The organism is Comamonas sp. NyZ500, assembly GCF_016772095.1.
Classification (GTDB): domain Bacteria; phylum Pseudomonadota; class Gammaproteobacteria; order Burkholderiales; family Burkholderiaceae_C; genus Comamonas; species Comamonas thiooxydans.
On sequence record NZ_JAEIJE010000005.1, the window covers coordinates 1 to 228161 of the forward strand.

Consider the following 228161-nt stretch of genomic DNA (forward strand, 5'->3'; position numbering starts at 1 on the left):
TGAGCCTTGCGGCTCAAGTCAAAGGGTGGGTCAGTTTGAGATGGAAATGGCGGGTCAGTTATGCGTGGAAATTAACAGCTGGCCTCGGACAGCTCGAAGCCGTCCTTCACAGCCTGCACAATGCCCGGCAGGTTGGGGCGCGGGTCGAGCAGCCAGATCTGCGACTTCATCGCGAAGGCGTGGCTGCGCTCCTGCATGATGGACGAGCCCTCGCCATAGTCCTCGCCGACGATCACCAGCGCGCCGCCCTTGACGCCGCCCGAGGCCAGGTTGGCCAGTGCATCGGACGCCACGTTGGTGCCCACCGTGGCCTTGAAGGTCACGGCGCCGCGCAACGGGTAGTTGACCGACGCGGCCAGCGTGGCGGCGGCCGTGGCCTCGCTGGCGCTGTTCTCGAAGCGGATGCCGTGCTCGGCCAGGATGTCCTGCGCATCGGCCAGCACGTCCATCAGGTGCGAGATGGGCGCGCCCTGGTAGCCCGCGACGTAGTTCACGCCCGACTCCAGCAGAGCCTTTGTCACTGCCAGGATGCCCTCGCCGTGGAATACCTCGCCCGCGCCCAGGCGCAGCTTCTTGACCTCTTCGACAAACGAGCGTTCTGCCATCGCAAGATCCTTCACAGGGCCCGCGTGGGAACGGGCATTTATGATTTTGGATGAATATGGCACGTATTACTTTAAAAATAAATATATCCAAAATCATTGTTTTCCCTAGCCTCAAAGGGGATGACAAATACCGTGTCACGGATCAAAAGCAGTGTGAAAACGCCTAGCGCACGCAATGGCCCATGCATGTGCGCCAAGGGGAGAGTGGTTCTGGAGACCCCGGGACGGTCCAGGATCAGGCACACGCCTGCCACTGTGGCCAAAGCCAAGAGCACCGAGGCCATGGATCTGATAGCGGCTAGCGGCTACCAGGAGATCGCGTCAGGCTGATTTGCGTTGAAATTCGAGCAATTTCAGCATCACGCCCGATGTTCACAAGATAGGATTTTCCAGCTCTGGGCCGTGCTACTGCAGCGGAACTACGCTGGTTCCGGGAATCCAAATCCGCCTTTGCCTTCAGCATTGCATAAAGTTGCCCAGATACACGGAAGCCACTCGGAACCCAATGTCTAGTTGCACCTTATTTGCCGATCACCCCAGGCCATTCATGATGGTGTTGCACAGCGAATTGCGCAGATCCGGTGAGCTGTTGAACTGCTCCTTGCAGACCGCTTGATCAGCATCTGCTCTTCCAACAACTGGTCCTTAAGCACACCACCGACATACAGAAGTTGGTCACCGTCGGTCAATTCGACCTCGAACACACCATTCACCTTTTCGATGATTTCTGCCGAATAGGCTTTTTTCCTTTTCCGGCACCGGTCCACTACCCATGGCCTGGACCCTGTAGGTGCCAGCCTGGCTCAGACCCATGATTTCCTCGCCCACTTTTTTGAGCGAGTGATCGCGCTATCGCGTACCGCGAAGAGAGCCTATGGCCCTCTCCCATTGGGACGCAATCAGGCCTGCCACAGCCCTCATCACAAGCGCTATGGCAATTCACCGATACGCTGGCAGGCGTATTTCTTATCCCTTCACGTCCGGCATTTGAGATGCCGTCAGCCCAGCCTCTGCACCGAAGCCCTGGCCTTCACGCGCTCGAAGTGGGCTGCCACGCGCGGGAATTCGGCGATGTCCACGCCGTCGCCCTTGAGCCAGCCGGCCACGGTGTAGAGATAGCCGTCGGCCACGGTGAACTGCTCGCCCATCACCCAGGTCTTGTCGCCCAGATAGTGCTCTTCGATCATGGCAAAGCAGTCGCGCATGTTCTGCGGCACCTTGGCGCGCATGGCGGCCTGGGCGGCCTCGTCGTCGGCCCAGCGCGAGGCGCGCGGACGGTGGGCGTGGGCGATGTGCGCGGTCGATGCCAGATAAGCATTGAACTCCTGCATCTGCGCCAGCGCGAAGGGGTCCTCCAGCGGCGCCAGCCTTGCCTGCGGATGGGTCTGCGCCACATACAGCAGCAGCGCCGGAGTTTCGGTCAGCACGCCGCGTTCCGTGGCCAGCGCGGGCACCCTGCCCTTGGGATTGATGCTCAGGTATTCGGGGCTGCGCTGCTCGTTGTCGGCAAAGCTCAGCGTCTTGAGCGTGAACTGGGCATCGGCCTCATAAAGCGCAATCAGTACGGCCTGCGCGCAGGTGCCAGCTGCGTAGTAAAGCGTGGTTTGGCTTGCCAAAATCGTTCTCCCGTGGATGGTGATATGCCTGTGCAGTGTAGGCTGCTGCGCAGCCGGCTCAATCCCATGAGCCGGGTCTGCTCATAGCAATGACGCAAGGCAGACATCGACATCTCATGGCAGCATCGCGCTTCTCCCAGAAGTGCCCCACCCGAAATGAAATCCTCCATCCGCATTGTTGACGTCGACCGCCTGGAAACCTGGAGCAAGTACAAGGCCGGCATGTGCGACAGCTGCGCAGCCAATTGCTGCACCATGCCGCTGGAGGTACGCCTGCCGGATCTGGTGCGCCTGGAGCTGGTGGACCCGTTCGAGGTCGAAAACATCGAGCCCAAGCTGATCGCCAAGCGACTGCTGAAGATGCGCCTGATCGACCACTTCAACCCCAAGCACGAGATCTTCACCATGGCCCGCCGAGCAGGCGGAGACTGCAACTTTCTGGACAAGAACACGCGCCGTTGCACGGTCTATGAAAAGCGCCCGGAGACCTGCAGATTGCATCCCAAGAAGGGGCCCAAACCGGGGTTCTGCGCCTACGGCAACAAGGCGCTTTCGCAGATCTGAAAGCTTCTGGGCAGCGCTTCAGACATCGGCCACGGCAGGTAGCCAGATGCGCGCCACCATGCCCGGATTGGCGTTGTGAAAACTGAGCTTGCCGCCATGCAGCTGGACAATGGCCAGCACGCTGGCCAGGCCCAGTCCGTAGCCTGGGCGATCCGATTCTGCGCGATAGAAACGGGTGGTCATTTTCTCCAGGGTCTGAGGATCTGCGCCCGGTCCCTGGTCCTGCACGGTGATCTCCACCCCCCATGCGCCATCGCTGCCCTGCTCCTGCGCCGGGGCCGCACGCAACAGCACGTCAGCGCCATGAACATCATCAGATGACGCTCCGTATTTGATAGCGTTATCAACAAGATTGGAGACGGCGCTGGCCAACAAGTCACCATCGCCCAGGGCCTGCACACCTTGCTGCACATCCAGCCTGAGAATGCCGCCGGCGTCTTCCACCAGCGGCTCGTAGAAGTCCACCACATCGACCAGCAAGGCCTGCAGGTCAACCGGTGCAAAGCTCTTGCGGCTGGCTCCGCTTTCCACTTCGGCAATCTGCAAAAGCTTCTCGAACACCACACCGAGTTCAGCGACTTCTTCGGCCACCAGCGCCAGCGTGGCGGACTGCATTTCGGGGCTGGCCTGCTGCGCGTTGCGCAGGCGCAGCAGGATGCGCGTCAGCGGCGTTCTGAGGTTGTGCGCAATGCTGTTGGAGACATGGCGTATGCCTTCCATCAACTGCTCGAGCCGATCGAGCATGGCGTTGATATCGCGGTTGAGCAGCGTGAATTCATCGCCGCGCTGATCGACCGGAATGCGCTGTCGCAAATCGCCCGCCGCAACGCGCGACATGGTGTTGCGAATGGCTGCCGCGCGCTCATCCACCACACGCCTGAAAACCATGGCACCGATCAGGGCCATGATGCAGGCTGCAACGGCCGCCAGCAAGCTGGCCTGACCGAACAGCTCCTCCATGTCACGCTGCAGTTGCATGTCGCTGCCTACGGCCAGCAGATTGCCATTGGGCATTTCGACCACGGCAACCCGGCCCACCATCAGCCGCCCGTTGCGCTTCACGGTCAGCTCGCGCACGCCCATGATGCTGAGCTTGCGCGGAGGATAGACCTCAGCATTGCTGACAATGGTCTCGCCCTGCGGGTTCATGAGAATGAGGATTTCCGTGTCGGTATTCACACCGTCACGAATGGTCTGCAGTATCTCGCTTTCCAGTGCTCCAGGGCCGTATTTGGCCGAGTGCTCGGTCAGTCTGCGCACATGGTTTTCGGCCTGCTTGTCGAGCCTCACCCGCACCACGCCCACGGTCTGCACATAGAAGACAGCCAGCACAATGGCCATGGTCAGAACCAGGAGGCCGCCATAGCTGAGTGCCAGCCTGAAGGCCAGCGAACTCCAGGGTCTGGAGCGCATCATCAGACCACCTCGGGCAGGTCTTGCGGCTGGTCCGAAAGGCTGTAGCCCACACCGCGCACGGTATGGATGAGAGGCGTGGCAAAGCCTTTGTCCACCTTGCTGCGCAGGCGGCTGATGTGCACGTCGATCACATTGGTCTGCGGATCGAAGCGGTAATCCCAGACCGACTCCAGCAGCATGGTGCGCGTGACGATCTGGTGCGCGTGCTGCATGAGAAACGCCAGCAGGCGGAACTCGCGCGGCTGCAGCGACAGCGGCTGGCCGGCGCGCTCTGCGCTGCGCGAAATCAGGTTGACGCGCAGATCGGCCACCTGCATCTCGCGCGTGGGAGCCGGGATCTGGGCGCGGCGCACCAGGGCTTCGAGCCTTGCCGAAAGCTCGGAAAATGCAAAGGGCTTGGTCAGATAGTCATCGCAGCCGGCCTTGAGCCCGCGCACTCTCTCATCCGTGGCAGACAAGGCACTGAGCACCAGCACCGGCGTCTGTTTTCCCATGGAGCGCAGTGTCTGCAGAATCTGCAGCCCGTCAAAGCCATTGGGCAACATGCGGTCGAGGATGATGACATCCCAGTTCTCGCCAACGGCCTGTGCAATGCCTTGCACGCCGTCACCGCAGACGCTGACATGCGCGCCTTGCTGGCGCAACCCTTCAGCGATGTAACGCGCGTTGAGCGCATCGTCTTCGATGATGAGGTAGCGGTACATGCTGAGTCTGTCTCTGGCCGTTGGTGGACAGACACTATAAGCCGTTGCCTCCACCTTCGCAGCCGGCGATGCAGCAGCATCAGGAGGTGGTACAGGGGTTTGTGCCATCTCCCTCGCCTCGCTCAAGGCTGCACCTGTGGCAGATCGCCGCTAGCCAGACGCACTTCCCACTCCGCATCCAGCATGTCCTTGACCAGCTCCAGATGCTCCAGCCTGTGCTCGGTGATCGAGCCCAGCGCATCGATCAGCTCCAGGATCGTGCCCTTGCCCAGCTTGTAGGCGTCTTGTGCCATCTGGTGCAGCGGCGCAATCTGCGCCAGCCCTTCCTTCTCGTAGTCGCGCACGGCCGTTCGGCGCAGCGACAGTTGCTGCAGGGCGCGCTGCAGCTCGGACTGGGCGGCAAGCACAGCCGCATCGCGGCGCAGCTCGGCCTGATCGGCCTCGACCTTGGCGCGCTCGATGGGGCCTTGACGGCGGTCGAACAGCGGGATCTCCACGCTCACGCCCACCTGGTTGAAACTGCCATCCACGCTGTTGCGAATGCGGGCCAGACCAAAGGATGGCGTGGGCAATGCTTCACGCTGCTCCAGCTTGATTTTCTGGCGCGACCTGTCGAGCTCGGCCTGCGCTGCACGCAGACTCGGCAACTGGGTCTGCGCCTGGTTCCACAGCTGCTCGTAGCTGGCTGCCTTGCGAATGTCAGTGGCCTGCAGGCTGCCTTCCACACGCACCTGCCATTGCGGCAAGGCCGCAATGCTGGCCACGCGTGATGCTGCATCCCGCAAGGCAGCCTGGGCCTTGCTGACCTGCATGCTCATCTGGGCCTGTTGCAGGTTAAGGCGCGCGCCGTCATAGCGGCTGCGCGTGCCTGCTTCGATCTGGCCCTTGACGATGTTGCCGGCCTTCTCCAGCTCATCACGGGCAGCCAACCACACCTGATAGCGCTGCTGGGCCACCAGCAGCTCATTGAAGGCATGGGCTGCATCGCTCATGGTGACGGCGACTGCCACATCGGCATTGGCCTCTGCGGCCTTCTCGCCCAGCCTGGCGTTCTCGATGCGCATGCCACGCTGGCCGAAGATGGGGATGGCCTGCTCCACACCCCATTCCTTTTCTCCGCGCTTGCTGGAGTAGTGCATGGCGGGATTGGGTATGGTGGCAGCCGTTTTGCTGTCTGCCTTTGCCAGATCCAGCTGCATGCGATCTGCCGCCAGATTGGGCTGGTTCTGCACGACGATGCGCAGATATTCCTGCAGGGTCACAGGCTGTGCAGGGGCCGCCAGACGGCCCGCTGCAGCATTGCTCTGTGCGGCTGCATCCATAGCCTCGGCAGCATGGCCTGTGCCGCTGAAAGCGCCGCAGCACAGTGCAGCGGCCATGGCCAGAGAGTGCCACTTATTCATCTTGAGCGCTTTCATCACGTTCTTCCTGCGTCAACATGTTCTTGGGGCCCAGCAAGGCATACAGCACGGGCAGCAGCACCAGCGCCACCAGTGGCAGCACCACCATGCCGCCAACGATGACCGAGGCAAAGGGGCGCTGGGTTTCGCTACCCACGCCGGTAGACAGAGCCATGGGCAGCAGGCCCAGCAGCGCCAGCAGCGCCACCAGAATGATGGAGCGCATGCGCTCGGCTGCACCTTCGATCAGCGCCTGCATCAAGGGCATGCCCTGGCGGCGCAAATCCTCGACCGCAGAGACCACCAGCAAGCCCGCCAAGGCCACCTGACCCAGCAAGGCGATAAAGCCGATGGCCGCGCTGATGGACAGCTCGATGTGTGCCAGATGCAAGGCTGCGATGCCACCCACCATGGCAAACGGCGCGCACAGCAGGATGATGCCGGCGCTGCGGGCCTGGCCCAGAGCGCCGAACAGCAGGGCATAGACGATGACCAGAGACAGCGGCACCACCACCTTCAGGCGTGCAGCCGCACGCTGCTGGTTCTCCCACTCGCCGCCCCAGACGGCCTGGTAGCCTTCGGGCAGCTTCACGTTCTGCTTGAAGGTGGCCAGCGTGTCCTTCACCACCGAGCCGATATCGCGGCCTTCCACGTTGAACTTGAGCGCCATGTAGCGCGCATTGCCTTCGCGGAAGATGGAGGAGTTGCCGATCTTCATGCTGACCGTACCTACCGATCCCAGGGGGACCGAACCACCATCGGGCAGCGGTATGGCGATGTTGCGAATGCGCTCCTCGTCCATACGGTCCACATAGGGCAGACGCACGCGCACCGGCACGGGGAATTCACCCTCCCACAAAGTGGTGGCCACATTGCCTGCCAGGGCCACTTCCAGCGTCTTTTGCGCGTCTTCCATGGCGATGCCCTGGCGCGCCAGCGCCTGGCGATCGAACTGCACATGCACCTGCGGTGCCGGAGCATCGCGATACAGATCCAGGTCAACCACTCCGTCGATGCCTTTCACCAGCGACTTGGTCTGCTGAAGAATGCCGCGCAGGGTGGGAATATCGGGGCCGAACAGCTTGAGTACCACCTGGCCGCGCGCGCCCGATGTGGACTCTTCCACGCTGTCGCGAATGGGCTGCGCAAAGTTGAAGGCCACGCCAGGAATTTCACCCAGCGTCGCACGCATTTCCTCGATCAGCGCGGGCTTGGTCAAGCCCTTGCGCCAATCGCCATGGGGCTTGAGGCGCACCAGCACCTTGGCCAGATTGAGCGTCTCGTTGTCAGTTCCCGATTCGGGGCGTCCCTGCTCCGTGGTGACGGTGATCACCTCGGGGAAGACCTTGAGACGCAGACGCACATCGCGCAGCACTTCCTGGCCTTTTTCCAGCGAGATGGAAGCAGGCATCTGCACCAGCACATAGGCATCGCCCTCATCGAGCTCGGGCAGGAACTCGGTGCCCAGCCATTTGGCTGAAACCCCGGCCACCACCAGCACGCTCACGAACACGGCAATCACGGCCGTGCGACGCTTGGCTGCGCCCAGCACCTTGGCGATCCAGTGCTGGTAGCCATGATGCGCGCGGTCGAAGATCTTGGGCTCTTCCACCATCACATGCTTGGGCTTGAGCATCAGGGCGCACAGCGCAGGCACCAGCCCCATGGCAAACACCAGCGCACCCAGCAGGGCAAAGCTGTAGGTCATGGCCAGCGGGCGGAAGATGCGGCCTTCGATGCTCTGCAGCGAGAACACGGGAATCAGCGCCGCAATCACGATGGCCATGGCGAACAGCGTGGGCTTGGCCACGGCAACGGCCGAATCCACAATGATGTGGCGCATGTCGTTCGCCGTCTGCGGCTTGCGCTGGCGTGCATTGCGGATGATGTTCTCGGCCAGCACCACGGCACCGTCCACCATGATGCCGAAGTCGATGGCTCCCATGGAGATCAGATTGGCAGGCATGCCCAGCCAGTGCAGGCCGATGAAGGCCACCAGCAGCGACAGCGGAATCACGGTGGCCACGATCAGCGAGCCACGCAGGCTGCGCAGGAACAGCCACAGCACGGCCACGATCAGCGTGGCCCCGAACAGCAGGTTGTGCTGCACGGTCTTGAGCGTATGGCCCACCAGATCGGAGCGGTCATAGTTGGTGACCATGTGCATGCCTTCAGGCAGGCCACCGCTGTTGAGCTCATCGACCTTGGCATGAATGTCATCGAGCACGATGGAAGGGTTGGCGCCGCGCTTGAGCAGCACAATGCCCTGCACCACATCGTTCTGGTCGTCCATGCCCACCGAGCCCTGACGCGGCGTATGCGACTGCGCGACACGCGCCACGTCACCGATGGTCACGGGAGCCTTGCCACGCATGGCAACGACCACATCCTGAATCTCCTGCGGATTGCGCAACAGGCCGATACCGCGAATGATGAAGGACTGTTCGCCGCGGCGCATCAGGCCACCACCGACGTTGCGGTTGGACTTGGACAGTGCATCGCTCACATCGTCCAGCGACAGGCCCAGGCTGTATAGCTTCTCGGGGTCCACTTCAACGTGGAATTCCTTGACGAAGCCGCCAATGCTCACCACGTCGGCCACGCCCTGCACCTGCTTGAGCACGCGCACCACATGCCATTCCTGCTCGGTGCGCAGCTGCGCCAGAGTGTGCCTGTCGCTTTGCAGGCGATAGTAGAAAATCTTGCCCAGCGGCGTGTAGTCAGGCGCCATTTCAGGCGTCACGCCGTTGGGCAGATCTGCCTGCGGCAGACGCTGCGACACCTCGGCGCGCGCGGTAAAACTTTTCGCGTCGTCGTTGAAGACCAGGTTGATCATGGAGAGGCCGAAATAGCTCTCCGAACGCAGCGATATCAGACCCGGCGTGCCGTTGAGCTCACGCTCCAGCGGCTGGGTGATCTGGCGCTCCACTTCTTCAGGAGCCAGGCCAGGTGCCTGGGTGATCACGCCGACCTGCACATTGGTCACGTCAGGATAGGCTTCGATGGCTGTCTGCAGATAGGCGTAGACGCCATAGATGGCAATCGCCAGCGTGGCGCACAGCGCCAGCAGCCGGCGATGGACGACAAATGCAATAAATGAACGCAGCATGGTTCAGACTCCTGCCGGGACTACAGCAGCTGACTGGCCGCGCCGTCGAGCAGCAGGCCACCACGCACCACGATCTTCTCACCGACCTTGAGGCCGCTGATCACCGGCACCATGCCGCGCGATGGACGCCCCAGCGTCACCACGCGTGCCTCGAACTGGTTGTTCTCATGCTGCACATAGACCACGCTGCGGCTCTCATCCTTGATGAGCACGGCAGTGACGGGAATCAGCATCTCCTGCAGATTCGACAACTGCACGCCCACCTTGGCCTGCATGCCGGGACGCAGCACCGGGTTCTGTTCGCTCAGCTCCACCACCACGGCAGCGCGGCGCGACTCCTTGTCCAGCGTAGCCCCCAGATGACGGACCGTGCCCTTGATCGGCTTGGGCAGCTGCGGTACCTCGACCTGTACGGAACTGCCCAGGCGAATGCCGGGCAGATCGGACTCGAACACCTCAGCGACCACATTCATGGCCTGGGGATCGCCAATCATGAACAGCGCCGCTCCCGGCTCGGCAGCGGTACCCACCACGGCCTTGCGCTCGGCCACGATGCCGGCACGCGGTGCGCGCAGCTCGATCCGATCGCCGCCGCCGGAGCCCAGCAGCGCTGCCGTGCCCTGTGCACGACCAAGCTCCTGCGAGGTTTCACGCAGCTTGGCCTGCGCGGCACGCAGATCGACTTCCACGCCCACGCCCTTGTCCACCATGGTCTGCTGGCGCTGGGCTTCCACCACAGCCACGTCGTGTGCGGTCTTGGCCGCAGCCACGTCATAGCGGGTGCGCAGTGCATCGGGGCTGACCAGCGTCGCCAGCAGATCACCGGCCTTGACCATATCGCCCACATGCGCGTTGACAGCCACGACACGCGCCGATAACGGCACTGCAACCGAAGCCACACGATCCTCGACAAACGCCACATGCGCAGGAGCCCAGGCCATCTGCACCCCTTGAGGATCGGCCACGGGCGCGATCTCCAGCATCTTCACGGATTCTGGCTTGACCTGAATAAAGCCTTTGGGCAGCTGCGCAACCGGCTTCTTCGCTTCCTCGGTGGCCTTGGAGGCATCACAGCCACCCAACAGACCCGCCACGGCAATGGCCGCAGCCACCACCGGCAGTCTTGCCCATGTCCAGTTTGGTAAATGTGCCGCTCCCGGCAGTCCCACAAGGCTTTTGTTCATCGTTCACCCTTTTCCATGACTGGCAAGTGACGAGCTGGTCCGCGGCTTCACTTGCAGTGATGCCACCATGCTAGGAACAGCCCCCAGCTGCGTGGATGACACACGCATTACGGTTTGGTAAGACCGGACACAGGCACAAGCACGACCAGAGAACAGCCGGGCCAGGGCTGAACAGGGAAATCAGCCTGCAGACTTGATGAATTGCCCGTTTTCCAGGCAATTCATTGACAGCATCTGTCAATTGCTCAAAAAACAGGCATTTTTCATGTATTTTTTCATACATGAGTATTAAAAGTAGCCAAAAATCGTGACCAAAGCCAAGGCCACGTCTCATATCTGAATTCTTCAGAAAACACGATCAATCCATTGATAAGCAATGGATATCTACTATCAAAAGTAGAGCTTTGAAGTTATCCACGCAGTGGATAGATTGCGCCCCTCCCTCCTCCGCATCCCGGATTTCAACAGAAATGACCGCTCTGGCATACAAACCAGCGGCATGACCATCATCAGTGGAAAATTCAGAGCCTGAATGCCTTCAGGAGCAGATCCGTCTAACCTGTGGATAAACCGAGAACTCCATACCCTGCAAGAGCGATGCAAGCCATGGATAAACTTACTCACAGCGCTTGAAAACTATGCAGATCCCGAAAAACCTCAGCAGTATCGAAATCTAGAAAAAGTTTTTTATTCATAAAAATTTAACAACCATATCCACAGACATGAATACATGGTTGTCTCCAGGATATGTACAGGCCAATTCTCTGATCTCCCTGTGGATAAGTTTCTTGGTAACTACCATGGACGGAATCCACAACTACAATGAACAAGTCACATACAAGTGGTGGAAAAGTTTCATTGAAACCGCCCACTGGATACAAGCGCAGAACATACAAACTCCCCTGTTTTGTATGCCGTATCACATAAGAAATTCAATCTTATTTGATACATATCTCTGTACGAATACTTATAAAACGCCAAAGCACAGCGTCTTTGCGTCTCAAAAAACGCTGAAATGCATGAAAAAAAGTGGGCTGAAGAGGCCCTGAATTCCTTTGATGCCGTGGTCGGGGCCATGCCGGGGTTTCGCAGTCGTGATGGACAGCGAAAAATGGCGGCCCAGATCGCGCAAACGCTGAGCCAGGCCCAGCTCGGAAAAGTCGATGAAGGCGAACCGGAACCGCGTCGTGCCATCGCTGTCGTGCAAGCCGGAACCGGGGTCGGAAAATCGCTGGCCTACAGCATTCCGGCCATTCGCATGGCGCTGTCGCGCGGCACGCGCGTGCTGATCTCCACAGCCACGGTGGCGCTGCAGGAACAGCTGGTGAACAAGGATTTGCCGGCTCTGGCGCAAAAGCTGGACCAGCCATTCAAATTCGCACTGGCCAAGGGGCGTGGCCGCTTTGTCTGCAAACTCAAGCTGGAACGTCTGGCGAGCACGGGGGAAGCACAGGACGAGATGGACGATCTGTTTGGCGATGAGCAGGGCCAGACCAAGTTCAGCCGTCCTCAGCATGAGCTGCAGGCCCGCATGCAGTTCTACAAATCCATGGCCGATGCGCTGGCCACGGAGGCCTGGAACGGCGACCGAGATTCGCTGGAGACCCCGCCTGAGGCCGAGGCCTGGAGCCCCGTGGCAGCCGAGTCCTCTTCATGCACCGGAAAGCACTGCCCGGCCTTCGGCAACTGCGTCTATTACGAACGCCGCAAAGACCTGGTGGCGGCGCAAGTCATTGTCGCCAATCATGATTTGCTGCTTTCCTCGCTGGGCTCCAAGCTGCTGCCCGAGCTGGACAATTGCCTGCTCGTGCTCGATGAGGCCCACCACCTGCCCTCTACGGCTCTGGACCAGTTTGCCGGCGAGATGGATCTGAGCCGCCTGGGCTGGATCGACAAGCTGGCCAGCCGTGCGCTGCGCGTGAACCAGGTCGCCGAAGTCGAGGAACTGGCCGACGTGCCCAAGCATGCGGGTCAGCTGCGCCAGCAGATGCAGGAGCTGGCGCGGCTGGTCATGGAGCACTACGGAGAGACTCTCAAATCGCAGAAAGACAGCTATGGGCCAGCCAGGGTACGGGCACCCCGCGGAATGCTGCCAGAGGCCCTTCTGGAGCCTCTGGGACAGATTGCGCACCATGCCGACGGCTTTCTGGATGCGCTGCGTGCCGTCTCCAAGGCTCTGCGTGCCGAAATCAAGGAACAACCCGAGGAAGCACAGCGCCTGTCCACCGTCTATGCGCAGGTAGGCGCCCTGGCGCCCAGGCTGGAAGCCATCTTCAACACCACGCAATTGCTGCTGCAGAACAACGAGAGCGATGGCGACGGCAAGATGGTGCCCCATGCCAAGTGGTTCACGCTGGAGATGGACGGCGAGTTCATCGTGGTCAAGGCCCATGCCAGCCCCATACAGCCCGGCTCCACCCTGCGCCAGCACCTGTGGTCGCAGGTACGCGGTGCGGTGCTGACATCCGCCACGCTGACCAGTTGCGGCCACTTCGACTTCTTTCTGCGCGAAGCGGGGCTGGCCAATGACGATTCCGTCACCACGCTGGAAGTGCCCAGCCCATTCGACTATGCGCGCCAGGGCACGCTGGTGGCCCGTGAAACGGCCTCAGACCCGCGCGAAGCCGCCCGCTTTACCGAGGAGATGGTCGAGGCCCTGCTGAACGATCTGAGCCGCATAGAGGCCGGCGCACTGGTCCTGTTCACATCCCGCGAGCAGATGCGCCAGGCCGTGGACGCGCTTTCCACCAGCATGCGCAACCAGGTGCTGGTGCAGACCGCCCTGCCCCGCCAGACTCTGCTGGCACGCCATCGTGAGGCCGTGGCGATGGGCGAGCCCTCCATCATCTTCGGCATGCAGTCCTTTGGCGAAGGACTGGACCTGCCCGGAGCGCTCTGCGAGTCCCTGTTCATCACCAAGCTGCCCTTTGCTCCGCCCGATGACCCTGTTGGCGAGGCAAGAGCCGAATGGCTGCGCAGCAGCGGCCGCAACCCCTTCAACGAGCTGGTGGTGCCGGCCACGGCCATTCGCCTGGCCCAGTGGGTAGGCCGTGCCATCCGGACCGAGGAAGACCAGGCCCATGTGTACTGCTATGACCGCCGCCTGACGGGCACCAGCTACGGCCAATTGCTCATCAAGGGCCTGCCGCCCTTCACGCTGCAACGGAGCCCTGTTTCAATGCCTTGAAGTCCTGAGCGAAGCGCGCCTTTCACACTGCTGATCCAAGGCCGTTTCGCTGCTCTTTTGCGCCATTCCTGAGGCAGGTTTTCAGCGCTCCAGGCCTTTGCAGCATGGCTCTTTTCTGCACTGCTGCAGCGCCCTTCCTGCGCACGTTCACTCAGTCCCGGCGCACTCCGCGCAGTTGTAATTTTTCTAACAGTTGCCGGGCAATGCGAGACGGCATCCGTCTTGCAGGACTGGCAACCCGCAAGGTCTTGCCCGAAGCGGCGCAGCCGGGCAGGTGCGCTGCAAACCCCATGGTTGTTGAGCAACTCCGGATTTCAGACCTGTCGGTGTTGGCGGGTGCCGCACTTTCCCAGCGCTTGTCACATCTGGTCCGGGTCTTGCTCCACCGACAAGCGAAAAGTTCTTTTAAAACAATGATCTATAGATCGTTGAATTTTTTTGAACGAGCAGGGCGCAATCATGGCTGATATCGATTGCACGCACGTTTGGCCAGTTTCCCCCAGCTGTTCATAACATTCTGTGGATAACAGTCGCTTCAAAGACTCTTCAATGGGAATTTATCCCCACCTCATGTCATTGAGGAGGCGCATCTTACGCCAATTTTTCGAGATCTGGCGCGTCAATTTTCCCAAAGCCCTTTTTTTCTGGACTTCCCTCTGAATCAAAGGGATTGGAGCACCTGATCAGCTGCAATTTTGCATGGCCCCGGCTCTTGCCTGCGACTTTGCCTTCAGTTGTTCTTTAGAAGTTTTATAAAAATATAGTCGTAGTAGTAAGACTTGGCATCTGCTGTTGATAACTTTAAAAACTCAAGGCAAATCAAGCATCTTGCGTAATGACAAACATGGAGACAAATGACGGTTGCTGCTGTCCTTGATCCATGAACAACTTGGCCTTCTTCCATATTTTTGTGGAAAACATGAAAGTTGATATCCGCTTATCCACAGAAATCCATTTTTCTGTTGATTGGCAATAAATGTTATTTATCCGTTGATATATATACGTTGTTAGCTATTATTTTTATAGTGAACAACTGATAAAGACATGCTTGAGCACATCGGATGTCAAGGGTGTGATGTAGCAAGAACTTCTTGAAGCAGATCTGATCAGCCTCTTTTTTTATTCAGACCATCTCAGATTGCTGTGTACACTTCGGCCAAAGTTGTTATTTCTAGTCCTATCTTTTTACTTAGTAGTAATAGTAAGTAGTCCACTTAATTGTTGATAAGTAATTAAGTTTATTTAAAATCAATAACTTAGACTTTTCCAAAGTCTGTGCCCTTGCATGGGCTGCCGTTGTCATTGATTTGGGAACAACTTTTCAGAAGCCAGCCTGGCTGTGGAAAACAGAAAATTTCCATGGCTTTTATCACCATGTTTATTCACAGGCCGTGCAACTGCTGCAAAGCATGAAAAAAGCCGCCCGTTGGGCGGCCAGGTCGACCCGGATAGCGCTGCCCCGGGGATTCAGAAGTGGCGTGCGTATCGCAGCTGAAGAAAGTTCTCTCCCGGATTGGGGCGCTTGATGCCTGCATTGGACTGGTGCTCGAAGCGCAGGCTGATCTCGTTTTTCAGTTGCTCGCCAAACAGGTAGCCGATGCCTATATGGCTGGCAAAGTTGTAGCGGGTCGAAAATTCCTTGTGATCGGTGATGAAGCGGTGGTTGATGGCATAGCTCACGCCCAGGCCGGCTTGCAGGAACCAGGGAGACTGGCCTTGAGAGGGGCGCCAGCGCAATGTGGGTTGTGCACCCAGAACCCAGGTTGAACGATTGCCGCCCTGATAGTCGGCCGACCAGCGGCTGACAGAGAGATCCCAGTAACCCGTCATCCGACCCGAGCCAAGGGCGTAGCTCCAGTTCCAGGGGAGGATGACGCCGCCTGTCCAGCTGTCGGTGCTGTGCTCCGCCGAGCCGTATTGCAGATAGAGGCCGGTCGTCGATGCTTGAACAGGCTGTGCATGAAGCATGGGGCTTGTCAGGCCGATCAGCATGGGGACTACAAGATTTGTTGCTAATTGCAGTTTTTTCATGTCAATTGCCATCTAAATGCTTGGAATCTGGTCGCGATATCGATACTACGACAATGCCTTGATTTCGCTCCCTCTGTGGATATGAATTTAGAAGCTTGTGAATAAATGTTCTGTCGGCAAGCGCTTGCGTTGGTAGTCAGCCAATTGATATCGAAATGAAAAAAGCCCCCGGTCATGACGACCGGGGGCTTTTATGGAGAAGGCGATTGAACTCGGCTTACTTGGCCGCAGGGGCAGGAGCTGCGGGACGTTCCTGGCCGGGTTTGCCGCCATGATGGCCGTGATGGTGCTCACCGCGCTGGTGATGCATGTGCAGGGTGGCCGCATCGAAGGTCTTTTTCTGCTCGGCATTGAGCTGGGCGTAGAAGGCCTTGGTGGCTTCGGCACGGCGGTCCATTTCCGCCATGCGCTTGCCGCGCATTTCACGCATCTTGTCGATGCGCTCGGGCGTGGTCAGCTTGGCAAAGGCTTCGCGGTCGCCGGGGGCAGGGCGTTCACCGGGCTTCATGGCCTGGGTGTAGGTGGTCCAGGCAGTTTGCTGCGCAGGCGTCAGCTTCAGATCGGCCTTGAGTTTTTCCATGCGCTGCTTCATATGCTCCATGCGGTCGCCGCGCTTGTCACCACGCTGGTGCTTGTGCGGCTCTGGCGCTTTCTGGGCTGCGGCAGGCTGCTCGGCGGCAGCGGTGGTCTGGGCAAAGCTGGGCAGGCTCAGCGAGGCGAGCAGGGCGGTTGCCACAGCGGCGCTGGTCAATGTCTGGCGAAAGCGGGTCATGTCTGTTTCCTTTTCGGTTGAAGTGGAAGAAGTGGCCGCCTGGTCTTGCTCCTGAATGGGCATTCGGTAGCGGATGACTGAAGTGTGGACCCCCCATGTTTCTGAGACGTGAGGTTTTGCAGCCGCTCTGTAAAGATTTGATAAGTTTGAGTGGCTGCGACTGCGCAACAATGCATGCATGGGCTGCATTGGCGGCCGATTTTTTTCCGCGAGATCCAGCTGCAGGAGCTGGCGACGATTGAAGGTTTAGCAAAGGTTTTTGATGTTCAAGAACATGATTGTTTATCGCATTGCCGAGAGCTGGCAGGGCGATCTGCAGCAGCTCGAAGATGCGCTGCAAAAGACGGTGTTTGAGGAGTGCGGCGCGACCCAGGAGCGTTCCGTGGGTTGGGTGCCGCCGCGCGGCGAGGCCCATGGCCCGCTGGCGGAAAGCGTGGCCGGCCAGTGGGTGATGCGCTTCATGAGTGAGTCCAAGATGCTGCCGGCCAGCGTGCTCAACCGCAAGGTCAACGAGAAGGCCGAGCACATCGAAAAGACCGAGGGCCGCAAGCCCGGCAAGAAGGAGAAGAAAGAGCTCAAGGACGAGGCCAAGCTGGACCTGCTGCCCATGGCCTTCACCAAGCAGGGAGCCATGTGGGTCTGGATCGATGCGCAGGCGCGCACGCTGGTGCTCGATACCAGTGCACAAGGCCGTGCCGACGAGATCGTGACGCTGCTGGTCGAAGGCCTGCCGGGTTTTGCGGTGGCGCTGCTGGATACGCAGACCAGTCCGCAGGCCGCCATGGCGCACTGGTTGATGACGCAGGAGCCGCCCGCAGGTTTTTCCATAGACCGCGAGTGCGAGCTCAAGGCCGCCGATGAGTCCAAGGCCGTGGTGCGCTATGCGCGCCACCCGCTCGATATCGACGAGGTGCGCCAGCATATCGAGCATGGCAAGTTGCCGACCAAGCTGGCCATGACCTGGGATGACCGCGTGAGCTTTGTGCTCAGCGAAGGTCTGCAGATCAAGAAGATCGCGTTGCTCGATGCGGTGATGGACGGCAACAGCCAGGACGATGGCGGTTTCGATACCGATGTGGCGATTGCCACGGGCGAGCTCTCGCGCCTGATTCCCGATCTGATCGAAGCGCTGGGCGGGGAAGGGCGTACGGGTCTGGGCGACGGCCTGCCTGCATCGCTGTCGTCGGCGCCTGCCGCAGAAACCCTGCCCGTGCGTCTGGCACAGGGACGCGGTCAGGGCACGTTCACCGGGCCGGCCACGGCGCCCGCCGATACGGCCCCGGAAGAGGCACCGTTTTGACGCTATGGATGATGTAGCTGTCTGCGCTTTCCAGGCAATGAATTCAGTATTTATTAATGCTGAAATCAAGCACTAGCAAGCGCAAGAAGCTATCAAAAAAGGCCTGCCAGATCACTCCGGCAGGCCTTTTTCATGGGCGTATCAGACGCCTGGAATATGTGCTTCAGACGCGTTCGAAAATCGCGGCAATACCCTGGCCGCCACCGATGCACATGGTCACCAGCGCATAGCGGCCGCCAGTGCGCTGCAGCTCGTAGAGAGCCTTGGTGGTGATGATGGCGCCGGTGGCACCCACGGGGTGGCCCAGGGAGATGCCGGAGCCGTTGGGGTTGACCTTGGCAGGGTCCAGAGCGAGCTCCTGAATCACGGCGCAGGCCTGGGCGGCGAAGGCTTCGTTGGCTTCGATCACGTCCATCTGTTCGATCTTCAGACCGGTGCGTGCCAGCACCTTCTGCGTGGCAGGGACCGGGCCGATGCCCATGTATGCGGGCTCGACGCCTGCGTGGGCGTAGCCGACCAGGCGGGCAATGGGCTTGGCGCCGGAAGACTTCAGCGCCTGCTCGCTCATCATCAGCACGGCAGCCGCGCCATCGTTGATGCCGGAGGCGTTGCCGGCGGTGACCGTGCCGCCTTCCTTCTTGAACGCGGGCTTCATGCCGGCCAGGGTGTCCAGTGTGGTGGCTGCGCGCACATGTTCGTCGGTGTCGAACAGCACCACGCCCTTGCGGCTGGCAATTTCCACGGGAACGATCTGCTCCTTGAAGCGGCCGGCCTCGATGGCGGCAGCGGCGCGCTGCTGGCTGATGACGGCCAGCTCGTCCTGCATCACGCGGCTGATCTTGTAGCGCTCGGCCACGTTTTCAGCAGTGATGCCCATATGCATTTTTTGCCAGGGGTCGTGCAGGATGCCCAGCATGTAGTCGATGCTCTTGGCATCGCCCATGCGTGCGCCCCAGCGCGCAGACATGTCGAAGTAGGGGCCGCGGCTCATGGATTCGGAGCCGGCGCCAATGGCCACTTCGCAGTCGCCCAACGCAATCGATTGAGCTGCCGAGACGATGGCCTGCAGGCCAGAGCCGCACAGGCGGTTGACGTTGAAGGCAGGGGTTTCGATGGGGCAGCCGGCGTCCACCGCCGCCACGCGGGACAGGTAGGCGTCGCGCGTGTCGGTGGGGATGACGTTGCCCATCACCACATGGCCCACGGTGTCGGCAGCGATGCCGGCACGCGCAATGGCGGCCTTGACCACGGTGGTGGCCAGCTGGGCGTTGGGAACGTCCTTGAGGCTGCCGCCAAAAGTGCCGATGGCCGTGCGCGCGGCGCTGACAACGAAGATGTCTCTGGTGCTCATGGTTTGTCTCCTGCATCGCGTCGGCAATGCTTGTGCTTGAGTGATTTGAAAAGATGAATGAGAGCAACCGCATTCATCGCACAGAGTATTCTGCAGTATTTGCTGCAGTGCAACATGTCTCATTGTTGACGCGGCCCTGCGTGGGCGGCGATGGTTTCACGTGAAACCCATGAGCAGCCTCAGGCCGCAGTCCTGCGCCGGCTTCTCGGAGTGGGAGCCATGGGTTCGTGATGGGCCGGCGTCAGGTCGGTGTCCGCGCTGGCCAGGTCGTCGAGGATGGGACAGTCCGGCCTGTCATCACCATGGCAGCAATGCACCAGAGTCTGCAGCGTGCGCTGCATGGACTGCATGGCGGCGATGCGCTCGGTCAGCGTGGCGATGTGCTTTTGCGCGATGGCCTTGACCTGGCTGCTGGCGCGGCCCTGGTCCTGCCACAGGCCGAGCAGGGTGGCGATCTCGTCCATGGAAAAGCCCAGATCGCGCCCGCGGCGGATGAAGCGCAGCGCATGCACATCGGCTTCGGTGTACTGGCGATAGCCGCTGTCGGTACGGTGCACGGGTGGCAGCAGGCCCAGTGACTCGTAGTGACGCACCATGCGCGCAGAAACCCCGGCGCGGCGCGCGGCCTCGCCGATGACGACAGGCCAGTTCTGAGCGATTTTTTGTGTCGATGGGTGGTTGGGCATGGACGATCCTGAGAAAACGCGCCAGCGGCCTTCTGATGGCTCGCGTGAGGTGCTGGCGCGGTAGGGGAGGCTGCGCTCAGGCTACCTTGTAGCCCTCTTCGGCAATGGCGGCTGCCACGGCCTCGCGGCTGGCGCCGGTTTCGACTTCCACTCGGTTGGCGGCGCGGTCGATCTTGATCTGCGCCTGGGCATCGACGCCCTGGATGGCATTGGTGACGGCGCGTTCGCAGTGGCCGCAGGTCATGCCTTGAACTTCAAAAACTTGTTGCATGGATGGCTCCTTCAGAAAGTGAGTCGACCGGACTGGCGGACTCCATGTCTTGAATGGTTAACCCTAACATCATGGCAAGGTCAAGCCTTTGACAAGACATGAAGCCGGCAGGGTTGATAAGCCGCAAAGACTGCCGATAAGAACTTGTCATATTGCTGATCGCCATGGCTTGGGCATCGCAGTCACGGGTTTTTCTTGGTGTCGGTGACAATCTGAAACAATTTGCAAGTTCTGGCCCGACAATGCCAGTCGTTCAAAGTGGAGAGGGATTCATGAGTCTGTTGGAAATGATGCGGGGCTTCACCATCCGCACGCGCATGCTGGGCGCCATTGGTGTGGTGATGGTGTTGCTGAGTCTGCTGGGGGGCGCCGGGATGTTGGGCATGTTCCGCATCCAGGACATGAGTCAGGAGTTTCTGAGCAACGCCTTTGTCAAATCGGGCCATATGGCGCAGTTGCGCACCGAGCTGGGTGGCATCCGTTCCAGCGAGAAGGACATGGTCATCCAGTACGAAAAGCCCGAAGAGGTGCGTAAGGCCTATCAGCAATGGGTCATGTTCATCGACAAATCCAAGGTGACATTGGGCAAGTTTGTGACCGACCAGAACGCGCAGGACGCACAGCTGACCAAGAGCATCATTGGGCACATCGACGCTTATCGAAAGCTCTTCGAACCTGTTGCGCGCCAGCTTGAAGCCGGTGGCTATGACTCGGCCACCACGGCCAACCGCATGAGCGGCAAGGCTCTGGCCGAAGTCATGGAGGCCGACAAGCTGCTGGCGCAGCTGGACAACTTGTTGCGTGAGCAGGCCAATGCACTGGCCGCAGCCGAGCGCGACGTGGCCGACCAGACACGCTGGATGTTTGTGGCGGCCGTGATCCTGGCGCTGGTGGTGGTGATTCCGCTGACTTTGCTGAACATGCTGTCCATCTGCCGTCCGCTTGAAGTGGCCCGCCAGATGGCACTGACGATTGCCGGCGGCGATCTGTCGCACAGGGCCGAGGTCAGCGGCAAGGATGAGCTGACGGATCTGCAGCGTGCGCTGGACCAGATGCAGCAATCGCTGAGCACCACGGTGGCCCAGGTGCGCGATGCCAGCGGCAATATCGCCACGGCCAGCCAGGAAATTGCCACGGGCAATCAGGATCTGTCGGCCCGCACCGAACAGACTGCCAGCAATCTGCAGGAAACCGTCGCGTCGCTGGCTCAGCTGACGGCCACGGTGCAGCAGACCGCATCGTCTTCGCAGCTGGCCAACCAACTGGCTGCCTCGGCCTCTTCGACGGCCGTGCAGGGCGGAGAGATTGTCGGCCAGGCCGTCAACAGCATGCAGGAGATTTCGGCCTCCAGCCGCAAGATCGGCGACATCATCGGCCTGATTGATTCCATTGCTTTCCAGACCAATATCCTGGCGCTGAATGCCGCTGTGGAAGCGGCCCGTGCCGGCGAGCAGGGCCGTGGTTTTGCCGTGGTGGCGGCCGAGGTACGCAGCCTTGCCCAGCGTTCGGCCCAGGCCGCCAACGAGATCAAATCGTTGATCAACACCAGCGTGCAGACCGTGGACGTGGGCGCGCGCCAGGTGGAGAGCGCAGGCAAGGCCATGCAGGAGACTGTGGACAGCGCACAGCGTGTGGGCGACATCATTGGCGAGATTACGGCGGCGTCCAGCGAACAGTCGCTGGGCATCAGCCAGGTCAACCAGGCCGTGGGCGATATCGACCGCATGACCCAGCAGAATGCGGCCCTGGTGGAAGAGTCTGCCGCCGCCGCAGAATCGCTGCGCGAGCAGGCGGCGCGACTGGCACAGCTGGTCAGCCAGTTCAAGCTGGCCGGCGGCGCGCTGCATGCAGTCATGCGCAGCCCCAGAGGCGCAGCCCATCCCGGCATGGCGCCTGCGGCGCTGGCCTCTGCCCAGGCGGCCTTGCCGGGCCAAAAGCAGCAGTTGCTCGAACAGGCCTGATCCTCAGGCGGAGCACGCCCACAAAAAAGCCCGGTTGCTGTGCTGCACCGGGCTTTTTTCTTTCGTTCAACAGCTGCTGGCGCAGGCGGCGACAGGGCCTGCAGCCCGATCGCGCTTACTGGCTGGCGAGCGCAGGGTAGTCGGTATAGCCGTCGGCCCCACCGCCGTAGAAGCGATCGCTGTTCCAGGCATTGAGCGGCAGGTCGTCGCGCAGACGGTGCACCAGATCGGGGTTGGAGATATAGGCCTTGCCGAAGGCCACGACATCGGCATAGCCGCTTTCCACAGCGCGCGTGGCCAACTGGCGGTCATAGCCGTTGTTGACCATCCAGGCTCCCTTGCCGCCTGCAGAGCGATAGGCCTGTTTGAGTGCCTGGTAGTCGAAGGGACGATCCGCCAGTTCGCGCGGACCGCCTGTTGCGCCTTCGATCACATGGATATAGGACAGGCCCAGCGGGGCGAGCTGGCGCACCAGATATTCGAACAGCACCTGCGGGTTTTCGTCCACGATGTCATTGGCTGGCGTGACCGGGGAGATGCGGATGCCGACCTTGCCGGCACCGATGGCATCGGCCACAGCGCGCACGCATTCCAGCACCAGGCGGGCCCGATTTTCGATGCTGCCGCCGTAGTCGTCGCTGCGCTGGTTGGTGCCGGTTTTGAGGAACTGATCGAGCAGATAGCCGTTGGCCGCATGCAGCTCCACGCCATCGAAGCCGGCCGACTGCACGGCTTCGCGCGCGGCGGTGGCGAAGCTGTGAACGATCTCCGGCAGCTCCTGCTGCTCGAGTGCACGCGGCGCCGAGGTGGCGACAAACTGGCCTTGTCCCGTCTCGCGGTCGATCACAAAAGTCTTGGAGCGGGCCGTCAGCGCCGACGGCGCGACCGGGGACTGGCTGTCTGGCTGTAGCACGTTGTGGGAGATGCGACCCACATGCCAGAGCTGGGTGACGATGCGGCCACCCTTGGCATGCACGGCATCGGTGACTTTTTTCCAGGCCCGCAGTTGCTCTTCGTCATAAAGACCGGGCACATCGGCATAGCCTTGTCCCTGGTGGCTGATGGCCGTGCCTTCGCTGATCAGCAGACCGGCAGAGGCGCGCTGGACGTAGTAGGTTTGCATCAGCGGCGTGGGTATCGCGTCGGGGGCGCGGTTGCGCGTCAGCGGTGCCATGGCAATGCGGTTGGGCAGACGCAGGCTGCCTGCTTCAATCGGTTCGAACAATGAGGTCATGCAGAACTCCAGATGAAAAAAGCTCGGTGGGTACCGAGCTTTTGAGTTTGCATGGATGTCGAAAAACTTACTTGAGCAAGCCCTCTGCCTTCATGGCAGCCTGCACTGCGGGGCGCGCCAGAATGCGCTCGCGATAAGCCTGAAGGTGCTGGAGTTCAGAGATGTCCAGGCCTACAAATTGGGCCCAGCCTGTGACCGTGAAAAAGTAGGCATCGGCCACGGTGAACTGATCGCCCATCAGATAGGACTTGTTGGCGAGCTGCTCGTTGACCCAGCTCAGGCGCTTGAACAGATTGCCGAGCAGCACAGGCTTGAAGTCTTCGGGCGTTGCGGGGCTGAACAAGGGGCTGAAGCCCTTGTGCACCTCGGTGCTGATGAAATTCAGCCATTCCTGAAGGTGGTAGCGTGCCACGGTGCCGTTGGCCGGCGCCAGGTTCTTTTCGGGGGCCAGGTCGGCGAGGTACTGAACAATGGCCGGACCTTCGTGCAAGGTGTCGCCGTTGTCCAGCACCAGAAAGGGCACATAACCCAGCGGATTGATGCCGTAGTAATCCGTTCCGTCCTGGAGCTTGTGGCTCTTGGTGCTGACCATCACGGTTTCATGCGGCAGGCCTGCTTCATGCAGCACGATGTGCGGAGACATGGAGCAAGCGCCGGGGCTGTAGTAAAGCTTCATGGTGAGTGGCTCTCTATGCAATGAAAAGACAAGCGCCCATGCTAAACCGGTTGCACTTCATATGCATGCGCAGCCGGCAGAAGTCCGGATCGGAGAGGAGATTGCTCAGCCCAGGCGCCCTGCAGCCCACAGCACCTGCTGCACAAGAGCCTCCATGCCTTGCTGGTTCTGTGTACGCAGCAGATGACCCTGGGCATCGAAAGCCTCTGCCGCATGGCTCACTGCATGGCTGCGCGGTGCTACCCAGCATTCCAGATTCAATAGCAGCGCTGCGAGGTGAGACTGGGCTCTCAGGCCGCCTAGACCTCCAGGCGAGGCACTGGCCATGCCGACGACCTTGTTGCGAAAGGGCAGGACGCCATCAGACCACTGTGCATCGCCCTTGACCGGGCTGGAAGCCCAATCAATCGCGTTCTTGAGCAGGGCAGGGTAGCTGCCGTTGTACTCGGGACTGCAGACAATCCAGGCCGCATGGCTGTGCATGGCCTGCTTGAGGCGAATGACATCGGCTGGAGTGCCCTGCGCTTCGAGGTCGGCGTTGTAGAGCGGAATGTCGTAGTCCGACAATTCCAGCAGGCTGGGTTGTGCGCCTTGTTGTTCCGCGATGGAGGCTGCCACCTTGGCCAGCTTGCGGTTGTACGAGTCCTGGCGGGTGCTGCCCGCAAAAATGAGAATTTGCATGCAGTGATTGCAGCACAGAGCGATTGCATTTTTCATGCATAGACGGGGCTATCAGGGCAAACATCTAGGCCGGGCTTCAGGCCGCCATGTTTCACGTGAAACCCCCCTGGCAAGGCATTGTTGCGCCAATGGTGGGAAAATTGCAGGTTCCCCGCAGGGCTGGACATGGCGCGAGAACATGTCCGCCTGCCGTGAGAGCCGAGGCATGGTTGCTTCGTGCAGGGGCAAGGGCCGGGCTTGGCCCGGAGCAGGAATATGTTGTACCCACAGGAATTTGATGTGATCGTGGTCGGTGGCGGCCACGCCGGCACCGAGGCTGCGTTGGCCGCTGCGCGCATGGGCAGCAAGACATTGCTGCTGACCCACAATATCGAAACCCTGGGGCAGATGAGCTGCAACCCCAGCATCGGCGGTATCGGCAAGGGCCATCTGGTCAAGGAGGTCGATGCCCTGGGCGGCGCCATGGCCCTGGCGACAGACAAGGGCGGCATCCAATTCCGCATCCTGAACAGCTCCAAGGGCCCGGCCGTACGCGCCACGCGCGCCCAGGCCGACCGCATTCTGTACAAGGCCGCGATTCGCGAGATGCTGGAAAACCAGCCCAATCTCTGGCTCTTCCAGCAGGCCGTGGATGATCTGATGGTGGAGGGCGACCGCGTGGTCGGTGCCGTCACCCAGGTGGGTCTCAAGTTCCGCAGCCGCACCGTGGTGCTGACGGCGGGCACCTTCCTCGATGGCAAGATTCACGTGGGCCTGAACAACTATGCCGCAGGCCGTGCCGGAGATCCTCCGGCCGTGAGCCTGTCGGCACGCCTGAAGGAACTCAAGCTGCCACAGGGGCGCCTGAAGACCGGCACGCCCCCCCGCATCGACGGCCGCAGCATCGATTTCAGCCAGTGCGAGGAACAACCCGGCGACGGCATGCCTGGCGGCGTGAACGAGGGTGAAGTGCCTGTATTCAGCTTCATGGGCAACCGTGCCATGCATCCCCGGCAGATGCCTTGCTGGATCACGCACACCAATGCGCGCACGCACGAGATCATCCGCAGCGGCTTTGACCGCAGTCCCATGTTCACCGGCAAGATCGAGGGTGTAGGTCCGCGTTACTGCCCCAGCGTGGAAGACAAGATCAACCGTTTTGCGGACAAGGAAAGCCATCAGATCTTTCTGGAACCCGAAGGCCTGACCACGCACGAGTTCTACCCCAACGGGATCTCCACCAGCTTGCCGTTCGACATCCAGTACGAACTGGTGCGAAGCATGAAGGGTCTGGAGAACGCGCATATCCTGCGTCCCGGCTATGCCATCGAGTACGACTATTTCGATCCCCGCTCGCTCAAGAGCAGTTTCGAGACCAAGCAAATTCAAGGTCTGTTCTTTGCGGGTCAGATCAATGGCACGACCGGCTATGAAGAGGCGGCCGCCCAGGGCCTGTTCGCCGGCTTGAACGCAGCGCTGCAGTGCCGTGGCGAAGGCCCCTGGATGCCGCGTCGTGACGAAGCCTATCTGGGCGTGCTGGTCGACGATCTGATCACCAAGGGCGTGACCGAGCCCTATCGCATGTTCACCAGCCGCGCCGAGTTCCGCCTGCAGTTGCGTGAAGACAATGCCGATATGCGCCTGACCGAAGCGGGCCGCCAGATGGGACTGGTCGACGATGCGCGCTGGGATTCCTTCAGCCGCAAGCGTGATGCTGTTTCACGTGAAACAGAGCGCCTCAAGTCCACCTGGGTGAACCCGCGCGTTGTGGCTGCGGAAGAGTCCGAGCGCGTGCTGGGCAAGGCCATGGAGCGCGAATACAACCTGTTCGACCTGCTGCGTCGCCCCGGAGTCGATTACGACAAGCTCATGGGCATGAACCAGGGCAAGTACGCCAGTGCCGATGTGCAGCCCGAGGCTCTGGGCGAGCTCAGCGCTCCAGTGATCGAGCAGGTGGAGATTGCCGCCAAGTACTCTGGTTATATCGACCGCCAGAAGGATGAAGTCGAACGTGCTGCACATTTCGAGCGCCTGCGTCTGCCGCTGGACTTCGACTACATGCAGGTGGCGGCACTTTCCTTCGAGGTGCGCCAGAAGCTGCAAAAGCACAGGCCCGAAACCCTGGGTCAGGCCTCGCGTATTTCGGGAGTGACGCCTGCCGCCATCTCGCTGCTCATGGTGCATCTGAAAAAAGGCGGCTTCAAGGGCTTTGCCAATCAGAACGAAGAGGCTTCCGCATGAGCCAGGTTTTGCGTACCCAACTGGAGCAGGGCGTTCAGGCACTGAAGCTGGAGCTGGCTCCGGCGCAGATCGATCTGCTGATGTCCTTCATGGATCTGCTGCAGAAATGGAACAAGGTCTACAACCTGACGTCGGTGCGTGATCCCCAGGAGATGCTGACGCATCACCTGCTCGACAGCCTGGCCGCCGTGCCCGCCTTGCTGCGGCATGTGAACCGCCTGCCGCTGGAAGAGGGCAAGCGCCTGCCGCTGCTGGACGTGGGCTCCGGCGGTGGTCTGCCCGGTGTGGTGTTTGCCATCTGCTGCCCGCAGATCGATGTGAACTGCGTGGATACCGTGGGCAAGAAGGCCGCTTTCATCCAGCAGGTGGCTGCAGCCTTGCGCCTGCCCAATCTGCGCGGCATTCATGACCGGGTGGAAAACCTCAAGACCCGGTATCCGGTCATCAGCTGCCGCGCCTTTGCGTCCTTGGTGGACTTCACCACCTGGTCGCGCAAGGCTCTGGCCGAGGACGGCATCTGGTTTGCCATGAAGGGCAAGCACCCAGATGAGGAAATTGCTGCGCTGCCTGCCGATGTGAAAGTGTTTCACGTGGAACCATTACAGGTTCCCGGCCTGGATGCCGAGCGCTGCGTGATCTGGTTGAAACTGGCTTCTTGAGCGGTAAAGCTTGGTCGGGCACTTTGTTTCCAAGGGGAGCAAAGTGCCTTTTTACATACTGTGTCAGGCAACATCTGTGCAATGCAGATGCGTCGGTCACGGCCCTCGCATAAACTTGCTGTTTTCCATCGCGCAGGGTTTGAATGTTTGGCATCTCTGATTACGGCGCTTTTGCAGCCGCCGTTACCGTCTTCTTGCTGATCCCTGGACCAGGCAATCTGGCCTTGATTACCTCCACGGGCAAGGGCGGATGGAGAGCCGGTGTCGCCTGCTGTCTGGGTGTGATGGCTGCCGACCAGGTGCTGATGTGGCTGGCTGTAGCCGGCGTGGCTGCGGTGCTGGCCGCCTATCCGGCGGCCTTCCATGCCGTGCAATGGGTGGGGGCGGCCTATCTGGCCTGGCTGGGCTACAAGCTGCTCACGGCCAAGCCTGGCGATGCGCCGGCCATTGAAATCCAGCCGCGCCAGTATTTCCGCCAGGGTGCTTTGATCACCCTGATGAACCCCAAGGCCATCGTGTTCTACATGGCCTTCTTTCCCATGTTCGTGGACCCGGCCCGGCATCAGGGCGCCATCACCTTTGGTGTGATGGCAGCCACGGTGGCAGCAATTACCTTTATCTACAGCGTCATCGTGGTGACGCTGACCACGGTGCTGGCCGAGCGCTTGCGTGCCAACCCGGCCGTGGTGAAGTGGCTGGAAAAAACAGCCGGTGTGTTTTTGATCGGTTTTGGCCTCAAGCTGGCCGCCAACTAAAAGAGAAGTTCAATGGCCAAAATTTTCTGCGTTGCCAATCAAAAGGGTGGAGTGGGCAAGACCACGACCACGGTCAATCTTGCAGCCGGTCTGGCCAAGGTCGGCCAGCGTGTGTTGCTGATCGACCTGGACCCGCAGGGCAATGCCACCATGGGCTCCGGCGTGGACAAGCGCGCGCTGGAGTTGACGGTCTACGATGTGCTGCTGGAAAACGCCAGCGTCAAGGAAGTGGCTCAGAAGTCCGAGCAGGTCGGCTATGACGTGCTGGGCGCCAACCGCGAGCTGTCGGGTGCCGAGATCGAGCTGGTCTCGCTGGAGCGCCGCAACGAGCGCCTCAAGACCGCTCTGCAGGCCGTGGCCGCCGACTACGACTTCGTGCTGATCGATTGCCCGCCTTCGCTGTCCATGCTGACTCTGAACGGTCTGTGCTCGGCGCATGGCGTGATCGTGCCCATGCAGTGCGAGTACTTTGCACTGGAAGGCCTGACCGATCTGGTCAACACCATCAAGCAGGTGCATGCCAATATGAATCCCGACCTGCAGATCATCGGTCTGCTGCGCGTGATGTTCGATCCGCGCACCACGCTGCAGCAGCAGGTTAGCGACCAGCTCAAGGAGCATTTCGGCGACAAGGTGTTCGATACCGTGATTCCGCGCAATGTGCGCCTGGCCGAAGCACCCAGCTACGGCCTGCCCGGCGTGGTGTTCGATGCCTCGGCCAAGGGCAGCAAGGCCTTTGTCGAGTTCGCCGAAGAGATGGTGCGCCGCATCAAGAAAATGTGAGTGTTTCACGTGAAACAGCTCCCAGTCTCCCATCCAGCCATCGCCAACCGTCATGACCTCTGAAGCACTGAACCCGCAGCATGTCTGGTTGCTGCCCGGCTGGCAGAACTCCGATCCCGGCCATTGGCAGAGTCTGTGGCAGGACCGGTATGGCTACCAGCGGCTGGAGCAGCATAGCTGGCAGCATCCGCTGCGCGGCGACTGGAGCATTCGCCTGCAGGAAACCGTGCTCGACGCTCCGGCTCCCGTCACCCTGGTGGCGCACAGCCTGGGCTGCGTGCTGGTGTCCTGGTGGGCGGCACATTCTCAGGTTGCCAGAAGCAAGGTGCGTGGTGCGTTGCTGGTGGCACCCGGCGACACCGAGCAGGAGAGTCTGCGCGGCGTCCTGCCGGGCTGGTCGCCCGTGCTGCTGCAAAAGTTGCCCTTCCCGTCGATACTGGTGGGCAGCGAGAACGACCCCAATTGCTCTGTAGCGCGCGCACAGGCCATGGCACAGGGCTGGGGTAGCCGTTTTGTGAATGCGGGCGCCGCAGGCCATATCAACACGGCCAGCGGACTGGGACTGTGGGAAGCCGGGCATGAGCTGCTGCTCTCCCTTTAAAGAAAGAATTCAGCAATGGTGACTAAGAAACCCAAGGGCCTGGGACGAGGTCTGGAAGCCCTGCTGGGCCCCAAGGTCAGTGAAGCAGAGCAGGCCGCTGCGAGCGGGCAGCAGGCCAATCTGCCGAGCAGCCTGGCGCTCAATGTGATGGTGGCCGGCCAGTACCAGCCGCGCACCCGTATGGACGAAGGTGCCTTGTATGAGCTGGCCGAGAGCATCAAGGCCCAGGGCATCATGCAGCCGATTCTGGTGCGCCAGCTCTCCAGGGGCGACAACGCTGGCAAGTACGAAATCATTGCCGGCGAGCGGCGCTTCCGTGCCGCGCATATCGCGGGTCTGTCCGAGGTACCGGTGCTGGTGCGCGAAGTGCCCGACGAGGCCGCTGCGGCCATGGCGCTGATCGAGAACATTCAGCGCGAAGACCTGAACCCGCTGGAAGAGGCGCAGGGGCTGGCCCGTCTGGTCAAGGAGTTCGGCCTGACCCACGAGCAGACCGCGCAGGCCGTGGGCCGCTCGCGCAGCGCCGCCACCAATCTGCTGCGTCTGCTGAATCTGGCCGAGCCCGTGCAGACCATGCTGATGGCCGGCGATATCGACATGGGCCATGCACGGGCGCTGCTGACGCTGGACCGTGCCACCCAGATCACGGCCGGCAACCAGATCGCGGCCAAGAAGATGTCGGTGCGCGAGGCCGAGTCGCTGGTCAAGAAAATCGGTGCAGAGTTCAATCTGACGCGCCAGAAAGCCAAGAAGGATGGCAAGTCGCGCGACGTGAAACGCATCGAGGAAGAGTTGTCCGACCTGCTCACGGCCGATGTCGAGGTGCGCATCAAGAAGACCGTGCGTCGCCACGGCAAGCAGCAGGAAATGGGCGAGATCGCCATCCAGTTCGGCTCGCTGGAGGAGCTCAACGGCATCATCGAAAAGCTGCGCGGCGAGGTCTGATTCTTCGAGCCAAGCAAAAAGAGCATCCTCTGGATGCTCTTTTTTTGCGCGCGCGCAGCGTTCAGCTGCGGTAGCCGGGGTCGATTCTGTCGAGCTTGCGCAGCAGAGCGGGCCAGGCAAACTGGCCGCCCATGCCGCCGGTCTGTACCTTCATGGCATGGGCGATGCCCTGCAGAATCTGCGGATCGACCTCGGTGAGTTCGGCGCCGCCGGACTGGGCAGAGATCTGGATCTGACAGGCGGACTCGAAGACGTACATGGACAGAAAGGCATCGGCAATCGTGGGGCCGCAGGTCAGCAGACCGTGGTTGCGCAGCATGAGGAAGTTGGCCTCGCCCATGTCGGCCAGCAGGCGCGGCTTCTCGTCCTCGCGAAAGGCCACGCCTTCGTAAACGTGATAGGCCAGGGACCCCAGGACAAAGGTGCTTTGCTGGCTGATGGGCAGCAGACCTTGCTTCTGGGCCGCAACGGCCACGCCGGCACGCGTGTGGGTATGGATCACGCATTGCGCATCGGCACGCGCCTCGTGCACGGCGCTGTGGATGACGAAGCCGGCCGGGTTCACGGGGAAGGGCGAGTCCATGAGCTTGTTGCAGCTCAGGTCCACCTTGATCAGCGAGGAGGCCGTGATTTCGTCGAACATCAGCCCGTAGGGGTTGATGAGAAAGTGATGTCCGAGGCCCGGCAGCCGCGCGCTGATGTGGGTGAAGACCAGATCGCTCCAGCCGTACAGCGCCACCAGCCGGTAGCAGGCGGCCAGATCCACGCGCAGCTGCCACTCTTCGGGGCTGACCAGATGCTGCACGCTGGGGATGTTCAAGGGCTCTTGGCTCACGGGCGACTCTCCTTCATCGTTGATTCGATGAATGTAGAGACTCGCGCGCCAGCGGTCTGTTGGCTAGGCGACAGAAGTTTGGAAATACGGATTACGCCAATTCAGATCAGGCATGGTGTGCTCTCGATGGAAATGACGGCTGTGTCTTCCTGTTCGCGTAAGTAGCTGGAAATAAAAAAGGAGCTTGCAGCGCAAGCTCCTTTTGATTTTCAGATCGCTTCTATATGGAAACAGCAGCAGATCAGGCGAAAGCCGCTATCAAAAGCGCTTACTTGATCTGGCCGCGCGACAGGTCCTGGATCATGCGGGCGGCCAGATACAGGCGCGGTGCGATGGTGTTGATCTGCACGTATTCGGCATCGTTGGAATGCGCGCCATAGCCCGACAGGCCGAAGCCCTCGATCACGCCGCCCTTGGCCTTGAGGGCCGCGAAAGCCGCATCCGTGCCGCCACCCGTGGCCTTGTCCATGACCTTCATGGGCAGCTTCAGCTCCTGCTCATAAATGCCCTGGGCATGGGCGGCCAGCTTGCGTGCCGTGGCATTGGCCTCCAGCGGCGGGCGGCGCACTTCGAATTTCAGCTCCACCTTGCTGGCGGGGAGCAGCTTGTTGCCGATCTTGTCCTGCATGGCTTTTTCCAGCGCCGTGAAGTCGGCCACGCGCAGCGCGCGGGCATCGGCCTGGGCCGTGGCTTCGGCGGGCACCACATTGCGGTTGGTGCCGGCCTTGGACACCGTCCAGTTGAGCTTGAGGCCGTCCTGGGGCTGGGACAGATCCTTCATCTGCAGCAACTGATGCGAGAGCTCGTACAGCGCATTCACGCCGTCTTCGGGCTTGGCGCCCGCATGAGATGCCTTGCCCGTGACCTTGAGGTAGGCGGCGCCGATGCCGCTGGTGGCCAGGCGCAGGCTGCCGTCGGTGCCGCCGCCTTCAAAGCTGAACACAGCGTCCTGCTCGGCCCCCAGTCGGGTGATGGTGCTGCGTGCTCCGGGCGAGCTGATTTCCTCGTCGCCGTTGATCAGCACCGTGAGCGTACCGTAGTCCTCGATGCCCAGCTTCTTGAGCAGGGGCACGATATGCATGATCAGGGCCACGCCCTGCTTGTCGTCGGCAATGCCCAGGCCATAGGCCTTGTCACCGTCGATGCGAAAGGGCTGGTCCTTGATCATGCCGGGCAGATAGACGGTGTCCATATGCGCGATCAGCATGATGCGGCTGCTGCCCTTGCCCTTGAATTCGGCATGCACCATGGGGCCGACTTTCTCGGGCGTGTCATCAAGGCGGTAGATGTCGCTGGGCTCGATCACCTCGACCTTGCCGCCCTGGGCGCGCAGCTTGCCGGCGATGTACTCGGCGATCTTCTTCACACCCGCCACATCCTTGCTGCCGGACTCGATATGCACCAGATCACGCAGCGTATCCAGATAGGGCTGCTGCTCCTTTTTCGCATGCTCCAGCCATTCGGCCTGAGGGGCAGCCTGGGCAGAGCCGAAGGCCAGCACCAGGGCCAGGGGCAGGGCGCGCAGCAAAGGGGCAGAGGGCGTGTTCCAACGCATAGAAATTCTCCTTGGGGGCGGGCCGCTCCCGGATAGGGCCGCGGCAGGAAAGCGGCGTGATGCGCCGCCGAGGGAATTCAGCTTAGCAGCCGTGTTTGCGGCCTCCGGGCTGCCGGCCTAGGGATAAATACCAGGGTAACTTGATCTCTCGCGCCGACAAAAAAGCCCTGCAGCTTGCGCGGGCAGGGCTTGGTGGGTTGCGCCGTTTGCTCAGGCCGCCGCCAGATGGGATTTGGTCTTTTTGCTCACTCCGTCGCCGACGATGACGGCCGAGACCACAGACAGTACAAGCGCAATCGCCGAGCCGTAGAACACGGCGTTGGTCATCTGGTGGTCCAGCATGTATCCGAAGACCGGCGCCGCCAGGCAAAAGCCCAGATCCAGGCCCGAATACACCGTGCCGTAGACGCGGCCCGTGGCGCCGGGGGGCGCTGCGCGCTTGATCAGCATGTCGCGCGAGGGGCCGGCCAGGCCCGTGCCCAGACCGGCGACTGAGGCCACGACCACCGCCGCCATGCCGGGCAGCCAGCCCGTTCCGACGACAAACAGCAACAGGCCCGAGCCCAGCATGCAGATGGAGATCACCTTCTCCAGCCGCTGCACGCGGCCAACCAGAAAGCCGCCCACGACCATGCCGGCAGCGCCGCACAGCATATAGCCGGTGACGATCAGCGCCGTCACGGAAAGCGGCAGGCCGTACATGGATTGCAGGGCCGGGCTGGCAAAGCTCTGAATGGCACTGAGCGCGCAGGTGCTCCAGAAGAAGAAGGAAAAGCACAGCCACACCGATGGCAGCTTCATGAAGGCCATGGGGTGTTCCTGAGGTGCGGCAATGGCTCCGGCGGCCGGCTTGGCGGCAGCTCCGGCGGATTCGGCGCGATCATCGAGCGCGTCGCGGTTGAAGACCATGATGGCCAGCACCACGGCTGCGCAGAGGGCTCCGCCCAGGCAGGCCAGGCGCCAGGAGCCCGTGGCCGTGGTGATGCCCGCCATGAACAGCGGCGCCAGCGCCCAGCCTAGATTGCCGGACAGGCCATGAACCGAGAACGCATGGCCTATGCGCTGCTGCGACACGCGCTTGTTGAGGATGGTGAAGTCCACGGGGTGGAAGGGCGCATTGCCCAGGCCCGCAAAAAAGGAGGCTGCCAGCAGCATGCTGTAGCCTTGGGCCGTGCTGGCAATCAGGCCTGCCACCACAAAGCTGCCGAGGGCGGCAAACAGAATCGGGCGTGCGCCAAAGCGGTCCACCGCAAAGCCGGCCAGTGCCTGGCCGGTGCCGGAAACAATGAAGAACAGCGAGACCATGACGCTGAGCTCGGCATAGCTGTAGCCGAAGTCCTTGATCAGCCAGGGAAACAACGGCGGCAGCAGCAGATGGAAGAAATGCGACGAGCCATGGGCCAGACCGATGAGGCTGATGGTGCGCGCGTCACTGCGCAGTGTCTCTGGCGCCTGGTTTTGAGGTGTTGTGGAGGCAGGGCGGTTCATATGTCGCATCTTAGGCAGACTGCTCGCGTCTTGTATGCGATAGTCTGCCAATTGCTATCGCAAGCCAGCCAACCATCATGTCCAGCCTCCACGACCCCGAGCCCCTGCGCGCAGGCAAGGCCAGCGCCTATGTGGAGACGCTGACACCCCATCTCTACATACCCACGGCACAGCGTCCGGTGCGGGCCAAATGCCGCTGGCTGGAGGCCGACACCCAGGTCAAGCCGCACCGTCATTCCTGGGGGCAACTGGCCATCTCCACCACGGGCACCATACGCCTGACGGTAGCGCAGGGCACCTATATCGTGCCGCCCTCGCGCGTGCTGTGGGTGCCGCCGGGCATGGAGCATGCCGTGACCATGGTGGAAAGCGCCGATCTGCGCACCTTGTACTTCTATCAGACCCAGGGGCGTTGTGGCCCCGATGTGGCCCCCGGCGAAGAGGCGGCCTGGCGCCAGTGCCGGGTGCTCAATGCCTCGGATCTGCTGCGCGCCGTGGTGCGCGAGCTGCCCACGCTGCCCGATGACAGCCAGCAACTGTGCGAGCAGGACAGGGCACGCGAGCACCATCTGAGCCAGCTCCTGCTCGACGAGCTGCGCCGTGCCAGTGCCGTGCAGCTGGGCGTGAACCTGCCCCAGGACAAGCGCTTGCGCCAGCTCTGCGAGGCCGTGCTGGCCGATCCCACGCGCTACGAGACGCTGGAGGACTGGGCGCGCGATACCGGGGCCAGTCCGCGCACGGTGGCGCGACTGTTTCGCCAGCAGCTGGAATGCAGTTTTACCCAGTGGCGCCAGCAGGTGGTGCTGGCCCATGCCGTCAGCCTGGCAGCGCGCAACTGGCCGATTCAGCGCATTGCGGCCGAGCTGGACTACAGTCCCAGCGCCTTCAGCGCCATGGTGCGCCGCACGGTGGGTATGCCTCCGGCACAATTTTTCGGCATGCATGCGCAAAATGTATAGCTGCTAGCGCTTTGTGCAAAAGGGTTTGAGGCTGTTCTTGTTATTTTGAGGGGCGGAGCCTCAAACAATATTTGCAGCGGCATGGAATGAAAGCTGCAAACCTGCGCTCATTAGCACCATGATCTTCTCCGCCGAGTCGCGCTACAACCAGTGGGTGCGCGAGCACTACCGCTTTTTGCTGCGCAGCGCCTGGGCGCTGACGGGCTCTCGCGCCACGGCCGAGGATGTGGTGCAGGATTGCTTCACCAGCGCCTGGCGCTTTCGCCACCAGCTGCGCGACCAGAGCATGGCCAGGGCCTGGCTGTTCCAGATCATGCGCCGCCATGCCTTCAGGCACTTCGATCCTGTGCAATCGCAGACCGAGTCTCTGGATGAAGCCTGCGAGCAGGGCGTGAATCATCACGATGCACTCGATGCGCAACTGGACGTGGTCAAGGCGCTGAGCCGCATTGCCCCCATCCATCGTGAAGTGCTGGTGCTTTACTACTTTGACGACATGCCCACGGCCCAGATGGCCGAGGCGCTGGATATTGCACCAGGCACCGTGCTCTCTCGCCTGGCGCGGGCACGTGAAGCGCTCAAGACGGCACTGCAGGAACCGGCGCGCCATCCCGCCGGGGCCGCCACTGAATCTTCCGCAGCTGCCAGCGTGATACCGCTGAGAAAGCGCGCACCATGAAACACCAAGACCGCCCCGAAGACACCGATTTCGACCTGCGTGCCCGTGCCGAGCTGGCGCTGGCTTTCGAGCCCGGCGAGCCGCCGGCCCATTTGCTGCGCCACACGCCATGGCATGCCCGTCGTGGCCTGCAGGCGCTGTGTGCCGCAGTGATCGTCGGCAGCGTCGCTGCGGGCAGCGTGCTGAGCCTGCGCCCGCCGCAGATGGTGCGCTCGGCCATCGAGCATGAGTATTACGAGCGCACGCTGCGTGGTCAGTTCATCCCGGAGGCCGAGATTGCCAGGCATATGGACTGGCCTGTCGACCAGAAGCTGCCTGGCTATACCCAGCTCATGCGGCCCTGCGACATCGACGGCAGTCGCGCCTATCACCTGACCACTTTCTTTGAAAAAGGCGGCATCGTTACCGTGCTGGCCTTCGAGCAGCCCCAGCGGATGGCCGACGGCCAGGGCTGGTGGGCCAACAGCTACTGGAAGGTGGTGCGTTCGAGAGAAGGCCGTCCGCTGGTGCTGATCGCACAGAAGAAACAGGCTCTGGCCGTGGCATCGCGCGCTCTGGGGGCCCCAGAGAAAGTCGATGGCTGAACCGGATTTTTCGCTCTGATCATTCACCAAAATTACCGAGGAGACCCCATGCAACAACCCACCTCTCTGCCACGTCGCCGCCTGCTCGCCGGTAGCGCCAGTGCGCTGGCTGCAGCCGGTCTGGCAAGCTTCCAGAGCCAGGCCATGGCACAGGCCGCTGCACCCGCAGCCAAGCCTCTACCTGGCTATGCCGGCTTCAAGAATGCCGATGCCGTGATCGTGCACAGCTCCACCACCATCGAGACCAAGCGCAGCGCGTTTGGCTCCAGCGTGGTCACGCCCACCAACCAGCTCTATGTGCGCAACAACCTGCCCACGCCTTCCGAGTCCATCGTGGCCGATCGCGATGCATGGGCGGTGCAGATTGATGGCGTGAAGAAGCCCGCCAAGCTGACCGTTGGCGAGCTCAAGAAGCTGGGCCTGGAAACGGTGACCATGGTGCTGCAATGCTCGGGCAATGGCCGCGCCTTCTTCCCCACCAAGCCCAGCGGTACGCAATGGACCGTAGGCGCTGCAGGCTGCGTGGTCTGGAGCGGCGTGCCAGTGCGCGAGGTGGTCAAGGCCCTGGGCGGCGTGGCCGACGGCATGGTCTACATGACGGGAACGGGCGGAGAGGTGCTGCCCGCAGGACTGGACCCCAAGAGCGTGCTGGTGGAGCGTTCCGTGCCTCTGTCGGCCATGGAGGACGCGCTGCTGGCCTGGGAGATGAACGGCGAGCCCGTGCCTCTGGCCCATGGCGGCCCGCTGCGCCTGATCGTGCCCGGCTACACCGGCGTGAACAACATCAAGTACATCAAGCAGCTGGCCTTTACCGTCAAGGAAAGCGAAGCGCACATCATGTCCCACGGCTACCGCATCTCGCCCCCCGGCAGCAAGGGCGACCCCAGCCAGCCTTCGGTGCAGGAAATGAGCGTCAAGTCCTGGATCAACAGCCCCATCCCCGAAGACGGCAACCAGGCCTCAGGCCTGGTGCAGATTCAGGGCGTGGCCTTCGGCGGCATGAACGCCGTCAAGGGGGTGGAAGTCTCCATCGACGGCGGCAAGACCTGGAAGCAGGCTCGCCTGATTGGCCCCGATATGGGCAAGTACGCCTGGCGCCAGTTCGTGCTGCAGGTACAGCTGCCCAAGGGTACTCACACCCTGGCCAGCCGCGCTACCGACGTCAAGGGCAATGTGCAGCCCGAAACGCGTGGTGAAAACCAGAGCGGCTACAACAACACCAGCTGGGCCGACCACGCCGTGACTGTCACTGTGGCCTGAGTGTCGCAATCACTGCCCATGCCCCGTGCCGGAAGAAGGGACGCAGGGCATGGGATCCAACCCCGATGCATCGCATTTCTCCAAGAACAATGATGAAGACAAACCACACCCTCGCCGCCCTGCTCTTGACCGCCTTTGCGGGCACTGCAGCCCATGCCGATCAGGCTGCCCAGATGGCGCGCGGCAAAGAGCTGTTCACCACTGCTGCAGTCCCTGCCTGCGCGGTGTGCCATACCCTCAAGGACGCTGGTGCGGAAGGTGCCATAGGCCCGGTGCTGGACGAGTTGCAGCCCGATGCGGCTCGCGTGGCGCGTGCTCTGAAGGACGGCATCGGCTCCATGCCCTCCTTCAAGGCCACAATGAGCGAAGCCGATATCGCTGCCGTTGCTCTCTACGTGAGCAAGGCCAGCGGCGGAGCCAAATAAAGCGTCTCAGCTGCGTTCTGCGCCATCCAGCGGAATGGCGTAGATCCATACCTTGTGGCGGCTATTGCCTTGCAGGCATACCGTCGCTTCCACGCCGGGCAGCTGGAAATCCAGGCTCACCAGCCAGCTGCCGGGCTGCATCTCGGTGGCAGCCTTGACAGCGGCGCGGCCCATGCTTTCGGGCCGCTGGAACAGATAGACCAGCTGATAGCCGCTCCAGTCGGCCAGCCAGATATCGCCACGCCGCACGCGTGCCCAGGGGCAGCGCAGGGCGCTGGCAATCGCCAGTGGCCAGCTCCATTCCAGACCATTGAGGCGGGCCTGCGGCAGCGCACTGCGCAGTGCGCGCAAGCCATCGCCCATGCCGCAGCCGGCATCCAGCACCAGCGCCTGCCCCGGCAACTGCACGACCTCTGCCAGTCCTTTGAGCGCATTTAACGGCGTTGGAAAGACGGGGGCATCACGCCAGGCATTGAGCGGGTAGATCAGCAGCAGCAAGGCCAGAGGCAGCAGCCAGCCCCAGGCGGGCAACTGGCTGGCGCTGAGCACCAGAAACGACAGCGGAAACCCGGCCGCAATGATGAGCCTGCGCCACCAGTTAGGCCCGTAGAGACTGGCCGCCGTGCTGAAGCCGCCGCCGACCAGCAGGGCCAGCCACCAGGGCAGCAGGCGCGCCAGACCCGCAAAAATCACCCAGGCCAGCAGCCAGACGAGCAGTGCAGGCAGAGGCCAGGTCGAGGCAAGCCATTTTTTTGTCATGAGTTTTGAAATGTATCCGTCATACACAGGCTCCACGACACCGAAGTGCAGGCAAGGCCTTGTCGGGATTTTGCATTTTGTGCGTGATCCCCCTCTTTGGTGGGGTATGCGTGTTGTCAACTCGTCGTAAAAATTACTGATTTTTGCTTATGTATACTTTTCGGCTTTCAGCGGCTGAGAATTCAGAGGAGACATCCATGCGCCTGCTCGCCCCCACCTTTTCATTGGCGGCTCTTGCATTGACAGCATGCGCGGTACAGACACCGCAGGAGCAGTTGGCACCTGCTTCGCCCACCGTGCGCCTGTGCGAAGGTAATAACTGTTCCGAGCTGCCGCGCAATGTCGCGACTTTCCGTGGCGAGCCCGTCAATCCCGAGGCAGAGCGCCGCCTGGCGGCACTGGTGCAAAAAGCCGAGGCCGATCCTCGCGCAGCCTATGACCTGGGACTGCGCTATCTGCGCGGCGATGGCGTGGAGCGCAACAGCTATCAGGCCATCGAATGGATGCGCAAGGCCGGCGATGCCGGTAACGGTCAGGCCCAGTTTGCATTGGGCCGTCTGTATCTGCTGGGCTTTGAAGAAATGGGCCCGGACCCCGCCGAAGCCGAGGCCTGGCTGTCGCGTGCTGCAGCCAAGGGCTTCAAGGAAGCCAAGCGCCTGCTGCCCCAGGCGCAAGCCGCCAAACAGAATGCTCATGCACGCTATCAGGCCATCGAGGATGAGCGCAAGTCCTGGAATGGCTGGTATGTGGGCGCGCCCTACTACATGGTGTGGGGCTCGTCGGGTTGGTATTACCGCTGAGGCGCTGTGAGCGCTGCAGCATTTTCTATTTTTTTGAAAGCATCACTATGTCCAAGAAGACAACGCTGCGTCTGGCAGCCATCGCATCGGCCCTGGCACTGGGCGGTTGCGTGACCCCCGGCGGCGGCACCATTTCCACGGGTACGGCTCCCACGGCTGCCACTGGCGCAGCGGGCGGCGCAACCAGCGTGAATGCGAACTCTACGCTCGAGCGTTGCGATGCTCCTCTGGGTACGCTGGCCGTGGACGACGGTCGCGGCAAGGAGTGGTATGCGAGCTTTGGCGCCGCCACCAAGATCACGACCATCGAGCCCCTGATCCGTCTGGCCGTGCAGCAGTCCAACTGCTTTGTGATCACCTCCATCGGCAACAACCGCACCGAAAGCAAGATGTCGGCGATCACCGACAAGCAGCGCAACTCCGGTGAATTCCGCGCCGGCTCCAAGCAGCAAAAGGGCCAGCGCGTGGCTGCCGACTACTACATGGAGCCTTCTATCATCATCGACAACGATGCAACCGGTCAGCTGGCAGCGGGCGTGGGCGGTCTGTTCGGCAATGTGGGTACGCTGATCGGCGGTGCCATGCAGAGCAAGGCTTCGGTGGTGACGCTGAGCATGTTCGACATCCGTTCTGGCGTGCAGATCTCCATCTCCGAAGGCAACTCCACAGCCACCAACTTCGGCGCAGCCATGGGCGCGTTCGGCGGTGGCGTGGGCGGAGGTCTGGGCGGCTTCTCGCGCTCACCCGAAGGCAAGGCCACGGTCGCCGCCTTCATGGATGCCTACAACAACATGGTGATCTCGCTGCGCAACTACAAGGCGCAGGAAGTCAAGGGCGGCCTGGGTCGCGGCGGTCAACTCAAGGTCGGCAAGTAAAGCGCCGATCCGAGAACAGAAAAGGGCCTGCAACTGCAGGCCCTTTTTCATGGTTTGCGCGTCTTCAGCAAGCGCGAGCGAGGCTCACTGCAGCTGAAAGATCTTGCCCGGGTTCAGGATGTTCTTGGGGTCCAGAGCCTGCTTGATGGCACGCATCATCTGCACCGCACCAACGCCAGCCTCCTCCAGCAAAAAGCCCTGCTTGTGGATGCCGATGCCGTGCTCGCCCGTGCAGGTGCCGCCCAGCGCAATCGCGCGAGCCACCAGCGTGTGGTTGAGTTGCTCGGCCTGCTGGCGCTGAGCGTCGTTGTCGGGGTCGATCAGATAGCCGAAGTGGAAGTTGCCGTCGCCCACGTGGCCGACCAGGAAGTAGGGGATGCCGCTGGCATCGGCTTCGGTCACGCACTCCAGCAGCGCATCGGCCAGGCGGCTGATGGGCACGCAGGCATCGGTGGTGATGCAGCGGCATCCGGGCACGCTGGAGACGGCCGCGAAATAGGCGTTGTGGCGCGCGGTGAACAGACGCGTACGGTCTTCGGGGCGTTCGGCCCATTCAAAGGCATTGCCGCCGAATTCATGGGCAATGTCCTGAACCATCTCGGCCTGCTCCTTCACGCCGGTGGGGGAGCCGTGGAACTCCATCAGCAGCATGGGCTCTTCACGCAGGGACAGCTTGCTGTAGGCATTGACCATGCGCACGGAGTTCACATCGACCAGTTCCACGCGGGCGATGGGAATGCCCATCTGGATGGTCTGGATCACCGTGTGCACGGCGTTCTCGATGCTGGAGAAAGAGCAGATGGCGGCGCTCACCGCTTCGGGCAGCGGGTAGATGCGCAGCGTGATCTCGGTGAAGATGCCCAGCGTGCCTTCGCTGCCCACCAGCAGGCGGGTCAGGTCGTAGCCGGCGGCGCTCTTCTTGGCGCGGTTGCCTGTGCGCACCACTTCGCCGCTGGCTGTCACTACCTCCAGGGCCAGCACGTTCTCGCGCATGGTGCCGTAGCGCACGGCATTGGTGCCGCTGGCGCGGGTCGAGGTCATGCCGCCAATCGAAGCGTCGGCACCGGGGTCGATGGGAAAGAAGAAGCCGGTGTCCTTGATGGCCTCGTTCAACGCCTTGCGCGTGATGCCGGGTTGCACGGTGATGGTCAGGTCTTCGGTGTTGACCGAGAGCACGCGACTCATGCGGCTGACGTCGATGGTGATGCCGCCTTGCACGGCCAGAAGATGACCTTCCAGCGACGATCCGGCGCCATAGGCAATCACGGGCACGCCGTACTGGTCGCAGAGCTTGACGGCATCCTGCACGTCCTGGGTGGATTCGGCAAACACCACGGCTGCCGGAGGGGGCGCGGAAATCGCGCCTTCGTCGCGGCCATGCTGCTCGCGCACGGCCAAGGCCGTGGAGCACTGGCCGCCGAAACGTGTTTGCAGAGCCTGCAGAAATTCTTCGGGGATGGGGCGCTGCACGAAATCGGGCTGCAGCGAGGTATGGGCAACAGGTGCGTTCATCGGGGTCTCCAGAGGAGAAAAAGAATACCACCTGGCCCGGTCCGGGCATGTACGTATTGGGTACTAGGCCATGCCGCTCAAGGTCGCAATCGCTACGCATGGCGTATGTCCATTGGAGCTGGCAGAGATCGCGGTTTCGTCGTGGCGCAGCCGTCTGGCGCGGGTACATAGATAAGTTCCGCCCTAGCTAATGAGAAATCAGTGTTTAGGGTTTGTGCCGGGTGTGCCTATATTGGCAAGCCTCATGGCGTGCGCTGCAGAGCTCGCTTCAAACCAAAAGCAGTTCGGAGGGCGAAGCTATGCGCGATACGGGTCGCAGATCATTCATTCAGGGGCTGGCCGGGGTGTCGGCCGCAGGCATGCTGGGCGCGGCATGGCATGTGCGTGCGGCGCAGACCCAGGCCTGGCCGGCGCGGCCCATCAAACTGGTCGTGACCTTTCCGCCCGGCGGCTCCAGCGATATCGTGGCGCGGGTGCTGGCTCCCGCGCTGGCCGAGAAGCTGGGCCAGAGCGTGGTCATAGACAACAAGCCCGGCGCGGGCTCGTCGATTGGCGCGCAGATCGTGGCGCACAGCGCCAACGACGGCTACACGCTGCTGGTATCGAATTCGGCGGCGCTGTCGATAGCGCCATCGCTGCTGCAAAGCCCTGGCTACGACCCCTTGCGCAGCTTCGAACATCTGGCCTATATCGGCGCCGTGCCCACGGTGTTTGCCGTGCATCCCTCGGTGCCCGCCAACAGCCTGAGCGAGCTGGTGAGCTGGATCAAGGAGCAGCCTGCCCCCGTGGCCTTTGGCAGCGGCGGCGCTGCCTCGGTGGGGCATCTGGTGGGCGAGCAGTTTGCGCAGACGCTCAAGCTGTCCATGGAGCATGTGCCTTACCGCGGCGCCGGCCCCATGCGTGCGGATCTGCTCAGCGGCCATATCAAGCTGGCGATCGACGCCCTGCCGCAGAACATCGCGCTGCACAAGCAGGGCCGGCTCAAGCTGCTGGCACTGACATCGCCACGCCGCGTAGCGCAGGCACCGGCGGTGCCCAGCGTGGCCGAACTGGGGCTGGCGCAGCTGGTCTCCGAAAACTTCGTCGGCATTTCGGCTCCCGCCGGCTTGCCCAGGGCGCTGGCCGAAAGAATCGCCAGCGCGGTGCGGCAGATCAGTGTGCGTCCCGAGTTTGCACAGACGCTCGAAGCCCAGGGATTCGTGACCCGGGATATGGAATCCAAGGCCTTCACCCAGCTGATTGCGGACCAGCATCTGGCCTGGGGAGATATCGCGAAAAAGACAGGTGCAAAACTTTAAGCAGAAGAGACAACGATGAGCAGCGAGAAACTGTATTCACCCCGTAAGCCGCGCTATGCCGTGGTGCTGTTTGGCCCCGAAGGACAGGGCAGTTTCAACGAGTCGGGACTGCGTGGAGCCCACAAGGCCAGAGATGCCGGCCACGAGGTCGATGTGCTCTGGGTGGCCGGCCAGTCGGCGCAGCAGCGCGCCGCCGAAATGTCCGCATTGTGCGGCGGCCGCTACGCGCTGATTCTTGCGCATGGCGGTCAGGGTGACGGTCCGGTGCAGATCCTGGCCGAGCGCTGGCCCGAGCAGGCTTTTGCGGTCACGCAAGGCAGCTGGGCGGCAGCCAATGTGGCGCGTTACGAGGTGCTGCAGGAGCAGTCGGCCTTCCTCGCCGGCGTGCTGGCCAGCCAGTGGAGCAAGACGGGCAAGGTGGGGCATTTCTCGGGCGAGAAGGTGCCGCCGGGTCTGCGTGGCCGCGCGGCCTATGCGGACGGTCTCAGGCGCGCCGGCTTCGAGGGGCAGCTGGTCACCCAGTTCTGTGGTCACCAGCATCGTCCGGGCTGGGCACGCACCTGTGTTTCGGCGATGGTCGAGCAGACGGATCTGGACATTGTGTTTGCCATGCTGGATGGCGGCCGCCCCGGTGTGACGCAGGCCTGCCGCGCACATGGCGTGGCGCAGATCGGCAATGTGCTGGACTGGGTGGCGCGCGACCCCGAGGTGTTTGTAGCCTCGGCGATCTGCGACTCCGGCGAGGCCTTGTTTCGCGCCGTCGAGGACCATGCACGGGGCCTGCTGCCGCTGGGTGGCTATCGTGCCTTCGGCCTCGAGGAGCCGAGTCTGGTTCGGCTGGAAATGGGGGCCGGGGTGAGTGCTGCGCAGCGCAGCCTGGTCGAAGACTGGGCGCAGCGCTTGCTGCGCCGCGAGTTCGAGATTCACCTGGACTATGCCGGGGCCGAGTTCGCCTTGCCGCAGGAGGAGCTCGGCGCTGCGGCGTGATCAGGAAAGCGCCGCGGCAGGGCCTCAGTACTGCTGAGCGCCCTTGTCGAATTCGGTGCGTGACAGCTGGCCGTTGCGGTCGCTGTCGATCTCTTCGAAGCGCTGGGAGATGACAGGCAGCTGGCGTGCTTCCTGCGCACTGAGCTGACCGTCGCGATTGGCGTCGGCACGCTCGAAGGCCGCTTGCACGCTGCTTTTTGCAGTCGGTGCCTGCTGCACGCCGGTGGCGGAACCCGACTGCACGATGCGCGCAGGCTCCTTGTTGTTGCCGGCGTTGCCGCCGCCGGTTTGCGCAAAAGCCATGCCCCCGCCCAGGGTGAGCGCAGAAAACAGCACCACGCTGACGACTTCGAATGACGAGACCTTGCAATTGAGCAGATTCTTCTTGTTCATGAATGGCATTCCTTCTCTATGCGATAACATGAGTGCATTGCACCCTGTGAGGCGGCAAAGGGCCAGCACTTTTGCCTGCTGTTGCCTCAGACTACATTTGCCTGCGGGCTGTAACGCACAATGGCGGCAGTATCTGAGGGCCGCTCCGGCCCTGAAAACTCGCAGCTTTGACAAGGGATGACCCATGGGCAACCGCCTCACGCAAATCGCCACCCGCACCGGAGATGACGGAACCACCGGCCTCGGAGACAACACCCGCGTTTCCAAGAACAGCGGCCGCCCGCATGCCATGGGCGATGTGGATGAACTGAACTCGCATATCGGCCTGCTGCTGTGCGAGCCAATGCCCCAGGAGGTGCGCGACCTGCTGATCGACATCCAGCACCAGTTGTTCAACCTGGGCGGCGAGCTGTCCATGCCGGGCTATGAGCTGCTCAAGGACGATGCACTGCTGCAGCTCGACAACGCGCTGGCCCACTACAACGCAGAGTTGCCGCGCCTGCAGGAGTTCATACTGCCGGCCGGCACACGTGCTGCCGCGCAGGCCCATGTATGCCGCACCGTGGCGCGCCGTGCCGAGCGCCAGGTGGTGGCGCTGGAGCAGGCCGAGGCCATGCGAGCTGCGCCGCGCCAGTATCTGAATCGTCTGTCCGATCTGCTGTTCGTGTTGGCCCGCGTGCTCAACCGCCTCGACGGCGGCGACGATGTGTACTGGAAGAGCGAACGCCTGGCGCGCGCGCAGTCCGAGTGAGGCGGTGGCGGGAGGCCGGGCATGCGTCTGCGACATATCGAAGTCTTCAATGCCGTGATGCAGACCGGCAGCGTCAGCGCGGCCGCGCGCCTCATCAACGTCACCCAGCCCGCAGTCAGCCGCACGCTGCAGCATGCCGAGTTGCAGATGGGCTTTGCGCTGTTCCAGCGCGCGCGGGGGAGGCTGACGCCGACCAATGAAGCGCTGGCCCTGTTTCCGCATATCGAGAAGCTGTTCGAGCAGCTCGACGAGGTGCAGCGCCTGGCCGCCAATCTGCGTCATGGCCAGTCGGCCGACCGGCTCAATGTGCTGACGGTATTCGCGCTCAGCCGCGAGGTGCTGCCGCGCGCCGTGGCGGGCTTCAGGCGTCGCCATCCGCAGGTCCAGGTGCACGTGCAGGCGCTGCACACGCCGCAGGTGGTGTCGGCCCTGCTGCTGCAGGAGGCCGATGTGGGCTTTGTGATCAGCTCCGTGGGTCAGCCCGCGCTGGAGCACGAGCTGCTGGCCGAAGTGGACATGTTCTGCGTCTTGCCCAAGGGACTGCTGCCGCCTTCGCGCGTGCGCGCCGAAGGCATGGAACTCAAAGACCTGGCCGATCTGCCTGTGGTCGCGCTCGATGCGCGCGACCCGCTGGGCATGCGTCTGGGCCAGGCCTGCCGCGAGCATGGCGTGGGGCTGTCGCCCGTGGTGACGGTGCAGACCTATCATGCGGCGCTGTCCATGGCCGAATACGGGCTGGGCGCGGCCATCATGGATGGCTGCACGGCCCTGGCGGCCGACCGGCGCCGAGTGCATGTGGTGCCGCTGCTGCCGCGCATCACCGTGGGAGTGAACGCGCTGAGCCTGCCTCAACGCCCGGGCTCGGTGCTGGCGCGCGCCATGACCCAGGAAATGCGCAAGGCCCTGCAGGAGCTTCTGAGAGAGTCCTGAGCAGGCCCGCGCTCAGGCAGCGTGCATCTGTGCGACCAGCCGCTGTGCCGAGCCGAAAGCCAGCGTCAGGCCCAGCGCGCCATGGCCGGTTTGCAGCCACAGATTGCGCGGGCCGCCGCGCTGGCGGCCGGTGATGGGCAGGCCTGTGGGCGTGGCCGGGCGCATGCCGCTCCAGGGATGCAGCGAGCCCTGCAGCGGCAGCTGGGCAAAGACCTGCTGCGTGGAGCGGCGCAGGCTGTCGATGCGGGCCGGATCGATGCGTGTGTCGCGGCCGATGATCTCCACCATGCCGGCCACGCGCAGGCGCTCGCCCAGGCGTGCGAACACCACCTTGCGCGCGGTGTCGGTCACGCTCACGCGCGGCGCGGCCTGGTTGTGGTCGGATGCTATGTCCACAGTGATGCTGTAGCCCTTGAGCGGATAGACGGGAAGGCGCAGGCCCAGCTGGCGCGCGTGGGCCGGGCTTTCCCAGCCGCTGGCCAGCACGTAGTGCTCGGCCGGAAGCAGGCCTGCGGCGGTGCGCAGGCCGGTGACGGCGTCGCCCTGGCGCTCGAAGCCCAGCACCTCGGTGTCGTAGCGCAGCTCGGCGCCGCGCGCGGCCAGCAGCGCCGCCAACTGCTCGCACAGCTGGCGGCAGTCGGCAGCGCTTTCACTGGGGGTGTGAACGGCGCCTGCCATGCGGCCCGCGTAGCCGGCCAGCGCGGGCTCCAGGCGCACGGCGGCGGTGGCATCCACCACCTGCTGGCTGGCGCCGCCAAGGCGCGATTGCAGGGCCACCTGCCGGGCCGCGGCATCCAGGCCCTGCTGCGTGTGGTACAGCACCAGCTTGCCCGGCGTGTGCAGTGCGCAGCTCAGGGACTCCTGCGCTTGCAGACGCTCGAAAGCCTGCCGGCTTTCGGCGGCCAGCCTCAGCAGCGCCTGCGTGCCGGCCATGGAGGCGCGTGCATTGCAGGCGCCCAGAAAGCGCAGTCCCCAGGCCCATTGGGCGGGGTCGGCGCGCAGGCGCAGGGCCAGCGGCGAGTCCTTTTCCAGCAGCAGCTGCGGCAGCATCTTCCAGATGCCGGGATCGGCCAGCGGCTGCACATAGGAATAGCTGAGCTGCGCGCCGTTGCCGCCGCTGGCGCCCGCTGCAGGGCCGGGCCCGCGCTCCAGGACCGTGACGCGGCAGCCCGCGCGCTGCAGCGCATAGGCAGTGGCCAGGCCGACGATGCCGGCGCCCACGATGCAGACATGCATTGATCGTTTCTCCATGCTGCCGCACTGTAGGCCCGTACGGGGCTGCGCAGCCATGGCATTTGGCATGCAGGGTATGCACCCAGGTTATGGTCTGCCCGCGCGATGTCGATGTATGCGTGCGGCCGGGCGGCCCTCGGTTGCGGTGTTTACCCGGAGCATGGCGGTGCCTGCGCAGCCACCCATAAACCAGGGGCATGGATCAGCCCGATATTGTCATCCTCCGGAGCCTGGCGCGCTTTCTACACTGGCGGCACATCCACCACCGAAGAGGAGACACCGCATGCAACTTCACTCCACCGTGCTTTGTGCGGCACTGGGCCTGGGTTTTCTGGGCGCTGTCCATGCCGATACCCTGGCCAAGGTGCGCGACAGCGGGCGCATCACGCTGGCCTACCGCGAGTCCTCCGTGCCCTTCAGCTACCTGGACAACGGCAAGCCCGTAGGCATGACCGTGGAGCTTTCGCAGACGGTGGCCGAAGCCGTGAAGAAGCAGTTGAACCTGCCCGCGCTGGAGGTGCGCTGGCAGGCCGTGACCTCGCAAAACCGCATGCCGCTGCTGGCCAACGGCACCATAGACCTGGAGTGCGGATCGACCACCAACAACACGGTGCGGGCCAAGGAGGTGGGTTTTGCCATCAACCACTTCTACACCGGCACGCGGCTGCTGGTGAAGAAGAGCTCGGGCATCCAGAGCTATGCCGATCTCAAGGGCAAGACGGCGGCCATTACCACCGGCACCACCAATCTGCAGGTGCTGCGCAAGGCCAATGCCGAGCAGGGCTGGGGCATGAACATCGTCATGGCCAAGGACCATGCCGACGGCTTTCTGCTGGTCGAGAACGACCGCGCCGCGGCCTTCGGCATGGACGACATCCTGCTCTACGGCCTGATCGCCAACGCCAAGAATCCCAGGGATTTCCACGTCGTGGCCGATGCGCTGCAGGTCGAGCCCTATGCCTGCATGCTGCGCAAGGACGACCCGCAGTTCAAGCAGCTGGTGGATGGCGTGATCGGCGACATGATGAAGTCTGGCGCCTTCGCCAGGCTCTACGACAAATGGTTCATGCAGCCCATTCCGCCCAAGAACGCGGCACTGGGTCTGCCCATGAGCGAGCAGCTGCAGCGCAACCTGCAGGAGCGCGGCGACAAGCCGGCGTTCTGAGATGCAGGCGGTCGGCATTCTCGGCGGCATGGGGCCTGCAGCGGGCGCGGATTTCGTGCGCCTGTTCGTGCAGGCCTGCACCCGGCACCTGCAGGACCAGGGCCTGCCCGTGCATGACCAGGCCTATCCCGAGCACTGGCTGGTGCAACTGCCCATGCCCGATCGCACACAGGCGCTGCGCCGCGATCCGCAGTCACCTGAGGGCCCGGCTGCGCATCTGCTGCAGGGCGCGGGCCGGCTCGCGGCCCTGGGCGTGCGCAGCGTGGCCCTGGCCTGCAACACGGCCCATGCCTGGCATGGGCAGATACAGGCGCTTTTCCCGCAGCTGCGCGTGCTGCACATCGCGCAGCAGACGGCGCTGTACCTGAAGGCAGGCGGCGCGCGCCAGGCCCTGGTGCTGGCCACGGACGGCACCTATGACAGCGGGCTCTACGACGCGGCTTTGGCCGATTGCGGCATTGCCGCGCTGCGCCCCGGACAGGCGGGACGAGCCCGGCTCATGCAAGGCATATACGAGGGCGTGAAACAAGGCGACATGCCGCTGGCCGTGCAATGCTTCGGCGAGGCGCTGGCACCGCTGCTGCAGCGCCACGGCGCCGTGCCCGTGATCATGGGCTGCACCGAGATTCCGCTGGCCCTGCCGCAGGCGCCGCAGGCCCGCGGCGCCGAGCTGGTGGACCCGGCCTGGATACTGGCCTGCGCGCTGGCGCAGGACGCCTACGCGCATTAGCGGCGAGGGAGGGCCAAAGCCCTGTAAAAAGATGAGCTGCAATCGCTTTATGCACAACGGATAGGTATCGAATCACGGCCATATCTGTTGATGGGTGTACGGTGTCAGCTCATCTTTTAATGGTGGTTTGCCGGCACGTGCTAGGACTTCCGGGCGTCCCGCATCTCCGAGTCCATGGCGGCCTTGTAGATGCTTTGCCGGGGTCGCTGCATCAGGCGGCGCAGCATGGGCTCGAATTCACTCAGAGGCAAGGTCTCGGCCCGGGGATCGAAGGCCGGGTTGTCATAGAGTTCGCAGAACTCGGCCGTGCGCTGGTAGTGCGGATGTTCCCGGAACTGCTCGCGCATGTCCCTGTCCAGGCCGATGTGATGGAAGAAGTAATGGCCCTGGAAGATGCCGTGATGCTGGACCATCCAGTGATTGGCCTCGCTCACAAAGGGCTGGAGGATCGCTGCGGCAATGTCGGGGTGGTTGAAGGACCCGAGGGTATCGCCAATGTCGTGCAGCAGCGCGCACACCACATACTCCTCGTCACGGCCGTCGCGCAGCGCGCGCGTAGCGGTTTGCAGGGAGTGGGTGTAGCGGTCCACCGGAAAGCCGCCATAGTCGCCTTCCAGCAGCTTCAGATGGGCCATCACCCGCTCGGGCAGGCCCTGGCTGAACTGTGCAAATTCGCCGCCGATCAACTGCCAGTCTTCACGCGTGCTGTCTTGCATGCGCAGAAAGTTCGCCCGTGCATTCATGCCATGTCTTTCGTGGGTTATGGTCGTTGCACTGTAGGGCGCTGGCAGGGGCTGCGCTGTCAAGGGCATGACATGCAGCCGCTGCGTTGATGGGCGAATCCTGTTTTCCGTCCACAGGATTCGCGGGGGCTCGAGGCCTCAATAGGTTTCCAGGTGCAGACGTCCTTCGCGCTTGAGTCTGGCGCCCAGTTCCTCCCAGCCCAGGCCTGCTTGCTGGGCCACGTCGCGCAGGGCCAGCACGACGCCGTCCTCCATGCTTTTGAGACCGCAGACATAGATGTGCGTGTTGTCGTCGCGCAGCAGCTCCATGAGATCGGCCGAGCGCTCGCGCATGGCGTCCTGCACATAGCGCCTGGGCTGGCCGGCCACGCGAGAGAAGGCGAAGTTGATGTCGATGAAATCCTTGGGCAGGTTTTGCAGAGGGCCGAAATAGGGCAGCTCCTGAGGCGTGCGCGCACCGAAGAACAGCAGCAGTTTCCCGCTGTCGAACTTGCCGCTCTTGCGCAGGCGGCGGCGCCATTCCGTCATGGCGCGCATGGGCGCGCTGCCCGTGCCGGTGCAGATCATCACGATGTGCGAGCGCGGGTGATTGGGCATGAGAAAACTGCTGCCGAACGGACCGATGACCTGTACCTTGTCACCCACCTGCAGATCGCAGAGATAGTTGCTGGCCACGCCGCGCACGGGCTGGCCCTGGTGATCCTCGACCACGCGTTTCACGGTCAATGCCAGATTGTTGTAGCCGGGGCGCTCGCCATTGCGGGCACTGGCAATCGAGTACTGGCGCGCCACATGGGGCTTGCCGCCGGCATCCACACCGGGCGGGACAATGCCCAGCGACTGGCCTTCGAGCACCGGGAAAGGCATGGCGCCGAAGTCCAGCACGATATGGTGGGTCTCGTTGTCGAAGCCGGCTTCCGTGCAGTTCAGATTGCCCACCACCGTGGCCGTCACCGCAGCCTTGGGACCATGCAGATTGGTGTAGGCATGGGCGGCAGACCAGGGCGGCGTGGTGGCGCCATAACTGGCTGCGCGAAAGACTTGCGCAGCGCCGCTTTCGGCCAGGCCGGCAGCGGCCGCGATCACGGCCTGGGCCTGGCTCAGGTCCTGCACATCGCCGGCATTCTCGGCCGTCTGCGCGGCGGCCAGCACATCGGCGGAAAGCTCTTCGGGCAGGCTCTCCCAGCCCAGTTGCTCGGTCACGCTGTAGGGCTTGCTTGCCGACACCAGGCGCCAGTTGTCGATGGAGCCGGTCGGGCAGGGCGAGATGCAGTCCATGCAGCCGTTGCACTTGTCCGCCATGACCACATAGTTGTTGTCGTCATGCGTGATGGCGTCCACGGGGCAGGTCGCCTCGCAGGTATTGCAGCGAATGCAGATTTCCGGGTCGATCAGGTGCTGCTTCAGGATGCCGTTTTCAATCAGCGTGATGGTGCTCATTTCTTTCTCCAAACCGTGGCAACCCAACTCAGTGACATCGAGCAAGGGCCGCCCCGCCGCGAGGATGTCGTCCCCCTTGGGGGAAGCGGCTCAGCCGCTCAGGGGGGATCAAAATTTCACATACTCGAAGTCCACGGGCTGGCGATTGATACCCATGACCGGCGGGGCAATCCAGCCGGCGAACTTGCCGGGCTCCAGGCATGGCTTCATCAGCGATGCGACAAAGCTGCGGTCGTCGTCGCTGGCCAGCCACTCGTTCTTCCTGGCCAACCATTCCTGCTCGCTCACGGGACGGCCGTCGGGGCTGATGCGCACGCCTGCCAGCGCGCCGATCTGCCGGTTGAAGGCCTTGTGCGGCACCGTCAGGCGGAAGTCGATTCCGGCCTTTTCCATCACCTTGTTCCAGCGGCCCACACCGGCATTGCTGTCCTTGATGTAGTCGTCGCGCAGCACCTCGTTCAAGGCGTTGAGCATGGGCACTTCCTTCTCCTGCAACTTGCCGTCCACGACCTCCAGCACCTTGTAGTTCTGGTCGTGCAGTCTGTGGTCGTCCTCGCGCTTTCCCTCTTCGTAACGGCCCTTGAGGCCCGAGCTGTAGAAGGTGGCGGCATTGCTCGACTGGTCGGCACCAAACAGGTCGATGGTCACGCTGTAGTGGAAGTTCAGATAACGCTGAATCGTGGGCAGATCGATGACGCCCGCGCTGCGCAGCTTGTTCACATCGTCGGTCTTGAGTTCGTTCATGACCTGGCAGGTTCGGGCCAGCACGCGAGAGACGCCGGACTCGCCGACAAACATGTGGTGGGCCTCTTCGGTCAGCATGAATTTGGTGGTGCGCGCCAGCGGGTCGAACGCGGATTCGGCCAGCGCTGCGAGCTGGAATTTTCCGTCTCTGTCGGTGAAGTAGGTGAACATGAAGAACGCCAGCCAGTCCGGCGTTTTTTCGTTGAAGGCGCCCAGAATGCGAGGGTTGTTTTCATCGCCGCTCTGGCGCTCCAGCAGTGCCTCGGCTTCCTCGCGTCCGTCACGTCCGAAATGCTTGTGCAGCAGGTAGACCATAGCCCAAAGGTGGCGACCTTCTTCCACATTGACCTGGAACAGATTGCGCAGGTCGTACATGGACGGTGCGGTCAGGCCCAGGTGGCGCTGCTGCTCCACCGATGCGGGCTCGGTATCGCCTTGCGTGACGATGATGCGACGCAGGTTGGCGCGGTGCTCGCCGGGCACGTCCTGCCAGGCTTTCTCGCCCTTGTGATCGCCAAAGTGAATGCTGCGTTCCTGATCGGCCGGGTTCAGGAAGATGCCCCAGCGATAGTCACGCATCTTGACGTAGCCGAACTGCGCCCAGCCCTGCGGATCCACGCTCACCGCGGTGCGCAGATAGACATCGTAGTTGGTCGATCCTTCGGGGCCCACGTCGTCCCACCAGCGGATGAAATTAGGCTGCCAGCTCTCCAGGGCACGCTGCAACGTGCGGTCGCCGCTGAGGTCCACGTTGTTGGGAATCTTCTGGCTGTAGTCGATGCTGCTCATGGGGTGTCTCCTGTGATGTTTTGCCGATTCAGGGCCGTTGGCTCATACCCTGTTGAAATCGAAGCCGGCTTTCTGTCCGGTGCCGTAGAGCTTCAGCGCCCCTTTTTCGCCCACCGCGTTGGGGCGGTTGAAGATCCAGTTTTGCCAGGCCGACAGACGCCCGAAGATGCGCGTGACCATGTTTTCCTGGCTGGAAAAACGCAGGTTCGCTTCCAGACCCGTGAGCGCATCGGGCGACATGGCGGCGCGCTCTTCCATGGCGATGCGGATCTCGTCTTCCCAGTCGATATCGTCAAGCGCGGCGGTGACCAGTCCAAGCTGTTGCGCGGCATCGCCGTTGAGCGGCTTGCCCACCGCTGCGCGAGCGGCTTCCAGAGGCCCGGACTCCTCATAGAAGCGACGCTGCAGACGGCTTTGATCGTTGACCAGCGGCAGCAGGCCGAAGTTGAAGGCATCGAGCTCGATGACGGGCTCGCGCTCGGGCTCGTCGGGCAGCACCAGCATGTAGGCGCGGTCGGCGCAGAAGACCAGCTCGGCCAGCATGCCGACAAAGCAGGAGCCGGGCTCGATCAAGGCGAACAGCGAGCGCGATGACACATCGAGGCGTGCAAAGGTACGGCGCAGCAGGCCTGTGGTTTGCTGCACCAGCCAGTGATCCTTGTGCGCAATCAAAGACTGGTCCGCCGCCAGCACGGCGCGCGCATCGCCCTCGGTCTTGAGAATCCAGGTGCCCACATCGAGCTCGTTGGTGCGCAGATGCAGTATGGCGTCGTCGAGCTCGCGGCCCATGGCCAGCGGCCACCAGGCAGCACCTGCGTTTTCAATGGCTTCAAGGCTGCCGGGCTGTTCACCCTTGGGGGCCTTGACCGTGATGGTGGCGCTGCGCTTGCTGCGATCGATCTGCACGCTGACGTGGCGATAGTGCAGGCCGTCCGGGCTTTGCTCGCGCTGCAGCCTGGCGAGCTGTATGCCTTTGGCGGAAGCCGGGCGCGGGCTGCTCTCGCCCAGGGCCGTGGCACGTTGTTGCACCACTTCGGCAAATTGTGCGGGCTTGGCAATCGCGTCCACCAGCCGCCAGTCCACGGCGCGCTGGCCGCGCACGCCTTCCACGCTGGTGCAGAAGATGTCGGCCAGGTCGTGACGCACATGGCGCTTGTCGGTCACGCGCGTCAGCCCGCCCGTGCCGGGCAGCACGCCCAGCAGCGGAACCTCGGGCAGTGACACGGAAGAAGAGCGGTCGTCGATCAGCACGATGTCATCGCAGGCCAGAGCCAGCTCGTAGCCGCCGCCTGCGCAGGCACCGTTGACAGCGGCGACGAACTTGAGCCCATCGTGTCTGGAGCTGTCCTCCATGCCGTTGCGTGTCTCGTTGGTGAACTTGCAGAAGTTCACCTTCCAGGCGTGGGACGAGACACCGAGCATGAAGATATTCGCACCTGAGCAGAAGATGCGTTCCTTGCCGCTGGTCACGATCACGGAGCGCACCTGCGGGTGCTCAAAACGGATGCGGTTGAGGGCGTCGTGCAGCTCCACATCCACGCCCAGGTCATAGCTGTTGAGCTTGAGCTTGTAGCCGGGGCGTATGCCTGCGTCCTCGGCGATGTCCAGCTTGAGCCGGGCGATATTGCCATTCACTTCAAACGACCAGTGCTGGTACTGGCTGGGCTCTGTGCGGTAATCGACGTTGGTTTGCTGCTGCATGCTCGGCTCCTGCTGAGATGAAAGATAGTGCAGTTACTGACTCGGTGTTGGCACAATTATGCAGATTCATCGAAAAAAAGCACGTTGATTTAGGCACTATGTTGCATGTTTCGCTGAAACCAAGGGAAATCCTTAGGTGCTCACAGTTCGCAGAACGGCGCCGGATTTGAAGTGTTTTGGCGGCTATTCCCTTGCTAGGAAAGGGCGAGTAGCTAGCAATTACTGAGCAAATGATCCGGATGGCTTTGATTCGCAAACCCAGCACTGGCGCGGGGTGATGAGCTGCTTGCAAAATGGATCCACCATGCTGACCTTTGCAGATATCCAAGCCGCCGCTGCGCGCCTGAATGGCGCCGTCCTTCAAACCCCTTTTGTGGAATCACGCACGCTCTCGCAGATCACGGGGGCGCAGGTCTATCTCAAGTTCGAGAACCTGCAGTTCACTGCATCCTTCAAGGAGCGTGGCGCGCTGAACAAGCTGCTCATGCTCAGCGATGCCGAGCGCGCACGCGGCGTGGTCGCCATGAGTGCGGGCAACCATGCCCAGGGCGTGGCCTATCACGCGCAACGTCTGGGTCTGCGTGCCGTCATCGTCATGCCGCGCTTCACTCCCGGTGTGAAGGTGGAGCGCACACGCGGCTTCGGCGCCGAGGTGGTGCTGCATGGCGACACATTGGCCGAGGCGCGAGCCCATGCCTACCAGCTGGCGCAGGAGCAGCAGCTGACCTTTGTCCATCCCTATGACGATGAAGCGATAGCTGCGGGCCAGGGCACGCTGGCGCTGGAAATCCTGCAGGCACAGCCAGATCTGGATGCGCTGGTCATTGCCATTGGCGGCGGCGGTCTGATTGCGGGCATTGCCACGGCAGCCAAGGCCATCAAGCCCGAGATGGAGATCGTGGGCGTGCAGACGCAGCGCTTTCCCTCCATGGTCAATGCGCTGCGGCACACAGATCTTCCCATGGGGACTTCGACGATCGCCGAGGGCATTGCGGTGACCCAGCCAGGCATCATCACCCAGGAGGTGGTGCAGCGCTGCGTGGACGATTTGTTGCTGGTGGACGAAGGAGATATAGAGCAGGCCGTGCTCATGCTGCTGGAGATCGAGAAAACCTTGGTCGAAGGCGCAGGGGCGGCGGGCCTGGCGGCCTTGCTGCGCTATCCCGCTCGCTTCAAGGGCCGGAAAATAGGTCTGGTGCTGTCGGGCGGCAATATCGACCCCATGCTGCTGGCTGCCATCATCGAGCGCGGCATGGTGCGCTCCGGTCGTCTGGCGCGTGTGCGTGTCAGCGCGCGCGACGTACCCGGCGTGCTGGCCCAGATCACAGCCACGGTGGCCGGAGCCGGCGCGAATATCGAGGAAGTCCATCACCAGCGTGCCTTCACCATGCTGGCCGCGCAGAATGTGGAGATCGAGTTCGTGCTGCAGACACGCGGCCACGCCCATGTGAGCGAGGTGCTGGAGCAACTGCGCCGCGCAGGCATGGAGGCGGCCCTGGTGTGAGGCTTGAGCCTGCAGGCCTTGCTCAGGCCTGCAGAGGCGTGATTTTCTTGATCAGCGGGGTCACCAGGTCCATGGGCAAGGGGAACACCACCGTGGTGTTTCTGTCCGCGCCGATCACGGTCAGCGTCTCCAGGTAGCGCAGCAAGATGGCCTGAGGCTCCTGCGCCAGAACTTTCGCTGCCTGAGACAGTTTTTCCGAAGCCTGCAATTCGCCTTCGGCGTGAATCACCTTGGCGCGGCGTTCGCGTTCGGCCTCGGCCTGACGTGCGATCGCCCGGATCATGGATTCGGTCAGATCGACCTGCTTGATCTCCACGTTCGAGACCTTGATGCCCCAGGTGTCGGTTTGCGCATCCAGCGCCTGCTGGATGTCCAGGTTCAGCGATTCGCGCTCTGCCAGCATTTCGTCGAGCTGATGCTTGCCCAATACGGAGCGCAGCATGGTTTGCGCGAGCTGACTGGTGGCCTCCAGATAATTGACCACCTGGATCACCGCCTTTTCCGCATCCACCACGCGCAGATAGATCACGGCATTGACCTTGACCGAGACGTTGTCGCGCGAGATCACATCCTGCGCGGGGACCTCCAGGACCACGGTGCGCAGATCGACCCGTACCACCTGCTGGATGGCGGGAATGATGAAGATCAGTCCCGGCCCCTTGACCTTCCAGAAGCGCCCCAGCGTGAAGACCACGCCGCGCTCATACTCGCGAAAAATCCGGATCGACGCCGTCCCCAGGCCAATCACCAGCATCAGCAGGATCAGCCAGAACAGGAAAGAAGCGCTAACCATAGAAGCCATCCTTTCAGCGAGGGACTTCGGCGCTGCGATCTGACGTTGGACGGTGCACATCGATTTCGCAATCGGCGCCGGGTCGTCCGCAAGCCCAGCATATGCTGTTGCACTCCGAGTGTGAACTTGCCTGCGCATGGTCGACATCGAAGAAGTGCTGTTCGCCATTGGCGGACATGGGATGCGGGTCTGAGCGCAAAAGGTGGCTATGGCTTTCCCTGAGCCATGTCGCCAGGGCTGTGCCTAGAATGGCCGCAGAGCTTGCTTGTTTCACCGCCTGCTTTCAGGAGGAGCATTGATCACATGTCAGATGATTCCGCAGTGAACCACGAGGCACAGGACGCGGCCGAAGCCGTTGTGCCCTATATTCCCATCATCATTCCCGCCGCTGGCGCCGTGATGATGTTCCTGCTGGCCTTTATTGCCGTGAACATGGCCTAGGCATTCCAACCTTCTCGAGCCCAACCCCGCGACGCGGGGTTTTTTTACGTCTGTGCAGGTTATGAATGAATGCGGCATGCATATATTGATGCGCAAAATGCATAGATATTGCCGGTGATTTGCTGACAAATTCAAGGCCCCTACCTAAAATCGATCTCCCGCTGCTATTCAAAACAAGGTTGTTTTGACTATTTCAGACGGATTTCAGGCGCCAACAAGCGCTAGGGAAAGCAAGCGAGACACCTTCAAAAGCCTTTTTTCAAAGACGCAGCCGAGGATGCTTCTTTGAAAAACTGGTTTTTTAATTGAAGGACTTCCCCCATGAACGCCGCTGTGCAAAGCCTGAACATCCAGGCTCCCGACTACGTCAAGAACCCCAAGCTCATTGCCTGGGTCGCCGAAATGGCCGCGCTGTGCAAGCCTGCCCAGATCCATTGGTGCGACGGCTCGCAAGCCGAATATGACGCGCTGTGCCAGCAACTGGTGGATGCCGGCACCTTCAAGCCCCTGGCCAAGCGCCCTGGCTCCTTCCTGGCCTGGACCGATCCTTCGGACGTGGCTCGCGTGGAAGACCGCACCTATATCTGCTCCGCCAAGAAGGAAGACGCAGGCCCCACCAACAACTGGATGGAACCTGCGGAAATGCGCGCCACGCTGAACCCGCTGTTCGACGGCTGCATGGCTGGCCGCACCATGTACGTGGTGCCTTTCTCCATGGGCCCGCTGGGTTCGCCCATCGCCCACGTGGGTATCGAGCTGTCCGACAGCCCCTATGTGGCCGTCAACATGAAGATCATGACCCGCATGGGCAAGGCCGTGTATGACGTGATCGGCACCAGCGGCGAGTTCGTGCCCTGCGTGCACACCATCGGCGCACCTCTGGCCGCAGGTCAGAAGGACGAGACCACCTGGCCTTGCAGCAAGACCAAGTACATCGTTCACTATCCCGAAACCCGCGAGATCTGGTCTTACGGCTCGGGCTACGGCGGCAATGCGCTGCTGGGCAAGAAGTGCTTTGCGCTGCGTATCGCCTCCACCATGGGCCGTGACCAGGGCTGGCTGGCTGAGCACATGCTGATCCTGGGCGTTACCAACCCCGAAGGCAAGAAGTACCACGTGGCTGCGGCCTTCCCCTCGGCCTGCGGCAAGACCAATTTCTCCATGCTGGTGCCGCCCAAGGCCTTCGACGGCTGGAAAGTCACGACCATCGGTGACGACATCGCCTGGATCAAGCCCCAGGCCGACGGCTCGCTGCGCGCCATCAACCCCGAAGCCGGTTACTTCGGTGTGGCTCCCGGCACCAATATGCTGACCAACCCGAACTGCATGTTGAGCCTGGACAAGAACGTGATCTTCACCAATGTGGCCCTGACCGATGACGGCGACGTGTGGTGGGAAGGCATGGAAAAGGACCAGGGCAAGCTGCCCGATCACCTGATCGACTGGCAAGGCAAGGACTGGACGCCCCAGATCGCCAAGGAAACCGGCGCCAAGGCCGCCCACCCCAATGCCCGCTTCACCGTGGCTGCAACCAACAACCCTGCGCTGGACGAAGCCTGGGACGATCCCGCCGGCGTGAAGATCGATGCCATGATCTTCGGCGGCCGCCGCTCGACCACCGTGCCTCTGGTGACCGAAGCCCGTGACTGGACCGAGGGCGTGTACATGGCTGCGACCATGGGCTCCGAGACCACGGCCGCCGCCTTTGGCGCGCAAGGCGTGGTGCGCCGCGACCCCTTCGCCATGCTGCCTTTTGCCGGCTACAACATGAGCGACTATTTCCAGCACTGGCTGGATCTGGGCGCCAAGATCGAAGGCCAGGGCGCAACCCTGCCCAAGATCTTCACCACCAACTGGTTCCGCAAGAATGCCGAAGGCAAGTTCGTCTGGCCCGGCTACGGTGAAAACATGCGCGTTCTGAAGTGGATGATCGACCGTCTGGAAGGCCAGGTCCAAGGCCAGGAAACCGCCTTCGGCATTGCTCCCCAGTACGCCGAAATCAACTGGACTGGTCTGGACTTCGACGCTGCCCAGTTCGACAGCGTGACCAATATCGACAAGGCGGCCTGGGCCGAGGAAATGAAGCTGCACGGCGAGCATTTCGACAAGCTGGCCTACAACCTGCCCAAGGCCATGCTGGATACCAAAGCCAAGCTCGAAGAGCGCCTGTCCGCCTAAGCCCTTGACGGAATAAAAAAGCCCTGCAGGCCGTTGGCCGCAGGGCTTTTTCTTTTTGAGCCGTTGTTTTGATAGCTGTTGGCGCTTGCCGGACAAAGGGTAGACGCTTATTTCATGATGCGCCGAGAGGGCATGAAAAAAGCCGCGGCCTTGTGGGCAGCGGCTTTTTTCGAGAAGCGGTCTGAGCGCTCAGCGGCTCTGGCGATCCATGGCACGGGCCAGATCGGCCATCAGGCGGGCATCTTGCAGCGCGGCGTTCCAGACGCGTTCATCGGCAGCAGCTTGCTGGCGGCTCTTGACCCAGGCGCGGTAGCCGGTGCGCACCAGATTGATGGCACGGCGTGCGGGAGTGGAGAAGAGGGCAATGCTGGCAAAAGCCATGGCCCACAGAACCATCCAGGCAGCCATCATATGACCGTCGCTCCAGGTTTCGGTGGCCTGGAAGACGCCGGCGGCCAGGGCGGCCAGCACTACAGCCAGCACCATCCAGTACGACCTGGACTGGGATTGTGCCTCGTGCTCGGCGGCAATGGCGGCCATGCGTTCATCGCTGGCTTGATAGATACGCACCACACCAGGGTGCTCGACACAGTAGGAGTTGTAAATAAAGTTGCTCATGGCAGTTAACCCTTTGACCCACGCTTTTGGCGAATTGCCCGGGGAATAGGTGTAACTATAGGGATTACCCTAGGTGTGTTCAAATTTATATTTTGAATCTGTAGCATTCACAGCAGTGATGTATTGGGCGATGCCATGTCTTTGAACTTTCGTTCTCTGGATCTCAATCTGCTGCGCGTCTTCGACGAGGTCATGTCCGAGCGCAGTCTCACGCGTGCGGCGCACAAGCTCAGCATCACCCAGCCGGCGGTCAGCAATGCCATGCGCCGGCTGCGTGAGGTCCTGGGCGACGAGCTGCTGGTGCGCCAGGGACAGGGTGTGGAGCCCACGCCGCGTGCCCAGGCCCTGTGGCCGGTGATACGCGAGGCCTTGCAGCATCTGGAGGGTGCACTCGCACCCGATGAGTTCGATCCCGAGACGGCCGCCACCACGTTCGTGATCGCCATGGCCGATGCCACGGCTGCCACGCTGATTCCGCCGCTGTACCCGATTCTGGCGCGCGAGGCACCGGGCCTGGGCATACGCCTGCTGCCGCTGACCACGCGCGATCCAAGGCCCTTGCTCGATGATGGCGAGGCCGATATGGCCGTGGGCTATTTCCCCGCCGTACTGGCCGATCTGACGGCGCGTGCCCAGGCTGGCGGTCTAGTGGCGTTTGACAGCCGCCGTCTGTATGAGGGCGAGTACCTGTGCGTGATGCGCAAAGGCCATCCGCTGGCGCATGTTCCGCTGACGCTGGACAACTATTGCGCGGCACGCCATATGCTGGTCAGCTTTTCGGGCCGCTCCTTCGGCTTCATCGACGAGGCCCTGGCCTCGCTGGGGCGTTCGCGTGAAGTGGTGCTCACCGTCAACCAGTTCTTCACTGCGGCGCGCGTGGTGCTCAACTCCGATCTGCTGACCATCTTGCCGCGCCATTTTGTGCCCGTGACCGGCATGAGCGACCAGCTGGAGCTGCGCGATCTGCCCTTCGATGTCACGCCCGTGCATGTGGATGCACTGTGGCGTCGGCGCGGCCCGCACCCGCAGGCCTATGACTGGCTGCTGAAAACGCTGACGCGCTCGGCCGAGATCACCTTTGCCAACGGTTCGGCCCAGGTCACTCACCATGGTTGACTAAACTAGCCACATGAAGATCCAGCTGCTGTCCGACCTGCACCTCGAAGTCCACCCCCAATTCGTGGCCCAGCCTGCCGCGGGCGCCGATGTGCTGGTGCTGGCCGGCGACATCGGCTCCTACCAGAGCAGCACCCAGGTCGACGGCGAAAACTTCGGGCTGGAGCGTTTCTCGCCGCTGCCGCAATACGCCAACTGGCCCACACCCGTGCTGTTCGTGCCCGGCAATCACGAATACGACATGCAGGACTTCGACGAGGCAAGGCTGCGCCTGCAGCGTGTGTGCGACAGGCTGGGCCTGATCTGGCTCGATCGTGAAACCGTGGTCATGGACGGGGTGCGCTTCATCGGCACCACGCTGTGGAGCGACTTCGACGCCATGGCCATGCATGAAGGCGTGAGCGATGCCACGCGCTTGCACAAGCTGCGCGAGAAGGCCTTTCGCGCCGCCAATTTCTATCTGCAAAAGACCGGCGGCAGGCGCCAGGGCGAGCCGTTTCTGGCCGCGCCCATGCGCGAGGAAAGCCTGCTCTGCCAGGACTGGCTGCGCGCCGCGCTGCAGCAGCCTTTTGACGGACCCACGGTGGCCGTGACCCACTTTGCGCCCAGCCTGCGCAGTGCCGATCCGCGCTACGGCCTGGTACCTGGTACGGCCGGTTTCTGCAATGTGATGGACGACTTTCTGCCCCATGCCCAGCTCTGGCTGCACGGCCATCTGCATTGCGCCAGCGACTACATCGCGTGCGGCCAGCGCGACGACGGCAGCGAATGGCAATGCCGTGTGGTGGCCAATCCCCTGGGCTATGCCCGCAAGGGAGAGCAGGATGACTTTCTGCCGGCATCGACAATTGACTTGAGCCAAGTCAAGATGCTGACTGTCCCCAGCCCTTAGGCTTGAGACATCAACAAGGAGAAATTGGTATGAAGATCTTGCTCGCCGTGGACGGCAGTGCCTATACCCAGAAAATGCTGGCCTATCTGACCTCGCATCAGGAGATGCTGGGCACGGGCCATGAGTACACCATCATCACCGTGCAGCCGCTGCTGCCGCCTCGTGCACGCGCTGCGCTGGGCAAGGAAGTGGTGGAGCAGTACTACGACGAAGAATCCGCCAAGATCCTGCAGCCCGTGCTGGAGTTCCTGAAGGGGCGTGGCGTCGAGGCGCAAAGCATCGCCAAGGTCGGCCCCATTGCCGACACCATCATCCATGCCGCCCAGGACGGCAAGTTCGACCTGATCGCCATGGGCACGCACGGCCATGGCGCGCTGGGCCGTCTGGTCATGGGCTCGGTCAGCTCTCAGGTGCTGGCGGGCTGCACCATCCCCGTGCTGCTGATTCGCTGATTTTCATAGCTGCTTGCGCTTGATCTGCATACACATCAGGCATAAAACAGCGTCAAATCAAGTATAGATGAGCGTCCACAGCTACAAAAACCAAAGTACCTCCGTTTGACATCAAGCTCTCAAGGCCGCGCTGCAAAGCACGGCCTTTTTTCTTGTCTGCATCAAACTGCTTGCAGCACTTGGCGGGCCTTGCCCAGCAAGGCCTGGCTGACACGGGCCAGCACGCGTGACTCCAGATTCCAGCAATGCCAGAACAGCGCGATGGACAGCGCATGGCCTGTTGCCACGTCGATCAGCTCACCGGCATCCAGCGCGGGCTGCACCAGCAGTTGCGGCAGCACGCCCACGCCCCATCCGGCACGCACGGCGCGCACCTGAGCTTCGCAGCTGGGCAGCAGAATCTGATGCTGCAGCGACACATTGCGCAGACCCAGGCAACGCGCCACAAATTCGGCCTGCATATCGTCCTTGCGGTTGAAGGACAGATAGGGCAGCTGGTTGAAGTTCTTGCGCGTCAGCCCCTGGGGCAGTCTTTGCTGCGCAAACTCGCGCGAGGCCACGGCCACGTAGCGCATGGCGCCCAGAGGCTGCACCGTGCAGCCGCGCAGGGCCTGACTCAGCGTGGTGACGCAGCCCATGACCTGGCCCGAGCGCAGCAGCTCCTGCGTGAAGTCCTGATCGTCGACCACCACCTCCAGCGGCAGGCCGCTCTTCACCAGCTCGTCCAGAGCCGTCATGGCCCAGGTGGCAATGCTGTCGGCATTGATGGCGATGGAGACGATTTCTCCGGCCAGACTCTGCCCGGTTTGCGGTGCCAGCTCCTGCAACTCATGAGCGAGATCGGCGCGCAGCAGGCGCAACTGCTTGGCATGCTTGAGCAGCAGCCGCCCGGCGCTGGTGGGCTTGACGGGACGCGTGCGCTCCACCAGTACCGAGCCCACCTGTGCCTCCAGTGCACGCAGGCGCTGGGACACGGCCGACTGGGTGATGTGCAGCTTTTGCGCCGCGCGCTCGAAGCCGCCTTCTTCCACGATGGCGGCCAGGCATTCCAGTGCAACAGGGTCCCAGGAGCTCATGGCAACTTCATTAGCATTTCTGATGAAACTGCTGAAAATTTAATGCTGCTTTTGTTTGGCCGCAAGAGTGCAGACACTGGCCGCATGAACATCATCGTCCTGGGCGCCGGCATCATCGGCATCAGCACCGCCTGGCATCTGCGCGAGCGCGGTCACCAAGTCACCGTGGTGGACCGCCAGAGCGGTCCGGCCCTGGAGACCAGCTATGCCAATGGCGGCCAGATATCGGTCAGTTACTGCGAGCCCTGGGCGAATCGCCAGGCGCCCTTGAAGGCGCTCAAATGGATGTTCGACAAAGAGGCTCCTCTGCTGCTGCGGCCCCAGGCCGACAGCGCGCAATGGCGCTGGTGCCTGCAGTTCCTGGCCCAGTGCAACGACCGTGCCTTTGCGCGCAATGTGCAGCAGATCGTGGCGCTGGGCGCCTACAGTCATGTGGCGCTCAAGGACATGGTCCAGAAGACCGGTATCGAGTTCGAGCGGCTGGAGCGCGGCATTGCCCATTTCTACAGCAGCCCGCAGGCGTTTGCCGAGGCCGCCGAAGGCGTGGAGCTGATGCGGCAATACGGCGTGCAGCGTCGTCTGGTCAGCCGCGACGAGCTGCTGGCCATCGAGCCAGCATTCACGCCCTATGCGGCGCAGATTGCGGGCGGCACCTTCACCGCCACCGATGAGTCCGGTGATGCGCGTCTGTTCACCGAAAAGCTGGCCGGTCTCTGTGCCCAGGCCGGTGTGCAATTCCTCTACGGCCACGACATCCTGAGTCTGCAGCCGGCGCGTCGGGGCAAGCCTGCCCAGGTGCAGATTCGCGACGGTAGCGATGGCGCCCCACGCATGCTGAGTGCGGATGCCGTGGTGGTCGCCTGCGGCTCCTACACGCCGCTGCTGCTCAGGCCTCTGGGCGTGCATGTGCCTATCTATCCGGGCAAGGGCTATAGCGCCACCTTGCCGCTGCTGCGGCCTGAAAAAGCCCCCATGGTCTCCACCATCGACGACAGCCGCAAGGTCGCCATGAGCCGTTTGGGCAACCGCCTGCGCGTGGCCGGCACCATAGAGCTGGGTGGCTTCGATCTGAGTCTGGACACGCCCACGGCCAGGGCACGCTGCGAGATGCTGGTCAGGCGCGTGGAGGAGCTGATGCCCGGCGTCTGCGACACGCGCCTGCCCGAGCAGGGCGGCGATCCGCAGTTCTGGTGCGGTCTGCGGCCCGCCACGCCCAGCAATATTCCCTGCATCGGTGCAACCCAGGCTGCAGGCATCTGGGTCAATGCCGGGCATGGCACCCTGGGCTGGACGCATGGAGCAGGCTCGGGCAAGGCCATGGCGGCGCTGATGAGCGGCGAGCGCCCGGCGCTGGATTTCCGGTTCTGGGATGAGCCGGCACCCGAGGTCGCACGCGGCGCGCGGATTGCGTCGGCCTGAGACAGGGCATAGGACTGCAGGACGAGTACGGGCTGGCTGACTCTTTTGCCCGGATTGACGGTATCGCTGCGTGGGGCTCTTACATACAATCACGCCAGCAACTCGTCCATGCCATGATCCAGCACGACATCACTCCTGCCCTTGAAACCTCACGTTCCTTCGCGCGCTCATTGCCCATGGCTTTGCTCAAGGCCCGCGAGGCGGTCATGGTGCGCTTTCGTCCCTCGCTGCGTGCACACGGCCTGACCGAGCAGCAATGGCGCGTGCTGCGCATCATGTGGGTGGCCGACAAGCGCCTGCGTCCCATGGAGCTGTCGCAGCTGACCTTCATCAGCATGCCCAGCCTCTCGCGCCTGCTCAAGACGCTGGAAGGACGTCTGCTCATCAAGCGCGGTCGCCATGTAGCCGATCTGCGGGGCTCCGAGTTCGCCCTCACGCCAGCAGGCCAGGAGATGGTGGCCCAGATCGTGCCGCATTTCGAAACCATCTACTCCGAGATCGAGGAGCAACTGGGCAGCGCCGAGAGCGAGCAACTGTTCCGCATCCTCGAGCATGTGGTGCAAAGCCTGGGTCTGCCCGGCGAAGACGAGCTGGGCCAGGACTGAGGCGTCGGCCACGGCACAATGCAGTGATGAGTGCTGCGATTGCCGTCATCGACTTTGAAACCACGGGCATGACGCCCGCCCAGGGTGCCAGGGCCACCGAGGTGGCCATCGTGCTGCTGGAGCAGGGCCGTGTGGTGGACCGTTTCCAGAGCCTGATGCAGACCGGGGCCTGGGTCTCGCCCTTCATCACCGAACTCACCGGCATCACCAATGCCATGCTGCGCACGGCGCCGCCCGCCGCCGAGGTGATGCGCGATGCGGCCCGCTTTGTGGGCGCTGCGCCCATGGTGGCCCACAACGCATCGTTCGACAGCAAGTTCTGGCAGGCCGAGCTGGCGCTGGCGGGCGAAGCCGCCCCCCAGCTGTTTGCCTGCACCGTGCTGCTGTCGCGCCGCATCTACCCGCAGGCGCCCAGTCACAGCCTGGGCAATCTGGCGCGCTACCTGCACCTGCCTTCCACGGGCCGCGCCCACCGGGCGCTGGCCGATGCCGAGATGGCGGCAGCCCTGCTGGCCCGCATGCAGCAGGATTTGTGCGAGCGCCATGCCTTGCCCTGGCCCGAGCACGAGCTGCTGATGCAGCTGCAACGCTGCAGCAAAGCCAAGGTCGGCGGCTGGCTGGCGCAGCAGGCCGGTCAAGGGCTGCTGGCAGCTCAGACCCAGGATTGATGAAGGTTTAGGCCTGCAGGCCTTTGCATTACTGCGCGATAAGCTATCAAAATTGATGATTCTGACCTTAAGCCCTTACGGATTGTGACCGGCAAGGTTCAAGTTGATAATTGATCAAGTCCTGCAGATGCTCTTTGGATCTGCTGATCTTGAACCGTGGCGCACCGTTGTGGTCGCTGACCTGAGCTCTGAATTTCGTGAACTCCGCCTTGCCTACCTCCGTCTTGCGTTCGGCCTTGCCTTTCTCGCAGCGCGAATTTCGCGATGCGCTGGGGCAATTTGCCACCGGCGTGACCATCATCACGGCGCGCAGTGCAGAGGGCCATGCGGTGGGCTCCACGGTCAGCTCCTTCAACGCACTGTCGCTGGCGCCCTCGCTGGTGCTCTGGAGCCTGGGTCTGAAGGCCAACTCACTGCCCGTGTTCCGCCACAGCACGCATTACGCGATTCATGTGCTGGCGGCTTCGCAAAAGCCGCTGGCCGAGCTGTTTGCACGCAAGGGCGCGGACCGTTTCAGCCATACGCAGCACCATGACTCCGAGCATGGCGTGCCGCTGCTCGAGGGCTGCTGCGCGGTCTTCGAGTGTCGCAATCTGCGCCAGCATGAGGAAGGCGACCATCTGCTCTTCATCGGCGAGGTGGAACGCTGCGAGCACCATGCCGACCGCGCGCCGCTGCTCTACCACTCGGGCCATATGCACGCCCACGGCTTCGTCAGGTAAGGCCGGCTGCCGACTGGGAACCCTACCTAGTCGGCTTGAACGATACCGATCTCCAAGGCCCGCCCTAGATTGCCCCCAGGCCTGCCGCGTCAGGCCCGAGGACAGTGGTTGCAACGCTTTGGAGACACATCATGATCGATTGCGAAGACAGGTCGGCCCATACCCAGCTCAAGGTGGCCGCGGCAAGCAGGACGGGTATCGAGCTCAGGCGCATCTCACCCGCCATCGGCGTGGAGGTTTCGGGCATAGACCTGCGCCAGCCCATGAGCGAGGAGCAGGCGCGCGAGCTGCGCCAGGCGCTGGTGGCGCACAAGGTGCTGGTGTTTCGCGAGCAGAACATCACGCCTGCCCAGCATGTGGCGTTTGCGCGCCGCTTCGGCGAGCTGGAGCTGCATCCGGTATTTCCCCATCACCCCGACCATGCCGAACTGGTGCTGCTGGGCGGCAACAGCAAGATCCCTGGCACCGAGAACGTCTATCACACCGATGTCTCCTGGCGCGAGACGCCTTCCATGGCTTCGGTGCTGCGCTGCGTGGAATGCCCCGAGGTCGGCGGCGACACGGTCTGGATCAATATGGAGCAGGCCTACGAGCAGCTGCCCGAGACGCGCAAGCAGCAGATCGCCGGCCTGTATGCCGTGCATGACATCCTGCCCTCGTTCGGTGCGCGCATGACGCCCGCAGAGCAGGCCCAGGCGCGTGGCAAATACCCGCCCGTGGTGCACCCGGTGGTGCGCACCCACCCCGAAAGCGGCCAAAAGATTCTCTACGTCAACGAGACCTTCGTCACGCATTTCGCCAACTTCAGCTCGAACTTCGACAGCTTCCGCTCGGCCAACGAAATTCATGCCCAGCAACAGGATCTGATGAACTATCTGCTGCGCCAGCCTGCGATTCTGGAATACCAGATGCGTCTGCACTGGGAGCCCAACACCATCGCCATGTGGGACAACCGCTCTACCCAGCATTACGCGATTCAGGACTACTTCCCGGCCGTGCGCCGCATGCATCGCGCCACGGTCGTGGGCGACAAACCGTTCTGAGCCGCCCGCCAATCAAACTGGGTCGTGCAGGTGGTTTAACGCTGCGTTAAACCACCTGCGGCAGTCTTGTCTTGTAGAGTTCAAAGCAGTAAGCATCTGCTTTGAACCTCCCAAACAGCGAGACAGGACATGCAGCAACAAGACTTTGATTACGATTTTCTGGTCATAGGCGGTGGCTCGGGCGGCGTGCGCGCCAGCCGTGTGGCTGCCGGCCTGGGGGCCCGTGTGGCTGTGGTGGAGGCTGCCCAATTGGGCGGTACCTGCGTCAACGTGGGCTGCATCCCCAAGAAGCTGCTCAGCCATGCCGCGCACTTCAGCCAGCTGGCCGAGGAGGCCCGGGGCTTTGGCTGGCAGCTGGAGCAGCCGCGCTTCGACTGGCCCACGCTGATTGCCAACAAGGACCGCGAAATCGAGCGCCTGAACGGTGTCTACGGCCGCATGCTGGCCGGCGCAGGCATTAGCCTTATCCATGGCCGTGCGGCGCTCTCGGGGCCGCATAGCGTGCTGGTGAACGGCCAGACCATCCATGCCCGCCATATCCTGATTGCAACGGGCGGAACACCCAGCCTGCCCGATATTCCTGGCGTGGAGCATGCCATCAGCTCTGACGAGGCCTTCCATCTGCCGCATCTGCCCAGGCGGGTGGTGGTCGTGGGCGGAGGCTATATCGCTGTGGAGTTCGCCTCCATCTTCAACGGTCTGGGCGCCGAGACGACTCTGCTGCACCGCCGCCAGCAGTTGCTGCGCGGCTTTGATGCAGACCTGGGTCTGCATCTGGGCCAGGAGATGGCTCAGCTGGGTGTGAACTTTCGCTGGGGCGAAGAAATACAGGCCATCGACAAGCAGGCGGACGGCCTGCACCTGCAGCTCAAGAGCGGCGAGCAGCTGGTCGTGGACTGCGTGATGTATGCCACGGGTCGTGTGCCCCTGATCGAAGGCCTGGGGCTGGAGGCAGCGGGTGTCAAGGTCAACGACAAGGGCGCCATCGAGGTGGATCAACATTTCTGCAGCAACGTGCCCTCCATCCATGCCGTGGGCGATGTGGTCGATCGCATGGCTCTGACACCCGTGGCGCTGGCTGAGGGGACGGTGCTCGCCCATCATCTGTTCGGCCAGGGCGGCAAGAGCGCTCCCGACTACGAGCTGGTGCCGACGGCGGTGTTTTCCCATCCGCAGGTGGGCACCGTAGGCCTGTCGGAGGAGGTGGCGCGCGAGCGCTTCGGCGCAGTGCAGGTTTTCCAGTCCGGCTTCAGGCCGCTGACCAATCGCATGGGGGCCGAGCCCGAGAACGTCTTCCTCAAGCTCATCGTCTCCAAGGCCGACCAGCGCGTGCGCGGCGTGCATATGGTGGGAGAGGGCGCGGGCGAACTGATGCAGGGCTTTGCCGTGGCGCTGCAATGCGGCGCGACCAAGCAGCAGTTCGATGCGACCATAGGCATACACCCGACCGTGGCCGAGGAGCTGGTGACAATGCGCGAGCCGGTGCGCGAATGAGGAATGACACCCCGCGCTTTCGCAGGGTGCAGGGCCGCGCGGCGGCATCGCAATGAAAAATGGGCCTTTTCAGGCCCATTTCCTTGTCCATCAAGCGCTAGCGCTATGGATAGATGAGTTGGTATCAGCCGCGCGCGGCGTCCGGCAGCTCGATCTTGACTTCCAGAACCTCAAGGTTTTCCTGGCGCTCCAGCTGTACCTTGATGTCATTGGGGTTGATGTCCACATACTTGGAAATCACGGCCATCAGCTCTTTTTGCAGGGCAGGCAGATAGTCGGGCTTGCCACTTTCGCCGCCCACGCGCTCGCGCGCGAGAATGATCTGCAGTCGCTCCTTGGCGACCGAGGCGGACTTCTTCTTCTCTCCGAGCAGAAACGACAACATGGACATCAGGCTTACCTCCCGCCAAACATGCGCTTGAAGAAACCGGGTTTGACGGCTTCGGTAAAGCGCATGGGTTTTTCTTCGCCCAGGAATCGGGCCACCACGTCCTGATAGGCCTCTGCCACATCCGTGCCTTGCATGTGCACGGCAGGAATGCCCTGGTTGGAGGCCTGGAGCACGGTTTCGGATTCGGGGATCACGCCGATCAGCTCGATGCGCAGAATGTCCTGGATATCCTCCAGCGACAGCATCTGGCCGTCTTCCACACGATTGGGGTTGTAGCGCGTGATCAGCAGATGCTCCTTGATGCGCTCGCCCTTGACCGCACGCTCCGTCTTGGAGCTGAGCATGCCCAAGATACGGTCCGAGTCACGCACCGACGAGACTTCGGGGTTGGTCACCACCAGGGCCTCTTCGGCATAGTGCATGGCCATCAGTGCGCCGCTTTCAATGCCGGCGGGCGAGTCGCAGATGATGAACTCGAAGTCCATGGCGGACAGATCGTCCAGCACCTTCTTCACGCCTTCCTGCGTGAGGGCTTCCTTGTCTCGGGTCTGCGAAGCGGCCAGCACGAACAGGTTTTCGCACTGCTTGTCCTTGATCAGGGCCTGGTTCAGATTGGCTTCGCCCTGGATGACATTGATGAGGTCATAGACCACGCGGCGTTCGCAGCCCATGATCAGATCGAGATTGCGCAGACCCACATCGAAGTCAATCACTGCGGTCTTGTGGCCGCGCAGTGCGAGGCCGGATGCGAAGCTGGCGCTGGTGGTGGTCTTGCCGACACCGCCTTTGCCAGAGGTCACGACGACGATTTTGGCCATGTTTGCACGATTCCTTTAAGACAAATGGGGCAGGTTGATAGGGTGTCCGGTGTGTCTCTCATACCGGCTCGATAACGATTCTTTCTCCCTCCAGGCGCACCTTGGCAGCTTTGCCGGCGACGTCCTTGGGGAGATCGGTTTCAATTGTGCGGTAGATACCTGCGATGGAAAGCAGTTGCGCCTCCATGCAAGTGCTAAAAATTCTTGCGCTGGTGTTGCCGCTGGCCCCGGCCACGGCGCGGCCGCGCAGCGGCGCATAGACATGGACGTTGCCGTCGGCAATCACCTCGGCACCATAGCTGACCATGTCCAGAACCACAATGTCGGTGCCTTTGGCATAGACGCGCTGGCCCGAGCGCAGCGGCCGGTCCACGATGACGGCATCGGCCAGCGGAGCAGGCACCTCGACCTCCACTTCGCGAATGATTTCGTGGATTTCCGGCTCGGTGCGGCGCGTCGGCATGGCATCGGGGGCTGCGCTCAGACCAAGGGCCTTGGCTGCTTCCATCTGGGCCTCGCTGCCGCTGCGCACGGCAACGGGCACTGTGCGGTGGTTGCGCAGGGCCTCGATCAGGGCCGGGAAGTCGATTTCTTCCTCTGCTTCGCGCACCTGGCTGAGGTCGATCAGCACAGGGTCGTTGTCGAAGAAGTCCGGGTCGTCGGCAAGACGGCGGGCCAGATCCTGGGCCAGCGCCTGCATGTCGGTGCTGCGAAGTACCACGGAAAGCACCGGCAGTTGTGCGCTCTTGAGGTCAAAGCTGGGGCGCTCGGCGCCGGTCGATTCAACAGACATGGATGGGATCAGCGCACATCAGGTGCTCTATGAGGACGACAAAGTGTACCTGCCTACCGGCAAAAGATATGGTCACCGAGTGTTTGCACTGCAACACTTGATGCACCTCAGAGGCCTGTGTCTGTGCAGGTCTGGATGAAAATACAGTCATGTCTCCAGAGCTTTTGATCCAGGGCGCCTGTGCCAGCATCACCTTGCGCCGTCCCGAAGTTGCCAACAAACTGCTGCCCGAAGACCTGATCGTGCTGCGTCGTCAGATCGACGAGGTCAACGCCAGCCCCGCGGTGCTGGTGCTGACGCTGCAGGCGGTGGGCAAGCATTTCTGCAGCGGTTATGACATTGGCGAGATCGCCAACAGCCAGAACGAGGGCAGCTCCTTCGGCGAGATGGTGGATGCCATCGAGAACTGCCGTCCCGTCACCATTGCCGCGATTCAGGGCGGCGTGTTCGGCGGCGCCACCGATATGGCACTGGCCTGCGACTTCCGCGTGGGCGGGGCCAACAGCCAGATGTTCATGCCCGCCGCGCGGCTGGGCCTGCATTTCTACCTCTCGGGCCTGGAGCGCTATGTGACCCGCCTGGGCGTGGATACGGCCAAGCGCCTGTTCCTGAGCTGCGAGAAGCTGCAGGCCCAGGCCATGAAGGACTGCGGCTTTCTGACCGATCTGGTGGACGGCACCGATATCGGCGAGCGCGTGATGCAGCTGCAGACCACCTTGGCCGGCATGGCGCCGCTGGCCTTGCTGGGGATGAAGAAACATCTCAACGCCATTGCCCGCGGCGTGCATGACAAGGCCGGCATCGATGCTGCCGTGCAGGCCACCATCGCCTCGGCCGATCTGAAGGAAGGCGGCGCGGCCTGGCGCGAAAAGAGAGCTGCCCGCTTTCAGGGGCACTGATCCCCAAGAAGGGACGGTAATCCTTTGCAAGGCGGCGGGGGCCACCCAGGCCCTCGCACCGCGCCTGCCGCGTCAGGACACTGTGCCTGCTTCTGTCCTGGCCAGATATTCCCTGGCAAAGCCTTCGTACCAGTCCAGGCAGCCTGGGTTGGCCATGGCGTCCTTGTTGACCACCTTGGCCAGCGGCTGGCCCAGCAGCAGCTTCTTGATGGGCAGCTCCTGCTTCTTGCCGCTGAGCGTGCGTGGTATCTCGGCCACGGCAAAGATATCGTCGGGCACAAAGCGGGGCGACAGCGCCGAGCGGATGGCCTTGTTGATGCGCTCGCGCAGCGCCGCGTCGAGCTCCACGCCCGGACGCAGGGCCACAAACAGCGGCATATAGCTGTCCTTGCCCAGATATTCGAGATCCACCACCATGCTGTCCAGCACCTCGGGCAGGGCCTCGACGGCGCTGTAGATCTCGCTGGTGCCCATGCGCAGGCCATGGCGGTTGATGGTTGCATCGCTGCGGCCGTAGATGATGCAGCCGCCCTCGCCAAGCAGCTTGATCCAGTCGCCATGACGCCAAACAGGCCCCATTTCGGCGTCACCATCGCCGCCGCCCGGTTGGCGGCCATGGCCGGCCGGGTACATATCGAAGTAACTCGACAAATAGCGCTTGCCGTCCGCATCGCCCCAGAGAAACAGCGGCATGGAGGGAATGGGCTGGGTGCAGACCAGCTCGCCGACCTCGTCCATCACGGGCTGGCCCTGCTCGTTCCAGGCCTCGACGGCCGCGCCCAGCTGGCGGCATTGCATGACGCCGGGCACCAGCGGCAGATCGCGGTTGCCGCCGATAAAGGCGCCCGCGAAGTCGGTGCCGCCGGATAAGTTATTCCACCAAATATTGGCGCGGCCCAGTTTCTCGAATTGGTCTGTACCCCATTGCTGAACTTCAGCAGACAGCGGCGAGCCCGTGCTGCCCAGCCCGCGTATGCGCGACAGGTCGCCGCAGCTGGACAGCTCAAGGCCGGCCTTCATGCAGTTGGCATAGAAGGCCGCGCCCGAACCAAAGCTGGTCACGCCGGTCTCGGCCGCAAAGCGCCACAGCGTGCCCCAGTCGGGCTTGTCCTTGCTGCCGCCGGGGCTGCCGTCGAAGATCACGCAGCTCGTGCCGCCCAGCAGGCCCGAGACCTGGGCATTCCACATCACCCAGCCCGTGGAGCTGTACCAGTGGTAGCGCTCGCCCCAGCTGTTGGACTCGTAGCTGCAGCCGATGTCGTTGTGCAGGGCCTTGAGCTGCAAGGCCACCAGCACCATGCCGCCATGGCCGTGGACTATGGGCTTGGGCAGGCCCGTGGTGCCGCTGGAGTAGACGATCCACAGCGGGTGGTCGAAGGGCAGCCACTCTGGCGTGAAGGCTGCCGTCTCCGCATCATTTCGTGCGGTAACGTTGGTGTAGTCTGCGGTGTCGGCTATCTTTATCGAGGTATCCAGATTGGGCACCAGCACCACGTGCTGCACGCTGGGCAGGCCCTGGCGCAGCTCCTGCAGGACCTCGCGGCGGTCTATGTCCTTGCCTGCGTAATGCACGCCGTCCACGGCGATCAGCGCCTTGGGCGCTATCTGCTTGAAACGGTCGAGCACGGCATGGGTGCCCATGTCGGGCGCGCAGATGCTCCAGATGGCGCCCAGACTGGCGCAGGCCAGAAAGGCGACGATGGCCTCGGGAATATTGGGCAGATAGGCCGCGACGCGGTCGCCCTTGGCAACGCCCTGGGCACGCAGATGCAGGGCCAGGGCCGCCACCTGGCGCTGCAGCTCGGGCCAGCTCAGCTCGCGCTGCAGACCCTGCTCGTTGCGGCTGATGACGGCCGGCATGCCGGCGGCATGGGCCGGCTGGACATGGCGCAGCACCTGCTGCACATAGTTCACCTGCGCGCCCGGGAACCACTGCGCACCGGGCATGGTGTTCCTGGCCAGCACCGCGCTGTGCGGCGTGGGCGACTGCAGATCGAAGTAATCCCAGATGCTTTGCCAGAAGGTGTCGAGATCGCTGGTCGACCAGCGCCACAGCGCGTCATAGTCGGCAAAGCTCAGGCCGCGCGTTTCATGCAGCCAGTTCTGGTACAGCCGGATCTGAGGGATATAGGGAGCGGGGTGTTGCGGTGCGGAAGACATGGGTCCAGCCTAGCGCTGCAGCCCTTGCAAGTCATTGGTGGTGGCCCCGTCAGATGTCACCTGTGCAGCAGCGCGGTCGGCTGTATGGGCGCACACGAGCACAGCTGAGCGGTCAAACCGATAATCGGGGCCTGTCTACACCGTCAACGGCGCATGCCGGCGACCCGCACCCCATGTCCGCTTTGCCCACCCGCGTGCTGGCCGTCATTCCGCCGATGACGCAGCTCAACACTCCCTACCCCTCCACGGCCTATCTGACCGGCTTTCTGCGCTCGCGCGGCATCACCGCCATGCAGGAAGACCTGGCACTGGCACTGGTGCTGCAGCTGCTCTCGCCCGATGGCCTGCGCGCAGTGGCCGAGCGCATCCAGAGTCTGCCTGCCAGGCAGCACACGCCTGCCGTCCAGTCCTTTGTCGCGCAGCAGGAGCGCTATCTGGCCACGATCGCGCCCACGATTGCGTTTTTGCAGGGGCGAGACTCCACGCTGGCCCACCGCATCGTGGGGCGCCACTTTCTGCCCGAAGGCCCACGCTTTGCCACGCTCGATGTGTATGAGGACGAGGAAGGCGGCGATCCGCTGGGCTGGGCCTTTGGCGCTTTAGGCCTGCAAGACAAGGCCAAGCATCTGGCCACGCTATACCTCAACGATCTGGCCGATGTGCTGCGCGATGCCGTGGACGAGCGCTTCGAGTTCGTGCGCTATGCCGAATCGCTGGCCGGCAGCCAGCCCAGCTTCGATCCGCTGGCCAGCGCACTGGCGGCAGAGCCGAATCTGGTGGACGAAGTGCTGGAGCGCCTGACGCTGGAGGCCGTGGAGCGCCACCAGCCCACGGTGGTGCTGCTGTCCGTGCCCTTTCCGGGCTCGGCCTATGCGGCGTTTCGCATTGCCCAGACCATCAAGTGGCGCTTCCCGCAGATCGCCACCGTGCTGGGCGGCGGCTTTGTCAACACCGAGCTGCGCCAGCTGGCCGAGCCGCGCGTGTTCGACTACTTCGACTTCGTGACCCTGGATGCGGGCGAACGCCCGCTGCTGGCGCTGCTCGAGCATCTGCGCGGCGAGCGCGGCAGATCGCGCCTGGTGCGCAGCTTTGTGCGCGGCGACGATGGCAAGGTGCAGTACGTGAACATGATGGAGTCCGATATCGCGTTTGCCGAGGTCGGAACGCCCACCTGGGACGGCCTGCCGCTGGACCGATACCTGTCGCTGCTGGACATGCTCAACCCCATGCACCGTCTGTGGAGTGATGGGCGCTGGAACAAGCTCACCGTGGCCCATGGCTGCTACTGGAAGAAGTGCAGCTTCTGCGATGTCAGCCTGGACTATATCGGCCGCTACGAAGGCGCCAGCGCCGCCGTGCTGGCCGACCGTATCGAGGCCATCGTCGCCGAGACCGGCCAGACCGGCTTTCACTTTGTCGATGAAGCCGCGCCGCCCAAGGCGCTCAAGGCGCTGTCGCAGGAGCTGATTGCGCGCAACGCCGGCATCTCCTGGTGGGGCAATGTGCGCTTCGAGAAGACCTTCACGCCCGAGCTGGCCGAGCTGATGGCCGACAGCGGCTGCATCGCCATCTCGGGCGGCCTGGAAGTGGCATCCGACCGGCTGCTGGCGCTGATGAAAAAAGGCGTGACCGTGGACCAGGTGGCACGTGTGACCAAGGCGTTTTCGGAGGCAGGCATCCTGGTCCATGCCTATCTGATGTACGGCTTTCCGACGCAGACCGTGCAGGACACGGTGGACGCGCTCGAGTATGTGCGCCAGCTGTTCCTCAACGGCTGTATCCAAAGCGGCTTTTTTCACCGCTTCAGCTGCACCGTGCACTCGCCCGTGGGCCTCAACCCCGAGGAATACGGCATCGAGCTGCCGCCGCTGCCCGAGGGCAACTTTGCCAAGAACGACCGTCCCTTTATCGACCCCACGGGCGTCGATCACGACGCACTGGGCGCGGCGCTCAAGAAGGCCATCTACAACTTCATGCACGGCATCGCGCTGGAGGAGGATGTGCGCATGTGGTTCCCGTTCAAGGTGCCCAAGCCTACGGTCAAGCGCGATCGCATTGCGCGCGCGCTGCAGCAGAAGCAATGAATTTGATAGCTTCTTGCGCTTGCTGATCAATCACTTCATATCTATTTATCAATGAAGTCATTGATGGGTTGGCGCTGGAAGCTATGTATTTGATAGTCTGACGTTCTGCCGCCGTTTTCCCGCGTGTGCAAGAGACCACAGTCCCTGGTTTACCAGTGCTTGCACGACCCCAGCGGGCAAGCACTGCTTGCCATAATCTGCTCCGTTTTTGATATCTCCAAGGAGCGATGGGATGGGAATGTTTCAATGGACGGAGCGATCGTCCGATGTCTTGCAGGGCGGTGGCGTCATCGGCCCCGATGAGCGACTGCCCTGGACGCAGACCGGTTTGATGGGTATCCAGCACGTGATCGCCATGTTCGGCTCCACGGTGCTGGCTCCCATCCTCATGGGGTTCGATCCCAATCTGGCGGTGTTGATGAGCGGCATCGGCACGCTGATCTTCTTTCTCATCACCGGCGGCAAGGTGCCCAGCTATCTGGGCTCTTCCTTTGCCTTCATCGGTGTGGTCAACATCGCCACCGGCTACGTGGCCAGCCAGGGACCTGCCAACGCCAATATCGGCGTGGCGCTGGGCGGCATCATTGCCTGCGGCTTTGTCTACATGCTGGTCGGCCTGCTGGTGCAGATGGTGGGCACGGCCTGGATCGAACGCTTCATGCCGCCCGTGGTGACGGGCGCCGTGGTGGCCATCATCGGCCTGAACCTGGCCTCGATTCCCATCAAGAACATGGCGTCCAACAACTTCGAATCCTGGATGCAGGCGCTGACCTTTGTCTCCGTGGCACTGGTGGCCGTGTTCACGCGCGGCATGCTGCAGCGCCTGCTGATTCTGATCGGCCTGATCATTGCCAGCGTGCTCTACGCCGTCTTCACCAACGGCCTGGGCTGGGGCAAGCCCGTGGATCTGAGCGGCGTGCTCAATGCCGCCTGGTTCGGCATTCCCAGCTTCCATGCGCCGGTGTTCACCAGCAATGCCATGCTGCTGATCGTGCCCGTGGTCATCATCCTGGTGGCCGAGAACCTGGGCCATATCAAGGCGGTGACCGCCATGACGGGCAAGAACCTGGACCAGTACATGGGTCGTGCCTTCATCGGTGACGGCGTGGCCACCATGGTCTCCGGCGCAGCCGGCGGCACAGGCGTGACCACCTATGCCGAAAACATCGGCGTGATGGCGGCGACCCGCATCTACTCCACGGCCGTGTTCTTTGTGGCGGCCCTGCTGGCCGTGCTGCTGGGCTTCTCGCCCAAGTTCGGTGCGCTGATCCAGGCCATTCCCCTGCCCGTGATGGGCGGTGTCTCCATCGTGGTGTTCGGCCTGATCGCCATTGCCGGCGCCAAGATCTGGGTGGACAACAAGGTGGACTTCTCCGACACCAAGAATCTGATCGTGGCTGCCATCACCCTGATCCTGGGCACCGGAGAATTCACGCTGAGGTTCGGCGAATTCGCGCTGGGCGGCATCGGCTGCGCCACCTTTGGCGCCATCATCCTGTACGCACTGCTGACCATGGGCGAGCGCAAATCTGAAACCAAGGTACAGGCCAAGTGAGTGCCAACATGTAATCGGGGGAACATTCCCCTGACAGCAGCGCGGGGCCTTTGCCGAGAATTCCGGTGTTAATGTTCCGCGCTGGTAACATTTCTCTCTGGAGATATGCCGCCCTACCCGGGCGGTTTTTTTAGAGGTGCCAGTCTGAGCGCCGAGCATAAGCCGCAAGAATGCCAGCGCGTTGGCGCCGGTCAGGCTCGTGTGCCGGGCCGGGGCCTCTGAGTTTGGAGCATGCAATGTCCATCGCAGATCGCGTACGTTACCCAGAATTCCTCTCGCGCGTCATGACGGCCGAAGAGGCCGCCGCCCTGATTCCCCACGGTGTCAATGTCGGTATGAGCGGCTTTACCGGAGCCGGTTATCCCAAGGCATTGCCACAGGCCATAGCGGCCCGTGCCAAGGCAGAGCATGCCCAGGGCAAGCCCTACAAGATCAATGTCTGGACCGGCGCGTCCACCGCCGCCGAATGCGACGGCGTGATGGCCGAAGCCCACGCACTGGGTCAGCGCCTGCCCTTCAACACCGATCCCATCGCGCGCAAGGCCGTGAACTCGGGTGAGATCGACTTCATCGACATGCACCTGTCCCATGTGGCGCAGCATGCCTGGTTCGGCTTTCTGGGCCATATGAACATCGCCGTGATCGAGGTGCTGGGCGTGACCGCCGATGGTCTGCTGATCCCGTCGACGGCCGTGGGCAACAACAAGACCTGGCTGGAGATCGCCGACAAGGTGATTCTGGAAGTCAACACCAAGCCGCCCGCCCGGATGGAGGGCATGCACGACATCTACTACGGCACGGCCATCCCGCCGCGCCGCATGCCCATCAACATGACGCATGCCGATGACCGCATCGGCGATGCCTACCTGGAGGTGGACCCCGCCAAGGTCGTGGCCGTGGTCGAGACCCACAAGGGCGACCGCGACAATGTGTTTGCCACACCGGACGAAAACTCCCAGAAAATAGCCGGCTACATCATCGACTTCCTGGCCCACGAGATGAAGATGGGCCGCCTGCCCAAGGAAATGCTGCCCATCCAGTCGGGTGTGGGCAATGTGGCCAATGCCGTGTTGGCAGGCTTGCTGACCGGCCCGTTCGAGAACCTGCTGGGCTTTACCGAAGTGCTGCAGGACGGCATGCTGGATCTGCTGCGCGCGGGCAAGATGAGCAAGGCCTCGGCCACCTCCATCTCGCTGTCTGCTGCGGCCTACAAGGACTTCGAGGACAACATCGACTTCTACCGCGAGCGCATCATCCTGCGCCCGCAGGAAATCTCCAACCACCCCGAGCTGGTGCGCCGCCTGGGCATCATCGCCATGAACTCGATGATCGAAGCCGACATTTACGGCAACATCAACTCCACCCATGTCATGGGCACGGGCATGATGAACGGCATCGGCGGATCGGGCGACTTTGCACGTAACGGCTATCTGTCCTTCTTTGTCACGCCCTCGGTGGCCAAGGACGGCAAGGTCAGTTGCATCGTGCCCATGTGCTCGCATGTGGACCACACCGAGCATGACACCCAGATCATCGTCACCGAGCAGGGTCTGGCCGATCTGCGTGGCCTGTCGCCCAAGCAGCGTGCGCAAGTCATCATCGACAAGTGTGCCCATCCGGACTACCGCGCCCAGCTGCAGGATTATTTCGACCGCTCGCGCCAGCAGGGTGCACAGCACACGCCGCACATCCTGACCGAGGCGCTGTCCTGGCATCAGCGCTTCATGGACAAGGGCGATATGCGGGGCTGAGTTACCCCCTGAGCCGCTTTGCGGCTTCCCCCAAGGGGGACGACACCATTGCTGCGGGGCGGCGGGGCCGCCTAGGCCCTTGCTTGGTGTCTCTGATCTGGTAGCTGGTGAACTGGTCGCCGTGTACTAGTCCGCTTGGTGCTGGCGTCTGCTGCTCCAAGTCCTTAGCATCGAAGGACGCTCTGCAAAGAGCGTCCTTTTTTCATGCACCACAAGGACTGGTATGGCGATCTGGACCCGAGAGCTTGATCTGAAAGCGCTGAACGCAGGCAGCGCAAACACTGCAATTTCCCATCTGGGCATTGAGTTCACCGAATACGGCGACGACTATGTACGCGCCCGCATCCATGTGGATGAACGCACCTGCCAGCCCTATGGCATTTTGCACGGCGGTGTCAGCGTGGTGCTGGCCGAGACGTTGGGGTCGATGGCTGCGGCCTGCAGCATTCCCGAAGGCTACCGCTGCGTGGGCCTGGGCGTGACTGCCAATCATGTGCGAGCAGGCCGCAAGGGCAGCTGGATCACCGCCACGGCGCGGCCCACGCACCTCGGGCGCACCACGCATGTCTGGGCGGTGGAGCTGCGCGATGAAGAGGGCAAGCTGACCTGCAATTGCAGTCTGACGATGGCAATCCTGCCGCCAGAGGCGGCGAAGAATGTGCGACTGGATGCGGCGTCGTTGGGCGGGGTTCAGTAGGTTTTTGGTTTGCGAGACCGCTTTGTTTTGAGGATATAGGCCGGGTTTCGCCCGGCTGGCGACCTACTTTCTTCGCAAGAAAGTAGGCAAAGAGCAGGCCCCTACTGCCCACGTCCCTCCGGCTTCGCCTGTGGGCAACCTGCGCCGACAACCTCTTGTGGCTGTACGGCAAAACTCACTTCGAGCTTCGCTCTCCGTTCAAACACATTGCCGTAAAAGTGAGGACGATGCGTCTGCACTCTACGGTGCAGCCGCGCGCCACAAGAGGCTGCCGTCGCAGGCGTGGGCACAAGGGGCAATACCGGAGACAGGATAGCTCCGAGATAAATTTGATAGCTGCCACCGCAATTCATATAAGAGCTTGAGCCTGATTTCGCCACAAGTCTTGCAGGCTGTCCGCTCCCGCCCGTCTGGCTGTGCCTGCGGCACGCGGTTCAGGCTGCGGGCAATGCTGCCGCAGGACAGCATTGCTTTGTGAACTGACTTGCCGCCGTTTGTCTGAGCGCAGCGGCATGCCGCGCAGCGAGTTGGGCGGCACCGTAGGCTGAATTGTGTGACGCAGGTTTACCCGGAGCGAAGCGCAGGGACACAGGCAATCGGATAGCGCTCTTTGCCTACTTTCTGGCGCGCTAGAAAGTAGGTCGCCAGCCGGGGGAAGTCCCGGCCTCTGTCCATAAATCAGGCATACGGTTGCAATCCAAACATCAAACAGAGGAGGTCTCAAAAGCTTATCCATCAGGCGTGAACAGCTATCAAAACAAGACGACAGTCAAACTCCCAACAACACCGACAACTTCTCCGGTTGCCGCAACAGATCAGCGGACTCGGCCTGCAAGGCCAGTCGGCCTTTTTCCATCACCACGGCCTTGTCGGTATGGGCCAGCACCTTTTTGTAGTCGCGGTCCACGATCAACGTGGAGATGCCGGTTTCACGAATCTGTGCAATCACGCGCCAGATTTCGGCCACCACCAGAGGAGCCAGTCCTTCGGTGGCCTCGTCCAAAATCATGAGGCGCGGATTGGTCATCAGTGCGCGGCCGATGGAGACCATCTGCTGCTCGCCGCCCGAGAGTTGATCGCCGCCGTTGGACAGTCGCTCCTTGAGGCGTGGAAAGGTTTCCAGCACACGCTCGTAGGTCCAGCCCCGGCTGCCGTCCAGGCCGGCTCTGGCGCTCATCAAGAGGTTTTCCTTGACGGAGAGATTGGGGAATACGCCGCGCCCTTCGGGGACGTAGCCAATGCCGAGGCGCGCCATTTTTTCGGGGGCGGAATTCGTTACCTCCTTGCCGTCAGCAAACACCCGGCCCGAACGTGCCGCCACATAGCCCATCAGCGTGCGGATCAGCGTGGTCTTGCCCATGCCGTTGCGGCCCAGCAGGCCCACGGCCTGGCCCTGGGGAAGGTCCAGCGAGATGCCGTGCAGGATATGGCTGTCGCCGTAAAAGCTGTGCACCTCTTGCAGGCTGAACATGGCATGGTTCGAAGCCCCGGAAAGTGGGCGCGTGCCTGTGCCAGAGGCGGCAAGCAAGGGCCGCCCCGCAGCGATGGTGCCGTCCCCCTCCCGCGCAGCGAGAGAGGGGGAAGCGACAGAGCCGCTCAGGGGGTGCTTTGTTTCAAGCATGTTCTTCTTCTCCCAGATAGGCGGTGCGCACGACCGGGTCGTTGCGAATCTGATCGGGCGTGCCCGTGGCTACCACGCTGCCGTTGACCATGACGGTGATGCGATCGGCGATGCGGAAAACGGCATCCATATCGTGCTCCACCAGCAGCACGGCATGCGCGGATTTGAGCTCCTGCAGCAGCTCCAGCATGCGTTCTGTCTCTTCGGCGCCCATGCCTGCCAGAGGTTCGTCAAGCAGCAGCACGCGGGGTGCTGTGGCCAGACACATGGCGACCTCCAACTGGCGCTTGGCGCCGTGGCTCAGGCTGCCGGCGATGCGCTCGGCATGCTGGGCAAGACCTGCGCGCTGCAGTGCAGATTGCGCCCGCTGCATGCTGGCCGCGCAATGCTGGGCCGATTCCCAGATGCGCCAGGGTCTGGGCAGCGCCTGGGCCTGGGCCGTGAGGCGACAGTTCTCCAGCACCGTGAACTCGGGAAAGATGGTGGTGCGCTGATAGCTGCGCCCGATGCCGGCCTTGGCGCGCTGCGGCTGCGGCATCTGCGTGACGTCCCGGCCTTCAAGCGCAATGCTGCCGCTGCTGGCCGCTATCTCGCCCGAGAGCATGTTGATCAGCGTGGACTTGCCTGCGCCGTTGGTGCCGATGACGGCATGGACCTCGCCCTGGTGCAAATCCAGGTCCACATTGTTCACGGCCACCAGCCCGCCAAAGCGCCGCGTCAGGCCGCGCACCGACATCTGGGGAGCATTGTCCGCATTAGCCATGATCTGCTCCTTGCTGGCCGGCGCTTGTCGACTGAGACTTCTGCGCCGCTGCCTTCTTCTGCCATTTGTCGTTGATGCCCACCAGCCCCTTGGGCAGCAGCGCGACCAGCGCGATGATGGCGATGCCCAGCGTCAGCTGCCAGTGATCTGCGGCATTGCCAACGATGGCATGCGTGCTCAGCAGCTCCTTGAGCAGCACAAAGGTGATGGTGCCCAGCACGGCACCGCGCAGCGAGCCCACGCCACCCAGAATCAGCATCAGCAATACCTCGCCGGAGTGGTGCCAGGCCAGCAGCTCGGGGTTGACCACGGCATCGCGTGCGGCCAGCAGAAAGCCCGCCAGACCCGCCAGCGCACCGGCAATCACAAAGCCGGCGAGCTTGTAGCCGTAGGTGGCAAAGCCGGCAGCGCGCATGCGCTGCTCGTTGACGCGAATGCCGGCCAGCGCATGGCCGAAGCGAGAGTGGCGCAGCATGGCGATGAAGGCATAGACCAGCACCAGCGCGGCCAGTACCACGAAGTACTGCGTGCTGCTGCTTTCCATGTCCAGTGCGCCTATGGCCGGGCGCTGCATCAGGTAGATGCCGTCGCTGCCGCCGAAATAGCCCACGTCGTGCACGACAAAGAAAGCCAGTTGCGCGAATGCCAGCGTGACCATGATGAAGTACACGCCCTTGGTGCGCAGACTCAGGGCGCCCACCACCAGCGCATACAGGCCCGAGACACCGACTGCGGCGCCGAGCATGACGAGAAAGTTGCTGCCGTCCTGGCCGGCTGCCTTCACCGCCGCATAGGCACCGAGCCCGAAGTAGGCCGCATGGCCCAGGCTGACCAGCCCTGCGCCGCCCACCAGGATATGCAGGCTCAGCGCAAAGATGGACAGGATCATGATCTTGACCACCAGATCGGAGAGATAGGCCGACCAGAAGGGCTGTGCGGCAGCCAGCAGCGCTGCAACAGCCAGCGGCAGCACCACAGCTACCCACACGCTTTTGGCGCGAATGGGGCGGCTCTGGTTGGTGACGGCCGGTGCTTCTGCATAGGCCTGATTGGATTGCGGCAGCGGCGTATAGGAGGTATCGCTCATATCAGTGATCCTTGACACTGCTTGCAGAACTGGCGTGAGCCAAGCAGGGGACATGGGGCAAGGGCCTGGCCGGCCGCCCCGCAGCGAAGGTGTTGTCCCCCTCCCGCGTGGCGAGCGAGGGGGGAAGGCGCGAAGCGACTCAGGGGGAGCTTCATCATCTCTTGCCCATCAGGCCTTCCGGGCGCCATACAAGGATCACGGCCATGAGCAGATAGATGCTCATGCCGCTGAGCTCCTGAAAGAACACCTTGCCGAAGGTATCCACAAAGCCCACTAGCAGCGAGGCAATCAGCGCGCCGGTGATCGAGCCTATGCCGCCGATGACCACCACCACAAAGCAGATGATGAGCACGCTGGAGCCCATATTGGGGTAGACCGAACTCATGGGCGCCGCGATCATTCCGGCCAGGGCCGCCAGGGCCACGCCCACGGCAAAGACGATGCGGTACAGGCGCTTGATGTTGATGCCCAGGCCGCGCACCATGTCGCGGTTGCTGGCACCGGCACGAATCATCATGCCCAGACGCGTGCGGTTGACGGTGTAGTACATCAGCAGCGCCACCAGCAGGCAGGCAGCGGCTGCAAACACGTTGTACCAGGGGTACTGCATCATGCCCATCAAAGGGAAGCTGCCGGCCAGCCAGGCAGGCTTTTCCACGCCATGCACATCGTTGCCCACGAGGATGGCGCGCAGGCCTTCAAACACCAGAATCAGGCCATAGGTCATCAGCACCTGCTGCAGGTGATCGCGTTCGTAGAGAAAACTGAAGAATGCCCATTCGAGAAAATAGCCCAGCACCACGGCCAGCACCACCCCGGCCAGCAGCATGATGATGAAATGCTGGCCCAGGTACGGTGCGAGCGAGAACGCCACATAGGCACCGATCATGTAGAAACTGCCATGGGCGAGGTTGATCACCCCCATGATGCCGAAGATCAGCGTCAGGCCAGAGGCCAGCAGAAACAGAAGCAGTCCGTACTGAACAGAGTTCAGACACTGCACCAGAAAAGTGGCGAGATCCACGGCAATCCTTGTTGAAGCAGGAGGCTGCAAAGCGAGGCATACAGCCCGGCGAATCGTCGATTCGCGCTGGAGACGAGGCGCTCTGTCGCAGGCGGCACCGAAGGTGCGGCAGGACAGAGCAAGCAGGTATCGAGGGCGGTATGGCTCGCGTCTATTACATGCGGCAGCCGCGGGCTGGGTCCGCCAGAGCCTTCACTGCCACGCTGATCTTCTTGTTTTCCTTGCCGTCGACCTTGCGCAGATAGATGTCCTGCACGGGGTTGTGGGCCTTGCTCAAGGTGAAGTCGCCGCGCGGGCTGGCAATCGTGGCTTTTTCGATGGCAGTGCGGAAGACATCCTTCTTGCCGATGTCGCCGCCGGCGGCCTTCAGGCCCACGGCCAGCATCTGTGCGGCGTCATAGCCTTGCACGGCATAGACATCGGGCTGCAGCTTGTAGTTCTTGGCGTAATTGGTGCGGAAGGCCTGATCGCGCGCCGTACCCAGTTCGTCGGCATAGTGCAGCGTGGTCAGCATGCCCTGGGCGGCCTCGCCCTGAGCGTCCAGCGTGCCGTCGGTCAGAAAGCCCGGTCCGTAGAGCGGAATGGTTTTGGACAGGCCCGAGGCGTGATAGTCCTTGACGAATTTCACGGCACCTGCGCCCGCGAAGAAGGAGAACACGGCATCGGGCTTGGCCGCTGCGATCTCGGTCAGCAGAGCCTGGAATTCAACGTTGGGAAACGGCAGCGTCAGCTGCTTGCTGACCTTGCCGCCGCTTTTCTCGAAGCCTTCCTTGAAGCCGTTGACGGCCTCTTCACCGGCAGCGTACTTCCAGGTCAGGGTCATGGCATTTTTCTTGCCTTCCTTGGCTGCGACCACGCCCATGGGGTAGGCCGTCTGCCAGTTGGAGAAGGAGCTGCGGAAGATATTGGGAGCGCACATGGGGCCGGTGACTGCATCGGCTCCCGCATTGGGCACGATGAGCACGGTGCCGCTTTCCTTGGCGGCCTTGGCCATGGCCATGGCCACGCCGGAGTGCACGGTGCCGATGATCACATCGACCTTGTCGCGCTTGATGAGGCGGTTGACGTTGTCCGTTGCCTTGGCGGGATCTGACTCATCGTCGACCTTGAAGTATTCGATCTCGCGCCCGCCCAGCTTGCCGCCTTGCTCGGCTACCTGCATACGAAAGCCGTTCTCGATCGCCACGCCCAGGGCTGCATAAGTGCCGCTGAAAGGCAGCATGAAGCCGACCTTGATCTTCTCCTGCGCGATGGCGCTGCTGCCGCTTGCGGCGGCAGCCAGTGCGATTGCGCTCCATATTGCCCATTGCTTGCTCATGCTTGTCTCCTGCTGGTTGATGGACGAATGCCGGCTTACTCTCAGATCAACGGTTATGACTGGCTGTGGTGCTGGGGTTGGCACTGATGCACGAGCGCACTCTAACAACTTTAGGTTTAAAGCAATACCAGCGATTGCCCTAGTTTGTGACTACTGTTTTGATAGCTTCTTGCAACCTTGCGATAAGCAATTAGCGCGGCTTGGATTCCAGCTCACGCAAACGAAAGCGCTGGATCTTTCCTGTCGCGGTCTTTGGCAGCTCATCGACAAATTCAATGAAGCGCGGGTATTTGTAGGCTGCCAGCCGATTCTTCACAAAAGCCTTGAGTTCGGCCTCGCTGGCGCTCTGTCCGGGCTTGCACACCACATAGGATTTGGTCTTGGTCAGGCCCTGTTCGTCGGTCACGCCGATCACGGCCGCCTCAAGTACGGCAGGGTGCTGCTGCAGCGTGGATTCGACCTCGAAGGGCGAGACATAGATGCCGCTGACCTTGAGCATGTCGTCGCTGCGGCCTGCATAGGTGTAGTAGCCGTCAGCATCGCGCACATATTTGTCGCCGCTCTTGAGCCAGGCGCCCTGGAAGGTGTCGCGCGTCTTGTCGCGGTTGGCCCAGTACATCAGGGCCGCGCTCGGGCCCTTGATGTAGAGGTCGCCGATCTCGCCATCGGCCACAGGCTGTCCGTCCTCGCCGCGCAGCTCCACCGCATAGCCGGGCACAGGTTTGCCGGTGCTGCCGTAGCGTATATCGTCCGGGCGGTTGGAGAGGAAGATATGCAGCATTTCGGTGGAGCCGATGCCGTCCACGATATCGGCGCCGAAGTGGGTCTTGAAGCGCTGGGCAATCTCGGCCGGCAGGGCTTCGCCTGCCGACGAGCACATGCGCAGGCTGACCTGTTCGCGTGCCGGCAGGGCGGGGTGAGCCAGCATGCCCGCAAAGCCCGTAGGCGCTCCGAAAAACACTGTGGGCTGCTGCTCGGTCCAGCGCCTGAAAGTGGCTTCCGGCGTGGGGCGCTCGGCCATCAGCACCACGCTGGCTCCCACGCTCAGAGGGAAGGTCAGGGCATTGCCAAGGCCGTAGGCGAAGTAGAGCTTGGCGGCGGAAAAGCAGATATCGTTTTCGTTCAGGCCCAGCACCGGTTTGCCATACAGCTCGGCCGTCCAGTAGGGGTTGGCGTGGGTATGCACCGCCCCCTTGGGTTTGCCGGTGGAGCCCGAGGAATACAGCCAGAAGCCGGGGTCGTCGCCCATGGTTCTGGCGGCATGAGCGAGCGGCGTTTGCTGCTGCAGCCAGGGCTGCAGCGGCTCGAAGGCCGGCGGCAGGCCTTGCGGTGCTTCATCGGGCCTGGCGACCCAGATATGGTTGACCTCATGCTGCGCCTGCTCCAGGGCCTGCTGCACCACGGCAACTAGCGCGCCATTGGTCACGATCGCCTGAGCACGGCAATGCTCGAGCATATAGGCGTAGTCGGCAGCAGTGAGCAAGGTATTCACCGCCACCGGCACCACGCCTGCGTACATGGCTCCCAGAAAGGAGATCACCCACTCGCGCATATCGTGCATGACCAGCAGCACGCGCTCCTCGCGATGGATGCCGGCAGCGAGCAGGCCATGGGCCAGGCGGCGCGCCTGCTCCTGCAACTGCGCATAGCTGAGCGTTCCCTGGTCATCGGTGTAGGCGTTCTTGTCACCCCGCCCCTGGTTGAGATCGAACAGATGCTGGGCGAAGTTGAAGGGCTGACTGAAGTCTGTCATGACTCATGCTCCCGTCGTTTCGGCCAGTGCCTGCAGAAGCTGTGGTGCGGCTTGTATGGCGCTTTTGCGATGATAGAAATCCAGTGCCCGCAGGCCGCCGAGTTCGGAGCCGCCGCCGGCGCGGCCCGGACCGCCATGCAGGGACTGGGGCATGACATTGCCGTGGCCCGTATGCAGCCTGGCGACAGCGGGCGTGACCACGTGCACGCGGCCGTGGCTGGCTGCGAGATCGGTGGCGGCTGCGGCCAGGGCCTGGTCGTCATCGCCGTAAATCGAGCAGACCAGCGAGCCCTGGCCGCGATGCGCCAGTGCTAGGCCATGTGCCAGGTCACGGTAGGGCATGAGCGTGGCCACCGGGCCAAAGACTTCCATGTCATGCACGAGTGCACTGCCATCGGGGTCCTGTGTGCCCAGCAGCACGGGCTGGGCGCAGGCGGCAATCGCCGGGTCGGCATCGATCAGCGCATTACGTCGGTCGTCATGCAGGGCCGTGGTGTGCTCCAGCAACCGGCCCAGGCCCTGCTGCACGCTGTCGTACTGCTCGCGGCTGACCAGAGATCCCATGCGTACGGCGTCGTTGCGCGGGTTGCCCACGGCGATCTTTGCCAGTTGCGCTCCGACGGCCTGGGCCACCTCGTCGTACAGAGCTTGTGGTACCAGCACGCGGCGTATGGCCGTGCATTTCTGGCCGGATTTGACCGTCATTTCGCGCACCACCTCACGCGCCAGCAAGGCGGCAGCTTCGCTGTCCGGGCCATGGCCGGGCAGCAGCAGCGCACAGTTCACGCTGTCGGCCTCGATATTGCTGCGCACCGAGTGGCGGGCTATGGCCGCGTGAGAACGTATGGCCGAAGCCGTCTCCGCAGACCCCGTGAACGAGACCACATCCATGGGCTGCAGCTGATCCAGCAATCCTGCAGCACTGCCGCAGACGATGGACAAAGCGCCCGGCGGCAATATGCCGGCATCGATCACATCCTTGACCATGCGCTGGGTCAGCCAGGCGGTGGCCGTGGCCGGCTTGACGATGACGGGCACGCCCGAGAGCAGGGCAGCAGCCGCCTTTTCCCACAGCCCCCAGGCAGGGAAGTTGAAGGCGTTGATGAACAGCGCCACGCCGCGTGTCGGGACCTGGATATGCCGGGACAGAAAGGCACCGTCTTTGGCCAGCGCCACGGCTTCGCCGTCGCTCAGATGCCTCGCATCGCCGAGCGCCGCGCCCCATCTGGCGTATTGGTTCAGGGTGTAGATGCCGCCGTCCACATCGACGGCGGTGTCGTTTCTGACGGTGCCGCTGTTGGCGGTGGATATCTCGTAATACACGTCGCGGCGGCTTTGCAGCACGGCGGCAATATCGGCCAGCAGGCTGGCGCGCCGGGCGTAGCTGAGGGCTCGCAAGGCCTTGCCTCCGGTGTCGCGTGCGAAGGCAAAGGCGGCGCCCAGATCAAGCCCTGTGGCATCGACACGCACCAGCTCTGCTCCCAGTACCGGGTCGCGTAACAAACTGCCCGGGCCGCTGCCGGTTTGCCAGCGGCCAGCCACATGGTTGGCCAGTAACTCGGTCATGGGGGTCTCCTGAAGTGCTGTTCTGATCAGCATCAAATCTTTGATGAAACATGCAATATTGTGCGTGCAATCAAAAGATAAATACGAGACAATGCAGTGTCAAGCAATATATTGCATGATTCGCGTTAACCCCGACTGTTTATCATTCACGGCCTCTGAGGAGCTTTATGGATCAGTTAGACATGGCATCCGCGTCGGTTGCGGAAGGGGATGAAGCGGGCAAAAGCCCGCTGCTGCAGGCCTTGGGCGAGAGGGTGCGCAATCTGCGTGCGCGCCGCGGTCTCACGCGCCGCGGGCTGGCTTCGGCGGCCGTGGTGTCCGAGCGCCATCTGGCCAATCTCGAATACGGCACGGGCAATGTCTCCATCCTGGTGCTGCAGCAGATCGCACATGCACTTCAGTGCAGCATGGCCGAGCTGCTGGGCGATGTGACGACGGCCAGTGCCGAATGGCTGTTGCTGCGCGAATTGCTGGAAGGCCGCAGCGAGGCCGACTTGAAGCGCGTGCGACTGGCGGCCGGAGAGATTCTGGGAACGGCGCCCATGGGCGATCCGCACCGGGCTTCGCGCATTGCCCTGATAGGCCTGCGCGGCGCGGGCAAGTCCACGTTGGGGCGTATGCTGGCAGAGCAGTTGAATGTGCCGTTTCTCGAGCTGAACCAGGAGATCGAGCGAGTGGCGGGTTGCAGCGTGCGCGAGATCTATGACCTCTATGGAGCGGGCGCCTATCGTCGTTACGAGCGCCGTGCACTCGAAGAGGCCGTGCAGATCTACAGCGATGTGGTGATTGCCACCCCGGGCGGCATCGTGTCAGACCCCGCAACCTTCAATGAGTTGCTCAGCCATTGCACCACAGTCTGGTTGCAGGCCCAGCCCGATGAGCATATGAGCCGTGTCGTGGCCCAGGGCGACACGCGGCCCATGGCGGCCAACCCCGAGGCCATGGATGATTTGCGCCGGATTCTGGACGGCCGATCGGCCTTTTATTCCAAGGCCGATCATGTGCTGGACACCAGCGGAAAGAGCGTGGCGCAAAGCCTCAAGCAGCTGAAAGTGCTGGTCGCAGCCTGACGGTATTCACAGGGGCAGGGCACGCTCCAGCACGGCGGCGATGTCAAGCCCTGCGGGGTCAAATGCCCCTACCACCATGGCTCCGTTCTGTGCGCCCAGGCGGGTGTGGATGAAGCCATCGGCCATGTGCTCGGGCGCATGCCTGTGCAGCAGGCAGGCCTGGGCCAGCAGACACAAGTCCTGCACCAGTCGACGGGCCTGCGGCTCCAGTGCCTCGGGGGAACCGGACAGGCGTTTGGCCAGCGATTGCGCCATCGCCGTCAGAAGGGGCTGGTCGGCAGCCATATCGCCGAGATCCTGCAACAGCAGGCGCGTGGCTTCAGGCTCGCGGCCCATGGCGCGCAGAACGTCGAGACACATCACATTGCCCGAGCCTTCCCAGATGGAGTTGACCGGCGCTTCACGGAACAGGCGCGCGACTATGCTGTCCTGTACATAGCCGTTGCCGCCAAAGACCTCCATGGCTTCGCCCGTGATCTCCACCGAGCGCTTGCAGACCCAGAACTTGGCGGCCGGAGTCATGATGCGCTTCCAGGCGCGGGCCAGCAGATCGCCTTCGGCCTCCGACTCATAGGCCTGAGCCAGATGCATGGCGAGCTGCATGGAGGCTTCGCTTTCGAGTGCCAGGTCCGCGAGCACGGTGGCCATCAGCGGCTGATCCGCGAGATGTCTGCCAAAGGCCGAGCGCTGGCGCGCATAGGCAATCGACTGCACGGTTGCGCTGCGCAAAATGGCCGCACTGCCCAGCACGCAGTTCAGCCGCGTGTAGCTGGCCATCTCGATGATGGTGGGAATGCCTCGGCCTTCCTCGCCCATGAGAATGCCCCAGGCGTCCTGCAGCTCCACTTCCGAGCTGGAGTTGCTGCGGTTGCCTACCTTGTCCTTGAGGCGCTGCACACGCACGGGGTTCTTGCTTCCGTCGGGACGCCAGCGCGGCACGAAAAAACAGGCATGACCGCCGAGCTCACCGCTTGCCGTGGCCATGCGAGCCACCACCAGATGGGCGTCGCACATGGGGGCCGAGAAAAACCATTTGTGGCCGCGCAGCAGATACTCGCCGCCGCGACCACCCTCATGCACGGGGCGAGCCACCGTGGTGTTGGCGCGCACGTCCGAGCCGCCCTGTTTCTCTGTCATGCCCATGCCTATCCAGATGGATTTTTTCTGCTCCAAGGGCAGATCGCGTGCGTCGTACTCGTGGCTGAACAACCGGGCCTGCAACTGGCTCCATAGCTGGGGCTCTTTTTGCAGCACGGGGATGGCCGCCGTGGTCATGGTGGCCGGGCATAACGTGCCCTGCTCCACCTGGCCGTGCAGGTAAAAGCCGGCGGCCCAGGCGCTCCAGCGGCCGCGGCTTGGGCTCTCAAAGGGCAAGGAGATCAGGCCCTGTTTGCGATACAGCTCCATGAGGCGATGCCAGCTGGGGTGGAATTCCACGGCATCGAGCACACGCCCGCGTGAGTCAAAACGCTGCAGCTCGGGCGTATGGCGGTTGGCGAGTTCGGCATGCTCCCAGTTGTGCTTCTCGCCAAGCTGTTGCGCAAAGCGGTTCAGGGCCGGCACAAAGCCCTGCGCCTGCTGGCGCTGCAGCACTTCCTGCAAGGCAGCGTCGGCTTGCAGCAGATTGATGCCGGTCAGCTCATCGAACTGGTTGAAGACGTCATGGGTTTCCAGGGCCTGCATGCGATCACTCCTGTGGCTGTGCGCTCGTCACAGTCCAATATAGAGCGCCGCATGGCCGACGCAAAGCGGGTTTTCAGCTGCCTTGTCGCTGGTATTCAGCGCCTGCGTGCCTGCTCGTACAAGCCCATGACGCGCGGCACATTACCCTCCAGCTGGCGTATGCGATCGGGGCCCGTCGGATGCGTGGAGAGAAAGCCTATGCCGCCTTCGCCCGTGGCCTGGCCCATCTTGCGCCACAGACTCACGGCGGCCTGCGGGTTGTAGCCGGCGCGTGCGGCCAGTTCCAGTCCGACCAGGTCGGCATCGCTTTCGTCATTGCGGCTGAACTTGAGGCTGAGCAATTGCCCGCCCAGGCGTGCAGCGGCATTGCCGATATCGCCCAGACCCAGCAATTGCGCGCCCAGCGATATGCCTATGCTGGTGGCCTGGTTCTTGGCCAGCTGCTCGCGCGAATGCTCGCGCAGGGCATGGGCCATCTCGTGGCCCATGATCATGGCGATCTCGTCGTCCGTGAGCTTGAGCTGGTCGATGATGCCTGTGTAGAAGGCGATCTTGCCGCCGGGCATGCAGAACGCGTTGATCTGTTTGCTGCCTATGAGATTGACCTCCCAGCGCCACTGGCTGGCGCGCGGGTTCCACTGCGCGGCATAGGGAATCAGGCGCTGGGCAATGCCGCGCAGGCGTTGCAGCTGCGGGTTGCCGGCGTCTGCCAGCGCGCCCTGGGCCTTGGCCTTTTGCAGCAGCTCCTGGTACTGCTGGGTCGCAGAGCTTTCCAGCGTCTCGGCCGGTACCAGCTGGCGCATCACCGAGGCCTTGCCGACCTCCACCTGAGCCTGCGCTGGCGCGTGCATCAGCGCAGCACAGACCAGTGCGGGCAGCAGGCAGTTGCGGGTGGCGGGCAGGCGCAGGGATGAGATGAAGGCGTGCATAAGCGCCAAGTCTATGCGAGCTGCAGCCTGCCTCGGGTCAGACGGTTTCTGCAGTCTTGCGCTCTGCCTGTACTACCAGCCACAGACCGCCGATCACGCCGAACAGACCGATCACGGACCACCAGGCGGGGCGCTCGCCAACCACCAGCAGCGACAGCGCAAAAGCGGTGATCGGCTCGGCCTTGCTCAGTGCCACGCCGGTCGCGGCAGACATGCCGCGCAGGCCCACGGAGAACAGCAGATAGGCAAAGCCCGTGGCGAACATGCCCAGATAGATCACCACGGCCCAGCCGCCGGCGCTGATCTGCAGCGGCCCGCCCAGCCAGGCCGAAACGGGCAGTGACAGCAGGGCCGCGCAGGCAAACACCCAGGCATTGACCGTGGCCACACGCGATTGCAGCACCAGTGCTTGGTTGACCAGCGCGTAGGCGGCATAGGACAGACCGGCCAGCAGACACAGGGCCATGCCAGCCCATGGCAGATGCTGTCTGTCGGTGGCGGCCAGCGCCATGACAATGCCTCCGCCAACGCCGGTGCAGGTGCCCAGCCACCATTGAGGGCTGGGCATGCGCTTTTGCACCACGGCCTGCATCAGGCCGGCCCAGATGGGGCCGCTGCCTATGGCCAGCGCCGTACCCAGGGCCACGCCGCTGGCCTTGACGCCGGCAAAGAAGCTGAGGTTGTAGATGGCCATGCAGAGGCCGCAGAACACGATGCGCGCCCAGCGCATGGGTTGGCGCGCATGGCCTCGGTCCAGCAGCAGCGCCAGCGCGCCAAAGAACAGCGCGGCCATGACCATGCGCAGGCCGCCCACCCAGTAGGGCGAGAGCTGTGCAGGCGCGAAATGCTGTGCCGTGCCCGTGGTGCCCCAGAGCATGGCGGCGGCCAGCACCAGGCCGACAGGGCCCAAGGCGCTGCGGGGCGAGGGAGAAGAGATAGCGGAAGTGACAGACATGGGTGAGCCATCATGCGCGGGCCAGGGCCGCTCATCTGTCGAGAAACGCTTGAAGTGCGAGGGGCGGCTCAGCGGCGCTCGCGCAGCTGGCGCGATGTCAGGCCGCGCTCGCGCCGCAGTGCATAGGCCAGGGCGCTGGCCGATGCGTAGCCGCAGCGCAGCGCGGTCGTTTCGAGTGCCGCCCCCTTTCTGAGCTGCAGCACGGCAGCGTCCAGACGCAGGCCGCGAAGCCAGTCCTGCGGCGTGCGATCCGTCAGTTCCACAAAACGGGCGTGGAACTGGGCCACGCTCAGATGCACCAGGTCCGCCAGCCGGGCCGTGGGCCAGCTTTCATGCAAAGCCGCCTGCACTTGGCGCTGCAGCCACAGCAGATCCATGCCGCGACGCTGCAGCAAGGTGGGAGCCTGCAGCACCAGCGCCATCTGCGCGGCGGCTGACAGGCTTGATTGCGGAAAGCGCAACGCCGGGGGCACGGCAAAGCGGCGCAGCTTTTCCAGCCCCTGGGTCATGGGCGCGTCGATCACCAGCACCTGGGTTTGCGGTGCTGCCAGATAGCCGTGGCCGGTACCTGCGGGTATGACCATGCCGCAGGCGCTGTCCACAAAGCTGGGTCTGCCACCCACCTCCAGCTCCATGCGGCCCTGCAGCGCAAACAGAATCTGGGCATGGTCATGGGCATGGGCCTGATGCTCGCCGCTGTAGCTGCGCACCGAGGTCTGTGCCTGGTCAAGCACAGGGCGCGGAGATGCGGTGTCACGGCTCATGGGGCAATCCTGCTTACAGAAAGAGACGACGGTCGCGGTAATGGTAGCGCCCGGCGACTGGCGTGGGCAACCGATAATGCCCTCTGCCTCAGAGAACCAGACCATGACCGAGTCGTCCCAAACAAGTCGCAACCCCTCCTCCGCAGATGTCGTCATCAAGCCCAAGCGCAGCTGGAGCCAGGCCTTCAAGGTCTATGCCCAGCCCACCAGCCTGCGCATGCTGGCTTTGGGTTTTTCGGCAGGCCTGCCGCTGTTGCTGGTGCTGGGTACCTTGAGCTTCTGGCTGCGCGAGGCCGATATCGATCGCACGACGATCGGCTTCCTGAGCTGGGTGGGTCTGGCTTATGCCTTCAAATGGGTGTGGTCTCCGCTGGTGGACCGTTTGCCCTTGCCGGCACTGACGCGGATGCTGGGGCGTCGCCGCAGTTGGCTGTTGTTTTCGCAGCTGCTGATCGTGGTGGGCCTGCTCGGCATGTCCTTCATGGACCCCAAGCAATCCCTGCAGCCGCTGGTGCTGTGCGCGGTGCTGGTGGCTTTCGGCTCGGCTACGCAGGATATCGCGCTGGATGCCTATCGCATCGAGTCCGCCAAGGTCGACGATCAGGCGGCACTGGCCGCCACCTACCAGACCGGCTATCGCCTGGCCATGATCTGGGCTGGCGCCGGCGTGCTGTGGGTAGCGGCCCAGGTTCAAGGTGATGTGCAGGGCTATATGGTGCAGGCCTGGCATGTGGCCTACACGGCCATGGCGGCGAGCATGCTGGTGGGCATGATCACAGTGCTGCTCTCGCCCGAGCCTGAAGCTCGTCCCATGGCACCGGCACGTAATGCGGCCGAGTGGATCAAGGGTGCGCTGATCGCTCCGTTTGCCGACTTCATAGGCCGCTACCGCTGGCAGGCGTTGCTGCTGCTGGCGCTGATCGGCCTGTATCGCGTGAGCGACGTGGTCATGGGCATCATGGCCAATCCCTTCTATGTGGACATGGGCTATACCAAGGAAGAGGTGGCTGCCGTGACCAAGGTGTTCGGCGTCATCATGACGCTGCTGGGGGGCTTTGTGGGCGGCACCATGGCAGTGCGCTGGGGCGTGATGCGCGTGCTGATGCTGGGCGCCGTGCTGTCGGCCTGCACCAATATTCTGTTTGCCTGGCTGGCTACGCGCGGCCACGATGTCTCGGCGCTGGTCTGGGTGGTCAGCGCCGACAATCTCGCCGGGGGAATCGCCTCGGCGGCCTTCATCGCCTATCTCTCGGGCCTGACCAATGTACAGTACTCGGCCACGCAATATGCGCTGTTCAGTTCGATGATGCTGCTGGCCCCCAAATGGCTGGCGGGCTTCTCGGGGGCGTTTGTCGATGCTTATGGTTACGAGGCGTTTTTCCACACCACGGCGCTGATGGGCTTCCCCGTGCTGCTGCTGATTTTCCTGGCATCCAGAGTAAAAATTGGCTCTGACGCTTGATGGGTAAGCACTGACAGCTATTGTTTTTGAGCGACTCGGCGTTTACCCAACTTTACGCACCAGACAAGAGCAGGTCACCTGCGTGCTGCAGCATGACGTCTTGAAGAAATACCGAGGCGCGAGCATGACTACACTGCCCCCTATGAGCACGCACCAACTTCTGATGATTGAGGACGACGTTCGCCTGGCGCAAATGGTGAGCGATTACCTGGGCAATAACGGCCTGGAAGTGACCCATATGGCTGACGGCAAAAGCGGCCTCGAACAGCTGCAGCCCAGCGATGGTGGCTCGGTCGAGCTGCCCGACCTGGTGATCCTTGACCTGATGCTGCCCGACATGGACGGTCTCGAAGTCTGCCGTCGCATACGTTCCATGCCTGGTACTCCGGCACAGGTCCCCGTGCTGATGCTGACCGCCAAGGGCGATCCCATGGACCGCATCATCGGTCTGGAACTGGGCGCCGACGACTATCTGCCCAAGCCTTTCGAGCCGCGCGAGCTGCTGGCCCGCATTCGCGCCATCCTGCGCCGTAAAGGCAGCGAGAGCCAGGCGACCCCCGCCAATGCCGTCATGCGCTTCGGCAGCCTGGAAATCGATCGCGATGCCCGCACCGTGTCGGTGGGCGAGCAGCAGGCCGACCTCACCTCCTACCAGTTCGACCTGCTCGTGGCACTGGCCGAGCGCGCCGGCCGCGTGCTGACGCGCGACCAGATCATGGAAGCCGTGCGCGGCCGCGAACTGGAGGCCTTCGACCGCTCCATCGACGTGCATATGGGTCGCATCCGCGCCGCTATTGAAGCCGACCCCAAGGCTCCCAAGCGCATTCTCACGGTGCGCGGTGTGGGCTACGTTTTTGCCAAGCAACAAGACTGATGAAGCTGCTGCACGCTTTCTCCCAGCGCCTGTATTTGCGCATCTGGCTGGCAGTGGTAGTCGGCGTGGCCGTGCTCACGCTGTGCGTGGCCTGGGCCTGGAATATTGCCGAAGAGCAGCGCGCTCAGAACAGCACCACGCCTCCCTCGCGCGAGATGGTGCTCAAAGGCCCCGAGGGCGAGGTGCTGGTGGAGGGGCGCGGCAACCGCATCTCCGGCTCGCCCGTGGATGGCGTGCGTTTTGAAATTGCCGCCAGGGACGGGCAGGTCTATGAACTTTGGATGGCGCCACGCGAGTGGCGTGAAGGACGCCCTCCGCCGCGTGATGGTGCGGTCGCCTTCTGGCTGCGGCCGCCGTTCGGCTTTCTGTGGATGCTGGGCCTGGTCGGCGTGGCAGTGGTTGTGGGCGTGTTCCCCATCATTCGCCGTCTGCTCAAGCGTCTGGAAAACCTGCAGCGCGGCGTCAAGCGCTTTGGCGAGGGTGATCTGTCGGTGCGTGTCCCCGAGCATGGGCATGACGAGGTGGCGGATCTGGCGCACCAGTTCAATGCTGCTGCGGCGCGCATAGAGACCTTGATGACCTCTCACAAATCTCTGTTGGCCAACGCCTCGCATGAACTGCGCTCGCCGTTGACGCGCATTCGCATGGGCCTGGAGTTCATGGGGGACGACCCGGCCAGCGCACGCGCCAAGGCCGAGATCCAGCGCAATATTGGCGAGCTTGACCAACTGGTCGACGAGATCTTGCTGGCCAGCCGCCTGGACTCCAGCGAGGTCGATGTGGGCACGGTGGAGTCGGTCGATCTGATCGGTCTGGCGGCCGAGGAATGCGCGCGCATCGATGCCGATCTGGAGATGCAGACCGATGGTCCGCTGGAGGTGCAGGGGATCGCGAAACTGCTGCGTCGTGCCGTGCGCAATCTGCTGGAGAATGCGCGCCGCTACAGCGAGGGCGAGATCACTCTGTCCCTGTCCAAACAGGATGGCATGGCGTTGATCCGTGTCGAGGATCACGGCCCCGGGGTTCCCAAGGCGCAGCGCGAGCGTATCTTCGAGAAGTTCTATCGCCTGCCCGGGGCCAGCGAGCGCTCCGGCGGCGTGGGCCTGGGCCTGTCGCTGGTGCGTTCGATCGCCGAGCGCCATGGCGGCACCGTGCACTGCGAGGCGCGCCAGGACGGCCGCAGCGGTGCGAGCTTTGTGATCTGCCTGCCGCTGTCCTGAGCCGCTGCCCGGAAAAAAGCCCCGCAGGTTTCTGCCTGCGGGGCTTTTTGTTTCAGCGCGGCTGCTGGGCGGGACGGCCTATGGAGACATAGCCCAGGCCATGGCTGGCAGGCAGGGCAGGCTCGTAGAGGTTGCGGCCGTCAAAAATCATTCTGTCGTTCAGTGTTGCGGCCAGCAGGTCGAAGTCCGGCGCACGGAAGATCTGCCATTCGGTCACGATGGCCAGACTGTCTGCATCCTGCACGGCAGCCAGGGGGCTATCCACCAGCTCCAGGTCGGCACGCTCGCCGTAGATGCGACGGGCTTCCTTCATGGCAACGGGATCGTAGGCCTTCACCTTGGCACCGGCGGCCCAGAGAGACTCCAGAAGATTGCGGCTGGGCGCTTCGCGCATATCGTCGGTATTGGGCTTGAAAGCCAGGCCCCAGACGGCGATGGTCTTGCCCTCAAGCTGGCCGCTGTAGAAGGCGCTGATGCGCTCGAACAGCACATTGCGCTGGGCATGGTTGCGGTCTTCCACGGCGTTGAGCAGCAGAGGCTCGAAATCAACTTCCCTGGCGGTGTGGATCAGCGCCTTCACGTCCTTGGGAAAGCAACTGCCGCCATAGCCCACGCCCGGGTAGATGAAGTGATAGCCGATGCGCGGATCGCTGCCAATGCCGCGGCGCACGGCCTCCACGTTGGCTCCCAGCTTTTCCGCCAGGTTGGCAATCTCGTTCATGAAGCTGATCTTGGTCGCCAGCATGGCATTGGCCGCATATTTGGTCAGCTCGGCGCTTCGGACATCCATCATCACGATCTTGTCGCGATTGCGGTTGAAGGGCGCGTAGAGCTCGCGCAGCTTGGCTTCGGAAGCCGGGTTGCCGGTGCCGATGATGATGCGGTCCGGGCGCTGGCAATCGCCCACTGCCGCGCCTTCCTTGAGAAACTCGGGGTTGGACACCACATCGAAAGGGTGCTGCAGATTGCGCTGAGCAAGGCCTTCGGCAATCACGGCCGAGACCTTGTCCGCCGTGCCCACGGGCACGGTCGATTTGTTGATGACGATGCGCGGTCCGTCCATGTGCTGGGCGATGGTGCGGGCCACGGCCAGCACATATTGCAGGTCGGCGCTGCCGTCTTCGTCGGGCGGCGTGCCCACGGCCAGAAAGATCAGCTCGCTGTGCGCCACGCCTTCGGCGGCATTGGTGGTGAACTGCAAACGGCCCAGTTGCTGGTTGTTGATGACGAGTGCATCGAGGCCTGGTTCATGGATGGGAATCTGTCCGGCCTTGAGTGCCGCGACTTTCTTCTCATCCACATCCACGCAAAGCACCTGGTGGCCGACATCGGCCAGCACGGCACCTTGCACAAGACCGACATAGCCGGTACCAAAGACAGTAACTTTCATACGCGATAAAAAGAGCGATACCAATCCACAAAATGCTGCACGCCGGTGGCCACGGGCATGGCCGGCGAGAAGCCGACCCAGGCTTGCAGGGCACGCGTGTCGGCCGAGGTGCTGTGCATGTCGCCGGGCTGTATGGGCAGCATTTGCTTGCGGGCGGTAATTTTCAGGGCGCCCTCCAGTGCTGCGATGTAGTCCATCAGCACGGTGGGCGAGTTGTTGCCGATATTGAAGATGCGATAGGGCGCGGTGCTGGTGCCGGGATTGGGGTTCCGGCTGTCATAGCCGGCGTCGGGCGTGGCGGGCTTGTCCAGCACGCGCATGATGCCTTCGACGATATCGTCGATATAGGTGAAGTCGCGCACCAGCTTGCCTTCGCCATAGACATCGATGCTCTCGCCCGCCAGCATGGCCTTGGTGAACTTGAACAAGGCCATGTCGGGGCGGCCCCAGGGGCCGTACACCGTGAAGAAGCGCAGGCCTGTGGTGGGAATGCCGTAGAGGTGCGCATAGCTATGGGCCATCAGCTCATTGGCCTTCTTGGTGGCTGCGTAGTAGCTGATGGGGTGGTCCACCGCATCGCTTTCGGCAAACGGCATCCTGGTGTTGCCGCCATAGACGCTGGAGCTGCTGGCATAGACCAGATGCTCGACCTGGTGCTTGCGGCAGCCTTGCAAGATATTGCCAAAGCCCAGCAGATTCGAATCGGTGTAGTCGTCGGGCTGATCGATGGAGTAGCGCACACCGGCTTGTGCGGCCAGGTGCAGAACTTTGCTGGGGGCTGCCTCGGCAAACAGGTCGGCCATGCCTTGCCGGTCCGCCAGATCGAGTTCCACAAAGCGGAAGTGGGCGTGTGGGCGCAACTCGGCGAGGCGGGCATGCTTGAGCGCCACGTCGTAGTAGTTGTTGAGGTTGTCGATACCAAGCACGGGCACGCCTTGCTCAAGCAGTCGCTTGGCGCAATGCATGCCGATAAAGCCGGCACAGCCGGTGATCAGGACGGGATTCATGGGGCAATCCAGAGATATTGGTATTGCGCAGGTGTTGCGCTGGCAGGCATTTTCTCGAAAGGCATGCTCAGTGTCTGCAGCGCGGTTTTTGCCTGGGTGGTGAAGATGCCGTCCCACCAGCCCGCGACGGGCTTGTCGGCGCGTGTGATCAGCAGCAGGCCGCCTGTGGTATCGGCGCCGGCCTGAGATAGACATTGCCTCAGCAGTGCGCCATCAGAGCAGCCCAGGGCGTATGTTTGCGGGAACTGCGAATGCAGCATGGCCGCCAGCATATGGTCCGAGCCGACGATGACTCCCTTGCCGCTGTAGCCGGCCTGGCGCAGTTCCTGGGCCAGCGTCTTGACCGGGTGGTTGAGTTCGTCGGGATCGTTCTTGCGGCCGCCCTGCCAGGGGCGCAGCGTGGCCATGATCAGAAAGATCAGGGCAAAGACGATGACGAAGACGGTGAACAGGCGGCCCACGCCTTGTTCCAGCAGTGCCGGGCGCCAGACATAGAGGGCCAAGGGGGCAACAGCCGTCAGAGGCAGCATCCAGCGCTGCTTGAAGTCCGTGACATCGGCAGCCAGCACCATGGCCAGCAGGCAGACGGCAATGATGAGCAGGTAGTTGCGCAGCAAAGGCCTGGCCCAGACCTGGGCCGGCAAAGACGCATTGATGCCTGGTCTCCAGAGTCTGGAGCGGTAGCTGATCAGAGCGGCAATCAGCCACAGGCCCAAGGTCGAAAGCAGGGCCTTGAGCAGATTGCCCAGACCTTTCAGATGCGAGGCCTCGGTGGAGATGGACATCTTCTGTACGGTCTCGGTGGTTGCCATGCCCCAGTGCGAAGCCAGCCAGAAGCCATGGGGCGCAAACACCAGCAAGCCCACCAGCGGAGCCAGCCACCAGCCCCTGGCGAAGATGGCCGAGCGGACCTGTGCCACCGTCATGGAGGCCAGGAACAAGGCGCCAATGAGCATGGCATAGCTGTATTTGGACAGCATGCCCAGACCGCAGAAGAGGCCGATCAAAACAAAATTGACGGCCTGCGGCTTTTGAACCTGGCGCAGTACGGCCCACCACAAGCCCATGGTCATGGCCGTCACCATCACCGTATGCGTCTGGTCGCGCAGCGAGTCCCAGCCGAAGGGCGGCATCAGCAGCAGACCTGCGGCAACCCACCAGGCACCTTTCTGACCCAGCAACTGCCGGCCAGCCAGCCATGCCAGGCAATAGGCCAGGGCAATCAGCAGATGTTTGAGCAGGGCCAGTGCCAGCACCGAAGGGCCGAGAAGCTGACAGACCGCCCATTGCATCCAGGTATACAGAGGCGGCTGCGGGCCATAACCCAGCTGCAATTGCTGGGCCCAGAGAATCTGTTCGGACTCATCCCATTTCATGCCTGCTGAAATGCTGATACGGGAAACGATATGGGCAAAAACTAAAAGAGCCAGCCATATCCATGGCTTGGCATAAAGGGTCTGTTGCCAGTCTGGGCGAATAGAAGTCGAGGAGTTTGATGCCATAGGATTTGGCGGGTGCACATGTTTTGATAGTGCGCACTTACGATTGCGCTTGGCTTTGCAGGCCAAACAATGGGCCTGGCGCAAATGGCACCTAGGGTATTCAGTTAGTATAGGTGACTGTTATCCAAAATCATTGAGCATGACGTCCGTGCACGATTCCAATCCCGAAGTTTCCATCGTTGTTCCTGTTTATAACGAGTTCGATAATCTGCCCGACCTGGTGGCCCGCATTGACGAGGCCATGCGCACCCAGCCGCTGAGCTACGAACTGATTGCGGTGGACGATGGCTCGACGGATGGCAGTGCCAGGCGTCTGCGCGAGCTGGCCGAGCAGCACCCCTGGGTACGTGCCGTCTGTCTGGTGCGCAACTACGGCCAGTCCAGCGCCCTGCAGGCCGGCTTTGACCGGGTGCGCGGTCGGTATGTGGTCACGCTGGATGCCGACCTGCAAAACGAACCCGGCGATATTCCGCTGTTGCTGGAGCGTCTGGAAAACGATCCCGATGTGGACATGATCTCGGGCTGGCGCAAGAACCGCCAGGACAAGGCGCTGTCGCGCCGCCTGCCCTCGGTGCTGGCCAACCGCCTGATTTCCAAATTCACCAATGTGCAGCTGCACGACTATGGCTGTGCATTGAAGGCCTATCGCCGCGAGATCATCGACCGCATTCGCCTCTATGGCGAGATGCACCGCTTCATTCCTTCACTGGCGCGGGATGCCGGCGCGCGTATCACGGAGATTCCGGTGCGTCACCATGCACGCACGCGCGGTGTTTCCAAATACGGCATAGATCGCACCTTCCGGGTGATTCTGGATCTGATCTTCATTGTCTTTTTCATGCGCTTTCGCCAGCGTCCCCTGCATGCCTTCGGCGGCATGGGGCTGTGGATGGCAACGCCTGGCGTGCTGATCCTGCTGTGGCTGCTGGCACAGAAGATCATGGGTGAATCGATTGGCGGCCGGCCCCTCTTGATGGCAGGGGTCATGCTGGTGTTGATGGGCATGCAGTTCATCGCGGCGGGCCTGATCGGCGAGCTGCTGACGCGCATCTATTACGAGTCGGGCAGCGGCCTGCAGTACTACGCCAAGGATTACGGCGCTATCGAACACAAGCCTGCAGACAAGGCCGCGAAAACCGAGACCGCGGTTCTGTGAGCAAGGCGCGAAAGGCGTTTGTCCGGGCCCTGATGGGCATCGCTTTGCTGGCAGCCGTTGTCTATCTCGCCAACCCTGTGCAACTGTGGGGCCGGCTGCAACAGGCCAGCCCCTGGTGGTTGCTGGGGGGCTTGGGGATTTCCATTGCCTCGAACGCAGTGTCGGCATGGCGCTGGCGCGCCATGGCGCGGTGGCTCGGGGCCGAGATGTCGCTGGCCTCAGGCATGCGCTGGTATTTTCAGGCGATTGGCCTGAATGTGTTGCTGCCTGGCGCTGTTGTGGGCGGTGATGTCTATCGTGCGATTGCGCTGCAGAAGACCGGGCAGACCAAGGCGGCAAGCAATCTGTCGGTGATTCTGGATCGCGTCAGCGGTCTGTGGATGCTGTGCGCGATCGGCGGCCTGGGGGCAGTGGCCTGCGCTTCCACGCTGGCCCCCTGGGTGCACTTGAATACCGCTCTCTTCATCACGCTGCTGCTTGCCGTCACCGTGATCTGGCTGCTGCTGCCCTGGGCCTTGCTGCAGGGTCTGCGCAGCCACTGGTTCAAGTTGCCTGGTGCATGGCTGGAGCCTGTGCGTACGGCGGCCAACCGCCCTGACTTTCTTTCGCAGCTCTGGCTGCAGGCGGCATCCTCGGCACTCGTGCAACTGTTGTCTGCTGCTGCGCTGGCCTGCGGCGCGATCGCTCTGGGCCTGCATTTGCCGCTGGTCGTCTGGGCCTTTGTCATCGCCCCCGTGTTCCTGATGGCAGCATTGCCGGTGAGTGTGGGCGGCTGGGGCACCCGTGAAGCCGCTGCAGTGGCAGCCCTGGCTCCCTTCGGAGTACCTGCGGTACTAGCGGTTGGGGTTGGGCTCTTGTATGGTGTCTTTGCCCTGGGCCAGGGGGCTCTGGGAGCTCTGGCCCTGGGTTTGCCGGGCAGGTCTCAGGACTGAGTTTTGGTGACTGCAGACTGGGTTTCCATTCTGCAAATACCGCCCCAGAGCACGGCGAGGCTGAAAATATAGAACATGTTTCCGCTGTTGTGCGCGAAGAACACCTGGGTCCAGCCAAAGCCGAAGTAGGCCAGCGGCAGCAGCGTGGCGGCTGCGCGCAGAGCCAGCAGCTTGGAGCGCTGCGCCGTATCGGCGTGGGCCAGACGGCGCTGCGTGGGCCAGAAAATGGCTGCAGGCACGGCATAGAACGCCAGCAGCAGGATCAGACCCGGCAGCCCGCGCTTGACCCACATGTCCAGGATTTCATTGTGCGCATGCCCATATTCCATGACCGAAGGGTGGGCCAGGCCTTGATCGACCATTTGCTTCTTGGCCGCAGGGTAGCCGGCCAGTCCCCAGCCGCTGAAGGGACGCTGCTCGATCAGATGAATCGCAAGCCGCCATTGCTCCAGGCGCTGGCCGACCGAGGTCACCGCATATTTCTGGGGGTCCTGCAGATACTGTGAGACTTCACGCGCGGCTTCGGCGCTGCGCTGCTCGAGCTTTGGGTAGGCCGGCACTGCCACGATCAGCCCGAGCAGCAGCATGGCTCCCGCCGTCATGCTGGCCAGACGCTTGTAGCCATTGAGCCATGCCATCAGCCAGATGGCCGCAATCAGCAGCGGGATCACGACCCAGGAGCCGCGGGAGTCGGAAAGAAAGGACGCATAAATACCGCATGCAGCCATTAGCCCCAGGGCTGCTGTTTGAGACTTGCTCCAGCGGCCCAGCAAAGCCAGGGACAAGGTGGCAAAACCCATATACATGGCGATGCCACCATACTGGATGGCATTGGTAAAGCCCGAAACACGCGGCATCTTGAGCACGCCGGCCTGATAGGCGGCAATCGCCAGAGCACCCACACTACCCAGAGCCAGGCCCCAGACAATGGCCGTGAGCCGGAGACCGGTTTTGCTCAGATACCAGAGGCAGAGAGCGGCCAGCGCGTATTTCGCACCATAACCCCAGCCTGCCGCCGAGAACCAGTGGTCGAAGGACAGGCTCCAGAGCAGGCCCAGCACCAGCAGCAGGCCCACCAGCACGAAAGTCTCGCGCCTGGCAAGGCCTTGGGGGCGGGCCGCGATACAAGCGGCGAGAGTCAAAAGTGCCAGGGCCGTGGATCCGTAAGAGTAGCCAGAGGGGACGCAAAGACTCAGCGCAAAGAATGCAAAGCAGGCGGCATCGAGGGCATGAGCAAGAGCAGCGGTCCGCTTGCCGGTTCGAGGTGTGGCTTGTGTAGGCACATTCATAGTTGTCAATCAGGTTCTCCTGCGTGGCGGTTGGCTTCAACCTACACTGCAGGTCTTGTATTCGGTGCAGAAGTGTATGTCGTCATTACCCATTGTCTTTATCAATTTGTCCAAGGACGCGGAGCGTCGCGAGCGCATGACGGCCCAGTTCGCGCAAATGGGGCTGACGGCGTCGCGCTTGCCTGCCGTGTGGTGGGCGGATCTGTCCGAGGCCGAGCAAAAGGCCTTCTTTTGCGCGCCGCAAAGCCATGGTCGCTATTTCAAGCCCCTGAGCAACGGCGAGAAGGGCTGCTACGCCAGTCATCTGAGGTCATGGCAGCAGCTGCTGGGCAGCGATGCGCCGGCCATGGTGGTCTTCGAAGATGATGTGCGGCTGCTGCCGCAGCTGCCGCAGGCGCTGGCTGCGATAGAGACACTCCCCGCAGATGGCAGCTGGGACATGATCAAGCTCTACGGGCGCGAGCCGGAAAAGATCGCCAACCAAGGCCCGCTGGTCGCGGGTGCCCTGCAGCTGATCTCCTATCAGCGGGTGCCCAGCTTTGCCGCCGGCTATGTCATCAGCCGCAGCGGCGCGCGCAAGATGCTGGAAACGCGCATGCCGTTCGACAGGCCGGTGGATGTGGATATCCGCTTCTGGTTTGAAAACGATTTGCGCGTTTACGGGGTCTATCCCTCGGTCATCGCCCTGGACGACACCAGCGAGGTCAGCAGCATCTGGGCTCAGCAGGCGGCGCCTGCGAGTCGCCTGGAGAAATTGCGCAAGTTCAAGATGAAGCTGGCATTGAACTGGGGCAATCTGCGAGCCTCAAAACCCCAGGTCGCGGCGGTTCTCAGGCCTTGAGCAGGCCCTGATACTGGCTCCACATCTGCTCGCGCCCGTAGTGGGCGAGTGCATGCGCCCGCGCGGCCGAGCCCAGACGCTGGGCCAGGGCCGTATCCTGCAGCAGTCTTTGCAATGCATCGGCCATGGCGCCGGGATCGGATTGCGGCACACGCAGGCCGTTCACCTCGGGGCTCACGACTTCTCGGGCGCCTATGACATCGGAGACCACGCAGGCACAGCCTGCGGCCATGCCCTCCACCAGGGCCAGGGGCATGCCTTCCCAATGCGTGGCCAGAACAAAGATCTGCGTTCTCGACAGCCGCTGGGGCAGATCCGAGACATTGCCGAGGAAGCGCACCTGCTGCTCCAGTCCCAGCTCGGCCACCAGTCGCTCGGCCTTGGTCCTGAGCGAGCTCTTGCCCGCGCCGGCCAGATAGAGTGTGGGCCTCAGGCCGCGTTGCCTGAGAGTGGCCATGGCCCTGATCAGCGTGTCGTGATCCTTCTGGCGGGCAAAGCGCGAGGCCATGTAAATCGCGGGTTCGCGCTCCAGCCATAGCGGGGGCATGGCCTCCTGGGGAAAGCGCGTCAGGTCGATGCCGTTGCAGATGGCAATGCATTTTTCGGCCGGGAAACCGCGCTCCACCAGGCTGGTCCTGACGCCTTCGGAGACGCCGATATGGGCCTGGGTGAAGGGCTCCAGCGCCAGGGCCTGGCGCAGACGACGCGGCGTGTAGCGCTCGCGCGAGTTGTGCTCCACATGAAAGATATGCGCCACACCCTCGGCTGCAGCAGCGCGCCTGCCCCAGATATGGTCGCTGAAACCATGGGCGAACACCGCATCGGGCCTGAAGCCGCGAATGATCTTGCGCAGCTCCCAGACAGTCAGTGCATGCAGCCAGTTGGAGACCACGATGACCTGCAGGCCTTGCTGGCGCAGGGCCTCGATCTTGCGCTCGTCCGTGCTGGGCTTGCGGCGCAGCACCAGCAGAACCTCATGGCCGGGCGTGCGCAGCGCGGCCAGGCTCAGGTCCACGGCGACCTGGGTGGCACCGGAGAAGCCTCCGGTAACAAAGTGAAGAATGCGCATGGCTCGCTATCGTGGCTCGCAAATGAAAAAAGCATCTGGTCGTCCGCTGGAGCGACCAGATGCCTTGGGGATCGAAGGAATCAATGTCCGCCGGCAAACACCTCACCGGCCTTGAGGCGGTAGGTCGTGCCGCAATAAGGGCATTTGGCGTCGCCAGTCTTGGCCACGTCCAGATAGACCTTGGGGTGGCTGTTCCACAGCTTCATGTCGGCCTTGGGGCTGGGGCAGAACACGCCACCTTGTGCGTTGAGGTCTTTGGCGGCCAGTTCGACGACGGCATTCGTGGTCATTTCTCGTGTCTTTCGTGTTTTCAATAATGAAGCATGGCCGGAAATACTGGCGCAATTGAGGTCAGAAGCACCAAGCAAGGGCCGTCCCGCAGCGACGGTGCTGTCCCCCGAGGGGGAAGCGGCAAAGCCGCCCAGGGGGATGATTTATACCAAGGTCAGCCAGTGTGCGTACTTGGGATTGCGGCCGTTGACGATGTCAAAGTAGGCCGCCTGGATTTTCTCGGTGATCGGGCCGCGGCGGCCTTCGCCGATCTGCACGCGGTCCACTTCGCGGATGGGCGTGACTTCTGCGGCGGTGCCGGTGAAGAACAGCTCGTCCGAAATGTAAAGCTCATCGCGAGTGATGCGCTTTTGCACCACTTCCAGGCCCAGGTCCTTGCAGATGTGCAGCACGGTGTTGCGCGTGATGCCGTTGAGTGCGCCGGCGGACAGGTCGGGGGTGTAGATCACGCCATCCTTGATCACAAAGATGTTCTCGCCCGATCCTTCGGAGACAAAGCCCGATGCATCCAGCAGGATGGCCTCGTCGTAGCCGTCGTCCAGAGCCTCGGTATTGGCCAGGATGGAGTTGGTGTAGTTGCTCACCGCCTTCGCCTGGCTCATGGTGATGTTCACATGGTGGCGGGTGTAGCTGGAGATCTTGGTGCGGATGCCGCGCTGCATGCCTTCCTCGCCCAGATAGGCGCCCCAGGCCCAGGCCGCCACCATCAGGTGGATGGTATTGCCCTTGGGCGAGACACCCAGCTTGCGGTCGCCGATCCAGGTCAGCGGGCGCAGATAGCAGGATTTGAGGCCGTTGGCCTTGACCACCTCGACCTGGGCCTGGTTGATCTGCTCCTGGCTGAATGGGATCTGCATGCGCAGGATCTTGGCGCTGTTGAACAGGCGCTTGGTGTGCTCTTCGAGGCGGAAGATGGCCGTGCCCTGTGCGGTTTCATAGGCGCGCACGCCTTCAAAGGCGCCGCAGCCATAGTGCAGCGTATGGGTCAGCACGTGGATCTTGGCATCGCGCCACTCCACCAACTGGCCATCCATCCAGATCTTGCCGTCGCGGTCGGACATCGAGGGAACAACAGGGCTCATAAAACCATCCTCTATGGGTTGTGTGTTCGGCGGGCGCTGCTGCCGGGTCGGCGGCAGCGCTTGTCTCCTGAAGCTGCCATTTTAGGGGGAGGTCGACTCCGATGTCCGGTCTGTTGCTTGCGCATCAACTGCCGCCGAGTCTTCCTTTTGCTCGGGACGCTGCAGCTCCCACTTCATGAGACGGCCGGCGACAAACTCGCAGGTCACATGGGACTGTGTGCCGTCGGTCCAGCGGTAGATCTCGGGGCTCTGGCCCTCTTCGGACAGACGCTGGCCCAGAGAACGGGTCATGGCCACCACATGGACCAGAGGGGCCTTGGGCTTGAGCTTGGCATTGAGCATCACGGCGCTGCCCACATAGCCGATAGGCCGGTCCGATGCCTTCTTCATGATGGACATCAGGCGCGTGAAGTGCAGCAGCACCCACATGATGATGCCGCCTGCCACGGCCGCCACGCCGGGCCAGCCCGCAGAGTTGTAGGCCGCGATCACCAGCACGATCAAGCCCAGGGGAACCAAAATATTGCGCAAATTCATGGGCTTATTGTCTTACGAGGGTATGGGTTTGAGTGTGCGGACAGTGCGTATGCCCGCACAGGCCGCTGTGACCAAGGGGTTTTCAAAAACAGGAGCTGCATGCGTATTTGGAGCAACGATTTCAGATCACTTATTGCCTGATACCGATGATTCAAAAGCGCAAGCAGCTATCAAAGTACATCAGCCAATGCCGCGCACGATGTTGATGGCTTCATCAACGCGCTCCACGGCATGGATGGTCAGGCCGGCGATGGGCTTCTTTGGGGCATTGGCCTTGGGAACCACGGCGATAGTGAATCCCAACTTTGCTGCTTCCTTGAGACGCTCCTGACCGCGAGGGGCGGGGCGCACCTCGCCGGCCAGACCGACTTCGCCAAACGCGATAAAGCCCTTGGGCAACGACTTTCCACGTAGACTGGAAGTGATTGCCAACATCACCGCCAGGTCAGCTGCAGGCTCATTGATGCGCACGCCACCCACGGCATTGACGAAGACATCCTGGTCGGCGCAGGCCACGCCCGCATGGCGGTTGAGCACGGCCAGCAGCATGGCCAGCCGGTCGCGGTCCAGGCCGACCGAGAGGCGGCGCGCAGCCGGGCCGCCCTGGTCCACCAGGGCCTGGATTTCCACCAGCATGGGGCGTGTGCCCTCCAGCGTCACCAGCACGCAGCTGCCGGGCACGGGTTCGCTGTGCTGGCTCAGGAAGATGGCGCTGGGGTTGGTCACGCCCTTGAGACCTTTTTCCGTCATCGCGAAGACGCCGATCTCGTTGACGGCGCCAAAGCGGTTCTTGATGGCGCGCACCAGACGGAAGTTGCTGTGCGTGTCGCCTTCGAAGTAGAGCACCGTGTCCACCATGTGCTCGAGCACGCGTGGGCCGGCCAGCGCACCGTCCTTGGTCACATGGCCCACCAGAATGATGGTGATGCCCGTGGTCTTGGCCGCGCGCGTCAGATGGGCCGCGCATTCGCGTACCTGGGCCACGGATCCCGGTGCCGAGGAGAGCTGGTCCGAATACACGGTCTGAATCGAGTCGATCACCACCACGGCGGGCTGGGTGGCCTCCACGGTGGCAAGGATTTTCTCGAGCTGGATCTCGGCCAGCACATTGACCTGGCTGTTGTCCAGCCCCAGCCGGCGCGAGCGCAGCGCCACCTGGGCGCCGCTTTCCTCGCCCGTCACATAGAGCGTGGGCAGACCGATACGATGCAATGCATCCATGGCCTGTAAAAGAAGTGTGGACTTACCAATTCCGGGGTCTCCGCCAATCAGCACCACGCCGCCCTCGACCACGCCGCCGCCCAGCACGCGGTCCAGCTCCTCGATGCCGCTGGGCGTGCGCGCCACATCCTGGGCCTCGATGGCCGACAACGGGGTGACGGGCTGGGCATTGGCCAGACCTGCATAGCCCTGGGGCTGGCTCAGGCGGTTCTTGCCGCCCGAGGCGGAGTCGGCCACGGTCTCGACCAGGGTGTTCCAGGCGCCGCAGCCCGGGCATTTGCCCAGCCAGCGCGGGCTGGTGCCGCCACAGGCGTTGCAGGTGAAAGTGGTTTTCTCTTTGGCCATGGGCGGCAACTATACCGACTGGCATGGGCGGCAATTGCTGCTGCCCATGCGGAGCTGGCGACAAATCTCAGAGCCAGTAACCATAAAAAGCGCGTGTTTATATAACTGCTCCGCATGACAGGCCGATTTAGGCTACAATTGCGCCTATCGACACAGCGACTGCTGTTGAGAAACAAATTACCGCGCGATGGAGCAGTCTGGTAGCTCGTTGGGCTCATAACCCAAAGGTCGGAGGTTCAAATCCTTCTCGCGCAACCAAACAAAAAGCCTTCTGGAAACAGAAGGCTTTTTTCGTTGTGCTCGCGCTGAAAAAGGCACATCCAGACAAAGAGATGCCGAGCAAGAGCCGCCTCGCGGCCGGGCCGCCCCGGCTAAGCCAGCGTCCCCCTCTCTTGGCGCGAAGCGCGTTGAGAGAGGGGTTTCCGGCTAGGGAGAAGGCGCGCGTGGCGCCTCAGGGGGGCTTATGGATACAGGCCGCGCGCCTCGCGGGCATGGAGAATGCGCTTGCAGGCCACGATGAAGGTGGCGGTGCGCAGTGTCACCTTGTGCTCCTGGGCCACGGCCCAGACGCCGGCAAAGGCTTCCTGCATGATGCGCACCAGACGGGCGTTGATCTCGTCTTCGGTCCAGAAGAAGCTGGAGAAATCCTGCACCCACTCGAAGTAGCTCACGGTCACGCCGCCGGCATTCGCAATCACGTCGGGCAGAACCAGCACGCCTTTTTCGCTGAGGATGTCATCGGCCTCGGGAGTGGTGGGGCCGTTGGCACCTTCGATCACGAGCTTGGCCTTGATCTGGCCGGCGTTTTCCTCGGTGATCTGGCCTTCCAGTGCCGCGGGGATCAGGATGTCGCAATCCACGCCCCAGAAGGCGGCTGCATCCATGGCTTCGCCACCGGCAAAGCCACCCACACCGCCGGTGTTGCCCACATGCTCCAGCAATGCCGTCACATCCAGGCCATTGGCGTTCTGAATGGTGCCCGTATGGTCCTGCACGGCCACGACCTTGGCTCCGGCATCGGCAAACAGCTTGCCCGCAGTGCCGCCCACATTGCCGAAGCCCTGCACGGCCACGCGTGCGCCATGCACATTCAGGCCGGTGAGCTTGGCGGCTTCCACGCCCACGGTGAACACGCCGCGGCCCGTGGCCTCGACGCGACCCAGCGAACCGCCCAGGTCCACGGGCTTGCCCGTGACCACACCGGTGGCCGTGGCGCCCGTGTTCATGGAGTAGGTGTCCATCATCCAGGCCATGACCTGGCCGTTGGTGTTCACGTCAGGTGCCGGAATGTCCTTGGTGGGGCCGATCAGCAGACCGATTTCGCTGGTATAGCGGCGTGTCAGGCGCTCCAGCTCGGCCTTGGACAGCTTTCGCGGGTCGACACGGATGCCGCCCTTGGCGCCACCGTAGGGCACGTTCACGGCTGCATTCTTGATGCTCATCCACGCCGACAGCGCCATCACTTCAGACAGCGTCACATCCTGGTGGAAGCGCACACCGCCTTTGCCGGGACCGCGGCTCAGGTTGTGCTGCACGCGGTAGCCCTCGAAGTGTGCGATACGGCCGTCGTCCATCTCGATGGGGACATCGACGACCAGGATGCGCTTGGGGCGCTTGAGTGTTTCCACCCAGCGGGCCAGCGAGCCCAGGTAGGGGGTGACACGGTCGACCTGTTGCAGATAAATGCCCCAGGGACCGAGATGATCGGGGTTGAGGTAGGAAGGCAGAGCATGCGCTGTGGACAGCGCTGAAGAGTCTTTGGCTTGCATGATGTAGGCCTGGTTGACTGAGTGGAGCAAGGTCGTTGTAAGCCCTTGCTGTCCGGGATTCACAGTGTGCGCGCGCCGAATTTTCCTGTCCAAGGCTTCTTGCTTGCGATGCTATGCATTTTGTGCATAACCATCTGAAAGCCGCTCTGGATGTGGGCCAAGCACTGAGCTGCTGACATGGAGACCGGAAATTTGCAATCATTGCCGTCATGTCTGAAAACAATGATTGCAAAAGCGGCTGGTGCGGCCCGGCACCGTTTGCCAATACCCCGCCCATAGGTCTGGCTCCCGAGCTGCAGACGCAGGACGAGGTGCTGCCCGACTGGAAGACGTTGTGTCCCGATTTGCCCGAGGACAGCTATGCCACGGCCGATGCGCTGTGGTGGTCGCGCAAACTAGGCACGGCTCAGGCCCAGGGCGCCGACGTGGCGGCGCTGATGCGCGATGCCGCCGATGCCCATGCCGTGCAAAGCGCGCTGGCGCGCACCTGGAACTGGTGGCCCGCCGATCGCGCCCCGCGCTACTGGAAGTCCGGCGGCCCGGGCCGCAACGCCGCGCTGCTGCATGTGCCGCTGCCCGAGGACGGCATTCGCCAGGGCGTGAATCCGGTGCCCGCGCCCGACACCGTCTTCAATCTGCGCTGTGCCGAGGCCGAGATCGCCCTGCGCATAGGCCGGGATGTGAGCGCCGATCAGGCCGCAGCCCTCGATTACGACAGCGCGCTGGCGCTGGTTGACGCCGCCTGCGTGGCCGTGGAATGGGTGGATGTGCGCTGGCGCGACGGCCTCAAGGCCCCGGCCCTGGCCTTGCTGGCCGACGGCCAATGCCATGGCGGACTGGCGCTGGGCGAGTGGCAGAGTGCTTCCGTCATTGCCGGCCGCGACTGGGCCCGACAGCGGTGCACGGTGACCGTAAATGACGGCCCGCCACAGCGCTTTACCGGAACGCACAGCCTGGGCGATCCGGCCTGGCTGCTGGTGGACTGGCTGCAGCATGTGGCGCGCGAATACGGCAGCGTGCCTGCCGGCACCGTGGTGACGACGGGAACCTGGTGCGGCTGCATGCCGCTTCAAGCCGGCGATCGCTTCGAGATGGAGTTCGACGGCCTGGGCGCACTGGGCTGGCAGTTCTGATCTGTCCCGGTAGTTTTCAAAAACAGGAGCTGCTAGCGCCTTTTGATGAATGATTTCAGATGCTTTTTGATCTGAAAATCATTGAGAACAAACGCTAACAGCTCTCTTTTTGAGAGCTATATGCGAGCTCTGATGGCGGCGGGAGCTGTGTGCGTCACCGGACCTTGATGTGATCCAGCGCCGGTGCCCCGGGCGGATATTTGAGCTCCAGATTGCCCAGCACCTCGCGCAACACCGTGGCCACCATCAGATTGCGGTGGGTCTTGGAGTCGGCGGGCACGATGGTCCAGGGTGCCCAGGGCGTGTGCGTGGCGCCCAGCAGCTGGCCGTAGGCCTGCTGGTAGTCGTCCCACTGGGCGCGTACCTTGAGGTCGTTCTCGTCAAACTTCCAGTGCTTGCAGGGGTCGTCCAGCCGCTGCTGCAGCCGCTCGCGCTGTTCGTCCTTGCTGATGTGCAGCATGAACTTGACGATCACCGTGCCGGTCTCGCTGAGCATGCGCTCGAAGTCGTTGATCTGCGCATAGCGCTGGTTCTGCTGCTCGGGCGTGAGCCAGCCGTTGACCACGGGCACCAGCACATCCTCGTACTGGCTGCGGTTGAAGAGCACGATCTCGCCCGCACCTGGCAACTGCTGGTGAATGCGCCACAGATAGTCATGCGCCTTCTCGGTTTCGGTGGGCGCCTTCCAGCCCACGGTGCGCACGCCCAGCGGCGACATGCGACCGAAGACTGCGCGCAGCGTGCCGTCCTTGCCCGCGGCATCCATGCCCTGCAGGATGACCAGCAGCTTGAAACGCCGGTCGGCATAGAAAATATTCTGCAGCCCGTCCAGAGCCTCGGCCAGCTGGTTCACGCTGTCCTTGTCATATTGCTTGCCCTTGTCGGAGGAGAAGGGCTTGGCGGACGGGTCGAACTTCTGCAACTCCACTGCGGGCCGAGGGTGTCCGGTGGTCAAACGACTGTCTCGTGGCTGACCCGGTTGCCAGGGCTGCCATAGCTTGCGCAGCGCCTTGTCCTTGGTCTCGAAAGGATAGACCAAGGACAAGGCGGGCGCTTTTGCCGTGGGCGCAGCGGTCCGGCTCACGGTTTTGGCGGCGGGCTTTTTGCGCGACACAGGCCGGGAGGGCGATGGCTTGGCTGCCTTGGTGGCCTGTACCGATTCGCTGGTCGGAAACGGCAGGCGCTTGCGCGCTGGCTGGCGATCGGGTTCGGCCTGCGCGGCAGACGAGGTAGCGGGGGCGGCTTTGGCGGGCTGACGGGGCATGTATTGAAACTCCTGTGCAGTGCAAATTTATTCGCTATGGAATGACTAGCGGCTGGCGCTTGTACATTCTGCTCCTTAAGCTTTTTTGTCTTCAAGACCAGATGTTGGAGGCCAGCCCATGGAGGCTCAGCGCTCGCGCAGCAGTTGCACAAAGCGCCTAGCCGCCAGACCCTGGGCCCGCTCCTTGGACCAGACCCAGTCCACGAACAAGGTCGTGCCGTTGCTGATGTTGAGCACGGGAATTTCCATCAGCGCACCGCTGCCGATATGCGACTCCACCAGGCCCTTGGGCAGCCAGCCCCAGGCCAGACCTGCGCCTATCAGCGAAAGCGCTGCCTGGTGGCTGTCCGTGCGCCAGAGCTGGCGCGCAAACACAAAGCGCGGGTCTGTCTGCTGCGGGTCGCGGCTGGCCACCAGTACCTGACGCGTGGCAGCCAGTTGTTCCACCGTGAGCTGTGGCCGTGTGGTGCGGCCCTGCTCATGCTCGGCCAGCGCCTGCTGCCAGAGCTCGAACTGCGGCGACATCACGGCCACCAGCGTCTCGCGGCCCATTTCCTGGAAACCCTCGCGCCCGTCAATGGCGGGCCGCTCGAACACCAGGGCCAGATGGGCGCGGCCGGCATGCAAAAGCTCCAGCGCATCTGCCTGGGGCGCTGCCAGCACCTCAATCGGCAGCGCGGGAAACTCGCGCACCAGCCGGTTCAGCGGTTCGCTCCAGTGCGTGGCCAGCAGTTCGGGGGCGATGGCCAGCGTCAGCCTTTCCTCCAGCCCGGCATGCAGCGCCTGAGCCTGCCAGTTCAGCAACTGCAACTGCTCGGCCAGCAGGCGCGCCTGCGGCTCGAGCGCGCGGGCGGCGGCGCTGGGCACGGGCTCGCGTCCGCTGCGGTCAAACAGCTGCAGGTCCAGCTCTGCCTCCAACTGGGCAATGGCCATGCTGACGGCCGAGGGCACACGCCCCAGCTTGCGTGCAGCCGCTGAGAAAGAGCCGGCATCGAGCACGGCAAGAAACAGCGGAACCTGGTCGGCGCTAAAGGGCATGGTGTCGATCTGTCAGAAAAATTGAAAGGAACTGACTTTTATCTTCAATTTATAGAACATACACTGCAGCCCATGTCTCAACAAGCCTCAGCGATGGCATCCGCTTCTTCCTCTGCCGTTTCTCTCAAAAATACCGCCGCTTTTGCCACCCCCGCCAAGGCCAAGGGCCTTCAAGGTCCCAAACGTCGCATCCTCTATGTGGGTCTGTACGAAATCATTGCCATCATCGTCTCCAGCCTGATCTTCATGGCCATCGGCCAGAAGGCCAGCGATTCCGGCGTCATGGCCGTGGCTGCCTCGGTGATCGCGATCTGCTGGAATCTGAGCTTCAACCACCTGTTCGAGAAATGGGAATCGCGCCAGAGTGTCAAGGGCCGCTCCCTGATGCGCCGCGTGGTGCATGCCATCGGTTTCGAAGGCGGCATCGCCGCCATGTTGATCCCGCTGATGGCCTGGTGGTTCGGCATCTCGCTGTGGGAAGCTGCAGTGATGGAAGCCGGTCTGCTGGTGTTCTTCATGGTCTACACCTTTGCCTTCAACTGGGCCTTTGACCGCATCTTCGGCTTGCCGGCTTCGGCCCAGGCCGTGGCTGCATGACCTGAGTCAGATATGTCTCTGGCGCTTTTCCATGAAGCGTGAATAGCTATGAAAAAAGCGTGTTCCTGTCAAACAGGAACACGCTTTTTTTGGAGGGGGCTGATGTAGCGGTCAGCGAAGAATGCTGAGCATGGCCTGCAGCACAAAGGCGTTGATGATGTCGATGAAGAAGGCTCCGACCAGGGGCACGATCAGAAAGGCCTTGTGCGAAGGACCGTACTGGTTGGTGATGGCCTGCATATTGGCCACGGCCGTGGGCGTGGCCCCCATGCCGAAGCCGCAGTGGCCGGCGGCCAGCACGGCGGCGTCATAGTTCTTGCCCATGATGCGGAAGGTCACGAAGGCCGCATACAGCGTCATGACGATGGCTTGCGCGGCCAGAATGACCATCAGCGGGCCGGCCAGGTCGGTCAGCTCCCACAGCTTGAGCGACAGCAGCGCGATGGCCAGATACATGGACAGCGAGGCATTGCCGAAGACGTCGATGGCGCGGTCAAAGACCTTGAAGCCAAACATATAGTCCAGCACGTTGCGGATGATCACGCCTCCCCCCAGCGCCCAGACAAAGGTAGGCAGCTGGATGACCGTTCCCATGGTCAGGCCAGTCATGAATTCGGCAAAGGCCAGGCAGCCAGCGAAGAGGGCCAGTGTTTCCACTGCAGCATCGGCCGTGATCAGGCGCGGTGCCTTGTTGGGCGACTCGAAGTTGGCGACCTCGCTGCCTTCGCTGACCGTGGGCGCATCGGCGCGCAGCTGCTCGGACTCGGTCAGCGGCTGGGCCAACTGATGGCGCGTGATCAGTCGCTTGGCCAGCGGGCCACCCACCAGGCCGCCGATGATCAGGCCGAAAGTGGCGCAGGCAATGCCCAGGGTGGTGGCTCCCGTGAGACCGTATTGGTTTTCCAGCACCGAGCCCCAGGCTCCGGCCGTACCGTGACCGCCCACCAGCGTGATGGAGCCCGCGACCAGGCCGATCAGCGGGTCCAGTCCCAGCACGGACGCCAGACTCACGCCCACGATGTTCTGCATGATGATGAAGACGGCAATCACGCCCAGGAAGAGGAACAGCGCAGAGCCGCCCTCACGCAGCTTCGCGAAGTTCGCACTCAGGCCGATGGACGAGAAGAACACCAGCATGAACGCCGACTGCAGACTGCCCTCGAAGCTCAGCGCCAGTCCCGTGGTCTGATGCAGCATGAAGATGATGGCCGCCACGACCAGGCCGCCGGAGACAGGCTCGGGAATATTGAAGTCGCGCAGAAAGCGGATATGTCTTGTCATGAGCTTGCCAAGCATGAGCACAAGCACGGCCATGATGAGGGTGTAGTACGCGCCGAAGGTCACGTTCATAGGATCTCCTGGGTGTTCCATGCGAGGGCTGAATGGCCTGCCCGGTCATGGCTGGCAATCGGCTGTGCACGGCTGAGCACATGGACCAGACATTTGCTGTCGATGGTGCCAAAGACTCAAAGATAGGGGCTGTAGGTGCTTGTCCACTCATGGCAGGCGGACCCGTCGGTGCCGGGCTGCCTGAGAGCAGGAAAGCGGTGTGCGCCATTCCTTGCGGATGCGCACCATGTCGGGAATATGCTTGAAATGAGATGGTTGCATTCGTGTTTTGCGAAATTACCTTTTGCCCTGCTCCTGTTTTTGGGGTGTGGAAAGTCGAATCTGCTATAGCCATTCGCATAGAGCTCTCCTGCACAGCCGCGGGGCAAAGCGCCTTGAAGCCCCGATTGCCCGCCCTCGCCGTAGAATGATGGGCTTCACCCCGAGGAGCGCTGCAGCCGGTCATCCCAGAGATGTTTGACCCGTCAGGCTCGGGGTCGCAGATCTGGTTGACGATCTGCTGGCACTCACAACGGCGCTCACCTGTTTTCGATTCTGTTTCTGGTTTTCACACAGGTGAGCTGATGTCCGCTGCTACCCCTTCCACTGCCATTCCTCCCATGCGCCTGTCCGGCCTGGAGCCCGTCTTCATCGGCGATGAGACGCTGTTCGTCAACGTGGGCGAGCGCACCAACGTCACCGGCTCCAAGGCCTTTGCGCGCCTGATCCTCAACGAGCAGTACGAAGAGGCTCTGGCCGTGGCGCGCCAGCAGGTGGAAAACGGCGCCCAGGTCATCGATGTGAACATGGACGAGGCCATGCTGGACAGCAAGGCCGCCATGGTGCGTTTTCTGAACCTGATTGCCTCCGAGCCCGATATCGCCAAGGTGCCGGTGATGGTGGACAGCTCCAAGTGGGACGTGATCGAGGCCGGCCTGCGCTGCCTGCAGGGCAAGGGCATCGTCAACTCGATCTCCATGAAGGAGGGCGTCGAGGAGTTCAAGAAGCACGCCAAGCTGGTCAAGCGCTATGGCGCTGCCGCCGTGGTGATGGCGTTTGACGAAAAAGGCCAGGCCGACACCTTTGCGCGCAAGATCGAGATCTGCGAACGCGCCTACCGCATTCTGGTCGACGAAGTGGGCTTCCCGCCCGAGGACATCATCTTCGACCCCAACATCTTTGCCGTGGCCACCGGCATCGAAGAGCACAACAACTACGGCGTCGATTTCATCGAGGCCGTACGCTGGATCAAGCAGAACCTGCCCGGTGCCAAGGTCTCTGGCGGCGTCTCCAATGTCTCGTTCTCGTTCCGTGGCAACGACCCCGTGCGCGAGGCCATCCACACGGTGTTCCTCTATCACGCGATTGCGGCGGGCATGGACATGGGCATCGTCAATGCCGGCATGGTCGGTGTGTACGATGACCTGGAGCCCCAGTTGCGCGAACGCGTGGAGGACGTGGTGCTCAACCGCCGCCCCGATGCGGCCGAGCGCCTGCTCGAGATCGCCGACAGCGCCAAGGGCGCGGCCAAGGACGACAGCAAGAAGCTCGAGTGGCGCGGCACGCCGGAGGCACCGAAGACCGTGGGTGAGCGTCTGTCGCACGCCTTGGTGCACGGCATCACCGACTTCATCACCGAAGACACCGAAGAGGCCTACCAGCAGATCGTGGTGCAGGGCGGCGGTCGCCCGCTGCACGTGATCGAAGGCCCGCTGATGGATGGCATGAATATCGTCGGCGACCTGTTCGGCGCAGGCAAGATGTTCCTGCCCCAGGTGGTCAAGTCCGCGCGCGTGATGAAGCAGGCCGTGGCCCACCTGGTGCCCTATATCGAGGAAGAGAAGCGCCAGCAGGAAGCGGCGGGCATGGACGTGACCAGCAAGGGCAAGATCGTCATCGCCACCGTCAAGGGCGATGTGCACGATATCGGCAAGAACATCGTCACCGTGGTCCTGCAGTGCAACAACTTCGAGGTCATCAACATGGGCGTGATGGTGCCCTGCCACGAGATCCTGGCGCGTGCCAAGGCCGAGGGCGCGGACATCATCGGCCTGTCGGGACTGATCACTCCCAGTCTCGAAGAGATGCAGTATGTGGCCGGCGAGATGGACAAGGACGACTACTTCCGCATCAAGAAGATTCCGCTGCTGATCGGCGGCGCGACCTGCTCGCGTGTGCATACGGCCGTGAAGATTGCCCCCAAGTACGACGGCCCCGTGGTCTATGTGCCCGATGCCTCGCGCTCGGTCAGCGTGGCGCAGAGCCTGCTTGGCGACGGCAAGCAGGCCTATCTGGACGAGCTGAGCGCCGACTACGACAAGGTGCGCACCCAGCATGCCAACAAGAAGAAGACGCCGCTGTGGACGCTGGAGCAGGCCAGAGCCAATGCCGCCGTGGTGGGCCATGCGCCTGTGGTGCCGCGCACCCTGGGCCGCCGCGTGTTCAAGAACTTCGACCTGGCCGAAATTGCCCTGTACATCGACTGGGGCCCGTTCTTCCAGACCTGGGATCTGGCGGGTCCCTACCCGGCCATCCTCGACGATGAGGTCGTGGGCGTGGAGGCGCGCAAGGTGCTGGCCGATGCCAAGCTCATGCTGCAGAAGATCATCGACGGCCGCTGGCTGCAGGCCAATGGCGTGATGGGCCTGTTCCCCGCCAATCGCGTGGGCGACGACATCGTGTTCTACACCGACGAATCGCGCAGCCAGGTGCTGACCACCTGGTACGGCATGCGCCAGCAGACCGAAAAGCAGGCCGTGGACGGCCCGGATGGCCGGCCCGTGATGCGCCCCAGCCGCTGCCTGGCCGATTTTGTGGCCGCCAAGGAGTCGGGCATTGCCGACTATGCCGGCCTGTTTGCCGTGACCGCCGGCATCGGCGCCGAGAAGAAGGACAAGGAATTCGAAGCCGCGCTGGACGACTACAGCGGCATCATGTTCAAGGCCCTGGCCGACCGCCTGGCCGAAGCCTTTGCCGAATGCCTGCACCAGCGCGTGCGCAAGGATCTGTGGGGCTATGCCGAAGACGAGGACCTGAGCAACGAGGAGCTCATCAAGGAAGCCTACAAGGGCATTCGCCCCGCGCCCGGCTACCCTGCCTGCCCCGATCACACGGCCAAGATCGACCTGTTCAAGGCGCTGCAGGCCGATGAGATCGGCATGACGCTGACCGAGAGCCTGGCCATGAACCCCGCATCCAGCGTGAGCGGCTTCTACATCGGCAACCCCGAGGCCAGCTACTTCAACGTGGGCCAGATCGGCGAAGACCAGCTCGCCGACATGGCCCAGCGACGTGGCATGGATGTCGAGGAACTGCGCCGCTATCTGGCGCCGAATCTGGGCTGAACCAGCTTCGAGATCGCACTTCGCAAATGAAAAAAGCCAGGGACGCCCCTGGCTTTTTGGTTTGGAGAGCGTTGCTCAGAGGTGTTGCTTGAGCACGGGGGCGAGCGTGGCACGCAGTCGGTCGCCGGGCTCCTCGGTCTCGGTCGCACGGATTTCCAGCGAGCGTTCCACCATGCCTATATGTTCCAGCAGCAGCGCCTTGGCACCCTCGGTGTCGCCGCGTTCCAGGGCGGCCACGATGCGTTCGTGCTCGGCGCAGGACTGGCTGGCGCTGTGCGTGGATTGGTAGAGCGTGGCAGCCAGGGTGGTGCGTGCCGTCAGATCGCGCAGCGTGTCGGCCAGCAGCCTGTGGCCCATCTGTTCGGCCAGGCAGACATGGAAATCCGCAAGCAGAAAGGCACGCGTGGCGCTGTCCGCCCCGGCGATGGCTTTCTGCTCCTGGGCGATATGGCGGCGCAGTCTGGTGATGACGCGCTGCAGCGGCTTGCCGGCTTCCTGCAATATGCCGGTCTCGATGATCCGCCGTGCAGAGAATGCATCCATGGCCTCGGCAGCCGAGGGCTGGACCACGTACCAGCCCCTGCGGGCCTGGACCTGGACAAAGCCGCGAGCCTGCAGCTGCATCAGCGCTTCGCGCACCACGGTGCGGCTGACGTCGAAATTGTTGGCAAGCTCCTGCTCCCCCAGCCGCTCCCCGGGTGCCAGTTTCTGGGCCAGGATGGCTTCGACGACGCGTTCCGCGATGTGCTGTGGAGAGGCAGGAGTCATTGCTTGGTTCAGTGGCTGGAGTGAGGGATGGGGACTACGACAGGCGGCACGATAGCAGATGCATGGTCTTCTTCTTCGGTCAGTGGCTCGGCCTTGCCGTCAAGTACCGCATGGGCACGTTCGCGGTCGATGTCTCCCTCCCAGGCAGCAATCGCCACGGTGGCCACGCAGTTGCCGATCAGATTGCCCAGGGCGCGTGCAATGCCCATGAACCAGTCCACCGACAGCACCAGCACCAGGCCGATTGCAGGGATGGCGGGAATGGCATGCAGGGTGGCTGCCAGCACCACGATGGCCGAGCCCGGTACCCCGTGTGCGCCCTTGGAGGTCACCAGCGCGATGGCCAGAATGGTCAGCAGGTCGGACATGCTGATCGGGGTGTTGGTGGCCTGGGCGATGAAGACCGCAGCCAGTGTGATGTAGATGGAAAACGCGTCCAGGTTGAACGAGTAGCCGGTGGGAATCACCAGGCCCACGGTGGAGTCGCGCACACCCATGTTGCGCAGCTTGGCCATGATCTGGGGCAGCACGCTGTCGGAGGAGGTGGTCGCGAAGACGATGGTCAGCTCCTCGCGCAGATAGCGCAGCAGCTTGATCAGGCTGAAGCCCGACAGGCGCATCACCAGACCCAGCACCACGAACACGAAGATCAGCACCGAGACGTAGAACAGCGCCACCAGCATGCCCAACTGCTTGAGCGAGCCTATGCCGTATTGGCCCACGGTGAAGGCGATGGCGCCCAGCACGCCCAGCGGTGCCAGCTTGATGATGATGCCCATGACCTTGAACAGAGCCATGGACAAGGCGTCCACCAGCGCGGAGACGGGCTTGCCGCGTTCTCCCAGCATGGTCAGCGCGCAGCCGAACAGCACGGCGAACAGCAGTACCTGCAGCACGTCGCCCTTGGCGAAGGCTTCCACCACGGTGGTGGGAATGAGCTTCATCAGGAAATCCACCGTGCCGCCGCTGGTCAGCTTGTCGGCATTGCTGGCATAGGCCGCCATGGCCGAGGCATCGAGCTTGCTGGTGTCCACGTTCATGCCCACGCCGGGCTCGAAGACAAAGGCCAGCACCAGGCCCATACCCAGGGCGATGGTGGTCAGAACCTCGAAATAGATCAGGGCCTTGACGCCCACGCGGCCTACGCGCTTGAGGTCGCCTGCACCGGCAATGCCGTGCACGACCACGCAGAACACCAGTATGGGGATGATCATCTTGATGAGCTTGATGAAGCCATCGCCCAGGGGTTTGAGTTTCACGGCCCATTCAGGAGCCAGTAGTCCGGCGAGCACACCCAGTATGAGTGCGATCACCACCTGTCCGAACAGTGATCTGACAAAGCGGCGCATAGTCGTCTTTCGCAAGTTGTGGAATCTTGTATGCAAGTTGTCTGCAACTTGCATACAAGAATGTAGGCAAGCGAAAGGCGTGCCAGCAGAGGGTATTCCTGCAGATTTGTGTAAATTAGGGGAGGATCAGCCCTGACTTTCACGTATGAAATAAAAGGGCGTTCCGCCTTGGTGCGAGAGGAGGCGCCAGTGTGCACGCGCGTGGTGCGCGGGCTTTGAGCATGCCCAAAGCCAGGGCATGGCGCTTACAGCAGCGGGCTCAGGGCGCCCAGCAGGTTGTCCCAGATGCGCTTCCACCAGGGAGCCGAATGCACCTGTGCCAGCGTCACCACATCGGATTCGTGCAGATAGCTCTGTTGCCGATGCCGGATGGCCTCGGTGATGGCTTCGTCGTGCAGCAATACATTGTTTTCAAAGTTCAGGTCAAAGCTGCGCAGATCGAGATTCGTGGAGCCGATCAGGCTGACCGATCCGTCCAGACACAGGGTCTTGGCATGCAGCAGGCCGGGGCGGAATTCGTGGATATGGACCCCGGCGCTCAGCAGCCGCCAGTAATGGCTGCGGCTGACGGCACCGACTATCCATGAGTCATTGCGGGCGGGCAGGATCAGTGTGACCTGCACCTGGCGCAGCGCGGCGGCGCACAAGGCATCTAGCACCGTGCTGTCGGGTACGAAGTAGGGGGTGGAGATCACGACCTCGCGCTGCGCACAGGCCAGCAGGCTGGCAACCAGCTGGGGTGTAGAGCGTGCTCTTTCCGTCGGCCCTTCGGCAATCGCAACGGCATGGAAGCCGTCGTCAGCGGCAGCGCCGGTCTCGGTTGTCGGTGGTGCAAGGCACGCATCAGACTGCGCCCAGTCGCTGGCAAAAGCCTGCTGCATCTGCATGACCACCGGACCCTGCAGGCGCAGCATGATGTCCACCCAGGGGGCATAGCGAGCCTTGATGCGAAAGCCTTCGTCGGCGCAGTTCTGGCTGCCGCAATAGTTGATCCTGCCGTCTATGAGCGTGATCTTGCGGTGGTTGCGCAGGTCGATGCGGCTGGTCAGCATGACTTTGAGCAGATTGCTGATGGGCAGGGCAATCGCCAGGTGCACGCCGGCCTGCCGCATCTGCTGCCACAGTGGCGAGCGCGTCAGTGCGCGCGAGCCCAGACCGTCGACCATGGCCCGGCAGGTCACGCCGCGCTGCGCGGCACGCATCAGGGCATGGGCCACATCGGTGCCGGTGCTGTCGTCCAGCCAGATGTAGTACAGCACATTGATCTCGTGGCGCGCGGCATCCATGTCGGCCAGCATCTGCGCACGGGCATGCGCGCCATCGCGCATGAGCTCGGCCCTGTGGCCGGGCAGCGGTACAAAGCCGTTGATGGACGAGGCATAGCGGAAGGCCGGCAGCCATTGATCGGGAATGGCGGGTCGTGCCTGCGACATGGGGCCGGGTGCGGACGCAAGGGCGCTGCCCCGGGTCTGACAGAACTCGCGCACATTGAGCCTTCTGCGGCCTGGTACACGGCCCAGGGCCACTTCCCCAAACAGGTAGTACAGCAGGCAACTCACATAGGGCAGCAGCACGATGACCATGAGCCAGGCCAGCCGCACATCGGGCCGCATGTCTCTGCGCAGCAGAATGCGCAGGCCGAAGCCGGCAATCAGCAATACATGAAGAGTCAGCAGCAGCCAGGTCATGAATCAGTGCAGCAACGATGGACCTTGTCGAGCATAACGGGCTCAGGCCTGAGCACAAGCTGCCCGTCGTGGTTCTCATGAAACAGGCGCAAAGACCTTGATGGATCAACGCATGCTGCTATCCATCATGAAGCATCGACAGATCGGCATGGCACTGGCATGGAACCTGCTTCCTTTTTTTGTCAAAGCAAACAAGCAGGGGGGAGTGCATGGAAATGGTGCCATTGACTGCCATCGACAAGGCAGATACCGGTTGGGTCATGGTCGCGTCGGCGCAGGTCTTGCTGATGACCTTGCCGGGCATTGCCCTGTTCTATGCGGGGCTGGTGCGGCGCAAGAATGTGGTCAACACCATGGTGGCCGTTTTTGCGGTGGCCTGCGTGGTCACCCTGACCTGGTTCGGCCTGGGCTACTCGCTTGCGTTCACCGCCGAGTCTGCCTGGCTTGGCAATCTGGGACGAGCCTGGTTTGCCTCGCTGCACTTCGATGGCCGGCGCAGCGTGATCTCGGTCAGCCATCTGGCGCCGCATCTGCCCGAGGCGGCCTATGCCCTGTTCCAGGCCGCATTCGCCATCATCACCACCTCGCTGATCGTGGGGGCCGTGGTAGAGCGCATGCGCTTTGCGGCCCTGCTGGTGTTTGCCGCGCTGTGGTGCGTGGTGGTCTATGCGCCGGTGGCCCACTGGGTGTGGGAGAGCGGGGGCTGGCTGAACCAGCTCGGCGCACTGGACTTTGCCGGCGGCGCCGTGGTGCATGTGAATGCGGGCGTGGCGGCACTGGTCTGTGCCTTCATGATGGGGCGCAGGCGCGGCTACGGAACCGAGCCATTCGAGCCGCACAGCCTGGGCTGGACGGCCATGGGCACGGCGCTGCTGCTGTTCGGCTGGTTCGGCTTCAACGCGGGATCGGCCCTGTCTGCCGACGGGCGTGCAGCGCTGGCCTTTGTGGTCACTCTCGTGGCGGCAGCGGCTGCCGGTCTGGCATGGATGGTGGTGGAATGGCTGGTTCGCGGCGCTCCGACCTTGCTGGGCCTGCTCTCGGGCATGGTGGGCGGACTGGTGGCCATCACACCGGCTGCCGGCTTTGTGCAGGTGGGCAGTGCGGTGTGGATAGGCTTGATTGCGGGCGCAGTCTGCTTCTGGGGCGCAACCTGGCTCAAGCGCCGTCTCGGGGCCGACGACTCGCTCGATGTGTTCGGCGTGCATGGCGTGGGCGGCATTGCGGGCTCCATTCTCACGGCGGTGTTTGCCGACCCCCTGATTGCGGGCACAGGCGCGACGGTGATGAACCAGTTGATTGCCGTGGCAGCCGTGGCTGCCTACAGCGGCGCAGCCACGGCCGGGGTGCTGGTGCTGATCCGTCTGCTGATGCCTTTGCGTGTGGATGCCGTGCAGGAAATGGAGGGCCTGGATATCAGTCTGCATCTGGAGCGTCAGCACTAGTGATCCATCAAAGACAGGAGCGGTGTATGGAGGACAGCGATCGAGTGGCGGTGGCCGCACATCTGCATGTGGTGCTGCGGCGCAGGACGGGCCGGGTGACCGATACCGAATGGATGGCCTGCAACCAGGCCTATGCACAGGCCATGGTGGCTTTTGCGCTGGAGCATGCGCGAGAGCAACAGGACGAGGAGCTGGCGCGCCTGGCCCGGCGTCTGCAGGACAGCTGGAGCGGCGACAAGCCCCGGCATGCAGTGCCTGCCGAGACTGCGCAGAGCGACAGCTCGGTCACCACCAAGGCCGCCGAGATACTGCGCACCTCGGCACGCTATATCGGCGGGCTGCGCTGAGGCACAAGCAGGACCTGAGGCCGGGACGGCACCGGCGCTCAGGCCGATGCCGGCAACGAGCCCGGTCTATGGCTTTTTCAGCTCGGCGATATAGGCTTCGCGAGCCTTGATGCCAGCAGCAGTGAAATCGGTGAAAACGCCGTCAATGCCCAGGCGGTAGTAAGCGAGGTATTCCTGTGCAGGGTCACCCTTGAAGATGCCAGCCAGGCGGCTGGCCTCGCTGCGGAAGGTAAAGCTGTGCACCACCAGTCCTGCCTTGTGCGCATTGGCGATCAGGCCCGTGTCCTTCAAGGTGTTCACATCCTTGAGGCCTGCTCCGTCCTTGTAGGGAACGACGGAATGGGCCAGCACCTGGGGTTTCCAGGGGCCGATGCCGTCGGCATAGGTCTTGATCTCGGCCAGGCCTGCCGGTGTCTGCATGACCGCGAAGGTGCGCGCATCGCCTGCCAGCGTCCAGCTATAGGGGCGGCCGCTGATGAAGGTCCATTCGTCGCTGGTGATGTAGCCGACCGAGCCATCCCTGAAGTTGTAGTCATTGCCGTCGATCAGCTGCACGCCCTTGGCCTTCATGCCCGCCTTGCGCAGATACTTCAGGCTGTCGGGGTCGAAGCTCTGGATGTAGATGGGCGCGTCCTTGCGGTTGAGCTGGTTCCTCTCGAGCAGCGCCATCACGGCGTCCTCGAACGGATGCTCGCCCGTGCCGCAGCTGTTGGCGATGGCCTGCTGGTTGTTCCAGTAAGGGTTCTTGGTCTCGGCGTAGACGGCAATCGTGCGGCCTGCCGCCTTGCCCTTGGCGAGTGCGATATCGATCACATCCTGTGCGCTGATCAGTGGCAGCTTGCCATTCCATTCCGTGGGGCGGTCGGCACGGTTGTCCAGTATGGTGCCGCCCAGCAGCGTGCGCAGCTCATGCAGGCTGAAGTCGGAGATGGACCAGTCGCCGGTGTGGTCCTCGCCATCGACGACCAGGGCCTGAAGCACGGATTTCTGGTTGTTGGGATCGATACGGTCGCTCAGATAGCGGGCCGGCCCGTTGTCGGGTGTCGCGGGGTATTTCACATCGACCCATACCCCGGGCGTGGTGCGCTTGCGCGCGGCCACATAGGAATTGCTCTTGGCAACGTCGGCGATGTTGGTGCTGTCGCTCAGCCAGGCGTTGTGGCGTGCCACCAACTGGCAGTCGCGCGTCATGTGCATGTCGAGCTCGATCATGTCGGCGCCCGCATCAATGGCTTTTTCATAGGCCATCTGGGTCTGCTCGGGGTACAGACCCGAGTAGCCGCGGTGGGCGATGACCTGGGGCTGCTTGCCGTCCAGCGTCAGAAACTGCGGCGCAGGCGCTGGTGTCGGGCCGTCTCCGCCGCCACAGGCGCTCAGGGCAAAGGCTGCAAGCAAGGTCAGAGCAAAGACGGGGTGGCGGGTATGGGACATGGGTTCAGGCATGGATGGAGATCGCCTCATGCTTGCGCTTGTTGATGACGGTTGTGTGACCGTGCCCTCGGAGCATGTCACGCTCCGAAGCACAAGGCTGCAGGGGCGGCAGCCTTGTGCGGGGTGCGGCAGTTACAGTCCCAGCTTCCTGGCGACGTAATCGGCATCCTTGTCGCCGCGACCCGAGAGGTTGACCAGAATATGCTGGTCCTTGCCGAGCCCCGGCGCTTCGCGCATGGCCCAGGCCACGGCGTGCGCACTTTCCAGCGCCGGGATGATGCCCTCCACACGCGACAGCGTCATGAAGGCATTCAGGCATTCCTTGTCGTCCACGGACTGGTAGTCCACGCGGCCTATATCCTTGAGATAGCTGTGCTGCGGGCCCACGCCGGGGTAGTCCAGGCCCGAGGCAATGCTGTGCACGGCGGCCGGCGTGCCGTCGGCGTTCTCCAGCACATAGCACTTCATGCCGTGAATCTCGCCGGGCTTGCCAACCGACAGCGTGGCGGCATGGCGACCGGGCTTGTCCACGCCCTCGCCGGCAGGTTCCACGCCCACCAGATGCACGGACTCGTCACCCAGGAAGGCCGTGAAGATGCCCATGGCATTGCTGCCCCCGCCCACGCAGGCGGCCACATGGTCGGGCAGCTTGCCGTGCCGGGTCTGGAACTGTTCGCGTGCCTCACGACCGACGATGGACTGGAAGTCCCGCACCATCATGGGAAAGGGGTGGGGTCCGACCACCGAGCCAATCGCGTAAATGGTGTTGACGGGGTCCTGCAGATAGACCTCGAAGGCGCTGTCCACTGCCTCCTTCAGCGTGGCCGCGCCACGCGTGACTGGCACCAGATTGCAGCCCAGGATGCGCATCTTGGTGACGTTGGGGTGCTCCTTCTCGATATCCACCTGGCCCATGTGAATCTCGCAGGGAATGCCCACCAGCGCACAGGCCGTGGCCAGGGCCACGCCATGCTGGCCGGCACCGGTCTCGGCAATGACTTTTTTCTTGCCCATGAATTTGGCCAGCAGTGCCTCGCCCAGGCAGTGGTTGATCTTGTGAGCCCCCGTGTGATTCAGATCCTCACGCTTGAGATGGATCTGCGCGCCGCCCAGTTGATCGGACAGGCGCCTGGCGTGAAAGATGGGGCTGGGCCGGCCCACATAGTCGGCAAACAGCGCGGCCAGCTCGTCCTGGAAGTCCTGGCGTTTGACGATCTCCTTGTAGGCCGCGGCAATCTCGTCCATGCATCGCTTGAGCTCTGGCGGCACGAGCTGGCCGCCGTAGGGGCCGAAGAAGCCTTGCGCATCGGGCATGGCCTGGGGGTTCTGGGTCATGGCTTGTCTCCTTGGTGTGTGGTGCAGCAAAGCTGCATTCATAGCACACGGTGGGCTCAAGTCGCTTGCAGGCAAGTCCGGATGGAATCAGCACAGAAATGAACGCAGCCCTCAAGATGAAAGCGCTGACAGCTATTGTTTTGATATTGGCAGGCAACCTGCTCCTGCTCTGAAACACAATAGCGACATGAAAGCCAGCTCAGCCCGCGATATTGTCTTTGCCCATGCCCTGGAAACCGCAGCTCCGCACGAGGCGCTGCCCACGACCGAGCGCTGCACTGCCATCACGCAGGAGTGCCTGCACGCCCAGGGCAAGGCCAAGGGCGGCGGTCGTGCAGCGTTCGAGAGTTTTCTGCAGGAGCGGGCACAACGCGTGATTGCTGCAGCGCAACTGCCTGCCGACATACGCGCTGTGGCCCGGCAACGCGCCGGTATTTCACGCTGGTTGGTGCTGGCCGTGATGACAGCGGCATTTGCGCTGGGCTTTGCGGGTCATGCGATCACGGACCCGCATCGTGTGGATCTGCTCTCCGCCTCCTTGATCGGTATCGTGCTGTGGAATCTGCTGGTCTATGTGCTGTTGCTGCTGTCCTGGCTGCGCAGTCTTGTTCGGCGCAGGCAAACAGTGATTGCACCGCTGGAGCCTGAGCCGGGTCAGGGCGCTGCGGCACAGCGGCCCGTGGCAGCCCCCGGTGGCTGGCTGCAAAAGCTGCAGACGAAAAGGTGGGGTGTTTCGCGCGGCACCGGGCTGCGCAAGATGGCGCTGAACTTCGAGCGCAACTGGTGGCAGGTCAACCAGAGACCGCGCCATGCGCAATGGCTTGTGTGTCTGCATCTGGGTGCGGCAATGCTGGCACTGGGTGCGCTGGCATCACTATGGCTCACCGGCCTCACCAAGGCTTATCAAGTGGGGTGGGAGAGCACTTTCCTCTCGCCTTCTGCCGTGCAGACCTGTCTGAACATGCTGTTTGCGCCGGTGCAGCATCTGCTGGGCCAAGCACCGTGGAGTCTGGCGCAGATCCAGGCACTGCAGGGCTGGTCGGCCGGTGATGCCGCAGATGCGGGGCCGCGCTGGGTGCAGCTCTACAGCTGGTTGCTGGGATTGATGGTGGTGGCGCCGCGTCTGCTGCTGGCGCTGTGGCAGGGTGCCAGGGTCTGGTGGTTGAGCCAGCATCTGACATTGCCGCTGCAGCAGCCCTATTTCCAGAAGCTGCAGCGTGACTGGGCGGGGCGTGCAACGGCGCTGCTGGTGCAGCCCTACAGCCTGGACATCACGCCCGAGCGCGAAGCCGCCCTGCGCAGCCATGTGGCGCAGAGCTACGGCGCTGGTGCGCAGCTTGCGTTGCTGCCGGTGCTGGCCTATGGATCGCCCTTGCCGGACGCTTCGGCTGTTGACGCACAGCAGGTGCTGTTGCTCAATCTGGCTGCCACGCCCGAGGCGGAAATTCATGGCGTGCTGCTGGCGCAGGTATTGAACCGCTGGGGCGCGCATACCGATGTGTGGCTATGGGCGGCGGACTTTCGTGCGCGCAACAGCGGTGCCCCGGCGCGAGTGCAGGAGCGCGAGCAGCTGTGGCGGGAATTTGTGCGCGGCGCGGGCCTGAACGCGACCCTGGTGCCAGGCGCAGGAGTGTGATGATGAGTGAGAGCAACGAGCTGGTTCCGATTGACAGCAGCATTCAGTGGTGTCTTTTGTCGCACACCAATATCGGCAAGACCACGCTGACCCGTACGCTGATGGCCGACGATGTCGGCGAGATTGACGATGCCGCACATGTGACCACTCAGTCACAGCGCTATCTGCTTCAGAAAACGCAGCAGGGCGATGAGCTGTGGCTTTGGGATACACCGGGCTTCGGCGACTCGGTGCGGCTTTATGAACGCCTGCGGCAGCAGGGCAATCCGCTGGGCTGGTTTCTCAGCAATGTCTGGGATCGCTGGCGCGACAGGCCTTTCTATCTGAGTCAGCGTGCCTTGCTCGCTGCGCGCGATCATGCGGATGTGATGCTCTACCTCGTCAACGCGGCTGAAGACCCGGCCGATGCAGGCTACTGGAGCGCCGAGATGAACATTCTGGCCTGGATGAACAAGCCGGTCATCGTGCTTCTCAACCAGATTGGCAGCGACACCACGGCAGAGCAGACACAGGAAGATTTGCGGCGCTGGCAGCAGGCGACGCAGAGCTTTCAAAGCGTGGTGCGCGATGTGCTGGTGCTGGATGCCTTCACGCGCAGCTGGTGGCATGAGCGCAAGATGATGCAAAGCATTGCGCCTTTGTTGCCTCAGTCCAAACAGTCTGCCTATCAGCGCCTGCTGGCACAGCGAGCTTTGCTGCAGCAGCAGCGCGAGCAGGCGAGCCTGGGGGTCATGGCAGATCAGCTGATAGCTGCGGCAGGTCTGCATGAAAAGCTTGATCCCGAGCAAGGCAAACTGCTGGCGCGAGCCTGGCAAAGCCTGAGCCAGCTCACCGCCAAGTTGGGTAAATCGGCAGAGGGTGAAGAGCGGCTCGGAGCCCAGGCCAAGGCAGCCGTTCAGCGGCTGATGCAGGCTTTGCGTCAGGCCGATGTGCAGGCCACCCAGCGCTTGCTCGAGATTCATGGACTCGACGGTCAGGCGGCCAGTCAGATACAGGAGCAATTGCGCAGCCAGCTTCAGATCACCACGCCGGTCGATGCGCAGGCAGCCAGCTTGTGGGGGGCGTTGACTGCCGGCGCAGCCACAGGACTGGGGGCCGATCTGATGGCAGGAGGTTTGACGCTGGGTGCCGGTGCCCTGGTGGGGGCGCTGCTGGGGGCCATCACCTTTGGGGGCGCGGCTTGGGGAGCGAACAAGATGTTCGACCAGGAGCAGCAGAGCTTTCAACTCTCGACCGACTATCTGAACGCAGCAGCTGCTCAGGTATTGCTCAAGTACCTGCTGATCTCGCATTTCGGCCGTGGTCGCGGTCGCTACACCAGCCCTGCGGCGCCCAGTCAATGGAGTGAGCTGGCCCAAGGCACGGTGCAGACGCATGCCGCGCAATGGGCCGCACTCTGGGCGCAGCTGCGCGAAGCACATGCCGCAGGAGCGGCTACCGATGCGCAGAGAGTCGCCATGATGGAGCTGCTCTCGCAAAGCCTGCAGCAGATCATGGCCGACCTCTATCCGGGGCTGAATGCAGAGTGCGGTGTCAGAGACGGGGAAAGCGCACGGTAAAAAGCGCGCCGCCACGCTCGGAGACGCCCGTGCTGACGGTGCCGCCCTGCGAGGTCACCAGAGCCTTGACGATGGACAGGCCCAGGCCAGAGCCTTCCCGGCGGCGCTTTCCTGGGGCCTGGACAAAGCGCTGGAACGGATGGGCCTGAACTTCGTCAGCAAGGCCGGGCCCCGCATCGCCTACTTCCAGGATCACCCATGACTGGTTCTGGTGGTCGGAGCTCGCATACACCCGGATGCTCAGCCAGTGGCCGCTGCTGGCATGGCGCAGCACGTTGCTGATGAGGTTGGTGGTGATCTGGCGCAAGCGATCGGTGTCGGCCTTGATGTCGGTGCTGCCATCGCCGTCCTGCATGGGCAGATCCAGTGACAGGGCCATGTCCAGCTTCTGCAGCTGCGGGTGCAAGTCCTCGACGACATCACCGACCAGTGCGGCGAGGTCAATGCGTTCCTTGCGCAGAGACAGCTGTCCGGCGTCGGCCATGGACAGGGTGTGCAGATCGCCGACCAGCCGTCCCAGATGCTCGACCTGGGCCAGCAGCGTCTTCATCTCGGCCTGGCTGGAGTCGATGACGCCGTCGCAGATCGCATGCAGTCTTGCCTGCAGCACCGTCAATGGGGTGCGCAGCTCGTGGGAGATGGAGGCAGCCGTGGCCAGACGCTCTGCTTCCAGCGTCTCCAGCGAATCAACCATGCCGTTGAAGGCATCGATCATCTCGGCCATCTCGCCATGGGCATTGCCCTTGACGGCTCTGGAGGCCAGATCGCCACGCTCCACGCGCGCAGCCACTTCCACCATGGAGGCCAGCGGACTGGTGATGCGTCGCGAAATCCAGAAGCCCACGGCCATGCCGAAAGGCAGGCTGACAGCCAGGCCGATGACCAGCGACCATTTCTCGCCAAACAGGCGGTCGCCTTCCCAGTACTCGGAGTAGATCTGCAGGGCTCTGGGGCTGTCCTCCAGATCCTGGGACTTCAACGCCTCCAGCTCGGTTCTGACGGGACTTGGCAGGTGGCGGTAGAACTCGCGGTACTGCAGTTCGGAAAACGCCAGCACGCCAATGGCCAGGGAGGCAATGGCCAGCAGCACGGCCGCCGTGATCCACAGACCAAAGCGGACCCAGATGCGGTTCAGTCCCAAGGCCATAGACGATAGCCAATACCGCGCACGGTCTCGATCAGCCCGTCCTGGCCGGCCAGTTGCAGCTTGCGGCGCAGTTTGGATAGGTGGGAGTCGATCACCCGCTCCAGCGCATCGCTTTCCGGCAGGCAGTTCTCAATCAGGTAGGCACGTGAAAAGCAGCGGCGTGGCTGGGCCGCCAGGCAGGCCAGCAGACGGAATTCCGTGAGCGTCAGCGCCAGAGGCACGGCCTGGCCCGCATCGTCATAGACGGCTGCACTATGGGCTTCCACGTCGATCTCTATGGGGCCGACGCGTATGGGCGCGGCCACCGGCGCAGGCTTGGCCTGGGTGCGGCGCAGCACGGCACGCACCCGGGCCACCACCTCGGGAGGGTTGAAAGGCTTGACCACATAGTCGTCCGCCCCAAGGCGCAGTGCCAGCAGCTTGTCCACATCGTCTGCCAGGGCCGTCACCATGATGACGGGGACATCGCTGTCATTGCGGATCATGCGCAGCACATCCACTCCATCGACCTTGGGCAGATGAATGTCTAGCAGCACCAGGTCCGGGCGCAGCTGGCGAAAGCTCTGCAGGGCTTCCTCGCCGTCTTGCGCCATGCGAATGCGCAGGCCGTCGCGCTCCAGATAGGCGCTGAGAACGCCGGCAATTCCGGGTTCGTCTTCGACTACAAGCACCATGGGCGTGGAAGCGGGTTGCGTAAAAGTAGTCATGGTTTTGTGTGCAGCAAAGTCATGCATCTGCTGGACTCCCTGAAACTTGTTATCTGCACATTATGTGCGTTGCCGCTGCAATAGCCGAATGGCGGAGGCTCTCCATAATTCCTACATAAACCCTGCAATCTGGCGAAAGCTTGCTGCCGTTCAATGGCGAGGATGGAAAGCTGTCTCTGCTTTTTGCAGCTTCCCCGGGGTACAACCTAAAGCTTGAGCCAACTGCGCTGTGATATTTCCCTCTCACGTCTCGCGTCTTCGCATGGGCAGTCTGTGTCTGTGTGTCTTGTCGTTGCTGGCAGGCTGTGCTGCGCCCGAGGCAGTCAAGCTGGATCGGACCACACCACCCCAATGGCAGCAGCAGGAGTCGGCTCAAAAGTCGGACCCCGCGGAGCTGGCTCAATGGTGGCGTGCCTGGAATGACCCCGCTCTCAATGCGCTGGTCGACGAGGCGCTGGCCCAGAATCTTGATGTGGCTCAGGCCGTGCTGCGTCTGCGTCAGCAGCGCTTGCTGGCGAGTACGGCAGATGCGGCTTTTCGCCCCATAGTCAGCACCGGAGCGCGGACTCTGCAGGATATTGCGGCAGTTGATACTTACTTCCATGCCAGCATTGATGTGAGTTGGGACCTTGGTCTGTTTGGTGACTCCGCCGCGGCGCGCCGTGCAGGCGCGGCCGGCGTGCTGGATGCGCAAGCCCAGCTGCATGCAGCGCGGGTGGCGCTGGTGGCCGATGTGGTGCACCGTTATCTCGATATCCGGCTGGCCCAGGTGCAGCGCAGCCTGGTCGAGAGGCAATTGCAGCAGGCGCAGCGACAGCTGCAGCTCTTGCAGATTCGGCATGAGCAGAGACTGACAGATGCCCAGTCTCTGGAGCAGCAACAGCTGCAGCTGCGCACCGCAGAGTCTCAGCTGTCCACCCTGAACGAAGCCCAGGCGCGTGCTGCCCATGCGCTGGCTGCCCTGCTGGGACGTGAGCGCGCCGAGCCGCAGTGGCTGCAGCCCAGGACGGATGCCGCGTTGCCCGCAATGCAGGCGCTTGCCGTACTGCCGGCAGACCTGCTGCGCAACCGCCCCGATATTCAAAGTGCCGAGGCTGCGGTGGAGCAGGCTGCGGCCGAGGTCGGCGTGTCGCGCGCGGCGCTCTATCCGCGGTTGACCCTGACGGGGTCCTTGCTGTATGCATACAACCTGACGCGCAATCACCGCACGACCTCGGACTCCATTCCCATGGTCGGTCCGCAGATCGACATTCCGCTCTTTGACTGGGGGCGCCGCCGTGCCGTGGCAGACGGCAAGGAGCTGGCGCTGCAGGCCAGCATCAAGGCATACCGCCAGGCCGTGCTCAATGGCATTGCCGAGGCCGAAACTGCCCTGGCAGCGGTTGCCGCCCAGCAGCAAAGGCAGCAGCAGCTGAAGTCCCAGCAGCAGATTCATGCCGGGCGCGAGAAGGCTCAGGCAGTGCGCCAGCAACTGGGCCTGTCCAGCGAGCTTGCGGGCATCGATAGCGCCCGCGCCAGCCTGCAAAACCAGAGCGAGCTGGCAACCGCCAGGGCTGCCGAGGCGCTGGCCTATGTGGCTCTCTACAAGGCAGTGGGTGCTGCGCCTGTCGATGCCGCGCTTGTTACCCGGACCACAGAGGCTCAGCCATGATTGCCCTGGCGCGCAAGACGCTGATCCATGAGTGGAGACGCTTTGTCCCTTCGGTGTTCGCCGTGGGCTTTTCGGGCGTTCTGCTGGCCATGCAGGCCGCCTTGGTGCTGGGCATCTTCGGCTCTGCCGCGATCTACGTGACGGCTTCTTCGGCCGACCTCTGGGTGGGCTATCCGGGCACGCAAAGCGTGAACTTCGGGCGCAATATCGGTAGCGATGTGGAGATGCGTCTGCGCATGGACCCCGATGTGGCGGCCGTGGAATCCTATGTCTGGGTCGATGGCGACTGGCGCGCGCGCGCCGGTGCCCAGGGCGCGACCGGAGGCGGAGTCTCGGTCTATCTTTCGGGCGTCAGCACTGCGGACAACTCCATGATGTTCACCAAGGTGCTCACCTCCTGGCAGCGACAGCTGCTGCGCGAGCCCGGTGCCGTGATTGTGGACAGGGCGGACCTGGGGACTCTGGGCGCGCAGGAAGGCAGCACGGCCTGGATCAACAACCATGCGGTCAAGATCGTGGCTGCCGTAGACGGCTTGCGCGGCCTGGGCGGTGTCAACGTGATCGCCTCGCTCAGCACGGCCCGCGAAATTGCAGAAACCAGTGCCGAGCATGGCAGCACCTATTTCGTGGCGCGCATCAAGCAAGGAGCCAAGGCCGGCGAGGCACAGGCGAGATTGAGCCAGTCCAGCAGCAGCTTCGGCCCGTACGAGGTCTGGACGGCGGATGCCTTTGCGCGCCGCTCTCAGCGTTACTGGATGCTCGATACCGGAGCCGGTGCCGGCGTGCTCTTCATGGCTGTCATCGTCTGCCTGGTGGGCGCCATCGTGACCAGCCAGTCGCTCAAGGCGGTGGTGGCAGGGTCCGCCCGCGAGTATGCGGTGCTCAATGCTCTGGGCGTGAGCCGAGCGGCACTGGGCCGTGTGGTGGTCGAGCAGGCCTGCTGGATTGGCGGCCTGGGCTTTGTGCTGGCGGCACTGGCCAGTGCGGTGCTGCTCAGCATTGCATCCAGCTACCGCGTCCCTGTTGCCCTCAATCTGTCAGCGGTACTTGCGTGCGGCTTTCTGGTGGCCGTGCTGTCGCTGCTGTCGGGTTTGGGCGCCATGCGCAGCTTGCTGCGTGCCGACCCGGCAACCCTGTTGCGTTAAGGCCTGAAACATGCAAGCCGAGACCATGGAACGCATCAAAAATTCTGCTGCAGTCAAGGATGCAGCGCCCAGCCTCGAGGCTGTGCGTCTCGACAAATCCTTTGTGTCGGGCATCGTCCAGGTGCATGTGCTGCAAGGACTGTCCGTCAGCCTGTATGCGGGGGAGTTGAGCCTGATCTCTGGCCCTTCGGGCTGCGGAAAAAGCACGCTGCTGTCGCTGATGTCGGGACTGCAAAAGCCCGATGCCGGTCACGCGATCGCATTGGGCGAGGACCTGGCCAAGCTCGGCACGGCGGCGCTGGAGAAATTTCGTCTGCGTCATACGGGTTTTGTCTTCCAGGGCTTCAATCTGTTTCCGGCCTTGACGGCACTGGAGCAGGTGCAGCTGCCGCTTGGCTATATGGGCCTCAAGAACGCCGAGACATTGCGCCGTGCCAAGGAGGCTCTCGATGAAGTGGGGCTCTCGCACCGCAGTCATATGCGCCCGGCCCAGCTGTCGGGCGGCGAGAAGCAGCGTGTGGCCATCGCACGTGCCATGGCCAAGCAGCCTCGCCTGCTGTTCGCCGACGAGCCCACCAGTGCGCTGGACGCCGAGAGCGGCCAGCGTGTCATTGATTTGCTGCACCGTGCAGCGCGCACGCACGGCACCACGGTGCTCTGCGTCAGCCATGATCCGCGCCTGGTGCGCCACGCCGATCGTGTGTTGGGCATGGAAGACGGCGCCATTCGCAGCGACTGGCGCCAGAACAGCCCCATCAAGGAATAAACATGAACCCAAGCCCATTTCGTCTCAGCATTGTGTCGGGCGCGCCGCTGCTGGCGGCTGCCGTGCTGATGCTGGGCGGGTGCTCTCCGTCTCAGGACGCAGCCTCCGTGATCACGCCGGCCGCAGCCCAGATCAAGCCTCAAAGCCAGGTAGCCGTTGCGCGGGGCAAGATCGATGTAGAAGGCGGTCTGCTCGATCTCTCGTCTGCCGCATCGGGCGTGGTGCAGCAATTGCTGGTCAAGGAAGGCCAGAGCGTGCAGAAAGGCCAGCCAGTGCTGCGTCTAGCCGACGATGCGGCGCGCGCCGATCTGGCGGTGGCGGAGTCCGAGCTGCAGCTGGCACAGACCAAACTCAAGACGCGCCAGAATCGCCTGCCCGCGCTCAAGGCCACGCTGACGCGCTGGCAGTCCGCTGCCAAACAGGGGGCAGCGGACCTGCAGAGCGTGGACGAAGCCGTGCAGGCCCTGCGTGATGCGCAGTCCGAAGTGGATATTGCGGCTGCAGAAGTCACGGTCGCCAAGCGCAAGGCCGAGCAGTTGCGGGCCCTGCTGCAGCGCCACGAGCTGCGTGCGCCCGAGGCCGCAGTCGTGGTGCGTCTGCAGGCACAGGGCGGCAGCATGCTGCAAAGCGGCAGTCCGGTGGCGGTGCTGCTGCCCAAGCGCCCCTTTATCGTGCGTGCCGAAGTCAACGAAAGCTTTGTGACGGCGATTCGCGAGGGCATGAAGGCCCTGGTGACGGTGGACGCAGACGGCAGCGCTGCCCGCCAGGAGTTTCCTGCTGCGACCGTGTTGCGCATCAGTCCCGTCTATGGAGCGGCCAAGCTGCAGGACGACGCGCAGCGCGGCCCGGTAAGGGTTGTGGAATGCGTGCTGGCATTTGACCAGCCGCCCGCCAATGTCAAGGTCGGTCAGAACGTGAGGGTCAGTTTCCATGAATAAGCGCATTCAGATTTTCCCGTCGCCTGCAGGTACCGCTACGGCCGGCTGGATGGTGCAAAGCGATTTCGACGGCACCATCAGCCTGCTGGACGTGACCGATACCCTGCTCAATCGCTTTGGCAAGCCGGGCTGGGAGGAACTGGAAGACGCCTGGGAGCGCGGCGATATCGGCTCGCGCGAATGCATGAAGGGGCAGGTGGCCCTGCTGGACATGAGCGAGGTCGAGCTGCAGAACCATCTGGACAGCATCGAGATCGACGAGCACTTTGCCGGCTTCGTGGCCGAGGCCAGGCTGCATGGCATCAAGGTGCAGGTCGTCAGCGACGGCATTGACTATGCGATTCGCCATGTGCTCGCACGCCATGGCCTCGGGGATCTGGAAGTGATCGCCAACCATCTGGTGCAGACGGGCGAGCGTAGCTGGCGACTGGATTCGCCCTGGGCCAGCAATCGCTGCACACGGGCCAGCGGCAACTGCAAGTGCGAACGCCTGGCCGAGCAGCAGGCCGTTCATGGGCGAGTGCTGTATATCGGCGACAGCACGTCGGACTTCTGCGTTTCCGGCAAGGCGGATTTCGTGCTGGCCAAGTACAAGCTCATCGACTATTGCGAGAGCCAGGGGATTGCCCACGCGCGCTTCGAGCATTTTGCGCAGGCCACCCAACTGCTGGAGCAGGTCCTGCTCGGCATGGAGCAGATTGCATGAATGCGGCCGATGGATTGGGGCTGCTGCAGCAGCCGGATTTGCAGCAGCTGTGCGTGACGCCGCATGAGTTCGTCATGCCCGGCGAAGGCCGCAATGCCCGCACGGGCGTGCTGTTGATCCATGGCCTGACCGGCACGCCCGCCGAGATGCGCCTGCTCGCTAAAGGTCTGAACAAGCAGGGCTTCACGGTCTACGGGGTGCAGCTGGCAGGACATTGCGGCAGCATGGAAGACTTGGTGGCTGCCCGCTGGACGGACTGGCTGGCCAGTGTGGAGTCGGGCCTGCAGCGCTTTTCGCTGCATGTGGACCATGTGGTGGTCGGCGGTCTTTCCATGGGGGCGCTGCTGTCACTGGCCGTGGCCGAGCGCCATCCCGACAAGGTTGCGGGCGTCTGCGCGCTGTCCACCACCTTCCGCTATGACGGCTGGAGCATCCCTGCCTATACCAAGCTGGCGTTCCTGCTGCCGCTATTCCGCTTGCTGGGCATTGGCCGCAACAGCGTCTTCATGGAGGCGCCACCCTACGGCATCAAGGACGAGGCCTTGCGCGCGCGCGTGGTCGAGCAGATGAACAGCGGCGACAGCTCTGCCGCAGGCCTGCCCGGCAATCCCTGGTGGAGCGTCATCGAGCTGCGCGCCCTGTCCGCGAATGTGCAGGCCGGACTGGCGCAGCTGCGCTCGCCCTGTCTGGTCATTCATGCCCGGGAAGACGATATTTCCTCGGTCAGCAATGCCCACGATATCCAGCGCGGCGCGGTCAACGCCCATGTCGACCTGGTGCTGCTGGACAATTGCTATCACATGATCACCATCGACCGCGAGCGCCGCACCGTGATTGCCAAGCTCAACGAGTTCATCGCGCGTATCGCCAGCTCGGCAGCGCCTGCCAGGGGTGCGAATGGGTAGTGATCTCTCGCCCCTGGTGGTGACGCTGTGGATACTCAATGTGCTGGTGGACAGCGGCGGACAGCTGGCTTTCAAGGCCGCGGCCAGCGAGCCGGGGCATCGCAATGGCACGGAGCGCTGGCGCTTCATGCTGGCCAGGCCCTGGCTGTGGGTGGGCATTGCCTGCTATGTGGCGGAGTTTCTGGTCTGGCTGGCATTTCTGTCGCTGGTGCCGCTGTCGGACGGGGTGCTGCTGGGCTCGATCAACATCGTCGCCATCATGATTCTGGGGCGGGTGCTGTTTCGCGAAAAGCTCGCGCCCATGCGCGTGGCCGGCATCGTGCTGGTGTCCATAGGCGTGGCCATCGTTGGATTGCACTGAGGGCCGTCGGCTATGAAGCGTTTTTACATTGTCGGCTTTCTGGTACTCATGGCCTTTGACACGCTGGCGCAGCTCAGCTTCAAGCAGGCCGGTGATTCCGCACTGCCGCTGGAGTTCTCCACCGGCTGGCTGCTGCGCGTGTTCAGCCAGCCCTGGATCTACGGTGCATTCGTTGGCTACATCGGTGCCTTTTTCACCTGGATGAGCCTGCTCAAGCACGCTCCCATCGGCCCGGCATTCGCGGCCTCGCATCTGGAGATCATCTCGGTGCTGGCGATCTCGTACTGGCTGTTCAACGAGCCCATTGGCTGGCCGCAGATCATTGGCTGTCTGTTCATCGTGGCCGGCATCATGTGCCTGGCGGTGAGCGAGAAGCCAGAGGCCGAGCAGGCCGCCTGACATGCGCCAGCCCACGGTGCCGCCAACGGCCGGCCTGCCACTGCAGCTCGGCGACCTCTGGCCTTCGGGTGCGGGCAGCCTGGCAGGACAGCTGGCTGCCTGGCTGGGCGTGGAGGCGGTGCAACTCGAATGCTCGGGGACCTCGGCCCTGATGGTGGCGCTGCGCAGCCTGCAGGCCCTCAGTCCTGGGCGCAGCGAGATCGTTGCACCGGCCTATACCTGTCCGCTGGTGGCGCTGGCGATTGCGCAGTGCGGGCTGCAACTGCGCCTGTGCGATTTGCGCGCCGATACGCTGGACATGGACCCTGTCTGCCTGCAGCGCCTGTGCAGCGACCGGACGCTGGCCGTGCTGCCCACGCATCTGTGCGGGCGTGTGGCCGATGTGGACGCCGCCCTGCAATGCGCGCGCGCCGTGGGCGCCTATGTGATCGAGGATGCCGCCCAGGCGCTGGGAGCGCGCAGCGGCGGAGCTTCGGTGGGCCTCAAAGGCGATATCGGCTTTTTCAGCCTGGCCGTCGGCAAGGGGTTGAGCACCTTTGAAGGTGGCGTGCTGATGGCGCGCGAGCCTTCCATGCGTGCTGCGCTGAGCGCAGCCGGCGCCGCCACCCGGTTCAGCCTGTGGTGGGAGCTGCGCCGCAGCATCGAGCTGCTGGGCTACGCCATGCTCTACCGGCCCTCGGGTCTGCGCATGGCCTATGGCAGGCCGCTGGAGAAATCATTGTCGCGGGGTGACTGGGTAGAGGCCGCAGGCGATGACTTCGACGATCTCATTCCCCAGCACAGTCTGGGGCGCTGGCGCCAGAGCGTGGGGGCCAGGGCATTGCGGCGGCTGGAGGCGTTTCAGCAGCAAGCATCCGGACAGGCTCGCCTGCGCATCGCTCAGTTGCAGGCTTGCGGGCTGGACGTGGTGCAGGATGCCGTGCCCCGGGCGCAGGGCGTGTGGCCGGTGATCCTGCTGCGCATGCCGAGCCAGCAGGCCAGGGATGCCGTGCTGCGCGCGCATTGGGGCGGTGGCTGTGGTCTGTCTCTGCCCTTTGTCCATGTGCTGCCCGACTATGGCCGCTACGACCATGTACTGGGTGCTGCACGTGACGATGCGGTCAGCCAGGCGCGCGACTGGGCGCAGCGCTTGCTGGCCATCAGCAATAGCCCATGGCTGGATGACGAGCGCTTTGCGGATTTGCTGGGCACGCTGGCAGCACGCTGATACGCCTACGCCTACGCCTACGCCTACGCCTACGCCTACGCCTACGCCTGCAATCTGTCTGCAATAACGATATAGAAATCCATTCGTTCTGTTTTCGCCGGCTCGTTTCTACACTGAACTTGAACGGACTGCATGGCCTGTTGCCCCGCAGATCAAGGCACAAGGAGTGGTGAAAATGGAAGTAGGAAAACGCTCAAGGCAAGCGCTGTCAAACGCGGCGGGGGCCCGCCAGCACGATGTGGATGTTCTGGTTATCGGCGCTGGGCCAGCAGGGGCATGGGCTGCCATCAGTGCGGCCAGCCAGGGGGCAAACGTGCTGCTGGTCGACAAGGGATATTGCGGAACATCGGGCGCAACTGCACCTTCGGGCTGCGGCGTTTGGCATGTCGACAATACCGGGGATTTGCGTGAGAAAGCCAAAGCCAGTCGTTACACCATGGGCGGCATGCTGGCCGAGCAGGCATGGATGGATCGGGTGCTGGAGCAGACCTGGAACAACATCGAGCTGTTGACTGAATGGGGTTACCCGTTTCCTGTCGATGTGGAGGGCAAGCTGCGGCGCAACTCCCTGCAAGGCCCTGAATATATGCGTTTGATGCGCAAGCAGGTCAAGGCTGCCGGCGTACGTATTCTTGACCATAGCCCGGCGCTGGAATTGCTCGTGGATGACGCTGGCACGGTATGCGGCGCAACAGGTGTGCGCAGGCAAGCCGAAGATACCTGGGTTGTGCGTGCAAGTGCAACCATCATTGCCACCGGCGGCTGCGCTTTCCTTAGTCGCGCGCTGGGCTGCAATGTGCTGACCGGTGATGGATACCTGATGGCCGCCGAGGTGGGGGCACAGCTCTCGGGCATGGAATTCTCCAATGCCTATGGGCTGGGGCCGGCGTTCTCTTCGGTCACCAAGTCGCTGTTCTACAACTGGGCCAGTTTTTACTATGCAGACGGCTCGCTGATCGATGGTGCAGGGTCTTCGCGTGGGCGCAGCATCATTGCGCAGACGTTGCAAACACAGCCTGTTTTTGCGCGCTTGGATAAAGCTGATGCGAGCATTCAGGCATGGATGCGCACGGCACAGCCCAACTTCTTTGTCTCGTTTGACCGCAAAGGCATCAACCCTTTTCATGAAATGTTCCCGGTCAGCTTGCGGCTGGAAGGAACGGTGCGTGGCACTGGCGGTCTGAATGTGGTGGATGCCGACTGTGCAACCTCCGTGGCCGGGCTGTACGCTGCAGGCGATGCAGCAACGCGCGAGCTGATCTGTGGTGGCTTTACCGGGGGCGGCAGTCATAACGCAGCCTGGGCGCTCTCTTCGGGATTCTGGGCTGGTGCCGGCGCTGCGCGCTTTGCCTTGCATAACCCGATGAAATCACGGCAGCTTTACCGCGCTGGCAGTCCAGGTCTTGAGGAGCAGGGTCAAGCTCGGCTGGACAGCAGTCAGCTGATTCAAGCGGTACAGGCCGAAGTCTTCCCGTACGAGCGCAACTGGAATCGCCAATCCGATGAGTTGCAGCAGTCTCTGCAGAACCTTGATGCCTTGTGGCTGCGCCTGCGTACTGGTGTGCAGTTCCAGTCCATCGAAGAGCGCCTGCGCCTGAGGGAGGCAACAGCCATGCTGGCTACCTCGCGATGGATGTACCGGAGTGCCTTGCAACGTACCGAAACCCGGGGCATGCATCGCCGTCGCGATCATCAAGAATTGGACCCAGGCCAGAGACATCGATTGATTTCTGGCGGCCTTGATGAAGTCTGGGTGCGTCGTCAGCAGGTCAAAGAAGTGCCGTCTTCCGAAGGAGTGCTCGCATGATCGAAATCATCAGCTCAGAGCGTTGCACCGGCTGCAATATCTGCGTCCATGCCTGTCCTACCAATGTGTTCGACATGGTCAAAGGGCAGGCTCCGCGCATTGCCCGGCAAAGCGATTGCCAGACTTGCTTTATGTGCGAGCTGTATTGCCCCGAGGACGCCTTGTATGTTGCCCCGGTGGCAGATGCGGCTGCCCATGTGGATGAGCTTTCGCCTGCCACGCAAGCTTTGCTGGGCAGCTATCGCGCCTCCGTTGGTTGGGGCAAAGGTCGCCAATCTACCGCGGCACTGGATGCCAGCTACGAGCTGCTGGCGCGTGCTCATTAGAAATTTAGTCATCCATGTCAGAACATGAAATCCGTTTGTCGGAAGCAGGCTCTTGTGCCGCTTTCAATCGTCGTCAATGGCTGCTTGGCGCTTTGGCGGCAAGCATTCCCATGCTGGGTGAAGCGCAGTCTCAAAGCGCGGCGCAGACCTTGCGTATCGGCTATATCGGTCCTGGAAAGAAGCCTGCTTATGCCACGGGCTGGGCGCTGCAGCAGGGCATCTTGCAGCGAGAACTGAGCACGTTGGGCTTCTCCCAGGTCGTGACCCGTGTGTTTCCCAATGGACCGGACTTGAACGAAGCATTCATTGCCGACCACCTGGACATCGGCATCTATGGCGACACACCCGCAGTGGTCGCTCATGCGCAAGGCTTTCAAGGTAAGCTGCTGGGTTTTGATTGCGTGGGCATGAACACCTGGCTGCTGACGCCCAAGGCTGGCATCAAGACGGTGGAGGAGCTCAAGGGCAAAGTCGTTGGCGTGGCTCTGGGCTCATACATGCACCGCTTTGTGCTGGGTCTGCTCAGGCAGCATGGTTTGAGCGGCAGGGTCAAGGTGGTGCATATGCTGCCGCGCGACGGTGCACCGGCGCTGGAGCGTGGGGATGTGGCTGCGTTTGCCGCACCTATCAATATGGGGCCGTTGCTGGCGCAGCAAGGCTTTCCGGTTCTGGCAGAGGCTGCGCAGTATCCGACGCTGCTGGGCACATCGGTCATTGTGATTTCTCCCAAACTGCTTGCGAGGTTGCCGCAATTTCCTGCTACCTGGGGTCGCGCACGCAGCATTGCCCTGGGGGAGATTCGTAGCGACAGCGCAGCGTATCTGGCGTTTCATGCCGAGGCCAGCGGTTTCCCGGTGCCAGCGGTCAAAGCCTCTGTGGCATTGAGTAATCTGCCCGCTCAGGCCTATCCGGAGCAAGGCTTGCATTTGATCTCCGAGGCCAAACGCTTCCTGCTCAATGAAAAGCTGGTGCGCAAGGATTTTTCCGTTGAGAGCTGGAAGATTCCCGGGTTTTCATGAGCTTTTCTTCTGACAAGATCGTTGGAATCAAGCGATATTTTCCCTTGCTTCAGTGGGATCTGTCATAGCGGAGACTCTGCATTTCTGTCCGGACTCCCTGGCTTTCAGTGCTGTCTCGCGCTCGGCGATATAGCTGCGCGTGAGCGGTACGGCATCCTGCCTGCGCGCCAGCTGAACCTGGAAGATGGCGATGTCCTGATAGCGGAACGCGGTCTCCGACATGGACAGATAGAACTCCCACATGCGGCAGAAGCGCTCGTCATACAGGGCGGCGGCTTCGGCACGGCGTGCCATGAAACGCTCGCGCCACAGGCGCAGGGTCTGGGCATAGTGCAGGCGCAGCACCTCGATATCGCAGATCACCAGCCCCGCGCGCTCTATGGCCGGCGTGAACTCCGACATCGACGGGATATGGCCGCCGGGAAAGATGTAGCGCTCTATCCAGGGATTGTTGAAGTCGGGCACATCGCTGTTGCCGATGAAGTGCAGCAGCATCACGCCGTCCTCGCTGAGCAGCTCATGGCATTTGCGGAAGAAGGCGTCATGGAATCTCGTGCCCACATGCTCGAACATGCCGACAGAGACGATGCGCTCGAACGGCCCCTGTGTGTCGCGGTAGTCTTCCAGCCGGTACTCCAGCCGCTCGCCATGGATGGATTGCGAGGCCCTGGACTGCGCGCCGGCCAGCTGCTCCGTGGACAGCGTGATGCCTGTGACATGGCCGGCACCGCCCACCTCGGCCAGATAGCGCGAGAGACCGCCCCAGCCGCAGCCTATGTCGAGCACGCGCTGGCCCGGCTCGATCAGCAGCTTGGCGGCGATATGGCGCTTCTTGGCCAGCTGTGCCGTTTCCAGGTCTTCGTTGCCCTGCTCGAAATAGGCGCAGGAGTACTGGCGCTCGCTGTCGAGAAACAGCTGATAGAGCCGGTCGTCCAGATCGTAGTGATGCGCCACGTTGGCACGCGACTTGCCGCGCAGATTGTTCTGCAGCAAGGGCCGCAGCTTCATGCGCCAGGCATCGAGCAAGCGTACCGTGGCGCTGACGGGCACATGCCTGGCGCCGCGCAGCACCAGTTCCAGCACGTCATAGACCGTGCCTTGCTCGACCAGCAGGCGCTGCTGCATGAACAGCTCGCCAAAGTTGAGGTCGGGATCGCGCAGCAGTGCAATGACGGCGCGTCTGTCGGCAAAACGCAGACGCGCCTGGGGTTGGCCGCCGTCGCCGAAGATCAGCGCCTTGCCTGAAGGGGTGGTGACTTCGAGCCGTCCCGTTTTGACCAGAGGTGCAAATACCTGTTGCAGCAATTTTTCGGTCAACCGGTCCAGCATGTCAGCTCCTTGAAGCGAAGTGTTGAAAAGTGGTCGGTGGAATCGCTCTAACTCGTGCTGCTGAGCGCTATGTGCTGTATCAGCCGCTGGTTCAATGCATGCTGCCCGGCCTGCCAGCCGGCCAGCGTAGCGGCGTCAATCTGTGTGTCCTGGCCGTCGCCCGCGCTCATCAGTCGTTTCCACCAGGTGCCATAGTGCCATGACGATACGTCACCCGTGATATCACTGCCCGTGATCTGTCCGCGCAGCGCATCGATCAGCTGCACGGCCTGCTCTTCCAGCATCCGGCCCTGGTCCCAGTTGGTGCGCACGACTTCGGCGGCGAACACATCCTTGTCTATGCTCAGATAGGTGTCCTGCGGCCAGTCATGTAGATGGCTGGACAGCGCCTGTACCAGCTCCGAGATATTGGCAAAGCTGCGAAACGCCTTGCCCGCGCCCAGACGCCGGGCCCAGCCGGTGTCCACGCCGCAGCTCCAGTAGGTGAGCTTGCCGGCGCGCAGCGGCCGCAGATAGTTTTCCCAGGCGTGGCCCGAGCCTATGTCCTGCGAGGTGATGCCTGCCACATGGACCTGCGACACGGCCGGGTGCATGGCCACGCGTCGCACCCAGGAGCCGCAGTGCACGCCCCAGGGAAAGCGCATATTGTCCGGGTGGTTGTCCAGCACCACCACGCGCAGCGGATGCTTGGCGCTGAAGCCCTTCTGGGCGATGCAGCGCTCGATCAGCGGCCAGCTCAGATGGTGAAAGTCGCCGCTGCCCATGAGCACGGTACCGTGCTGCGCGGGCAGCTGCTCCTGCATGGCCAGGCTGAAGCGCCTGAAGCTGCGCAGGCCGCAGCCAAAGCGCACCAGCTCCTGCCACTGGGCGAGCGCAAGCCGCTTCTCCTGGAGCAGCGGGCCTACCGATCCATCGACATCCAGCACCACAGGTGTTTGTTGCATCATGGCTTGTCACTCCACTGGCGATCGCTTTCAAACAGACCGGAGAAGCGTCGCCCCAAGGCGCGCAGCACGGGATTGCGGATGAAGACCAGATGCTGCGTCATGGTGAAGCTGGCGCCGAGCTGGGCCTTGACTTCCGGGTCGGTCCAGCCCGCCACATAGTGGGACAGGCCCCGCTCCAGTGCGTACTCGAGGTTGACCATCCAGCTCACGAAATAGAGATTCGCTTCGCGCGCTGCGGGGTAGCACAGACCTATGTATTTGTCGATCAGCCTGCCGTCATGCTCGAAGCACAGATTCCAGCCCAGCAGAGCATCGCTTTGCCGATCCCGGTACTCGAACACGATGCCGCCGTTGTCCGCATCGCGCAGTAAGTCGGCAAAGAAGCCGCGCGTGAGTTTGTCGAAGTGAATGTCGCTTTGCGCATACACCGCATCAAACAGCGCATAGTAGGCATCCACCTGGGCATCAGCGGCAAAGGCTGCGCCGGTAGGGATACGCTGGACGGAGAGCTGTGCGCGGCTCTTGAGCTTGCGCCTGAGGCTGCTGCGGCGGTTCTTGGACAGGCCGGCCAGATACTCGTCCGTGCTGGCAAAGCCAAGAGGTACATAGGCCAGTGCCTGGCCTTCGAGCGCCACAAAGCCTTGCTCGGCCAGTGCCTGGGACAAGGCCTTGGCAAAGTCGTTGTCGCTGGCGCTCAGCAGGGGCGATTCTTGCGGCAGATCCTTGACGATGGTGAGCATGGTCCGGCCCGCCACGGCGCGCAGTTGCCGCGCCAGCGTGGCCGCATCCACGCCCTGGGGCAGGGGCGCATACTCGCTGACCGTGCTGCCGATGAAGTCCGTCTTCAGCCTGAGCCTGGAGCTCAGCCAGCGCCCGCCCGGCAACGACAGAAGACGCGCCTTGAGCGCGTCTTCTGCGGTGGTCAGCAAATCGAAGGGGGCGGTGAATGCTGGCGCCGGCCATTCCTTCAGCAAGGCAAAGCCTTCTGGAGGATGGTTGGAGAACTGCTGCAGCAAGCCACTGGGTTCGAGCTGGTTGCGGAAATTTTCCGTCGCCATTTCGCCTTTTTGTAGTCGGTTTTGATGGCGCCTGAGTGTGTCTGCAGCGCAGAAAACTGGCACAACCCAAGCAAGAGACAGTGAGCAAGACCTGGGCGGCCCCCGCCGCCGCACAGCGAGGCTGTCTTCCCCCTCCCGAAGACAGAGGGGGAAGCGGCGGGGCCGCCTAGGCAAAGCCGCTCAGGGGGTTACGCCTTTTTAGCCTTGGTCAGCAACTGATCCAGCAGCACCATGGCTTCGTCGATCTCGCTGCGCGAAATCATCAGCGAAGGCGCGAAGGTGATCACGTTCTTGTAGTAGCCGCCCACGTCCAGCACCAGGCCGCGTTTCTGGCCCTGGTATTCCAGGCCGCCTTCGAGGCCGATGTCCACCATCTTGTCCAGCAGCGCCTTGTTGGGCGTGAAGCCGTCCTCGGTGCAGATTTCGGCACGCAGCGCCAGGCCCAGGCCGTCCACATCGCCGATTTCCTTGTGGCGCTTTTGCAGCTCCTTGAGGCCTTCGAGGAAGTAGGCACCCGATTCGCGCACCTGACGACCGAAGTCCATCTCGTGGGTCATCTTCATGACTTCCAGGCCCAGGGCCGTACCCAGCGGGTTGGAGGCAAAGGTGGAATGGGTGGAGCCGGGCGGGAACACCGTGGGGTTGATCAGCTCTTCGCGAGCCCACAGGCCGGACAGCGCATTCAGACCATTGGTCAGGGCCTTGGCAAACACCAGCACATCGGGCTGGATGCCGAAGTTTTCCACCGACCACAGCTTGCCGGTACGCCAGAAGCCCATCTGGATTTCATCGACCACCAGCAGTACGCCGTGGTCGTCCAGTACCTTCTTCAGGCCGGTAAAGAAGTTGGCAGGCGGAATCACGTAGCCACCGGTGCCCTGAATGGGCTCGATGTAGAAGGCTGCGTATTCGCACTGGTTGGTCTTGGGGTCCCAGACCGCGTGGTATTCGTTTTCGAACTTGCGACGGAAGTCGGCCACGATGGATTCCGCGTACTCCTCTGCCGTCATGCCCTTGGGGCGGCGGAAGGGGTAGGGGAAGGGGATGAACTGTGCGCGGTCGCTGAAATGGCCGAAACGGCGGCGATAGCGGTAGCTGGAGGTGATCGAGGAAGCGCCCAGCGTACGGCCGTGATAGCCGCCTTCGAACGCGAACATCAGGCTCTTGCCGCCGCTGGCGTTACGCACGACCTTCAGCGAGTCCTCGATGGCTTGCGCGCCGCCCACGTTGAAGTGCACGCGGCCGTCGTGGCCCCATTTGCCCTTGGCGTCTTCGGCAATGAACTTGGCCAGTTCGATCTTGGTGGGGTGCAGATACTGGCTGGCCACCTGGGGCAGCTCCTGCAGCTGCTCGATCATCTTGGCTTCAAGACGCTTGTTCTTGTAGCCGAAGTTGACGGCCGAATACCACATCTGCAGATCGAGGTAGGACGTGCCGGCATCGTCGTACATATAGCTGCCTTCGCAGCCCGTGAAGATCTTGGGAGGATTGACGTAGTGGACGGTGTCGCCAAACGAGCAGTATTTGGCTTCGTCAGCCAGCAATTGGGCAGTATTGATCACAGCAGAAAGCGCTCCGCAAAAATGGATTCGGTCAACGGTATGCGGCAGCAGTGTGCGTTTGCAATATTTCCGGGCTGTCGAGCATTTGTGTGGGAATTGTGGAGAGCTCTGCGTCGGGCGATTTCCAGCGCCGCAAATGGCGGCGGCAGATGTCCGGGCGCGCGCAACTGCCAGTAGGAGCTTGCCCGACCCTGTTCAAGGTCCGGGGCGCGGCTTGCTGCAGGTCCTTGAGGCGGCGTCCAGACCGCTGCCGAATCCGGGCCGATCAGCCCAGTGCCACCACGCGCAGCACCTCGGCGCCATAGGCATCGAGCTTCTTGGTGCCCATGCCGCTGACGCCCTGCAGCTCTTGCAGGCTCTGGGGATTGAGTTCGGCAATCGATGCCAGCGTGGCGTCGTGGAAGATCACATAGGCCGGCAGATTGTGCGACTTGGCCACTTCGGCGCGCCAGGCCTTGAGATTGATGAAGCGAACCTGCGCATCGGGGCCCAGATTGACCGCAGCTGCATTGGCGGCCGATTTCTTGCCCTGCTTCTTGCTGCGCGATGCGGCCACGGCCTCGCGCAGCTGCACCTGTACTTCGCCCTTGAGCACGGCACGCGAGCCCGCGGCCAGGCACAAGGTGTCAAACACATGGCCGCTGTTCTCGCTCACCACCTTGTGCAGGCTCAGGGCCCCCGTGGCCAGCAACTGGCGCATCACGGCGCGCAGCTGTGGCTCCGAATACTCCTTGCCGATGCCGAAGGTGGATACCTTGTCATGCCCGTACTGCGTGACCTTGTCCGTCTCCTTGCCGCGCAGCACGTCCATGATGTGGCCCGCACCATAGGTCAGGCCGCTGGCCTCGTGCACGCGGAAGATGGTGGACAGCAGCTTGCGTGCCGCATCCGTGCCATCCCATAGCGCCGGCGGTTCCAGGCAGTTGTCGCAGTTGCCGCAATGGGTGCGGGCAACGGCCTGCAGTGGCTTGCCATCCAGGCTCGGCTCCTGTCCATACTGCTCGCCAAAATAGGCCAGCAGCCGCACGCGGCGGCAGTCCGTGGCCTCGGCCAGACCGAGCAGGGCATCGAGCTTGCCGCGCATCACCTGCTTGAACTGTTCTTCGGCCGGGCTTTCGTCGATCATGCGGCGCTGGTTGACCACGTCGCTGAGACCGTAGGCCATCCAGGCATCGGCGGGCAGGCCGTCGCGGCCCGCACGGCCGGTTTCCTGGTAGTAGCCCTCGATGTTCTTGGGCATGTCCACATGGGCCACAAAGCGCACATCGGGCTTGTTGATGCCCATGCCGAAGGCAATCGTGGCGCACATCACCACGCCTTCTTCGCGCAGAAAACGGTCCTGATGATTCTGGCGCATTTCCTGGGGCAGGCCGGCGTGATAAGGCAGGGCATTGATGCCGTTCTGCACCAGGGTCTGGGCCAGCTCCTCGACACGCTTGCGCGACTGGCAATAGACCACGCCGGCCTCGCCCTCGTGCTCGCGTTCGATAAAGCGCAGCAGCTGGTTGCTGACGTCTTTTTTCTCGGCGATCTTGTAGCGGATGTTCGGGCGGTCGAAACTACTGATGAAATGCTGGGCCGCTTCCAGCTGCAGGCGCTCGATGATGTCGGCGCGCGTCAGCGCATCGGCTGTGGCCGTCAGCGCGATGCGCGGCACCTCGGCATAGCGCTGGTGCAGCACGCTCAGCGCGCGGTATTCGGGGCGGAAGTCGTGTCCCCACTGGCTCACGCAATGCGCTTCGTCGATGGCGAACAGCGACAGCTTTCCCTGGGCATGCAGATCGTCGAGCAGACCCAGAAAACGTGGCGTGTTCAGCCGCTCGGGAGCGGCATAGAGCAGGGTGATGTCGCCGCTTTGCAGGCGCAGCTCCACCTCCTGCGTCTCGTCGTAGCTCAGGGTGGAGTTCAGATAGGCGGCGCTGATGCCGGCCTCATGCAGCGCCCCGACCTGGTCGTGCATGAGCGCGATCAGCGGCGAGACCACGATCGTCACGCCATGGCCGAGCTGCTGGCGCGCAATGGCCGGAACCTGGTAGCACAGCGATTTGCCGCCGCCCGTGGGCATGAGCACCAGCGCATCGCCGCCGTTGATGACATGCGAGACGATGGCCTGCTGGGGGCCACGGAATTGCTCGTAGCCAAAAACGGCTTGCAGAATGGATTGCGCGGAAGACACCGGGTACTCTTGAATCGATAGCTGGTAGCGCTTGCTGTATATGGGGAAGAGGCTGATTTGGCCTCTGGTGCAAGCATCAGAACTGGCCCTATTGTGCGCCGCGACCCGGCGCGCTGCCCAGGCCGGGTTATGCGCAATCAGCCAGCCTGCCCTATGGTGGAGGGCGAAAAATGCGCATCCAGCTCGTAGAGATCGGCGGGATAGGTCAGGCGCACAAAGGTGATGGGCAGCTGCCCGGTCCAGGTACGGCGGTCGATCACCAGGCAGGGAAAGCCGGGCTTGATCTCCAGCAAGCCGGCGGTTTCCTCGCTGGCCGCTTCGGCACGAATGCGGTGTTCGGCCGAGCTCCAGGGCACATGGTTGACCATCCAGGAGCTGGGACTGTGCTCGGTGAAAGGCTCGTGCTCGGCGTCCGGCACGGATTCGAGATTGATCAGGCGGTCTTCGATGCAGAACGGACGCGATCCCGCCATGTGCAGGCACAGCACATGGACGATGGAGGCAGGCCGGGCCATGCGCATGGCCTCCATGTCTTCGCGCGTGCTGCGCCGCTGCGTGCGGCCGAGCAGCCTGCTCGAATACTCCTGGCCCATGCCCAGCACCACCTGGCGCAGATCGGGAATCTCCAGCACGGCAGAGCTGGTTTGCGGGCGCGTCACAAAGCTTCCCGCCTTGCGCTTGCGCACCAGCAGACCGGCTTCTGCCAGCTTGTTGAGCACCTTGCTCACCGTCATGCGCGAGCATTGGTAATGGACGGTCAGCTCCATCTCCGACGGGATGCGATAGCCGGGCGGCCAGCGGCCACTGAGAATGTTCTGTTCAATCTCGGTGAGAATTTTCCCGTGCAGCGACATGGAAGAGTGTTTGTCCATGGAGTGGATTACACCAGCAAATCCGGCCGGGCGCCGCTGCGCCTTCTAAGCGTTCAATACGGAGCGTGCAATGATGGTGCGCTGAATCTCGGAAGATCCTTCGTAGATGCGCAGGATGCGGGCATCGCGCACATAGCGCTCCAGGGGCATTTCCCGGGTATAGCCGTAGCCGCCATGGATCTGCAGCGCCTCGTCGGTCACGAAGCCCACCATCTCCGAGGCGAACAGCTTGGCCATGGCCGACTGTTGGGTGAAGGGCTGGCCCTGCTGGCGCAGTGCCAGGGCCTGCATGGTCAGCGCCCAGGCAGCTTCCAGGCGCAGCTTCATGTCGGCGAGCTTGAACTGTATGCCCTGCTTGTTGGCTATCGGTTCGCCGCCCACCAGACGCTGGTTGGCCCAGTCGGCCGCCGCCTTGAGTGCGGCCTCGGCAATGCCCAGAGAGGTCGCAGCCACGTCCAGGCGGCTGTTGTCCAGCACTTTCATGGCGGTCTTGAAGCCGGTGCCCTCGGCACCGAGGCGGTTGGCGGCAGGAACGCGCACGCTGTCCAGCGAAACTTCAAAAGCATGGCCGCCGCGAATGCCCATGAGCTTCTCGGGCGACGAAATCTGTATGCCGGGCAGATCGCGCGGCACGATGAAGGCGCTGACCCCGCGTGCCGCAGCCTCCGCATCGGTCTTGGCGAACACCACCATGAAGCGGGCCTCCGCCGCATTCGAGATGAAGTGCTTGACGCCCGTGATCAGATAGTCGTCGCCGTCGCGCACGGCCCGGGTACGCATGTCTGCAGGGTGGGAGCCGCCGCGCGGCTCGGTCAGCGCGAAGGCCGCCAGCCATTCCCCGCTGGCGCAGCGCGGCAGCCATTGCTCACGCTGGCTGTCATCGCCGCCAATGAGAACGGCATCCGTGCCCAGGTAGTGAGCACCGATCATGGACGAGGTCGCGGCGCAGGCGCGCGAGATGGCGACCAGCGACATCAGCATGGCGGTGGGGGTGACGCCCGGTCCGCCAAAGCGTTCCGGCAGATTCATGCCCATCACGCCCAGCGCGGACAGGCCGGGCACATGGCGCGTGGCGGAAAAGGCTTCCTCGTCCATGGCCTGGGCCACGGGGGCCAGGGTTTCCTCGGCAAAGCGTGCAACGGCATCGGCAACGGCCTGATCTTCTTCGGTCGCGCCCAGACGAATCAATGACATGGCGGTCTCTCCTTGTTTTCTTGCTATCAAAATCAACCCAAAGCGCCTGCGTCGCGCAAGGCGGCAATGGCATCCGTGCTGCGGCCCAGCCAGCTTTGCAGCAGCAGCTCCGTGTGCTCGCCCAGGGCCGGTGCGCGTTGCGCACGATTGGGCAGAGCGCCGTTGAAATGCACGGGCTGTGTCGGCAGCTGAAGGCCCGGAAGGCGTTCGTCCTCGACCTCGCAGAGCAGGCCACGCGAGCGGATCTGCTCGGAATTCAGGGCCTGCTCTATGTTCCAGATGGGGGCTGCGGGAACGCCTGCCGCTTCGAGCCGCGCGACCACATCGGCCACATCGTGCTGCGTGCTCCAGCCCTCCAGCGCGGCGCGCAATGCGGGCTCGTTGGCCGAGCGGGTTTCGTCGCTGGCAAAACGCGGATCGCTGGCCAGCTCGGGCTGGTCCATCGCGGCAGCGGTGGCGTCGAACAGCTTCTTGTTGAGCACGGCCAGAGCGTAATGGCCGTCACGTGCCCTGTAGACGCCAAACGGCGCCGAGAGCGGATGCCGGTTGCCCACACGCCGGGCAGGCTGGCCGGTGAACAGATAGCGCGACATCGATGTCGCCAGAAAGCTCAGCGTGGTGTCGAACATGGCGACATCGACATGCTGGCCGACTCCGGTTCTCTGCGCCTGCAACAGGGCCGCCAGTGTCGCCCAGGAGGCAAACAGGCCGGCAACCACATCGCTGACCGCCTCGCCGACCAGGGTGGGCGCGCCTTGAGGCTCGCCCGTGGCCTCCATCAGGCCGCTCATGGCCTGAACAATGATGTCGTAGGCCGGGCGGTGGGCCAGCGGGCCGGTCTGGCCGAAGCCGGAGACGCTGACATACACCAGCCGGGGATTGAGGGCGCGCAGCGTTTCGGGGCCGATGCCAAGGCGCTCGGCCACGCCCGGCCTGAAGTTCTCGACCACCACATCGACCTGCCGGGCGAGCTCATGCACCACGGCGACCGCATCCGCATGTTTGAGGTCCAGCACCAGGCTTTGCTTGCTGCGATTCATGACCGTGAACAAGGCGCTTTGCCCATTCTTCATGGGGCCGATGGCGCGGTAGTCGTCGCCCTGAGGCGGCTCCACCTTCACGACTTCCGCGCCCAGATCGGCCAGCAAGGCCGTGGACATGGGGCCCGCCAGAACCCGGGTGAAGTCCAGGATGCGGATGCCGTCCAGCGGACGGGAGGCAGTTTTTTCGGTTGATGCAAGCATGGGAGTCCTGCTGTTGATCTGAAGCGATGCCTGCATGCTGCCCAAAACATGAATCAATGGAAAATATTCATTTCCCATTCACTGGATTCAAAAAATTGATTCAGATAAATCTGCGCCAGCTCGAATATTTTGTCGCCGCCGCACGCCACGGCAGCACGGCCAAGGCGGCGCTGGCCATCAATGTTTCACAGCCCTCCATCTCCAAGGCGATTGCCGACCTGGAGGCCCAATGGGGTGAGCAGCTGTTCGTGCGCCGCCATGCCCGCGGTATGGACTTGACGGCCGCGGGCAGCGCACGTCAGCGTGAGGCGCAGGCATTGATAGAGCGCGCACGGCTGCTGCAGGGGCCGCGCACACAGGCTATGGCCGGACTGCTGCGCCTGGGCTATCTGAGCACGTTGGGGCCGCGCTGGGTGCCGGCCATCGTGGCGCAGATGCGCAAAAGCCACCCGCAGGTGGAGATCGAACTCGTTGATGGTGACATCGAGAGTCTCACGCGGCGGCTGGAGCGTGGCGAACTCGATGCAGCGCTGCAATACGACCTTGGTCTGGCGCGTCCGCGCTTGGATATGGCCCATGTGGCGGACCTGACGCCCTATGCGCTGCTGCCTTGGGGCCATGCCCTGGCGGACAAGGCCACGGTGCGCCTGACAGACCTGGCGCTCTGCCCCCTGGTGCTGATAGGCCTGCCTCACAGTCGCGAGTATTTCCTGTCTCTGTTCCGCGAGGCGGGCGCCACGCCGCAGATCGCCTTCGAGACCGGATCGCTGGAGATGGCTCGCTCTCTGGTGGCCCATGGCCTGGGTGTCGGTTTACTGACGACGAGACCTGTGGTGGACAAGTCGCAAGACGGCAAGCGCCTGGGCTGCCGGCGTTTGCGTGGTCCGGTGGCCCGGCAGTCGGTGGTGGTGGCTTTCCCGAGGGATATGGCTTCCCCTTTGATCCAGCCGCTGCTACCCGTGGCCCGCTCGGTGTTCGCGCGCGCAGGCTGAAGGCCGGACCAGGGCTGCAGCAAGGCTCCCCCGCGATTTCCCGGACAGGGAAGATATGTATATACAGGTATGTGCAACTCTAGGATTCTCGAGTCCGGAGGCATGGGCGCCAGAAGGCAGAAATGCACAGAACCGGTGCAGCCCATTCGCTCTTTGCACCAGACAAAGCGTGAATCCGCACCTGGAGTTGCATGCAGCTTCCGGTAAGACAGGTGGCAGACACAGCGATGAGACTGGCACACATCCTGCTTTGTCGGGAAATGTATAGACAGTTCTATTGGGGGTTTGACATGGCAGTTGTGGAGCACATGCAGTTGTCCGAGGAAGACATCACCGCATTCGAGCGCGACGGCGTCATCGTGATCCGTCAGGCGTTCAACGATTGGATGGAGCCGTTGCGCGAGGGCGTGCGTAGGCTGATGGCCGATCCGGGCCCCATGGAACGCTCGGTGGTGCCTGCCGACGGTTCGGCGGCCTTTTTTCAGGATCTATGCAACTGGCAGCGTATCCCTGAATTCAGCGATTTCGTGCTGCGCTCTCCGGCTGGCTCACTGGCCGCGCAACTGATGCGCTCGCGCACAGCACGCTTCTTTCACGACCATGTGCTGGTCAAGCAGCCTGGAGGCAGCACCGTTACCCCCTGGCACCAGGACCAGCCGTATTACTGCGTGGATGGCCGGCAGAGCGTGAGTTTTTGGACGCCGCTGGATCCTGTGGTGCGCTCGGTGGTGATGGAGTGCGTGCGCGGCTCGCACCGCTGGGGCCAGGATTTTCGGCCCATGCGCTTCGACGGCACGCGCCTGTACGAGAACGACAACTATGCCGCGCTGCCAGACATCGATGCGGCACGCGACCAGTTCGATATCGCGGGCTGGGACATGGAGCCTGGCGACGTGATCGCCTTCAATTTCCGAACCGTGCACGGCGCACCCGGTAACCGATCACAGATCGCGCGCAGGGTGTTCTCGGCGCGCTGGGTGGGTGATGACGCCGTCTATGCCGACCGCGGCGGCAAAGGATCGCCACCGATCAAGGGACTCACCATGAAGCATGGCGATCCCTTCGATGACCCGATGTTCCCTGTGGTCTGGCGCGATGGCGCGCCGGCTGTCTAGGTCCCTGGTGGAGGCAGGCCGGACGCACCGGGCGCCTGCGCAGTGTTGTCAATCTCGTCGAGAGGAATATTCCATGTCCATGATGAAAAAAACCGTGCTGGCTCTTTCGTTGGCAGCAGGTCTGTCCGGGGCGGTCCTGGCGCAGGAAACCAAGGTGTCCGTCGCCATGTCCGGCTGGACGGGCTTCGGCCCGCTGATGCTGGCCAAGGATGCTGGCATCTTCAAGAAGCTGGGGCTTGATGTGAGCATCCGCAAGATCCCTCAGAAGGATCGCCATCTGGCGATCGCCTCGGGCGACGTGCAATGTGCCGCAACCTCAACCGAGACCTGGATCGTCTGGAACGCCAACGGCGTGGCCACGACCCAGATCTTCAAGATGGACCAGGGTATGGGTGCCGACGGTATCGTGGCCAGGCCCGGCATCGAGAAGGTCGAGGATCTCAAGGGCAAGACCATTGGAGTGTCTGCGCCCGGCACCAATCCGTATTTCTCGCTGGCCTGGATCCTCAAGAAGCACGGCATGACGCTCAAGGATGTGAAGATGGTGACGCTGGAACCAGCCCAGGCAGCCAATGCGCTGATCGCAGGCAACAGCGGACTGGACGCAGCCATGACCTATGAGCCATATCTGGGCTTGGTGCGCAGCCAGCCTGACAAGGGCAAGCTGATTGCCGACTCCAAGCAGTACTCCATGGTGTTCGACACCTTCGGCTGCACGCCAAAGTTCCTCAAGGACAACCCCAAAGCCGCCAAGGCGCTGACCGAAGGCTATTTCGAGGCGCTGGACATGATCGAGAAGGACAGGACCAAGGCCTTCACCATCATGGGGGCCGACCTCAAGCAGACGGCCGAGCAGTTCGAGACCTCTCAAAGCAAGATCAAGTGGGCCGACCGCGAGGCCAACATTCGCTTTTTCAATGGGGAGATCCAGGCCTTCAACAAGGAAGCAGCCACCTTGCTGCTGGAAACCGGCGTGATCCGTGCCATTCCCGCCAATCTCGACAGCCTGTTTGACACCCAGTTCCTGAGGAAGTGACCATGGTCTCCGTCAGTTCCATAGACAAGCAGGCGGTGGCGGGAGAGTCCGCCGCTGCGCCGGCTTCCCACGGACCTCGCAAGATGAAGCTGCTGTATCCGGTAGAACCTCGTGTCCGCCTTTTTCTGGGGGTGGCATTTTTCGCGCTATTCCTGCTGTTCTGGACGTTCCTGACGGTGGCCGGCATCGTCGCTCCCCATTTCCTGGCATCGCCCTTGCAAGCGCTGAAAGCGGCCTGGAAACTGTTCACCGAATTCGGCTTCCTGAACGATGTGGGCATGACGGTATGGCGGGTGATGGGCGGCTTTGTGCTGGCGGCCGTGATCGCCGTGCCCCTGGGCATTGCCATGGGAGCATACAAGCCCATAGAGGCCATATTCGAGCCCTTCGTCTCGTTCGCGCGCTATCTGCCGGCCTCTGCCTTCATCCCGCTGCTGATCATGTGGGTGGGCATAGGCGAGGCGCAGAAGCTGTCCATCATCTTCATCGGCTGCTTCTTCCAGCTCACGCTGATGGTGATGATGATCGTCGGCAATGCGCGGCGTGACTTGGTCGAAGCCGCTTACACGCTGGGCTCCACCGACTCCAGCGTGATCCGGCGCGTGCTGCTGCCCGGTGCCGCTCCCGAAATCGCCGAGGCCTTGCGCCAGGTGTTGGGTCTGGGCTGGACCTATGTGGTGGTCGCCGAGCTGATCGGCGCTGCCTCGGGCATAGGCCACATGATCATGGACAGCCAGGCGTTGATGGCCACCGACAACATCATTGCCGGCATCGTCATCATCGGCCTCGTGGGCCTGACTTCGGACCTGCTGTTCAAGAAGCTGAACCAACTGCTTTTCCCCTGGAGCCTGATGCGATGAGCCGCCTGTCCATACGCCAAGTCACCAAGGTCTTCCAGGGCACGGCCCGGGGAGCCTCTCCCACCACGGCGCTACAGCCCACGAGCCTGGAGGTGGCTGACAACGATTTCATCACCGTTCTGGGGCCTTCGGGATGCGGTAAGTCCACGCTGCTGCGGCTGGTGGCGGGGCTGGAGACGCCCACTGGCGGCGAGATACTCCTCGATGGCCATCGTGTCGAAGGGCCGGGCGCTGACCGTGGCGTGGTGTTTCAGAGTTATACGTTGTTTCCCTGGCTCAACGTGCGCCAGAACATCTGTTTCGGTCTGCGCGAGAAGGGAGTGCCTGAGGCCCAGCAAAAGGAGATCAGCGAGTACTTCATCGCCAGCGTGGGGCTGCGCGGCTTTGAGCAGCACTTTCCCAAGCAACTGTCTGGTGGCATGCAGCAGCGCGTGGCCATAGCACGGGCGCTGGCCAACGATCCCAAGATCCTGCTGCTGGACGAGCCGTTTGGCGCGCTGGACAACCAGACCCGGGTGGTCATGCAGGAGTTGCTGCTGGGCATCTGGGAAAAGCACCGCAAGACTGTGATCTTCGTCACGCACGACATCGACGAGTCCATCTTCATGGCCAGCCGCGTGGCGGTATTCAGCGCCCGCCCGGGCCGCATCAAAGCCGACATTCCTGTGAACTTGCCGCATCCACGTCACTACACGGTCAAGACATCATCGGAATTCATGGAGCTTAAAGCCCGACTGACAGAAGAGATTCGCGCCGAGGCGCTGGCGGCTGCTGCACACTGAGGGTTTTCATGACCACAGTCCACACCATGCCTTCCCGCCCCACCGCTACTCGTTTTTCCTCACCGACGGCGGAGGTGCCAATGGCCCTGTACCAGCAGGTCAAGGACCATGTGCTGCGCAAGATCGGCGACGGTTCGCTGGCGGCCGGTGCGCGCGTGCCTTCCGAGCAGGAGCTGGTCAACGAGTTCGGCGTGGCGCGCATGACGGTGAACCGTGCGCTGCGCGAACTGGCAGAGCAGGGCGTGATTGTGCGTGTGGCGGGGGTCGGCTCTTTCGTGGCCGAGGAAAAGCCGCAATCGACCCTGCTGCGCATCGCCAATATCGGTGAAGAGATCACCCAGCGCGGGCATGACCATCGCTTCGAGCTGCTCGACATGCGCCGCGAGTCCGCCTCGCCCGAGGTCGCCGCGGCGCTGGACCTGGCGGTCGGCGCCTCGGTCTTTCATCTGCATGGCGTGCACTTCGAAAACGAGCTGCCGGTTCAGATCGAAGACCGCTATGTGAACCCCCGTCTGGTCCCCGACTTCATGGACCAGGATTTCTCTGCCGTGCAACCCTCGGTCTATCTGGTGCGCAATGTGCAGTACGACCAGATCGAGCATGTGGTCGATGCGATCTTGCCGACGGCCGAGCAGGCCCGGCTGTTGCAGATGGCTCTCGACCAGCCTTGCCTGATGCTCACGCGCCGTACCTGGCTGCGCGGCGTCCCTATCACCTGGGTGCATTGCGTGCATCCGGGCATGCGCTACCGACTCGGTAGCCGTTTCCGAACCGATTCAGTGCACGGCGGCTGATCCCTGCCAGGCCCTTGAATCCCTCAGTACGTTTTTGTTTCTCTTGACTGTATAGACAGGTATAGCCATGAACACTACCACCACCCAAGAGCTCTCGAACTCCGAACTGGAACTGCATCCCGGCGAGCTCACGCTGGCTCAGCTGCGCCGCATTCAGGACGGCGGCGTGCAGCTCAGCATGGCGCAGGCCGCCTATGCGGCCATGCGCAAGGCCGAGGCCCATGTGCAGCACATCGTCGATGAAGACCAGGTGGTCTACGGGATCAACACCGGTTTCGGCAAGCTGGCTTCGACCAAGATCGCGCATGAGCGCCTGGCCGAGCTGCAGCGCAATCTGGTGCTTTCGCACAGCGTGGGCACGGGCGAGCCGCTGCCGGATCATGTGGTGCGCCTGGTGCTGGCCACCAAGGCCGTGAGTCTGGCCCGCGGGCATTCGGGAGCCCGCACGGCGCTGGTGGACGCGCTGCTGGCCATGGCCAATGCCGATGTCCTGCCCGTGATTCCCTCCAAGGGGTCGGTAGGGGCTTCGGGCGATCTGGCGCCGCTGTCGCACCTGGCCTGCGTGCTGATCGGCGAGGGGCAGGCCAAGGTGGGCGGCAAGCTCGTTTCCGGCCGTGAGGCCATGCAGCATATCGGCCTGGAGCCCTTTGTGCTCGGCCCCAAGGAAGGGCTGGCGTTGCTCAATGGAACCCAGGTCTCCACCTCGCTGGCGCTGGCCGGCCTGTTCCAGGCCGAAAGCGTGCTGGCCGCAGGACTGGTCGCCGGTTGCCTGACGCTGGAAGCCATACAGGGTTCCATCAAGCCCTTCGATGCGCGCATCCACGCGGCACGCGGCCAGCATGGACAGATCGCCGTGGCGGCTGCCGTGCGTTCGCTGCTGGACGGCAGCGCCATCGACCCCTCGCACCCCAATTGCGGGCGCGTGCAGGACCCCTATTCCATCCGCTGCGTGCCGCAGGTCATGGGCGCCTGCCTGGACAATCTCAGCCATGCTGCGCGCGTGCTGGTCATCGAAGCCAATGCCGCCTCGGACAATCCGCTGGTGTTCGACAACGGCGACGTGATTTCGGGCGGTAACTTCCATGCAGAACCCGTGGCTTTCGCCGCCGACATCATGGCCCTGGCGATCGCTGAAATCGGCGCCATCTCCGAGCGTCGCATGGCCTTGCTGCTGGACACCGGACTATCGCGCCTGCCGGCCTTTCTGATCGAGGACAGCGGCGTCAACTCGGGCTTCATGATCGCCCAGGTCACGGCGGCTGCCCTGGCGGCGGAAAACCAGTGCTTGGCCCATCCCAGCAGCGTGACCAGCCTGCCCACCTCGGCCAACCAGGAAGACCATGTCTCCATGGCCACCTATGGCGCGCGTCGCCTGGCAGACATGGTCAGGAACACGGCCGTGATCGTGGGCGTGGAGGCCATGGCCGCGGTCCAGGGCATGGACTTCGATCGCCGGCTCAAGAGCTCGCCGCTGATCGAGGAGCAGTACGCGTTGATCCGCAGCCAGGTGCCTTACCTGGACAAGGACCGCTATCTGGCCCCCGATATCGAAATCATGCGTCTGTGGGCGCTGGAAACCGCCTGGCCCGAGGTGTTGCAGAGCATTCTGCCGAGCAACGCGGTCTGAGCCGCCACCATGCCGTCACGCCGCAAGCATCGGGCAAGAGCGGTTCTTGCCGTTGCGGGGCGGCGTTCCGGCTGCGCTTGCCGGGGCGGCGGGTCAGAAACTGCCGGCGAACTGATAGCGCGAAGCCGGGTGCCACAGGGCCGAAACCGAGGCCACCTGGCCCTGGGAGCGGGTTCTGCGGCGCAATACCAGACAGGGTTCGGTGACCTCCATGCGCAAAAGCTCCGCCACCTCGGCCGTGGGCATGCTCGCTTCGATGGAGAAATTCACGCCCTGCAGCGGAGCCACGCGCACCAGGTAGGCATTGGGAGTCTGGCTTGCAAAGTCCTGGCTCAGATAGTCGGGAGCCACGGCCGGATTCACATAGCGGTCTTCGACCTGGATGGGGACATCGTTCTCGAAGTGCACGACCACGGAGTGAAACAGATGGGTGGCGGCGCTCAGCTCGAACTGGCGCAGCAGGGCGGCATCGACCTTGCAGCGCTCGAGCCGCTGCAGCTCCCCCCGGTGCCGGTGGCCGCGTGCACCAATTTCGTCGGCGATATTGCGCAGCTCGACCAGGGTGGCCTGGTACTTCTGCTGGGCCACGAAAGTGCCCGAGCCCTGGACGCGCGTCAGTGTCTTTTCGTCGCTGAGCTCGCGCAGCGCGCGGTTGACGGTCATGCGCGCCACATTGAACTGCTTGACCAGGGCGGCCTCGCTGGGAATGGCCTGGCCTTCCTGCCATACGCCACTTTGAATCTGCTGCAGCACATGGTCTTTGATGCGCTGGAACGCAGGTACGGCGGCGGTGGTATCGGTTCGCGACATAGGGTTTGTGTGGATCAGAAAAGCTGTCTAGATGATTGACGTGGGTGGGAGTAAATCACAAAATTAGTCTATACAACTTTGCGAAAATAAATGAAAGTTGTTCGGACATATAAGAGACATCCAGAGGGATTGACGGAGCAATTCATGAGTATTGATACAGCAACGCTGGGTTCCTCTGGCGCCATCGAGACCAGAACCATAGACATGGTTCCGGAGAGCGAGCGCCACGGCTCGCCCTCCAGCCAGTTCACCCTCTGGTTCGGAGCCAATTGCCAGATCACGGCCATTGTCGACGGAGCGCTGGCCATCGTGTTCGGCGCGGAGGCCATGACGGCCATCATCGGTCTGCTGATCGGCAACATCCTCGGCGGCATCGTCATGGCCCTGCACTCGGCCCAGGGCCCGCGCCTGGGCCTGCCCCAGATGATTTCCAGCCGCGTGCAGTTCGGCGTCAAGGGCGCGGCCCTGCCGCTGCTGCTGGTGATCCTCATGTACCTGGGCTTCGCGGCCACGGGCACGGTTCTCTCGGGCCAGGCCATCAACCGCATGTTCGATTTCTCGGCCCCGCAGACCGGCATGATCATCTTCGGCACGCTGACCGCCATCGTGGCCGTGGTGGGCTATCGCCTCATCCACGTGCTCGGCCGCGTGGCCACGGTGATCGGGCTGCTGGGCTTTGCCTACCTGGCCGTGCGCCTGGGCATGCAGTACGACGTGGCCAGCGCCTTCGGCCAGAAGCCCTTCACCTGGGCGAGCTTCCTGCTCACCATCGCGCTGTCGGCCGGCTGGCAGATGACCTTCGCGCCCTACGTCGCCGACTACTCGCGCTACCTGCCGTCCAACACGCCTACGTCGCGGGCCTTCACCACCACCTTCATGGGCAGCGTGATCGGCGCGCAGATCGCCATGACGCTGGGCGTGCTGGTCGCCGCGCTGGGGGGCCAGTTCCTGAAGAACCAGGTCGGCTTCATCGGTGACCTGGCCGGCCCTGCCGCCATCGTGATCTACCTGGTGATCGTCTCGGGCAAGCTCACGGTGAACTGCCTCAATGCCTACGGCGGCTTCATGACCATCCTGACCACGGTCAGCGGCTTCAACAACAAGACGCAGATCTCGCCCGTCGCGCGCATCGCCTACATCGTCGGCTTCGTGCTGCTGTCGCTGGTGGTGGCCTTGCTGGCCAGCGCCGACTTCCTGAACAACTTCAAGAACTTCGTGCTGCTGCTGCTCGCCGTCTTCGTGCCATGGAGCGCGGTGAATCTGGTGGACTACTACCTGGTGTCCAAGGAGCGGGTCGACATTCCCGCGCTATACGACCCTCAGGGCCGTTATGGCAGCTACAACTTCATGGCGCTGGGTTGCTATGTGCTGGGCATCCTGGTGCAGATCCCGTTCCTGAACCAGGCGCTGTACAAGGGTCCGCTCGCCTCCATGCTGGGCGGTGCCGACATCTCCTGGATCGTCAGCCTGCTGGTGACATCGCTGGTGTACTACCCACTGGCCAAGCGGTCCATGAAGGTGCCTGCGGCCATGATCTATCCCAAGTGCAGCCCGGCCCCAGCCGTCGAGCCCGACTTCTACGCCGAGGCAACCCGCTTCCGAGCCGAGCCGTAACGCCTTTTCCATATTCTCTCCATTACTGTCAAAGGAGCAGCCATGACTACCCCTAACGATTCGCGCATCGACCCCACCCGCGTCATCCGCGCCCCTCGCGGCAACCAGCTCAGCTGCAAGAACTGGCTGACCGAAGCGGCCTACCGCATGATCCAGAACAACCTCGACCCCGAGGTCGCCGAGAACCCGCAAGCCCTGGTGGTCTACGGCGGCATCGGCCGCGCAGCCCGCAACTGGGAGTGCTACGACCAGATCCTGGCGTCCCTCAAGGAACTCAATGAGGACGAGTCCCTGCTGGTCCAGTCGGGCAAGCCTGTGGGCGTGTTCAAGACCCATCCGGGCGCGCCCCGCGTGCTGATCGCCAACTCCAACCTGGTGCCCAAGTGGGCCACCTGGGAGAAGTTCAACGAGCTGGACCGCAAGGGCCTGTTCATGTACGGCCAGATGACGGCCGGCAGCTGGATTTACATCGGCAGCCAGGGCATCGTGCAGGGCACTTTCGAGACCTTTGTCGAAGCCGGTCGCCAGCACTACAACAACGACCTGACCGGCAAGTGGATTCTCACGGCCGGCCTGGGCGGCATGGGCGGCGCCCAGCCCCTGGCCGCCACGCTGGCCGGCGCCTGCTCGCTGAACATCGAATGCAAGCAGTCCAGCATCGACTTCCGTCTGCGCACCCGCTATGTGGACAAGCAGGCCAAGGACGTCGACGACGCCCTGGCCCTGATCAAGCATCACACCGAAAAGGGCGAGGCGGTCTCCATCGCGCTGCTGGGCAATGCCGCTGAAATCCTGCCCGAGCTGGTCAAGCGCGCCAAGGCCGGCGGCCCCAAGCCCGACATCGTGACCGACCAGACTTCGGCCCACGACCTGATCAACGGCTACCTGCCCGTGGGCTGGACCGTGGCACAGTGGGAAGCAGCCGCTGCCGACCCCAGCCAGCACGCCAAGCTGACCAAGGCCGCGGCCCAGGGCTGCGCCGTGCACGTGCAGGCCATGCTGGACTTCCAGGCCATGGGCATCCCCACGGTGGACTACGGCAACAACATCCGCCAGGTGGCCTTCGACGAGGGTGTGAAGAACGCCTTCGACTTCCCCGGCTTCGTGCCCGCCTACATCCGTCCGCTGTTCTGCGAGGGCAAGGGCCCGTTCCGCTGGGTGGCGCTGTCGGGCGACCCCGAGGACATCTACAAGACCGACGCCAAGATCAAGGAACTGTTCCCCGAGAACAAGCACACCCACCGCTGGCTGGACATGGCGCGCGAGCGCATCGCCTTCCAGGGCCTGCCCGCACGTATCTGCTGGCTGGGTCTGGGCGAGCGCCACAAGGCGGCCCTGGCCTTCAATGAAATGGTCAAGAACGGCGAACTCAAGGCCCCCATCGTCATCGGCCGCGACCACCTGGATACCGGCTCCGTGGCCAGCCCCAACCGTGAGACCGAAGCCATGAAGGACGGCACGGATGCCGTCTCCGACTGGCCGCTGCTCAACGCCCTGCTCAACACTGCCGGCGGCGCCACCTGGGTCAGTCTGCACCACGGCGGCGGCGTGGGCATGGGCTACTCGCAGCACTCCGGCATGGTCATCGTGGCCGACGGCACCGATGAAGCCGCCGCGCGGCTGGCGCGCGTGCTGGTCAACGACTGCGGCTCGGGCGTGATGCGCCATGCGGACGCAGGCTACGAGCTGGCCATCGAGACCGCACGCAAGCAGGGCCTGAAGCTGCCCATGGTGAAGTAAGCGCCATGGCCGCCGCGCACATGACTCAACGGAGAATCCTCCGTGCTCCCGCATTGCTGCGCGGCGTTGCCCTGGCTGCGGCGCTGCTGGTGCCCGGCTGGGCAGCCGCGCAGGAGCCCGCCGCGATCGATCGCCTGCTGGGCCAGATGTACCCGCAGCTGGATACGCTGTACAAGGATCTGCACGCCCACCCCGAACTGGGCTTTGCCGAGACCCGTACCGCCGCCCGGCTGGCGAAGGAGCTGCGCGGCCTAGGTTTCGAGGTGACGGAGCAGGTCGGCAAGACCGGCGTGGTGGCCCTGCTGCGCAACGGCACGGGCCCCACGGTGATGGTCCGTACCGACATGGACGCGCTGCCTATGGAGGAAAAGACCGGCCTGCCCTATGCCAGCCGCGCCAAGACCACCTGGAACGGCCGCGAGACCTTCGTGGCGCATAGCTGCGGCCACGACGTTCACATGGCGGCGTGGGTCGGCGTGGCGCGCACGCTGTCGGCTCTGAAGTCGCAGTGGCGCGGCACGCTCATGCTGGTTGCCCAGCCCGCGGAAGAAACCGGCGCCGGTGCGCGTGCCATGCTGGCCGACGGCCTGTTCACCCGCTTTCCCAAGCCCGACGTGGCGCTGGCGCTGCACACCGACCCGCGCCCCATCGGCACCGTCAGCTACGCGGTGGGGCCGATGACCTCGGCCGCCAACGAGGTGCAGATCACCTTCAAGGGCCGTGGCGGCCACGGCTCGGCGCCACACAAGGCGCTCGATCCGGTGATGATTGCCGCGCGCTTCATCGTCGACGTGCAGTCGGTCGTCAGCCGTGACAAGGACCCGATGGAGTTCGGCGTCGTCACCATCGGCGCGATGCAGGCGGGCAGCTCGGGCAACATCATCCCCGACCGGGTGGTGCTGCGCGGCACGATCCGCAGCTACGCACCGGCGGTGCGCGCGCAACTGCTCGACGGCGTGCGCCGTGTCGCGCTTGCCTCGGCCGCAGCGGCTGGCGCGCCGGAGCCCGATATCGCGCTGCCGGACACCAGCTCCGCCACCGTCAATAACCCGGCCGTCGTGGCGAAGGTCGAGTCGGTGCTGAAGGCCGCATTGGGGGCCGACAACGTGACGCGCACGCCGCCGCTGACCACCAGCGAAGACTTCGCCGAATACGGCGCCGAGGGCGTGCCCTCAATGTTCTTCCTGGTCGGCGTCACCGACCCGCAGGAAGTGGCCGCCTCGCAGCGCCCCGATGGCAAGCCGCTGGTGTTCAACCACTCGCCGCAGTTCGCGCCGCTGCCGGAGCCTTCCATCAAGACCGGCGTGAAGGCCATGAGCCTGGCGGCGCTGGGCTTCCTGGACAAGCCTTGACATGCATCGTTGCTTGCCAGACGGCTGCGGCCCCTGCTCGGTACTTCCGCGCTGGGGCACGCCGGTTCTAGCGCGGTGTTTTGGTTTAATTTTTTGTGCTTTTGATCGATGCAACGCTTTGACCTGAACCAGATTGCGCCCAGCCCGTGGAAGAACGGGGGCGGCAGCACGCGCGAGATTGCCTGCTGGCCGCAGGGTGCGGGCATGGACAGCTTTGGCTGGCGCGTGAGCGTGGCCACGATTGCCCAGGCCGGCCCGTTTTCTGCATTTCCGGGCATAGACCGCCAGATCATGCTGCTCGATGGCGACGGGGTACGGCTGCACAGCGCCCAGGCCGGGCTCGAGCATGCATTGACCGAGCGCTGGCAGCCCTTCACCTTTTCGGGCGATATGGCTCTCGATTGCGATCTGCTGGGCGGGCCGTCCAGCGACTTCAATGTCATGACCCGGCGCGGACAGTGGTCGGCCAGTCTGGAGCAGCTCGGCTGCCGGGCAGAGGCGGGGCTGAGCGCCGCAGGGCTTTGCATGGTGCTCGAGGGTGGCTGGAAATGCGCCGACGGGCGGATACTGCAAGCCGGTCAAGGCCTCTGGTGGACCAGCCCCCAGGCCGAGCCGCTGCTGGCGCAGGACGAGCAGGCCAGGCTGATCCTGGTCAGCCTGACGCCGCACAGCTAAAACACGAGCAGCTTGCACTCTTGAATTGGACGTTTCAATGTGTATTGATATGAGAAATCAGGAGTGGCAAGCGCATGAAGCTATGAAATCAGTAGTTTCATGGTTTGAATTGCCGTAATCGAACACTAGGAGCATCACCATGACGCAAGTTATTTCCCATCCCGCAGTCTCTGCCGACGGCTGCTGGTACAACCTGCGTCTGGCGCCGGAGCTGTATGTCTCCGAAGTGGCGGATATTCCCGAAGGCACGCTGGCCTGTATCGTGGTGCAGCAAGGCCGCATGGTCTGGGTGGGCCCGCAGGATGCCATGCCTGCCGAATACCAGGCGCTGCCCCGGCATGATGGCGCAGGGCGCCTGGCCACGCCGGGCCTGATCGACTGCCACACCCACCTGGTCTATGGCGGCGAGCGTGCCAACGAGTTCGCCATGCGCCTGGCCGGGGCCAGCTACGAGGAAGTGGCTAGGGCCGGCGGAGGCATCGTCTCCAGCGTCAGGGCCACGCGCGAAGCGTCGGAGGACGAGCTGGTGGCGCTGGCGCTGCCGCGTCTCGAGCAGTTGCTGGCCGAAGGCGTGACGGCCATAGAGATCAAGTCGGGCTACGGCCTGGCCCTGGAACACGAGCGCAAGCAGCTGCGTGCCGCAAGGCGCCTGGGCGAGCTGTGTGCCGTGACCGTGTGCACCACCTTTTTAGGGGCCCATGCGCTGCCGCCCGAATATGCAGGCCGCAGCCAGGAGTACACGGATCTGGTCTGTCAGGTCATGCTGCCGGCGCTGGCCGCCGAAGGCCTGATCGATGCCGTCGACGTGTTCTGCGAGCGCATCGCCTTCTCGCTGGTCGAGACCGAGCAGGTCTTTCAGGCGGCCAAGGCCTTGGGCCTGCCCGTCAAGCTGCATGCCGAGCAGCTGTCGAATATGGAGGGTGCAGCCCTCGCGGCCCGCTATGGCGCGCTGTCCTGCGACCATATCGAGCACCTGTCCGAACACGGCATTGACGAGATGAAGAAGGCCGGTACCGTGGCCGTGCTGCTGCCCGGAGCCTTCTATACGCTGCGCGACACCAAAGTGCCGCCGATTGAGGAATTAAGGGCCGCCAAGGTCCCGATGGCCATTTCTACCGATCACAATCCGGGTACCTCCCCGTGCTTGAGCTTGCTGCTCATGGCCAATATGGCTTGCACGCTGTTCCGTCTGACGGTTCCCGAGGCTCTGGCCGGCATCACCCGGCATGCCGCGCAGGCTCTGGGTCTGCAGGACGAGCAAGGCCTGATTGCCGTGGGCCGTCCCGCCAACTTCGTGCTCTGGCCCGTGAAGCAGGCTGCCGAGCTGGCCTACTGGTTTGGCAGCAAGCCTGACTGTACGGTGGTGCGCCAGGGCCTGATTGCGCGGCAAGCCAAAGCCTGAATGCGGGGAGCGCGAAAGGTTGCTGATGTCTCACGAACAATTTCTCAATGAACTGATTTCCACCCTGGGCGCCGATGTGGTGCTGCGCGGCACGGACACGCCCGAGCGTAGCCGCACCGACTGGAGCGGCACGCCGCCCCAGCAGCCGCTGGCGCTGGTGCGCCCACGGACCACGGAGGAAGTCAGCGCGGTCATGCGTCTGTGCAGCGCCCACAGAGTTGCGGTGGTGCCGCAGGGAGGGCTGACCGGGCTGGCCGGTGCGGCGGTTCCGATGGAGGGTGCAGTGGCCCTGTCGCTGGATCGCATGAACCGTATCGAGGACATCGATGCCAAGACCGGGCTGATGCAGGTGCAGGCCGGCGTCACCCTGCAAGCCGTGCAGGAGGCGGCCGTCGATGTCGGCATGGTGTTCGGCGTGGATCTCGGCGCTCGCGGCAGCTGCCAGATCGGCGGCAATGTCTCCACCAATGCGGGCGGCAACGGCGTGCTGCAGCACGGCATGATGCGCGAGCAGGTGCTGGGCCTGGAGGTGGTGCTGGCCGACGGCACGGTGCTGCCCATGCTGCGCCCCATGATCAAGAACAACACGGGTTACGACCTCAAGCAGTTCTTCATCGGTGCCGAAGGCACGCTGGGCATCATCACGCGCGTGCTGCTGCGCCTGCGTCCTGCGCCGCAGGCCACGGCCACGACGCTGGTGGCCATGCCCGATTTCGACTCGGCGCTGGCCGTGCTCAAGCGCATGCAGTCGCGCTTCGGCAACAGCGTCGCGGCCTACGAGCTGATGTGGGACAGCTTTGTGCAGGCCTCCATGGCCTGGCTCAAGCTCGCTGCGCCTTTTGAGCAGCGCTACCCCCTGCTGGCCCTGATCAATGTGGATGGCAAGGACGAGGCGCAGCTGCAGGGCGATCTGCAGCAGGTGCTTGAGGAAGCCATGGACGCCGGCGAGGTGCTCGATGCCATCGTGGCCCAGTCGGTCGCCCAGGTGCAGCAGCTGTGGAAGCTGCGCGAGGCCCCGGCCGAGCTCAACAACAATATGCATCCCGCAATCAACTTCGACGTGAGCCTGCCCCAGGCCGACATCGGCCGCTTTGCCGAAGCCTGCATGCAGGCTTTTGCCGCGCGCTGGCCTGGTCACCAGGCGCTGTACTTCGGCCATGTGGGCGACGGCAACCTCCATGTCTCGGTGGATGGCAAGACCGTCAACGGCGAATGCGAGCAGGTGGAGGAGCTTCTCTACCGCATCGTGGGCGAGATGCAGGGCAGCGTCTCCGCGGAGCACGGCATAGGTCTGCACAAAAAGCCTTATCTGAGCAACAGCCGCACGCCCGCGGAGCTGGCGGCGATGCGGGCCATCAAGCTGGCCCTCGATCCCCTGGGCCTGATGAATCCCGGAAAGGTGTTTGATCTATGACGAATTCCCTGGTGGCCTCGCTGGCCCGGGCCCAGGTGCGCCCGCTGCCCGCGTACAACGCCGGCCTGTCCAACGAAGCGGTGCGGGCGCGCTATGGCGTGACCGATATTGCGCGACTGGCCAGCAATGAAAATCCCTTCGGTGCCAGCGCCTCGGTGCACCGGGCGATTGCCGAGGTGGCCAACGATGTGGGTAACTATCCCGATGCCAACTGCACGGCCTTGCGCGAAGCCATTGCCGAGCGCACGGGGCTGCCCGCCGGGCGTCTGGTCTTCGGCGACGGCTCGGAAGACCTGATCAAGATTCTCTGCGAGGTCTTTCTCGCTCCCGGCGATCTGGTGGTGACCCAGCGTCCCGTGTTCGGCCTGCACGAAATCTATCCGAAGATGATGGGCGCGGAGGTCGAGCTCCTCGACCTCAACGAGGAGCTGGGCTTCGATCTGGGCGCCTGGTGCGCTGCCGTGGCCAAGGCCCCCAAGATCGCCTTCCTGCCCAACCCGTCCAACCCCGTGGGCTGCATGATGGATGCGGCGCAGTTTGCGCAGGTGCTGGAGGCCACGCCCGCCAACACCGTGCTGGTGGTGGATGAGGCCTATTACGAATACGCGCTGCATGACGATGACTACCCTGATGTGCTGGCCATGCTGGAGGCGCGTGTCGGGCCCTGGATCGTGCTGCGCACCTTCTCCAAGGCCTGGGGCCTGGCCGGTCTGCGCGTGGGCTACGGCATGGCCGACAGCGACGAGCTGGTGGGTCTGATGGACAAGGTACGCTCGCCCTTCAATGTGAACATGGCGGCCCAGCGCGCGGCGCTGGCCGCCTGGAACGATCCCGCGCACATGCGCAGCGGTGTGGCGACCACGGTGGCGCTGCGCGAAGATCTGCGCAGACAGCTGCTGGCGCTGGCAGGGCCGGGCCGGCCGCTGCAAGGCCTGCGCATTGCGCCTTCGGTGGCCAACTTCCTGTTTCTCGACCTCGGCCGTCCCAATGGCCCGGTGACCGAAGCGCTGCTCAGGCAGGGCGTGATCGTCAAACCCTGGAAGGAGCCCGGCTTCGAGCATTTCCTGCGCGTGTCCATAGGCACCGAAGGCGACAACGCGCGTTTTGTACAGGCCTTGCTGGCCGCGCTCGAGGCCTGAGCCATGAAGCTGTTCCGGGGCTGGACGATTGTGGCGGCGGCCCATGGCCTGCTCGCCCTGGCCTTCGGTGCAGCTTATTCCTTTGGCGCTTTTTTCAAGAGCATCCAGACGCAGTTCGATGCGGGCCGTTTCTCGGTGGGCTCGCTGTTTGCCGTGACGGCTTTGCTGTATTACTGCGTGGGCGCTGTTGCCGGCCCTCTGGCCGACCGCATAGGCCTGCGCCGCGTGACCGGTGCGGGGGTCTTGCTGCTGGCCACAGGCTTTGCGCTGGCCAGCCAGACCCGCTCGCTGGCGCAGCTGTTCGTGGTTTTCGGCCTGTTCGTGGGCGCTGGCGTGGGCCTGATCTACGTACCGGCCCTGGTGGCCGTGCAGCGCTGGTTCATACGGCTGCGCAGCCGTGCCTCCGGCCTGGCCTCGGCCGGCACCGGCGTCGGCACCTTCGCCGCGCCGCTGTTTGCGGGCTGGCTGCTGGAATTGCAGAGCTGGCAGATCACCATGCAGTGGTTTGCGCTGGCCATCTTGCTGCTGGGACTGCCGGCCGCGCTGTCCATGGTCGGCCAGCCATCGCAGCTGGGTCTGAGCTGCGACGGCGATCCCCACCCTGCCCAGGCTGCAGCCCAGGCACAGGGCATGGAGCTGTCCCAGGCCGTGCGCAGCAGCAGCTTCGGCTGGTTTTTCCTCGCCATTTTCCTGGCTTCGGTGAGCCTGTTTGCGGGCCTGGTGCATATCGCTCCCATGGCCCAGGGCCTGGATATCGATGCCGTTTCAAGCCAGTGGCTGATCGCCCTGATAGGCGCTGGCAATGTGCTGGGACGGCCGCTGCTGGGCGGTCTCGGCGACAGGCTGGGAGCTCTGCGTCTGCTCATGGGTCTGAGCATTTTTCTGGCCCTGCTGCACTTGCTGTGGTGGCAGGCCCATGGCTGGGCCGCGCTTGCCGTGTTTGCCCTGCTGTTCGGCGCGGCGCATGGCGGCTGCATCGCCCTGTTTCCCGTCCTTGCCGCCCAGTGGTTCGGCACCTTGCGACTGGGTGCCATTTTGGGCATTCTTTACATCAGCGTGGGGCTGGCGGCAGTCGTCGGCGCCAGCGCGTCCGGCTGGGTGTTCGACCAGACTGGCGGCTACACCCAGGCCATCCAGGTCAGCGCCGCGCTGGCCTTGCTGGCTGTGGCTGCGCTGGCGCTTGCGGCCCGTGGCCAGCGTTTGGTTTCATCTCCTTCAGGCATTTCGAAATGATCATGCACTCTTCCTCCTCCAGCGGCACACTTTTTGCCGAAGACGCCTTACTGCCCACGGGATGGGCGCGCAATGTCCTGCTCAGCTGGGATGAGAGCGGGCGTCTGGCTGAGGTGCTCACCGATGTGGATCCGCAAAGCGGCGAGGCCGGCGAGGTCGATACCGCCATCCGCGCCGTCGGCCCGGTGATCCCGGGCATGCCCAATCTGCACTCGCATGCCTTCCAGCGTGCGTTCGGCGGTCTGACCGAGTTCCGCGGCCAGGCGCAGGACAGCTTCTGGAGCTGGCGCAAGCTGATGTACGGCTTTGCCAACCGCATGACGCCCGAGGCGCTGGAAGCGATTGCGACCTGGCTGTACCTGGAGATGCTGGAGGCAGGTTACACCTCGGTCTGCGAGTTCCACTATGTGCACCATGATGTGGGCGGCAAGCCCTATGCCAACGATGCCAGCCTGTCCCTGGCACTGCTGCGTGCGGCGCAGAAGACGGGCATAGGCATGACCTTGCTGCCCGTGCTCTATCAGACCAGCGGCTTCGGGGGGCTGCCGCCTCGCGAGGATCAGGCCCGCTTCATTCGCAGCACGGACAACATGCTCTCCTTGCTGCAGCAGCTGGAGCCCGTGACCAGGGCGCAGCAGGCAGCCCTGGGCCTGGCTCCGCATTCGCTGCGCGCCGTGCCGCCGGACAGCCTCAAGACCGCGCTCGCAGGCCTGCACGCCATGCTGCCCAAGGCGCCGGTGCACATCCATATCGCCGAACAGACCCAGGAGGTCGATGACTGCCTGGCCTGGAGCGGTCAGCGCCCCGTGCAATGGCTGCTCGAGCATGCGCCCGTCGATGCGCGCTGGTGCCTGGTTCATGCCACGCATATGACGCCCGAGGAATATGCGGGCGCGGCTCGCAGCGCTGCCGTGGCCGGCATCTGTCCCACCACCGAAGCCAACCTCGGTGATGGGATTTTCGACATGCCGGCGTGGCTCAGGCATGGCGGCCGCTGGGGCATTGGCTCGGACAGCCACGCCACGGTCAACGCGGCCGAAGAGCTGCTGATGCTCGAATACAGCCAGCGCCTGAACCTGCGCCAGCGCAATGTGCTCGGCGGCGGTGCCCAGCCCCAGGTGGCGACCTCCATGACCTTGCAGGCGGTGGCCGGCGGTGCCCAGGCATCCGGCCGCGCCATTTCCGGTCTGGCCGTGGGCCAGCAGGCCGACTTCGTGGTGCTCGATGCCCGGCATGTGGCCCTCAACGGCCTGCCAGCCGACAGCGGCCATGCAGCCCATGTGTTTGCAAGCCATCGCACCTCGGCCATAGCCGATGTCTGGGTTCGCGGCCAGCAGCGCGTGCAGGCAGGCCGCCATGCGCTGCACGAGGTCGCGCAACAGGGCTTTGTCCTGGCCCGCAAGGCATTGCTGCAAGGCGCCTGAGGGCGACTGCATTCAGATTTTTGACAGAAGAGAGACGCTCCATGAGCCAAGCCATCGCCCCCTTTGTGTTCCACCAGGGTACGGCACCGCTGCTGATTTCCATGCCGCATACCGGCACCCATGTGCCGGCCGACATTGCGGCCAGGCTCACGCCCGAAGGGCGCGAAGTCCACGACACCGACTGGCATATGCCGCAGCTCTACGACTTCGCCAAGGCGCTGGGCGCATCCATTCTGGTCGCCACGCATTCGCGCTATGTCATCGATCTGAACCGTCCGCCCGATGGCGCCAGCCTCTATCCGGGCCAGAGCGTGACCGGGCTGTGCCCGGTTGACGGCTTCGACAGCAAGCCCCTGTATGCCAGCAAGGACCTGGAGCCCGACGAGGCGGAAGTCGCGCGCCGCCGCGAACTCTACTGGCAGCCCTATCATGCGCAGCTGCGCGCCGAGCTCGACCGCATCAAGAGCCAGCATGGCGTGGCCATGCTGTGGGATGCACACAGCATCCGCTCGGTGCTGCCGCGCTTTTTCGAGGGAAAGCTGCCCGACCTGAACCTGGGCACCGCCGACGGCAAGAGCTGCGCGCCGGCGCTGGCCCAGCAACTGCTGGACATTGCACGGCAGGCACCGGACCACACCAGCGTGCTCAACGGCCGCTTCAAGGGCGGCTTCATCACGCGCAACTATGGTCAGCCGGAGCAGGGCTTTCACGCCGTGCAGCTGGAGATGACACAGTCCAGCTATATGCAGGAGCAGATGCCTTTTGGCTACCTGCCCGAGGTCGCGGCGCGTATCCAGCCCACCATGCAGCGTCTGCTGCAGGCCGTGCTGGCCTTCGCCCAGGCCAGCGGCCGCTGAGCCGAGGCTAGTGGCCCTCGGCCTGCAGCTCGTCGCCTAGCCAGCGGCGGGGCCCCGGGCCGCCGCGCTGGCATTGGTCGCCGGGGTTGTACATGCTGCAGACCTTGAGCGACAGACAGCCGCAGCCTATGCACTGGTTGAGGCTGTCGCGCAGGCGCTGCAGCTCGGTGATGCGCTCGTCCAGCCGCTGCTGCCAGATGCGCGACATCTTCTGCCAGTCGCCGCCCGTGGGCACATGCCGCGTCGGCAGCCGTGCCAGCTGCGCGGCGATCTCCTCCAGCGTGAAGCCCACACGCTGCGCAAACACGATGTAGGCAATGCGCCGCAGGCCCGAGCGGTGGTAGCGCCGCCTGCCGCCGGCGCTGCGCACCGATTCGATCAGACCCAGCGACTCGTAAAAGCGCAGTGCCGATGCGTTGACGCCGCTGCGCTGCGCGAAGTCGCTGATGCTCATCAGCGGATCATCCTCAGTTTTCATGATGTCTTTCTCCGGGGCTTGACTTAAAGTTAACTTGAACTTGAAGAATGCCGCCATTGTGATCGATAGCCGGTGGAGCCGCAATCAACGGCCCAAGCGCTGGCCGGAGTTCTTCTGATAACCGTAGCTGTATCCGCATGATGAAAAAAGACTTCAGATGGTTTTGTGCCTGAAGTCGTTTGGTGAAGTGCGGCAGCAGCTATCTTTATTGAATCTCTCTTAGCCACCTGCCAATGCTTGTCACAAGCCTGGCTGCTCCTGCGTCTTGTAGGCAGAGGTGGCCGTTCCGTCAGGCCTGCTGCCGCCAGCAGGGCGGGCGCATTCATTCTGGGAGAGTCCATATGTCAGTCCATTCCACGCCGCCGCTGCGGCCCTTGCTGCTGGCCGGCGGCCTCGCGGCGCTGGTCCTGCTTTCGGGCTGCGACCGTCCCGGCGCGGGCGATGCCCATGCCGGCAACGGGCCGCCGCCCGCGCCCGAAGTGCAGGTAGTCGAGGTTGCCTTGCAGGCCATACGCCCCTGGGACGAGTTCAATGGCCGCATCGAGGCCGTGGAGTCGGTGCAGCTGCGCTCGCGCGTGTCGGGCTATATCGAGCGCATCGCCTTCGCCGAGGGGCAGGAGGTGAAGAAGGGCCAGCTGCTGTTCGTGATCGACCAGCGGCCCTATCGTGCGGCCCTGGCCAGCGCCCAGGCCCAGCTCGAACGCGCGCGTGCCGCTGCCGGGCTGGCGCAGACGCAGGACCAGCGCGCGCGCCAGCTGGTGGCCGAGAATGCGGTATCGCGCGAGGAGGCCGATACAAGGGCCGCAACACTGGCCCAGGCCACGGCTCAGGTGCGCGCGGCCGAGGCCGAGCTGGCCACCGCGCGGCTGCAGCTCGATTTCACCGAGGTGCGCGCGCCCATCACGGGCCGTGCCAGTAGCGCCCTGCTCACCGTGGGCAATATGGCCCAGGCCGACCAGAGCGTGCTGACCACCCTGGTTTCGCAGGACCCGGTGTATGCCTATTTCGATGCCGACGAGCACAGCTTTCTGCGCTACCAGAAGGCCGGCCTGAGCGGCCAGGGCCGCGCGGTGCGCGTGGCCCTTGTCGGCGACAGCGGCTTTGCCCATGCGGGCACGCTGGATTTCAGCGACAACCAGCTCCAGCCGGGTACGGGCACCATGCGTTTGCGCGCGCGCCTGGCCAACCCCGATCGGGTGCTGACGCCGGGACTGTTCGCACGCGTGCAGATGCAAAGCGGCCCGGACCCGCAGGGGGCAGAGCCCCAGGCGCTGCTGATCGACGACAAGGCCGTGCTCACCGACCAGGACCGCAAGTACGTCTATGTGGTGGGCGAAGGCAATGTGGCCGAGCGTCGCGACCTCACGCTGGGTCGCATGGTCGATGGCCGGCGCCTGGTGGAACAAGGCCTGACCGCGGGTGACCGGCTGGTGGTGGGCGGCGTGCAGCGCATCTACTACCCCGGCATGCCCGTCAATCCCAGGCCGGTGGCGGCAGCGGCCGTGCAGCCTGCGCCCGCCGCTGCGCAGTAAGGGGGAGTGCCATGGACTTCTCCAAATTCTTCATAGACCGGCCCATCTTCGCGGTCGTGCTCTCCATCATCATGTTTGCCGTCGGCCTGGTGGCCATTCCGCAATTGCCGGTGGGCGAATATCCCGAGGTCGTGCCGCCCAGCGTGGTGGTGCGCGCCACCTATCCGGGAGCCAATCCCAAGGAGGTCGCCGAGTCGGTGGCCGTGCCGCTGGAGGAAGCCATCAACGGGGTCGAAGGCCTGATGTACATGAAGTCGGTCGCGGCTTCGGACGGCAGTCTGCAGGTGGTTGCTACCTTTCGTCCCGAAATCGACCCCGACACCGCCGCCGTGCGCGTGCAGAACCGCGTCAGCCAGGCCCAGAGCCGGCTGCCCGAGGAGGTGCGGCAGTTCGGCGTGACCACGCAGAAGCAGGCGTCCACACCGCTGATGTACGTGGGCCTGGTGTCCCGCGACGGCGCGCGTGATGCGCTGTATCTGCGCAACCATGTCACGCTCAAGATCAAGGATGTGCTGGCGCGCATTCCCGGCGTGGGCGACGTGGGCATCTATGGCGCGGGCGACTATGCGATGCGCGTCTGGCTGGACCCGCACAAGGTGGCGGCACGCCAGCTCACGGCCGGCGAGGTGATCGCCGCTATCCGAGAGCAGAACATCCAGGTCTCGGCCGGCCAGCTGGGCGCCGAGCCCAGTGCGCAGAAGTCCGACAAGCTGCTGTCCATCAATGTGCGCGGGCGGCTGAAGACGACCGAGGAGTTCGGCGACATCGTGCTCAAGAGCGGCGAAGGCGGCCAGGTCGTGCGTCTGGCCGACGTGGCGCGCATCGAGCTGGGCGCCAGCGACTACACGCTGCGCTCGTGGAGCGACACCAAGAACATGGCGGCCGTGGGCATCTTCCTGTCGCCGGGCGCGAATGCGCTGGGCGTGGCCGAGCAGGTCTACGCGGCCATGGACCGGCTCTCCAAGGACCTGCCCGAAGGCGTGGCCTTCGAATCCGTCTGGGACCCCACGGTCTTTGTGCGCGACTCGATCAAGGCCGTGCAGAGCACGCTGATCGAGGCCGTGATCCTGGTGGTGCTGGTGGTCATCGTCTTTCTGCAGACCTGGCGCGCCTCCATCATTCCGCTGCTGGCTGTGCCCGTGTCCATCATCGGCACTTTTGCGGGCCTGTACCTGCTGGGCTATTCCATCAACACGCTGACGCTGTTCGGCCTGGTGCTGGCGATAGGCATCGTGGTGGACGACGCCATCGTCGTGGTCGAGAACGTGGAGCGCTACATCGAGCAAGGCCACAGCCCGCAGGAGGCGGCCCATCTGGCCATGAAGGAGGTCTCCGGGCCCATCATCGCCATTGCCCTGGTGCTGTGCGCGGTCTTCGTGCCCATGGCCTTTCTCAGCGGCGTCACGGGCCAGTTCTACCAGCAGTTCGCGGTGACCATCGCCATCTCCACGGTGATCTCGGCCATCAACTCGCTGACCCTGTCACCGGCACTGGCGGCCAAGCTGCTGCAGCCGCATGGCGCACCGCGCGATGCGCTGGCGCGCGTCATCGACAAGGGCCTGGGTTGGTTCTTCCGGCCCTTCAACCGCTTCTTCGATCGCAGCGCCCACGGCTACCAGAATTCGGTGGGCCGCTCGCTGCGCCGACGCGGCCTGGTGTTCGCGGTCTATGCGGCGCTGCTGGCCGGCACTGCCGTGCTGTTCCATGCCGTGCCCGGGGGCTTCATCCCCATGCAGGACAAGCTCTACCTGTTTGCCGGCGCCAAGCTGCCCGAGGGCGCGTCGCTGAACCGCACCGATGCGGTCACGCGCCAGATGGTGGAGACGGCCAAGAGCGTGGATGGCGTGGACATGGTCGCGGCCTTCGCGGGCTTCAATGCGCTGCAGTCCACGACCACGCCCAATCTGACCAGCTCCTACATCATGCTCAAGCCCTTCGGCGAGCGCACACGCAGCGCCGAGGCCATCAATGCCGAACTGGGTGCCAAGTTCGCGCAGATCGAGGGCGGCTTCGCCTATGCGCTGATGCCGCCGCCCATCCAGGGCCTGGGCAACGGATCGGGCTATTCGCTGTTCCTGCAGGACCGCGCAGGCCTGGGCTATGCAGCGCTGCAGCAGGCGCTTGAGGCCTTTCAGGCCGAGATTGCCAAGACACCGGGCATGACCTACCCGGTCAGCAGCTACCAGTCCAACATTCCGCAGCTGGAAGTGAAGGTGGACCGCATCAAGGCCAAGGCCCAGGGCGTGGCGCTGACCGATCTGTTCCAGACCCTGCAGGCCTATCTGGGCTCGGTCTACGTCAATGACTTCAACGCCTTCGGCCGCGTCTGGCGCGTGATGCTGCAGGCCGATGCCGACTACCGCCAGGCCGTGGAGGACATTGCCCAGCTGCGCACGCGCAACGCGCGCAGCGAGATGGTGCCCATAGGCTCCATGGTTACCGTGGTGCCCAGCTACGGACCCGATCCGGTGCTGCGCTACAACGGCTTTCCGGCCGCCGACCTGATCGGCGACTCCGATCCGCGCCTGCTGTCCTCGGCCGAGGTGCTGACCAAGCTGCAGGAGATCGCGCAGCGCACGCTGCCGCGCGGCATCGAGCTGGCCTGGACGGATCTGAGCTACCAGCAGGTCGAGCAGAGCCATGCCGCAGCCGTGGTCTTCGTGATCGCCGTGATGCTGGTGTTTCTGGTGCTGGCCGCGCTCTACGAGAGCTGGACCCTGCCGCTGGCCGTGATCCTGATCGTGCCCGTGTGCATCTGCGCGGCGCTGTTCGGCGTCTGGCTGGCCGGGGGCGACAACAACGTCTTCGTGCAGGTGGGCCTGGTGGTGCTCATGGGCCTGGCCTGCAAGAACGCGATCCTGATCGTGGAGTTTGCGCGCGAGCTGGAGATGCGCGGCTCGCCAACAGTCGATGCCGCGCTGCAGGCCTGCCGCCTGCGGCTGCGCCCCATCGTCATGACCTCCATCGCCTTCATCGCGGGCGCCGTGCCCTTGCTGATCGGCGGCGGCGCGGGCAGCGAGGTGCGCGCGGCCACGGGTGTGACGGTGTTCTCGGGAATGCTGGGCGTGACCCTGTTCGGCCTCTTCCTCACGCCGGTGTTCTACGTCACGCTGCGCCGCCTGTCGGGCCGGTCGCTGGCGACCCGCACGCCTGTTCAACCCGCTTCAACTGTTGCACCCGCATCCCAGGAGGGCCGCCATGTCTGAGATCCCCCAACCTCTGCGCCGGCATGCTTTGGCATATGCCGTGGCGGGCCTTGCGACCCTGCTGGCAGGCTGCGCCGTCGGCCCCGATTTCCGCACGCCCGAGCTGCCTCAGGCCGGCGCGCAGTTTGCGCGGGCCGAGCCGTCTGCAGTCCTGAAGCAGGCATCGCCCGAGACCGGTTCGGATGCCGCGTTCTGGCGCCAGTTCCAGGATGCGCAACTCACGCAGCTGGTCGAGCAGGCCCTGCGGGCCAACCAGGATCTGCGCGCTGCGCTGGCGCGGCTCGATGCGGCCCAGGCCCTGCTGCGCGAAAGCCGTCTTGATCAGCTCCCGACGCTTACCCTGGCGGGCCAGGCGCTGCAGCAAAGACGCAGCGAAAGCCAAGCCATGGGCGGGCCGCGCAGCCAGCGCAGCTACAGCGCCGGAATCAATGCGAGCTGGGAGCTGGATCTGTTCGGCCGCGTGCGTCGCAACATCGAGGCCGGCAGCGCCGAGCTGCGTGCCAGTGCCGCCGATATGGCTGCGCTGCAGGTCGCCATTGCGGCCCAGGTCGCGGCCAGCTACGCCGATCTGCGCGGCTGGCAGCAGCGCCTGCAGCTGGCCGAGGCCAACGCCGCCAATCAGCAGGACACGCTGCGCCTGGTTCAGCTGCGGCTGGCGCATGGCAGCGGCACCGATTTCGACCTGGCGCGCGCCCAGGCGCAGCTGGAGACCACGCGCTCGCGCATTCCCGTGCTACAAGCCCGGATTGCCGTGGCACAGCATCGGCTGGCCGTGCTCACCGGCCAGGTGCCCGAGGCACTGATCGCGGCGCTGAACGCGCCGGCCGCGTTGCCTCAGTTGCCAGAGACCATCGCTCCCGGCACGCCCGCCGAGCTGTTGCGTCGTCGCCCCGATGTAGCCGCCGCCGAGGCGCGTCTGCATGCGGCCACGGCGCGAGTGGGCGTGACCACGGCCGAGCTGTTCCCGCGCCTGTCGCTGGGCGGTCTGCTGGGCAGCTCCGCTCTCAGCACGGGCGCGCTGTTCGAGGCGGGCAGCGCCAGCCGCAGCGTGTTCCTGGGCGTGGACTGGTCTTTCCTCGACGTGGGCCGCGTACGCGCGCGCATCGCTGCCAGCGAAGCGGGCGCCCAGGTCGCGCTGGCCCAGTACCAGCAAAGCGTGTTGCTGGCGCTGGAGGACACCGAGAACGCCCTGGTGCTTCTCACGCGCACCCGCAGCGAGGACGCGCATCTGGCCCAGGCAGCCGAGCAGCGAGCACGGGCCGAGCAGCTCGCGCAGCGCCGCTACCGCCTGGGCAGCGTGGGCCTGTACGAGGTGCTGGACGCGCAGCGCGACCTCTACGCGGCCCAGGACGCGGCGGCCGACAGCCGCGCGCGCGGCCTGCGTGCCGCCGTGGCGCTGTACCAGGCGCTGGCCGGCGGCTGGGAGGGCCAGTCGCCGGCCAGGCCTATGATGGCGTTGCAATGACGCTTTCGCTGTTTCCTGCCGACTCCCTGCCCGCCGAAATCATTGATGACGGTGCCGTGCTGCTGCGCGGCTTTGCGGCAGCCGAGGAGCAGCGCTGGGTGGCCGAGGTGACGGCCTTGCAGACGCGGGCCGCATTTCGCACCATGCAGGTGCCCGGCGGCAAGTTCATGTCGGTGGCGATCACCAACGCCGGCGGCTGGGGCTGGATTTCGGATCTGCAGGGCTATCGCTACAGCGCCGTCGATCCGCAGACCGGCAAGCCCTGGCCTGCCATACCGGCTTTTCTGGGCGAGCAGGCCGCCAGGGCGGCGGCGCTGGCCGGCTATCCGGGTTTTGCACCCGATGCCTGCCTGATCAACCGCTATCAGCCGGGCGCGCGCATGGGCTTGCACCGCGACCAGGACGAGCATGACTTTGCTGCGCCCATAGTTTCGGTCTCGCTGGGCTTGCCCTGCCGTTTCCTCTGGGGCGGGCTGACGCGCCAGAGCCCCACCCGGCGCCTTGCGCTCACCCATGGCGATGTACTGGTCTGGGGCGGGCCCTCACGCCTGGTGTTCCATGGCGTCGCTCCGCTCAGGGAGGGCCAGCACCCGCTGCTTGGCAATGAGCGCTGGAATCTGACGTTCCGCATGGCCAAGGCTCGCTACCCGGCAGGCCAGCCATCGGAATAGGCGCTGGCGGCAGGGCAATGCCCGGCTGCCCGGCAAAGCCGGCCAGCTTTCCTACAATGGCGGTCTATGAGCCAGTCGCACCCCACCCCCGCCTACACCCGAGCCCAGGAGCTGCCCGCAACGCTTGCCAAGCGCCTCGTCATTCTTGACGGCGCCATGGGCACCATGATTCAGCGTTTCAAGCTGGGCGAGGCTCAGTATCGCGGCGAGGGCTATGCCGGAGCCGAAGGTGCGGGCGAGCGCTTCAAGGACTTCGCCCATGACGTCAAGGGCAACAACGAGCTGCTGTCGCTGACCCGTCCCGACGTGATTCGCGACATCCATGAGAAATACCTGGCCGCCGGCGCCGATCTGATCGAGACCAATACCTTTGGCGCGACCACGATTGCGCAGGAGGACTATCACATGGCCGATCTGGCCTATGAGATGAACCTCAAGAGCGCCCAACTGGCGCGTGCGGCCTGTGACAAGTACAGCACGCCCGATCACAAGCGCTATGTGGCCGGCGCCCTGGGCCCCACGCCCAAGACGGCCTCCATCAGCCCCGATGTGAACGACCCTGCCGCGCGCAACATCACTTTCGAGCAGCTGCGCCAGGCCTATCTGGAGCAGACGCTGGCGCTGATTGAAGGCGGTGCCGACGTGATCCTGGTCGAAACCATCTTCGACACCCTCAACGCCAAGGCCGCGCTGTTTGCCGTGGACGAGGCCTTCGAGCAGACCGGCGAGCGCCTGCCCATCATGATCAGCGGCACGGTGACCGATGCCTCGGGCCGGATTCTGAGCGGACAGACCGTGACGGCCTTCTGGCACAGCGTGCGCCACAGCAACCCGCTGTCCGTGGGTCTGAACTGCGCCCTGGGTGCCACGCTGATGCGTCCCTATGTGCAGGAACTGGCCAAGGCGGCTCCCGACACCTTCATCAGCTGCTACCCCAATGCCGGCCTGCCCAATCCCATGAGCGACACCGGCTTTGACGAAACGCCCGAGATCACCAGCCGTCTGGTGCACGAATTCGCGGCCGAAGGTCTGGTCAATATCGTGGGCGGCTGCTGCGGCACCACACCCGACCATATCGGTGCCATTGCCAAGGCCGTGCAGGCCACGGCCACGCGCAAGCTGTTCTACCCGGCCGAAGCCTGATTCCGCCTGGAATGGTTCGCCCCTGATCCGCGCTTCGGATCGCCGGCGTGAACCATGCGGCCCGGCACGATCCGGGCAGCCCTGGTGCTTGAGCCACAAGCATTGGCAGCTCTTTTTCCGATGCTTATCCGCAGGGGCGGGCACAATGGCCTGATTCCGGCTTTGATGCCCCGCCACCGACGACCGCATGACTGCACCACTGCAACCCGTTGCCTCCGTACTGCCCGTGTCCGTGCCCACGGGCCAGGCGGCTGTGCAGGCCGGCAATGTGGCAGCAGCCGCTGTCTCAGGCCTTCCCGCAGCGCAGCAACCGCCTGTCGCTCAAACTGCGCCTCCGGTGACCAGCATGGTGCAGTGGTCGCCGCAAACCTTGCAGAACCTCAAGCTCCAGGCCTTTGAGCATCTGATTGCGCAGCTGGCCCTGCAGGTGCAGGCCCAGCCCGGTGCACCTGCGGCAAGCTGGCCCAGTCAGGGCCTGCCAGTGGCCGTGCAGCAGTTTGTGCAAAGCCTGCTCGCGCAGGTTCAGGTCAGCCTGCAGGGACAGGCCCAGCCCTTGCAACTGCTGGCCGGCCAGCAAGGATCGGTTGCGCTGATGCAGGCCTTGGCGCAGGCTGCGGTGTCTGGCGCGCAGCCGCCCAGCTCGGCTTTGCAGACGGCTGCGGCCCTGTCGCCCACGGCGGCCGTGGCGCTGGAGCAGGCACAGCAGGGCATGGCAGCAACCGCTGCTGGTGGTGTTGCCGCACCGCGTCTGCCCCAGCTGCAGAACTGGCTGGTGCAGCAAGGCACGCTGGTCACGCCGCAAGGCGAGCGCAGCTTTTCCCTGACATTGCAGGTGCCCGCCGCCTGGGTGCAGGCTGTGGGCGCGCCAAGCATCCCGACAGCCCAGGGGCCGGGGACGGCCCTGCGCCTGCCCATGGCGGAGCCGGGTGTCTTGAGCAGCGGTCCTCTGGCTCTGGTGGTGCAGCCGCAGTCGTTGGTGGCGACCAGCACACTTGCTACCAGCGCATTGCTGTGGCTGGAGCTGCAGCCCGTCACGGCGAGTTCCGCTCAGGCGACGCCGGCACAGATGGCCGGTCTGCCTCTGGCCATGCCCGCACCGGCGCTGGCGCAGGAAGTGCAGCAACTGCTGCAGAACAAGTCCGATCCCTGGCTGATGATGGCCGCGGCCCAGGCCGCCAATGCCCTGCCTGTGCCGCGCCGCAGCGGCGAGCACCGTTCGCATCTGTGCATGACCGAAGGCTGCCAGTACCAGGGCCTGGCACCCTGCGCCCAGCCGTTCTGCAGCGAGATGAATCGCATCTGGGCAGCCTCCGGCGTGGCGCGCAGCTGCTGAACCAAGCTGACGCAGGGCTGGACTCTGCGCGGGCCGCACTTTCATAATGCTTCCCGTTGCCTGCTTTTTGAGCAGGCTTCTCGGGTCGGAATTGGCAGCCAGGCTGCCAGCCATGTTCCGGCTGTCTTCAGTGCATCAGGCAGGGCCTGACTGCCTGTCATCACCTCATCTCACAGGTCTTCGACCTTCTCTGTCTTCTGCTGTGCCAAGAGCTGGCTGCGGGGGGCAGTGACTTCACAATTCAAGGAGAACCACCGGCATGCGCTTGCGTACTGGCATTGCTTGTTCCACATGTTTCACTCTTTTGACTGCCGTGCTGCCTGCGGCGGCCCAGTCGTCCAGCGTCAGCATTGGCGGTCTGATCGACGGCGGCATTTATCGCGGCTTTGATGGCACGGCGCAGGCCGGCACGATTCAACGCAGCAATCTTGCGATTGCCGGCTGGGAGGACCTGGGCGGTGGCCTCAAGGCCACCTTCCGCCTGAGCGCACGTTTCGATATCGATACCGGGCGCCTGGAGGATCAGGGCCGCAAGCCGTTCTGGCACGACGAGTCCACGGTGGGCTTGCAGGGCGGCTTTGGCCACTTGCGCCTGGGCCGCGCCCTGTCGGCCATGTGGTCGCAGGACTGGAAGTTCGACCCCTGGGCCAATTTCAACCGCATTTCCTCGCCCGTCTGGTATCAGTGGCACTACCTCACGCCTACCGACCGCTACAGCAACAACGGCACCGCCGAGTATGGGCGCATGGCCAATGGCATCTTCTACGACTCGCCCACGGTGGCCGGCTTCACCCTGCATCTGAGTGCCTCGCCGGAGCGCACCGAGGTACCGCTGACCTTGCGCCGCGAAGGGCGCGGTTATTCGGCTTCTCTCAACTACGACTCGGACAGCCTGAGCGGGATGCTGGCCTTCGAGCGCAACGGCAGCGGTGACAAGGACACTTTCGTGGCTGGCAAATACCGCTTTGGCGCAGCCGCCGTGATGGCCGCCTGGGACTATTCGCGCGTGGCACAGACGGCACTCTCGGCCAAGGCCGTGACGTTGGGCGCCACCTATCAGATGGGACAGACCACGCTGAAGGCCGGTTATGGACGCCAGCGCATGCAGGAGCAGACCAATCATTTCTACTCCCTGGGCGCCGACTACGCGCTGTCCAAGCGCACCACGCTCTATGCCAGCCTGGGGCGCAAGAGCTACGAGTACGGCGCGGACTCGGGAACTTCGTTCGGCGTGGGCATGGCTCACGCCTTCTAAGCCCAGGCCTCCAGCCCCACAGCCGCAGCCTTGCTGCGGCTTTTTTGCGCCCGGTGCGAATGTCCAACAAGAGTTGAGGGAATTAAATCCGCCAGTTTGGGGTGTTTGTGCGCCTTTGCACGGGCGGCACAGCACTGTTTCTGGCCCTGATTCAGGCCTTGTCCGGGTAAAAATCGCCAAAAACCGTGTTTTTTGCCGATATCTACGCTCTTCCTCGTTGAAATCCAAGGTCTGAATCTGGTGTATTCCATTTAATTGAGTGCACAAGAGCTCAATTTGGCAGAAGTTATGGCTGGCTGTTTCTAATGAGTGCTGAAAATCTGTTAAATGCATTGAAATGGCGCTCAAAAATAGCGCTTCTTGCTGCAACTCTTTGGCTGGCAACTATTTGCATGCTGGCTCTGTAAATCCTTGATTTTTTTGCCCAAAATGCGCGGCATTCCCCCGATTGAGGAGAGACCGCGATGTCCTATTCCGTGCCCGAGCAAGACAACCCAGTGCGCGCCGCCGACGCGCAGCAAGCCGCCGCCTGCGGCAGCCAGACCATGCACTGGCATGCGCCGGCCAAGCCCGCCGCGGCCTCCGAAGCGCAGCGCTGGCCCGTGGAGGCAGTGCAGTCCTTGCTGGACCTGCCTTTTCTGGACTTGTTGCACCGTGCTCAGAGCGTGCACCGTGAGAACTGGCCTGCAGGCGAGATCGAGCTGGCGACCCTGCTGTCCGTCAAGACCGGCGGCTGCCCCGAGAATTGCGGCTATTGCCCGCAGTCGGCCGAGTTCGATACGGGCGTGAAGGCCGAGAAGCTGATGAGCGTGGAGGAAGTCACTCGCGCCGCCAAGGCGGCCCAGGATGCCGGAGCCACCCGCTTTTGCATGGGCGCTGCCTGGCGCGCGCCCAAGGACCGCGACATCGAGAAGATGAACGAGCTGATCGGTGCCGTGAAGGGGCTGGGCATGCAGACCTGCGCCACGCTGGGCATGCTGCAGCCCCATCAGGCGGCATCGCTGCGCGATGCGGGTCTCGACTATTACAACCACAACCTCGACACCGCGCCCGAGTACTACAAGGATGTGGTCAGCACGCGCCAGTACCAGGACAGGCTGGACACGCTGGCTGCCGTGCGCGATGCGGGCATCAGCGTCTGCTGCGGCGGCATCATCGGCATGGGCGAGACCGAGGTCCACCGTGCCGGCCTGATTGCCCAGCTCGCGAACATGGAGCCCTATCCCGAGTCCGTGCCCATCAACAGCCTGGTGCCCGTGCCCGGCACGCCGCTGGCCGACAGCGAGCCGGTGGATCCGCTGGACTTTGTCCGTGTGATCGCCGTGGCGCGCATCACCATGCCCAAGGCCCGCGTGCGCCTGTCGGCGGGCCGCCAGCAACTGGGCGAGGCCGTGCAGACCCTGTGCTTCTTGGCGGGAGCCAATTCCATCTTCTACGGCGACAAGCTGCTGGTGACCGGCAATCCCGATGTGGAGGCCGATACCACCTTGATGCGCAAGCTGGGCCTCAAGGGGCTGGGGGCATCGGCCGCAAGCTGATCCCTGAATCTTCCCCGGCCATCGCGCCGGGGCTTTCTCATTGCAAATTGCATGGCCCTGCTTCTGGTGCGGGCCAGGCCGCGCTGCGCCTGCGTTTTGACAAGGCGGGTGATTCGCCTCAGGAGTTTTTGATGGAACACAGTCTTGCCAGCCGCAGCGTGCGCCATGTCTGGCATCCCTGCACCCAGATGAAGCGGCACGAAGCCGCGCCGCCGATTGCCATTGACCACGCCACCGGGCCCTGGCTGGTGGACACCGAGGGCCGCCGTTATCTGGATGGCATCAGTTCCTGGTGGGTCAATCTGTTCGGTCACTCGCATCCGCATATCCGGGCGGCGCTGACCGAGCAGATGCGCAAGCTCGATCATGTGATGCTGGCCGGTTTCACCCACGCCCCCGTGGTCGAGCTGTCCGAGCGCCTGGCCGGCCTGACCGGCCTCGGTCATGCGTTCTACGGCAGTGACGGCGCTTCGGCCACCGAGATCGCACTGAAGATGAGCGCCCATTACTGGCGCAACCAGGGGCATCCTGCCAAGCACCGCTTCGTGGGCCTGGCCGGCGGCTACCACGGCGAGACGGTAGGCGCGCTGTCGGTCACCGATATTGCGCTGTTTCGCGATGCCTATGGCCCCCTGCTGCGTCTGTCGGCCACCGTGCCCAGCCCCGATGCACGCCAGGCCCGACCTGGCGAAACCGCTGCCGATGTGGCACGCCGCGCAGCAGAGGGTCTGGAGTCCTGGCTGCAGGCGCATCACCAGGAGACTGCTGCCCTGATTCTGGAGCCGCTGGTGCAGTGCGCCGCCGGCATGGCCATGCATGACGCCGAATACCTGCGTCTGGCCCGGGCGCTGTGCGACCGCTATTCAGTGCATCTGGTGGTGGACGAGATCGCCGTGGGCTTTGGCCGCACCGGCAGCCTGTTTGCCCACCAGCAGGCCGGTATCAGGCCGGACTTCATCTGCCTGTCCAAAGGGCTGACCGGTGGCACGCTGCCCTTGTCTGCCGTGCTGACCACCGACGCGGTCTATGCCGCTTTTTATGACGACGATGCCGCTCGCGGCTTCCTGCATTCGCATTCCTATACCGGCAACCCCCTGGCCTGCCGCGCTGCCGTGGCCACGCTGGAGCTGTTCGAGCAGCTGGACCAGCTGGCTGCCAATCGGCAGCTGGCCCGGAAAATCAGTGCAGCATTCGCCGGGCTGAATGCTCACCCCCGTGTCAGCAACGCGCGCCAGCAGGGAATGATCTGGGCCTGGGACATCGATACCTCCCTGCCGGACTTTGCGCAGCGCTACCACCAGGCGGCTCTGGATCTCGGTCTGCTGCTGCGCCCCATAGGACGCACGCTGTACTGCATGCCGCCCTATGTGCTGAACGATACCGATATCGCCCACCTGGGTCAGGCCGCGCTGGCCGCGCTGGCCGCCACCTTGCAACAGGAAGCAGAACTGTCTGCGAAGAAGGGAAAAGCATGATCGGCTGTTTCGTCACGGGCACCGATACCGGTGTGGGCAAGACCCTGGCCAGCTGCGCGCTGCTGCACGCACTGGCAGGCCACCATTCGCGCGTGGTGGGCATGAAGGCCGTGGCCGCAGGCGCCGAGCCCGACGGGCAGGGCGGCTGGGTCAACGAAGACACGGTGGCCTTGCGCGCGGCCTCCACGCTGGCCGTGCCGGCAGCGCTGGACAACCCCGTGCTGCTGCCCGACCCCATGTCGCCGCATATTGCAGCCCGGCGCGCGGGCGTGGAGGTGACGCTGGCGCCGATTCTCGACGCCTACCGGCAACTGGCCGCGCAGGCCGACGCCGTGGTGGTCGAGGGCGCGGGTGGCTGGCGCGTGCCGCTGTCCGAGACTCTGTGCATTGCCGATCTGGCCGTGGCGCTGCAACTGCCGGTGGTGCTGGTGGTCGGAGTCAAGCTCGGCTGTCTGAACCATGCGGTGCTGACCGCAGAGGCGATTCGCGCCGCCGGCTTGCCGCTGGCGGGCTGGGTGGCAAGCCGTGTGGAGCCGCAGATGCTGGTGCCCGAGGAAAACATGGACTGGCTGCGCAACCAGCTGGGACGGCTTGGCGCGCCGCTGCTGGCCGATATTCCGTGGCAGGCCACTCCCGATCCTCGCCTGACCAGTTTCTCCTTGCCCAAGGAATGGCAATGACAGCATCTTCCAATTTCTGGCTGCAGGATATTCCACAGCAGCTGGCAGCCCTGGACGCCGCCGCGCTGCGCCGTACCCGCCGTACCGTGGCGCCCCTGCAAGGCGCGCGCATTCTGGTCGACGGGCAGCCCATGCTGCAGTTCTGCAGCAACGACTATCTGGGGCTGGCACAGCACCCGGCCATGATTGAGGCGGCCTGCGCCGGTGCGCAGGATTTCGGTGTGGGCTCGGGCGGCTCTCCCATGGTCAACGGCCATAGCACGGCCAATGCCGCGCTGGAGGAGGAACTGGCCCGCTTTGTGCAACTGCCCCGTGCGCTTTACTTCTATGCCGGGTTTGCCACCAACGCCAGCATCATTCCGGCGCTGGTGGGGGCGGGCGATGCCATTTTCTCTGACGCTCTGAACCACGCCAGCCTGATCGACGGCTGTCGCCTGTCGCGTGGCCAGATCCACCGTTTCGAGCATGGCGATATGGCTGCATTGGAGCAGCTGCTGGCTGCTTGCCCGGTGCAGCGCAAGCTGGTGGTGAGCGATGCCGTCTTCAGCATGGATGGCAATGTGGCAGATATCGAGGGGCTGCTGGCACTGTGCGAGCGCTACGACGCGTTGCTGCTGCTCGACGATGCCCACGGCTTCGGCGTGCTCGGCCCGCAAGGCCGTGGCAGCCTCGCGGCTGCGGGACTGACGGGGGTCAAGGCCTCGCCGCGTGTGCTTTACATGGCCACGCTGAGCAAGGCGGCCGGCGTCTCGGGCGCCTTTGTGGCAGGTCATGAGTTGCTGATCGAGTGGCTGCTGCAGAAAACGCGCAGCTACACCTTTGCGACGGCCGCCCCTGCGATGCTGGCGCGTGCATTGCAAACCAGTCTGCAGCTGATTGAGGAGCAGAGCGCTTTGCGCGAGCAGCTGCAGGCTCGTATTGCCCAGTTGCGCGCGGGTCTGCAGCCCTTGTTGCAGGGCAAGGGCTGGCGGCTTTTGCCATCGGACACGGCCGTGCAGGCACTGGTGGTGGGCGGCAACGACGCTGCGCTCGGCCTTATGGAGGGGCTGCGCCGCCATGGCCTGTGGGTGCCCGCGATTCGCCCTCCCACCGTGCCCGTGGGCACGGCACGGCTTCGCATCGCCTTGTCGGCGCTGCATACCGAGGCCGATGTGAACCAACTGCTGGCGGCGCTGCAGGAGCTGGCAGGCTGAGGCCTTGCGGCGCGCTGCTCGCTGTCAGCGGCCTAGTGCCTGCAGCACCTGGGCCAGTTTCCTCGCGGCGACTTCGAGCTCGTGCGGTGTATGTGCAGCAAATCCCATGAGGAAACCCGCCTTGTGCTGGCTCGAAGCATGCAGCTGCGTCAACCCGAGCAGGTCGATGCCTGCTCTGCGAGCGCAATCCACTGCGGCGCGCTCGGAAATGTCGCGAATCAAGGTACACGGCATCTGCATGCCGCCCGCAGGCACCCGCGGCTCCAGAAAATTCCCCAGATGCTCGCACACCAGCCGCGCCAGCACGTCACGCCGCTCGGCATAGACGGCGCGCATGGTACGCACATGCGCTCCCAGGTGCCCGCCTTCTATGAACCGCGCCAGCGTCAATTGCGCAATCGCTGCGCTGTGTCCATCGAGCAAGGTCCGCGCCACCGTCATGGGGGCAACCAGCGAAGTCGGCAGCACCATATAGCCTATGCGTAGCCCAGGGAACATCGACTTGGTGAAGGTGCCGACATAGATCGTGCGCTCGTGCTGATCCAGCCCCTGCACGCAGGCCGTGGGCTTGCCGGCGTAGTGAAATTCGCTGTCGTAGTCATCTTCGATGATCCACGCCTGCTCCTGCTGCGCCCAGGCTATGGCGGCCAGCCGGCGATCCAGGGCCAGCGTGGTGCCTGTAGGGAACTGGTGGGAGGGAGTCAGAAACACCGCCCTGGCAGCGGGCAGGGTCTGCAATAAATCTACCTGCATGCCGTCGCCGTCCAGCGGCACGGGCACACATTCCAGTCCCGCCGCATCGAAGGCTTTGCGTGCGCCGTGATACACCGGGTCTTCGATGAAGATGCGCTCGCCGGCGTCCAGCAGCACGTTGGCGCACAGAGTCAGAGCCTGTTGCGAACTGGTCAGCACCAGCACGCGTTCGGGCGTGGCGCGTGCGCCGCGCTCCAGGTTGACATAGGCGGCAATGGCTTGGCGCAAAGCCTCGGTGCCCTGCGGCGGACTGTGCAGCAGAGCCAGGGTGCCGTGCTCCTTGAGTACCTGCCGCTGCAACCTTTCCCAGGTCTGAAGCGGAAAGTTGCGTGTCTCCGGCACACCGGGCGCAAAAGCGCGTGGCGCGAGGAAATCACGCAGGCCACCGCCCGCGAACATGGCTGCGCCGCGCTGGCTCAAGCGCAGGGCGGGAACGCGCGCCAAAGGACTTTGCATCAGGCCGCGCCCCGGAAGGCGTTGCACCTGCTCGGACACAAAGCTGCCGCTGCCCGTGCGTCGTTCGATAAAGCCTTCGGCATGCAACTGGCCATAGGCGGTCTCCACCGTATCGCGCGAGACGCCCAGCGATTGGGCCAGGGCTCGCGATGCCGGCAGGCGCCGGCCCACGTCCAGCGCGCCATTGAGGATCAGCTGCCGCAGGGCTCGCTGGATGCGGACATGCAGCGGCAAGGCGCCATGAGCGGGGTCGCCGATCCAGGCTTTGACGGATTCGAGTTGGGCGTGCTTGAACAAATGGTCTGTATTCCTACAAAAAAGTGGCTGGGAGTATCAGGCCATTTCGATTCTATAAATCGGCTACCCCATGGGGTCAATCACTTTTCCGGGAGCCCTTGCAAGACCATGTCAACCACCCACTCGCCTTCGTCTCTTCGCTGGAACGATCTCACACATCCCGTCGTGGCAGGCCTGATCTCGGTCATCGTCAACTACGGCGGTACCTTCATCCTTGTGTTCCAGGCGGCCAAGGTGGCGGGCCTCGGCCCCGAGCTGACGGCCTCCTGGGTATGGTCGATCTCGATTGGCGTAGGGCTGACAGGTCTGCTGCTCAGTTGGGTGACGCGCGAGCCCATCATCACGGCCTGGTCCACACCTGCTGCGGCATTCCTGGTGACTGCCCTTGCGAGCACGCCCTATGCCGAAGCAGTGGGGGCCTACATGGTCTCCGCGCTGGCTTTCGTGGTGCTGGGGCTGTCGGGATATTTCGAGCGCGTCATCCGGCTTATTCCTGCCGGCATTGCGGCCGGACTGCTCGCGGGCATCCTGCTGCAATTCGGTATCAAGGCGCTTGGTGGCATGAGCGTCGATCCCATGCTGGCGGGCCTGCTGATCGCGACCTATGTGGTGCTCAAACGGATTTCGGCACGCTATGCCGTCGTCGGCATCCTGGTGCTGGGGCTGGTCTTTTTGCTGTCGCAGAATCGGGTCGATCTGTCCGGGTTGGAGTTGCAGCTTGCTGCTCCAGTGTTCACCAGGCCGGAGTTCTCGCTCAATGCCTTGCTCAGCGTCGCGCTGCCGCTGTTTCTCATCACGCTGACCGGCCAGTACATGCCCGGCATGCTGGTGCTGCGCAACGATGGCTTCAAGACCAGCGCCAATCCCATCGTCACGATCACGGGCCTGGGCTCGCTGCTCATGGCTCCGTTTGGTTCGCATGCGTTCAACATCGCCGCGATCACGGCTGCAATCGCTACGGGCCCGCAGGCGCATGAAGATCCCTCCAGGCGCTGGATTGCCGGCGTTGCTGCAGGCATGTGCTACATCCTGGTCGGCGTGTTCGGGGTCACGCTGGCGGCGGTCTTCATGGCTTTTCCCGCCACCTTCATCACCACGCTGGCAGGCCTCGCCCTGCTGGGCACCATTGGCGCCAGCCTGGCCACGGCCCTGGCGGATGCCAAGGTGCGCGAGGCCGCGTTGATCACCTTCCTGGCTGCTGCCGCCAACATCACGTTGCTGGGCATTGGCGGCGCCTTCTGGGGACTGGTCATAGGGCTGCTCGCCTATGCGGTCCTCAACGGCCGGCTGCCGTGGAGCGCACAGCCGGGCGCGATAGCCGCCATGGAAAAAGGATGAGGTGATGCCCATGACTTCAGAAACCCCGACCCGTCACGATCAACATGGCCTGTACCCCGAGGCCGGCACGGTAGAGGACTTTCGCCGCAACCTCGCCACCGTGCAGGAGCGCATTGCAGCTGCCTGCCAGCGCGTGGGGCGTGATCCAGCCAGCGTGCGCTTGCTGCCCGTCAGCAAGACCAAGCCGCAAGCCAGCCTGCGTCTGGCCTATGCAGCGGGCTGCCGCCTGCTGGGCGAGAACAAGGTACAGGAAGCGTTTGGGAAATGGGAGTCCATGCAGGACCTGGCCGATCTGCGCTGGTCGGTCATCGGCCACCTGCAGACCAACAAGGCCAGGCTGGTCGCACGTTTTGCCAGCGAGTTCCAGGCATTGGACAGCCTGCGCGTGGCAGAGGCGCTGGACAGGCATCTGCAGGCCCAAGGGCGGTCGCTGGACGTGTTCGTGCAAGTCAATACCTCGGGCGAGGCCAGCAAATATGGCTTGAATCCCGAGGATGTGCCGGGTTTCATCCGGGAGCTACCCGGATTTTCCGCGTTGCGCGTGCGTGGTCTGATGACGCTGGCGCTGTTTTCCGCCGAGACCGAACGGGTGCGTCGGTGTTTCATTCTCCTGCGCGAGCTGCGCGATCGGTTGCGGCAAAGCGCACCCATCGGTATCGAACTGGATGCGCTGTCGATGGGGATGTCCGGCGATTTCGAGATCGCCATCGAGGAGGGCGCTACCGTGGTGCGCGTGGGGCAGGCCATCTTCGGCGCGCGTCCGTTACCCGATAGCTATTACTGGCCAACGCGCTCTGATCCGGATACGCCGGAGTCCGTTACCGATTGATATGGCATAGGCGCAATCGCAGGTGGCTTGTGCCCGCGCTGTGCGTTGCGGCCGTAGCAAGCCGGCCAATCTGCCGCCAAGTCCTGCGGGTGCTGCGCCATGCCCGGCAAGCGCAATGCGCGATTTTTGCCGCTGAGACCGGGCATTGGCCCGCTGCAGAGTTCTCTTGAGCTGGCTGATGTCCGCCAGTTTTCTTTTACATCCCACCGGAGCATTGCATGCCACAAACCGACTCCCACCTGATGAGGGCATACGCCCGCCAACCTGTTTCTTTTGTGCGCGGTCGCGGTGCCAGCCTCTGGGACGAGCAGGGGGTGGAATACCTGGACGCCATCGCCGGCGTGGCGGTCACCAGCCTGGGCCATGCCCATCCGGAGATCGCCGCCGTCATGGCCGAGCAAGCCGCGACGCTGCTGCATACCTCCAACGTGTTCCGTATCGACTGGCAGGAGCAGCTTGGCGTGCGCTTGTGCGCGCTCGCCGACATGGAAAAGGTGTTCTTCTGCAATTCGGGTGCCGAGGCCAATGAGACGGCTCTCAAGCTCGCCCGCTTGCACGGGCATCGCAAGCAGGTGGCCGTGCCGCAAATTCTCGTGATGGAGAACGCTTTTCATGGCCGCACGCTGGCGACACTCGCCGCCACGGGCAACGCGGCCAAGCAACAGGGCTTCGAGCCGCAGATGCCCGGCTTTGTGCGCGTGCCCTATGACGACATCGATGCGGTGCGCCGTGCGGCCCAGGAAGTACCAGGTATCGTCGCCGTGCTGGTCGAGCCCGTACAGGGCGAAGGCGGCATCCGTGTCGCCAGTCCCGGCTACCTGCGCGCTCTGCGCGAGCTCTGCGACAGCCAGGGCTGGCTGCTGATGCTCGACGAGATCCAGACCGGCCTGGGCCGCACGGGGGCCTGGTTCGCGCACCGGCACGCCGGTATCACGCCCGATGTGATGACCCTCGCCAAAGCACTGGGCAACGGTGTTCCCATTGGCGCCTGTCTGGCGCGTGGCTCCGCCGCGAACCTGTTCTGTCCCGGCCAGCACGGCTCCACCTTCGGTGGCAATCCGCTGGCATGCCGCGTGGCCTGTGCCGTGCTCGACATCATGGAAAGAGACGGCATTGCGCAGCGGGCAGCACAGCTGGGCGAGCGCCTGCTGGCCGGGCTGCGGCGGGCTCTGGGAGGATACCCAGACGTGCAGGCCATCCGAGGCCTGGGCCTGATGGCTGGGATCGAGTTGAACCGGAACTGCCAGGAGCTGGTCGGCCGCGCGCTGGCCGAACAGCGATTGCTGATTACCGTGACCCGTGAGCGCACGATCCGGCTGTTGCCGCCGCTGATCTGCGACGAGGCACAGATTGACGACATCGTTGCCAGAGTCGCCAGCCTGTGCCTGGACAGTGCACCAAGTCGCCACGCCGTTTAGCTGCCGGTGCGTGAGCGCTGTGACCGAAGTCGTCGCAGGTTCGGCGCCGCATTTCGGACTCTGATGCTCTGTCCTGCCTGCCTGGATCGCGTCGGGTGCAGGCATGTCTACGCTTTCTGAACCGATATAAGCCGCTGTCCTTGCAGCGGCTTTTTGACGGGAGCAGGCCGGTCTACCTGCCCGCACCCTCCACCTGCTTGGGCACGCGGGGAGCCACGGCACACATCAGCTCGTAGCCCAGTGTGCCGGCAGCAGCGGCTACCTCGTCGATGGGCAGCACGGCGCCATTGCTGGCGCGACCCCAGAGCGTGACCTCGCTGCCCAGTCTGGCCTTGGGAACGGGGCTCAGGTCCACAGCCATCATGTCCATGCTGACGCGGCCCAGCGTGCGGGTGCGCACACCGTCCACCAGCACGGGCGTACCCGTGGGGCAGACGCGCGGGTAGCCGTCCGCATAGCCGCAGGCCACCACGCCCAGGCGCAGCGGTCCGTCGCATTGAAAACGCGAGCCGTAGCCCACGGTGTCGCCGGCATGCAGCTCCTGTGTGCCGATGATTTTTGACGACAGCGTCATGGTCGGCTCAAGACCCCAGTGAGCCGCATCATGGGTGGGAAAGTCTGGCGAGCTGCCGTAGAGCACGATGCCGGGGCGCACCCAGTCGCAGCGCACATTGTTTTCATCACCATGCAGCAAGGTGGCTGCGCTGTTGCTGACGCTGCGCTCGCCGGGCAGGTCCAGCGTGGTTTCGTGAAAGACCCTGAGCTGGTGATCCATGCCATGCTCCACATCGGCATCGCTGAAGTGGGTCATGAACGAGATCTCGTCGACCTGGGGCAACGCGTTCAGCCGCGCATAAGCCGCACGAAAACGCTCGGGTGTAAAGCCCAGCCGGTTCATCCCGCTGTTCATCTTGAGAAAGACACGGTGGCCGACCTGGGTCTTGTGGGCGGCCAGCCAGTCGATCTGCTCGTCGCAGTGCACTGCATGCCAGATGCCCAGACGCGAGCAGATTTCCAGGTCGCGCAACTCAAACACGCCTTCGAGCAGCAGGATGGGGCCGCGCCATCCCAGATTGCGCACGCGCTGGGCCTCATCGAGGTCCAGCATGGCAAAACCGTCCGTCGCTCGCAGACCCTCAAACACGTTTTCGATACCGTGGCCATAAGCGTTGGCTTTGATCACGGACCACAATTTGGCATCAGGGACGGCTTGCCGTACCCGCTCCAGGTTGTGGCGAACGGCTTCAGGATGGATGGTGGCAGTAATGGGACGAGGCATGGTTTTTCTCAATCAGACCAGTGGGATTCTGGCACTGTCAGCTGGAGCCTGCGTGATATAACCGCCAGTCACTTGCCACGGGGTCTATTATTTCCTTGGCATCGGTCCGTCCGGTGCCAGTTACAGCTAATTCATGAAGCGCGGTTTCTACACCATCATGTCAGCGCAGTTTTTCAGCTCGCTGGCAGACAACGCCTTGTTTGTGACCGCTGTAGAGCTGTTGCGTGCCAATGGTGCCCCCGAGTGGCAACGTGCTGCCCTGGTGCCCATGTTCGCCCTGTTCTATGTGGTCCTGGCCCCCTTTGTCGGAGCCTTTGCGGACGCCTTGCCCAAGGGCCGGGTCATGTTCATCAGCAATGCCATCAAGGTGATGGGCTGTCTGATGATGCTCTTCGGCCATCATCCCCTGATCGCCTATGCCGTCATCGGGCTGGGCGCGGCCGCCTATTCGCCGGCCAAGTACGGCATCCTGACCGAGCTGCTGCCGGCCTCCCAACTGGTCAAGGCCAATGGCTGGATCGAGGGGCTGACCATCACCTCCATCATTCTGGGCGTGCTGGTGGGCGGCCAACTGGTGGGGCCGACCGTTTCCCAGCATCTGCTGGGCTTTGACTTCCCGTATTTCAATACTGGCGTGGACACCCCTGCCGAGGCCGCAATTGCCCTGCTGATTCTGATCTACGTCGTTGCGGCCTGGTTCAATCTGCATATTCCGTTGACGGGCGTGGCCATGCGCCCGCTGCGCGAAGACCCGAACAAGAGCCTGGTTGCCAATCTGCTGGGCCTGCTGCCCGACTTCTGGCAGTGCAGCAAGCGCCTGTGGGCCGACAAGCTGGGCCAGATTTCGCTGTCCACCACCACGCTGTTCTGGGGGGCTTCGGGCAATTTGCGCTATATCGTGCTGGCCTGGGGGGCCGCTGCCCTGGGTTACAGCACCACCCAGGCTTCGGCCCTGGTGGGGGTGGTTGCAATAGGTACGGCCGTCGGTGCAGTGCTGGCATCCATGCGCATGCGCCTGGACAACGCCACGCGTGTGATTCCCCTGGGCGTGCTCATGGGCCTGCTCGTGGTCTGCATGATCTTTATCGACAATCTCTGGGTGGCCGTGCCCTTTCTCATTCTGCTTGGCGGTTTGGGCGGTTTTCTGGTCGTTCCCATGAATGCGCTGCTGCAGCATCGCGGCCATAATCTCATGGGCGCGGGCCGCTCTATTGCGGTGCAGAACTTCAACGAGCAACTGGCTATTCTGGCCATGGGCGGCTTCTACAGCCTGTCCACCAAGATGGGGCTGACTGCCTTTGGTGCGATCACGGTATTCGGTCTGCTGGTTGCCGCTAGCATGGTGCTGATCGGCATCTGGCACTGGAATAATTGCAGAAGGCACCCGGCAGAGGTTGAAAAGCTGCTGGAAGTCGCCCGCCGCGACTGCCATTGAAGCTCTGCAGCTGGCGCCGACAAGCTGCATTCACTACACGATCAATAGCTTCTAACGCTTGCAGAGCAAACGTTAGAAGCCTTTTTTATGCATAGTCCACTGCCTGTATTTGCGCTGCTGCTCAATGCCCTGATCTGGGGCTTGTCATGGTGGCCGTTTCGTCTCATGCATGAGGCCGGACTGCATCCGCTGTGGGCCACGGCAGCGATGTATGCACTGGTGCTGGCCGGTCTGCTGATACTGCGCCCGGCCAGCCTCAGGCAGGCCTGGCAATACCCGGTGCTCCTGCTGCTGGCTGCCAGTTCGGGCCTGAACAACGTGGCTTTCAACTGGGCCGTGACCGTGGGCGACGTGGTGCGCGTCATCCTCTTGTTCTATCTCATGCCGGCCTGGGCGGTGCTGCTGGCCTGGAGGCTGCTGGGCGAAAAGCCCACGTCCATGGCGCTGCTGCGCCTGTTGCTGGCCTTTGGCGGTGTGGTGCTGGTGTTGCTGCCCGCCGATGCCTCGCTCTCCGGGTTGTTTGCCGGTCTCACCCTGGCCGATGCGCTGGCCGTGTTTGGCGGCTTCATGTTTGCACTGACCAATGTGTTGCTGCGCCGCTTTCAAGGCATTCCGGCCCAGGCCCGCATGCTGGCCATGTTTGCCGGCTGCATGAGCATGGGCCTGCTGACCGCCTTGAGCGCCAGCAGCGCTGGCATGGTGCCGGGCTTTCCTGCTTTTGATGGCAGTTGGGCCTTTCTCGCACTTGGCTTGGCCGTGGTTTTGATGTTTGGCAACTGGGCTCTGCAATTTGGCGCAGCGCGTCTGCCCTCGGGCGTGACCTCGGTGGTCATGCTGTCGGAAGTGGTGTTTGCCAGCATCTCCTCGGTGCTCATCGCCCACGAGCAGCTCAGCGCACGCACGCTGGCCGGCGGTGCGCTCATCATGGGAGCAGCCTTGCTGGCCACCTTGGGCAGAGCCCTGAAAAAATAGCCCAAACCACATCAAGGACACCGAGGAAGGGCCTGGGCCGGCCGCGCCGCCCCGCACCGAAGGTGTCGTCCCCCTCCCGAAGAGAGAGGGGGAAGGCGGGGCCGCCCAGGCGCACAGCGCCTCAGGGGGTCACATCAGCTTCCCCGCCAGGATCAGGTATCCGGGTACCCAGCCCGTGAGCACGCCCTGGGCAATGCACAGCCAGCCCGTGGGGCGTTCAATGCTTTTCCTGAGGGCCAGCAGAGCAAAGAACAAGGCCCAGAGTACGGCCCAGGCGGCCCAGTTGACGCCCATCCACCAGTCCAGCCCCGAGCTGGCGCTGGTCAGCGTATCGAGGGCGACGGGAACAGCGGTGATCGCCACGAACAGGCTGAACCAGCCCAGACCTCGGCCGTCGGCACCGCTGAAGCGATTGAAAGCCACCCAGAGATAGGTGAAGGCGAACAGCAGGGTCAGAGCGCCGCTCTTGACCGATGCCGCGTCGGCCGCCGGGCCGAAGATGCTGGCCAGACCGATGCATAGCGACACCACCCCGGTGAAGATATTGATGACCCAGATTTCCTTGTCGGCAATCTTGCCCAGCATCCACAGGCCGTTGAGAAACAGCACCGCACCCACATAAAACAGCGACAAACCCAACCACATACACGCTCCTTGGCTGCAGGCCGGTGCAGCGCGGCGAGGATTGTGGGGCCGAGCGGGGCGGGGCGGAACCCTGGACGAACGCAAAAGAGTCTTGCGCCGTGGGTCGGGAATGGGCTCAGAAACCCTCGTCCCGACCGCCGCGCAGGCGGCGGTACAGCGTTCCGCGCGAGATGCCCAGGGCGCGCGCTGCCTGGGAGACATTGCCGCCATGCTGGTCCAGCGTCTCCCGGATCAGCTGCGCGCTGTGCTCGCGCAGCGTCGCTAGAGGCTGCGCCTCGGCGACGGGCGTTGCTTCGGTGGTTGCGGGGCAGGCCAGGTCTTCCGCGCTGCTGGTGTCCAGGTGCGAGCCAAGGCCGTTCGAGGTTTGCAGCTGCGCCTGCATCCAGACGCCCAGGCCGCTGGCCAGGCGCAGCGGCGCGGGGCCGGGCTGGCCGCTCAGTTGCAGCAGGCGCGATAGATCATGGCCCAGCAGTTCCTGCGCGCTGCACGCTGTATCCAAGGGCTGGCCGATGAGCTGGGCGGCGGTGCCGTTCATCCAGGCGACGCGGCCATCGGCAGCCACACCCATCAGCGCCTGCAGCGGCGTGTGCAGCAGGGCTGGCGTCACTTGAAAGCGCAGCACCAGATGCTCGTGCGACTGAGCCTGCAGCAAGGTGTTTTCGATGGTCGTGGCGTACATGCCGACCACGGGAGCGGCATCGAAGCTGAAATGCTGTTCCTCCACCATCAGATTGAGCACCCCGGCCAGGCGGCCGTGCACGTCGCGTATGGGTGCTGCTGCGCAGCGGAAGGCGTGCAGCTCGTCGAAATAGTGCTCGCCGTTGGTGACGGTGCAGGCCTGGCCGGTGGCGGCGACGATGCCCGGTGCGTTCGTGCCCATGGCCTGCTCGGACATGTTCAGGCCGACCCGCTCGTCACGGGGCCGCATGGATGCCGGGGAGACATGGAGCACGATGCCCTTGTCGTCCGTCAGCATCACGCGCGTGCCGGTGCCCGCTAACGCCTGCTCCAGGGTCGGCAGCTCGTGCTGCAATGCCTGCAGCAGGCCGCGGCAGCGCTCCTGCGTGGCATGCAGCCGGCTGGGGCTGACCGGAGCCAGAGCCAGCCGCCGTCCATTGCAGTGCTGGCGCTGGCTGCGTAGCCAGGACTGGATGACCGCCTCGCTGACCAGTCCCGAGGGGCGTATGCCGGCCTCGAAGAACTGGCGGCGAGCCTGCAAGGCCCGCTCTGCCCCGGTGCTCGAGAAGCACTGCTGTAGCGCGTCCATCGCGCGTGGCTCATCAACGTTCATGTCATGTCCAGGCTGTCCGCAGGAGCGGTCAATGTGTTCCGCAATGGAACAGTTCTAGCCTGGGGAAATCCCGATCATGAAGAAAAACAGGCGATACACCATGCTTTGCGGCATAGCAATCACAACAGGAGACCTCGATGAAACGGCTGATCGACAACTCTCATGGACGGCCCGGTCGCATGGCCTGGACGCTGGCCGCCTGCCTGGGCAGCGCAGCGGCCCTCGCGCAAGCCGACCCCGCGGCGCAGGCCGCGGCCGCCGTGCAGCGAGTCGATGGCGCTTTCATCCGCGCCAATGCCGCCAAGACGCCCGACTGGCCCACCATCGGCGTGGACTATGCCGAGACCCGCTACAGCCGCCTCGATCAGATCAATGCCGCCAACGTCAAGGACCTGGGCCTGGCCTGGTCGTACAACCTCGAATCCACGCGCGGCGTGGAGGCCACGCCTGTGGTCGTGGACGGCATCATGTACGTCAGTGCCTCGTGGAGCGTTGTGCACGCCATCGACACTCGTACCGGCAACAGGATCTGGACCTATGACCCGCAGGTCGACCGCAGCACCGGCTTCAAGGGGTGCTGCGACGTCGTCAACCGTGGCGTGGCACTGTGGAAGGGCAAGGTCTTTGTGGGTGCCTGGGATGGCCGCCTGATCGCGCTCGATGCCGCCACCGGCAAGGAGGTCTGGCAGAAAAATACCTTCGAGGGGCAAAAGGGGTCGCTGACCATCACGGGTGCGCCGCGCGTGTTCAAGGGCAAGGTCATCATCGGCAACGGCGGCGCCGAATATGGCGTGCGCGGCTACATCACGGCCTATGACGCCGAGACCGGCGAGCAGAAATGGCGCTGGTTCAGCGTGCCCGGCGATCCGTCCAAACCCTTTGAGGACGAATCCATGAAACGCGCCGCCAGGACCTGGGATCCCAGCGGCAAATGGTGGGAGGCCGGCGGCGGCGGCACCATGTGGGACAGCATGACCTTCGATGCCGAGCTCAACACCATGTACGTGGGCACGGGCAACGGCTCGCCCTGGTCGCACAAGGTGCGCAGCCCCAAGGGCGGCGACAACCTGTATCTGGCTTCCATCGTGGCTCTGGATCCCGACACCGGCAAATACAAGTGGCACTACCAGGAAACGCCGGGCGACAACTGGGACTACACCTCCACCCAGCCCATGATCCTGGCCGACATCAAGATCGCCGGCAAGCCGCGCAAGGTCATATTGCATGCGCCCAAGAACGGCTTCTTCTTCGTGCTCGACCGCACCAACGGCAAGTTCATCTCGGCCAAGAACTTCGTGCCTGTGAACTGGGCCAGCGGCTACGACAAGAACGGCAAGCCCATGAACATTGCCGCGGCACGCGACGGCAGCAAGCCCCATGACGCGGTTCCCGGCCCTTATGGCGCGCACAACTGGCACCCCATGTCCTTCAACCCCCAGACTGGCCTGGTGTATCTGCCTGCGCAGAACGTGCCCGTCAATCTGATGGACGACAAGAAGTGGGAGTTCAACCAGGCCGGACCGGGCAAGCCCCAGTCGGGAACGGGCTGGAACACGGCCAAGTTCTTCAATGCCGAGCCGCCCAAGAGCAAGCCTTTTGGCCGCCTGCTGGCCTGGGACCCGGTTGCGCAAAAGGCTGCCTGGAGCGTGGAGCATGTCTCGCCCTGGAACGGCGGCACGCTGACCACGGCAGGCAATGTGGTGTTCCAGGGCACGGCCGATGGCCGCCTTGTGGCCTATAACGCGACCAGTGGCGAAAAGCTGTGGGAAACGCCCACGGGCACCGGTGTGGTGGCCGCGCCCAGCACCTATATGGTGGACGGCAAGCAGTATGTCTCGGTGGCCGTGGGCTGGGGCGGTGTCTACGGCCTGGCTGCGCGCGCCACCGAGCGCCAGGGGCCGGGCACGGTCTATACCTTCGTCGTGGGCGGCAAGGCCAGGATGCCGGAATTCGTGGCCCAGCGCACAGGCCAGTTGCTGCAGGGCGTGAAATACGACCCCGCCAAGGTCGAGGCCGGCACCATGCTGTACGTGGCCAACTGCGTGTTCTGTCATGGCGTGCCTGGCGTGGACCGCGGTGGCAATATTCCCAACCTGGGCTATATGGACGCGAGCTATATCGAGAACCTGCCCAGCTTCGTCTTCAAGGGCCCGGCCATGGCGCGCGGCATGCCGGACTTCACGGGCAAGCTGTCGGGCGATGACGTGGAGTCCATCAAGGCCTTCATCCAGGGTACGGCGGACGCCATCCGGCCCAAGCCCTGAAGCCTGCACTTCACCACGCCGGAGCGCCGGTACGCCGGCCCGCCGGTGCGCCCGAGCCACGCACCGGCGGGCCCAGATCGCAAACATCTTCTTTTGACTCGATACCAAGGAAATAGCCTCATGCAAGACCATCTGCAGTTCTATATCGACGGCCAATGGGTGAATCCGGTCAGCCCGCGCAGCCTGGAGGTCATCAATCCCTCCAACGAGCAAGCCATTGCCCGCATCAGCATGGGCTCGGCCGCCGACGTGGACAAGGCCGTGGCCGCCGCGCGTCTCGCCTTCGAGAGCTACTCGCGCACCAGCCGCGAAGAGCGCCTGGCCCTGCTGGCCAAGGTGCTGGAGGTCTACCAGAGCCGCTACGGCGACTTTGTGCAGACCATCTCGCAGGAGATGGGGGCGCCGCTGTGGCTGTCCAAGGCGGCACAGGCCGCCATGGGCGTGGCCCATCTGAGCTCCACCATCGAGGTCCTCAAGAACTTCGCCTTCGAACATGTGCAGGGCAGCACGGCCGTCGTGCATGAGCCCGTGGGCGTGGTCGGAATGATCACGCCCTGGAACTGGCCCATCAACCAGATCATGTGCAAGGTCGCCCCGGCCCTGGCCGCTGGCTGCACCATGGTGCTCAAGCCCTCGGAGGTCGCCCCGCTCAATGCCCTGCTCGTGGCCGAGGTGCTGCACGAGGCGGGCGTGCCGGCCGGCGTCTTCAACCTCGTCAACGGCGACGGCCCCGGTGTGGGCGAGGCCATGTCCTCCCACCCCGGCATAGACATGATGACCTTCACGGGCTCCACGCGCGCGGGCATTGCCGTGGCCAAGGCCGCGGCCGACAGCGTCAAGCGTGTGGCCCAGGAATTGGGCGGCAAGTCTGCCAACATCGTGCTGGATGACGCCAACCTGCAAAAGGCCGTGACCCAGGGCGTGCAGGCGGTGCTGATGAATTCGGGCCAGAGCTGCAACGCACCCACGCGCATGTTTGTGCCGCGCGCCCTGCATGGGCAGGCCGTGGAGATCGCCCGTAGCGTCGCCGGCGCAGCGACCGTGGCCGATGCGCTGGCCGAGGGCATGCACATGGGCCCCGTGGTCAGCGAGGCGCAATGGGGCAAGATCCAGGCCCTGATCCGCAAGGGCATTGAAGAGGGGGCGACCCTGGTGGCGGGCGGAACAGGCCGCCCCGAAGGGCTGGTCCAGGGCTACTTTGTCAAACCCACGGTGTTTGCCGACGTGAGCAATGACATGAGCATTGCGCGCGAGGAAATCTTCGGTCCTGTGCTGGTGATGATTCCCTACGATGACGAGGAAGACGCCATCCGCATGGCCAACGACACGGTGTACGGCCTTTCGGGCTATGTGCAATCGGGCAGCCTGGAGCGTGCGCGCAGCGTGGCCGCGCGCCTGCGCACAGGCATGGTCCACCTCAACGGCGCGGGGCCTGACTTCAATGCGCCGTTCGGCGGCTACAAGCAGTCAGGCAATGGCCGTGAATGGGGCGAGCACGGTTTCCGCGATTTCCTCGAAACCAAGGCAGTCATGGGCTACGGCGCGGCCTGATCTATTCAAAATCAATAGCTGCTGGTGCATGTCTGGTAAGCGCCAGCAGCTATTTTTACTGAATATTCTGCTGACGGCGACGCGCGCGTTCCAGCTGCTGTACGACCTGGCGCGGATTCATGCCGTACATCTCGGCGAACTCTTGCTCCGAAGTCTGGCCGCTGAGCTGGAAGGAGCGCAGCAGCGCCTCGTCCTTGGCGGCGCGGGCATCGGCCTCGGCCAGGGCATCTACTACCAGGGCGTTGGTCTTTTCGTCACGGCCCTGCACGCGCTCGGCGTATTCCTCGCGCGTGAGACCGGAGGCTTCGTAGGCGATGACGATGCGGTTGCGCAGCTTGGGCGTCAGGTCTTCCTGCGTGCGCTGCTGGCGGCGGCGGAAGACTTCGATCAGCGCGTGGTGAACATGCTCGGGCAGAGTGGCTTCCACGGGCTGACCGCTCAGGTCATGGCGCTGCTGACCGCTGGCCATGGCCGCCAGATAGCGACCGGAGCGGGTGTGCTGCTGCAGCGCGCTCTTGAGCGCGTCCTTGTCCAGCTCCGGGTGGGCGGCCAGCAGGTCTTCAAAAATGCCGCGCTTGAAGGGCAGCAACTGTTCGCCGAACAGGGCCGGGTGCCACTGTGCCAGCTGCTCCAGCAAGGGGTGTTGCGGACGTGGGGCCTGCGGGGCGGCTTTGGCTGCGGGAGCCGGGTTCTGGCGGCCACGGCCGCCTCGGCGCGAGCGTGAGCCGGGCTGCGAGTCCTGCACGCTGTGCTGCGATGCCGCTTGCGAGGCTTTCTGCTCTTGTGATTCAGACACGATTTCAGTCATGGCAAAGCCCGTGGGCCTGGGAAAACAAAACCCCCAATCATGCCAGCATTGCAAACTGCAGTGGCATGCGGGGGTGTCAGCCGGCGGCCAGGGCCTGATCCAGCAGCTCCACCCAATGCATGACCGGGACCTCGGTGCCGTTTTGCAGATGGACGATGCAGCCCATATTGGCCGAGAGAATTGCTGCGGGCTTTTCTGGGGCGAACGGCTCGTCCAGTGCGGCGATCTTGCGGTCGCGCAGCTGGTGCGAGATTTCAGGCTGCAGCACCGAGTAGGTACCTGCAGAGCCGCAGCACAGATGGGATTCGGTGCGCGCCACGCGCAGATCGAACCCCAGCTCGCGCAGGCCCGCTTCCACGCCGCCGCGCAGCTTCTGCCCATGCTGCAGAGTGCAGGGCGGGTGGTAGGCCACGGGAGCCCGGGGCACCGTGATGCGGTCCTTGAGCTTATCCACCAGCTCGGGCAGCATGTTGGGCAGCAGTTCGCTGAGGTCGCGGGTCAAGGCGCTGATGCGCGCGGCCTTGTCGGCGTATTGCGGCTCCAGCCGCAGCAGATGGCCGTACTCCTTGACGGTGACGCCACAGCCCGAGGCGTTCATCACGATCGCCTCGACCTCGCCGCGCTCCACCAGCGGCCACCATGCGTCGATATTGGCGCGCATCTGGGCCTTGCCGCCGTCCTGGTCGTTGAGGTGGAATTTCACCGCGCCGCAGCAGCCGGCCTTGTCGGCAATCACGGTCTGCACTCCTACGGCATCCAGCACGCGGGCCGTGGCGTAGTTGATGCGGGGCATCATGGCCGGCTGCACGCAGCCTGCCAGCAGCAGCACCTTGCGCGCATGTTCCCGTGAGGGCCAGGCTCCGGCCTCCTGGGCGGCCGGAATTTTTTCGCCTAATGACTCCGGCAACAGACCTTTGACGGCGCGGCCCAGCTTCAGCGCGGGGGCGAACAGCGGGGAATTCATGCCCTCCTTGAGCAGCCAGCGCTGCAGCTTCTCGCCCGTCGGGCGCTCGACCTGTTCATCGACGATCTTGCGGCCGATATCGACCAGATGGCCGTACTGCACGCCGCTGGGGCAGGTGGATTCGCAGTTGCGGCAGGTCAGGCAGCGGTCCAGGTGCAGCTGCGTGGCCCGCGTGGGTGTCTGGCCTTCGAGCACTTGCTTGATCAGATAGATGCGGCCGCGCGGGCCGTCCAGCTCGTCGCCCAGGGTCTGGTAGGTGGGGCAGGTGGCGGTGCAAAAGCCGCAATGCACGCATTTGCGCAAGATGGCTTCGGCTTCCTGGCCTTCTGGCGTGGCACGGTATTCGGGCGCGAGATTGGTTTGCATGGGGTGCTGTCCTTGTTCTTACCAATGCGCCGAGAGACGGTTCACATTGAGAATGCCGGCGGGGTCGAAGGCCTGCTTGAGCCGGGCATGCAGCTGTGCCGATGTGCGGCCGGCCGGGCTGACCTGTGCATGCGTATCGAGATCGCTGTTGGCGCTTGTCTGATTGGCGTCCTCGGCTCTGAAAAGAGAAGCGGACCCGCCGGCGGCCTGCGCGAGTTGCTGCAAGGCTGCGGCGGCCGAACGCGGGGCCTGCACCCAGCGCTGAGCTCCATGCCAGTCGATGAACGGGCCTGCTGCACCTTGCGGCAGCTGCAGCGGCGCCGTGGTCGCAGGAACGGACAGACGCCACAGACAATGATCGGCAGCGCGCTGCTGGAACCAGGGCAGGCTCAGATCGCGGCTGGCGCTCCAGTCGGCGGCAACGACGTCGCTGTCCAGCCGCTCGCCGCCCAGGCGCAGCGTGGCTGCCTGAACGGCGGCACGGGCGCCGCGCAGTCGCAGATACAGCGTGCCCTTTCCGTCTTCTTCCAGCCAGTTGCTGGCATTGAGCGGCAGAGGCTGGCCGCCCCAGTGATTGAGCCAGTCCAGAGCCTGCTCCTGGCTGCAGCTATCAAAGCGCAGCGTGGCCTCGGCCGGAGCCACGGGCAGGACCTTGAGGCTGATCTCGGTGATCAGGCCCAGCGTGCCCCAGCTGCCCGTCATCAGGCGCGAGATGTCATAGCCGGCCACATTCTTCATGACCTGGCCGCCGTAGCGCAGCAGCTCGCCCTGGCCGTTGATCATCTCCAGGCCCAGCACGAAGTCGCGTACTGCGCCAACGCTGGCACGCGACGGACCGGACAGGCCTGCGGCGACCATGCCGCCCACGGTGCTGGCGGTGCCGAAGTGCGGCGGCTCGAAAGCCAGACACTGGCCCTGGCTGGCCAATGTTGCCTCCAGCTCGGCCAGCGGCGTGCCGGCGCGAACGGTCACCACCAGCTCGCTGGGCTCGTAGCTGACGATACCGCTGAGCGTGCGCGTGGATAGCGGCTCGCCCTGCAGACGCAGGCCGTAGAAGTCCTTGCTGCCGCCGCCGCAGATGCGCAGCGGGGTCTTGTCACTGGCAGCGGCGCGAATGCGCTCGCCGAGCTGATTGATTTGGCTGGTGGCTGAATCCATGGCCTGCATGGTAGCCGGGGCGCCCCCGGGGCAGGAAGGCCTGGTCTTTGATTTTTTTGAAAAGCAGGTGTGAATAAAAAAGCCCCGCAGTTCGCACTGCGGGGCAACGTAATGAAACTGAACTTGCGAAGAGCCTGCCGCTTAACGGGTGTAGGCCACCTCACCGTGAGAAGTGATGTCCAGGCCCTGGCGTTCGGACTCTTCCGAGACACGTAGACCCACGGTCAGATCGGCAATCTTGTAGGCCAAGAAGGAGACCACGCCAGACCAGACGATGGTCACCAGCACGCTCTCGACCTGCACCCACAGCTGATGCGCCATGTTGTAGCCCTCGGGTTCGATACCGCCCAGGCCCTTGGCGCAGAACACGCCGGTCAGGATAGCACCCAGGATACCGCCGACGCCGTGGACGCCGAACACGTCGCAGACGTCGTCAACCTTGAGCAGGCGCTTGAGGCCGGAGACGCCCCAGAAGCACAGAGGGCCGGCGATGATGCCCATGACGATGGAGCCCATGGGGCCGACAAAACCGGCGGCGGGGGTGATGGTCACCAGACCGGCCACGGCACCCGAGGCAGCGCCCAGCATGGAGGCCTTGCCGCGCAGCAGCGCTTCGGCCACGATCCAGGAGATGGCGGCAGCGCCGGTCGCGAGGATGGTGTTGATGAAGGCCAGGCCGGCAGCGCCATTGGCGGCACCGGCAGAGCCGGCGTTGAAGCCGAACCAGCCCACCCACAGCAGGGAAGCACCCACCATGGTCAGCGTCAGGCTGTGAGGGGGCAGGGCTTCCTTGCCGAAGCCGATGCGCTTGCCCAGCATGTAGGCACCCACCAGACCGGCCACGGCGGCGTTGATGTGCACTACGGTGCCGCCCGCGAAGTCCAGCGCGCCGTCTGCACCCAGCAGACCGCCGCCCCACACCATGTGGGCCATGGGGATGTAGCTGAAGGTGAACCACAGCACGGAGAACACGATCACGGCCGCGAACTTGATGCGCTCGGCAAACGCTCCCACGATCAGCGCCACGGTGATGGCGGCGAAGGTGGACTGGAAGGCCACGAACACATATTCGGGGATGGTCTTGAGCATGGACGACAGCGTGTCAGGCGTGATGCCCATGAGGAACAGCTTGTCGAAGCCCGCGAAGAACTTGCCCTCGCCGCCAAAGGCCAGCGAGTAGCCGTAGATGGCCCACAGCACGGTGATCAGCGAAAAGATCACGAAGACCTGGGCCAGCACGGACAGCATGTTCTTGCTGCGCACCAGGCCGCCATAGAACAGCGCCAGGCCGGGGATGACCATCAGGATCACCAGCATGGTCGAGGTCAGCATCCAGGCGGTGTCGCCGGCGCTCAGGGTGGGCACGGCCTCGGCCGCTGCTTCGGCCACAGGCGCTGCGGCGGCGGCAGCCGTTGCAGCTTCCTGGGCAAAGCCGGTGGCGCCGGCAGCCAGCAGGCCCAGTCCCAGGCCTGCGCTCAATAGTTTCTTGATCATGGCAATCTTTCTCAAAACGGTTCCAGAGAGACTGGGCCTTTACAGGGCCGCGTCGCCGGTTTCTCCTGTACGGATACGGATCGACTGCTCCAGCGCCTGCACAAAAATCTTGCCGTCGCCGATCTTGCCGGTACGGGCTGCGCCCTCGATGGCGTCGATGGCGGCATCGACCAGATCGTCGGCAATCGCGGCCTCGATCTTCAGCTTGGGCAGAAAGTCCACCACATACTCGGCACCGCGGTACAGCTCGGTGTGGCCCTTCTGACGGCCAAAGCCCTTGACTTCGGTCACGGTGATGCCTTGAACACCGATTTGGGAAAGAGCTTCACGCACTTCGTCGAGCTTGAAGGGTTTGATGATGGCGATCACCATTTTCATGACGGGCTCCTGAAAAATTAGAAAGTCTTGGAGAGCGTCAGGATCAGACGCGCCTTGTTCACATCGCCGAAGTAGGCCTTCTTGTTGGCGCCGGTCACCGCTGCACCTGCAGAGAAGCCGTCGCCCAGGTCATAGGCACCACCGACGCTGTAGTCCACATAGTTGGGAACGCCCAGGTCCTTGATGTCGCTGGAGAAATGGGTGTAACCAACTGATGCTTTCAGTGTCACCTTGGGCATCACTTCCTGGCTGTAGGAGAACTGCAGATAACCGGTGTTGCGGCCCTTGAGACCCGAGCCCGCCTTGGCGCCGGCCCAGCCGAAGTAGTCCTTGGACACCGTGTGCGAGTACTTGGCCGTGAACGGGCCGTAGGTGCCGGAGCCATAGATCTCGGTGGTGTTGCCGTTGGCGTTGCCCGAGTACACATAGGTCAGCATGCCCACATCCCAGTCCACATCGGCGGCCTTGAACTTGTAGCCGCCGTAGAAGTCGGTTTCCAGCGAGTTGCCGGGCAGCCAGTCCACGGAGGAGTTCCAGTTGCCGACGTAGAAGCCGCTGTCGCCGAACGTGTAGTCAAAACCGCCTTGCAGCGCGGGCTTGACGGCCTTGCTGCGGCTGGCGTCCTGATCCTGACCACGGAACTTGTAGTTGGTGGTCAGGGCAACGTTGGCGGAGAGCTGGGCATGGGCCCACATGGGGGCGACAACGGCGCAGGCCAGGGCGGCAGTCTTGGCGAAAGTCTTGAAACGGCTTGCAGCGGGACTAGGCATTCAGGGTTCCTCCGGTTTGAAAATTTCGTGGCAAAAATCTCGGATGAACTCTCAAAGCACAGACCGTGCCAGTCTCTGCGGCGGCTGCGGCACGGTTCGCTGTCCAAGGCCCCAGAACAGGCAGCGGGCCATAGCTGCCCGGTACAAAAAGCTACGAGTTTTCACAATCACTGAGCGCAACTTTCGCCACCCGGTTTGCGGCCTGAACCGATTGCACCAGGATGGTGCGTTTTTGCAATGCACCGCCATGGCCCGGTTTTTATCCGGTTTTTTGCACCAAACAGGTGATTTGAAAGTGAGTGCATGCTCTTTGCTTGAGCGCGGACGCAAAAAAGCCCATCGCCTGTGCGATGGGCTTGCAGGCAGCGCTCAGTTCAGAAGCTGGCCTGCGGCAGGTCTGCCTTGGTGAACACCAGCGAGACCTTGGCTTCCTCGGGAATCGGCGGCAGCTCCTGATTCCAGTGCTCCCAGGCGCTGCGCAGCTCGGCCAGTTTCCGGGGCTCGCGATCACGCAGATTGGCGCGCTCGCGCGGGTCGCTGGCGATGTTGAACAGGTATTCGATGCCCTCGATCTGCAGATATTTCCAGTCGCCGCGTATCAAGGCCTTTTGCTCGCGGTGCTTCATGCGCCAGGCCAGGTCGCGTTCGGGCATCCAGCTTTGATCCTGCATCAGGGGCAGCAGGCTGATGCCGTCCAGCGGATAGTCGGCATGCGCGTCCACGCCCGCTGCAGCCAGGAAGGTGGCCGACCAGTCCATGGTCAGGCTGGGCGTGTCGCAGACGGCGCCGGCCGTCATGCGCGCCGGCCAGCGTGCCAGCAAAGGCACGCGGATGCCGCCTTCGAGCAGGTCCATCTTCTGGCCCACGAAAGGCCAGGTATTGGAGAAGCGCTCGCCGCCGTTGTCGCTGGTGAAGACGATGAGCGTGTTCTCGCTCAGGCCGTTCTCCTCCAGCGCGTCCAGCAGCCAGCCTATGCCTTCGTCCATGTGATGGATCATGCGCTGGTAGGTGTCGATGGAGCCGCCGTCGATATGCTTGCCCATGCCTTGCAGGCGCTCGGATTCGGCGCGGTCCTCGCGCGTCAGCCAGGGCCAGTGCGGGGCGCTGTAGTGCAGCGAGAGGTAGAAGGGCTGCTCGGCGCTCTGGCGCTTGACGAAGTCCACCGCGCGGCGGCTCAGCAGATCGGTGAGGTAGCCGTCTTCGGTGTGCGGCTCCTCGTTGGTCCAGAAGTCGGGGCGCCCGCGCGGGTCGCAGTGGGCGAAGTAGTCGGCGCCGCCGGCATGAAAGCCGTAGAACTCCTCGTAGCCCGACAGGCGCGGGCCGAAATGCGGGGGGTAGCCCAGATGCCATTTGCCGACCAGGGCCGTGGCGTAGCCGGCATCGCGCAGCAGCGAGGCCACCGTGGGGTGATCGGGCGGCAGGCCCAGCACCTTGTCGCCATGCACGCTGGCGATGGGTTCCTCGGCCGCACCGCGCAGGCGGTACTGCCAGCGGCCCGTGGCCAGCGCAAAGCGCGTGGGCGAGCACACCGAGGAGTTGGAGTAGCCGCGCGTGAAGCGCAGGCCCTGGGCGGCCATGGCGTCCAGGCGCGGCGAGACATCGGTGGCGTTGTTGTGCGCATCGCGCGCACCGGTGCAGCCCAGGTCGGCATAGCCGAGGTCATCGGCCAGGATGAAGATCAGATTGGGGCGGGAGTCGGTCATGGGAGATCGGGGAACATTCAAAAACAGGAGCTTCTATCGCTTGTTATGCAAGGATTCTGGATAGATTTGATGCTGAAAATGTTTGGTGGAAAGCGATAGATGCTCCTCAAATATCAGGGCTTAAAGCCCGAGCGCTGCACCACCGGCGCCCATTGCGCGCGGTAGGCCTTGAGCATTCTTTCCGTGTCCTGCGCGCTGCTGACCACGGGCACCAGGTTGGAGGCGGCGAACTTCTGCTGCGTGTCGGCTTCCTTCATCACCTCCTGCACCAGTTGGGACAGGCGCTGCACCGTGGCCGGCGCCATGCTCTGCGGCGCGAACAAGGTGTTCCAGCCCGTGCCGACCAGGTTCAAGCCCAGCTCCTTGAGCGTGGGAATGCCGGGTGCCATGGTGCTGCGGCGCTCGCCCGAGGTGGCCAGCACGCGCAGCTTGCCTGCTTCGTGCTGGGCGATCTGGGTGTCTAGAGTGTCCACGGCGATGGGGACCTGCCCGCCCATCAGATCGGTGAGCAGCGGACCCGAGCCCTTGTAGCCCACGACCTCGACGGGCACCTTGGCGGTCTCGCCCAGCATCAGCGCAAAAAAGTGCGGCAGGCTGCCCGTGGCCGGCACGCCGAAATTGGCCTGCTGCGGATTGGCCTTGAGCCAGGCCAGCAGGTGCGGCAGCTCCTTCACGGGCACGGCGCTGGCCACGGCCAGGCCGAACTCGTAGCGGTTGACCTCGCTGATGGGGCGGAAGTCCTTTTCCGGCTCGTAGCCCGAGTCGGGAAACACCAGCGGCGCGACCACCATCACGGCGGGATTGGCCAGCAGCACGGCGGGCTGAGATGCGGGCGCGTTCTTCACGTACTGGGCCGACAGACGGCCGCCCGCGCCGGGCTTGTTTTCCACGATCACCGGGCTGCCAAGGCGGGCCTGCAGCCGGTCGGCCACGATGCGTGCCACGCGGTCGGTGGCACCGCCGGGCGGATAGCCGACCACCATGCGCAGCGGTGTCTTGCTGGGAAACAGGGCATGGCTCTCCTGGGCCTGCAGCGCGCCGCCGCCCAGCAAGCCTGCGCTCAGGCCGAGCCCCGCCGCGAGCTTGCCGAAGATTCTTCTTTGCATCGTCATGTCTCTCCTGGTCTGTGGTCCGCGCCGGTATCGGCTCGCGAATTCACACCATTAATGATTGGATACCGGGCAGTGTAGGTGGGCTCCGGCACCGGCCTGAAATGCTCAGATGGCCGGCGCCCGTGCCCGAGGCATCAATCGGGTTTCAGATTGATCTTGCGGGTCAGCGCTTCCCATTTGTCGGAGATCTCGCGCACCCTGGCCTGGGCCTGCTCGGGGCTGCTGCCCACCATTTCGATATCCACGGCCTTGACTCGCTCCTGCTGCTGCGGCGAGCGTATGGCGGCATCCATGGCTGCGAGAAAGCGCTTCTGGATCTCGGCAGGAACACCCTTGGGGGCGGCGAGCAACAGCCAGTAAGTGCCGTCGAAATCGGGGTAGCCCGACTCGGCAATCGTGGGCAATGTCGGCAGCAGCGGCGAGCGCGTGCGGCCCGAGGTGGCCAGGGCGGTGACGCGACCGCTCTGTATCTGTGGCAGCACCGTGGGTGCCGCCAGGAAGCCGCAGTTCACCTGGCCGCCCATGAGGTCCTGCATGGCCGGTGCCGGCCCCTTGTAGGGCACATGCACCATCTTCACGCCGGTACTGGACAGCAAGGACTCCATGACCAGATGACCGGGCGAGCCCGCGCCACCGGTGGCATAGGTCAGCTCGCGCGATTTGGCGGCCTCCAGCATGTCCTTGACGGACTTGAAGCCGAGGCCGGGGTTGCAGATCAGGGTCTGCGAGAACCTGGCGGCGGCGTTGAGCACCACGATGGCATCGCTGGAGTAGCCGATGTTCTTGTAGATATGCTTGTTGACGGTGAGCACCGGGTCCATGGCCCACAGCCAGGTGTAGCCGTCGGCCGGGGCTCGGGCGACCTCGGCCGCACCGATATTGCCATTGGCACCGGCCCGGTTTTCCACGATCACGGCTTGACCTAGCGCCTTTTGCACGGCCGCCGCCAGCGGGCGCACGGCGATGTCGGAAGGGCCGGCGGGCGGCGTGGGAACGATGATGCGTATGGGCTTGGCGGGCCAGTTGTCGGCAGCATGGGATGCCGTCAGAAGCGCGGCGGCCGCCAGCCCGGCCAGAGTGCGGCGGGCGATACGAGTGCAAGGCATGGTGTCTCCTGTCGTTTTCTTTGGAGCCACTGTAAGCAGTGACTCGATAATGGATCTAATCCATCATTCCTAGAGAAAACCCACAAAGACCCATGACCAAGGCGCAGCGCCACCCCTGGCGGCAGCCGTCCGAGCTGGACGATCTGTTCCTCTACCATCTGGCCCGCCTGATGAGTTCGGCCGGAACCATGGTGGTGCGCCTGTGCGAGGGCGGCTTCGGCATCACCCGGCGCGAGTGGCGCATGATCGGCCTGCTGGCCACCAAGGGTGCCATGCAACCCTCCAGGCTCGCAGAGCTGGCGCAGCTCGATCGCACGCGCACCTCGCGCACCATCTCCACGCTGATTGCCAAGGGACTGCTGCACAAGCAGGGCATGGCCGGCGACGGGCGCCAGGCCATGGTGCAGCTGACGGACGCCGGGCTGGCGCTGCACACCCAGCTGTTTCCGCAGATACAGGCGATCAACCAGGAGCTGCTCGGCGACGTCAGCGATGCCGAGCTTGAGGTGCTGTCCCAGGTGTTCGAGCGCGTGCGCAATCGGGCGGCGCTCATGCAGGAGCAGGGCAGCTTTCCCAAGGCCGAGCGCCGCCGTGGCCGGGCCGCGGGCAAACAGCCGGCCCGTGACGACGCCGCCGGCTGACGGCCTGTGCACACCCCTATTGCCTGTTTGAGCCGCCCGCGCATACGCTAGGCCCTACAGTCCGGCTTGAAGGGGAGGAGCGTGATGGGTCTGGCACTGGTTCAAAGTCGTGCACTGCTGGGCTTGCAGGCACCGGCTGTCACGGTGGAGGTCCATCTGGCCAACGGACTGCCTTCGTTCACCCTGGTGGGTCTGGCGGATGTGGAGGTCAAGGAGGCCCGCGAGCGCGTGCGCGCAGCCATCGTCAATGCAGGGCTGGAGTTCCCGAACAACCAGCGCATCACGGTCAATCTGGCTCCGGCGGATCTGCCCAAGGACTCAGGCCGCTTTGACCTGCCGATAGCGCTGGGCATTCTGGCGGCCAGCGGGCAGATCGATGCACAGCGGCTCGCCGATTATGAGTTTGCAGGAGAGCTGTCGCTGACCGGTGCCCTGCGCCCGGTACGCGGCGCCCTGGCTACTGCGCTGGCCCTGCAGCGTCAGCAACAGCGCGTGCGGCTGGTGCTGCCGCCAGACAGTGCGCTGGAGGCCGCCTTTGTGCCGGCCATCGAAGTCTTCGGCGCCGCGCATCTGCTGGATGTGGTCAGGCAGTTCATCGCGCATGACGCCACCCTGGCGGAGCAGGGCGATGGCGTGGAGGGCTGGCAGCGGGTGCACTCCAGACCTGCTGAAGCCTCTTTGCCGTCGCTGGATCTGCGCGAGGTGCGCGGCCAGATGCAGGCCAAGCGCGCGCTTGAAATTGCAGCTGCCGGCGCGCATGGTGTGCTGATGATCGGCCCTCCGGGCTCGGGGAAATCCATGCTGGCCCAGCGCTTTGCGGGCTTGCTGCCCGGCATGACCGATGAGGAAGCGCTCGAAGCCGCCGCCATTGCCAGCCTCAGCGGTCGTTTCACGCCGCAGTTGTGGCGTCAGAGACCGTTTGCCGCTCCCCATCACACGGCCAGCTCCATCGCCTTGGTCGGCGGCGGCTCTCCGCCCCGGCCCGGCGAGATTTCATATGCCCATTGCGGTGCGCTTTTCCTGGATGAGCTGCCCGAGTTCGCGCGCAGCGCTCTGGAAGCCCTGCGCGAGCCGCTGGAGACCGGGCGCATCACCATCGTGCGGGCCGTGCAGAGGGCGGAGTTCCCGGCCCGTTTCCAGCTGGTGGCAGCCATGAACCCCTGTCCCTGCGGCTTCTGGGGATCGCGCATCAGGGCCTGCCGCTGCTCGCCCGATCAGGTGGCACGTTATCAGGCACGCATCAGCGGTCCCTTGCTGGACCGTATCGATCTGCATGTGGAGGTGGCGGCACTGTCGCCCGAGGAGTTGCTGGCAGCGCCCGAAGGGGAGAGCAGCGCTGCCGTACAGCAACGCGTGAGCGCGGCCAGGGACAAGGCCTTGCAGCGCCAGGGCCTGCCCAATCATCAGTTGCAGGGGGCACAGCTCGACACACATCTGCAGCTGGAGCCCGAGGCGCTGACCTTTGCCCACAAGGCTGCAGCGCGCCTTGGCTGGTCGGCGCGCGGCACGCACCGGGCCTTGAAGGTGGCGCGAACCATTGCCGATCTGGCGGACTCGGATGCCATCACGCAAACCCATCTGGCCGAGGCATTGCAGTACCGCCGCGCGCTGATGCAGCCGTGATGTCCTGCCGCTCTCAGGCGGCAAGAGCCAGCGCCACGGGCTGTGCCCGTGTGGCTTGCGGATTGACACCCAGTACCTGCGCAAATGCATGCAGTGCCGGCGACCAGCCTTGTACGGCAGCGGTCACAAAACAGGTGTCGACAAAGGCCAGCTCCTGTCCGCTCCTGCCGGGCAGAGTCATCCAGTGCACGCCAAAGCGCTGCTGCTGGGCTTCGACCAGAGAGCGCGACAGCAGCGCATAGCCCATGCCGGCAGCCACGCAGCCGAGGATGGTGTCCAGCATGCCCAGCTCCATGATGCGTACCGCCGTCACGCCCATCGAAGCCATCAGCAGCTCGATCCGCTGGCGGTAGCTGCAGCCCTGGCGAAAGGCCAGAAACACGGAGCTGCTGAACTCTGCGGCGGTGGGGAAGCGCGTCAGCGGCTGTCCGCTGACCAGCACCAGCTCTTCACGAAATACCGGCCAGGATTGCAGCTCGTTTTGTGGTGCGGCACCGTTGATGAAGGCACAGTCGATGCGACCAGCCGCCAGCTCCATCAGCAATGCGGCGCTGGGCTGGGCGTCCAGCTCCAGGTCGATACCCGGATGCTGCCTGCGCAACTCGGCCAGCAGTGGCGGCAGACGCAGTGCGGCCGTGGTTTCCATCGAGCCTATGCGCAAGGCGCCCTTGACCTGGCCGGCGGCAAACTGCCGGGCTTGCAGCATGGCCAGCACCTGGTCATGGGACTGCAGCATCTGCCGCGCAGACTCCAGCAGCGTACGCCCGGCCGGAGTCGGAAAGACCGGGTTGGCCCGCATCAGCAGCTGCACGCCTGCTTCGTCCTCGAGCTTTTTGATATGGGCCGTGACATTGGATTGCACGGTGTGCAGAAGCTGGGCTGCGGCACCAAAGCTGCCGCTTTCGCAGACGGCTTCGAACATGCGCAGGGATTTGAGTTGCATATGCGGCTCCAATATCTCGAATTGAGATGCAAGTCATCATTTTGAATCATTGGACATGATCGAGTCGCAGCGTTTAGGCTTGATGCCAATTTCCTCTCCATAACCCGAGCTGTGATCGAACGCAAAGAGCTTCCCCTGCTGTTGACCGGCTTCATGGCCACCCTGAGCGGCGTCGGCCTGGCCCGTTTCGCCTATACCGCGCTGATGCCGCAGATGGTTCATGCGGGCTGGTTCAGCGGCGAGCAGGTGGCTTATCTGGGCGCCGCCAATCTGCTCGGCTATCTGATCGGCGCCCTGGTCGCCGCGCCGCTGGCCGAGCGCATGGGCGCGCTGCGCGTGCTGGTGATCTGCTGGGTGGCCGTGATGCTCAGCTTTGCCGGCTGCAGCCTGCCCCAGCCCATGGCCCTGTTCTTTGTCTGGCGGCTGATCTCGGGCATTGCCGGTGCCGCGCTGATGGTGCTGGGCCCGTCGGTGGCCATGGCTGCAGCAGCGCCGCAGCGCCGTGCCACGCTGGGCCCGCTGATGTTCTGCGGCATTGGCGTGGGCGCCTTGCTGGCCGCCACGCTGGTGCCCATGTTTGCGCGCAGCAGCCTGAGTGCCGTCTGGTGGGCGTTGACGGCGCTGTCTGCGCTGGCGCTTTACAGCGGTCGGCATGCTGCGCGCCAGATCCCGCTGCATGCACCGGTGGCGATCCAGCCCACGGCGGTCGCAGCCTCCAGCACAACGCCGTGGAGCCTGGCGGTGATTCTGGTGCTGGTCGCCTATGCCTGCGACGCCTTCGGCTTTGTGCCGCACACCGTGTTCTGGGTGGACTACCTGGATCGCGAGCTGCAGCTGGGCGGCGCCTATGCCTCGACGCAATGGGCATTCTTCGGGCTTGGCGCGATGGTCGGGCCGCTGTGTGCGGCCTACTGTGCCACGCGCTGGGGCTGGTGGGGTACGACCACGGGCGCCTATGCCCTCAAGGCCGTGGCCATCGGCCTGCCGCTGGCTTGGGCAGGTTTCGGCGGCCATGCGCTGTCGGGCTTTCTGGTGGGGGCGCTGTCGCCTGGCATGGCTGCCATCACCTCGGGCTATCTGATGCAGCTCATCGGCCCCGGCCAGCACAAGAAAATGTGGGGCTACGCCACGGCGGCATTTGCGCTGCTGCAGGCCAGCTCCGGCTATCTGATGGCATTTGTTTACGCCAGCAGCGGCAGCTATCGCCAGCTGTTCGTGCTGGGCTGCGCAGCGCTGGGCCTGGGGGCGCTGCTGGTGGCCTCAAGCCGCCTGGCCCGCACTGCGCAATGATCAGGATCGAGATGTGACAACCGGGAGACGCGCGATGAGCAAACTACCTTTGTGGATGACAGGCCTGGGTCTGCAGCATCCCATCATTCAGGCCCCGATGGCCGGGACCTCGACCCCGCAACTGGCGGCTGCCGTGAGCAATGCATACGCCCTGGGCTCTATCGGCATAGGCGCCTACGGCCTTGAGCAGGCGCGCCAGCATATCGAGCAGACGCGTGCGCTGACCGATCGCCCCTTCAACGTCAACCTCTTTTGTCACCGTGCGCCGGTAGCAGATGCCGAGCGCGAAGCGCAGTGGCTGCGCTATCTTGCGCCAGAGTTCGAGCGCTACGGCGCGTCCGTGCCGTCCGGCCTGCGCTGCATCTACGAGTCCGCACTGGGCAATGAGCGGTTGCAGGCAATGCTGCTGGAGCTGCGCCCCGCCGTGGTGAGCTTTCATTTCGGCCTGCCGGAGCAGAGTTTTGTCGATGCCTTGCGCGCCGCCGGCATCACCACGCTGGCCTGCGCCACCAGTCTCGATGAGGCGCGCCAGATTGAGCAGGCCGGGGTGGATGTGATCGTGGCCCAGGGCATGGAGGCGGGCGGCCATCGCGGCGCTTTCGTGCCCGAGCAGGACAGACTGATGGGGACTTTGGCGCTGGTGCGGCTGCTGGCGCGCGAGTCCCGTCTGCCCGTGGTCGCCGCTGGCGGCATCATGGACGGTGCAAGCATCGCTGCCGCTTTGCAGTTGGGAGCCTGTGCCGTGCAGATGGGAACGGCCTTCATCCTCTGCCCCGAATCCGCAGCCAGCCAGGCCTACCGCGCCGAGCTGCAAAGCGACAGCGCGCAGCACACGGCCATCACCGCCGCCATTTCCGGACGCCCTGCGCGCGGTATGTTCAACCGTCTGCACCAGCTGGGACGAGACTATGCGGGAGCACTGCCCGCCTATCCCATGGTGTATGACGCAGGCAAGGCGCTGCACCAGGTAGCCAGCGCGCAAGGCAGCAGCGACTATGCCGCACACTGGGCCGGCCAGGGCGCACCGCTGGCTCGCGCCATGCCAGCGGCCGAGCTCGTGCGCACGCTGGCGCAGGAGCTGGAGCAGGCGGAGCACGCCTGACCGGGCTTGAGCGGATATGCGGCGAGTCAGGAGTAACCATTTGATTTGATAGCTGTCATCGCTTGTAATGCATCAGATCTGTATTGTTTTCGCCAAAATTTGAATACTGACTTGCGATGACTGCTATGGTTTTAAATGTTGCAGCGAATGACCGATGCATCCTTTGAAGCGAACAGACGTCGCACCGCATCGGCACGCCGCGTCAGCACCGCGCGCTGGTTGACGTAGCCCTTGTCGGTGATCTCTCCGGCCTCCGCATCTGGCGGATCGGCCAGCACCAGCGCGCAGCCGGGGCTTTGCGAGCTGCCCGCGCCTGCGTCGCGCTGCTCGTGCATCACGCGGCGCAGTGCCTGTGCCAGGGTTTCGGGGGCGGCAGCACCTGCGGGCGTGGCAAATACCAGCAGGCCCAGCTCGTCACGGTCGTGGCCTGCGATGACGATGTCCTGCACCCATGGCGCCAGGCGCGACACCAGTTCCACGCGCAGCGTTCCCACCGAGACCCAGGTGCCGCTGGAGAGCTTGAAGTCCTCGGCCACGCGGCCGTTGAAGATCACGCCGCGCTCGGGCCGCTGCTCGTCCACGACGAAGCCTGCGTCGCCGATGCGGTAATAACCTTCCTCGTCGAAGGCAGCTGCCGTTTCGCGCGGTGCGTCGCGGTAGCCGGGGAAAACCGACACGCCCTTCACGCGCATTTCCTGCTTGTTGCCGTTGGGTACGAACTTGAGCTCCAGCCCGGGCAGCGGCGCACCTATGCAGCCTGCGCTGTCAAGCTGCCAGTGGGCCGAGGTGATCGCGGGCGAGGTCTCGGTGCAGCCCCAGGACGTGGTCAGCCACAGGGGGCGGCCCGGGCGCACGCGCTGGGCCACCGCCTCCAGCCGCTTCCAGGTCGAGGGGGCCAGCGCCGCAGCCGCATAGAAGGCCAGGCGGAGGCGCGAGAGCATGTCCGCCGCCAGCGCGTCGTCGGCCTCCATCAGCGGCAGCACCATGTCGAAGCCGCGCGGCACGTTGAACCACAGCGTGGGGCGGACTTCGCGCAGATTGCGCACCGTCTTCTCGATCAGACCCGGTGCGGGCCGGCCCTCGTCGATGTAGAGCGTGCCGCCGTGCGCCAGTACCAGATGCAGGTTGTGGTTGCCGCCGAAGGTGTGGCTCCAGGGAAGCCAGTCCACGAGCACGGGCTTTTCCTGCTCCAGGAAGCGCCAGGTCTGCGCCATTTGCTGCTGGTTGGCGCACAGCATGCGGTGCGTGTTGATGACCACCTTGGGCGTGCCTGTGGAGCCCGAGGTCAGCAGGTATTTGGCATGCGTGTCGGGCGCGATGGCCTCGTATGCAGTGCGCACGGCGGCCGTCTCGGGTCTGGCCATGAGCGCCTCGAAATCCAGCCCGCCAGGCCAGTGCTGTGCATGTGCGCTGAAGACGCAGGGCGCGCGGGTTTCGCAGGCCGTCAGCGCCGGTCCGTACAGGCGCGCGTCCGATGCGTAGATCAGCGCGGGCTGCAGCACCTGGAGCATCTGGCGCAGCCGCCCGAAGTCGCGCGCCGTGCGCGAGTAGGCACTGGACAGCGAGCAGGCTGCCCGGCCCACGTGCATGGCGGCCAGCATCAGCACCGCGTGATCGATGGCGTTGTCCGACAGGATGACCACAGGGCCGGGGGGCAGATCCAGGTCCAGCAGCCCCTGGGCCGTGCGTCCCACGGCCTCGCGCAGCTCGCCCCAGCTCAGCATGCGCCAGCCGCTGCCGTCGGGCGTGCGCTCGGCCAGGGCCGGCGCCTCGGGGGTCTCGCGCGCCCAGCGTTCCAGCCACTCGCCCACGCAACGTGCATAGGGCTTGAGGGCCACGGGCGATCGCAGCACGAAGCTGCCGTCGTCGAGATCGATGCGCAGGCTGCGCGGCGGGGCGACCTGCTGCGGGTCGGACAGGAAGTCTATGGCTTGCATGCATGCTCCTTTATGTGGGCTCAGAACAGCGAGCCCTGGACCTTGGCACGTATCAGGTCGGTCAGCAGCTCGTCGCGTGTGCGCTCCAGCTCCTCCTCGCGGCGCATGCCGCGCGCCTCTGCAACGCCCTGCACCACACTGTCCTTGAGCGCCTCTGTCATGGCTGGATTGCCAAGATCGCGCCACCAGCTTTCGATGGGGCCGCCCAGGTGCTCCAGCAGATGCTGCATGCCGCCCTGTCCGCCAGACAGATGCAGGTTCATGAATGGCCCCATCAGCGCCCAGCGCAGGCCGGGGCCGTGGGCGATGGCCGTGTCGATGTCGCTGACGCTGGCCACCCCTTGGTCAACGAGGTGAAAGGCCTCGCGCCACAGCGCGGCCTGCAGGCGGTTGGCGATGTGGCCAGCGATCTCGCGCCGCACATGAATGGGGCGCTTGCCCAGTGCTGCGTAGAAGTCCATGGCGCGCTGGATGCTGTCTGGCGAGGTGGCATCGCCACCACCCACCTCCACCAGCGGAATCAGGTGCGGCGGATTGAAGGGATGGCCCAGAACCACGCGCTGCGGCGTCTTGCAGCGTGCCTGCATGCCGCTGACCGGCAGACCCGAACTGCTGCTGGCCAGCAGTACCCGGGGTGGTGTGGCCGCGTCCATGCGCGCATAGAGGTCAGCCTTGAAGTCGGCGCGCTCGGGGCCGCTTTCCTGCACGAAGTCGCAGCCGTCCAGCGCACGCTCAAGCTCGGCATCGAAGCGCAGGCGTTCGGGCGAAGCTCCATCCACCAGCCCCATGCGTTGCATGGTCGGCCAGTGGCGCTGCACCGCTTCGCGCAGGCGCTGCTCGGCGCCGGGAGCGGGATCGGTGGCCGTCACATCCAGGCCGCGCGCCAGGAAGAACGCTGCCCAGCTGGCACCGATCACGCCGGTGCCGACCACGGCCACGTGCCGTATCACGGTTGCGGCCGCGCTCATGATGTCTTCCATTGCGCGCAGCGTGTCTCTGCGCGGGTAGTCCAGGCGGCCTCGCCACGGATGGTCTCGACCACCTTGTAGTAGTCCCAGGGCTCTCTGGATTCGGCTGGCGTCTTCACCTGCATCAGATGCATGTCATGCACCATCAGGCCGTCGGCGCGCAGCCAGCCGTCCTTGACGAACATGTCGTTGAATCGGGTCTTCCTGAGCTGTTCCATCACCTTGGTACCATCGTCCGTGCCAGCGGCCTGCACGGCCTTGAGGTACTGCAGCGTGGCGGAGTAGTCGCCCGCATGGAAGGAGGTGGGCATGCGCTTGTGCTTGTCGAAGAAACGCCGCGCCCATGCGCTGGCCTCGGGGCTCTGGTTCCAGTACCAGCTGTCGGTGAGATACATGCCTTGTGCCGTCTTCAGGCCCAGGGCGTGTACGTCCTGAATGGTGATGATCATGCCCGCGAGCTTCATCTTCTGCGCCAGCCCGAATTCCGCCGCCGACTTGATGGCGTTGACCGTGTCGCCGCCTGCGTTGGCCAGGGCCAGTACATCGGGCTTGGCCGCCAGAGCCTGCAGCATGAAGGACGAGAAGTCGCTGGCGCCCAGCGGGTGCTTGACCGCACCGGCCACGTTGCCGCTGCCGGCCTCAAGCACCTTGGCGGCATCGGCCTGAAGCGCATT

General features: G+C 63.6%; 195 protein-coding genes, 1 tRNA gene, 1 pseudogene and 1 riboswitch (1 of these 198 running past the window's edge). Of the genes and pseudogenes, 106 read left to right on the forward strand and 91 right to left on the reverse strand.

The window, feature by feature from the left end; genetic code table 11:
- Positions 1-77: 77 nt before the first annotated feature.
- Positions 78-605, reverse strand: a pseudogene (locus tag JAO85_RS09695) (indolepyruvate ferredoxin oxidoreductase); the annotation flags it as partial.
- A gap of 998 nt (positions 606-1603) precedes the next feature.
- Positions 1604-2221 (reverse strand): glutathione S-transferase family protein, encoded by a 618-nt coding sequence (locus tag JAO85_RS09700; RefSeq protein WP_202787986.1) that lies wholly within the window; start codon positions 2219-2221, stop codon positions 1604-1606.
- Between the two features lie 156 nt (positions 2222-2377).
- Between JAO85_RS09700 and JAO85_RS09705 the strand changes: the two genes are divergently transcribed.
- Positions 2378-2785, forward strand: coding sequence for a YkgJ family cysteine cluster protein (locus JAO85_RS09705; RefSeq protein ID WP_003065319.1), 408 nt, complete (start codon positions 2378-2380; stop codon positions 2783-2785).
- Positions 2786-2803: 18 nt separating this feature from the next.
- Here JAO85_RS09705 and JAO85_RS09710 read toward each other — a convergent pair whose 3' ends face one another.
- The 5 genes from JAO85_RS09710 to JAO85_RS09730 form a co-directional block, all read right to left on the reverse strand.
- Positions 2804-4201, reverse strand: coding sequence for a HAMP domain-containing sensor histidine kinase (locus JAO85_RS09710; RefSeq protein ID WP_034392850.1), 1398 nt, complete (start codon positions 4199-4201; stop codon positions 2804-2806).
- Positions 4201-4905, reverse strand: a complete 705-nt coding sequence (locus JAO85_RS09715) for a response regulator transcription factor (RefSeq protein WP_003065317.1) — start codon at positions 4903-4905, stop codon at positions 4201-4203. The genes JAO85_RS09710 and JAO85_RS09715 overlap by 1 nt, the downstream gene beginning before the upstream one ends.
- Before the next feature lie 122 nt (positions 4906-5027).
- Complete coding sequence (locus JAO85_RS09720) at positions 5028-6323, reverse strand: TolC family protein (protein WP_202787987.1); 1296 nt, start codon at positions 6321-6323, stop codon at positions 5028-5030.
- Positions 6301-9414, reverse strand: a complete 3114-nt coding sequence (locus tag JAO85_RS09725; protein WP_012836546.1) for an efflux RND transporter permease subunit — start codon at positions 9412-9414, stop codon at positions 6301-6303. Before JAO85_RS09725 ends, JAO85_RS09720 begins: the two co-directional genes overlap by 23 nt.
- 20 nt (positions 9415-9434) lie before the next feature.
- Positions 9435-10598 carry an efflux RND transporter periplasmic adaptor subunit gene (locus tag JAO85_RS09730; RefSeq protein WP_034347924.1) on the reverse strand — a complete coding sequence of 388 codons (1164 nt, stop codon included), beginning with the start codon at positions 10596-10598 and terminating at the stop codon, positions 9435-9437.
- A gap of 1015 nt (positions 10599-11613) precedes the next feature.
- Here JAO85_RS09730 and dinG point away from each other — a divergent pair.
- Positions 11614-13785 (forward strand): ATP-dependent DNA helicase DinG, encoded by a 2172-nt coding sequence (gene dinG, locus JAO85_RS09735; protein ID WP_012836548.1) that lies wholly within the window; start codon positions 11614-11616, stop codon positions 13783-13785.
- 1467 nt (positions 13786-15252) lie between these two features.
- On the opposite strand, the gene JAO85_RS09740 is transcribed toward dinG, so the two are convergent.
- Positions 15253-15816, reverse strand: coding sequence for an acyloxyacyl hydrolase (locus JAO85_RS09740; RefSeq protein ID WP_039049437.1), 564 nt, complete (start codon positions 15814-15816; stop codon positions 15253-15255).
- Positions 15817-16033: 217 nt separating this feature from the next.
- Entirely contained in the window at positions 16034-16588 is a 555-nt protein-coding gene (locus tag JAO85_RS09745; protein ID WP_034351558.1) for a Spy/CpxP family protein refolding chaperone, read from the reverse strand.
- 262 nt (positions 16589-16850) lie between these two features.
- On the opposite strand from JAO85_RS09745, the gene JAO85_RS09750 reads away from it, so the two are divergent.
- Entirely contained in the window at positions 16851-17888 is a 1038-nt protein-coding gene (locus tag JAO85_RS09750; protein ID WP_054073424.1) for a recombination-associated protein RdgC, read from the forward strand.
- Between the two features lie 163 nt (positions 17889-18051).
- Here JAO85_RS09750 and JAO85_RS09755 read toward each other — a convergent pair whose 3' ends face one another.
- The 3 genes from JAO85_RS09755 to JAO85_RS09765 form a co-directional block, all read right to left on the reverse strand.
- On the reverse strand, positions 18052-19239 hold the full coding sequence (locus JAO85_RS09755) for an acetyl-CoA C-acyltransferase family protein (RefSeq protein ID WP_003072098.1): 1188 nt from the start codon (positions 19237-19239) through the stop codon (positions 18052-18054).
- 179 nt (positions 19240-19418) lie between these two features.
- Positions 19419-19925 (reverse strand): Cu(I)-responsive transcriptional regulator, encoded by a 507-nt coding sequence (cueR, locus tag JAO85_RS09760; RefSeq protein WP_012836552.1) that lies wholly within the window; start codon positions 19923-19925, stop codon positions 19419-19421.
- A 76-nt stretch (positions 19926-20001) separates the two neighbouring features.
- Positions 20002-20196, reverse strand: coding sequence for a heavy-metal-associated domain-containing protein (locus tag JAO85_RS09765; RefSeq protein ID WP_012836553.1), 195 nt, complete (start codon positions 20194-20196; stop codon positions 20002-20004).
- A gap of 272 nt (positions 20197-20468) precedes the next feature.
- Between JAO85_RS09765 and JAO85_RS09770 the strand changes: the two genes are divergently transcribed.
- Complete coding sequence (locus tag JAO85_RS09770; protein ID WP_202787988.1) at positions 20469-22157, forward strand: methyl-accepting chemotaxis protein; 1689 nt, start codon at positions 20469-20471, stop codon at positions 22155-22157.
- A 115-nt stretch (positions 22158-22272) separates the two neighbouring features.
- Here JAO85_RS09770 and JAO85_RS09775 read toward each other — a convergent pair whose 3' ends face one another.
- The 3 genes from JAO85_RS09775 to JAO85_RS09785 all read right to left on the reverse strand — a co-directional run bounded on the left by JAO85_RS09775 (position 22273) and on the right by JAO85_RS09785 (position 24748).
- Positions 22273-23391, reverse strand: a complete 1119-nt coding sequence (locus JAO85_RS09775; protein WP_202787989.1) for an alkene reductase — start codon at positions 23389-23391, stop codon at positions 22273-22275.
- 67 nt (positions 23392-23458) lie between these two features.
- Complete coding sequence (gene gstA / locus JAO85_RS09780; RefSeq protein ID WP_003065291.1) at positions 23459-24067, reverse strand: glutathione transferase GstA; 609 nt, start codon at positions 24065-24067, stop codon at positions 23459-23461.
- A gap of 105 nt (positions 24068-24172) precedes the next feature.
- Positions 24173-24748 (reverse strand): NADPH-dependent FMN reductase, encoded by a 576-nt coding sequence (locus tag JAO85_RS09785; RefSeq protein WP_034351157.1) that lies wholly within the window; start codon positions 24746-24748, stop codon positions 24173-24175.
- Between the two features lie 255 nt (positions 24749-25003).
- On the opposite strand from JAO85_RS09785, the gene mnmG reads away from it, so the two are divergent.
- From mnmG to JAO85_RS09815, 6 genes are all read left to right on the forward strand, one after another.
- Positions 25004-26968 (forward strand): tRNA uridine-5-carboxymethylaminomethyl(34) synthesis enzyme MnmG, encoded by a 1965-nt coding sequence (gene mnmG, locus JAO85_RS09790; protein WP_034382646.1) that lies wholly within the window; start codon positions 25004-25006, stop codon positions 26966-26968.
- Positions 26965-27627: a 16S rRNA (guanine(527)-N(7))-methyltransferase RsmG gene (gene rsmG, locus JAO85_RS09795; protein ID WP_012836558.1), complete on the forward strand. Its 663-nt coding sequence runs from the start codon at positions 26965-26967 to the stop codon at positions 27625-27627. The genes mnmG and rsmG overlap by 4 nt, the downstream gene beginning before the upstream one ends.
- Before the next feature lie 143 nt (positions 27628-27770).
- Positions 27771-28382 carry a LysE family translocator gene (locus JAO85_RS09800; protein WP_034382649.1) on the forward strand — a complete coding sequence of 204 codons (612 nt, stop codon included), beginning with the start codon at positions 27771-27773 and terminating at the stop codon, positions 28380-28382.
- Between the two features lie 12 nt (positions 28383-28394).
- Positions 28395-29165 (forward strand): ParA family protein, encoded by a 771-nt coding sequence (locus JAO85_RS09805; RefSeq protein ID WP_003059963.1) that lies wholly within the window; start codon positions 28395-28397, stop codon positions 29163-29165.
- A gap of 52 nt (positions 29166-29217) precedes the next feature.
- Positions 29218-29766 carry an alpha/beta hydrolase gene (locus JAO85_RS09810; RefSeq protein WP_034382651.1) on the forward strand — a complete coding sequence of 183 codons (549 nt, stop codon included), beginning with the start codon at positions 29218-29220 and terminating at the stop codon, positions 29764-29766.
- A 15-nt stretch (positions 29767-29781) separates the two neighbouring features.
- The gene (locus tag JAO85_RS09815) at positions 29782-30711 is read left to right on the forward strand and encodes a ParB/RepB/Spo0J family partition protein (RefSeq protein WP_003065276.1); all 930 of its coding nucleotides are present in this window, start codon (positions 29782-29784) and stop codon (positions 30709-30711) included.
- A gap of 61 nt (positions 30712-30772) precedes the next feature.
- On the opposite strand, the gene JAO85_RS09820 is transcribed toward JAO85_RS09815, so the two are convergent.
- From JAO85_RS09820 to JAO85_RS09830, 3 genes are all read right to left on the reverse strand, one after another.
- The gene (locus JAO85_RS09820) at positions 30773-31546 is read right to left on the reverse strand and encodes a class II aldolase/adducin family protein (RefSeq protein WP_202787990.1); all 774 of its coding nucleotides are present in this window, start codon (positions 31544-31546) and stop codon (positions 30773-30775) included.
- Positions 31547-31814: 268 nt separating this feature from the next.
- Positions 31815-33101, reverse strand: a complete 1287-nt coding sequence (locus JAO85_RS09825; protein ID WP_003065272.1) for a M20/M25/M40 family metallo-hydrolase — start codon at positions 33099-33101, stop codon at positions 31815-31817.
- Between the two features lie 210 nt (positions 33102-33311).
- The gene (locus tag JAO85_RS09830) at positions 33312-34589 is read right to left on the reverse strand and encodes an MFS transporter (RefSeq protein WP_054073418.1); all 1278 of its coding nucleotides are present in this window, start codon (positions 34587-34589) and stop codon (positions 33312-33314) included.
- Between the two features lie 77 nt (positions 34590-34666).
- Between JAO85_RS09830 and JAO85_RS09835 the strand changes: the two genes are divergently transcribed.
- The 5 genes from JAO85_RS09835 (at position 34667) to JAO85_RS09855 (ending at position 38496) form a co-directional block, all read left to right on the forward strand.
- Entirely contained in the window at positions 34667-35548 is an 882-nt protein-coding gene (locus JAO85_RS09835) for a helix-turn-helix domain-containing protein (protein ID WP_202787991.1), read from the forward strand.
- Between the two features lie 118 nt (positions 35549-35666).
- Positions 35667-36227, forward strand: a complete 561-nt coding sequence (locus tag JAO85_RS09840) for an RNA polymerase sigma factor (RefSeq protein WP_012836565.1) — start codon at positions 35667-35669, stop codon at positions 36225-36227.
- The gene (locus tag JAO85_RS09845; RefSeq protein WP_034382659.1) at positions 36224-36811 is read left to right on the forward strand and encodes a hypothetical protein; all 588 of its coding nucleotides are present in this window, start codon (positions 36224-36226) and stop codon (positions 36809-36811) included. Before JAO85_RS09840 ends, JAO85_RS09845 begins: the two co-directional genes overlap by 4 nt.
- 48 nt (positions 36812-36859) lie before the next feature.
- Positions 36860-38071, forward strand: coding sequence for a sulfite oxidase (locus JAO85_RS09850; RefSeq protein WP_012836567.1), 1212 nt, complete (start codon positions 36860-36862; stop codon positions 38069-38071).
- Between the two features lie 89 nt (positions 38072-38160).
- Positions 38161-38496, forward strand: a complete 336-nt coding sequence (locus tag JAO85_RS09855) for a cytochrome c (protein WP_034382662.1) — start codon at positions 38161-38163, stop codon at positions 38494-38496.
- A 6-nt stretch (positions 38497-38502) separates the two neighbouring features.
- Here the strand turns inward: JAO85_RS09855 and JAO85_RS09860 are convergent, their stop codons facing one another.
- Positions 38503-39255, reverse strand: a complete 753-nt coding sequence (locus JAO85_RS09860; protein ID WP_012836569.1) for a class I SAM-dependent methyltransferase — start codon at positions 39253-39255, stop codon at positions 38503-38505.
- Positions 39256-39452: 197 nt separating this feature from the next.
- On the opposite strand from JAO85_RS09860, the gene JAO85_RS09865 reads away from it, so the two are divergent.
- Together JAO85_RS09865 and JAO85_RS09870 are read left to right on the forward strand one after the other, a co-directional pair.
- On the forward strand, positions 39453-40055 hold the full coding sequence (locus JAO85_RS09865) for a tetratricopeptide repeat protein (protein WP_003065258.1): 603 nt from the start codon (positions 39453-39455) through the stop codon (positions 40053-40055).
- A gap of 47 nt (positions 40056-40102) precedes the next feature.
- Entirely contained in the window at positions 40103-40930 is an 828-nt protein-coding gene (locus JAO85_RS09870) for a hypothetical protein (protein ID WP_003065256.1), read from the forward strand.
- An 84-nt stretch (positions 40931-41014) separates the two neighbouring features.
- Here JAO85_RS09870 and JAO85_RS09875 read toward each other — a convergent pair whose 3' ends face one another.
- Positions 41015-42442 (reverse strand): FAD-binding oxidoreductase, encoded by a 1428-nt coding sequence (locus JAO85_RS09875; protein ID WP_202787992.1) that lies wholly within the window; start codon positions 42440-42442, stop codon positions 41015-41017.
- A gap of 299 nt (positions 42443-42741) precedes the next feature.
- Between JAO85_RS09875 and JAO85_RS09880 the strand changes: the two genes are divergently transcribed.
- Entirely contained in the window at positions 42742-43740 is a 999-nt protein-coding gene (locus tag JAO85_RS09880) for a tripartite tricarboxylate transporter substrate binding protein (RefSeq protein WP_202787993.1), read from the forward strand.
- A 15-nt stretch (positions 43741-43755) separates the two neighbouring features.
- Entirely contained in the window at positions 43756-44727 is a 972-nt protein-coding gene (locus tag JAO85_RS09885; protein ID WP_202787994.1) for a BMP family protein, read from the forward strand.
- 24 nt (positions 44728-44751) lie between these two features.
- On the opposite strand, the gene JAO85_RS09890 is transcribed toward JAO85_RS09885, so the two are convergent.
- Entirely contained in the window at positions 44752-45120 is a 369-nt protein-coding gene (locus tag JAO85_RS09890) for an EF-hand domain-containing protein (RefSeq protein WP_202787995.1), read from the reverse strand.
- A 184-nt stretch (positions 45121-45304) separates the two neighbouring features.
- Here JAO85_RS09890 and JAO85_RS09895 point away from each other — a divergent pair, with 184 nt between their 5' ends.
- On the forward strand, positions 45305-45871 hold the full coding sequence (locus tag JAO85_RS09895; protein ID WP_003065247.1) for a cob(I)yrinic acid a,c-diamide adenosyltransferase: 567 nt from the start codon (positions 45305-45307) through the stop codon (positions 45869-45871).
- A gap of 21 nt (positions 45872-45892) precedes the next feature.
- On the forward strand, positions 45893-46801 hold the full coding sequence (locus tag JAO85_RS09900) for a LysR substrate-binding domain-containing protein (protein ID WP_003065245.1): 909 nt from the start codon (positions 45893-45895) through the stop codon (positions 46799-46801).
- Positions 46802-46813: 12 nt separating this feature from the next.
- Here JAO85_RS09900 and JAO85_RS09905 read toward each other — a convergent pair whose 3' ends face one another.
- Entirely contained in the window at positions 46814-48037 is a 1224-nt protein-coding gene (locus JAO85_RS09905; RefSeq protein ID WP_202788087.1) for a D-amino acid dehydrogenase, read from the reverse strand.
- A 280-nt stretch (positions 48038-48317) separates the two neighbouring features.
- On the opposite strand from JAO85_RS09905, the gene JAO85_RS09910 reads away from it, so the two are divergent.
- Complete coding sequence (locus tag JAO85_RS09910) at positions 48318-49199, forward strand: amino acid ABC transporter substrate-binding protein (RefSeq protein ID WP_202787996.1); 882 nt, start codon at positions 48318-48320, stop codon at positions 49197-49199.
- A 1-nt stretch (position 49200) separates the two neighbouring features.
- Positions 49201-49929: an aspartate/glutamate racemase family protein gene (locus JAO85_RS09915; protein WP_012836579.1), complete on the forward strand. Its 729-nt coding sequence runs from the start codon at positions 49201-49203 to the stop codon at positions 49927-49929.
- A 140-nt stretch (positions 49930-50069) separates the two neighbouring features.
- On the opposite strand, the gene JAO85_RS09920 is transcribed toward JAO85_RS09915, so the two are convergent.
- The 4 genes from JAO85_RS09920 to boxC form a co-directional block, all read right to left on the reverse strand.
- Positions 50070-50672: an HD domain-containing protein gene (locus JAO85_RS09920; protein ID WP_034351213.1), complete on the reverse strand. Its 603-nt coding sequence runs from the start codon at positions 50670-50672 to the stop codon at positions 50070-50072.
- Positions 50673-50810: 138 nt separating this feature from the next.
- Positions 50811-52112, reverse strand: a complete 1302-nt coding sequence (boxA, locus tag JAO85_RS09925; protein ID WP_039049333.1) for a benzoyl-CoA 2,3-epoxidase subunit BoxA — start codon at positions 52110-52112, stop codon at positions 50811-50813.
- Positions 52113-52220: 108 nt separating this feature from the next.
- Positions 52221-53645 (reverse strand): benzoyl-CoA 2,3-epoxidase subunit BoxB, encoded by a 1425-nt coding sequence (boxB, locus tag JAO85_RS09930; RefSeq protein WP_039049334.1) that lies wholly within the window; start codon positions 53643-53645, stop codon positions 52221-52223.
- 42 nt (positions 53646-53687) lie between these two features.
- Entirely contained in the window at positions 53688-55346 is a 1659-nt protein-coding gene (gene boxC / locus JAO85_RS09935) for a 2,3-epoxybenzoyl-CoA dihydrolase (RefSeq protein ID WP_039049335.1), read from the reverse strand.
- Positions 55347-55650: 304 nt separating this feature from the next.
- Here boxC and JAO85_RS09940 point away from each other — a divergent pair, with 304 nt between their 5' ends.
- On the forward strand, positions 55651-56850 hold the full coding sequence (locus JAO85_RS09940; RefSeq protein ID WP_039049439.1) for a threonine ammonia-lyase: 1200 nt from the start codon (positions 55651-55653) through the stop codon (positions 56848-56850).
- 22 nt (positions 56851-56872) lie between these two features.
- On the opposite strand, the gene JAO85_RS09945 is transcribed toward JAO85_RS09940, so the two are convergent.
- On the reverse strand, positions 56873-57643 hold the full coding sequence (locus JAO85_RS09945) for a slipin family protein (protein ID WP_003065227.1): 771 nt from the start codon (positions 57641-57643) through the stop codon (positions 56873-56875).
- Positions 57644-57946: 303 nt separating this feature from the next.
- Here JAO85_RS09945 and JAO85_RS09950 point away from each other — a divergent pair, with 303 nt between their 5' ends.
- The gene (locus tag JAO85_RS09950; RefSeq protein ID WP_003059912.1) at positions 57947-58084 is read left to right on the forward strand and encodes a hypothetical protein; all 138 of its coding nucleotides are present in this window, start codon (positions 57947-57949) and stop codon (positions 58082-58084) included.
- Positions 58085-58405: 321 nt separating this feature from the next.
- A complete protein-coding gene (locus JAO85_RS09955) occupies positions 58406-60262 on the forward strand; it encodes a phosphoenolpyruvate carboxykinase (GTP) (RefSeq protein WP_202787997.1) in 1857 nt (618 codons plus the stop codon).
- Between the two features lie 189 nt (positions 60263-60451).
- On the opposite strand, the gene JAO85_RS09960 is transcribed toward JAO85_RS09955, so the two are convergent.
- On the reverse strand, positions 60452-60880 hold the full coding sequence (locus JAO85_RS09960; protein WP_003065220.1) for a hypothetical protein: 429 nt from the start codon (positions 60878-60880) through the stop codon (positions 60452-60454).
- Between the two features lie 135 nt (positions 60881-61015).
- On the opposite strand from JAO85_RS09960, the gene JAO85_RS09965 reads away from it, so the two are divergent.
- The 3 genes from JAO85_RS09965 to JAO85_RS09975 are packed head-to-tail and all read left to right on the forward strand — an operon-like array spanning position 61016 to position 63340.
- Complete coding sequence (locus tag JAO85_RS09965) at positions 61016-61996, forward strand: LysR family transcriptional regulator (RefSeq protein ID WP_034351561.1); 981 nt, start codon at positions 61016-61018, stop codon at positions 61994-61996.
- A gap of 13 nt (positions 61997-62009) precedes the next feature.
- Positions 62010-62888, forward strand: a complete 879-nt coding sequence (locus JAO85_RS09970; RefSeq protein ID WP_202787998.1) for a metallophosphoesterase — start codon at positions 62010-62012, stop codon at positions 62886-62888.
- A gap of 29 nt (positions 62889-62917) precedes the next feature.
- A complete protein-coding gene (locus JAO85_RS09975) occupies positions 62918-63340 on the forward strand; it encodes a universal stress protein (protein ID WP_003065214.1) in 423 nt (140 codons plus the stop codon).
- Between the two features lie 161 nt (positions 63341-63501).
- On the opposite strand, the gene JAO85_RS09980 is transcribed toward JAO85_RS09975, so the two are convergent.
- Complete coding sequence (locus tag JAO85_RS09980) at positions 63502-64416, reverse strand: LysR family transcriptional regulator ArgP (RefSeq protein ID WP_202787999.1); 915 nt, start codon at positions 64414-64416, stop codon at positions 63502-63504.
- A 42-nt stretch (positions 64417-64458) separates the two neighbouring features.
- Here JAO85_RS09980 and JAO85_RS09985 point away from each other — a divergent pair, with 42 nt between their 5' ends.
- The 6 genes from JAO85_RS09985 to gorA all read left to right on the forward strand — a co-directional run bounded on the left by JAO85_RS09985 (position 64459) and on the right by gorA (position 70367).
- On the forward strand, positions 64459-65835 hold the full coding sequence (locus JAO85_RS09985) for a D-amino acid dehydrogenase (protein ID WP_202788000.1): 1377 nt from the start codon (positions 64459-64461) through the stop codon (positions 65833-65835).
- 113 nt (positions 65836-65948) lie between these two features.
- On the forward strand, positions 65949-66440 hold the full coding sequence (gene hpaR / locus JAO85_RS09990) for a homoprotocatechuate degradation operon regulator HpaR (RefSeq protein WP_087866127.1): 492 nt from the start codon (positions 65949-65951) through the stop codon (positions 66438-66440).
- Positions 66441-66466: 26 nt separating this feature from the next.
- Positions 66467-67108, forward strand: coding sequence for a PolC-type DNA polymerase III (locus JAO85_RS09995; RefSeq protein WP_039049338.1), 642 nt, complete (start codon positions 66467-66469; stop codon positions 67106-67108).
- Between the two features lie 197 nt (positions 67109-67305).
- Positions 67306-67830, forward strand: coding sequence for a flavin reductase family protein (locus JAO85_RS10000; RefSeq protein WP_087866126.1), 525 nt, complete (start codon positions 67306-67308; stop codon positions 67828-67830).
- A 131-nt stretch (positions 67831-67961) separates the two neighbouring features.
- Positions 67962-68873, forward strand: coding sequence for a TauD/TfdA family dioxygenase (locus JAO85_RS10005; protein WP_202788001.1), 912 nt, complete (start codon positions 67962-67964; stop codon positions 68871-68873).
- 129 nt (positions 68874-69002) lie between these two features.
- Positions 69003-70367 (forward strand): glutathione-disulfide reductase, encoded by a 1365-nt coding sequence (gorA, locus tag JAO85_RS10010; RefSeq protein WP_202788002.1) that lies wholly within the window; start codon positions 69003-69005, stop codon positions 70365-70367.
- A gap of 124 nt (positions 70368-70491) precedes the next feature.
- Here the strand turns inward: gorA and minE are convergent, their stop codons facing one another.
- The 3 genes from minE to minC are packed head-to-tail and all read right to left on the reverse strand — an operon-like array spanning position 70492 to position 72369.
- Entirely contained in the window at positions 70492-70758 is a 267-nt protein-coding gene (minE, locus tag JAO85_RS10015; protein ID WP_003071985.1) for a cell division topological specificity factor MinE, read from the reverse strand.
- A gap of 5 nt (positions 70759-70763) precedes the next feature.
- Positions 70764-71576, reverse strand: coding sequence for a septum site-determining protein MinD (gene minD / locus JAO85_RS10020; protein ID WP_003069672.1), 813 nt, complete (start codon positions 71574-71576; stop codon positions 70764-70766).
- A gap of 58 nt (positions 71577-71634) precedes the next feature.
- Positions 71635-72369 carry a septum site-determining protein MinC gene (minC, locus tag JAO85_RS10025; RefSeq protein WP_034351247.1) on the reverse strand — a complete coding sequence of 245 codons (735 nt, stop codon included), beginning with the start codon at positions 72367-72369 and terminating at the stop codon, positions 71635-71637.
- Between the two features lie 149 nt (positions 72370-72518).
- Here minC and JAO85_RS10030 point away from each other — a divergent pair, with 149 nt between their 5' ends.
- The gene (locus JAO85_RS10030; protein WP_202788003.1) at positions 72519-73268 is read left to right on the forward strand and encodes an enoyl-CoA hydratase/isomerase family protein; all 750 of its coding nucleotides are present in this window, start codon (positions 72519-72521) and stop codon (positions 73266-73268) included.
- A 72-nt stretch (positions 73269-73340) separates the two neighbouring features.
- Here the strand turns inward: JAO85_RS10030 and JAO85_RS10035 are convergent, their stop codons facing one another.
- Positions 73341-75428 carry an acetoacetate--CoA ligase gene (locus JAO85_RS10035; protein WP_202788004.1) on the reverse strand — a complete coding sequence of 696 codons (2088 nt, stop codon included), beginning with the start codon at positions 75426-75428 and terminating at the stop codon, positions 73341-73343.
- A 173-nt stretch (positions 75429-75601) separates the two neighbouring features.
- On the opposite strand from JAO85_RS10035, the gene JAO85_RS10040 reads away from it, so the two are divergent.
- The 4 genes from JAO85_RS10040 to JAO85_RS10055 all read left to right on the forward strand — a co-directional run bounded on the left by JAO85_RS10040 (position 75602) and on the right by JAO85_RS10055 (position 81515).
- Positions 75602-77512: a radical SAM protein gene (locus tag JAO85_RS10040; protein ID WP_039049342.1), complete on the forward strand. Its 1911-nt coding sequence runs from the start codon at positions 75602-75604 to the stop codon at positions 77510-77512.
- A gap of 232 nt (positions 77513-77744) precedes the next feature.
- Positions 77745-79067: a solute carrier family 23 protein gene (locus JAO85_RS10045; RefSeq protein WP_003069662.1), complete on the forward strand. Its 1323-nt coding sequence runs from the start codon at positions 77745-77747 to the stop codon at positions 79065-79067.
- A gap of 236 nt (positions 79068-79303) precedes the next feature.
- Positions 79304-80818, forward strand: coding sequence for an acetyl-CoA hydrolase/transferase family protein (locus JAO85_RS10050; protein ID WP_202788005.1), 1515 nt, complete (start codon positions 79304-79306; stop codon positions 80816-80818).
- 223 nt (positions 80819-81041) lie between these two features.
- Positions 81042-81515: a PaaI family thioesterase gene (locus JAO85_RS10055; protein WP_034382695.1), complete on the forward strand. Its 474-nt coding sequence runs from the start codon at positions 81042-81044 to the stop codon at positions 81513-81515.
- A gap of 769 nt (positions 81516-82284) precedes the next feature.
- Here the strand turns inward: JAO85_RS10055 and JAO85_RS10060 are convergent.
- From JAO85_RS10060 to JAO85_RS10090, 7 genes are all read right to left on the reverse strand, one after another.
- Positions 82285-82986: an ABC transporter ATP-binding protein gene (locus tag JAO85_RS10060; RefSeq protein WP_045839295.1), complete on the reverse strand. Its 702-nt coding sequence runs from the start codon at positions 82984-82986 to the stop codon at positions 82285-82287.
- Between the two features lie 142 nt (positions 82987-83128).
- The gene (locus JAO85_RS10065; RefSeq protein ID WP_087865004.1) at positions 83129-83899 is read right to left on the reverse strand and encodes an ABC transporter ATP-binding protein; all 771 of its coding nucleotides are present in this window, start codon (positions 83897-83899) and stop codon (positions 83129-83131) included.
- Positions 83892-84986, reverse strand: a complete 1095-nt coding sequence (locus JAO85_RS10070; RefSeq protein ID WP_039049346.1) for a branched-chain amino acid ABC transporter permease — start codon at positions 84984-84986, stop codon at positions 83892-83894. Before JAO85_RS10070 ends, JAO85_RS10065 begins: the two co-directional genes overlap by 8 nt.
- Before the next feature lie 154 nt (positions 84987-85140).
- Positions 85141-86010 (reverse strand): branched-chain amino acid ABC transporter permease, encoded by an 870-nt coding sequence (locus tag JAO85_RS10075; protein WP_012836600.1) that lies wholly within the window; start codon positions 86008-86010, stop codon positions 85141-85143.
- Positions 86011-86164: 154 nt separating this feature from the next.
- Positions 86165-87328 carry an ABC transporter substrate-binding protein gene (locus tag JAO85_RS10080; RefSeq protein ID WP_003069648.1) on the reverse strand — a complete coding sequence of 388 codons (1164 nt, stop codon included), beginning with the start codon at positions 87326-87328 and terminating at the stop codon, positions 86165-86167.
- A 190-nt stretch (positions 87329-87518) separates the two neighbouring features.
- Positions 87519-89081: a benzoate-CoA ligase family protein gene (locus JAO85_RS10085; protein WP_202788006.1), complete on the reverse strand. Its 1563-nt coding sequence runs from the start codon at positions 89079-89081 to the stop codon at positions 87519-87521.
- Between the two features lie 3 nt (positions 89082-89084).
- Positions 89085-90647, reverse strand: a complete 1563-nt coding sequence (locus JAO85_RS10090; protein WP_087864504.1) for a 3,4-dehydroadipyl-CoA semialdehyde dehydrogenase — start codon at positions 90645-90647, stop codon at positions 89085-89087.
- A 167-nt stretch (positions 90648-90814) separates the two neighbouring features.
- Between JAO85_RS10090 and JAO85_RS10095 the strand changes: the two genes are divergently transcribed.
- On the forward strand, positions 90815-91717 hold the full coding sequence (locus tag JAO85_RS10095) for a helix-turn-helix transcriptional regulator (RefSeq protein WP_012836603.1): 903 nt from the start codon (positions 90815-90817) through the stop codon (positions 91715-91717).
- Positions 91718-91723: 6 nt separating this feature from the next.
- Here the strand turns inward: JAO85_RS10095 and JAO85_RS10100 are convergent, their stop codons facing one another.
- The 4 genes from JAO85_RS10100 to JAO85_RS10115 all read right to left on the reverse strand — a co-directional run bounded on the left by JAO85_RS10100 (position 91724) and on the right by JAO85_RS10115 (position 96048).
- Positions 91724-93400 carry an acyl-CoA dehydrogenase family protein gene (locus JAO85_RS10100; protein WP_087864500.1) on the reverse strand — a complete coding sequence of 559 codons (1677 nt, stop codon included), beginning with the start codon at positions 93398-93400 and terminating at the stop codon, positions 91724-91726.
- A 95-nt stretch (positions 93401-93495) separates the two neighbouring features.
- Positions 93496-94329, reverse strand: a complete 834-nt coding sequence (locus tag JAO85_RS10105; RefSeq protein ID WP_087864501.1) for a M48 family metallopeptidase — start codon at positions 94327-94329, stop codon at positions 93496-93498.
- Between the two features lie 37 nt (positions 94330-94366).
- The gene (locus JAO85_RS10110; RefSeq protein WP_003069635.1) at positions 94367-95239 is read right to left on the reverse strand and encodes a DMT family transporter; all 873 of its coding nucleotides are present in this window, start codon (positions 95237-95239) and stop codon (positions 94367-94369) included.
- A gap of 113 nt (positions 95240-95352) precedes the next feature.
- Positions 95353-96048, reverse strand: a complete 696-nt coding sequence (locus JAO85_RS10115) for an AraC family transcriptional regulator (RefSeq protein ID WP_087864502.1) — start codon at positions 96046-96048, stop codon at positions 95353-95355.
- A 103-nt stretch (positions 96049-96151) separates the two neighbouring features.
- Between JAO85_RS10115 and JAO85_RS10120 the strand changes: the two genes are divergently transcribed.
- The 3 genes from JAO85_RS10120 (at position 96152) to JAO85_RS10130 (ending at position 99604) form a co-directional block, all read left to right on the forward strand.
- On the forward strand, positions 96152-97510 hold the full coding sequence (locus JAO85_RS10120; protein ID WP_229227817.1) for an MFS transporter: 1359 nt from the start codon (positions 96152-96154) through the stop codon (positions 97508-97510).
- Between the two features lie 124 nt (positions 97511-97634).
- Positions 97635-98384, forward strand: coding sequence for a response regulator (locus tag JAO85_RS10125; protein WP_034363143.1), 750 nt, complete (start codon positions 97635-97637; stop codon positions 98382-98384).
- On the forward strand, positions 98384-99604 hold the full coding sequence (locus JAO85_RS10130; RefSeq protein WP_012836609.1) for an ATP-binding protein: 1221 nt from the start codon (positions 98384-98386) through the stop codon (positions 99602-99604). The genes JAO85_RS10125 and JAO85_RS10130 overlap by 1 nt, the downstream gene beginning before the upstream one ends.
- Positions 99605-99656: 52 nt before the next feature.
- On the opposite strand, the gene JAO85_RS10135 is transcribed toward JAO85_RS10130, so the two are convergent.
- From JAO85_RS10135 to JAO85_RS10145, 3 genes are read right to left on the reverse strand one after another with little or no spacing between them, the layout of a single operon-like run.
- Entirely contained in the window at positions 99657-100994 is a 1338-nt protein-coding gene (locus JAO85_RS10135; protein WP_034406737.1) for a UDP-glucose/GDP-mannose dehydrogenase family protein, read from the reverse strand.
- Entirely contained in the window at positions 100991-102001 is a 1011-nt protein-coding gene (locus tag JAO85_RS10140; protein ID WP_003069624.1) for an NAD-dependent epimerase, read from the reverse strand. Before JAO85_RS10140 ends, JAO85_RS10135 begins: the two co-directional genes overlap by 4 nt.
- On the reverse strand, positions 101998-103377 hold the full coding sequence (locus JAO85_RS10145; protein WP_052263520.1) for a glycosyltransferase family 39 protein: 1380 nt from the start codon (positions 103375-103377) through the stop codon (positions 101998-102000). Before JAO85_RS10145 ends, JAO85_RS10140 begins: the two co-directional genes overlap by 4 nt.
- Before the next feature lie 265 nt (positions 103378-103642).
- On the opposite strand from JAO85_RS10145, the gene JAO85_RS10150 reads away from it, so the two are divergent.
- Positions 103643-104659, forward strand: coding sequence for a glycosyltransferase family 2 protein (locus JAO85_RS10150; RefSeq protein ID WP_202788007.1), 1017 nt, complete (start codon positions 103643-103645; stop codon positions 104657-104659).
- A gap of 32 nt (positions 104660-104691) precedes the next feature.
- Positions 104692-105591, forward strand: a complete 900-nt coding sequence (locus JAO85_RS10155) for a lysylphosphatidylglycerol synthase transmembrane domain-containing protein (protein ID WP_171832560.1) — start codon at positions 104692-104694, stop codon at positions 105589-105591.
- On the opposite strand, the gene JAO85_RS10160 is transcribed toward JAO85_RS10155, so the two are convergent.
- Positions 105582-106733, reverse strand: coding sequence for an O-antigen ligase (locus tag JAO85_RS10160; protein ID WP_237734790.1), 1152 nt, complete (start codon positions 106731-106733; stop codon positions 105582-105584). The genes JAO85_RS10155 and JAO85_RS10160 overlap by 10 nt on opposite strands.
- Positions 106734-106956: 223 nt before the next feature.
- Here JAO85_RS10160 and JAO85_RS10165 point away from each other — a divergent pair, with 223 nt between their 5' ends.
- Positions 106957-107721 carry a glycosyltransferase family 25 protein gene (locus tag JAO85_RS10165; RefSeq protein WP_039049357.1) on the forward strand — a complete coding sequence of 255 codons (765 nt, stop codon included), beginning with the start codon at positions 106957-106959 and terminating at the stop codon, positions 107719-107721.
- Here JAO85_RS10165 and JAO85_RS10170 read toward each other — a convergent pair.
- From JAO85_RS10170 to radA, 5 genes are all read right to left on the reverse strand, one after another.
- The gene (locus JAO85_RS10170) at positions 107711-108790 is read right to left on the reverse strand and encodes a glycosyltransferase (RefSeq protein WP_039049358.1); all 1080 of its coding nucleotides are present in this window, start codon (positions 108788-108790) and stop codon (positions 107711-107713) included. The two genes, JAO85_RS10165 and JAO85_RS10170, sit on opposite strands and share 11 nt — an antisense overlap.
- Before the next feature lie 80 nt (positions 108791-108870).
- Positions 108871-109080, reverse strand: coding sequence for a zinc-finger domain-containing protein (locus JAO85_RS10175; protein ID WP_003059801.1), 210 nt, complete (start codon positions 109078-109080; stop codon positions 108871-108873).
- A gap of 144 nt (positions 109081-109224) precedes the next feature.
- On the reverse strand, positions 109225-110163 hold the full coding sequence (locus JAO85_RS10180) for a branched-chain amino acid transaminase (RefSeq protein ID WP_012836618.1): 939 nt from the start codon (positions 110161-110163) through the stop codon (positions 109225-109227).
- An 81-nt stretch (positions 110164-110244) separates the two neighbouring features.
- Entirely contained in the window at positions 110245-110700 is a 456-nt protein-coding gene (locus JAO85_RS10185; protein ID WP_202788008.1) for a glycerate kinase, read from the reverse strand.
- 180 nt (positions 110701-110880) lie between these two features.
- Entirely contained in the window at positions 110881-112266 is a 1386-nt protein-coding gene (gene radA, locus JAO85_RS10190; protein WP_012836620.1) for a DNA repair protein RadA, read from the reverse strand.
- 181 nt (positions 112267-112447) lie between these two features.
- On the opposite strand from radA, the gene JAO85_RS10195 reads away from it, so the two are divergent.
- Positions 112448-112524: transfer RNA gene (locus tag JAO85_RS10195), tRNA-Met, on the forward strand.
- 203 nt (positions 112525-112727) lie between these two features.
- Here JAO85_RS10195 and JAO85_RS10200 read toward each other — a convergent pair.
- Positions 112728-114035, reverse strand: a complete 1308-nt coding sequence (locus tag JAO85_RS10200) for a Glu/Leu/Phe/Val dehydrogenase (RefSeq protein ID WP_012836621.1) — start codon at positions 114033-114035, stop codon at positions 112728-112730.
- 209 nt (positions 114036-114244) lie between these two features.
- On the opposite strand from JAO85_RS10200, the gene JAO85_RS10205 reads away from it, so the two are divergent.
- Entirely contained in the window at positions 114245-115168 is a 924-nt protein-coding gene (locus tag JAO85_RS10205) for a fumarylacetoacetate hydrolase family protein (protein WP_202788009.1), read from the forward strand.
- A 154-nt stretch (positions 115169-115322) separates the two neighbouring features.
- Here JAO85_RS10205 and JAO85_RS10210 read toward each other — a convergent pair whose 3' ends face one another.
- The gene (locus JAO85_RS10210) at positions 115323-116432 is read right to left on the reverse strand and encodes a PPK2 family polyphosphate kinase (protein ID WP_172415262.1); all 1110 of its coding nucleotides are present in this window, start codon (positions 116430-116432) and stop codon (positions 115323-115325) included.
- A 126-nt stretch (positions 116433-116558) separates the two neighbouring features.
- The gene (locus JAO85_RS10215; RefSeq protein WP_202788010.1) at positions 116559-117470 is read right to left on the reverse strand and encodes a LysR family transcriptional regulator; all 912 of its coding nucleotides are present in this window, start codon (positions 117468-117470) and stop codon (positions 116559-116561) included.
- A 93-nt stretch (positions 117471-117563) separates the two neighbouring features.
- On the opposite strand from JAO85_RS10215, the gene JAO85_RS10220 reads away from it, so the two are divergent.
- Entirely contained in the window at positions 117564-118067 is a 504-nt protein-coding gene (locus JAO85_RS10220; protein WP_003069587.1) for a PACE efflux transporter, read from the forward strand.
- Between the two features lie 111 nt (positions 118068-118178).
- Here JAO85_RS10220 and gltS read toward each other — a convergent pair whose 3' ends face one another.
- Complete coding sequence (gene gltS, locus JAO85_RS10225) at positions 118179-119417, reverse strand: sodium/glutamate symporter (protein ID WP_003069585.1); 1239 nt, start codon at positions 119415-119417, stop codon at positions 118179-118181.
- A gap of 417 nt (positions 119418-119834) precedes the next feature.
- Positions 119835-119944, forward strand: a riboswitch (S-adenosyl-L-homocysteine riboswitch).
- A 36-nt stretch (positions 119945-119980) separates the two neighbouring features.
- On the opposite strand from gltS, the gene metH reads away from it, so the two are divergent.
- A complete protein-coding gene (gene metH / locus JAO85_RS10230) occupies positions 119981-122740 on the forward strand; it encodes a methionine synthase (protein WP_202788011.1) in 2760 nt (919 codons plus the stop codon).
- A gap of 75 nt (positions 122741-122815) precedes the next feature.
- Here the strand turns inward: metH and JAO85_RS10235 are convergent, their stop codons facing one another.
- The 3 genes from JAO85_RS10235 to cls form a co-directional block, all read right to left on the reverse strand.
- Positions 122816-123508 (reverse strand): GntR family transcriptional regulator, encoded by a 693-nt coding sequence (locus JAO85_RS10235; protein WP_012836626.1) that lies wholly within the window; start codon positions 123506-123508, stop codon positions 122816-122818.
- Between the two features lie 8 nt (positions 123509-123516).
- Positions 123517-124857 carry a C4-dicarboxylate transporter DctA gene (locus JAO85_RS10240; protein ID WP_003069580.1) on the reverse strand — a complete coding sequence of 447 codons (1341 nt, stop codon included), beginning with the start codon at positions 124855-124857 and terminating at the stop codon, positions 123517-123519.
- A 245-nt stretch (positions 124858-125102) separates the two neighbouring features.
- Positions 125103-126545: a cardiolipin synthase gene (cls, locus tag JAO85_RS10245; protein ID WP_039049362.1), complete on the reverse strand. Its 1443-nt coding sequence runs from the start codon at positions 126543-126545 to the stop codon at positions 125103-125105.
- 209 nt (positions 126546-126754) lie between these two features.
- Between cls and JAO85_RS10250 the strand changes: the two genes are divergently transcribed.
- On the forward strand, positions 126755-127987 hold the full coding sequence (locus JAO85_RS10250) for an ammonium transporter (RefSeq protein WP_202788012.1): 1233 nt from the start codon (positions 126755-126757) through the stop codon (positions 127985-127987).
- A gap of 26 nt (positions 127988-128013) precedes the next feature.
- On the forward strand, positions 128014-128334 hold the full coding sequence (locus JAO85_RS10255; protein WP_057094265.1) for a hypothetical protein: 321 nt from the start codon (positions 128014-128016) through the stop codon (positions 128332-128334).
- Positions 128335-128400: 66 nt separating this feature from the next.
- On the opposite strand, the gene JAO85_RS10260 is transcribed toward JAO85_RS10255, so the two are convergent.
- Together JAO85_RS10260 and trpB are read right to left on the reverse strand one after the other, a co-directional pair.
- Complete coding sequence (locus JAO85_RS10260) at positions 128401-129777, reverse strand: glycerophosphodiester phosphodiesterase family protein (protein ID WP_237734791.1); 1377 nt, start codon at positions 129775-129777, stop codon at positions 128401-128403.
- Between the two features lie 120 nt (positions 129778-129897).
- Complete coding sequence (gene trpB / locus JAO85_RS10265; protein ID WP_202788013.1) at positions 129898-131100, reverse strand: tryptophan synthase subunit beta; 1203 nt, start codon at positions 131098-131100, stop codon at positions 129898-129900.
- Between the two features lie 187 nt (positions 131101-131287).
- Here trpB and JAO85_RS10270 point away from each other — a divergent pair, with 187 nt between their 5' ends.
- Together JAO85_RS10270 and JAO85_RS10275 are read left to right on the forward strand one after the other, a co-directional pair.
- On the forward strand, positions 131288-132736 hold the full coding sequence (locus JAO85_RS10270; protein ID WP_202788014.1) for a DUF2868 domain-containing protein: 1449 nt from the start codon (positions 131288-131290) through the stop codon (positions 132734-132736).
- 2 nt (positions 132737-132738) lie between these two features.
- A complete protein-coding gene (locus tag JAO85_RS10275) occupies positions 132739-134295 on the forward strand; it encodes a DUF3482 domain-containing protein (protein ID WP_039049368.1) in 1557 nt (518 codons plus the stop codon).
- On the opposite strand, the gene JAO85_RS10280 is transcribed toward JAO85_RS10275, so the two are convergent.
- A complete protein-coding gene (locus tag JAO85_RS10280) occupies positions 134270-135442 on the reverse strand; it encodes a cell wall metabolism sensor histidine kinase WalK (RefSeq protein ID WP_012836634.1) in 1173 nt (390 codons plus the stop codon). The two genes, JAO85_RS10275 and JAO85_RS10280, sit on opposite strands and share 26 nt — an antisense overlap.
- Entirely contained in the window at positions 135427-136176 is a 750-nt protein-coding gene (locus JAO85_RS10285) for a response regulator (RefSeq protein ID WP_003069560.1), read from the reverse strand. The genes JAO85_RS10280 and JAO85_RS10285 overlap by 16 nt, the downstream gene beginning before the upstream one ends.
- 235 nt (positions 136177-136411) lie before the next feature.
- Here JAO85_RS10285 and JAO85_RS10290 point away from each other — a divergent pair, with 235 nt between their 5' ends.
- The 12 genes from JAO85_RS10290 to JAO85_RS10345 all read left to right on the forward strand — a co-directional run bounded on the left by JAO85_RS10290 (position 136412) and on the right by JAO85_RS10345 (position 147379).
- Positions 136412-137800, forward strand: a complete 1389-nt coding sequence (locus JAO85_RS10290) for an efflux transporter outer membrane subunit (protein WP_087863567.1) — start codon at positions 136412-136414, stop codon at positions 137798-137800.
- The gene (locus JAO85_RS10295; protein ID WP_202788015.1) at positions 137797-138945 is read left to right on the forward strand and encodes an ABC transporter permease; all 1149 of its coding nucleotides are present in this window, start codon (positions 137797-137799) and stop codon (positions 138943-138945) included. The genes JAO85_RS10290 and JAO85_RS10295 overlap by 4 nt, the downstream gene beginning before the upstream one ends.
- Before the next feature lie 10 nt (positions 138946-138955).
- Positions 138956-139711 carry an ABC transporter ATP-binding protein gene (locus tag JAO85_RS10300; protein WP_012836637.1) on the forward strand — a complete coding sequence of 252 codons (756 nt, stop codon included), beginning with the start codon at positions 138956-138958 and terminating at the stop codon, positions 139709-139711.
- Positions 139712-139713: 2 nt separating this feature from the next.
- Positions 139714-140649 carry an HlyD family secretion protein gene (locus JAO85_RS10305; protein WP_003069556.1) on the forward strand — a complete coding sequence of 312 codons (936 nt, stop codon included), beginning with the start codon at positions 139714-139716 and terminating at the stop codon, positions 140647-140649.
- On the forward strand, positions 140642-141355 hold the full coding sequence (locus tag JAO85_RS10310; protein ID WP_041743859.1) for an MtnX-like HAD-IB family phosphatase: 714 nt from the start codon (positions 140642-140644) through the stop codon (positions 141353-141355). The genes JAO85_RS10305 and JAO85_RS10310 overlap by 8 nt, the downstream gene beginning before the upstream one ends.
- Positions 141352-142260 carry a carboxylesterase gene (locus tag JAO85_RS10315; RefSeq protein WP_003069554.1) on the forward strand — a complete coding sequence of 303 codons (909 nt, stop codon included), beginning with the start codon at positions 141352-141354 and terminating at the stop codon, positions 142258-142260. The genes JAO85_RS10310 and JAO85_RS10315 overlap by 4 nt, the downstream gene beginning before the upstream one ends.
- Positions 142253-142621 (forward strand): EamA family transporter, encoded by a 369-nt coding sequence (locus JAO85_RS10320; RefSeq protein ID WP_003071857.1) that lies wholly within the window; start codon positions 142253-142255, stop codon positions 142619-142621. The genes JAO85_RS10315 and JAO85_RS10320 overlap by 8 nt, the downstream gene beginning before the upstream one ends.
- Positions 142622-142633: 12 nt before the next feature.
- Positions 142634-143020: a multidrug efflux SMR transporter gene (locus JAO85_RS10325; RefSeq protein WP_003069549.1), complete on the forward strand. Its 387-nt coding sequence runs from the start codon at positions 142634-142636 to the stop codon at positions 143018-143020.
- Between the two features lies 1 nt (position 143021).
- Positions 143022-144227, forward strand: coding sequence for a DegT/DnrJ/EryC1/StrS family aminotransferase (locus tag JAO85_RS10330; protein WP_202788016.1), 1206 nt, complete (start codon positions 143022-143024; stop codon positions 144225-144227).
- Positions 144228-144402: 175 nt separating this feature from the next.
- The gene (locus JAO85_RS10335) at positions 144403-146034 is read left to right on the forward strand and encodes an FAD-dependent oxidoreductase (RefSeq protein ID WP_202788017.1); all 1632 of its coding nucleotides are present in this window, start codon (positions 144403-144405) and stop codon (positions 146032-146034) included.
- On the forward strand, positions 146031-146360 hold the full coding sequence (locus tag JAO85_RS10340; protein WP_003069544.1) for a ferredoxin family protein: 330 nt from the start codon (positions 146031-146033) through the stop codon (positions 146358-146360). Before JAO85_RS10335 ends, JAO85_RS10340 begins: the two co-directional genes overlap by 4 nt.
- 14 nt (positions 146361-146374) lie before the next feature.
- Positions 146375-147379, forward strand: a complete 1005-nt coding sequence (locus JAO85_RS10345; protein WP_003069542.1) for an ABC transporter substrate-binding protein — start codon at positions 146375-146377, stop codon at positions 147377-147379.
- Positions 147380-147406: 27 nt separating this feature from the next.
- Here JAO85_RS10345 and JAO85_RS10350 read toward each other — a convergent pair whose 3' ends face one another.
- The 8 genes from JAO85_RS10350 to JAO85_RS10385 all read right to left on the reverse strand — a co-directional run bounded on the left by JAO85_RS10350 (position 147407) and on the right by JAO85_RS10385 (position 157839).
- Entirely contained in the window at positions 147407-148708 is a 1302-nt protein-coding gene (locus tag JAO85_RS10350; RefSeq protein ID WP_039049374.1) for a cyclopropane-fatty-acyl-phospholipid synthase family protein, read from the reverse strand.
- Between the two features lie 47 nt (positions 148709-148755).
- Positions 148756-149655: a hypothetical protein gene (locus JAO85_RS10355; protein WP_080771139.1), complete on the reverse strand. Its 900-nt coding sequence runs from the start codon at positions 149653-149655 to the stop codon at positions 148756-148758.
- Positions 149652-150713 carry a GNAT family N-acetyltransferase gene (locus JAO85_RS10360; protein WP_039049375.1) on the reverse strand — a complete coding sequence of 354 codons (1062 nt, stop codon included), beginning with the start codon at positions 150711-150713 and terminating at the stop codon, positions 149652-149654. Before JAO85_RS10360 ends, JAO85_RS10355 begins: the two co-directional genes overlap by 4 nt.
- A 188-nt stretch (positions 150714-150901) precedes the next feature.
- Positions 150902-152275, reverse strand: a complete 1374-nt coding sequence (locus tag JAO85_RS10365) for an aspartate aminotransferase family protein (protein ID WP_012836646.1) — start codon at positions 152273-152275, stop codon at positions 150902-150904.
- A gap of 265 nt (positions 152276-152540) precedes the next feature.
- Positions 152541-154451: a DNA helicase RecQ gene (recQ, locus tag JAO85_RS10370; protein ID WP_202788018.1), complete on the reverse strand. Its 1911-nt coding sequence runs from the start codon at positions 154449-154451 to the stop codon at positions 152541-152543.
- A 137-nt stretch (positions 154452-154588) separates the two neighbouring features.
- Complete coding sequence (hutC, locus tag JAO85_RS10375; RefSeq protein WP_223305653.1) at positions 154589-155323, reverse strand: histidine utilization repressor; 735 nt, start codon at positions 155321-155323, stop codon at positions 154589-154591.
- Positions 155324-155368: 45 nt separating this feature from the next.
- Positions 155369-156517 carry an acyl-CoA dehydrogenase family protein gene (locus tag JAO85_RS10380; protein ID WP_039049377.1) on the reverse strand — a complete coding sequence of 383 codons (1149 nt, stop codon included), beginning with the start codon at positions 156515-156517 and terminating at the stop codon, positions 155369-155371.
- Between the two features lie 32 nt (positions 156518-156549).
- Positions 156550-157839, reverse strand: coding sequence for a CaiB/BaiF CoA-transferase family protein (locus JAO85_RS10385; RefSeq protein WP_202788019.1), 1290 nt, complete (start codon positions 157837-157839; stop codon positions 156550-156552).
- A gap of 17 nt (positions 157840-157856) precedes the next feature.
- On the opposite strand from JAO85_RS10385, the gene JAO85_RS10390 reads away from it, so the two are divergent.
- The 7 genes from JAO85_RS10390 to hutH all read left to right on the forward strand — a co-directional run bounded on the left by JAO85_RS10390 (position 157857) and on the right by hutH (position 164967).
- A complete protein-coding gene (locus tag JAO85_RS10390) occupies positions 157857-158753 on the forward strand; it encodes a LysR substrate-binding domain-containing protein (RefSeq protein WP_039049448.1) in 897 nt (298 codons plus the stop codon).
- A 290-nt stretch (positions 158754-159043) separates the two neighbouring features.
- Positions 159044-159868, forward strand: coding sequence for a phytanoyl-CoA dioxygenase family protein (locus JAO85_RS10395; protein ID WP_039049449.1), 825 nt, complete (start codon positions 159044-159046; stop codon positions 159866-159868).
- A 73-nt stretch (positions 159869-159941) separates the two neighbouring features.
- Positions 159942-160904, forward strand: a complete 963-nt coding sequence (locus JAO85_RS10400) for an ABC transporter substrate-binding protein (RefSeq protein ID WP_202788020.1) — start codon at positions 159942-159944, stop codon at positions 160902-160904.
- Between the two features lie 2 nt (positions 160905-160906).
- Entirely contained in the window at positions 160907-161764 is an 858-nt protein-coding gene (locus JAO85_RS10405) for an ABC transporter permease (RefSeq protein WP_039049378.1), read from the forward strand.
- Positions 161761-162546, forward strand: coding sequence for an ABC transporter ATP-binding protein (locus JAO85_RS10410; RefSeq protein ID WP_012836654.1), 786 nt, complete (start codon positions 161761-161763; stop codon positions 162544-162546). The genes JAO85_RS10405 and JAO85_RS10410 overlap by 4 nt, the downstream gene beginning before the upstream one ends.
- 26 nt (positions 162547-162572) lie before the next feature.
- Positions 162573-163340, forward strand: a complete 768-nt coding sequence (gene hutC / locus JAO85_RS10415; RefSeq protein ID WP_177341123.1) for a histidine utilization repressor — start codon at positions 162573-162575, stop codon at positions 163338-163340.
- 67 nt (positions 163341-163407) lie between these two features.
- Complete coding sequence (hutH, locus tag JAO85_RS10420; RefSeq protein WP_202788021.1) at positions 163408-164967, forward strand: histidine ammonia-lyase; 1560 nt, start codon at positions 163408-163410, stop codon at positions 164965-164967.
- A 93-nt stretch (positions 164968-165060) separates the two neighbouring features.
- Here the strand turns inward: hutH and hutC (JAO85_RS10425) are convergent, their stop codons facing one another.
- The gene (gene hutC, locus JAO85_RS10425; RefSeq protein WP_202788022.1) at positions 165061-165777 is read right to left on the reverse strand and encodes a histidine utilization repressor; all 717 of its coding nucleotides are present in this window, start codon (positions 165775-165777) and stop codon (positions 165061-165063) included.
- A gap of 144 nt (positions 165778-165921) precedes the next feature.
- Here hutC (JAO85_RS10425) and JAO85_RS10430 point away from each other — a divergent pair, with 144 nt between their 5' ends.
- The 10 genes from JAO85_RS10430 (at position 165922) to hutG (ending at position 178627) form a co-directional block, all read left to right on the forward strand.
- Entirely contained in the window at positions 165922-167391 is a 1470-nt protein-coding gene (locus tag JAO85_RS10430; RefSeq protein ID WP_045839262.1) for a cytosine permease, read from the forward strand.
- A gap of 42 nt (positions 167392-167433) precedes the next feature.
- Positions 167434-169131: a urocanate hydratase gene (gene hutU / locus JAO85_RS10435; protein WP_003069512.1), complete on the forward strand. Its 1698-nt coding sequence runs from the start codon at positions 167434-167436 to the stop codon at positions 169129-169131.
- A gap of 20 nt (positions 169132-169151) precedes the next feature.
- Complete coding sequence (locus JAO85_RS10440; RefSeq protein ID WP_370552202.1) at positions 169152-170483, forward strand: amidohydrolase; 1332 nt, start codon at positions 169152-169154, stop codon at positions 170481-170483.
- Positions 170484-170591: 108 nt separating this feature from the next.
- A complete protein-coding gene (locus JAO85_RS10445) occupies positions 170592-171158 on the forward strand; it encodes a HutD family protein (protein WP_202788023.1) in 567 nt (188 codons plus the stop codon).
- Positions 171159-171297: 139 nt separating this feature from the next.
- Positions 171298-172560 carry an imidazolonepropionase gene (gene hutI, locus JAO85_RS10450; RefSeq protein WP_202788024.1) on the forward strand — a complete coding sequence of 421 codons (1263 nt, stop codon included), beginning with the start codon at positions 171298-171300 and terminating at the stop codon, positions 172558-172560.
- A gap of 25 nt (positions 172561-172585) precedes the next feature.
- Complete coding sequence (locus JAO85_RS10455; RefSeq protein WP_202788025.1) at positions 172586-173974, forward strand: FAD-binding oxidoreductase; 1389 nt, start codon at positions 172586-172588, stop codon at positions 173972-173974.
- Positions 173971-175113, forward strand: coding sequence for a histidinol-phosphate transaminase (locus JAO85_RS10460; RefSeq protein WP_202788026.1), 1143 nt, complete (start codon positions 173971-173973; stop codon positions 175111-175113). Before JAO85_RS10455 ends, JAO85_RS10460 begins: the two co-directional genes overlap by 4 nt.
- Positions 175114-175116: 3 nt before the next feature.
- Complete coding sequence (locus JAO85_RS10465; RefSeq protein WP_039049385.1) at positions 175117-176346, forward strand: MFS transporter; 1230 nt, start codon at positions 175117-175119, stop codon at positions 176344-176346.
- Positions 176343-177770 (forward strand): formimidoylglutamate deiminase, encoded by a 1428-nt coding sequence (locus tag JAO85_RS10470; RefSeq protein ID WP_039049386.1) that lies wholly within the window; start codon positions 176343-176345, stop codon positions 177768-177770. The genes JAO85_RS10465 and JAO85_RS10470 overlap by 4 nt, the downstream gene beginning before the upstream one ends.
- Before the next feature lie 41 nt (positions 177771-177811).
- Positions 177812-178627, forward strand: coding sequence for an N-formylglutamate deformylase (gene hutG, locus JAO85_RS10475; protein ID WP_202788027.1), 816 nt, complete (start codon positions 177812-177814; stop codon positions 178625-178627).
- Between the two features lie 7 nt (positions 178628-178634).
- Here hutG and soxR read toward each other — a convergent pair whose 3' ends face one another.
- Positions 178635-179105, reverse strand: a complete 471-nt coding sequence (gene soxR, locus JAO85_RS10480; protein ID WP_039049387.1) for a redox-sensitive transcriptional activator SoxR — start codon at positions 179103-179105, stop codon at positions 178635-178637.
- Positions 179106-179446: 341 nt separating this feature from the next.
- On the opposite strand from soxR, the gene JAO85_RS10485 reads away from it, so the two are divergent.
- The 11 genes from JAO85_RS10485 (at position 179447) to bioF (ending at position 194596) form a co-directional block, all read left to right on the forward strand.
- Positions 179447-180637: an efflux RND transporter periplasmic adaptor subunit gene (locus tag JAO85_RS10485; protein ID WP_202788028.1), complete on the forward strand. Its 1191-nt coding sequence runs from the start codon at positions 179447-179449 to the stop codon at positions 180635-180637.
- A gap of 11 nt (positions 180638-180648) precedes the next feature.
- On the forward strand, positions 180649-183843 hold the full coding sequence (locus tag JAO85_RS10490; protein ID WP_202788029.1) for an efflux RND transporter permease subunit: 3195 nt from the start codon (positions 180649-180651) through the stop codon (positions 183841-183843).
- Entirely contained in the window at positions 183836-185308 is a 1473-nt protein-coding gene (locus JAO85_RS10495) for an efflux transporter outer membrane subunit (RefSeq protein ID WP_202788030.1), read from the forward strand. The genes JAO85_RS10490 and JAO85_RS10495 overlap by 8 nt, the downstream gene beginning before the upstream one ends.
- Positions 185305-185979 carry a DNA oxidative demethylase AlkB gene (alkB, locus tag JAO85_RS10500; protein ID WP_054073352.1) on the forward strand — a complete coding sequence of 225 codons (675 nt, stop codon included), beginning with the start codon at positions 185305-185307 and terminating at the stop codon, positions 185977-185979. The genes JAO85_RS10495 and alkB overlap by 4 nt, the downstream gene beginning before the upstream one ends.
- A 66-nt stretch (positions 185980-186045) precedes the next feature.
- Positions 186046-187122: a homocysteine S-methyltransferase family protein gene (locus tag JAO85_RS10505; protein ID WP_003071808.1), complete on the forward strand. Its 1077-nt coding sequence runs from the start codon at positions 186046-186048 to the stop codon at positions 187120-187122.
- Positions 187123-187309: 187 nt separating this feature from the next.
- A complete protein-coding gene (locus JAO85_RS10510) occupies positions 187310-188455 on the forward strand; it encodes a Fe-S oxidoreductase (protein WP_202788031.1) in 1146 nt (381 codons plus the stop codon).
- 259 nt (positions 188456-188714) lie between these two features.
- A complete protein-coding gene (locus tag JAO85_RS10515) occupies positions 188715-189710 on the forward strand; it encodes a porin (protein ID WP_202788032.1) in 996 nt (331 codons plus the stop codon).
- A gap of 545 nt (positions 189711-190255) precedes the next feature.
- A complete protein-coding gene (bioB, locus tag JAO85_RS10520) occupies positions 190256-191248 on the forward strand; it encodes a biotin synthase BioB (RefSeq protein ID WP_237734800.1) in 993 nt (330 codons plus the stop codon).
- A gap of 131 nt (positions 191249-191379) precedes the next feature.
- A complete protein-coding gene (gene bioA, locus JAO85_RS10525) occupies positions 191380-192723 on the forward strand; it encodes an adenosylmethionine--8-amino-7-oxononanoate transaminase (RefSeq protein ID WP_202788034.1) in 1344 nt (447 codons plus the stop codon).
- A complete protein-coding gene (gene bioD / locus JAO85_RS10530) occupies positions 192720-193403 on the forward strand; it encodes a dethiobiotin synthase (RefSeq protein ID WP_039049396.1) in 684 nt (227 codons plus the stop codon). The genes bioA and bioD overlap by 4 nt, the downstream gene beginning before the upstream one ends.
- On the forward strand, positions 193400-194596 hold the full coding sequence (gene bioF, locus JAO85_RS10535; RefSeq protein WP_202788035.1) for an 8-amino-7-oxononanoate synthase: 1197 nt from the start codon (positions 193400-193402) through the stop codon (positions 194594-194596). Before bioD ends, bioF begins: the two co-directional genes overlap by 4 nt.
- A 24-nt stretch (positions 194597-194620) precedes the next feature.
- Here the strand turns inward: bioF and JAO85_RS10540 are convergent, their stop codons facing one another.
- Positions 194621-196102, reverse strand: a complete 1482-nt coding sequence (locus tag JAO85_RS10540; protein WP_202788036.1) for a PLP-dependent aminotransferase family protein — start codon at positions 196100-196102, stop codon at positions 194621-194623.
- A gap of 108 nt (positions 196103-196210) precedes the next feature.
- Here JAO85_RS10540 and JAO85_RS10545 point away from each other — a divergent pair, with 108 nt between their 5' ends.
- The 3 genes from JAO85_RS10545 (at position 196211) to JAO85_RS10555 (ending at position 199687) form a co-directional block, all read left to right on the forward strand.
- A complete protein-coding gene (locus tag JAO85_RS10545) occupies positions 196211-197440 on the forward strand; it encodes a benzoate/H(+) symporter BenE family transporter (RefSeq protein ID WP_202788037.1) in 1230 nt (409 codons plus the stop codon).
- Between the two features lie 4 nt (positions 197441-197444).
- On the forward strand, positions 197445-198269 hold the full coding sequence (locus tag JAO85_RS10550; RefSeq protein ID WP_202788038.1) for a YggS family pyridoxal phosphate-dependent enzyme: 825 nt from the start codon (positions 197445-197447) through the stop codon (positions 198267-198269).
- Between the two features lie 218 nt (positions 198270-198487).
- Entirely contained in the window at positions 198488-199687 is a 1200-nt protein-coding gene (locus JAO85_RS10555; protein ID WP_202788039.1) for an aspartate aminotransferase family protein, read from the forward strand.
- A 172-nt stretch (positions 199688-199859) separates the two neighbouring features.
- Here JAO85_RS10555 and alr read toward each other — a convergent pair whose 3' ends face one another.
- Positions 199860-200966: an alanine racemase gene (gene alr, locus JAO85_RS10560; protein WP_202788040.1), complete on the reverse strand. Its 1107-nt coding sequence runs from the start codon at positions 200964-200966 to the stop codon at positions 199860-199862.
- 133 nt (positions 200967-201099) lie between these two features.
- Between alr and lplT the strand changes: the two genes are divergently transcribed.
- Positions 201100-202401, forward strand: a complete 1302-nt coding sequence (gene lplT / locus JAO85_RS10565; RefSeq protein WP_003070514.1) for a lysophospholipid transporter LplT — start codon at positions 201100-201102, stop codon at positions 202399-202401.
- Positions 202402-202488: 87 nt separating this feature from the next.
- Entirely contained in the window at positions 202489-203373 is an 885-nt protein-coding gene (locus tag JAO85_RS10570; RefSeq protein WP_202788041.1) for a DMT family transporter, read from the forward strand.
- Between the two features lie 129 nt (positions 203374-203502).
- Here JAO85_RS10570 and JAO85_RS10575 read toward each other — a convergent pair whose 3' ends face one another.
- Positions 203503-204018 carry an AmiS/UreI family transporter gene (locus tag JAO85_RS10575; protein ID WP_003070509.1) on the reverse strand — a complete coding sequence of 172 codons (516 nt, stop codon included), beginning with the start codon at positions 204016-204018 and terminating at the stop codon, positions 203503-203505.
- A gap of 115 nt (positions 204019-204133) precedes the next feature.
- Entirely contained in the window at positions 204134-205285 is a 1152-nt protein-coding gene (locus JAO85_RS10580; RefSeq protein ID WP_087864067.1) for a helix-turn-helix domain-containing protein, read from the reverse strand.
- 161 nt (positions 205286-205446) lie between these two features.
- Here JAO85_RS10580 and JAO85_RS10585 point away from each other — a divergent pair, with 161 nt between their 5' ends.
- A complete protein-coding gene (locus JAO85_RS10585) occupies positions 205447-207573 on the forward strand; it encodes a PQQ-dependent dehydrogenase, methanol/ethanol family (protein ID WP_039049405.1) in 2127 nt (708 codons plus the stop codon).
- 120 nt (positions 207574-207693) lie between these two features.
- On the forward strand, positions 207694-209124 hold the full coding sequence (locus JAO85_RS10590; protein ID WP_202788042.1) for an aldehyde dehydrogenase family protein: 1431 nt from the start codon (positions 207694-207696) through the stop codon (positions 209122-209124).
- 55 nt (positions 209125-209179) lie between these two features.
- Here the strand turns inward: JAO85_RS10590 and JAO85_RS10595 are convergent, their stop codons facing one another.
- The 9 genes from JAO85_RS10595 to JAO85_RS10635 form a co-directional block, all read right to left on the reverse strand.
- Positions 209180-209932 (reverse strand): ProQ/FinO family protein, encoded by a 753-nt coding sequence (locus tag JAO85_RS10595; RefSeq protein ID WP_054073340.1) that lies wholly within the window; start codon positions 209930-209932, stop codon positions 209180-209182.
- A 76-nt stretch (positions 209933-210008) separates the two neighbouring features.
- Positions 210009-211262: a glycolate oxidase subunit GlcF gene (gene glcF / locus JAO85_RS10600; protein ID WP_202788043.1), complete on the reverse strand. Its 1254-nt coding sequence runs from the start codon at positions 211260-211262 to the stop codon at positions 210009-210011.
- Positions 211263-211280: 18 nt separating this feature from the next.
- Entirely contained in the window at positions 211281-212429 is a 1149-nt protein-coding gene (glcE, locus tag JAO85_RS10605) for a glycolate oxidase subunit GlcE (RefSeq protein ID WP_034382801.1), read from the reverse strand.
- Positions 212430-212561: 132 nt separating this feature from the next.
- The gene (locus JAO85_RS10610) at positions 212562-213914 is read right to left on the reverse strand and encodes an ammonium transporter (protein WP_034351424.1); all 1353 of its coding nucleotides are present in this window, start codon (positions 213912-213914) and stop codon (positions 212562-212564) included.
- 39 nt (positions 213915-213953) lie between these two features.
- Positions 213954-214292 carry a P-II family nitrogen regulator gene (gene glnK, locus JAO85_RS10615; RefSeq protein ID WP_003059648.1) on the reverse strand — a complete coding sequence of 113 codons (339 nt, stop codon included), beginning with the start codon at positions 214290-214292 and terminating at the stop codon, positions 213954-213956.
- Positions 214293-214309: 17 nt separating this feature from the next.
- Positions 214310-215062 carry a TorF family putative porin gene (locus JAO85_RS10620; RefSeq protein WP_052088458.1) on the reverse strand — a complete coding sequence of 251 codons (753 nt, stop codon included), beginning with the start codon at positions 215060-215062 and terminating at the stop codon, positions 214310-214312.
- A gap of 374 nt (positions 215063-215436) precedes the next feature.
- On the reverse strand, positions 215437-216765 hold the full coding sequence (locus JAO85_RS10625; RefSeq protein WP_034382803.1) for a sulfatase: 1329 nt from the start codon (positions 216763-216765) through the stop codon (positions 215437-215439).
- A 113-nt stretch (positions 216766-216878) separates the two neighbouring features.
- Complete coding sequence (locus JAO85_RS10630) at positions 216879-217871, reverse strand: Bug family tripartite tricarboxylate transporter substrate binding protein (RefSeq protein WP_202788089.1); 993 nt, start codon at positions 217869-217871, stop codon at positions 216879-216881.
- Between the two features lie 140 nt (positions 217872-218011).
- Positions 218012-218983, reverse strand: coding sequence for a tripartite tricarboxylate transporter substrate binding protein (locus JAO85_RS10635; protein ID WP_012836691.1), 972 nt, complete (start codon positions 218981-218983; stop codon positions 218012-218014).
- Positions 218984-219075: 92 nt separating this feature from the next.
- On the opposite strand from JAO85_RS10635, the gene JAO85_RS10640 reads away from it, so the two are divergent.
- Together JAO85_RS10640 and JAO85_RS10645 are read left to right on the forward strand one after the other, a co-directional pair.
- Positions 219076-219624 carry a MarR family winged helix-turn-helix transcriptional regulator gene (locus JAO85_RS10640; protein ID WP_202788044.1) on the forward strand — a complete coding sequence of 183 codons (549 nt, stop codon included), beginning with the start codon at positions 219076-219078 and terminating at the stop codon, positions 219622-219624.
- A gap of 84 nt (positions 219625-219708) precedes the next feature.
- On the forward strand, positions 219709-221247 hold the full coding sequence (locus JAO85_RS10645) for a YifB family Mg chelatase-like AAA ATPase (protein WP_202788045.1): 1539 nt from the start codon (positions 219709-219711) through the stop codon (positions 221245-221247).
- 13 nt (positions 221248-221260) lie between these two features.
- On the opposite strand, the gene JAO85_RS10650 is transcribed toward JAO85_RS10645, so the two are convergent.
- On the reverse strand, positions 221261-222190 hold the full coding sequence (locus tag JAO85_RS10650) for a LysR substrate-binding domain-containing protein (protein WP_057094342.1): 930 nt from the start codon (positions 222188-222190) through the stop codon (positions 221261-221263).
- Positions 222191-222301: 111 nt separating this feature from the next.
- On the opposite strand from JAO85_RS10650, the gene JAO85_RS10655 reads away from it, so the two are divergent.
- Both JAO85_RS10655 and JAO85_RS10660 read left to right on the forward strand, forming a co-directional pair.
- Positions 222302-223480: a YbfB/YjiJ family MFS transporter gene (locus JAO85_RS10655; RefSeq protein WP_202788046.1), complete on the forward strand. Its 1179-nt coding sequence runs from the start codon at positions 222302-222304 to the stop codon at positions 223478-223480.
- Positions 223481-223514: 34 nt separating this feature from the next.
- Entirely contained in the window at positions 223515-224582 is a 1068-nt protein-coding gene (locus JAO85_RS10660) for a nitronate monooxygenase family protein (RefSeq protein ID WP_202788047.1), read from the forward strand.
- 131 nt (positions 224583-224713) lie between these two features.
- Here JAO85_RS10660 and JAO85_RS10665 read toward each other — a convergent pair whose 3' ends face one another.
- The 3 genes in view from JAO85_RS10665 to JAO85_RS10675 are tightly spaced (at most 20 nt apart) and all read right to left on the reverse strand, a layout consistent with a single transcriptional unit that may run on beyond the window.
- On the reverse strand, positions 224714-226519 hold the full coding sequence (locus JAO85_RS10665; RefSeq protein WP_202788048.1) for a feruloyl-CoA synthase: 1806 nt from the start codon (positions 226517-226519) through the stop codon (positions 224714-224716).
- A gap of 20 nt (positions 226520-226539) precedes the next feature.
- A complete protein-coding gene (locus JAO85_RS10670) occupies positions 226540-227487 on the reverse strand; it encodes a 3-hydroxyacyl-CoA dehydrogenase NAD-binding domain-containing protein (protein ID WP_202788049.1) in 948 nt (315 codons plus the stop codon).
- Positions 227484-228161 carry the 3' portion of an ABC transporter substrate-binding protein gene (locus JAO85_RS10675; RefSeq protein WP_202788050.1) on the reverse strand. 531 nt of this gene lie beyond the right edge of the window, so 678 of the gene's 1209 nt are visible here — the last part of the coding sequence; the start codon falls outside the window, past its right edge — the gene reads right to left on this strand; its stop codon occupies positions 227484-227486. Before JAO85_RS10675 ends, JAO85_RS10670 begins: the two co-directional genes overlap by 4 nt.

Coding starts and splice junctions, on each gene's coding strand:
- JAO85_RS09705 (WP_003065319.1), top strand. CDS start 2,378: ATGAAATCCTCCATCCGCATTGTTGACGTCGACCGCCTGGAAACCTGG.
- JAO85_RS09710 (WP_034392850.1), bottom strand. CDS start 4,201: ATGATGCGCTCCAGACCCTGGAGTTCGCTGGCCTTCAGGCTGGCACTC.
- JAO85_RS09715 (WP_003065317.1), bottom strand. CDS start 4,905: ATGTACCGCTACCTCATCATCGAAGACGATGCGCTCAACGCGCGTTAC.
- JAO85_RS09720 (WP_202787987.1), bottom strand. CDS start 6,323: ATGAAAGCGCTCAAGATGAATAAGTGGCACTCTCTGGCCATGGCCGCT.
- JAO85_RS09725 (WP_012836546.1), bottom strand. CDS start 9,414: ATGCTGCGTTCATTTATTGCATTTGTCGTCCATCGCCGGCTGCTGGCG.
- JAO85_RS09730 (WP_034347924.1), bottom strand. CDS start 10,598: ATGAACAAAAGCCTTGTGGGACTGCCGGGAGCGGCACATTTACCAAAC.
- dinG (WP_012836548.1), top strand. CDS start 11,614: ATGCATGAAAAAAAGTGGGCTGAAGAGGCCCTGAATTCCTTTGATGCC.
- JAO85_RS09740 (WP_039049437.1), bottom strand. CDS start 15,816: ATGAAAAAACTGCAATTAGCAACAAATCTTGTAGTCCCCATGCTGATC.
- JAO85_RS09745 (WP_034351558.1), bottom strand. CDS start 16,588: ATGACCCGCTTTCGCCAGACATTGACCAGCGCCGCTGTGGCAACCGCC.
- JAO85_RS09750 (WP_054073424.1), top strand. CDS start 16,851: ATGTTCAAGAACATGATTGTTTATCGCATTGCCGAGAGCTGGCAGGGC.
- JAO85_RS09755 (WP_003072098.1), bottom strand. CDS start 19,239: ATGAGCACCAGAGACATCTTCGTTGTCAGCGCCGCGCGCACGGCCATC.
- cueR (WP_012836552.1), bottom strand. CDS start 19,925: ATGCCCAACCACCCATCGACACAAAAAATCGCTCAGAACTGGCCTGTC.
- JAO85_RS09765 (WP_012836553.1), bottom strand. CDS start 20,196: ATGCAACAAGTTTTTGAAGTTCAAGGCATGACCTGCGGCCACTGCGAA.
- JAO85_RS09770 (WP_202787988.1), top strand. CDS start 20,469: ATGAGTCTGTTGGAAATGATGCGGGGCTTCACCATCCGCACGCGCATG.
- JAO85_RS09775 (WP_202787989.1), bottom strand. CDS start 23,391: ATGACCTCATTGTTCGAACCGATTGAAGCAGGCAGCCTGCGTCTGCCC.
- gstA (WP_003065291.1), bottom strand. CDS start 24,067: ATGAAGCTTTACTACAGCCCCGGCGCTTGCTCCATGTCTCCGCACATC.
- JAO85_RS09785 (WP_034351157.1), bottom strand. CDS start 24,748: ATGCAAATTCTCATTTTTGCGGGCAGCACCCGCCAGGACTCGTACAAC.
- mnmG (WP_034382646.1), top strand. CDS start 25,004: ATGTTGTACCCACAGGAATTTGATGTGATCGTGGTCGGTGGCGGCCAC.
- rsmG (WP_012836558.1), top strand. CDS start 26,965: ATGAGCCAGGTTTTGCGTACCCAACTGGAGCAGGGCGTTCAGGCACTG.
- JAO85_RS09800 (WP_034382649.1), top strand. CDS start 27,771: ATGTTTGGCATCTCTGATTACGGCGCTTTTGCAGCCGCCGTTACCGTC.
- JAO85_RS09805 (WP_003059963.1), top strand. CDS start 28,395: ATGGCCAAAATTTTCTGCGTTGCCAATCAAAAGGGTGGAGTGGGCAAG.
- JAO85_RS09810 (WP_034382651.1), top strand. CDS start 29,218: ATGACCTCTGAAGCACTGAACCCGCAGCATGTCTGGTTGCTGCCCGGC.
- JAO85_RS09815 (WP_003065276.1), top strand. CDS start 29,782: ATGGTGACTAAGAAACCCAAGGGCCTGGGACGAGGTCTGGAAGCCCTG.
- JAO85_RS09825 (WP_003065272.1), bottom strand. CDS start 33,101: ATGCGTTGGAACACGCCCTCTGCCCCTTTGCTGCGCGCCCTGCCCCTG.
- JAO85_RS09830 (WP_054073418.1), bottom strand. CDS start 34,589: ATGAACCGCCCTGCCTCCACAACACCTCAAAACCAGGCGCCAGAGACA.
- JAO85_RS09835 (WP_202787991.1), top strand. CDS start 34,667: ATGTCCAGCCTCCACGACCCCGAGCCCCTGCGCGCAGGCAAGGCCAGC.
- JAO85_RS09840 (WP_012836565.1), top strand. CDS start 35,667: ATGATCTTCTCCGCCGAGTCGCGCTACAACCAGTGGGTGCGCGAGCAC.
- JAO85_RS09845 (WP_034382659.1), top strand. CDS start 36,224: ATGAAACACCAAGACCGCCCCGAAGACACCGATTTCGACCTGCGTGCC.
- JAO85_RS09850 (WP_012836567.1), top strand. CDS start 36,860: ATGCAACAACCCACCTCTCTGCCACGTCGCCGCCTGCTCGCCGGTAGC.
- JAO85_RS09855 (WP_034382662.1), top strand. CDS start 38,161: ATGATGAAGACAAACCACACCCTCGCCGCCCTGCTCTTGACCGCCTTT.
- JAO85_RS09860 (WP_012836569.1), bottom strand. CDS start 39,255: ATGACAAAAAAATGGCTTGCCTCGACCTGGCCTCTGCCTGCACTGCTC.
- JAO85_RS09865 (WP_003065258.1), top strand. CDS start 39,453: ATGCGCCTGCTCGCCCCCACCTTTTCATTGGCGGCTCTTGCATTGACA.
- JAO85_RS09870 (WP_003065256.1), top strand. CDS start 40,103: ATGTCCAAGAAGACAACGCTGCGTCTGGCAGCCATCGCATCGGCCCTG.
- JAO85_RS09875 (WP_202787992.1), bottom strand. CDS start 42,442: ATGAACGCACCTGTTGCCCATACCTCGCTGCAGCCCGATTTCGTGCAG.
- JAO85_RS09880 (WP_202787993.1), top strand. CDS start 42,742: ATGCGCGATACGGGTCGCAGATCATTCATTCAGGGGCTGGCCGGGGTG.
- JAO85_RS09885 (WP_202787994.1), top strand. CDS start 43,756: ATGAGCAGCGAGAAACTGTATTCACCCCGTAAGCCGCGCTATGCCGTG.
- JAO85_RS09890 (WP_202787995.1), bottom strand. CDS start 45,120: ATGAACAAGAAGAATCTGCTCAATTGCAAGGTCTCGTCATTCGAAGTC.
- JAO85_RS09895 (WP_003065247.1), top strand. CDS start 45,305: ATGGGCAACCGCCTCACGCAAATCGCCACCCGCACCGGAGATGACGGA.
- JAO85_RS09900 (WP_003065245.1), top strand. CDS start 45,893: ATGCGTCTGCGACATATCGAAGTCTTCAATGCCGTGATGCAGACCGGC.
- JAO85_RS09905 (WP_202788087.1), bottom strand. CDS start 48,037: ATGCATGTCTGCATCGTGGGCGCCGGCATCGTCGGCCTGGCCACTGCC.
- JAO85_RS09910 (WP_202787996.1), top strand. CDS start 48,318: ATGCAACTTCACTCCACCGTGCTTTGTGCGGCACTGGGCCTGGGTTTT.
- JAO85_RS09915 (WP_012836579.1), top strand. CDS start 49,201: ATGCAGGCGGTCGGCATTCTCGGCGGCATGGGGCCTGCAGCGGGCGCG.
- JAO85_RS09920 (WP_034351213.1), bottom strand. CDS start 50,672: ATGAATGCACGGGCGAACTTTCTGCGCATGCAAGACAGCACGCGTGAA.
- boxA (WP_039049333.1), bottom strand. CDS start 52,112: ATGAGCACCATCACGCTGATTGAAAACGGCATCCTGAAGCAGCACCTG.
- boxB (WP_039049334.1), bottom strand. CDS start 53,645: ATGAGCAGCATCGACTACAGCCAGAAGATTCCCAACAACGTGGACCTC.
- boxC (WP_039049335.1), bottom strand. CDS start 55,346: ATGCAGCAGCAAACCAACGTCGATTACCGCACAGAGCCCAGCCAGTAC.
- JAO85_RS09940 (WP_039049439.1), top strand. CDS start 55,651: ATGCTGACCTTTGCAGATATCCAAGCCGCCGCTGCGCGCCTGAATGGC.
- JAO85_RS09945 (WP_003065227.1), bottom strand. CDS start 57,643: ATGGTTAGCGCTTCTTTCCTGTTCTGGCTGATCCTGCTGATGCTGGTG.
- JAO85_RS09950 (WP_003059912.1), top strand. CDS start 57,947: ATGTCAGATGATTCCGCAGTGAACCACGAGGCACAGGACGCGGCCGAA.
- JAO85_RS09955 (WP_202787997.1), top strand. CDS start 58,406: ATGAACGCCGCTGTGCAAAGCCTGAACATCCAGGCTCCCGACTACGTC.
- JAO85_RS09960 (WP_003065220.1), bottom strand. CDS start 60,880: ATGAGCAACTTTATTTACAACTCCTACTGTGTCGAGCACCCTGGTGTG.
- JAO85_RS09965 (WP_034351561.1), top strand. CDS start 61,016: ATGTCTTTGAACTTTCGTTCTCTGGATCTCAATCTGCTGCGCGTCTTC.
- JAO85_RS09970 (WP_202787998.1), top strand. CDS start 62,010: ATGAAGATCCAGCTGCTGTCCGACCTGCACCTCGAAGTCCACCCCCAA.
- JAO85_RS09975 (WP_003065214.1), top strand. CDS start 62,918: ATGAAGATCTTGCTCGCCGTGGACGGCAGTGCCTATACCCAGAAAATG.
- JAO85_RS09980 (WP_202787999.1), bottom strand. CDS start 64,416: ATGAGCTCCTGGGACCCTGTTGCACTGGAATGCCTGGCCGCCATCGTG.
- JAO85_RS09985 (WP_202788000.1), top strand. CDS start 64,459: ATGCTGCTTTTGTTTGGCCGCAAGAGTGCAGACACTGGCCGCATGAAC.
- hpaR (WP_087866127.1), top strand. CDS start 65,949: ATGATCCAGCACGACATCACTCCTGCCCTTGAAACCTCACGTTCCTTC.
- JAO85_RS09995 (WP_039049338.1), top strand. CDS start 66,467: ATGAGTGCTGCGATTGCCGTCATCGACTTTGAAACCACGGGCATGACG.
- JAO85_RS10005 (WP_202788001.1), top strand. CDS start 67,962: ATGATCGATTGCGAAGACAGGTCGGCCCATACCCAGCTCAAGGTGGCC.
- gorA (WP_202788002.1), top strand. CDS start 69,003: ATGCAGCAACAAGACTTTGATTACGATTTTCTGGTCATAGGCGGTGGC.
- minE (WP_003071985.1), bottom strand. CDS start 70,758: ATGTCCATGTTGTCGTTTCTGCTCGGAGAGAAGAAGAAGTCCGCCTCG.
- minD (WP_003069672.1), bottom strand. CDS start 71,576: ATGGCCAAAATCGTCGTCGTGACCTCTGGCAAAGGCGGTGTCGGCAAG.
- minC (WP_034351247.1), bottom strand. CDS start 72,369: ATGTCTGTTGAATCGACCGGCGCCGAGCGCCCCAGCTTTGACCTCAAG.
- JAO85_RS10030 (WP_202788003.1), top strand. CDS start 72,519: ATGTCTCCAGAGCTTTTGATCCAGGGCGCCTGTGCCAGCATCACCTTG.
- JAO85_RS10035 (WP_202788004.1), bottom strand. CDS start 75,428: ATGTCTTCCGCACCGCAACACCCCGCTCCCTATATCCCTCAGATCCGG.
- JAO85_RS10040 (WP_039049342.1), top strand. CDS start 75,602: ATGTCCGCTTTGCCCACCCGCGTGCTGGCCGTCATTCCGCCGATGACG.
- JAO85_RS10045 (WP_003069662.1), top strand. CDS start 77,745: ATGGGAATGTTTCAATGGACGGAGCGATCGTCCGATGTCTTGCAGGGC.
- JAO85_RS10050 (WP_202788005.1), top strand. CDS start 79,304: ATGTCCATCGCAGATCGCGTACGTTACCCAGAATTCCTCTCGCGCGTC.
- JAO85_RS10055 (WP_034382695.1), top strand. CDS start 81,042: ATGGCGATCTGGACCCGAGAGCTTGATCTGAAAGCGCTGAACGCAGGC.
- JAO85_RS10060 (WP_045839295.1), bottom strand. CDS start 82,986: ATGTTCAGCCTGCAAGAGGTGCACAGCTTTTACGGCGACAGCCATATC.
- JAO85_RS10065 (WP_087865004.1), bottom strand. CDS start 83,899: ATGGCTAATGCGGACAATGCTCCCCAGATGTCGGTGCGCGGCCTGACG.
- JAO85_RS10070 (WP_039049346.1), bottom strand. CDS start 84,986: ATGAGCGATACCTCCTATACGCCGCTGCCGCAATCCAATCAGGCCTAT.
- JAO85_RS10080 (WP_003069648.1), bottom strand. CDS start 87,328: ATGAGCAAGCAATGGGCAATATGGAGCGCAATCGCACTGGCTGCCGCC.
- JAO85_RS10085 (WP_202788006.1), bottom strand. CDS start 89,081: ATGACAGACTTCAGTCAGCCCTTCAACTTCGCCCAGCATCTGTTCGAT.
- JAO85_RS10090 (WP_087864504.1), bottom strand. CDS start 90,647: ATGACCGAGTTACTGGCCAACCATGTGGCTGGCCGCTGGCAAACCGGC.
- JAO85_RS10095 (WP_012836603.1), top strand. CDS start 90,815: ATGGATCAGTTAGACATGGCATCCGCGTCGGTTGCGGAAGGGGATGAA.
- JAO85_RS10100 (WP_087864500.1), bottom strand. CDS start 93,400: ATGCAGGCCCTGGAAACCCATGACGTCTTCAACCAGTTCGATGAGCTG.
- JAO85_RS10105 (WP_087864501.1), bottom strand. CDS start 94,329: ATGCACGCCTTCATCTCATCCCTGCGCCTGCCCGCCACCCGCAACTGC.
- JAO85_RS10115 (WP_087864502.1), bottom strand. CDS start 96,048: ATGAGCCGTGACACCGCATCTCCGCGCCCTGTGCTTGACCAGGCACAG.
- JAO85_RS10120 (WP_229227817.1), top strand. CDS start 96,152: ATGACCGAGTCGTCCCAAACAAGTCGCAACCCCTCCTCCGCAGATGTC.
- JAO85_RS10125 (WP_034363143.1), top strand. CDS start 97,635: ATGACTACACTGCCCCCTATGAGCACGCACCAACTTCTGATGATTGAG.
- JAO85_RS10130 (WP_012836609.1), top strand. CDS start 98,384: ATGAAGCTGCTGCACGCTTTCTCCCAGCGCCTGTATTTGCGCATCTGG.
- JAO85_RS10135 (WP_034406737.1), bottom strand. CDS start 100,994: ATGAAAGTTACTGTCTTTGGTACCGGCTATGTCGGTCTTGTGCAAGGT.
- JAO85_RS10140 (WP_003069624.1), bottom strand. CDS start 102,001: ATGAATCCCGTCCTGATCACCGGCTGTGCCGGCTTTATCGGCATGCAT.
- JAO85_RS10145 (WP_052263520.1), bottom strand. CDS start 103,377: ATGAAATGGGATGAGTCCGAACAGATTCTCTGGGCCCAGCAATTGCAG.
- JAO85_RS10150 (WP_202788007.1), top strand. CDS start 103,643: ATGACGTCCGTGCACGATTCCAATCCCGAAGTTTCCATCGTTGTTCCT.
- JAO85_RS10155 (WP_171832560.1), top strand. CDS start 104,692: ATGGGCATCGCTTTGCTGGCAGCCGTTGTCTATCTCGCCAACCCTGTG.
- JAO85_RS10165 (WP_039049357.1), top strand. CDS start 106,957: ATGTCGTCATTACCCATTGTCTTTATCAATTTGTCCAAGGACGCGGAG.
- JAO85_RS10170 (WP_039049358.1), bottom strand. CDS start 108,790: ATGCGCATTCTTCACTTTGTTACCGGAGGCTTCTCCGGTGCCACCCAG.
- JAO85_RS10175 (WP_003059801.1), bottom strand. CDS start 109,080: ATGACCACGAATGCCGTCGTCGAACTGGCCGCCAAAGACCTCAACGCA.
- JAO85_RS10180 (WP_012836618.1), bottom strand. CDS start 110,163: ATGAGCCCTGTTGTTCCCTCGATGTCCGACCGCGACGGCAAGATCTGG.
- JAO85_RS10185 (WP_202788008.1), bottom strand. CDS start 110,700: ATGAATTTGCGCAATATTTTGGTTCCCCTGGGCTTGATCGTGCTGGTG.
- radA (WP_012836620.1), bottom strand. CDS start 112,266: ATGGCCAAAGAGAAAACCACTTTCACCTGCAACGCCTGTGGCGGCACC.
- JAO85_RS10200 (WP_012836621.1), bottom strand. CDS start 114,035: ATGCAAGCCAAAGACTCTTCAGCGCTGTCCACAGCGCATGCTCTGCCT.
- JAO85_RS10205 (WP_202788009.1), top strand. CDS start 114,245: ATGTCTGAAAACAATGATTGCAAAAGCGGCTGGTGCGGCCCGGCACCG.
- JAO85_RS10210 (WP_172415262.1), bottom strand. CDS start 116,432: ATGCCCCGTCAGCCCGCCAAAGCCGCCCCCGCTACCTCGTCTGCCGCG.
- JAO85_RS10215 (WP_202788010.1), bottom strand. CDS start 117,470: ATGCCCTTTAGCGCCGACCAGGTTCCGCTGTTTCTTGCCGTGCTCGAT.
- JAO85_RS10220 (WP_003069587.1), top strand. CDS start 117,564: ATGGCATCCGCTTCTTCCTCTGCCGTTTCTCTCAAAAATACCGCCGCT.
- gltS (WP_003069585.1), bottom strand. CDS start 119,417: ATGAACGTGACCTTCGGCGCGTACTACACCCTCATCATGGCCGTGCTT.
- metH (WP_202788011.1), top strand. CDS start 119,981: ATGTCCGCTGCTACCCCTTCCACTGCCATTCCTCCCATGCGCCTGTCC.
- JAO85_RS10235 (WP_012836626.1), bottom strand. CDS start 123,508: ATGACTCCTGCCTCTCCACAGCACATCGCGGAACGCGTCGTCGAAGCC.
- JAO85_RS10240 (WP_003069580.1), bottom strand. CDS start 124,857: ATGCGCCGCTTTGTCAGATCACTGTTCGGACAGGTGGTGATCGCACTC.
- cls (WP_039049362.1), bottom strand. CDS start 126,545: ATGACCTGGCTGCTGCTGACTCTTCATGTATTGCTGATTGCCGGCTTC.
- JAO85_RS10250 (WP_202788012.1), top strand. CDS start 126,755: ATGGAAATGGTGCCATTGACTGCCATCGACAAGGCAGATACCGGTTGG.
- JAO85_RS10255 (WP_057094265.1), top strand. CDS start 128,014: ATGGAGGACAGCGATCGAGTGGCGGTGGCCGCACATCTGCATGTGGTG.
- JAO85_RS10260 (WP_237734791.1), bottom strand. CDS start 129,777: ATGCCTGAACCCATGTCCCATACCCGCCACCCCGTCTTTGCTCTGACC.
- trpB (WP_202788013.1), bottom strand. CDS start 131,100: ATGACCCAGAACCCCCAGGCCATGCCCGATGCGCAAGGCTTCTTCGGC.
- JAO85_RS10270 (WP_202788014.1), top strand. CDS start 131,288: ATGAAAGCCAGCTCAGCCCGCGATATTGTCTTTGCCCATGCCCTGGAA.
- JAO85_RS10275 (WP_039049368.1), top strand. CDS start 132,739: ATGAGTGAGAGCAACGAGCTGGTTCCGATTGACAGCAGCATTCAGTGG.
- JAO85_RS10280 (WP_012836634.1), bottom strand. CDS start 135,442: ATGGCCTTGGGACTGAACCGCATCTGGGTCCGCTTTGGTCTGTGGATC.
- JAO85_RS10285 (WP_003069560.1), bottom strand. CDS start 136,176: ATGCATGACTTTGCTGCACACAAAACCATGACTACTTTTACGCAACCC.
- JAO85_RS10290 (WP_087863567.1), top strand. CDS start 136,412: ATGGGCAGTCTGTGTCTGTGTGTCTTGTCGTTGCTGGCAGGCTGTGCT.
- JAO85_RS10295 (WP_202788015.1), top strand. CDS start 137,797: ATGATTGCCCTGGCGCGCAAGACGCTGATCCATGAGTGGAGACGCTTT.
- JAO85_RS10300 (WP_012836637.1), top strand. CDS start 138,956: ATGCAAGCCGAGACCATGGAACGCATCAAAAATTCTGCTGCAGTCAAG.
- JAO85_RS10305 (WP_003069556.1), top strand. CDS start 139,714: ATGAACCCAAGCCCATTTCGTCTCAGCATTGTGTCGGGCGCGCCGCTG.
- JAO85_RS10310 (WP_041743859.1), top strand. CDS start 140,642: ATGAATAAGCGCATTCAGATTTTCCCGTCGCCTGCAGGTACCGCTACG.
- JAO85_RS10315 (WP_003069554.1), top strand. CDS start 141,352: ATGAATGCGGCCGATGGATTGGGGCTGCTGCAGCAGCCGGATTTGCAG.
- JAO85_RS10320 (WP_003071857.1), top strand. CDS start 142,253: ATGGGTAGTGATCTCTCGCCCCTGGTGGTGACGCTGTGGATACTCAAT.
- JAO85_RS10325 (WP_003069549.1), top strand. CDS start 142,634: ATGAAGCGTTTTTACATTGTCGGCTTTCTGGTACTCATGGCCTTTGAC.
- JAO85_RS10330 (WP_202788016.1), top strand. CDS start 143,022: ATGCGCCAGCCCACGGTGCCGCCAACGGCCGGCCTGCCACTGCAGCTC.
- JAO85_RS10335 (WP_202788017.1), top strand. CDS start 144,403: ATGGAAGTAGGAAAACGCTCAAGGCAAGCGCTGTCAAACGCGGCGGGG.
- JAO85_RS10340 (WP_003069544.1), top strand. CDS start 146,031: ATGATCGAAATCATCAGCTCAGAGCGTTGCACCGGCTGCAATATCTGC.
- JAO85_RS10345 (WP_003069542.1), top strand. CDS start 146,375: ATGTCAGAACATGAAATCCGTTTGTCGGAAGCAGGCTCTTGTGCCGCT.
- JAO85_RS10350 (WP_039049374.1), bottom strand. CDS start 148,708: ATGCTGGACCGGTTGACCGAAAAATTGCTGCAACAGGTATTTGCACCT.
- JAO85_RS10355 (WP_080771139.1), bottom strand. CDS start 149,655: ATGATGCAACAAACACCTGTGGTGCTGGATGTCGATGGATCGGTAGGC.
- JAO85_RS10360 (WP_039049375.1), bottom strand. CDS start 150,713: ATGGCGACGGAAAATTTCCGCAACCAGCTCGAACCCAGTGGCTTGCTG.
- hutC (WP_223305653.1), bottom strand. CDS start 155,323: ATGGACAAACACTCTTCCATGTCGCTGCACGGGAAAATTCTCACCGAG.
- JAO85_RS10380 (WP_039049377.1), bottom strand. CDS start 156,517: ATGTCATTGATTCGTCTGGGCGCGACCGAAGAAGATCAGGCCGTTGCC.
- JAO85_RS10385 (WP_202788019.1), bottom strand. CDS start 157,839: ATGGGAAATGAATATTTTCCATTGATTCATGTTTTGGGCAGCATGCAG.
- JAO85_RS10395 (WP_039049449.1), top strand. CDS start 159,044: ATGGCAGTTGTGGAGCACATGCAGTTGTCCGAGGAAGACATCACCGCA.
- JAO85_RS10400 (WP_202788020.1), top strand. CDS start 159,942: ATGTCCATGATGAAAAAAACCGTGCTGGCTCTTTCGTTGGCAGCAGGT.
- JAO85_RS10405 (WP_039049378.1), top strand. CDS start 160,907: ATGGTCTCCGTCAGTTCCATAGACAAGCAGGCGGTGGCGGGAGAGTCC.
- JAO85_RS10410 (WP_012836654.1), top strand. CDS start 161,761: ATGAGCCGCCTGTCCATACGCCAAGTCACCAAGGTCTTCCAGGGCACG.
- hutC (WP_177341123.1), top strand. CDS start 162,573: ATGCCTTCCCGCCCCACCGCTACTCGTTTTTCCTCACCGACGGCGGAG.
- hutH (WP_202788021.1), top strand. CDS start 163,408: ATGAACACTACCACCACCCAAGAGCTCTCGAACTCCGAACTGGAACTG.
- hutC (WP_202788022.1), bottom strand. CDS start 165,777: ATGTCGCGAACCGATACCACCGCCGCCGTACCTGCGTTCCAGCGCATC.
- JAO85_RS10430 (WP_045839262.1), top strand. CDS start 165,922: ATGAGTATTGATACAGCAACGCTGGGTTCCTCTGGCGCCATCGAGACC.
- hutU (WP_003069512.1), top strand. CDS start 167,434: ATGACTACCCCTAACGATTCGCGCATCGACCCCACCCGCGTCATCCGC.
- JAO85_RS10440 (WP_370552202.1), top strand. CDS start 169,152: ATGACTCAACGGAGAATCCTCCGTGCTCCCGCATTGCTGCGCGGCGTT.
- JAO85_RS10445 (WP_202788023.1), top strand. CDS start 170,592: ATGCAACGCTTTGACCTGAACCAGATTGCGCCCAGCCCGTGGAAGAAC.
- hutI (WP_202788024.1), top strand. CDS start 171,298: ATGACGCAAGTTATTTCCCATCCCGCAGTCTCTGCCGACGGCTGCTGG.
- JAO85_RS10455 (WP_202788025.1), top strand. CDS start 172,586: ATGTCTCACGAACAATTTCTCAATGAACTGATTTCCACCCTGGGCGCC.
- JAO85_RS10460 (WP_202788026.1), top strand. CDS start 173,971: ATGACGAATTCCCTGGTGGCCTCGCTGGCCCGGGCCCAGGTGCGCCCG.
- JAO85_RS10465 (WP_039049385.1), top strand. CDS start 175,117: ATGAAGCTGTTCCGGGGCTGGACGATTGTGGCGGCGGCCCATGGCCTG.
- JAO85_RS10470 (WP_039049386.1), top strand. CDS start 176,343: ATGATCATGCACTCTTCCTCCTCCAGCGGCACACTTTTTGCCGAAGAC.
- hutG (WP_202788027.1), top strand. CDS start 177,812: ATGAGCCAAGCCATCGCCCCCTTTGTGTTCCACCAGGGTACGGCACCG.
- soxR (WP_039049387.1), bottom strand. CDS start 179,105: ATGAAAACTGAGGATGATCCGCTGATGAGCATCAGCGACTTCGCGCAG.
- JAO85_RS10485 (WP_202788028.1), top strand. CDS start 179,447: ATGTCAGTCCATTCCACGCCGCCGCTGCGGCCCTTGCTGCTGGCCGGC.
- JAO85_RS10490 (WP_202788029.1), top strand. CDS start 180,649: ATGGACTTCTCCAAATTCTTCATAGACCGGCCCATCTTCGCGGTCGTG.
- JAO85_RS10495 (WP_202788030.1), top strand. CDS start 183,836: ATGTCTGAGATCCCCCAACCTCTGCGCCGGCATGCTTTGGCATATGCC.
- alkB (WP_054073352.1), top strand. CDS start 185,305: ATGACGCTTTCGCTGTTTCCTGCCGACTCCCTGCCCGCCGAAATCATT.
- JAO85_RS10505 (WP_003071808.1), top strand. CDS start 186,046: ATGAGCCAGTCGCACCCCACCCCCGCCTACACCCGAGCCCAGGAGCTG.
- JAO85_RS10510 (WP_202788031.1), top strand. CDS start 187,310: ATGACTGCACCACTGCAACCCGTTGCCTCCGTACTGCCCGTGTCCGTG.
- JAO85_RS10515 (WP_202788032.1), top strand. CDS start 188,715: ATGCGCTTGCGTACTGGCATTGCTTGTTCCACATGTTTCACTCTTTTG.
- bioB (WP_237734800.1), top strand. CDS start 190,256: ATGCACTGGCATGCGCCGGCCAAGCCCGCCGCGGCCTCCGAAGCGCAG.
- bioA (WP_202788034.1), top strand. CDS start 191,380: ATGGAACACAGTCTTGCCAGCCGCAGCGTGCGCCATGTCTGGCATCCC.
- bioD (WP_039049396.1), top strand. CDS start 192,720: ATGATCGGCTGTTTCGTCACGGGCACCGATACCGGTGTGGGCAAGACC.
- bioF (WP_202788035.1), top strand. CDS start 193,400: ATGACAGCATCTTCCAATTTCTGGCTGCAGGATATTCCACAGCAGCTG.
- JAO85_RS10545 (WP_202788037.1), top strand. CDS start 196,211: ATGTCAACCACCCACTCGCCTTCGTCTCTTCGCTGGAACGATCTCACA.
- JAO85_RS10550 (WP_202788038.1), top strand. CDS start 197,445: ATGCCCATGACTTCAGAAACCCCGACCCGTCACGATCAACATGGCCTG.
- JAO85_RS10555 (WP_202788039.1), top strand. CDS start 198,488: ATGCCACAAACCGACTCCCACCTGATGAGGGCATACGCCCGCCAACCT.
- alr (WP_202788040.1), bottom strand. CDS start 200,966: ATGCCTCGTCCCATTACTGCCACCATCCATCCTGAAGCCGTTCGCCAC.
- lplT (WP_003070514.1), top strand. CDS start 201,100: ATGAAGCGCGGTTTCTACACCATCATGTCAGCGCAGTTTTTCAGCTCG.
- JAO85_RS10570 (WP_202788041.1), top strand. CDS start 202,489: ATGCATAGTCCACTGCCTGTATTTGCGCTGCTGCTCAATGCCCTGATC.
- JAO85_RS10575 (WP_003070509.1), bottom strand. CDS start 204,018: ATGTGGTTGGGTTTGTCGCTGTTTTATGTGGGTGCGGTGCTGTTTCTC.
- JAO85_RS10580 (WP_087864067.1), bottom strand. CDS start 205,285: ATGGACGCGCTACAGCAGTGCTTCTCGAGCACCGGGGCAGAGCGGGCC.
- JAO85_RS10585 (WP_039049405.1), top strand. CDS start 205,447: ATGAAACGGCTGATCGACAACTCTCATGGACGGCCCGGTCGCATGGCC.
- JAO85_RS10590 (WP_202788042.1), top strand. CDS start 207,694: ATGCAAGACCATCTGCAGTTCTATATCGACGGCCAATGGGTGAATCCG.
- JAO85_RS10595 (WP_054073340.1), bottom strand. CDS start 209,932: ATGACTGAAATCGTGTCTGAATCACAAGAGCAGAAAGCCTCGCAAGCG.
- glcF (WP_202788043.1), bottom strand. CDS start 211,262: ATGCAAACCAATCTCGCGCCCGAATACCGTGCCACGCCAGAAGGCCAG.
- glcE (WP_034382801.1), bottom strand. CDS start 212,429: ATGCAGGCCATGGATTCAGCCACCAGCCAAATCAATCAGCTCGGCGAG.
- JAO85_RS10610 (WP_034351424.1), bottom strand. CDS start 213,914: ATGATCAAGAAACTATTGAGCGCAGGCCTGGGACTGGGCCTGCTGGCT.
- glnK (WP_003059648.1), bottom strand. CDS start 214,292: ATGAAAATGGTGATCGCCATCATCAAACCCTTCAAGCTCGACGAAGTG.
- JAO85_RS10620 (WP_052088458.1), bottom strand. CDS start 215,062: ATGCCTAGTCCCGCTGCAAGCCGTTTCAAGACTTTCGCCAAGACTGCC.
- JAO85_RS10625 (WP_034382803.1), bottom strand. CDS start 216,765: ATGACCGACTCCCGCCCCAATCTGATCTTCATCCTGGCCGATGACCTC.
- JAO85_RS10630 (WP_202788089.1), bottom strand. CDS start 217,871: ATGCAAAGAAGAATCTTCGGCAAGCTCGCGGCGGGGCTCGGCCTGAGC.
- JAO85_RS10635 (WP_012836691.1), bottom strand. CDS start 218,983: ATGCCTTGCACTCGTATCGCCCGCCGCACTCTGGCCGGGCTGGCGGCC.
- JAO85_RS10640 (WP_202788044.1), top strand. CDS start 219,076: ATGACCAAGGCGCAGCGCCACCCCTGGCGGCAGCCGTCCGAGCTGGAC.
- JAO85_RS10645 (WP_202788045.1), top strand. CDS start 219,709: ATGGGTCTGGCACTGGTTCAAAGTCGTGCACTGCTGGGCTTGCAGGCA.
- JAO85_RS10650 (WP_057094342.1), bottom strand. CDS start 222,190: ATGCAACTCAAATCCCTGCGCATGTTCGAAGCCGTCTGCGAAAGCGGC.
- JAO85_RS10660 (WP_202788047.1), top strand. CDS start 223,515: ATGAGCAAACTACCTTTGTGGATGACAGGCCTGGGTCTGCAGCATCCC.
- JAO85_RS10665 (WP_202788048.1), bottom strand. CDS start 226,519: ATGCAAGCCATAGACTTCCTGTCCGACCCGCAGCAGGTCGCCCCGCCG.
- JAO85_RS10670 (WP_202788049.1), bottom strand. CDS start 227,487: ATGAGCGCGGCCGCAACCGTGATACGGCACGTGGCCGTGGTCGGCACC.